The sequence below is a fragment of the Streptomyces marokkonensis genome (assembly GCF_008312835.1).
Lineage (GTDB): Bacteria > Actinomycetota > Actinomycetes > Streptomycetales > Streptomycetaceae > Streptomyces > Streptomyces marokkonensis_A.
The window spans coordinates 112206-342891 of the sequence record NZ_VSKS01000006.1 but is presented as its reverse complement, the minus strand read 5'-3'; the positions used below and the strand labels follow the sequence as shown (position 1 = coordinate 342891).

The window sequence follows — 230686 nt, the reverse complement described above, 5'->3', positions numbered from 1 at the left end:
GCCGGGGGTGCGGCGGCGACTCGCGGACCGTCTCCCGCCGGCGCGACCGCTATGCCCGGCCGTCCCGGACCACCGCGACGGGACACCGCGCGTGGTGCAGGACGCCCTGACTCACCGACCCCAGCAGCAGGCCCGCGAAGCCGCCCCTGCCCCGCGCGCCGACGACGAGGAGCCGCGCGTCCGCGCTCGCCCCGACGAGAGTGCGGCGCACGCGGCCGACGACCGGCCGGCGCTCCACGGCGACGTCCGGATACCGCTGCTCCTGTCCGGCCAGCGCCCCCTCGAGCACGCGTTCCGCGTGCTCACGCAAGTGGCTCCGGTCATACGTGACGAAGGGCGGATCCGCCGGACCGTCGTAGGCGTCCGCGCTTCCGGGCCGGCACACGTGCACGGCCGTGAGGGCAGCGCCGTGGAGACGGGCCTCGGCGAAGGCGAACCGGACGGCCGGGGCGCTGGCGGGCGCGTCGTCGGCCGCCAGCAGCACCGCGCCGCCGGGCGCGGCCCGTCCCCGCAGGACCAGCACCGGGCAGAGGCCGTGCGCGGCGAGCTGCCCGGCGGTCGAACCGAGCAGCAGTCCGCCGACGGCGCTGTGGCCGTGGCTGCCGACCACCACGAGCGAGGCCGTCCTCGAGGCGAATACCAGCACCGTCGACGGATCACCCACGACGACATCCCGGGCGATGTCCACGTCCGGGCCCGTGTGCCGGGCCCGCCGCTCGGCCTCGGCCAGGGTGCCGTCGACCAGTTCGCGCACTCCCGCCGAGGCCGGGTTCCACGGCGGCCCGGCGGGCGGCACGTGCGGGGACTGCTGTCCGAAGGCGTGCACCAGCCGCAGGCCCACGCCCCGGAGCGCGGCCTCGCGGGCCGCCGCCCCGACCGCCTCCAGACTCGACGGAGACCCGTCCACCCCCACCACCACAGGCTGTTCCATGACGACGCTCCCCGCGCGGCTAGGGCTCTCGTGGGTGGGGGACGGTGATGAGGGGGCACTGTGCGTGGTGCAGGACGCCCTGGCTGACGGATCCCAGCAGCATGCCGCGGAAGCCGCCGTGTCCGCGCGTGCCGACCACCAGGCCGAGCGCGTGGGCTGAGGCCTTGGTCAGTTCCTGCACCGGGTGGCCCCTCACGACCTCGTGGTGGAGCTCCACCTCGGGACGCGCCGCGGTGCGTCCGGCCACCGTCTCGGACAGCAGGCGGCGGCACTCCTCGAGCGCCGCGTCCTCGTCCAGGACACCGAGCAGGGGGGTGTGCCGGATGTGGAGCGCGCGCAGGGACGCGCCGCGCAGGGAGGCCTCCTCGAAGGCGAGGTCGACGGCGGCGGCGGAGTGGGGGCTGCCGTCGACGCCGACGACGAAGTACGGCGGCTGCCGGGTGGTGTGCTCCGCCTCCCGTACGACGACGACGGGGCAGGCGGCGTGGGCGGTCAGCGGCAGCGCGACCGCAGCCGAGCCGAACAGCTCACGTGCGGCACCGAGATGCCAGGAGCCGACCACCACCTGGGTGGCGTGCCGGGAGTGCTCGGCCAGCACCCAGGCGGGATGGCCCTCGGCCAGGACCAGCGAGGTGTCCACGTCCGGGCAACGCGTGCCGACGAACGCGGCGGCGCGCTCGAGTACGTCGTTGCCGGCGGCGTGCAGGTCGTCGCGCCACTTCACCCACGAGGGCGGGGTGCCCTCCAGCCGGAATCCGGGCAGCGGTGTGCCCTGCGCGCACACGAGCGTCAGGGGAAGGCGGCGCCGGTCCGCCTCGTCCGCGGCCCAGGCGAGAGCCGCCCGCTTGTCCGGATCGGGATCGACACCGATCACGATCGGCCCGCGTCCGTCGGCGTGCATGGCCAACACCTCCAGCGTTCCTGCCGTACGACGACCAAGCCGCTCATCGCCCACCCCGCGCCGGACGCCCTGTGCGACCAGAGTGGGCCGTGGACGGCATCTCAAACGTGGGCGGGAGCCGGGCCGCCCGGCTAGGCGTCGGTACGGCGGACGGCGCGCGGGAGGGCCGGCCGGTGGCATGGCGGCGGCCCCCGTTCCGTACGAAGCTGGGAGGGACCGTGCAGGCCCGCCGAGGCGCGGCAGCGGGAACGACGTGGAACCCGGCGGGAGAGGAGACACGGGCGGTGACCATTCCCCTGGTGGTCGGGGTCGACGGGTCCGAGGCGAGCCTGGAGGCAGTGGACTGGGCCGCGGAAGAGGCGATGCGGCACGACGTGCCGCTCCGTCTCCTGCACGCGGCGGCAGCCGACGGCGAGGCGGCCGACGTCATCGATGCCGCCGCCGGGCGAGCCCGGACGACCGCTCCCACCGTGTCGCTGTCGAGCCGGGTGCTGCACGAGGACGCGGCCGTCGGCCTGGCCGGCGAGGGACGCAACGCCCTGGCGCTGGTCCTCGGGTCGAGAGGGCTCGGGGGCCTGCCCGGCATGCTCCTCGGTTCGGTCGGTCTGGCCGTGGCGGCGCGAGCCGACTGCCCGGTGGTCGTGGTGCGCGGTGCGGCGGAACACCGGCACGGGAGGTTCGGGACGGTCGTCGTCGGCGTCGAGGAGGGGGAGGGCAGCGGCACGGCGGTGGAGTTCGCGCTGCGCGAGGCCCGGGTGCGGAGCTGCCGGCTGGTGGCGGTGCACGCCTGGGGCCCCTCGGCCGGTGCCCTCACCACGCCCCAGGCCCCGTCCTGGTACGCCCTCGAGTCCCACCGGCGTCCACCGGCGCGGGTACTCGACGACGCGCTGCGCGACCCGCTGGAGCGGTACCGGGACGCGACGGTGGGCCGGAGGGTGATCCGGGGACCGGCGCGCCAGGCCCTGCTGGAGGCGGCGGCCGACGCGGACCTGCTGGTCGTCGGCGCGCGCAGACGAAAGGGCCACTGGGGTCTGCAACTAGGCCTGACCAGTCACGCGGTGCTGCACCACGCGCCGTGCCCGGTCGCGGTCGTGCCCCAGATCTGACGCGGGCGGCCGGTCGGTACCGGCGGGGCGGAAAAGCCCGGGAACCGCGTCCGGAGGTCGCGGCGGACGGTGGGTGGTGCGACGGTGAGTGCAGAGAGCCTCGCGGGCCGCAGGACGGAAGCGCAGGACAGGAAGGCGGTGGCGACCATGGATCTCCCGCTGGTGGTGGGGGTCGACGGTTCCGGTCCCAGCCTCGATGCGGTGGACTGGGCGGTGGAGGAGGCGGCGCGGCACGGGCTGCCTCTGAGGCTCGTTCACGCCTCGCTGTGGGAACGGTACGAGGGCAGCGTTCCGTCCTTCGGACGGCAGCGCCCGGCGCAGGAGGTCCTCGCCCAGCACATCGTCGCCTCCGGCTCGGAACGGGCCCGGCAGCGCCGTCCGGAGGTCCAGGTGTCGAGTGACGTGATGCCCGACGACCCGGTGTCGGCGCTGCTCGCGGCCGGACACGAGGCGTCTTTCCTGGTCACGGGTTCCCGCGGGCGCGGCGAACTGGCCGGACTGACCCTCGGTTCGGTCGGTCTCGGGGTGGCGGCGCGCGCGACGTGCCCGGTCGTCGTGGTCCGCGGCGGCGAGCGGAACCGGGCGGGCGGCTTCGGGCGGGTGGTGATCGGGGTGGGTGACCTGCCGCACTGCCTGGGCGCGGTGCGCTTCGCCTTCCGCGAGGCCGCGGTGCGCGGCTCGGCCCTGCGGGCTGTGCGGGCCTGGCGCAGTCCCGCTGGGCACGCGACCCCCCGGACGGCGGACGACGGCACGTCCGCGCCCGAGGAACGGGCGTCCGCCGGGCTGACCGAGGGGTTGCGCGAAGCGGTGCGCGAACACCCGGACGTCGATGTGCACAGGACACCGGTCGAGGGCCCCGCCCACGAGGTCCTGCTGGAGGCGTCGGCCGGTGCCGACCTGATCGTGGTCGGCGCCCTGCGGCAGCACGGTCACTTCGGCCTCCAGCTCGGCAGGGTCGCCCACACCTTGCTGCACCACGCCGAGTGCCCGGTCGCTGTCGTGCCCCAACGGGTCTGAGCCCACGAGGGGCGCCTGCGTGCGCGGTTCGGCGAGGAGAAGGGCGAGGGCGGCCGATGTCGGAGTGGACATGGGAGTACGAGGGGTACGACCCCGCCGCCGAGCCGCTGCGGGAATCGCTCTGCACGCTCGGCAACGGCTACTTCGCCACCCGGGGTGCGATTCCCGAGTGCCGGCCGGGCCTGGTGCACTGCCCGGGCACCTACGCCGCCGGGTGCTACAACCGCCTGGAATCGACCGTGGTGGGACGCGACGTCGTCAACGAGGACATGGTCAACCTGCCGAACTGGCTGCCGCTCCGATTCCGCCTGCGGTCGCCGGACGGCGTCCTGGGCCCGTGGCTCACCCCGGACTCCGCGGCGCTGCTCGACCACCGGCAGGTCCTCGACCTGCGCCGCGCCGTGCTCGTGCGGACCTCGCGCTACCGGGACGAGGCCGGGAGAGTGCTCCAGGTGGAACAGACCCGGCTGGTGCACATGGGGGACCCGCACCTGGCGGCGCTGCGGACGGTGCTCACCGCCGGGGACTGGTCGGGGGACGTCGAGATCGAGTCGTCCCTCGACGGGGACGTGATCAACGCCAATGTCCACCGTTACCGGTCCCTCAACCGCCGCCACCTGGCCCGCGTACGGTCCGGCGGACGGGAGCCCGGCACGGTGTGGCTGCACTGCCGGACCAGTTCCTCCGACATCGGCATCGCCATGGCGGCCCGGAGCGTCACCGTGGCCCCGCCCGCCACGTCCTCGCAGCTGCGGCCCGGCCGGCGCCGCGCGACCCACCGCATGGTGGTGCCGCTCGCCCCGGGCAGGCCCGTCGAGGTGGAGAAGACCGTCGCGTTGCACACCTCCCGCGACACCGCGATCAGCGACCCGCTCGGCGCGGCCGTCGACCGGGTGACCGCGGCACCCGGCTTCTCCGCCCTGCTGCTCTCCCACACCGCGGCCTGGCAGCGGTTGTGGCGGCGGTCGGACATCCGCATCCCCGGCCAGGCGGGCCGCATCCTGCGCCTGCACCTGTTCCACGTGCTGCAGACGCTCTCCCCGCACACCGCCGATCTGGACGTCGGCGTGCCGGCCCGGGGGCTGCACGGCGAGGCGTACCGCGGACACGTGTTCTGGGACGAGCTGTTCGTCCTCCCGTATCTGAACCTGCACTTCCCCGAGGTCTCCCGGGCCCTGCTGACCTACCGTCACCGGCGCCTCGGCCGGGCCTGCCGGGCGGCCGAGGCCATCGGCCGGGCCGGGGCCATGTACCCGTGGCAGAGCGGCAGCGACGGCCGCGAGGAGACGCAGGAGCTGCACCTCAACCCTCGCTCGGGCCGCTGGCTGCCGGACAACTCCCGGCTGCAGCACCACGTCGGCTCGGCGGTCGCCTACAACATCTGGCGGTACTGCGAGGCCACCGGCGACACCGAGTTCCTGTTCACCAAGGGCGCCGAGATGCTGGTGCAGATCGCCCGCTTCTGGGCGGACGGCGCGGTCCTGGACGCCACGGCGGGCCGTTACCGCATCCGCGGCGTCGTCGGCCCCGACGAGTACCACGACGGTTACCCCGGCGCCGACCGGCCGGGACTGGACGACAACACGTACACCAACGTCACCGCCGCCTGGGTCATCGCCCGTGCCCTGGACCTCCTGCGCCGCCTTCCTGCCTGGCGCCGGCGGGAGCTGTTCGAGCGCATCCGGCTGGACCCGGCCGAACTCCCGAAGTGGGAGGAGGTCTCCCGGCGGCTGCACGTGCCGTACCACCAGGGCGTCATCAGCCAGTTCGAAGGGTACGGCGACCTGGCCGAGCTGGACTGGGACGCCTACCGGGCCCGGTACGACAGCATCCGCCGGCTGGATCGGCTCCTGGAGGCCGAGGGCGACACGGTCAACCGCTACAAGGCGTCCAAGCAGGCGGACGTCCTCATGCTCGGGCACCTCTTCCCGCCCGCCGAGTTGCACGGCCTGTTCCGGCGCCTCGGACACCACCTGGACGACGAGCTGTGGAGCAGAACCGTCGACTACTACCTGCGCCGCACCAGCCACGGCTCCACCCTCAGCGAACTCGTGCACGCCTGGGTCCTCGCCCGGGTGAGGCGGGCCGAGGCGTGGGAGTATTTCCACGAGGCCCTGGAGGCGGACATCACCGACATCCAGGGCGGCACGACCGGCGAGGGCATCCACCTGGGCGCCATGGCGGGCACCCTCGACCTGGTCCAGCGCTGCCTGACGGGGCTGGAGACCCGCGGGGACGCCCTGGCGCTGGACCCGGTGCCGTTGCCGGCCCTGTCGGAATACGGCTTCGCACTGAGCCACCGCGGTCACTCGGGCATCAGCCTGCGGTGCCACAGCGGCCGGCTGGAGCTCGCCGTACCGGACTCGGAGGAGTCACCGGTCCGCGTGGTCCTGGCCGACCGGGCCGTCACCGTCGCCCCCGGAGAGACCTGCACGCTCCAGCTGCCGACGAGCTGAGGCACGCCCCGCCGGCGGGAGGCGGCCGGGGCCGCGAGGTTGTCCACCGAACGCGCACGCTGTGAGAGGAGGCGGACCGCCATGCCGAAGAACGTGCTGGTCGCCTACGGAACAACGAACGGATCGACGGCGGAGATCGCCGAAACCGTCGCCGGGGTCTTGAGCAAGGAGGGGCTGACGGCCGAAGCACGTGCCGCCGGCTCCGTGCCGAGTGTCGCGTCGTACGACGCGGTCGTGGTCGGCGGCGGACTGTACGCCGGCCGCTGGCACCGCGACGCCCGCCGCTTCGTCCGCCGCCACGGCGAGGACCTCGCCGCACGTCCGCTGTGGCTCTTCAGCAGCGGACCACTCGACGCCTCCGCGTCGGAGCGGGACATCCCGCCCGTGCCGTGGGTGCGGAAGGCCGTGGTGCGCCTCGACGCGCGCGACCACGTCACCTTCGGCGGCTGCCTGAAGGAGGGGGCGAAGGGCTGGGTCGCGCGGATGATCGTCCGTCAGGGGAAGGGCGGGGACTACCGCGACTTCGGCCGGATCGAGGCGTGGGCCGCGCGCATCGGCCAGGAGCTGACGAACGGCTGACCGGCCGCGCGGCCGGGGCCCGCGCCGCGCGGGCCCCGCGTCTCCGGGTGGCGGGCACCGTCAGGGAGCCAGGGAGAAGTAGTTCTCCTCCTCCTGCGTGAAGTGCAGCCGCAGCACGGTGTGCAGCCCGTACAGGCAGGCGCGCAGGTCCTCGAACTGCTCGGGCTCCAGCGCGCCCCGGGCCTCGGCGAGTGCCAGGTGGGCGGCCACGCGCCCGGAGAGCCGTTCGATCTCGGCGTGCGCGCGGCTCATGGTCGCCGTCGTCTCGGGGCCGCCGAGCGTGCGTTCGAGCGCCGGATAGAGCTGGTGCTCCTCCGCGTACTCGTGCGGCAGCAGCCGCTCGGTGAGCAGCCGGTTCACCTCACGCACCGCCTCCAGGGCCTGCCCGTCCCGTGCGGACGCCGAGAGCGTGGCCGCGGCGTCCCGCACCGCCTGCAGCACGTCCTGCAGGTCCTCGTGTTCGGCGGCGAAACGGTGGATCAGGGCCTCGGCGGCGGGTTCCAGGGCGGGCCGCGCACTGTGATCCACACGCAGGGCGCGCAGCGCGTTGAGGATGACCGCCACGTCGATCCCCTCCTGCAGCAGGGCACCGACCGCCGGCGGCAGCAGTCCCGCGGCGGCCGCTCCCATGGCCGCCAGGGACAGCAGCATGCCGCCGAGCGCGCTCTGCACGGCGATGCGGCGGGCCCGCACGGCGATCGACGTGGCGTCGGCCAGCCGGTCCACCCGGTCCGTGGTGAGGACGATGTCCGCGGCCTCGGAGGACGCGGTGGAACCCCGCGCGCCCATCGCCACGCCGACGTCCGCTGCGGCGAGCGCGGGAGCGTCGTTCACACCGTCACCGACCATGACCGTGACGGCGTTCCGGCGTTCCGCCCGCACCTCGGCCACCTTGTCCGCCGGAGTGAGTTCGGCCCGTACCCCGTCGAGCCCCAGGACGGCGGCGATCTCGCGAGCGGGTTCGGGCCGGTCGCCGGTGAGCATCACGATCCGCCCGATCCCGGCCGTACGGAGCCGCCGCAGGGCCCGGGGCGCGTCCGGGCGCAGCGGATCGCGCAGCAGGACGGCCCCCACGGGACCGCCGTCGACGGTGACCCACGCGACGGCGGCGCCGTCCAGCAGCGCCCGGTTCTCCGCCTCCCGCGCCCAGTCCGGGACCGCCGCGCCGGGATCCAGGCGGCCGACGGTGGTCCTGCGGCCCCCGACCACCCCGTACGCGCCCCTGCCGGCCTCTTCCGACACGTCCGTCGCCACCGACGGCTCCAGTCCGCGCTCCCGGGCCGCGTCGACGATGGCGTGGGCCAGGACATGGGGTGAGTACTGGTCCACCGTGGCCGCCAGCCGCAGCACCTCGGCGGGCTGCCGGCCGGGGGCGGCGATCACGTCGAGAACGCGCGGGCGGCCACCGGTGAGGGTGCCGGTCTTGTCCAGCAGCAGCGTCCGGGCCCGGCCCAGCCGCTCCAGGGCGCCACCGTCACGGACCACCACACCCAGCCGCGACGCCCGGGACAGCCCCGAGACGATCGCCACCGGGGCGGCGAGCAGCAGCGGGCAGGGCGTGGCGACCACGAGGACCGCGACAGCCCGCACGGCGGAGCCGCTGAGCAGCCAGGCCAGCCCCGCGATCACCAGCGAGAGCGGAAGGAACCACGCCGCGTAGCGGTCGGCCAGGCGGACGACGGGGGCCGCCTCGGCGCCCGCCTGCCGGGCCAGCCGCACGATTCCGGCGTAGGTGCTGTCCTGTTCGGTCGCCGTCGCCCGCACCTCGAAGACGCCGCCCGCGTTGACGACTCCGCTGCGGACCGTCTGCCCGGCCACCCGCTCCACCGGTGCCGACTCGCCCGTGAGCACCGACTCGTCGAGGACCGCCGCCGGCCCCACCACCTGCCCGTCGACGGGGACGACCTCGCCCGCGCCCACGACGAGCAGATCACCCACGGCGACCTCGGCGAGGGGGACCTGGCGGACCTCGGTGCCGGTGCGACGACGGGCGGTACGGGGAGCGTGCGCGAGCAGCGCGCGCAGATCGTGGGAGGCACGGCGTTGGGCGGCGGCCTCCAGCGTGCGGCCGGTGGCCAGCATCAGGCCGATCAGCGCGCCGGCGAGATACTCGCCGACGGCCAGGGTGCCGCCGAGTGCCAGCACCGCGATGAGGTCCACGCCGGCGTGATGGCGCCGCAGGGCGACCAGCACCCAGCCGACCGCGGGTGCCACGGCGGCGACCGTTCCCAGCGCCCAGCACAGGTCGGCCGCGTCCGCGTGACCCAGCAGCCGGAGGACGCCTCCCGCCGCCAGCGCCGAGGCCGTCACGGCCAGGAGAGCGGGTTCGACCCAGGACATCGCCGTCCGTGTCGCGGCGGGTGCGGGCGCCGGCTGGTCCCGGGTGGCCCGTTCGATGTGACTCATGGCGGTCCTCACCGTCGGCAGGTTCGCGGCGGGGAGCACGACGGGACGTCCGGCCGGCCGGACCCCGGTCCGACCGTCCGGGTGCTCCCCGTGCCCTGCGTCCAGCATCCGATGGCGCGCCGGACGGATCCAGGGCCGCACGGCCCCACGCTTCCCCCCGCGCCGCCCGGCTCACCACGGCGGGGCTCCGTCCCCGCCCCCGCGCGGCGACCGGCCGCGGCCCCCGCCCGGTACCCGGTGGTCATCAGTGAGGTGCGTCCGTTCCCCGCACCACGGCGACAGGGCAGTGCGCGTGGTGCAGCAGGGACTGACTGACGGATCCCAGCAGCAGGCCGGCGAAGCCGCCGCGCCCCCGCGCCCCCACCACGATCAGCTGGGCGGTCCGGCTCGCCCCGATCATCGTCTCGCGGGTGCGGCCGTGCACCACCCTGTGCTCCACCACGACATCCGGATGCCGCTCCCGATGCCCGGCCAGCGCCTCCGACAGCAGGCGTTCCTCCTCCTTCCCGAGCTCACCCGCCGGACTCGCGTACGGCTCGGACGGGTCCTGCGGGGCCGGCAGCGGCGCGTTCCACGTGGTCCAGGCGTGCAGGGCGACCAGGGGGCTTCCGCGCAGCTCGGCCTCCGTGAGGGCGAAGTCCACGGCTCTGTCTCCCGCGGCCGAGCCGTCGACGCCCACCACGACCGGCCCGTCCGAGCGGGCTTCCTCCCGTACGACCAGCACGGGGCAGCGGGCGTGTGCCGCGAGGTGCACCGCCGTCGACCCGACCACGAGCCCGACGAAGCCACCCATCCCGCGGGACCCGACGACCACCAGTTGGGCGGAACGCGACTGCGCCTCCAGCACCGTCAGCGGGTCACCCGTCATGACCGCGTGGGACACCTCCACCCCCGGCGCCGCCGCCCGGGCGCGCTCCACCGCCTCCGCCACGAGCCGCTCGACCATGTTCCGTATCCCGCCCTCCGGGGGGCCCAGGGGGGAGGGGCCGACGGGGACATGGAGCGCGGGCCAGAGGAAGGCGTGCACCACTCTCAGCCCGGCCCTCCGCAGCCGGGCCTCCCGCGCGGCCGCCTCCGCCGCGGCGAGACCCGCCGCCGAGCCGTCCACGCCGACGATCACCAGACCACCCACGGTGCCTCCCGCGTCCAGAGCGCTCCTGCCTGCCCTCCCAGACTCACCCCGGCGGTGCCGGGCCGCCACGGGACCGCGGCCCGCCGCCGCCCGCACGGCGCGGGCGAGGGGCCGTACGGTCCGGCCGGGCGCCGGACGGCCACGTTCGCCGACCACCACGTCGTCCACGCCGTGGTGCTCATCGCCCTGGCCGTCACCTCCGCGGGCGACACCCCGGGCCTCGGACGCCTTGTGGGCCCGGCTCTCGTTCGTGCGCGGGATGGCTGCGCTGAACGCCTTCGCTGCGGCGGGTCCGCCGACGGGCCCGCCGCAGCGGCGCGCCGGTGGGGCCGGTCGGGCCACGACGGGGGACCAGGAGCCCCTGCCGCCGGAAGCCGCCGGACGAGACGCTTGGACCGCACCATCCGATACAGGAGGAGGCCACCATGGCCCGCACGATCACCGTAGGACTCGACGGCTCGGCCGAGAGCCGGGCCGCTGCCGAATGGGCGGCCCGTGAGGCGGAGCTGCGAGGCCTGCCGGTCAGGCTGGTCCACGTGTGGCAGCCGGTACCGGAGCCGATCGCCCAGGCCCCGCTCCTGGGCTCGGAGACGCAGCAGGACTGGACCGAGCGGATCCCCCGCGAGACCGCGGAGGGCCTGGGTCTGCGTCACCCCGGGGTCGAGGTGCGCACCGAGCACCGCTCCGGGACACCTTCCGACATCCTCGTGGAGGCCGCTCGTGACGCGGAGTTGCTGGTACTCGGATCCCGTGCGCTGAGCGGGCTGGGTGGATTCCTGGTGGGGTCCGTCGGGCAGTCCGTGATCGCCCGGACCGAGGTGCCCGTGGTCCTGGTGCGCGCCGGGGAACAGGCCGCCGACGAACACGTGCCTGACCCCGCCGGCGTCCCGTCCGCCGCCACCGCGTTCCGGCCCGTCGTGCTCGGTCTGGACACCGGCGGCCCCGACGACACCGTCATCGACTTCGCCTTCCAGGAGGCACAGCGCCGCGCCACGGACCTGCACGTCGTACAGGCCTGGAACGCGTCGCCCTACTCCGTCTACACCGTGGGATCGGGCTTCGAGCCCCATGAGGAGTTCGCCCGCGAGAGGGCCGCCGCACTCGCCGGGGCACTGCGTCCCTGGCGGCAGAAGTACCCGGAGGTGCGGGTCGTGGAGGTCTCCCGCCCGGGCAGCGCCGCCCCCCTCCTGGTCGACGCCTCCCGTGACGCCTCCCTCGTGGTCGTGGGCCGGCGCGTGCGCCGCAGCCCCTTCGGCGCCCACATCGGTGCCGTCACCCACGCGGTGCTGCACCACTCCACCGCCCCCGTCGCCGTCGTCGCACACGACTGACGCGCGCCACCACAGGAAAGAAGCGAGGACATCATGAAGGCAGCGGTCGTCAGGGAGTTCGGCAAGCCCCTGGTCATCGAGGAGCGTCCCGACCCCGAGCCCGGACCGGGACAGGTCCGCGTCCGCGTCGAGGCGTCCGGGCTGTGCCACACCGACATCCACGCCGCGCACGGCGACTGGCCCGTCAAGCCCGTCCCGCCGTTCGTGCCCGGCCACGAGGGCGTCGGCATCGTCGAGAAGCTCGGCGACGGCGTCACCCACCTCGCGGTGGGACAGCGGGTGGCCGTGCCGTGGCTCGGCAGCGCGTGCGGGCGGTGCGAGCACTGCCTGTCCGGCTGGGAGACGCTCTGCGAGAGCCAGGTCAACACCGGCTACGGCTGCGACGGCGGGTACGCGGAGAAGATGCTCGCCCGCGCCGACTTCGCCCAGGTGGTGCCCGACGGCGTCAGCGCCGTGGACGCCGCCCCGCTGACCTGCGCGGGTGTCACCACCTACAAGGCCCTGAAGGTCGCCGATGTCCGGCCCGCCCAGCTCGTCGCCATCTCCGGCGTCGGCGGACTGGGCCACCTGGCGGTGCAGTACGCGAAGATCGCCGGCGCGACCGTCGCCGCCATCGACGTCACCGACGACAAGCTCGAACTCGCCCGGGAGCTGGGCGCCGACATCCTCATCGACGCCCGCACCCAGGACGTCGGCGCGGAACTGAAGCGGCACGGGGGCGCCCACGCCGCCCTCGCCCTCGCCGTGAACCCGGCCGCCTTCGAAGCCGTGAACTCGGGTCTGCGACGGGGCGGGAAGCTCGTCATGGTCGCCCTGCCCGCCCACGGCACCATCCAGGTCCCGATCTTCGACACCGTACTCAACGGCACCTCGGTGATCGGTTCCATCGTCGGCACCCGCCAGGACCTCGCCGAGGTCTTCCAGCTCCACGCGGCCGGCCGGACGAAGGTCATCCAGGAGACCCGCCCGCTCAGTGCCGTCAACGAATCCATCGACGAGGTCCTGCGCGGTCAGGTGAAGGCCCGCATCGTCTTCGACCTCGGCGCGGAGGACTGACGGGGAGGAGGCCACCCGGCTCGACCGCCCCTGCGACCTGGCAGTTCTCAGCGAGCTCAGCCGGCCAGCGAGCCACTGAAGATCTGCCAGGCCAGGAGCGACTTCGCCACGAGGCTGAGAACCAGGTAGGCCTTCTCGCCGTACGCGTAGTCGGACCACCGGCCGACTTCGCGGTACTGGAGCCACTGGTTGAGACCGAAGCTGAAGAAGAGGGCGGCCTGGACGAGGACGATGCCGTACACGAAACCGGGGACGGTGTCGGCCGCGGCGATGTTGTAGGCGATCGAGACCCACGGCGTCACGCCGACCAGCGTCCCGAACCAGAACGGGAGCATCGTGGTCACCGTCCGCCCCGGCGGGTTCATGACCTCCTGGACCCAGCCGAAGAGGATCATCCCGATGTTGGCGCCGGCGACGGCGATGACGGCGTTGAGGCCGGTGATGCCCGAGTAGAAGCCGATGAGGAGCACCATCAGGGTCGCGCTCAGCGCGTACTCCAGCCACCGGAAACGGTTGATGCCGCGCCGGAGGTCGCGTTCGTAGGTGCCGCGGCACACCGTCGCCGTCAGCAGGTGGTCCAGTGCGGCGAGGGCGAGGAAGACGGCGACGGCCCAGCCGATCGGCACGTCGAACAACGGTTCGGGTGCGGGCGCCCTCGTCCCCGGTGTCCCCTCGGGAACGGAGGAGGTGACGGTGATCGAGAAGCGTCCGGCGAGGAGGACGATCACCACGGCCTGGACCAGGTGCAGCAGTGTGAGCCCCAGGTTCCACGAGCGGAGCCCGGTGAGCCGTTCGGCGGTGACACCGGTGGCCACCGGTGTGCCGTCCTCTCTTCTCACGGTTCCTCCCGTGGCCGACGCCGCAGTACCTCTGCATCGTCCCGCCGGTCCGGGCCGCAGGCACGGCAGTCACGCCGCCGCCCCGCCGGAAGTCGCCTGAACGGCGCCGGGTGTGGGCCTCACCGGACGTCCGGCAGCAGGGGGCCGGTGCGTTCGGCGGCCGCCCTGCCGACGAGGGCGGCCGCCACGTCCCGCAGCTTGACGTTGGTGCGCTGGGATATGCCGACCAGGATGTGGAAGGCGTCGTCCGGGGCGCACCGGCGTTCGGCTCCGACGATGCCGATGGCCTGGTCGATCACGGCGCGTGACGTGAGGGCCTTGCGCAGTTGCTCGGTCTCCGCCTCCAGATGCTGCAGGCGCCGGCGGTCCTTCTCGGCGTGGGCCAGGTAGCGGGCGAACCGGTGCTGTGCCTGAGCCCGGGGCGCGGTGGGGGTGTCGGTCTGTTCGTGGGCCTCGTGCACCCGCCGCAGTCGCACGTGGACGTCCGTGACGTCCTCGACGTGGTGGACGAGTCCGGTGACCTCCCCGTCCCGGCCGAGGACGGGACTGTTGACCGGGCTCCAGTACTTCTCCCGGAAGCCGGTCGCGGACCGCTTGCAGGGGATGTCGTACTTCTGGACGGGCATGGTGTCCGAGACGCGCTCGCGAAGGGCTCGCTGCAGTGAGGCCCCGAGGTTGGCCACGCCGTCCGCGTGCGGGTCGTGCGGGTTGTCCGGGAAGGCGTCGAACACGTGCCGGCCGATCAGTTCGTCGCGCTCCCGCCACGTGGCCGCGGCGTAGGCGGGGTTGACGTCCCTGATGACCAGGCTCGTGTCCAGGATCAGCAGGGGGGCGGGCGAGGCGAGGAACGCGGCCTCGAAATCGACGGGACCAGGGGCGACGTGCGACGACATGCCGCTGCTTCTACCCGGCCGGCCGGAGCCCGACACCCGGCGCGCCCGCGGTCCTGGCCCCGGTGCACCGGGGCCAGGACCGCGGGCCCGGGACGTCAGGTCACGTCACGCGCCGCTCGTCCTCCGGCTCTTCCTCACCGGGCAGGTGGACGTCGTTCACGGCGATGTTCACTTCCACGACTTCCAGGCCGGTCATCCGTTCGATCTCGTTGATGACGTTGGCGCGTATGTCCCCCGCCGTGTCCGTGATCGAGGCGTCGTACTCGATGACCACTTGCAGGTCGACAGCCGCCTGGCGCTCCCCGACCTCCACACTCACTCCCCGGGTGACGCCGCTCCCGCCGCCGGGCACGCGCTCGCGCATCGCCCCGAACGCACGGGCCATCCCGCCTCCCAGGTTGTGGACCTCGGGGATCTCACGGGCGGCCATGCCCGCGATCTTCGCCACGACACTGTCCGCCACGGTGGTGTTCCCGCGCTGCCCCGGGGGAACGTCGACCCCTCGGCGTCCTTGCAGGGTCGTCCCCTTCTTCGTGGTGTCGGGGCGATTCGAAGTCTCCGTCATGACGGTCACCTCGCGATTGTGGGTGCGGGCTCGGTGGATGTGCTGCCCCCCAGCCAACTGTAGTGCGGAGTGACACATGGGACTAACTGTGGCGAATGGGACGCCTTCTGCTTCAGGTCCCCCCGGAGGGCGATCGCTTTCGGTCTCGTCGCGGACGCGCCACTCGACGCGGACATGTCTTCACGTGTCAACGGCTGTGGACCCGGTGACAGGGGGTAGGACCTGCCGCTTCATCTGCCGGTAACCTCGCCCGCTCATGCGGTCGACCGGCCGGCCGAGGTCGGCGCGGATGCGGTGAACCGTCAAGTGTGGCTGTTGTCCTGCGTGTTCGCTCGACTGCGGCGACCCATCGTTGATTTCGCAAGTTGCTGAAACTTGCCGCAAAATCTTTCAGTCCGCATCGCGTGTCCGTACGCTGAGGCCGTCTGTTCATCTTGTGAAGGGGAGAGCATGATGAAACGGTTGGCGTGTTCAACCTTTGTTGCCATCGTGATGGCCGCCCTGGCCGTAGTGGTACCCGGCGCCTCGGCCCACGCGGGGTCACAGGAGGCCGCGGGCAGCCGGCTCGCCGCACCCGGGTGCGTGCGGTTCAGTCCGGGCTGGCGCTATACGTTCGTCACCAACGACTGCTCCGTGACCCACACACTGACGGTCGTGTACCGCGACGGCACCGACGTCCCCTGCCGGGTGGCGCCTCCAGGAGCCGTGATCACCTTTCCCGGGTACGGAACGCTCGGCAACGAGGTCCTGGGCGTGATCCTGTGCGACACCGGCGAGGGGACGCCCGGCGGGCCGTGAGGCCTCATGCCGGGTGGGTGATCCGCCTGACCTCGATCAGGGCGAGGCTCTCCGGGTGGAGGGTCGGCGCCTGCACGCCGAGGACGGACAGGACACGGCCCGGCAGCTCGACGCCCTCCGGTGTCCACCAGGGCAGCGCGCTGACGACCGGTCCCCGTACCGCGTCCCCCGGCGGCAGCGGGGTGACACGGTAGCGCGCGTCCTCGGCCAGGCCGGGCAGGCGTACGCGGCCCGTCGGGACCTGCACGGCGGTCGTCTTCTGCACCACCGCGTACACGGCGTGGGACCGGTCGGGGGCCACCACGCCGTGCACGAGTACCGCGGGATCGTGGTGGTCGGCGTGGACCACCGTCCCGCCGTGCAACAGCGGTCGGAGCCGCTTGTGGGTCTCGATCCACTCGGCGAGCAGACGGCGCTCCTCGGGCGTCGCCCGGGTGAGGTCCCACTCGATGCCCATGTGGCCGAAGAGCGCGGTGCCGGCACGGAAGCCGAGGTCGTGCGTGCGGCCGGTGGTGTGCGAGGTCGGGGCGCCGACGTGCGCGCCCATCAGTTCCGGCGGCAGCAGCAGGCCCGTCCAGCACTGGATCTGCTGCCGTTCAAGGGCGTCGATGCAGTCGCTCGTCCACACCCGGTCGCTGCGTTCGAGGATTCCCAGGTCCACCCGGGCACCGCCGGAGGAGCAGGACTCGATCTCCAGCGCGGGGTGGCGGCGGCGCAGCTCGTCCATCAGCGCGTACACCGCGGTCGTCTGGGCGTGCACCCCGCCGACGCCGTACGGGCCGCTGCCCGCGTCGACCAGATCGCGATTGTGGTCCCACTTGAGATAGTCGACCGCGTACTCGGTGACCAGCGCGTCCAGGCGTTCCAGCACATACGCGTACGCCTCCGGCCGGCCCAGGTCCAGCACCTGCTGGTGCCGTGCCTCCGGCGGCATGCGCCCGGCCGCCGACATGATCCACTCCGGGTGGGCCCTGGCCAGGCCGGAGTCCGGGTTGATCATTTCCGGCTCGACCCAGAGGCCGAACTGGAGCCCGCGGGAGCGGACGTGCTCGACGAGCGGATGGAGTCCGCGCGGCCAGACCTCGGGGTCCACGTACCAGTCGCCGAGTCCTGCCCGGTCGTCGCGGCGGCCGCGGAACCAGCCGTCGTCCAGCACGAACCGCTCGGCGCCTACCTCCGCGGCGGCGTCCGCGAGGGCGGTGAGGGTGTCCAGGTCCTGCCGGAAGTAGACCGCCTCCCAGGTGTTGAGCGTGACGGGCCGCGGGGTGGCCGGGTGGTGGGGGCGCCGGCGCAGGTACGAGTGGAAGCGCCCCGCCATCTCGTCCAGGCCGCGGCCGTACGAGCCCAGGATCCACGGGGTCTCGTACACGGCACCGGGCCGCAGACGCATTTCGCCGGGCAGCAGCAGTTCACCGCCGCCGAGGAGACAGACCCCCGCGTTCGTCCGCTCGGCGAAGGTGCGGTGGTTGCCGCTCCACGCCACGTGCAGGCTCCACACCTCACCGCCGCGGAAGCCGAAGCCCCGCTCACCCACCGTGTGCAGCAGCGTGGCATCGACACCGGTCCGGCCGCGGCGGTTCTCCCGCAGGTGCGTGCCGAGGGTGAACTCGTGCCGCTGCGGTGAACGTTCCCGCAGGTGACGGCCCGTCAGATCGAGCACCTCGGTGGCGTGGGCCGGTACCGGGAGCGTGAGTTGCAGCGCGTCCACCGTGTACGGACCCTGCCCCTGGTTGGTGAGCACCGCACGATGGCGGACGAGACCCGACCCGGTCAGCTCCAGCTCCCACCGCAACGCGAGCCCGGCCCGCTCGTCCTCGGCTTCGACCACCAGGGAACGCGGGCCCGGGAAGAGCACCTCCCGGACGGCGAAGGCGCTGGAGAAGTCGGCGCCCTCCCGGTGGCCGGACAGCCCCGGGGTGCCCAGCCAGCCGGCCGACTGCTCGGGCAGCACGCTCACGGGGACCGGCACGTCGGGCACGCTGGTGCCCAACTCGGTGAGGCTCGCCCTGGCCAGGGAGGTCAGGACGCCGTCGTCGTCGGGCGTGTCCGCCTCCGGGCCGCCCAGGTCGGCCCCCCAGTGGAGAATCCGGGGCAGTCGGGGACCCGTGCAGTCGAGGACGAGGCTCGTGCCTCCGGCACGGAGATGCAGGAGGCCGGAAGAACGGTCGGTGGTCATGTGCGTACGCCTTCGATCGGTGCGTCGGTCGGGGGGACGGGAGCCGCGGGTCGCGGCGGGCGGGCCGGCTCGACGACGGTCAGTTCACCGACCCCGCGTTCCAGTACCTCACGGCCGTGCCCGTCGATGCCCGAGTCGGTGATGAGCAGGTCGGCCGTCTCCAGCGGGGCGATGGTCGCCAGGCCGGTCGTGTCCCACTTGGTGTGGTCGGCGAGCACCACCACCCGCCGCGCCGAGCGGCACATCGCCCGGTCGGTCTCCGCCTCCTCCAGGTTGGGCGTGCTGAAGCCCTTCCGGGCGTCCATGCCGTGGACCCCCATGAACAGCACGTCGACGTGGAGCGACGCCAGTGCCGCGGCCGTCACCGGCCCCACCAGTGCGTCGGAGGGGGTGCGGACGCCACCGGTGAGCACGACCGTCTGCTTCTGCCGCCGGTGGGTGTGCAGGGTGTGCGCCGCCCGGACGCTGTTGGTGACCACCGTGATGTCCGGGACGTCGAGGAGGTACCGGGCCAGGGTCCAGGTGGTGGTCCCCGCGGTCAGTGCGACCGCGCAGCCCGGGGCGACGAGCCGGGCGGCCTCGGCCGCGATCGCCTCCTTGGCGGCGACCTCACGGGACCGCTTCTCCCGGAACGCCGGTTCCGCGGTGCTGCCGTGCTCGGGTGTGACCGCGCCGCCGTGGACCTTGTCGAGGTGGCCACGGCGCGCGAGGGACTCCAGATCGCGCCGGATCGTCATGTGGGACACACCGAACCGCTCGGTCAGCGCGCCCACCCGGATCGAACCGTGCTGCCGGACGAGCTCGGCGATCTCCTCCTGCCGTTGTCTGGCGAGCATCCCGTCACCGCTCCGACGACGGGGCGCCGTGTTCCCGGATCACCACGACGTCACCCGCACGGACGACGGTCCCGCCGTCGGCGACGGTGCCGCTCAGCAGGTCGGTGCCCTCCGCGCGGACGGTCACGTCGCGGGAGGTGTGATTGATCAGGAAGAGGTAGGTGGCGTCCGGCCCTCTCCTGCGGACGGCCTCGACCCCCGGCGGCACCTCGGCCGCGGCCCTGACCCCGGCCTCCCGGCAGACCCGGGCGAGCAGCCCGCGCAGGGCGTCGGCGGACGGCCGCGTCGCCACGTACCAGGCCGCGCCGTCGCCGTACCTGTTGCGGGTGATCGCGGGATGCCCCGGGACCGGCCCGCCGGCCGACGGATCCTTGTCGAAGGAGACGATCGTCTCGGCACCCCTCGGCTCCACGAGCTCGGTCCAGACACCGGCCGGTGAGCCGTCGGCGAGCAGGGCCGTCTCGGCCTCCCGCAGCGGGAAGAACTCGTCGACCCGGATCCCGAGCATCTCCCGGTAGGCGCCGGGATGGCCGCCGAGCCGGACGTGGTCGTTCTCGTCCACCACACCGCTGAAGAAGCCGACGGCCGCGTGCCCGCCCCCGCGCACGAACGTGTCCAGCGACGACGCGTCCGCGTCGCTCGTCAGGCAGAGACCGGGGACCAGCACCAGCCGGCGGTCGCTCAGGTCGCTCGACGGGTGCACGAGGTCGCAGGTGATGCCGAGCGACCACAGTGCCTCGTACCAGGCGCGGACCTGGTCGAGGTAGCGCACGTCCTGTGAGGGGGTGGCCGCCATCTCCAGCGCCCACCAGGCGTTCCAGTCGAAGAGCAGGGCCACGTCCGACTCGACGCGGCTGCCGCGCACCTCGGCGAGTGCCTTCAGCTCCTGCCCGAGAGCGGTGACCTCGCGCCAGGTCTTGGTGCCGGTGCCACCGTGCGGCAGCATCGCCGAATGCCACTTCTCGGCGCCGGCCCGCGACTGGCGCCACTGGAAGTACAGGACACCGTCCGCGCCGCGCGCCACGTGCGCGAGGCTGTTGCGCCGCATCTGCCCCGGGGTCTTCGCCACGTTCCGCGGCTGCCAGTTCACCGCGGAGGTCGAGTGCTCCATCAGCAGCCACGGAGCGCCGCCGCCCATGCCGCGCGCCAGATCGGCGTCGAGGGACAGACCGATGTGCGCCTCCGGGTCGGCGGCCGTCAGGTACTGGTCCACGGACACGACGTCGCACTCCCGGGCGAAGGAGAAACCGTCGACCTTCTTCTCCAGCGTGACCAGGAGGTTGGTGGTCAGCGGCACACCGGGGGAGAGGCGGCGTACGATCTCCGCCTCGCGCCGGTGCAGCGTCAGCAGGGCGTCCGAGGAGAACCGCCAGAAGTCGAGCTGCTGGGTCGGATTGGGGACGGCCGCGGTGGCGCGCGGCGGCATGACCTCCGCCCAGTCGCCGTACCGCTGGCTCCAGAAGGCCGTGCCCCAGGCCCGGTTGAGGCCGTCGAGATCCCCGTACCGTTCCCGGAGCCAGTCCCGGAACGCCCCGGCGCTGGTGTCGCAGAAGCAGTGCGCGTTGTGGTTGCCCCACTCGTTGTGCAGGTGCCACAGCACGAGAGCGGGGTGGTCGCGGTACCGCTCCACGAGCCGTTCGGCGAGACGGCCGGCCGCCTCGGCGTACGCCGGGCTGCTCGGGCAGAACGTCTGCCGCGAGCCGTGGCTGAGCCGGACGCCGTCGGCGGTCACCGGCAGCGCCTCGGGGTGCCGCAGTGAGAACCACGGCGGCGGGGACGCCGTGGCCGTCGCCAGGTCGGCCGCGATGCCGTTCGCGTGCAGCAGGTCCATGACCTCGTCGAGCAGTCCGAACTCGTACTGTCCCGGGCGCGGTTCGAGGAACGCCCAGGAGAAGACACCGACGGTGACGAGGTTGACGCCGGCCTCCCGCATGAGGCGGACGTCCTCGTCCCACACCTCGCGCGGCCACTGCTCCGGGTTGTAGTCACCGCCGTAGGCGATGCCGCCGAGCCGGTCGGACAACTGGTCGAGCGCGTTGTTCACGACTTCACCGCTCCCGCCGCGAGCCCGGCCTTCCAGTAGCGCTGGAGCACCAGGAACGTGATGACGATCGGCACCACCGAGACGAGCGACCCGGTGAGGCTCAGGATCTGCAGCGAGGGGTCGCGGCTGACCTGGGACTGCCAGGTGAACAGCCCGAGGGTGACCGGGTAGAGGCGGTCGTCCTGGAGCATCACGAGCGGCAGCAGGAAGTTGTTCCAGATGACCACGAACTGGAAGAGGAAGATGGTCACCATCGCGGGCGACATCAGCCGGAGCGACATCGTGAAGAAGGTCCGCAACTCGCCGGCGCCGTCGATCCGGGCGGCCTCCAGGAGTTCGTCGGGCACCGAGGCGGCCGCGAAGATGCGGGAGAGGTAGACGCCGAAGGGACTGACGATGCTGGGCAGGAACACCGCCCAGAACGTGTTGGTGGCGTCCACCTCGGCGAAGAGCAGGAACAGCGGCAGCGCCAGCGCCGTGGCCGGGACCAGCACGCCGCCGAGCACCACGGAGAACAGGAACTCCCGCCCCCGGAAACGGTACTTGGCCAGCGCGTAGCCGGCCATGGCGGACAGCAGCGTGCCCACCGCCGCGCCCGCCCCCGCGTAGAGGAGGCTGTTGAGCAGCCAGGGCAGGTACACCCCGTCCTGCTTGGCGAACAGCGCCCGCAGGTTGTCGAACAGGTGGAAGTCGGAGAACCACAGCCCGAACGAGTCGACCAGGTCACCCTGGCTCTTGGTGGCGGAAACGACCAGCCAGAACACCGGGAGCAGCATGTAGACGGCGATGACCACCAGGAAACCGGTGGCGGCGATCACCGAGAGACGGCTCTCCCTGGGACCGCGCGGTGCCGTCCCCGAGGCTGGGCGGGGCGCGTGGGCGCCCGCGGTGTCGGTGAGGAGGCTCATGATTCAGCCTTTCGACCCGTGAGCTTGAGGAATCCGAACGACAGGACGAACGTGGCCAGCGCCAGTGTCACCGACATCGCGGCGGCCTCGCTGTAGTTGTTCGCCGAGGCGAGCGAGTAGGCCGCCAGGTTGGGCGTGTAGGTGCTGGTGACGCTGGTGGAGATGGAGCGCAGCACCTGCGGTTCGGTGAACAGCTGCAGCGTCCCGATGATGGAGAAGACGCCCGTCAGGATGAGGGCGGGACGCAGGATCGGGATCTTGATCCGCCAGGCGATCGCCGCCTCGCTCGCGCCGTCCATGCGTGCCGCCTCGTAGATGTCGGACGGGACGGCCTGCAGCGCGGCGTAGATGATCAGCATGTTGTACCCGGTGTACGTCCAGGTCACGATGTTGCCGATGGACCACAGCATCATCGACGAGCCCAGGAAGTCCGGCTCGGTGCCCGCCTTGCCGAGCAGGTCCACGATGGGCGACAGCCGCGGGTCGTACAGGAAGGCCCACATCAGCGCCGCTATCACGCCGGGGATTCCGTACGGCACGAAGTAGGCGATCCGGAAGAAGCGTTTGAGGCGGGCCACGGTCGAGTCCAGCAGCAGCGCGAGCACGAGCGCCAGCAGCAGCATCACCGGGATCTGCACCAGCCCGAAGACCAGCACTCGGCCGACGCTGCCGAGGAACTCGGAGTCGCCGAGCACCTCCTTGTACTGGTCGAGGCCGGCGAACACGGTCGTCTTGCGTCCGAAGGTGCCGCCGGTCCGCTCGGTCCTGAGCAGGCTCTGGTAGAACGCGTAGCCGACCGGCACCAGGGTGAACAGGACGAACGGCACGAAGAACGGCAGGAGAAAGAGGAGGGGAGCCCAGTTCCGTCTGCGACGCGGGGGCTTGCGTGCCGGAACGGACTGTGTCGGCGGCGCGGCTGTCGCCGCTATGGGGTCGGCGGTCATGTCGTGGTCACTTCCTGAGGTGTGCTGAGCGAGGAGGACGGGGCCGGCGGGCGGGATCCGCGCACCGCCGGCCCCTCGTCACCTACTTGGCGACCTCGAGGGACTGCTTCTCCAGCGAGTCCACCGTCTTGGCGTCGGTCTGCGCGAGCGCGTCCTTCAGCGTCCCCTTGCCGCCCAGAGCCCCCGCGATGCCGTCGCCCATGAAGCGGTAGGTGTCGGTCATCGTCGGGCCGAAGGTCCAGTCGGTGGTGACGTTCCCGGAGGCCTGCGCGAAGACGTCGAAGACCTTCTGGCCGTCGTAGAAGTCAACCGGCTGCTGCAACGCCTCCAGCTTCAGCCCCGCCGTGGCCGCGGGGTAGAGACCGCCCTCACGGTTGAGGATCTCCAGCGCCTTCGGGTCCGTGTTCAGCCACAGCGCGAACTTCGCCGCCTCGTAGGGGTGCTCGCTCTTGCCGAGGACCGCCGTGGTCGAACCGCCCCAGTTGCCGGCCTTGTTCTCGCCCGCGGACCACTGCGGCATCGGCGCCACGGCCCACTTGCCGGCGGTCGCCTTGGCGTTGTCACGGATGGTGCTGTAACCCCAGGCGGCGCTGACCCAGGTCGCCACCTCGCCGTTGTTCCACGCCTTGTAGAGCGCGGGGGAGAAGCCCTGCAGGTTGGTGGCGACCAGCTTCTCGTCGATCATCTTCTGCCAGTAGTCCGCCACCTCACCGGCGGCCGGGCTGTCGACGTCGACCTTCCAGGCGTTGCCCTCCTGTGCGAACATGTTCGCCCCCTTCTGCCACAGCATGCCGCTGAACCAGTTCGGGTCCGTCTGCGAGAAGTGGGTCATGTACGCCTTCGGGTCGGCCTTCTTCAGCTTCTTGGCCGCCTCGTAGTACTCCTCCCAGGTCTTCGGGACGGATATGCCGTGCTTCTCGAACAGGTCCTTGCGGTAGAAGAGCGCCATCGGGCCGGTGTCCTGCGGCACCGCCCAGACGCCGTCCTCGCCGCCCGCGCCGAAGGTCACCTGGGACCAGGTCCAGTCGGCGAAGTCGCCTTCCGCCTCCTTGACGCCCGCGCAGGACGCGATGTCGGTGAGGCCCTCCTGGAGACGGAAGCTCGCCAGCGAGTCGTACTCGATCTGGCCGAGGTCGGGGGCGTTGCCCGCCTTCAGCGCGTTCGACATGTTCTGGTAGGTGCCGGCGTTGCCGGCGGGGGTGGACTTGACGGTCACCTGGATGTCGGGGTTCTGGCGGTTCCACTCGGCCACGGCCTTCTCCACGCCGGGGATCCAGGACCAGTACGTGAGCTTGACCTTGCCGTCGCTCTTCTCGCACTTGGCTTGTTCGCCAGAGGCGCTGTCCTCGGTGCCGGAGCCGCCGCAGGCCGCGGTGGCGAGCAGGGGGAGTGCGGCAAGGGCCACCAGGGCCCGGCGAAGCACGGGGCGATGGGTCCGCAGTGACATGGCGTCTCCTTTGTGCGTGCCGCTCCGCCAGACGTCCCGGAGCAGCGGGGTGCGCACACCTTGACTGTTAACTCCGTGTGAAGTCAACAGGCTCCATCGCTAAATAACGGAATCAAACAAGAACCGTTATGCGGCGTGTGGGACCTGCGGGAATTGGTCTCTACCTGCGGGGGTTGGGGATGTCGATTGCCGGACGGGATTGTCGAACGTTGTCAGAAAACGTTTCAGTGAATGTGCGCCAGCGAATCACGCGATCGTTCGGCCGCACGAGGGCGTCGACTGCACCCGGCCGTTGTACCGCGCCGAACGGGGTGTGCACGTGCGTACCGGCCTCCGTGGCCGCTGATCCGCCCGCGAGCGCCCGGGCGACGGCGCCGCCGGGCCACACCCTCCGATGGCCCAGGTGCGGTGGTGGGCCGCGGCAGGACCGCTCAGGGTCGACAGGGGCGACCCTTTCCGAGGACGGAGCGAGCCGTGCAGCAAGCCGCACACATCTCACCAGGGGTACTGGAGTCGGTCTCGACCCCCGAGCGGGTCGAGGCCCACCTGGGCACCCTGGAGTTCCCGCTCGGTGTGCCCACCGAGGAGACGACGCGCCGTGTCTACGACCACCTGGACCGCATCCGCGCGGTCAGCGCGTTCCTCGACGCGTACTCCGGCGTGAACATGTGGGCGTCCCGCAAGGGATTCCTGGCGGCGGGCATCCAGGACCACGACGTCCTGCTCTTCTCGGAGTTCATGGATCCCCGGACCCTCGTGCTGACCGGGAACGCGGACACCGTCTACTTCATCACGTTCCTCGACCTGACCGAGGGCCCGCTGGTGGTGGAGGTGCCGCCCCTCTCCCTCTGTTTCGTCGACGACATGTGGTACCGCTGGGTCGCGGACCCCGGCATGGCGGGGCCGGACCGCGGAGCCGGCGGCAGATACCTCTTCGTGCCGCCCGGTTACGCAGGTCCCCTCCCGCAGGGCGGGTTCTTCACGCAGCCCGCCCGCACCACGCGGCTGGTCCTGGGAGGGCGCGCCTTCCTGGAGGGCGACGACCCGAAGCCGGCGGTCGAGCGCATCAAGGAGGGACTGCGCATCCACCGCTACGTCCCCGGGCTGTACGGCACCAGCATCGGGGAGATCGTCACCGGCGGCACGGCCCCGCCGCTGCCGTGGACCGCCGAGACCTGGACCGCCGCCCTCCGCAGGCCCGACCCGCCGCGCTTCGTCGAGGGCACCGGGTTCGCCGTGAACACGGTGCCGCCCGGGGACGCGACGTACTTCGACCTCGCGAGCGAGCTCGTGCACGACCAGCCGGCCGAGGCGCTCGACCCCGAGATCGCCGGTGCCCTGGCCGCGGTCGGGATCGTCAAGGGCCGCCCCTTCCAGCCGGACCCGCGCATGCGGGAGATCCTCACCGAGGCGGCCGCGGTGGGGAACGCCACGGCCCGCACCCTCGCCTGCCGCCCGCGCCCGGCCGAGGGGGCCCACTACTACGGTCCCTCGTCCCAGTGGGTCAACGGCCTGCTCGTGTCCGGCCACGACTTCATGACCCCGCCCCCGGAGATCACCGACAGCGGCGTCCGAACCCGTCCGAGTGACGGCGCCCGCAAGTTCAACCTGCGGAACTGGTGGTGGTACCTGGGCGTGGGCATCAGCCCGGCCTTCACCGCGCCGCTGCCCGGCATCGGCTCGCAGTACCTGTTCGCGTTCGCGGACCGGCAGGACCGGGCCCTCGACGGCGGCAGGCACTACCGTCTGGTGCTCCCGCCGGACATCCCCGCCGCCCGGTTCTGGTCGTGCACCGTGTACGACAACCAGACCCGCTCGATGCTCGACACGCCGCAGCGCTTCCCCCGGGCCGGCAGCCAGGACTACCCGACACCGGCGGCGGTCGCCGACGCGGACGGCACGACCACCGTGCATTTCGGACCCGACCGGCCCGACGGCGTCCCGGAGGGCAACTGGATCCGGACCGTGCCGGGCAAGGGATGGTTCGTGGTCCTGCGGTTCTACAGCCCCCTGCCGCCGTTCTTCGACAGGACCTGGCGGCCGGGCGAGATCGAGGCGGCGGACTGAGCGCGCAACGGCGACCCGCCGGCGCGACGGTCGGACGGAGAGGTGGCCATGGGCCCCGGTCCACTGGAGAGCTGGAACGACGGTGCCGCCAAGCGGGCGATCGTCGAGTTCGTGACGTCCGCGGCACGGGAAGGCACCCCGGGCTTCGTCCGGCCGGCGGACCGGATCGCCGTGTTCGACAACGACGGAACCCTGTGGGTCGAGAAGCCCGCTCCGGTGCAGACGGCGTTCGTCCTCGGGAAACTGGCCGCGCGGGTGAAGGCGGATCCGTCGCTGGCCGACCGTGAGCCCTACCGGGCGGTCGTCGACGGGGACGAGGCGTTCTTCCGCGCGCTGGACGCCCGGGACCCCGACGCCGTGGCGTTCCTGGTGCGGGCCCTCGGCTCGGCCTGGGAGGGCACCACACTCGAGGAGTACGAGGCCGAGGCGACCCGGTACCTGGCGTCCTGGCGCCACGAGCGCTTCGGTCTGCCGTACACGGGTCTCGTCTACCGGCCGATGCTGGAGCTGTTCGACTACCTCAGGGCCCACGGCTGGCGGCTGTTCGTCTGCTCGGGCGGCGGGCGCGACTTCATGCGGGTGTTCTGCGAGGAGGTCTGGGGCCTGCCGCGGGAGAACGTCATCGGCTCGGCGCCGGAGTTCGTCTACCGGGACGGCGTGCCGGTCCGCGGTACGGAGCTGCACGGACCCCTCGCGCTCGGGCCCGGGAAGCCCGAGCACGTCCTCGCCCGCACCGGCCGTCTGCCGTGCTTCGCGGCCGGCAACGACGACGTGGACGTCGAGATGCTGCGGTCCGCGCGGTTCGCCCTGCTGGTCGTGCACGACGACGACGCGCGGGAGTACGCCTACACCGACAACGCGCACAGGGCGCGCGCGACGGCCGAGCGGGCGGGCTGGACGACCGTCAGCGTGAAGGACGACTGGAACGCAGTACTCACGGAACGACCCCAGTAGGAGGAACGCGGTGCCACAGGTGAACGACGCCCCCAGCCCGGGCACATCGGCCGGGACACTTCCGTCGATCAGCATGCCGGACCGGCTGGAGACGGTCTTCGGCGCGATGGACTTCTTCGACGGCCTGCCCCTGCCCGACGCGGTCGCCCACGGCTATGACGCGCTGGACCTGCTGCGCGGGATCGAGGTGTTCCTCAACTGCGTGCCCGGCGCCTCCATGGTGGCGATGCGGCGTGGCCTGCGTGCCATCGGCATCGACTCCCGCACGATCGGCTGCCTGTCCCCGCGGTGCAGTTCGGAGCCGCTGATCCTCACCGCGAACACGGAGACCACGTACGGGATGACCTGCCTGGCACTCGACCAGGACGGACCCACCGTGATCGAGGCACCGGGCAACTCGCTGTGCTTCGTCAACGACCTCTGGCAGCGCCACGTCACCGACATGGGCATCGCCGGACCGGACAAGGGAGAAGGCGGCAGGTACCTCTTCCTGCCTCCGGGCCACGACGGCGACGTCCCTGAGGGGTACTTCGTCGTGCGGCCGGCGACCTTCTCCTCCTGGGTGCTGCTGCGCGCGCTGAACGGCACGGAGGGCCTGCTCCAGGCGCGGATCTACCCGCTCTCGGAGGCGGCGGACCCGCCCGAGCAGCGGTTCCTCAACTTCGCGGAGTCGGACTTCAACACGATCCACGCGAACGACTTCACGTTCTTCGAGGAGATCGACACCCTCGTCCAGGGCGAGCCGCCCGAGGCGCTCGACCCCGAGCGGGCCGGTCAGCTGGCCGCGATCGGCATCGTGCCCGGCACACCGTTCCGGCCGGACGAGCGTATGCGCTCGATCCTCGACACCGCGGCCAGGATCGCCTCGGGCATCGTACGGACGCTGTGCTTCAAGCCGCGCGACCCCGGCTTCTACGTCTATCCCGGCAGTTCGTGGAAGAACCCATGGCCGTCGCACAACCACGAGTTCCTCTCGGCGGAGGGCGCCCGGCTGCTGGACGCCCGGGCGGTGTACCACTACTTCGCTGCGGGCACCTCGCCGGCGATGGCGGCGGCGGCCGTGGGGGCCGGCTCGCAGTACGCCTACACGGCGGAGGACTCCACCGGCGCGCTGCTCGACGGCGGCCGCAGCTACACGCTCACCCTGCCGGGCGGCATCCCGGCGAAGAACTTCTGGTCCGTCACCGCCTACGACCCCCAGACCCGGTCGTTGCTGCGCACCGACGACCCCTACCCGAGCGTGAACAGCCTCTCGGACGCCGTCCGGGCCGAGGACGGCGGCGAGACGGTCATCCACTTCGGTCCCACCGCGCCGCAGGGCAGGGAGGCGAACTGGGTCCGGACGGTTCCCGGCAAGGGGTGGTTCGTCGTCCTGCGACTCTACGGCCCGCTCGAAAGCTGGTTCGACCAGAGCTGGCGGCCGGGCGAGATCGAACCGGCGTGAGGCAGAGACGTGGGTGAGGCGATCGGTCAGATCCTGTCCTACGGCGTCGCGGTGGCGCTGAGCCCGTTCCCGGTGATCGGCATGGTGCTGATGCTCGCGACGCCCAGGGCACGCGCCAACGGGCCGGCGCTGCTCCTGGGCTGGGTGACGGGCCTGGCCCTGGTCGGCACGGTCGTGCTGCTGGCCTCCGGCGGCGCGGGCCCGAGCGAACAGGGGCAGCCGGCCGCCTGGGTCAGCGCGCTCGACCTGGCGCTGGGCGTGCTGCTGCTGTGGGTCGCGGTGACGTACTGGCGCGGCCGGCCGCGAGGCGACGACGAGGTGGCGTTGCCGAAGTGGATGCGGACGGTCGACTCGTTCACCCCCGTCAAGGCCGGAGCGCTGGGAGCCGCGCTGTCCGCCCTCAACCCGAAGAACCTGCTCCTCGTGATCGCCGCGGCGGCGGCGATCACGCGCACGGACACCTCCGCCGGCGCACAGGCCGCGGCTCTCGCGGTCTTCGTGGTGATCGGGGCGCTCGGTACGGCGGCACCCCTCGTGCTCTACTTCGTCCTCAGGGAGCGCTCGCGGCGCATCCTCGACGGCCTCAAGCTCTGGATGGAGCGGAACAACTCGGTGATCACGGCCGTGGTCTGTCTGCTCATGGCCGCGAAGCTGATGGGTGACGCCATCACCGACCTCTCCTCCTGAGGACGAGCATGCTCCGCCTGTTCCCTTCACTGCGGGGTTACCGGCGGGAGTGGCTGGGGCGGGACGCGCTGGCCGCGGTGACCGTGTGGGCGGTTCTCGTGCCCGAGGCGCTGGCCTACGCGACGATCGCCGGTGTCCCGCCCGTGGTCGGCCTCTACGCCGCGCCCGCGGCCCTGATCCTCTACGCCGCCTTCGGCAGCTCCAGGCATCTGGTCACCGGGCCGATGGCGGCGACGGCGGCGCTCTCGGCGGCGGTCGTCGGGGAGGCCGCCGGCGGTTCGAGCACCGATTTCGCCGCGACGACGGCGGCCCTGGCCGTCACGGTGGGCCTCGCGGCGCTCCTCGCCGGGCTCCTGCGCCTCGGCTTCCTCGCCAGTTTCATCTCCGAGCCCGTGCTGAAGGGCTTCATCGTCGGCCTGGCGATGACGATCATCGCCGGTCAGCTGCCGAAGCTGTTCGGCGTCGAGGGCGGCTCGGGGAACTATTTCGAGAAGGTGCGGGTGCTGATCGGGGACCTCGGCGCGACCAGCGGCCTCACCCTACTGGTCGGCCTCACCGGCCTCGTCCTGATCCTCGTCCTCAGACGGGTCGCCCGGGCCGTGCCCGGCTCACTGATCGCGGTGGCGCTGGGGATCGCCGTGTCCGCGGTCTTCGACCTGGCCGACCACGGCGTCGACGTCGTCGGCGCCATCGACACCGGTCTGCCCTCCTTCGGCTTCCCCGACGTCTCGGCCGACGACTTCGGCGACCTCGCCGCGGGAGGCGTCGGCGTACTGCTCGTCGCCTTCGCCGAAGGCCTCGGTGCGGCGAAGACCTACGCCGCCCGCGGCCACTACGAGGTCGACGCCAACCGCGAGCTCATCGGGCTCGGAGCCGCCGGCCTGGGCGCCGGCCTGTCCAGCGGCATGGTCGTCAACGGCAGCCTCTCGAAGACCGCGGTCAACTGGTCGGCCGGCGCCCGCACCCAGCTCTCGGGCGTTCTCGTGGCCGCCCTGACCGTGGTCACGCTCCTCTTCCTCACCGGCCTCTTCGAGCAGCTCCCCGAGGCGGTACTCGCGGCGGTGGTGATCGCGGCGGTGGTCGAGCTGGTCGACATCCGCTCGCTGGTCTCCCTCCACCGGGTCTTCACCCGCAGGCTCGGCCAGGCCTACGGCGTCGCCGCGCGGCCCGATTTCATCGCCTCGGTCGCGGCGATGCTCGGGGTGATGGTCTTCGACACGCTGCCCGGCCTCTTCATCGGTATCGGTGTCTCCCTGCTTCTGCTCCTGTACCGCTCCTCGCGCCCGGTCATCAGCGAACTGGGGCAGCTGCCCGGGAACGGACACTTCGCGGCGCTCGACAGGCACAGCGAGAGCCGCAGGATCCCCGGCGTGGTCGTGCTGCGCGTCGAGGCCGGCATCTACTTCGCCAACGCCGAGCGGATCCGGTCCGTGGTCCGAAGGGGCGCCCGCACAGGGGTGACGGCGGTCGTGATCGACGCCGAAACGGTTCCCTTCGTCGACGTCAGCGCCGTGCGCATGCTCGACGACCTGGCCGAGGAACTCGAGTCCCTCGGAGTCCGGCTCCTGCTCGCCCGGGACGTGGGCCAGGTCAGGGACGTGCTGCGCACCGCCGAAGCCAGGAGGGAGCTGAGGCGCGTGTATCCCACGGTGCGGGCGGCGGTCGACGCGGCCAGGCAGGGAACATGACCCGATCCGCCGTTACGGCGCCCCGCGGCAGCCGTGACGGCCGCGGGGAGCAGGCGCCCGTCGGGACGCGCCTCTTCGGTGAACGCACCATGACCTACGCCCACCCACTGTGACCGGTCATGGATTGACGCTCACCGTGGCGGCTCCCAGGCTGGTACAAAGGGCCGGCGGAAGGGGCCGTGGTCGTGAACGGTGGACAGAGTGAGCTACCCCGGCTGCTGACGGCGGCGGAGACGGCCGCGCCGGTGGACGCCGTCGGCGTGGTCGCCGAGGAGCTGAGGCGGCATGTCGGGGCCACGTACGTCTCCTTCCTCATCGTGGACCTGACGGGGAGGGCGGTGGCCCGGCTGTCCACCACCGGTTCCGTGGAGGGCGGGCGGGAGGCGGAGCGGATCCCCCTGCCCGGCACCGTCTACGAGCGTGTGGTCCGTACCCAGCGGCTGCATCTGGAGACGACCGGCCGGGGACAGCGGGTGATCGTGCCGGTCACCAACCGGGGAGATGCCATCGGGCTGCTGGAAGTGCTCCTTCCGGCCGCCCCCGGCGAGGACGTCGTCGAGGCGGTCGGGGAAGCCGCCCACGTCCTGGCCTACATCGTGATCGCCAACGGGCGCTTCACCGACCTCTACGTCTGGGGCAAGCGCTCCAGGCCTCCCACCCTGGCAGCGGAAATCCAGTACCAGCTGTTGCCCCCGTCACTGTCGTGCGAGGCGGCACAGTTCACCCTGTGCGGGAGCCTGGAGCCCTCCGAGAACCTCAGCGGCGACACTTTCGACTACACCCTGGACCGCGACACCCTGCACGTATCGGTGACCGACCCCATGGGCCACGACGTCGACGCCGCGCTCGCCGCCACGGTCCTGGTGGGTGCCCTGCGCGGCGCCCGCCGCGCGGGAGCCGGCCTGGCCGATCAGGCCCGCCTGGCCGACCGGGCCCTGGCCGACCACGGCCGCGGCCACGCCACCGGCCAGCTGCTGCGCATCGACCTGCACACCGGGCGGGCCCGGCTCGTCAACGCCGGCCATCCCTGGCCCCTGCGCATGCGCGAGGGGGTCGCGGAGGAGATCACGTGCGAGGTGGATCATCCCTTCGGGCTGTCCGGACTCGTGGCCCACCCCTATCGGGTTCAGGACGTGGATCTGCGCCCCGGCGACCGCGTGCTCATGCTGACCGACGGCATGCTCGAACGTCATGGGGAGAAGATCGACCTGTCCTCCCTGCTGGAGAGCACCCGGGACCTGCACCCGCGGGAGGCCGCGCTGCTGCTGACGTCCGCGGTACGGGAAGCCGCCGGCGGCGTGCTCGAGGACGATGCCACCGTGATGTGCCTCGACTGGCACGGCCCTCAGGAGACCCAGCGGCACGTGAGCTCCGGCGCGGACGTGTCGCAGGCCTCACCCGGCCTCACGAGGCGGTAGCCGCGGCGAGGGGCGTCCCCACGTGGTGTCGCGCGACCGCATGCCGGGATCGGGCACGACGGAGGCGGCAGGCCGCTCGAGGCACCCGCACCTGATGGTGAGGTCATGGGCGCACACGACGCGGAGTCCGTGCCCGCGCGCCGTGCGGGGCGTCGTCGGCTCGCTGCACCGGTGAGCGCCTGATCAGCCGGTCCTGCGGACCACGAGCGCGGCGATGTCGTCCCGGTGCTCCCCAGCGGTGTGCCGGCCGACGTCCTCGGTCAGGTGGTCGGCGACTTCCCAGGGGGAGATGTCCGTCCAGTCCGCCAGACGTTCTTCGAGGGGGTAGGGGGCGCCGGTGACACCACGGGCCTCGGTGACACCGTCGCTGCAGCTGATGAGGGTGGCGCCCGCGGGGAAGGGGAACCACGAGACGGTCCTGGGCCGGGGGGAGAGGTCCGCAAGACCGAGCGGTACGCCCGGTTCGCCGAGCTCCACGGGCATGACCGGCCGGGCTTTCAGCAGGTAGGGCGGAGGGTAACCGCAGTTGACGGCCTGGGTCTCGGCCGAGGTGTCGACACCCAGGACGAGAGCGGTGACGAATTGCTCCGGTTCACCGGTCTGTTGGGCGAAAGCGTTGTGCCGCACCACGGCCCGTTCCAGGTCGTCCACGAGCGCGGTGAGGGTCGGCTCGCGTTGCGCGGCCTCGCGGAAGGCACTGAGCACGGCGAAGGCGGCTCCGATCGCGGGCAGGCCCTTGCCCTGGACGTCGCCGAAGAGCAACCGCGTGCCGTACGGCGAGGCCACGACCTCGTAGACGTCTCCTCCCACCAGCCTGTCCGTCTCCACCGGCTGGTACGCGCCGTCGACGACCACCCGGTCGGTGAGGACCGGCAGTGGCCGCAGCATCTGCCGTTGCAGAGCGACGGCCGCGGACCGGGTCCGCAGCAGTTCCCGCTCTCGCCGGACCCGCCAGTGGCAGGTCACCACGCACAGCACGCCGAGCACGAGGGCGAGCAGCATGACGATCCCGTAGTCGTACGACGAGGGCAGCGGCCGGCGGATCAGCACCGCGGTGATGACGACCAGCACCCAGGCCACCGCCCAGGCGGTCTGCCGCACCGTACCGACCGCCGCTGGGAACGCGGGCAGCAGGATCAGCAGGGGGAAGAGGCGCACCGTGCGGTCATCGGCCATCAGCTCCAGCAGCACAATCGGTACCGTCGCCGTGACCACGTAGGCCATCGGCGCCTTGACGGCACCTTCGGGGATTGCCCCGGCGCCGCTCTCGGCGCGCGACGTCAGTGGCGCGCCGGGCGCCCGGGCCGCCACACGCCGACGTATCACCTCTTCAGGCTCCCGCGGCCCACCTGCCGCCGCAAAGGGACGGCTTCGTCACGCCACTGCCGCGCCGGCGAAGCGACGCGTCAAGCGGGGACCGGACCCCGTGTTAGTGTGCTGCGTTTGCGTGGTCGTCGCGGTGGGCCATTCTGTCTGTTCGGTTCCGCTTGTGCGTGGGCTGTTCCGTCCTGCCGGGCCTTCCTCGGTACGTTCCCCTGCGGAAGGCTGTTCATGAAGCACCCCGATGACGTCGGCATCGCTCCCGGCGGTCCCGCCGAAGGCGAGGCCACGACCCCGGTACGGCCCCCGGCCGTCTCCTTCGCCGGCCTGGAACTGCCGGTGGAGGTGCTGCGGACACTGAGCGGACTCGGGGTACGCGAACCCTTTCCGATCCAGGCCGCCACACTGCCCGATGCCCTACGGGGACGCGACGTTCTGGGACGCGGGCGCACCGGATCGGGCAAGACGCTCGCCTTCGGCCTGCCGCTGCTGACGCGCACGGCCGGGCGGCGCGCCGAACCGAAGCAGCCCCTCGCGCTGATCCTTGTGCCCACCCGGGAGCTGGCCCAACAGGTCACCCAGGCGCTGGCGCCGTACGCCGAGGCGCTGCGGCTGCGGATGGCCACGGTCGTCGGCGGCATGTCGATCGGCCGGCAGGCCGCCGCGCTGCGTCAGGGAGCCGAGGTGGTCGTCGCCACCCCCGGACGCCTGCACGACCTGGTCGGGCGCAACGCCTGCCGCCTGGGACGGGTGAGGATCACCGTGCTGGACGAGGCCGACCAGATGTGCGGCCTGGGGTTCCTGCCGCAGGTCGTCGAGGTGCTCGACCAGGTGCACCCCGGCGGTCAGCGGATGCTGTTCTCGGCCACTCTGGACCGCGACGTCGATCAGCTGGTCCGCCGCTACCTCCACGACCCCGTGGTCCACTCGGTCGACCCGTCCGCGGGCACGGTCGCGGCGATGGAGCACCACGTGCTGGTCGTCCACGGTCCCGACCGCTACGCCGTCATCACGGAGATCGCCGCCCGCGACGGCCGCGTACTGCTGTTCCTCGACACCAAGCACGCCGTCGACCAGCTCACCCGGCATCTGCGGGCCAGCGGGGTGCACGCAGGGGCCCTGCACAGCGGCAAGTCCCAGCCGCAGCGCACGCGGACCCTGGCGCAGTTCCGGAACGGCGGGCTCACCGTTCTGGTGGCGACCGATGTCGCGGCCCGTGGTCTGCACGTCGACGGCCTCGATCTCGTGGTCAACGTCGACCCGCCCACCGACCCCAAGGACTACGTGCACCGGGCGGGCCGCACCGCCCGCGCCGGTGAGTCCGGCAGCGTGGTCACGCTCGTGTCGGCGGGCCAACGCCGCGAGACGAGCCGCATGATGGCCGGGGCCGGCATCGAGGCGACCGTCACCAAGGTGCGCTCGGGCGAGGCGGAGCTGAGCCGGATCACCGGCGCCAGGGCTCCGTCCGGGAGCCCGCTCGACGGCGGGCCCGCCGTCCCCCGTCCCAAGAACACCAACGCTCCCTTCCGCGGCCTCGGCACCAGCAAGGACACCTCCCGCGGTGCCGGCGGCAAGTCCCGCAAGGCGGGCGAGGCCCGCAAGCTCGCCGAGGCCCGCAAAGCCGCCTTCGTGCGCCGCAACGGCTGAGCGGAATGACGTTGCCGGCACCCCGCACCGCGCCCGGCATGACAAGCTGTGCTTGCCCACCCCCGAACCCAGGAGGTCACCATGACCGCAGAACCCGCATCTACGGACGGTTCGGAGCCGGCTGCCGCCGGGACGCCCCCGCTGGCGCCGGACGCCGACGGCAACTACGACCTCAAGCGCAAGTTCCGCGAGGCCCTGGCGCGCAAGCGCAGTGCGCAGGCTGAGGCCGCCGATGTCACCGCCAACCCCGATGCGTCGAAGGTGCGTGCTGCGCACGGACCCGCCGCGAGCCAGCGGTCGTTCAGGCGCAAGAGCGGCGGCTGAGCCGATCGGCATACGGGCATCGCGTAACCGAGGGCATGGAGCAGTCCGGTCGGTCTGATCAGTTATCAGGGAAGCAGGCAGCGGGGTCGGTGTGCACCCCGGAACACCTGGCGACGGCTGACCGGACATGCGCATCGTCGTACACCGGCGGCCAGGGGCAACCGTGTGCGTCGTCGGTCATGGGATCCGGGTGCCCGGCACAGCGCCGCCCGAACGGCCCGGCACTCCCGCCTCACGGCGCCTGGAGCGCGGCATCCGGCCCCCTTTCATCACGGTTGAGTCCCGAGCCGGAACTGTGGCTTCCACCACAGCAAACGTGATCTTGACCTGGTGTGATCGCCGGATGCTCGGTTTCCTCCTCCGCCTCCTGCCCTTCTGGGTCCGTGAGCCCCTGCTCATCGTGGTCGGGTCCGTTTTCGGCGTCCGCATCATGTACCTCGCCCTCCGCGACGGGGAATGGGTGCCGGCCGCGATCGGCGTGGCGTTCCTGGTGTTCACCGCGGTGCGCGTCCACATGGTTGTCCGGGCCCTGCGCGCACGCCGGAACCCGGGCCCGGCGGCCCCCGCGGGCGGGGCGGTGTCCGACGCTGCTGCCCAGCCGCAGCCGCAGCCGCAGCCGCAGCCGCAGCCGCAGGCTCCGGCGCCGCGGCGTCCCGCTCCCGCCGCCCCGGAGAAGGAACCCAACGCGTGGGGCCAGGCCCTCGCTGCCGTGGCCGTGTTCGCGGCACTCGGGGCCGCAGTGTGGCTGGGCCCGCGTCTGCCGCCCTCCGACGACGGCAGCACGCCGCGGGCCGCCTCGTGTCCGGGCGGGGAAGGCGAGGAACTGCCGAGCGCCTACAAGAAGACGTCCCAGGCTGTGACCGGCGATGAGCTGTGCAAGGCGCTCAACAGGTCCGACCTGGCGCAACTCCTCGGAACGCCCACGGAAACCGCGACCGTGGCGTCCGGCACCAGCAACACCGCTCCCCTGACCGACGGGAAGGTCGCCCAGCCGGAGGCCGAGGTCCGGTTCGACACCTACACCGTGAACGTCTCGGCCACGTACAACAAGCTGTCGATCGCCCAGTACGTGAAACTGATGGAGTTCGGGGAGGAGACGGACGTCAGGACGCTCTCGGTCCTCGGCCGGCCCGCGGTCCTCTTCTCGGATCACACCATGAAGATCGAGATCAATCTGGGGAGCGGCGGATCCGGCGGACCCGTCGAGCAGGGCCCCCTGGCCAGAACGCTGTCCGTGGCACTCGACGGGAAGGACCGGGGCGGCTACTTCGACATCACCGTCTGGAGCACCTCCGGAGCCCTCCCGGACGACAGCGCCCTCCTCACCATCGCCGAGACGGTTCTTCCGGCACTCCCGGAACGGACTGTGTGACGAGGCGCGCCACGTCGAGCAGCCTCAGGAGGTCGACCCGGTCACGCGGGAGGCGTATTCCCGCGAGGTGATCAGTTTCGGCTTCTGGTTCGGCGACGACACCTTCCCCGATCCCGCGTTCCACTCCTGCACCGCCCCGGAACCGGCCCACCTGCCCGGTGACACGTCCGGCTGAGGCCTGAGCACACCGCCGCGCGCCCCACGTCGCTGCTGCCCGCACCATGGTCGATATCCGGTGCCATGGGTGGCTGCGCGGAAAAGGCATCCGCCACCGCATCGCCCGCAAAGGCACTGAGTCCTCACGGCGACTCCCGTCCGGACTTGAATGCAGGCCCCCTTGCACACCATTGGCACGCCTCCGCGACGCACTGTGGGAACCCCGTCGATCGTCATCGACCCTGGCATCCCAACATGGCGACGCACCCAAGTCCAGCGCTGTGAACTGCTCATACATGGACATTGGAAGCAAGTTCTCCGTGACCTGTGTCACGCCGGGAGAAGGCCGTATAGGTGGGCTTCATGACTTTGCAGAAATGTGGCGACCCGTCAAATTAATATGTGATGACGCCTGTTGAAGCATGGGTAGGCTCAACTTCCGCAAAATTTATGGAACGTTGATACTGTTCGTGAATTGTGGCGGACGTCGATCCTTGGTCCGCCGTCCGGCACGGCGTGAAATCCGACACGTCACCGCATTACTCGTGGAAGGGCAAGTCCCTTATGCAGTCAGCTTTCTGGAGCAGACGCCGCGTCCTCGGCGCGCTCGCGGCCGCGACCGCTGTCGCCGCCACCCCCTCGGTCCTGCGGCCGGCCACCGCCGCGGCCGCCGAGACAGCAGGCGCCGGCCCGGTGCCGCTGCCGGACACGGAGCGCGCCAAGGCCGTCCGCGCGTGGCTGACCGGAGGCAAGGGCGTCAAGGCCGCCGCCACCACGGCCCTCTACGGGACCGACGCCGAGATCCGGACCTTCCTCGCCGAGACGCTGCCCCAGCAGACCGTGCAGGACAACCGGGTCGCGATCGTCCGCAGTCTCGACCGCGCGGGCAAGGGCCTGCGCCGCGAGGCCGTGGCCGCCCTGGACAACGGCGACGAGGCGATAGCCGCCTTCCTCTCGGAGGGCTTCGCCCCCGCCATCCTGGAAGACCTCCAGGTCGCCACCAGCATCGTCGCGTCCACCGGCGGCAAGGCCGTGGTGCGCGAGGCCAACACCGCCCTCGACACCGGCACCGAGCAGGCCCTCATCGGCTTCCTCGCCGACGAGCAGTACGACGCGCGGCTCGAGGACACCCGGGTCCAGGTCGGCGCCATGCTGATGACCGGCGGCCCGGAGGTGCAGAAGTACGCGGACCGCGCGCTCAGCGGCACCGCGAACGACGTCGAGTGGTTCATCGAGACCGGCCAGCACATCGCGCGCGCCCGCGACCAGGAGTCGGCGACCATCGAGGAACTGGTGGCCGTCGTCGAGCGCGAGGGCAAGCGCGCCGAACGCGAGACGAACCTGGCCGTCGAGGCCGGGGCCCGCGCCGAGACCGCCGCCACCAAGGCCAAGGAGGCCGCCGAGAAGGCCGCCGCCGAAGCCGCCGCCGCCCAGAGCGACGTGCAGAAGTCGGGGGCCGCGGCCCGCAAGGCGGCGAGCGCGGCGAAGGGCGCCGCCGACGCCGCCCGCAACGCCGTCAACGCCTCCAACGCCGCCGTGAAGGCCTCCCGCCGCGCCTCCTGGGCCGCCGCAGGTGCCGCCCAGGCCGCCGCCAAGGCCGGCAACGCCGCGTCCCGCGCCTACAAGGCCGCGATCGCCGCGTCCAAGGACGCCGGCAAGGCGGAGGCCGCCAAGAACGCCGCGGTCGCCGCCCGCAACGCCGCGGCCAAGGCCCGCAGCGCCGCCGCCGCTGCCGCCAAGGCGGCCCTCGCAGGCGACGCGTCCTCGGCCGCCGGCCTGGCCGCCGCCTCCGCCGCCCGCAACTCGGCCGCCGCCGCGACTGCCGCCGCCCAGGCCGCCGTCTCCGCCGGTGCCGCCAAGGCGGAGGCCGACGAGGCCAAGCGCCAGGCCGCCATCGCCACCAGTGCCGCCAACCGCGCCACCAACGCCGCCTCCGCCGCCCAGGCACTGGCGACCGCCGCCGCCAAGGCGGCCCGCACCGCCCGCGACGCCGCCAACTCCGCCGCCGCCCACGCCGACAAGGCCGCGGACGCCGCCGAGGAGGCCGTGAAGTACGCGGGTCAGGCCATCGACTACGCCAACAAGTCGACCGCCCACGCCACGGAGGCCGTGAAGGCCGCCAACCTCGCCACCCAGGCCGTCAGCGACGCCATCGAGGTGGAGAAGAACGCCCGCGCCGCCGAGGCGCAGACCCTGGAGCTGGACAAGCAGCAGGCCATCGAGGAGGCCAGGCAGCTCGCCGCCATCGAGCGGGCCGAGCTCTCCGACGTCCGCGAGAAGCGGCTGATGGAGGAGCGCACCACCCAGGCGACCAAGGACCTCATCGCCAGCGCGGAAGAGGCCCTGTACTCCGGCGACATGTCGGTCGCCGCGACCCTTGGCCGGCAGGCCGCGGTCGCCCTGATCGACGCCCGGGGGGCCAACACCCGGCAGGCCGCCCAGCACGCCCTCGCCGGCTCCGACGACGACGTCTACGCCTGGATCGACCTCGACCGGGCGCTCGCCCAGCAGCAGGACGACCGCGAGACCACCCTCCACGTGGCGACGGTCGGCGGACCGAAGGTCGCCGCGGCCGCCGCTGCCGCGCTGGAGAGCACCGACTCCAAGGCCGTCGGCGACTTCCTCACCGGCGGCATGAAGCGCGCCTCGGACGAGGACCTGCGCGTCGCCATCGGCAAGATCATCGACGATGACGAGGGCAAGGCCGTCAACGAGGCCGCCAACAAGGCGCTCGACGAGAACACCACCGAGTCCCTCAACCACTTCTTCGACCATGCCTACCCGCTGGCCGTCCAGGAGGACGACAAGGTCCGGGCCGTCGAGCTGATCAACACCGCCGGCGCCTTCACCAAGGCCTACGCGGAGGTCGCGCTCGAAGGACCGGCGTGGATGCTGCGCAACTTCATCAGCGTGATCCAGTACCGCACGGCCCAGCTGGACTTCGACACCGCCACCCACGTCGCGGCCGTCCGCGGGGCCATCGCCGCCGCGGCGAAGATCGCGCAGAAGGCGCAGGAGGACGCGGCCCTCGCCTCGAAGGCCGCCGCCGACGCCCGCAACGCCGCCGCCGAGGCCCAGGAGTGGGCGCAGAAGGCGCTCGACTCCGCCGCCAAGGCCGAGGACTACGCCCAGCAGGCGCGGGACAACGCCGATGCCGCCGACAAGTCGGCCGCCGAAGCCCAGGCCTCCGCCGCCACGGCGAAGAGCGCCGCCGCCACCGCCCGCGGCGCCGCCCGCTCCGCCAACTACTCGGCCAACAAGGCCGTCGACTCGGCGCGCGCGGCCCTCGCCTCCTCCGCCGAGGCCCAGCGCTCCGCCGCCGCGGCCCGCGCCTCCGAGCTCGCGGCCTCCGCCGACGCGAAGGCCGCCGCCGCCGCGTACGCCCAGGCCAAGCAGATCGCCGCCGACAAGAAGCGGGCCGAGGAGATCGCGAAGGCCAAGGAGGCCGCGCGCAAGGCCCAAGAGGAGCGCGACGCCAAGCGGGACCCGGCCAACAACGACAAGAACAACCAGGTCAACCCGAACGGCACCGCGGACGGCGACGCCGACGAGTGGTGGAACGACGCCCAGTTCTACGCGGACGCCGCCAACGTGGTCAGCATCGGCGCCGGTTTCCTGGCGGCCGGCTGCGGCCTCGCCGCCTTCGTCTTCCCGCCGGCCCTCGCCGCAGCCGGCTTCTTCGCCGGCGTCTCCGCCGGCGCGGGAGCTCTTGGCACCCTCTTCACCGGCATCGAGCACGGCTTCACCAGCGGCGCCTTCTGGGAATCCACCGTCGGCACCGGCCTGAGCCTGGTCTCCTTCGGCGCCTACAAGTGGGTCGGCGCCGCCGACAAGGCGCTCGGCGGCGGCCTCGTCAAGCCCGTCGTCAGCAAGATCACGGACAAGGGCGAGGACCTGGTCTCCGGCATCACGAAGGGTCTCAGCGACCTCTGGGACCTGGCGGCCTGATCCCGCCCGTCCTCTTTCCCGGGGGCGCCGCAGTCAGGCGGCACCCCCTGCCCCTCCTCTCACGGAAAGGTCCTGCCCCCGTGCATGGAATACGTGGCGGGCGCGCCACAAGGAGACGCGCCCGCTCGACGGTCCTGACCGTCCTCACCGCCCTCACCCTCGTCCTCACGACGACCGCGACGAGCCAGGCGGCCGAACCGCCCGCGACGGCGCAGGCCCCGTCCACCACCAAGTCCGCGGCCCCCGGCGCGGAGACCACCGGCACCAGCAGGTTCGCGGCTGGCTCCGGTGAGGACTGCACCGCCACCGCGCCGGGCTCCAAGGAGCGCCGCGCGGGTGCCGTCGAGTCCTGTGTGACGGTCACCCCCGCGAAGGCGAAGAAGCGCACCGGTGCCGCCGCCACCGCCACGGCTGCCGCTGCCGCCGGAAGCTGTGACATCACCAATCCCGGCAGCTACAGCTACGAGCGCTTCTCGTACTGCGTGAGCGGCATCAACGTCACCTACATCCTCCGCGACAGCAACGGTCGGGAGATCGGACGCGGCACCCTGGCGGTCTCCACCAGCGCCGACCTCTCCGCGACCGCCACGACGTGGAGCGAGCAGGTCACGGTCACCATGACCGGCGCCTTCGGCGATGTCTCCGCCCTGAACGCCAAGTTCCGAGCCTCCTGTGACGCCGGCTGCACGGCCACCAAGACCGCCCCCTGGTACGGCGGCAACCTCACCCTCGGCCAGACCCTGACCGGAACCGTCACCTACTCCTCGCCCCAGACGACGGGTTCCTCCGCCTCCTTCCTCACGTCCTACGCGATGTACGTGACGTCCCCGGGCGCGACGGCGACCGACCCGAACGCGTCATGGAAGAACTCACGTCAGATCAGGTGCGACAACGCGGTCGGCGGCACTTCGGTGGCGGGCTGCGCGGTTCCGTCCGTCATGGCCGTCGTGCCGATGAAGGCGACGAGCGCGGACGCGGGCGGCGCCGTGGCCGCCTACGGCTGGGCCCAGAACAACCTCAACGGCGCCTGGGGGAAGAAGGGCAGCCCGCTGACCCGGTCGACGAACGGCGTGGCCAACCGCACCGCCGCCACCTGCGGGGGCTTCACGGCCCAGCCGGAGCTAGTCGACCCCGACACCTGCGCCGACTTCCCCTTCGGGGAGGCGAAGGAGGGCGGTGCCGCCGGCGCGCAGTGCGCCGAGGTGATCCCCAATCTCGGCAACGGCGAATGGGACACCTACATCCTGAACGACGCCCATGTCCTGGACCGCACCGCACCCTGTGTGCAGGCCCATGTCACGCCCGGTGAGAAGCAGTTCGCCGACACCCAGCTTGCCAACGGCTTCAAGGATCAGCGGGTGATCGACGCCGACCAGTTCGAGCTGACGTTCTCGTTGCCGGACACCGGCCCGCAGGCCAGCTGCCTGAACGACCCCGCGCCGATCAACTCGCTTCCCAACGGCGACGGCTGGTTCTTCAACACCACCGAGGCGGTTCCTCTCGTCAACAAGACTGACCCGGCGGGCGGGGGCGGGTTCAGGCCGACCCGGGCGCAGGCATGCCTGGGGCTGAAGACCAAGACGGGGACCGGAACCAGTAATCCCGTCACCGGCATGAAGGACGCGGAGGCGTACGCGAAGGCGAACAACCTCACCTACGACCAGTCCCGGTGTCATCTCATCGCGAGCGTCCTCGGCGGAAAGGGCACGAGCAAGATCACTCGGTCCAACCTCGTCCCCTGCTGGCAGAGCGGCATGAACACGGGCACGCCCAGCATGCGGACCTACGAGAGCATCGCGGAGAACGTGATCAAGGGCAGGACTCCGGGTGTGGTTCTCGGAACGAACGACGCGATCTTCTACCAGGTGACACCCGTCTACAAGGACGCGGACAGCACCATCCCGGTGGGCGTCACGATGAACGCTAATATCCAGCGGGCGAACGGGACGACCGAGGAACTGTTCCCCAACGTCTACGTCACCAACACCTATACGAACACCGGGTTGTACAACCTCGGTAACTGATCCCACTCAGTTCGCGCCAACGGGAGCCGGCATGAGTTTCACCACCCCACCGCGGCCGTTCGACATCACCGCGCTGTTCCCTCAGCTGGCCCCGCTGGCGCGGACGGCGACCCGGCTGCACCCGCGGCCGGGGGCGCCGACCGTGCACGACAGCTCCGTCGGCGGGCCGCTCCTGTGGCCCGCCGACGAGCCGTGGCCGTACTGCGCCGAGCCCCACGACCGGCAGGCGGCGCCGGTGGTCCACACCCCGGACGACGTCCGGCTCCTCCGCCGTGACCGCGCCGCAGCGGCCGAGCGGCGGCGCCTCGACCCCGAGGCACCCCAGTGGACTCCCGAGGAACGGGCGACCTGGGAGCGGCTCGCGGGCCGCCCGTGGTTCGACGGCCCGATCCCCCTCCTCCCCGTCGCCCAGCTCTACGCTCGCGATGTCCCCTTCCCGTGCCCGCCCGACGCGGACCTCCTCCAGGTCCTCTGGTGCCCCTTCGACCACGAGATGGCCCACCCCCGGACAGCCCTCTTTTGGCGCTCCTCCGCCACCGTCACCGACGTTCTCGACGCACCGCCCGAGCCGCCCATCGTCCAACGGGACTGCTACCTCCCGGAACCGTGCCTGTTCTCACCGGAGCAGGTCACCGAGTACCCCAACCCCGCGGAGCTGGACAAGGAGCTTCAGGACCAGCTGGACGACATGAGCCGCTGGGAGACGATCGACCCCGCGAGGTACAACACGTACGCGGACGACCCGGGCGAGCTCTACCTGAACAATCTCTGCCACGCTCCCGGCTGGAAGACCGGCGGCTGGACCCGCTGGGGCCTCACCGACCCCAAGCCCCGCCCGTGCCCCGCGTGCGGCACCGAGCAGGTCCCGCTCCTCACCATCGCCTCCTCGGAATGGGACGGCGGCAGCGGGACCTGGATCGCCGAGGAGGACCCGACGGACCCGTCCCCGCCTCCTCTGGGCGCACAGGACGGCAACTTCACCTTGATCGACATCGTCGGCGGCTACAACCTCCAGCTCCACGCCTGCCCGGCCAACCCGTCCCACCCCCATATCGAGCTGGTCCAGTGACCGGCACGCCGGGAGCCGGCGTGAGTTCCACCGATCCGGCCCGCAGGCCGGGGAAACACGGGCGCACCGTGCCCGCCGACCACACGCCCCACCGTGCCCGGGCCCCTCACGCCGCGCCAGGCCCGGCGCCCGCGTGAGACGTGGACCAGGTCCCGCAGGTCCCCTCCACGGCCACTGCGGGTCAGGTGCCGGGTCACTCCTGCTCGTCACCGGGGAGCCGGGGCACGTGGATGGCGAGGACGGCGGTGTCGTCGTCCACGCCGGTGCCGAAGGTGTCGAGCAGCTCGCGGATCGCGCCGATGGTGGCGGATGCCGTGGTGGGTGCGAGGGCGCGGCCGAAGTCGAGGAGGGCGTCGTCGCCGTAGCGTTCCGCGCCGCCGACGGTGGCGTTGATATGGGCTTCGGTGAGGCCGTCGGTGTGCAGCAGCAGGGTGTCGCCGGGGGCGAGGTGGATGCCGGTGGTGGCGATGTGGGCGTCGGGCAGGACGCCGATGAGCTGTCCGCCGGGGGTGGGCAGGTAGTCGGCGGTGCCGTCGGCGCGCAGCAGCAGCGCGGGCGGGTGGCCGCCGCTGGCCAGGGTGATGTGGAAGCCGCCTCGGTCCAGGTCGGGGGTGAGCAGGCCGAAGACGACGGTGCAGAAACGGGGGTCGGTGCCGTTGTACTCGTGGTTGAGGACCGTGTTGAGGTTGGCGAGGACGGCGGCCGGGTCGGGGTCGTAGACGGCGGCGGCGCGCAGGGTGTAGCGGGCCAGGGAGGTGATGGCCGCGGCGGCGGCGCCCTTACCGCACACGTCGCCCAGAAACAGGCCCCAGGTGCCGGCCGACAGGGGGAAGAGATCGTAGAAGTCGCCGCCGACCTCGTCGACGGAGGCGATGTGGTAGTACGCCGAGACATCCAGGCCGGGCACGTTGACCAGCGTCGGCGGCAGCAGAGTCTGCTGCAGCGTGGCGGCCAGCTGCTGAAGGCGCTCGCGTTCCTGGTCGGCTTCCCGGCGGGCGCGCAGCAGTTCCGTTTCGTAGGCGCGGCGGTCGCGGGCGTCGAAGACGGTGGTGCGGATCAGCAGCGGCTGCCCGTCGCTGCCCGACTTGACCGTCGAGGTGACCAGGACCGGCAAGCGCGAGCCGTTGGCGGTCTTCAGCTCCAGGGCGATACCGCTGACCTCGCCCTGCATCCGCAGCAGCGGGGCGAAGTGCGTCTCGTGGTAGAGCCGGCCGCCGACGGTGAGCAGCTCGGAGAAGTGCTTGTGGCCCACCAGGTCACCGCGCCGGTAGCCGAGCCAGTCCAGCAATGTGGCGTTGACCTTGACGATCCGGCCGTCCAGCATCGTGGACAGATAGCCGCAGGGCGCCCGCTCGTACAGATCTTCGACGCTGTCCTCGAGCAGTGCGGCGAACCGGTCCCGCTCGTCCGCGGAGCCCTCGCCTCGTTCCGGGTTCCCGTCCTCGTCGTCGGTGGTGCACATCATCGGACCGCTCCCGCGAATGCGGCGATGGCCGCAGCGGTCTCCTCGGGGGCGGCCAGCTGAGGACAGTGTCCGGTGGCGTTCAGCGTGATCAGGCGGCTCTCCGGTATCTGCGCGTGGACGAACGCGCCCACCTCGGGCGGGGCGATCGCGTCGTTGGAGCACTGGGCGACCAGCGTGGGAACGCGCACCTCGGCGAGGTCGGTCCGGTTGTCGGACAGGAACGTCACCCGGGCGAAGACCCGGGCGATGTCCGGGTCGGTGCTGCAGAAGCTGTTGGTCAGCTCCTCACCCAGCTCCGGCCGGTCGGGATTGCCCATGATGACCGGTGCCATCGTGCCGGACCAGCCCAGGTAGTTCGCCTCCAGCGACTCCAGCAGTTCCCGGATGTCATCAGCGCTGAACCCGCCTCGGTAGCCGGTCGCCGGTTCATCGACGAAACGCGGCGAAGGCGCGAGCAGCACCAGCCCGGCGAACGCCGCGGGTTCCCGCACGGCGGCCAGCACGCCCATCATGGCGCTCACCGAGTGCCCCACGAACGTCACCGGGCCGAGTGCCAGCTCCCGGCACAGCTCCAGCACGTCCTCGACATACCCCTCCAGCGACGAGTACCGCTCCCGGTTCCACGCCGACAGGTCCGACTTCCCCGCACCCACATGATCGAAAACAACGACGGTGAAGTCGCGCTCCAGGGCCGGCACCACCAGACGCCACAAATTCTGATCACAACCGAACCCGTGCGCCAGCATCACCACCGGCGCACCGGCGGCAAGCCCGGTCACCCGTACGTGGTTCCTGCTCAGGGCATCCATACGGCCCATCCTCGCAGAGTCGGCATGGAATCCCCCGAGAACGGCCCCGCGCCCACCGTCATCTGCTCGAGCGGCACGAGCGAGGCGACGGAGTCATCGTCACCACCTTCGCCCACGGCATCGCCGTACAAGCAGCGAGCGGTGCCGGCCGTGACGAACTCCGGGAGATGGCCGACGCCGCCCCGCGTAACCGGCCACTCTCCCGACGGTCGGTGTGAGTCCTCGAACACCCGGCGACCGCTGACCACACAGGCGAAACGTTGTAGCCTCCGAACATCGCCCTTGACCTGCAAAAAGCCGGCAGGGAGCAGACAAACCGGGAGTTTCTTCATGCTTCGCACGATGTTCAAGTCCAAGATCTAACGTTTGGGTATTTTCGCAGGTCAGAGGCTTGATGGCCCCGCTCGGGTCAGCAAACGGTCAGCATCGGGTGCGGGAGCGTCCCAGCTTGCTGACCTGGTGGCCGTCATGACGGGGACCTGGACACAGGTGCCTGGCTCGTCCGCGGCATGGGGCCTGAGTGAGTGGACTGCTTTCGGGGCCGAAGCGGCGTGCCTTGTGGATGCCGCCTGCCCCTCCGGCCGCTACCGCGACCCCGCCTGCCCCGGTGGCGTTCTCGTCCACTGTGCCGGCGCCATGGGCCTCGGCTTGGGCATCCTCGTCCGACACCGAAGCCGCGGCCGCGGCCGCGGCCGACTCCACTGCGGCGGGCCTCCGCGTGACCTGCTGCGTCATGATCACGCGCGCCCGCGAACGGGGCCGGTACCAGGTCTGCGGGGAAGCCGGTTCACCGTGCCACCTGGGGGCCTGCGCGGGTAGGCGATGATGTGCTGTGCGCTCACTGGGTGAGATGTCCGAGGGAAGGGCGGGCGGCCGCCCGGCCCGTGTGTACGTCAGGAGCCCCGTATCTCGGGAAGCTGAACACCGCGCATCCGTCCGCAACGGTCGGTCGCCTTCCGCCGGGTGTGGCGAAACCCGCGTCCGCCCTTCCGCGTGTTCTTGGGGCACCGCTCACACCGGGCGGCACGGGAAGGGAACACACATGTATCCACGCGCGAGACTCGTGGTGATCCTCAGCAGTCTGGTTCTGACGGTCTGCGCCGCCCTCACGTGGGGCTCCGCGTAAGGGGCCACCGGTCGGGCCACCGCACCGCAGGCTGCCACCGCCCCCGCAGCGGGCGTGGGTGTCAGCACCACTCCGGGACTGCCCGAGCAGGCCACGTCGGACCTGTACGCGGTCGACGTGGACGGGAAGCGTCCGACCGTCTATCGGTCGGAACCGAAGGAACGGACCTGTTCCTCGGCGAACTGTGACGGCGGCGACCGTGCCCGAGCCGACCGGCGGTCCTTCAACTGGGCCTCCTTCCCCGACCGGCGTCGTGCGGCGTCCGCCGAGACGGTCGTCTTCGCACGCGGCGTGCACGACCTCGGCTACTGGGAGGTGCCCGAGTCCGTACGACGGGTCCACCTGGCCCCCGGCGCGTACGTGCGCGGCGCCGTGGATGCCGCCACGCCGGCCAAGGCCCGCCAGAAAGGGTTCACCGTCACCGGCTGGGGAGTGCTGTCCGGTGAGCGTTTCGACTGGCGTGCCGACAAGCGCACCGGCGGAGCCACATCCTGCACCTACGACTGCTGGGAACACACCGTCAAAATGGTCCAGTTGGGCACCGACGGCTTCCGGCTCCACGACGTGACCGTCGTCAACGCCCCGCACTGGACGATCAGCGGTCACCGGGACGACCAGATCACCGCCGTGGCGGACGACGAGTCCCGCTACGGCGGCACCGTCGAAGGGGTCAAGGTGCTCGGGAACTGGGGATGGAACGGTGACGGCATCACCGCTCTGCCCGGTACCACGATCAGCAACTGTTTCATCTCGGCCTTCGACGACGCGGTCAAGCTCTACAGCTCCCGTGCGACCGTCCGCGACAACACGCTGTGGCAGATGGACAACGGCGCCGTCTTCCAGCTCGGCTGGTACGGCAAGACCATCTCCGACGTCACGGTGAGCGACAACACGGTGCTGCACGCCGAGTGGACCGGTACCAACTCCAACTGGGGCCTGCTCAACTACGAGGAGAACGGAGGGTCGGGCACCATCAGCGACGTCACCGTCAGCGGAACCCGTGTCCTGGGGCCGGTCACCCGGATCGTCGCGCTCTCCAACGAGACGGTCCCGCAGTCCTTCAGGGACATCCGGCTGGAGAACACCACCGTCGACAGACTGTTCACGACCGCGGAGATCCAGCGGCTGAGCGGAAACGGCGACAAGAGGCTTCCCCGCAACCTCGTCCACCAGTCCAGGGCTCCCCTGCAGCTGACGGTGAGCGACCTGCGGATCGGCGGGACCAGGATCACCGGGAACAACGCCGCCGGTCCTGGGGGCTTCAGCCTCCGTGGAGCTCCCGCCCTGGTCTTCGAGTAGCGGACGGCACCTCCCGGGTGCGGGCGCCCGGACCCGGGAGGTGCGCCTCGGAGGTGCGCGGTACGCACACCCCCGAGGGCCTCCGGGCCGCACCCCCGTCATCCGCTACGTGGCGTGGGGCGGCCCGTATCGCGCATCGCCCCCTCCTTTCCGTCGCCGTGGACCCGTGCCCCGTGCACCGGAACGGTCCAGCCGGGGCTGGTGCCTGTCCGTCCCGAGGCGGCACCGGCCCGACCGGGACATCGCCGTGGTGACCTCGCGCTCCGGTCCCGCTGATTCCGGTCACCGGTCCCCGAACGCTTCCAGGTGTACGGCTCACCGCGTACGGCGAGGCGCTTCCGCAGCACCGGGAGCCCCAGACTGCGATCACCCTTCGAGTCCGGCAACGTCCGCAGCGTGACCGAAGGCGGGCTCAAGCCCTGCGCAACGCACCCGTAACGTTCCCCGGACGCCGGCCCGTTGCCCGGTGAGGAGGTCAACCGCAGCGTACGGACCCGAACGCCGGCACCTCGTCGGACGTCCCCTTGAAACCGGCTGTGGCGGTCTCGCCAGGGTCCAGGCTCTTGTTCCAGTCCGGGGCGTGCACCATGGCCGTCCTCCCGGTCTGCATGAAGGTGCCGTTCCAGCCGTCGCCCAGCTCGGCGCCGTCGGACATCGTCCACTGGACGGCCCAGTCCGTCATCTTGCGAGGGCCGTTGTTGGTGACCGAGACGCTCGCCTGGTAGCCGCCCGGCCAGTTGTGCGTCACCTCCACCGAGGCGGAACAGTCCGCCGGGTCGGGCTCGGGCGGGGGAGTGGTCTCGTCGTCCCCGAGCACCACGTCGGAGCAGTTGTAGAACGTCTCCGTGCTGTCCGACCGTTCCCACACGCTGTAGACGACGTGCCGGCCCGTCAGGCCTTCGGGAAGCCGGCCCCGCAGTCCATAGGCGCCGTCGGTGAGCGGAGGCTGGGGGTCGGCCGTGAGAAAGGGGACGGGCTCCAGATCGTCCCAGTGCAGCGGACGGGTGGGGTCGTAGCCCTGTTTGGTGATGTAGAGCCGGAAGCTGCCGGGGTGCGGTACCCATGCGGCGTACGTGAACTCGTACTCCTCACCGGCCCGCAGCCCTTGCACGGGCCAGTCCGCACGGGGGAGGTCCAGGCCGGCGTACTTCGGCCAACCGCCGCTGCACAGCTGCCCGTCGGGAATGAAGCCACGGGTGCGCCCCGCACCGTCCGAGCGCAGGACGCCGTACCAGTCGTACAGCGCCTGCGTCCCGGAGACGGCGACCGCGTCGGCGCAGGCGGGGTTGACCGGGTCGATCTCTCCGCTCGGGTGAAGTCCGTCCAGGTAACAGGCGTAGGTGCGGCTCGCGGGGGAGACCATCGCGCCGTGCGCGTCGGCCGGTTGAGCGGGCAGCAGAGTCATGAGCAGAGCGAGGAGGGCGAGACCCGCAAGGGCCCACGCCGATGTCTGGCGACAGGTCATGTCGGTGTTCGTCCATCCGGAAGTGAGGAGAAAGCGCCGTCGAGCCCGCCTGTCCGGGCAGGCCGGGGCGGGGTCGCGGAGCCGGGGAGCGGGCGGTCTGGGCCACCCGGAATTTCCGGTGGGATAGCGGATAGGCGCCCTCGAAAGCGGGAGCGCTCCCAACGAAAGCAGGGTGAGGTGTCCCCGCCGGCGACGTCAAGAGGTCGGCCTGGGGCTTCCTTTCGTTCCCTGGCCGTCGGCCCCTCGCGGAGGCCGAGGTGTCCGACCTCTTGACACGGCCCGCTCGCGCTGGCTTCATGTGGTCGCGATCGACATGATTCCGGGGCGTCCGCCCGTCGGCCTGCCTGAGCTGACGGCCGGAACGCCGCATGTCGGCGGTGGCGAGCACGAAACGAGCCATCCTTTTGCCGCAGGTGTGGGAGCGCTCCCGCAGCGGCGGGTCGCCCGATCGCCGTCCCGCGCGCCCGACAGCGCGAGGTCGCCCGCACACGACCACGCTCGTGGGGCTCCGACGTACCCGCCGCCCGGCGCGGTCGTTGCCGCGATGACGGCCCGCCCCAGTAGCACACGCACCTGACCCTCAGCCCGACGGTGAGTCTCTCCGCTGCCGTCGACTCCGGCCGCAGGGAGCCCACCGGGCTTCGCGACGGCCACCGACCGAAGGGATCTGCGCACCATGAGAACCGCCCCGACCCGCGGTGCCCGGACGGGCCTGTTGGCGGCCGTCGCCGTATCGCTGCTCCTGCTGCCGTTACCCGCCGCCGCCGAACCGGCCGCGGCCGGGGAGCCGCACCAGGACAACCCCTTCGTCGGTGCCACGGCCTACCTCAATCCGGACTACGCCGAGCTGGTCGACACGTCCATCGCCCGGACGGCGGACACCACGCTCCGGGACCGGATGTCCGCGGTCAAGCACCGTCCCACCGCCGTGTGGCTCGACCGGATCGCGGCCGTCCGCGGCGGCGAGGCCAACAACGGCCGCAAGGGCCTGCGCGACCACCTCGACCTCGCCCGCTCGCAGAAGCGGCCCGGGCAGCCGATCACCGCCACCTTCGTGATCTACGACCTTCCCGGACGTGACTGCGCCGCACTGGCATCCAACGGTGAACTGCCCCTCGACCAGGCCGGACTGGAGCGCTACAAGAAGGACTACATCGACCGGATCGCGGACATCATGGCCGACCCCGAGTACGCGGACATCCGCATCGTCACCGTGATCGAGCCCGACGGGCTGCCCAACCTGGTGACGAACCTCCTCGATCCGGAGTGCTCGAAGGCCAAGAGCAGCGGGATACAGGTGGAGGCGGTGCGCTACGCGCTGGACCGGCTGCACGCCCTACCCAACGTCTACACGTACATGGACATCGCCCACTCCGGCTGGCTCGGCTGGGAGACCAACCTGCGTGCCGTCGACCTCTACACCGAGGTCGCCGAGGGGACACGGGCGGGACTCGAGAGCGTGGACGGGTTCGCCACCAACGTCGCCAACTACACACCGACCACCGAACCCTTCCTCACCGACCCCGAACGCCGGCTGAGCATCAGCGGCCTGCCCCTGAAGAGCTCCCGCTTCTACGAATGGAACCCGGCCTTCGACGAGGCGGACTACACAGCGGCCCTCTGGTCCGCCTTCCGGGCGAAGGGCTGGCCCGCGACCACGGGCATGATCATCGACACCAGCCGCAACGGCTGGGGCGGTGCCGCCCGGCCCACCGGGGAGAGCACCAGCGGCGACATCGACACCCATGTGAAGCAGTCAGCCGTGGACCGCCGCGCCCACCGGGGCCTGTGGTGCAACGTCGCCGGTGCCGGCCTCGGCCGCGCCCCGCAGGCCGCCCCCCGGGACCTGCCCGGCGCCCACCTGGACGCCTACGTCTGGGTCAAGCCGCCGGGCGAGTCGGACGGGGCCTCGAAGGACATCCCCAACGACGAGGGCAAGCGGGCCGACCCGATGTGCGACCCCGCCCACATCGCTCCGAACGCCGGGGGCAAGCCGACCGGGGCACTGCCCGACGCACCGCTCGCAGGGCACTGGTTCCACGAGCAGTTCACCATGCTCGTCCGCAACTCACGGCCCGCGGTGCCCGCCTCACCGGACGGCAGCGACAACCAGGCCCCGGACGCCTCGCGCGCCGTGCACGGCACGCTGGCCCGGTCCACCAGCGTGGCACTGGCCTGGGAGGCGGCGGAGGACGACGGCGTCGTCGCCGGGTACGACGTGTTCCGTGACGGCGCAAAGGTGAACACCGGCCCGGTCGAGGGTACGGCCTTCACGGACACCGGGCTGCGTCCCGGAACCGTATACACCTACACCGTCCGGGCCAGGGACGAGGCGGGCAACGTCTCCGCCGCGTCCGCCCCTTTCACGGTGACCACCCAGCCTTCGGGCCCTGCGGTCGGCGGACTGCGGGTCACCCACCGGGACAACGACGGCGCGAGCGGGAACAACGCGGTGCGGCCCGGACTGAGGCTGGTGAACACCTCCTCCCGATCCGTCGCCCTCGAGGATGTGACGGTCCGCTACTGGTTCACCCGCGACGGCGACGCCTCGGTCACCGTCTGGTGCGACCACGCGGTCCTCGGCTGCTCCGGCGTGTCTGCCCGGGTCGTCGAACTCCGCACCCCGGTGCCGGGTGCCGACGCCTACGTCGAGGTCGGGTTCACCGGGGGAAGCCTCGCACCCGGCGCCGACACCGGGGACATCGAACTGCGCCTGGCCAAGGCGGACTGGTCGGACTTCGACGAGAGCGACGACCACAGCCACTCACCCGCCACGGGACACGCCGACGCCCCCCACGTCACCGCGTACCTCGACGGCACCCGCGCCTGGGGCGACGAGCCCTCTTGAGCGATCCTCCCATCGGTCCGCGGCCCGGCCCGACGGATCGACGAAGCGGCCCGTACGCCGGCCGCGTCCCCCGCCGCCGGCGGGGCGGCCACCCCCCGCCGTCCCGTCGGCCCAGCACCCCCGTCCGCACCATCCGATTCCACTGGAAGAAAGCGAGTACCCGCATGCCCGCACCAACCCCCGCTGCGGCAGGACCACGCCGTCCATGGCGCATGGCGGCCTCCCTGCTCCTCGGCCTGGCCGTCGCCGCCGTGCCCGCGGTGACCGCGCCCGCCTCCGCAGCTCCGGACGCCCCGGCGCGTCCGGCCGCCACCGCCCCACAGGCGGACTGGCTGCACACCGAGGGCAACCAGATCGTCGACGAGGCCGGCAAGCCGGTCCGCCTCACCGGTGTCAACTGGTTCGGTTTCAACACCTCGGAGCGGGTCTTCCACGGCCTGTGGACCGCCAACCTGGAGGTGGTCACCCGGCAGATGGCCGAACGCGGCATCAACATGGTGCGCGTCCCGATCTCGACGCAGCTCCTGCTCGAGTGGAAGGCCGGCAACCTCGCCCCGGCCACCGGCATCAACGCCGCCGCCAACCCCGAACTCGCGGGAATGAGCACCCTGGACATCTTCGACCACTGGCTGGACCTGTCCGAGAAGTACGGCATCAAGGTGATGCTCGACGTCCACAGCGCCGAGGCGGACAACTCCGGCCACGTGTACCCCGTCTGGTGGAAGGGGTCCATCACGCCCGAGAAGTTCTACCAGGCGTGGGAGTGGGTGACCGCCCGCTACAAGAACGACGACACCGTCGTCGCGATGGACATCAAGAACGAACCGCACGGCAAGTTCAACGAGACCCCGCGCGCCAAGTGGGACGGCAGCACCGACACCGACAATTTCAAGCACACCTGCGAGACCGCGGGACGGCGCATCCTCGCCATCAACCCCAAGGTGCTCATCCTGTGCGAGGGCATCGAGACCTACCCCATGGACGGCACGAGCTGGGACTCGGAGAACCCCAAGGCCTTCCACAACAACTGGTGGGGAGGAAATCTGCGCGGCGCCCGCGACCACCCCGTGGACCTCGGAGCGCACCAGGACCAGCTGGTCTACTCACCGCACGACTACGGACCGCTCGTGTACCAGCAGCCCTGGTTCGAGGGGGACTGGGACCGCGAGACCCTGGAACGTGACGTCTGGGACCCCAACTGGCTCTACCTGCACAAGGAGAACACCTCGCCGTTGCTGATCGGCGAGTGGGGCGGTTTCCTGGACGGCGGCCCCAACGAGAAGTGGATGAAGGCGCTGCGCGGGCTGATCTCCGACGAGGGCCTGCACCACACCTTCTGGTGTCTCAACCCCAACTCGGGTGACACCGGCGGTCTTCTGAACAGCGACTGGGTGACCTGGGACGAGGAGAAGTACGGCTTCCTCAAGCCCGTGCTGTGGCAGCAACAGGGCAAGTTCGTCAGCCTCGACCACCAGGTGCGCCTCGGCGGGGAGAACAGCACGACCGGCATCAGCCTGTCCGAGGCCCAGGGCGAGGCCCCGGAGCCGGACACCGAGGCGCCCGCGGCGCCGACCGGCCTCTCGGCCACCTCCACCACCAACAGGATCACGCTGACCTGGCGGGCGGCCACCGACAACGTCCGGGTCACCGGCTACGACGTGTACCGCGACGGCGAGAAGATCGCCGGCCCTGTGAGGGAGACCACCTACGTCGACCGCGGCCTGGCCGCGGGGACGTCCCACCGGTACACGGTGAGGGCCCGGGACGCGGCAGGGAACATGTCACCCGCCTCGGCGCCGCTCACCGTCCGCACGCAGGAACCGGGCGTTCCCAGCGGGGATCTGACGGTGTTGGCTCGCAGCAACGACGACACCACGGGGGACAACGCACTGCGGCCCCACCTGCGGATCGTCAACAGCGGCGACCGTCCCGTCGACCTGACCGACGTCACCGTCCGCTACTGGTTCACGCGGGACGGGTCCGCGGCCGTGAACGCGTGGTGCGACCACGCGGCCCTCGGGTGCGCCGGCCTGCGGTTGAAGACGGTGAACCTGGCCGAGCCCCTCGACGGCGCCGACGCCTACCTGGAGGTCTCGTTCACCGGCGGTTCACTGGAACCCGGCGCCCACACCGGAGACATCCAGCTGAGGGCGAGCAAGGCGGACTGGTCGAACTTCGACGAGACCGACGACCACAGCCGCACGAGCCCGGGCTCCTACAGCGAGGCACCGCGGATCACCGCGTACATCGCGGGGGACCTGGCCTGGGGCGGCGAACCCCGCTGACCGGGACCGCCGACGGCGGCGGGGCCGGCGCGAGGAGAGTCCACTCCTCGCGCCGGCCCCGCCCGGGGGGTGTGATGTCACACGCAGTCGGTGACGTCGACCTTGTTGTTCCGCGCGCCCGGCTCGAAGACGGTGTTGGAGGCGGTGCTGCGGAGCGCGGCGCACTCACCGCCCACCACGTTGATCGTCTTGTTGCGCACGTTGTCCTTCCAGACGTAGAGGGGCGCCGTGCGCATGCCCGGGGCGGTGCTCCGGATCAGCCCCCGTCCGGTCAGCTTGACGGTCCGGCTGTCCGACTCCGTGCCTCCGGCCCAGGAGAACACCCCCTGGTTGTAGTGGTTTTGGGAGTGGGACACGACCTTGAGGCCGTCCGCGACGAGCGTGCCGTGGCCGTAGTCGCCCCACGCCATCTGGACCGGAGCCCCGTTGCCGTTGTGGAGGACGGTGGTGTTCCGCACGGTCAGGTCGCCGTTGTAGACCTTGAACGTGTCGTCCCAGGTGTCGAAGTAGGAGTTCTCGATCACCGAGCCGTCGCCGCCTCCGAAGCCGTCGGAGTTGTTGTGGTACTCGTCGCGGTCGTCGATGACGCGGATGCCGGAGGCCAGCACCTTGGCCTTCTTGGCGATGATGTGGAAGTGGCGCGGGTTCAGCGAGGTGAAGGTCTTCAGCGTGAGGTCGATCCTCGCGTCGGTGGAGACCGCCGCGTGGTCCGTGTCCTTCACATGGCCTCCGTGGCCGACCAGTTGGGACGTACGGGCGTTCTCCCCCTGGATGGTCAACGCGGTCGTGCGATCGTCGGGGATCAGGAAGTTGCCGCGCAGGGTGACGTCCGCACCGATGACGATCTTCTTCCAGGACGACGGCACGGACAGGCGTCCGATGGTCGTGTCGGAGTGGTAGGTCGCGACTCCGTTGATCACCTCGAGGCCCTCGGCCGCCTGCCGCTGCGGCGTGTCGGCAAGGGCGACGGAGCCGGCGGCGATGAAGCCGGCGGCCGCCACGGCCGCGCCGGCCGTCTTGAGCCGGCGGCGGGAGTTGCGGTTGTGTCGTGCCACGGGACACCTTTCCGATGGTCGGGGATGTGATGGGGCGGCCGGTCCTCCGGCGCCCTTCCCGGGGAACACTCCGCAGGGCCGGGGCAGGTTTCGTCCACGGTGCCGGTGTTTGATCCGGCCCGGCCGGACGTGGATCACCGGTCCGGCCGCGAGGGTGGTCCGTGCGGGACTAGACTCGCCGCGGCGCCCCTGTGGGCCGGCCGTCCCGCGTGCACTGCGGAGTTCGTCGAGGAGGAGTGGAACTGCCGATGCCACAGCACCGACGAGGCAGCTCGGACGACGTCCGGACACGACGCCGGTGGCTCGGGAACCGCATGTGGGTGGCCGCGGCGGTCGTGGTGCTCGGGGTGCTGGCCGCTTCCCTGGTGCACCTGTTCACGCGGCCGGTCGACCCCTTCGACCCACCGGCACTCCTGGCGCCGTCCGCCTCCGCGTCGCCCGAGGCCTCTTCGCCGGAGAAGACCTCCCCGCCCCCCGCGCCGGAGACGACCGCGCCTGCGAGCCGGCCCCGCGCGCCTTCGTCCGGGGCAACGAGGGAATCCCCGCCCTCAACGACCACAACCGCGACCACGACCATGAACACCGGTCTGGGACCGGCGGGTTCGGTCGACGACGCGCCCGTACTGGCACGCGGCGACCGGGGGAACAACGTGCTCGATCTGCAGCGCCGGCTGCGGACGGCCGGCATTGGCACGGCACCGCTGGACGGGGTGTACGGTCAGCCCACCGAGGCCGCCGTGCAGAACTACCAGGCGCTGCGGGGGATTCGGACGGACCCCTCCGGTGTGTACGGCCCGGACACCCGGGCGGTCCTGGAAGCGGAGACCTGACAGGCTGTCCGGTACCGGTGCGAACGGGCCGGTCCCGCGATCCGGGCACGCGTCAGAACGCGGCGTCCGCCGCCGGGGACGAGCCCTCCGGTACGTGGTGCGCGTCCCGCCGGTTCCACCGCCGCTGTTCGCCAGCGAGCCGGAGGAGCACCTGCGCCCCGCCGTGGCGGCCCGTGCCGATCACCAGCCGTCCCCCCGCCTCCCTGGCGACTCGGGCGGCGATGTCCAGCCCCAGGCCGCTCGACGCTCCTCCACTGTGACCACGGACCGCAGCGGCGTCACACGCCGGGATTCCCGGCCCCGAGTCCTCGACGACGAGGGAGGGCACGCCGTCCAGCAGTCCGGCGTGGACATCGCACCGGCTGCCCGGAGGGGTATGCCGGAAGACATTGCCGAGCAGCGCGTCCAGCGCCGCCACGATGTCCTCCTCGCCCACCTCGACCGCGACCGCTTCCGGGTCGATCGTCACGTCGCAGGGTCTTCCCTGCGCGCGCGCCAGAGTCGCCCAGAAGGCCATGCGGGTTCCCACCACGGTGGTGAGATCGCTGTGTCGATCGACCACCGCGGCGGTGTCGCCCGGACCCTTGCGGGTAAGGCCGATCAGATGCGTCACCTGCTGGTCGAGGGCGGTCACCGCCGCACGCAGACGGTCCGCCACCGAACCCTCGACCAGGTCGAGCTCCAGCCTCAGCGCGGTCAGGGGAGTGCGCAGCCGGTGTGAGAGGTCGGCGGCGAACTCACGTTCCGACTGCCTCAGAGCGGCGATCCGGTCGGTCATGGTGTTGAACGCCGCAGCGACCTTGCGCACTTCCTGCGGCCCGCCCACGTGCACGCGGACCCCCAGCTCACCCCGGCCGACGGCGCCTGCCGCCCGCACCAGGTCGGCCGACGAGCGCACGAGCCGGCGGGACATGCGGTCCGCCCCCATGACGGCGATCGCCGTCAGCGCCGCGACGGCGGCGGCCAGCACCGCCCACGCGGCCGCCACCCCGTCGGTCTTGTCCGCCTCGTGGACGAGGGACTCCACGAAGGCCGCGCGTCCGTCCGGCAGCCGGACGGGCAGCAGCAGCACCTCCTGCCCGTCCGCGGCGCGCGCCCGGACCGCCCGGGCCTCCGCGGTGGCCCGCCGGATCGCGTCCTCATCGGCCCGGCAACGCCCCACCTCCGCGGCTCCGGGAAGGCGCACGCACGTCGAGGCCGCGTCCTCACCCGTGATCTGCCACGCGGCGTGCACCGCACCCGGGTCGCGGGTGGCCGCGAGAACCGTCACCAGGACGGCGGCCCTGCGCTCCGCCCGCTGCTGTGCGCGGTCCACCGCCTGCTGCCGTGCCGCGTACCCGAGGGGGAGGGCGAAGGCCAGCGTGGTGAGCAGAGCGATACCGAGCGAGAGGCGCAGCTGCCACGTGCGCAGAGTCATGCCGGCGGCACCACCAGTCGCAGTCCCACGCCCCGGACGGTCTCCACCCAGTCGCGGGCCCCACCGCTCTCGGCCAGCTTCCGCCGGAGCCAGTACACATGGACGTCGATGGTGCGGTCGTACACGTCGCTGCCCCGCCAGACCTCGGTCAGCAGTTCCCGGCGCGTGACCACCGCGGCCTGCCGCCGTGCCAGGTACGCCAGCAGGTCGAACTCCCTGCGATTGAGGTCGACGACCGCGCCGGCCAGCGTGACCAGCCGTTGTGTCAGGTCCACCGAGATGTCGCCGACCTGCAGTGTGTCGGGCGGCGCCTCCCCCGAGCGGCGCAGCACCGCCAGCACCCGCGCCGCGAGCTGCTCTCCCGAGAACGGCTTGACCAGGTAGTCGTCGGCGCCGTCACGCAGCAGCCGGATGATGTCCGACTCGTCGCTGCGTGCCGTCGCGATGATGACCGGAACCCGGCTGACGGCCCGCATCATCTTCAGGACCTGACCGCCGTCGAGGTCGGGCAGGCCGAGGTCCAGGACGACCAGATCGGGGAACGGGGGCACGAGCCGGCGCATCAGCTCCATCGCGGTGCCCACCGCGTCCACGTGGTAACCCGCGGACGTCAGGGAGCGGCTGAGCGCTTCGCGGACGAGTATGTCGTCCTCGACGATGAGCACCGTGGTCATGTGATCACCGTACGGCAGCTGCCGGGCGTCATCAGGGGGTTCGGTCCTCCAGCGCATCGGCGAGGCGGCGACGACCGCGTGCCAGACGGGTCTTCACGGTGGCCTCGGGGATGCCGAGCCTCTCGGCGACGTCCCGCACCGGCAGGTCCAGGAGATGGTGCATCACGAGCACCTGCCGGTACCTGTCGGGCAGTTCACGCACGCTCTGGACGACGACGACATGGTGCTCGTCGGCCGGCGGTTGAAGTGCCGGAGGGCCCAGGCGCACCAGCGCGGTCCTCGCACGCCGGGCCTGGCGCATGCGCGAGCAGGCGAGGTTCTGGGCCACCTTCCGTACCCAGGCGTAGGGAATGTCGTAGGACCGGATGTGCTCCCAGCGCGGTACGGCTCGGGAGAAGGCCTCCTGCGCGCAGTCCTCCGCGATGTGCACGTCTCCTGTCATGAGGTAGACGTGCCCTGCGACGCGTCGAAAGGTGCTGGCGTAGAAGTCCTCGAACTGCGCCGTGTCGCTCACCGATACTCCTCTTTGGTACTACGGCTCTCGTCGGCGCCGGGCGCCTCGTGCCGCTGCGTCGGCCCGGCCCTTCCGCTGGGGGCTGAGGGGGCGGAAGGGGCCGGGCCGGTGTGAACCCTCCCCGGTGAGCGAGGCGTCAGATGTCACTCGGGCACCGTGGAGGGGCTCTGGGGACGTCGGCCGTCCGAGGCAGATCGTGTCGGTTCGCAAGGGGCCGGCGCCACGCCTGCCGGCCGCTTCAACGCGATGCTGAAGGTCAGAAAACGCTGAGCTAACGCGGGCGCCGGATGGGACAGCGCGCAAAGGAGGAAGTGCGCCGGCGGAGGACCGGGCGTCGACCACCCGCCACCGCGCGCCCGCAGAGACCGAGGAGGACGAGGGAAGGGAGCACGGACGGGACGTCGGATACCGCGTCGGATGCGCGGGCGAGGGACCGGATGCCCTGCCCCGCCCGGCGTACGGAGTCGCGCGGAGCCGCTTCCTGGTACCACCCGCCGAGCGCGGTCCGCCCGCCGGGACGTTCCGGCCCGTGCGCGGCAACAGCCCCCCGCTGGGGCGAGGCCACCGTGCGACCGCCGGGTTCCGGGGACGCCGTCGCCGCCAGGGAACCGAGGAACGTGGCTGCCACGGTGCCGGTCAGTACGGGTCTCCACCATGAACGTGTGCGGCGGCTGGGAGGCATGGGCTCGCCCTTCCTGGTCGCTTTAGTCGTCGTTCGGCTGCCGGGGGCGACACCCCGCGCCGGCCGTGCGGGTTTCGTCCTCGTTCCCGCCGCGCCTCGTCGTCAGGTCCGCCCGCGGCGCCTGTCCGTCCGCCGGTCGGGACCCGCTGCGTTAACGCAGACTTGTGCGAGCCGCATCGCGGGGTTAACCGGTTGTGCGGGCCCTTTGCGGGACTCGAGGATCGAGGGCGTTGAGGCACGGTGGCGGCGCTCCTGGGACGGGAGCCCGTGCGTCACACAGGTGCCGCGACCCGGTACACGGAAAGGAAGTGCCGGGTCGCGGCACTTCGCCATGTCTGCCGGACCACGTGGTCCGGCTCGACCGCACGACTCCTCCACGGAGCGGCGGACAACGCGATTGAACGTTCACCCTTCCGGGTCCGTATGCCTGGGGGACCCGCTGGCAGGGGTACTGGGGGCACCGGCACCCGCAGCGAGGGTCGGCGACTTCTCCGAGGAGAGGTCCGCGGCCGTCGCGGGAGCCAGAGGAAGCCATGACAGGCAAGCGAGCCAAAGGGAAGTACCGTACGTACCGGATCGCCGGAGTGGGCGTGGTCGGCGCCGGAGTGATCGCCGGCACCCTCGCCGCCGCCGGCGCCTTCGCGGGGCAGGGCGACGAGGAGACACCCGCCCGCACCCTCAGTGCGCAGAACATCGTCTGCCCCTCCGTCGAAGGGCTGCCGGCGATACCGCCCGAGGCGCAGGACGAGGTCACCAGGAATCTGGAGCTGCTGGACAAGCAACTCGCGGAGGCCAACTCCCGCCTGGCGCGGTCCCAGGGCGAGGGCGGCCCGAACTTCGTGCAGAACGCGATTCTCGGGCCGCTGGAGGGCAAGCGCACGGCTGCCCTGAACCGCATCGAGACGGCCATCGGCCGCGTCGCCGAGAAGCCCGAGGGCCTGGAGAGGTTCGCGCCCTGCGCACTCGAGGGCGGGAACGGCGCCGACGCGGGCCTGGGCGAGAACGGTGCCGACGGGGGCGAGCAGGAGGCGGGAGGTGAGTCCGGAGCCGAGGCCGGGGCGGGATCAGCTCCCACCGTCGACTGCCCGGACGTGGCGAGCAGGCTGCCGAGCGACATCCCGGCCGGCGCGCAGGGACAGGTCGACCGTGAACTCGCGGCGCTCGCCAGGGAGATCGGCGACGCCAACGACCGACTGGCCCGTTCCCAGGGTGAGGGGGGCCCGAACTTCATCGACAACGCCATCCTCGGTCCGCTCGGGAACAAGAGGAAGGCGGTGATCGACCGCATCGAGATCGCGTTCAAACGGGAGGGCAGCGCACCCCCCGCGGGGCTGGACGAGCTGGCGGAGTGCCGGCTGAACGGCTGACCCCGAACGGCCCCCGGTCAGCCTCCGATGGCCGGAGGGGCGCCTGGCCCCGCCCTGGACCGGGGGCACGGCTCCCCACGCGGACGCCTGTCCGCGTGGGGAGCCGGTCCGAATCCAGGCAACAGCGATACGTCGGAAGGTGCGCGGAATGGTGGGTCGACGGTCCGGCAGTGTTCCGCTGCGGAACAGGATCAAGCTGATCAGGGAGCTGGGCAGGACCGCGGGAGTCTCTCACTGGCTCGCGCACGACGTCCGCGACGGACGTTCCCTGTACGCGCTGCAGGTGTCCGCGGGGACGGGCGGCGGTACCCGGCGCGCTCATCAGGTTGCCGTGCGGTACCTCAAACAGTGTGTCTATCTCCAGTCGGTCGACCCCGCCCGCTTTCCCGCCAGTGTCGGTGCCATCACGGCGGGCGGCGACGTGTGGTTGGTGGAGGAGCGTCCCACCGGCCGGACACTCGGTGACTTCGTCGCCCACAACAGGGTGTCCCGCCCCGAGGCGGCGACCATCGGTCTCGCCCTCCTGCGGACGCTCTCGCTGGCTCACTCCAAGGGCATCGTCCGCGGGTTCATAGCACCCGAGCAGGTGTGGATCGAACGGCCCGGTGCCGTCACGTTGAGTGGCAGCGCCTGCGGAACCCTGCTGGCCTCCGGATGCGTGCGCAGTCTGCCCCGGGCGCGGCACGTAGCACCGGAGATCAGCTCTCACGCACCTCTCGATCCGGCGTCCGACATGTGGGCCTTCGGCAGGATCCTCGCCTTCCTGCTCGCCGGCGGTGTCAATCCCTCGGGCGCGTCGGCCGCCCGCGACCCCGTCGTACGGCTGGTGCGCGGACTCATGCGGGAGGAGAAGGACGCCAGGCCGTCGGCGACCGCCGCTCGCAGGGCCCTGCTGCGCGTGCTCGCGGAGGACGGCCGCGTCGCCGCGGCACGGACCCGCCCGACGATTCCTCCCCGCCCCGCCTTCCCTCCGGCATAGGCGCCTCAACGGCGGGTGCACCACTCGGCGCCCCAAGGCTGCGATGCTCCTCACGTGACTCTGCCTTAACGGTTCCGGTCGCCGTCCGCCCTGGCTGGGAGCGGTGGGAGTGCTCTACCTTGCGAGGTGTGGGAGCGCTTCCATGGCGTAAGCCCAAGGGCGGGTGCCGCGACTCGAAGCGTCTTCGGCAGCACCCGCTGCTGCGCCCCCTGCGTCATCTCGCCCGGCGACGGCGGCCCTCGTGTGATCACGGGTCTCCTCCGCGCCGAGCTCACTGCCCCCTTCGGGCATCTCGTTCGGTCGACAGCGTGAAATCCAACCACGGGAGAACCCGCTCATGAGTCGCACCAGAACCGCGCTCCTCGCCGCTACGGCGCTGGTCGCCGGCGCCACCGGGACGGCGATCGCCGCCGTCCCGGGCGACGCCGGCGCGGCCGCCGTCCCCTGCACCGTGGACTACCAGGTGCAGAACCAGTGGGACACCGGCTTCACCGCGTCCGTCAAGGTCACCAACAACGGCGCCGCGAAGTCGTCGTGGGCGGTGAAGTGGAGCTACATCGGCAACCAGAAGGTGATCAACGCCTGGAACGCCAAGGTCACCCAGTCCGGCGCGAACGTCACCGCCGCCAACGAGTCCTACAACGGCACGCTCGCCACCGGCGGTTCGGCCACCTTCGGCTTCCAGGGCACCTACAGCGGCACCAACGCCGTCCCCGCCACCTTCACCCTCGACGGCGTGACCTGCAACGTCGACTCCGGTGGTCCCACCGACCCGCCGACCGACCCGCCGCCCCCGGGCAACCGCCTCGACAATCCCTACGACGGCGCCCAGGTCTACGTGAACCCCGAGTGGTCCGCGAACGCCGCCGCCGAGCCGGGCGGCGACCGCATCGCGAACCAGCCCACCGGTGTCTGGCTGGACCGCATCGCCGCCATCAACGGGGCAGGCGGCAAGATGGGGCTGCGGGACCACCTCGACGAGGCCCTCGAACAGAAGGGCTCCGGCGAACTCGTCGTCCAGCTCGTCATCTACAACCTGCCGGGCCGCGACTGCGCCGCCCTCGCCTCCAACGGCGAGCTCGGCCCGACGGAGATCGACACGTACAAGACCGATTACATCGACCCGATCAAGGCCATCCTCGCCGACCCGAAGTACGCCTCGCTGCGGATCGTCACCACGGTCGAGATCGACTCCCTGCCCAACCTCGTCACCAACACCGGCAGCCGGCCCACGGCGACGCCGCAGTGCGACGTGATGAGGGCCAACGGCAACTACGTGAAGGGCGTCGGCTACGCCCTGAACAAGCTCGGTGACGTGCCCAACGTCTACAACTACGTGGACGCCGCACATCACGGCTGGATCGGCTGGGACGACAACTTCGGCCCCTCGGCCGACGTCTTCAAGCAGGCCGCCACCACGGAGGGCGCCACCGTGGCCGACGTGCACGGCTTCATCACGAACACCGCCAACTACAGCGCGCTGAAGGAGGAGCACTTCTCCATCAACGACCAGGTGGAGGGCAAGTCGGTGCGCGAATCGAAGTGGGTCGACTGGAACCGCTACGTCGACGAGCTGTCGTTCACCCAGGCCTTCCGGCAGAAGCTGGTCTCCGTGGGCTTCGACGCGAACATCGGCATGCTGATCGACACCTCCCGCAACGGCTGGGGCGGTACCGCCCGGCCCACCGGTCCCGGAGCCAGGACCAGTGTGGACGCCTACGTCGACGGCGGCCGCTACGACCGCCGCATCCACGTAGGCAACTGGTGCAACCAGACCGGAGCCGGACTCGGTGAGCGGCCCCAGGCCTCCCCGGAGCCGGGGATCGACGCCTACGTGTGGATGAAGCCGCCGGGTGAGTCCGACGGGTCGAGCAAGGCCATACCGAACGACGAGGGCAAGGGCTTCGACCGGATGTGCGACCCCACCTACACCGGCAACCCGCGCAACGGCAACAACATGTCGGGCGCCCTTCCCGACGCCCCGGTCTCCGGGCACTGGTTCTCCGCCCAGTTCCAGGAGCTCATGAAGAACGCGTACCCGCCGCTGCCGTAGGCCGCAGGGGTGGACCGACACGGCCCCGTGCGGGGACGGCGAGGAGAGGCCCGGGTGCCTCCGCCTCCGCCGCCCCCGCACGGGTGCGGTCAGTCCTCACCGGCGGAACCGGCGACCCCTTGGACGAACAGGTGCGGGAAGAAGGCCGCTCGTTTCCCCCGGGGATATCGACGAGTTGAGGTGGCCCGTCCTCGAACGCCGCTGCGCACCGGGGCAACGCGCCGACGGGCGGTCCCTCGTACCGCGTAGTCGCTCGTCCGTGCCCGGGCGCTGTGTTCCGGGCACGCAGGCTCACCCCTACCGGCGCCGGAGCACGACTCGATCTCCGGCGCGACCGTCCCACCGCGCGGTGGGACGGTCGTGTGATCGAGCGGGCGGGCCGGACCGGCCCGGGGCCCGTCTCCGTCTCAGAAATTGTCCCGGAGCCGGTCGAAGATCGCCGCTCCGTTGTCGCAGAGCTGCTCGAAGGCCTTGTCGAAGTTGGTGCCGGCGGTTCCGTCGGTGGCGTAACCCGTGAGGCCGCCGGTCTTCATCAGCAGGAAGGTGGAGGCGTCGGAAAGGTCCGGAGTGCCGTCGGAGGTGCGCTTGGCCCGCAGGTAGGTGCCCAGTCCGGTGTCCGGGACCGTGGTGTCGGCACCGCAGGAGCGCTTCGCCCGGTCCACGAACTTCTGCCCGGCGGCGCCGACCTCGATGAGTTCGATCTTGCCGTCGGCCGCCATGTCGTGCAGGTAGGAGCAGGCGGCGCGGTCCTTGTTGCAGTTGTACTTGTCGGAGTACCCGGGGCTGCTGACGGTCCAGTGGGTGATGACGCGGACCTTCGAGAGATCGGCGGGGGCATGGGTCTCCAGCCACCGGACGGCGAGTGCCGTCTCCGTCATCGGGCTCCAGTTGAGGACGGTCAGCCCGCCGGCGCGGATCGCGTCGACGAGGTCCCCGACCGTGCCGGGCTTCGTGCCCTTGAGCCCGTTGTAGTCCTTCCCGCAGGTGGACGACTTGGCGATGCCGGGGATCCGGGAGCCGAAGGCGTCCCGCGCGTAGGTGTAGGCCGCGTCGCAGTCGATCGGGACGGTCGTGGACCCCACGGAGACCCGGGCGATGCCGAATCCCGGGGCGTATGCCCCCAGGGCGGCCATGGTCACGATGTCGTCCCTGTCGGTCCCGCCGCCGGGGATGCTGAGATCGCTCAGAACCCACACCTTGGGTTTCCCGTCGGCGGGGGCCGTGGGCTCCGTTGTCGTCGGAGGGGCCGGGGGTGCGCCGACACGCTGCACGACGATGCGCCGGATCCGGTCGTTGAGGGCGCTGCCGCAGAGGTCGCGGTCGGCGGTGAGGGTGAGGGCGGGCCGGGTCGCCGTGACATCGTCGAAGAGCAGTGCACGGTAACCCGAGGCCACCTTCACACCTGAGATGTCGCTGTCGGCCGCTGTGCCCGTCAGGTCGTGCGCGCCTTCCGTGAGCGAGCGTGGCGCCCACTCGGTACCCCGGCCGTAGCCGCAGGTGTCGAAGACCTGCACCGGTGGGACGACGGCGCGGGGTGTGGGGAGGGCAGGCCCCGCGGCCATGGCATAGGTGCTCAAGCCGGCGAGCGCGGTCACGCCCGCCAGGATGAGGGGCAGGCGGCGACGGCGGAGCCTGTGAGGTGGTCTGTTCATGCGTACTTCCGCTCTGGTCGATCGGATGAGGGACGGGCGTGCGGCTCCGGTGAGACGCGGCCCGGCGGAGGCATACACTCCGAACTCATGCCAGGGGTTTCAACGATGGGGTCCGCCCCGGCGGGCGCCGGTTACCGGCCATCGAGCTGTAGGCACAAGACCCGAAGGAGGCCCTGGATGCCGCGCCACACCGCTCCCTTGGTCGTCGTCATGGGAGTCTCGGGCTCAGGGAAGACCAGTGTGGGCCGACTACTGGCACAGGACCCTCGGTGTTTCTTATGCCGAGGGGGACGACTTTCACCCCGCATCCAACGTTGCGAAGATGCGGGCCGGGCACCCGCTCGATGACGAAGACTGGCGCCCATGGCCTAACGGGATCGCGCAATGGCTGGTCAGCCATGCGGAAAGCGGGGGTGTGATGACGTGCTCGGCGCTGACGCCGCTACCGTGACCGGCTGGCTTCCGCCGCGCTGCACGTGTGCTTCCTTCACCTCGACTGCTCACCCGAGCTGATCGCCGCAAGGGTGACCGCGCGACGGGCCACTTCTTGCCGCCCGACCTGCTTGACTCGCAGTTCGCCGCCCTGGAACCGCTGGACGACGACGAAGCGGGCGAGGCTGTCCCGATCGACGGCACGCCGCGGGAGACCGCTGCCCTCGCCCAGCCCGCCGTTAGCCGCCTGAGCCGCCAACAGGAGGATGGCTGTGCTGACATAGGTCACAGGTGAGGGGCAACACTTGGTGGTGGAAACGGATTTCGCTCCCTCGCCGTCATGGCTCTCGCCGACGGGCAGCCCGTCGGCGGCCGGATGGTGAGTTTCTTCGTCGACGATCCCGAAGGGACCGGGACCGACTTCCACGGTGGCTCCCCCGTCCGGGGCACGACGGCATCGGACGGTACCGGCACGACGGATGTGCCGCTCGTCGCCGGTCGCTCGCCGGGTGGTGTGGAAGTGAGGGTTGTCGCGGAGGGGCGCACGCCTCCTTCTCCTTGCTCGTGATCGGTCACAATCGGCCCCCATCGGAAGGAAAGGAGCCGGAGCCGTGGTCCGGCAACCGGTGGCTGTTCAGACCTGCTGCTCGAACTCCAAGGCTTCGTACCGGCGCCCTGCGATGTCCTCGTGTGTGCCGACGATCAGGGTCTGCGTGTAGACGTTGGGGTCGATCGACTGACCGTGTATCTGTGCGAGGAGGACGAGATCGCCCTCGTCCGGAGCTGACTGCCAAGGGCTGGAGAAACCGCCCAGTTGGGCGGCGACTCCGTGTGAGGCGCCGCCCGCTGCCGCTCTCCGCACGGCGTCCTCGAAATCGTCCAGGATGTCGTCCCGGTCCGCGCCACTGTCCAGAAACGCGCTGGTCGCCGGGGAGTCGCGCCAATCAGGCGAGACGGTCAGTCCCGGCACCGGATACAGGACATCCGGCTGGTAGACCCTGACCTGCTCCGGCTCCCCGTCGAGCTCATACGTCGCCGAGCGTTCCGTGGTCCGCACGCCGGCGGGAACGCGGAGCACCACCGACGACTCCGGCTCGTACTCGATCTGGGTGAAGAACAACAGGCTCCCGTCGGACGGCAGCTCGATGTCCAGGGCTTCACGAGGGAGCGCCGCGCAGTCGACGGTCAGAACCAGAGGTGCGCGCCCATCGGGCCAGTCGACGCCGTCCGGAAGGGAGGGGACGCCTCCCGTGCGCGCGGCAGGACGGGCCTCTTCCTGCTGGGCGAGCGTCAGGCCCTGGAATGCGACCAGGTGGAGGCACGGCCGGGAGCCGGCGAGCAACTCCTGTGCGACCGGCCCGGGAACGCCATGCCTCGCGGCCGTCCGGAGAACGAGCCCTTCCACGATCGGAGTACTCATGCCTCGATCATGCTCCATCAACGTCCATATCGTTCCGCGCCTGGGGTCACGGAAGCTGATATCCGTCACGCCGATTGTGGTGGAGCGTTTCCTGGACGAGTTGGAGGCCGACGGTGTTGGCCGGGGGAATCAGGTGAACATCCTGCGTACCCTCAAGGCGATTCTGCGGGACGCCTACGACAAGGGGGCGATGGTGGATGACCCGGTCAAGGGAGTGCAGGAGCCGGAGTACGTCCGCGAGAGGGTGGTCATTCCGGACCTGGCCTATGTGAAGCAGGCTCTGGCTGTCGCGGCGGACGACCTTACTCTGGAGATTGTGATGATGGCGGGCTGCGGACTACGCAACGGCGAAGCCCGGGCGGTGAACATCAACAATCTGGTGGCCGAGGACGTGTACCGGGTGCACGAGCAGATCCACTCCAACACGCACCGGCCAGCGAAGCTGAAGCACCGCAAGGTGGGGGAGTTTCGGGAGGTGCCGCTGCCCCGATCGGTACGGGAGGCGATCGAACGCTATGAGGAGAAGCACGGCACGACGAAGGAAGGATATTTGCTGCGGGGACCGAGCGGGTACTACACGGAGCCGATGGAACCCCGGCGCGTCCGCACGCTCTTCGAGAAGCTGCCCGTCGTGGACGGGATGGGAATGTACGGCTTCCGGCACTATTTCGCCTCCAACGCCCTGGGCAGCGGCATCCCGATCACCGACGTGGCCGAGTGGATGGGGCACAAGTCGATCGAGGAGACGTACCGCACCTACCGGCACCTGATGCCGGGCAGCATTACCAAGGCGGCGCGCATCCTGGATGCCGGGCTGTGGAACGCGGCTTGAATTGTCAGAGGAGCGCCGTCTGTCGGCAGTCTGGCTGGGCGCCAGACGGAGGCGCTGTCCGTGTGAGGGTGGTTGTGGGCAGAGCGCTGGCCCCAATGCGTCCCGCGTGCACAACTCGACAACATGACTTTGCGCTGCCTCCGTCGTCGCCGCTCAGCTTGGTCGCGCATTCGCGCTTGGTGAGCAAAGGGGCGACTGGGGTGCCTGTCAGTGTGCACTGAGAGAATGGGGGAGTGACAGGTTATGTGTTCGGCTTTCATGTCCCTCGGGTGTGCAGGGTGCGGGGTGAGCGACTCGCCGCTGAGGATCTGATCGTGCAGGCCGCCGAGGCGTTCCGAGCGGACGATGATGACGTGGTCATGGAAGCAGGGCTACTTCGTCAGGGAGCCTTGGCACTTCCCGCTGTTGTCGCAGCGGCAGGGGCCATGGTCGTGCTGGGAGAGCCGGGTGCTGGCAAGACTTCCGTGCTGAAGCAGCTCACTGATGAGTTGCCCTGCGTCTTCGACACCTGGGCCGGAGGCTCCGATGCGTGCCTGTGGGTGACAGGTGGGGATCTCACCGAGCACTCCTACCAGGAGGAGCTTGGACGCCATTTTGCCTCCTTGCCCTTGGAGGGAGAGGCTGCTGGGGGTGCTGGAGTGCTGACGGTAGTCCTGGACCAGGCCGACGAGAGCCCACTCTTGCCACGTCTGTCGAGGTGGTTGAGAAGGTCGCTGAGCGGCCGGGACACCAGCCGGATTCGGTTCCTCATGGCCTGCCGCACGGCCGACTATCCGGCGGTACTGACGTCTGTGCTGGCAGAGGCTTTCGGTGCGTGCCGATGCATCGATCTGGCTCCGCTGAGTCGCACGGAGGCTGTGACGTTGGCTGACAGCGCTGGCGTGCCGGGAGAGGAGCTGGTGCAAGCGGCTGAGTCGGCTGGCGCCGCTGTCCTGGCTGGCGTACCGCTGACTTTGGAATTGCTGGTCCTGACCTATCGGGCTGACGGCCAGCTCCACGGGCGACCAGAAGAGTTGTTTGCGCGCGGAGTGGCACGGCTCGCTGAAGACCCGGACCCTCACCGACTCAAGAAGGCGCTGATCACCACGGCCCGTCAGCGCCTGACGGTGGTGGGACGCATCGCCGCGTGGATGCTGCTGTCAGGCCATCGGACCGTATGGCGTGGGGCCACGTTTGAGGCTGGGACCTACGATCTGCCGGGGGACGTACTGGTAGGGGGAGGGGAGCGGACCACCGCTGGACCGTTCGAGGTTACGCCCCAAGTGGTCGAAGAATGCTTGGCAACGGCGCTGTTCACAGCGCCGGACGACGGCAGGGCGGCATTCCGTCACTCTTCTGTAGCGGCCTACCTCGCAGCCCGGTACCTGACGGACCGTAAGACCACGCAGCGGCAGCTGGAAAATCTCTTCCTGATCGGCGCACCGGACGGAGAGACGGCGACCATTCCAGCCCCGCTGCGGGAGACCGCGGCATGGCTGGTGGCCATGAACCCCTCTACCAGCGACTGGCTGGCCACTGCCGATCCCGAAAGTATGGCGGTGCACAGCGCACTTGTGCGTTCCGACGAGGTCCGTCGGCTCACCGTGAGCAGGCTGCTGGAACGTGCGGCGCAAGTCGAGCTGGGAGACACGAGATGGCAGCTGTCCCGTTGGGACCTGCGCCATCCTTCGCTCGCTGACCAACTCGCCGACGTCCTCGAGACGAGCCCTGCCGAAGGCGCGGCCGACTGGCAGTCCACGGCGCGAACCCGCCTGGCGATCCAGCTGGCACAGGAGGCCGGCACCGCCCATCCCCGGCTGGCCGATGCGCTGCTGGCGCTGGTGAAGAACGACACGTGGCATCAAACGGAGCGTCGTTTGGCGGCGCGCGCCGCGTTTGTCTGCGGCACAAGCCGTGCCGTGCCGGTCTTCATCGAGGTGCTCAACTCCCTATCCGATCTGTCCTACGCCGAGCGGGTGGACCCCGACCATGAGCTCCGGGGCACCCTACTGATCCTGCTATGGCCGCACCATCTGGACGCGGCGACGATGCTGGGCGCCCTTCGCCCTCCATCCCCGGACCTGTACGGCAACTACGCCCAATTCTTGAGGAACATGCCAGCGGATTGCAGTAACGAGGATGTGCCCGACCTCCTGGCTTGGGTGTCCGAAATAGTCTGCCGGCCGGATAGAGGCTACGTCTTCTCGCACGATCGCTTCGAGATGTCGCTGATCAACGGGGTGATCGGCCGAGCGCTCGAGAGTCCGGACCCGGCTCAGCATATGGACACCTTGGCGAAGATCATTTTCAGCCTCCTCCACGACCACCACAAAGTCCAGCTGCCGGACTGCTTGCAACCTGAAGAGCACGGGTATGAGACGCCCGAGACCCGGTCTCTACGGAGGCTTCTGACTCAAGCTCTTGTCAAAGAGGCTGTTCGGACAGGGCTCGATGCGCGAACGGCGGCTTTCCAGATCGCGTACGACTGGGAACGGCGCCCGTCGCTGCGGCTCGACGCATCCTCGGTGCCCGAGCCAGCGATCCGTCATCAGCTCGTCGACCGGGACGACTTCCCGTGGGTTTTGGAGCAGACTGTCGAGGCGGCCACGTCCGGTGACAGGGCGGCCATCCAGGTGTATGGGGAGCTGGCCTCCTGCACGTTCCCTTCGGACGACCCCCACGCGTTCGAACTGGCCTACGACGAGATGCACCCGGCTTGGCCGTATCTGCGCTCCTTCTACGCGGCCATTCCTATCGAAAGTCCCCTCGCTCAGGCGTTGCGCAGCAACTACAACGCTGGCAACACGAACTGGTCGGAAGCAGCGGAGTTCATGGCCGCGCAGGCGCGGTTCCTCGCTGAAGCCAGGGCGGGCGACAACGACAGTCTGTGGCAGTTCCTGTGGGGTCTGCGCGTGGACCCGCGGACGGGGAGCTTCGTACAGGACGTGGCCGGCGCCATCTCAACCTGGCCAGCTGCCGATGCTCTCGGTGACAATCTGTCGGACTTGCCTGAGCTCGCTCTCCGCTATCTCACCACCGAGCATGACCGTGCGGATTCCTGGCTCCCGCACGCCCGTCGCAACAAGTGCTCCTGGGCCGGGTATGCCCTTCTCACCGAGCTGCACCGAATAGACCGCCTGCTCGAACTTCCCGCACGGGTGTGGAGCTCCTGGGCAGCCGCAATACTCACGGAGTATCTGGGCATGTCGACGAGCTACACGGAACCCGTACGGGTGGACCTCCTGCGCTTGGCAACCCGTCACGCACCTGAGTCCGTTGCTTATCGCGTTACCCAGGTAGCCCGAGCAGCGCTGACGGCAGGCCGACAGCCCATCGAGCTCAATGCGGTTGATCCGCGCTGGGCTGCGGAACTGCGTACGTGCTTGGAGCACCTCGCCACTGAACTATCCACCTGTCTCAGGCTCGTGCCCGAAGCGACGGTCAATGCCCTGGCAGGCTCACCAGCAAGCGAAGATCACCCCACACGCTTGCCCGACACTGATGAGGCACGTGAGGCCGCGCTGCGGACCTGGCACAGTATCCTGGCCACTCTTCTCACTACTGACAGCCAAATCGTGCACGGCATCATTGACGCCAGCATCGACGGGACCCGGGAAACTCCGCTTGCGGCACGAGCTGCTGTCCTCGCCGCCCAGGCCCTACTGACCGCGGATGCCGAGGCGCACTGGCCACGAGCCAAGACGTTCGCGGCAACCGACCCCGAACTCGGCCGCAGGCTGGCCGAAGCATGTGCCAGGACCGAGACGGAGCGTATCCAAAGCTCCCTTAGCGAGGCTCTCGTTGCCGACTTGTACCTGTGGCTCAGTGGCTTGTATGACCCTGAGGAGGATCAGCCTCTTCGCGGCGTTCACTGGATCACTGATGATGAACAAGCCCGAGCATGGAGAGACCGTCTACTTCCTGAGCTAAGCCGGCGAGCCACCGGAGAGGCAGTCCATCAACTGCGCCAGCTTGCGACTCTGTATCCCAGCCGGCTAGCTATCGCCGCAGCACTCGTCGCGGCGACCAAGCAACATGCCGCTGCGGGTTGGAGTCAAGTGCGGACAGAGGACGTGATACGGCTCCTGCAGGACCCAGCGCGGCGCGTCGTCCGCACCAGCACAGACCTTTTGGATGTGGTGCAGGAGGCCCTTGAGGAGGTGAGCCGGGAGCTTCCCTCGCACTGTGAACTGCTCTGGGACCGTACACCGGGCAAGAGCCCTCGAAAGCCGTCCGCAGAGAACCCAGTCATCCCTGATGTCTGGCGCCCCAAGCCCGAAGCAGCCCTGTGCGCCTACCTAACACACGAGCTGACTCTGCGGTTGGCCGGCCACCGTGTCGCGGTCAACCGGGAGGTTCTGATCCATCCCACCGATCCATACGGGGCGGGCGACCGAACTGACCTTCTCGTCGAGGCGATGCCCTCACCGGGCGACGACCCCAACATTGCTTCGAGCGGGTCCGTGAAGCTGGTCATTGAGGTCAAGGGGTCCTGGAACGACGAAGTTCCGACGGCTCAAGCGGAACAGTTGGCAGGCCGGTATCTGCCGGAAGCGGGAACGGATGCAGGCATCTACATCGTCGGCTGGTATCCGATCGAGCTCTGGAACGCCACGGGCGACAGCCGTAAGACACAGGCGAAAAGGCTCCAGCTTGCCACGCTCCTCGACGATCTACAGAAACAAGCGGCGAGCCTTTCCCAGGCGGGCGCATGTCAGGTTCGCCCGATGCTGATTAACGTTCCGCGGCCATACAGGCAATAGGTGCCCTCGGTAGAGCTCGGTGCGATGCTTGCGCAACTGCATGTTGCGGGTGATTCAGGGTGAGGTTCGCTGGCGACGGATGCATATGAGACTGCAGGCCAGTTCGAGCAGGCCCTGACGCAGAGCAGCGCGTCTCGCGGCAGGGCTGGGTGACATCCGAGGTCGTGTGAAGGTGTTGGTCACAGCTACTCGGATGGTGTCCCACCGAGTGGTGTAGCAGCGATCACTGAGCCGTTTCCAACCTCAGCTTGACGTCGCGAGGTGAAGCGCGAGCATGGCCTTGACCAGGTCGGTGATGCGGGTGGTGCTGCAGCGGAGCTTGCGCAGCAGCCGCCAGGACTTCGGGGTGGCCATGGCCTGCTCGCCGAGCGCGCGGATCTTGGCATGGGAGACGTTCGCTGCGCGCTGGCCTTCGGAAAGTTTCTCCCAGCGACCGCGGTAGGGAACGCGAACCGTGGCGCCGGCCCCTTGATAGCCCTTGTCCGCCCAGCAGGGCACCCCGGCCTCGGCCAGGACGTCGATGATGCCGTGGATGCGCGCGGCTTTGATGTCGTGGACGGCTCCTGGCAAGGCGGGCGAGGCCCACAGCAGCCGGCCGAAGGGGTCGGCGATAAGCTGCACGTTCATCCCGTGCTTCCGGTGTTTTCCGGAGTAGTACGGTCGGTCGGCGGCGATCCGGTCGATGGGCAGCAGGGTGCCGTCGAGGATCACGAACGTCTTACGTGCAGCGGTGCGGGCGGCCGCGGCGAGGTCGGGGGCGAGGACGGCCAGGACCTCCACGGCCTCGGCAACGTACCGGTAGACGGTGGCGATGCCGACTTTGAACCCGGCCGCGAGCTGGGCATAGGTGTGTCCGCAGCGTAGGTGCGCGAGCACGAGCAGGGCCTGCCGGTCCGCGCTCAGCCGACGCCACCGCGTGCCCCGCTCCGGACGCCGGGCGGCCAGCAGACGGGAGAGGAACCGCAGGGTCGAGCTGGACAGATCGATCCCCGATGGTTAGACAAGCACGTGAAGCTCCGGGCGGACAGGTTGATCTTGGTCGACAACCCATCTACCAGGAGCTTCACCTTTCCCCGCACTCACCCCTTACACCAACTTGCCACCGAACCAGCCAGGTTGAAAACAGCTCCTTGACGTACTCGTCGGATGAAAACCGTCAACCAACCTTGGATGCGTCGCCCGTGTCTCGGGAGAGATCTTCTAGCCTGGCAAGAACACCTTCAGACAGCGCCTTAAATTCCTTGAAGCAGGTTTTCACGTATTGCTGGGTGCTGCCGAGTGCACCATCAGCCGGCCTCAAATCGAACATGGGCTTGCGTGCATCGTGCGCGAGGGGCATCAAACTGCGGTAATTCCGCATGGTGGCAATACGGTGGCTATCGTCCCCTCGCGAGGGCGGGGATTCTCCGAGGACTGCTGAGGAATATACCCAAGGGATGCGCTGGAGCCATCGCTCGTACGCCTTTACTGGTCTGTCAAGTCGCATTTCTGGCTGCATGATGACGTACCCCAGCGGTTGCATGCTCGCGCGAGGGGCGGAGATGTTATCGGGAACCCTTGGCAGGACGAGGGACTGCCAATCGGTGCGCCATTGGCGCAGAGTTGGCCCCAGGTTGCTAAGGCCCTTCAGTGAGAACAGGTCCGCGGCCAACGGCATTAGCACCGTGTCAGCTGAGATTAGGGCGGCCCGGTTAATGGCACCCAGGTTGGGGCCGACGTCGATCAGAATGATGTCGGCGTCCACGGACCGCGCCGCCTGCTCGATGATGCGGTGGAACGACGTGGACGTGCGAATGGCGGCGACGTCGCCCGCATAGGCGCGCGACCATTCATTGGACAGTTTGTCCTCGAAGCGGCTCAGGTCGAGACTGCCTGGCAGCAGCCATAGGTCCGGCTGGAGCCGAACCGGCTCGACGACCGCAATGTCACCGGTGCCCTCCAGAATGGGACGGACGGCATCAGCAATGGTCTGACCGCTACGCACCCGCCCCGTGCCCGGCAGGCCCGCCATTGCCGCGCCTTGGTTGATAAGCTCGGAAGAGTTCTCCCACAGTTCCTCGATCTCTGTTTCCTCCAGGCACATCGAGGTAAGGTTGGCCTGAGGATCGAGGTCGACCGCCAGCACGCTTAGGCCGAGTCGCCTGATCATGTGGGCGAGGTGGTAGGTGAGGGTCGTTTTACCCACCCCACCTTTGTTGTTGAACAACGCGATCGATGTCATGCGACTCTCCGGATGACGACAGCCCAGGACGTGTCGTCGACCTGGAATTCGGCGGGCGGATTTCCATTGGTCTCTAGCGCCTTTTTAACCCGGCCAATGCCCCGGCCGAACCGGTTCACGTAGCCGAGACCCTTCATCGCGGCGGCCAGGGAAGGATTGCGGTAATCGGTGACGCGGTCGAAGTTGTCGTCCCGGACCTGCCCGAAGGGCCCACCGGGATTGGTGACCTCGATGCGGTCATCGAACCACACAATGCGAGTTGGCGCGTAAGAGGTCTCGTAATTACGGTGCATGAGGGCATTCATGCAGAGTTCGCGCAGTGCTTCTAGTGGATAGTCTGGGCGGGGCGTCTCGCGGAAGCCGTCCTCCACGAGGCGAGTGCGCAGGTTACTCCGCAGCAGGGGTTCGAGCCGGGCCGAAAGTCCAACCAGGTTCTGACGCAGTTCCTGCTCGTCCGCGACGGGGGCGTCTAGGTCCATGCCCTGATAGCGGACGAATTGGAGGTACGCCCCGGGAATGTGGCTGCCCGGGTCGAGGCCGATGGTGAGTAGGCCGAGCACGGTCGGCACACCGTCCGGCGTCATGAGGTGGAGTGACGACAACTGGAGGTTTACGGGACGGCCGTTCTCTTCGATCACCTCAGGCGCGACCATGGAAGGCAGATACGACTGCCGGAACAGGTCAAGGTCTAGGTCTTCGAGGCGGGTGAGAGGCAGCGGCCGTGTGTCGAACGGGATGTCCTTGGCGCGACGACGCTCCGCCAGCACACGCTCGTCCTCTCGGCTCGCCCTGCGTGTGGTGGGGCCGGGACGGACCCAGATAACGCCCTCGAATCGGACTGGTGGAGTGGCGCATGCCTCCACATGAAGGCGGATGACCGGTTTGCCTCGAAAGATGGCCCTATCGACGGTAAGGGACGGACGGTCGAGGATGCGCCCGTCGTCCCGCAGCTCGGTGAGCTGAAGGAGTGCTCGGTCGCTCAGGTCGATGTCGTCGACAGGGTGTCCCTTGTCATCGACACCGATGAGAATGTCGCCACCACCGTGGCCGCCCAAATCGTTGGCCATGGCGCACACCGCGTTTCCGATAGCGTCTCCGCGTTTCCCCTCGCGTTTAGCGGTGCGTTTGAACTCAAGGGACGCGGTCTCCTGCGTGCCCAGGAAGTCGGCAAGATCCGTTCTGTTGTCGCTCACGGTGTCCATTGTGCCGTGCGGGGTGCGCTGCTCAGCCGTGATCCAAGCCCTGTGGCGGATCGTGGCTGGCGCCTGCGCGCCTCCTGATCTCCGCCGCAGGGTCCTGCGGGAGGGCGGGCGAGGCTCCGCACCTCAGTGGTCGGCCAGGACGTCAGCCAGGAGGAGGCCGCGGCCGGTCATGGGCATCGCGTCCGGGTTAGCGGTGCCCAGTGCCAGGCCGGAGCGTGTCCGGGCTTGCTAACCTGCTTCGACGACCGCTCCGCTGGTAGCCGTAGGCGGCGAAGAGCACGATCGGTTTGAGCTGGGCGAGGCGGTTCGAGACGCCGTAGCCCTAGTTGAGCGCCGATCACGAGGCACTGACCTGCAGCGGATCCGGGTCGAGCGCGACGCCGCCGCTGAGGACGCATAAGCCGGGAGGGATGCGTCCACTCGGCCGGCCGAGATGGTGCCTCCTTGTCAGGCAGAGTCCCCCTTCCACGTATCCCGTAGCCATGGACCCGGTACGTTTGAGGTGGTCCGCGCCCGCGCTGGGGGAGGTTCTCGATCCCGTCGAGTCCTCAGCAGTCCAGCATCCGACCATTGTGCGTGAGAGCGGGGTCCGGAACGCGACACAGGTACTTACGGAAGGCGGTACATCTTCCCGTCCGGTTGCGCAGGGTCTCCCTCGTCCTCGATGGGGAACTGGTGGCCGTGCATTCGGTACACAATCTCGTCTGGCGCAGCCAGCATCCGCGCCTGCCGCCAGGCTGCATCAAATGACAGGTGGCCGCCCGCTTTGCGTCGCAGGCGAAGCGCACGCCAGGAAGTGAGGGGGTCCAGGAGGATCCGCCACAGAGTCAGGCTCATTCCTCGCACCGCCCTTTCGCAGCACCAGGAGAAGGGACGGAGGAGTCGTCCGACGCATCATCGCCCTTCAGCTTCTGGAGCGCGTCGCAGAGCGCGAGCATGGCCCGGTTCTGCAGCTCAATGTCGTTGAAGCCCTGGCCGACCTTTTCCCACTGGTCGAGCATGGGCTGCCACCATTCGTCAGCCGCGACCATCCACCGTGCCAGGCGCTGCCATTCGGCAACCTGCTGAGCGCCCGGCCAATCACCTTGCTTTTCGATCCGGTCCAGCACGAAAAGGTCGGGCTGCTCGTACAGGTTCGTGCGGAGGAACCGCAGCCGCCGTACCCGTGCCTCGTCAGCCTGCTGCTGAGCAAGGTCCTCCCGTGAGCTCTCCGAGAGCGCCAGTTCCACACGGGCAGCCAGACACCGGTACCCGGTGGCGCGGGTGTGTTCCGGGGCGCCGAGCTCGGCGTTGATGGTGTCCTGCGCGGTGCGCACCTCGACGGCTGGGAAGAGCTGCGCAACCTCGCCGGCCCGCGCTAGGGTCTGGCTGAGTACGAGGTCTTCGAGATTGGGCCGGGTCCGTAACGCGGGGCGCCACTCGATCGTGAACGTGGCCTCGAAGTGGATACCGGGGGTCGCGCAGCGGAGCATCCGTGGCTGGGTGCAGTGGATCGTACGGGCCCGGCGCTGCCAGAACCACCTCACGCCGGGTCCCTGTTGAGCTGAATCACCGTGCGGACGCGCGGGTCTACGAGACGGTCCCAGAAGTCGTTGGCCGCGTTTGTCTCCCCGTCGACCGAAACGTGCTCAAGCGCCTGCATCAGGCTCACGGAAGCCTTGAAAATCTTTTGGCCGCGCAGGACGGGGAGCAACCCGTCGCGGACGCGGGCGTAGGTGTCGGGGTCGGTCGCTGACTGCCTGATCCATGTGGTGAGGTGGTTGATGGCGTCCGGTGCCGTGGCGATGTCTCCCAACAGGTCCTGCAGTGCCCGCTTCACGTCCACCTCGGAAGGGACTGCATCGGACAGCAGCCACGGGATGGTGGTGCCCGGTACGGACATGAGGGCCAGGAAGGCCGCAGTGCCGGCACCGCGGGTCCGACCTGACTGCTGCCATGCGCGTACTTCGGTGATAAGCCGGGCCACCCCAGCGGGGTGCTGAGCCTGCTCGGCGAAGGCTTTGAGAGCCTCAGACCAGGCTGATTCGTGCCCGCTGTTGGCGGCTCGCCGTAGGCGGACCATGGCCATCCTGGCCTGAGAAGAGGTGACATCTGGGGTGCTCAAGACCTGTCGGCAGGTGGCCACCACGGTGTTCGCGCGTTCCTTGACCGATGCCCAGCCATACAGAATGCTCCATACCTGGCGGCCGACGTGCTCGTCCTGGACGGCCTGCACCAGGAGTGCGCTGAGGAGTTCCTTCTTCACCGGGTAGGTCGCGGATCCGAGTTGGACGAGATGGCCGATGTTCCCGTGCCGCAGGGTCAGGGCGGCGATGGCATCCACGACGTGCTCATTTGCCTCGCTACCGTCCCCGGACGTGAGCCACTTCAGCAAGGGCTCGCGCATGACCTCGTAGTTGTCCCAGACATAGGTCAGGACGGCCCTGCCGTAGCCGGGTTGGTCGAAGACGACTTCGTCGTGGCTGCCAACTCCGGCGCCGGCATCGACGACACGGCGGCGCAGCCCACGGCCGGCGAATGCTGCACTTGTCGTCGAAGCGAAGCCCCTCTCGCCGGCAGCGTCGGCGCTGATGATTTGCTGCAGGTCCCGGGCGGCCTTGGCCACTTCGGGCATCGGAGCGGATTGCCGCACGGCGAGGGCCAGGAGGAGGCAGCGGTCCTCCAGCGGCAGCGACTTGTCCTTGCCTCCATGCACGGAGACCATCTCTCCGAACAGGATGTCGAGTTTGTCCCGCCAGTCGGACAGGGCGGACGTGATCCGTTCGGCCAGTCCGGCATCGAGTGCGGACCACGATGACGGGACGTCCATGGGGAGCGAGGAATCGGTCAGCTGTTCGTGTTCCTGCCACGCAAGCATGATCGAGTCCGCCGTGCGAGCCGCTTCCACGGCGTCGAGACGGTTTAGCGGAGCCTTGGTCTTGTCGACGGAGTGAAGGTAGGCAACCAGGCCGGGGGCCTTGCGAGCCCTCAGCCGGGCCTCCACGACACTCTGGGCCGGAGGTGGCTCGTTGAGGTGGACGACGTGAATGCCTGACTGGACCGGGACGTATCGGTCAGTCCACAGGTCCTTGGCCACATTCAGGACGAGGTAGGAGCCCAGCTTTTCCAGAAGTCCGGCATGCTCTTCCAGCATGGTGAGGAAATCGGCCGTGATCCGGTCATGCTCAGGGTCTTTGAGGTCGACCTGGTAGGCGTGGCGCTCCTCGGCGGGAAGCCAGCCCACTTTGGGTGTCTTCCAGTCCGCGTCCAGTTTCACGATGTCGGTCTCCTCGCCCGTGTGCTCGGCGAGGAGGTGCAGGGCCAGGGTGGTCGATCCGTACGACCGCGGGGCGACGACGATCAGTACGTGCTTCCGCGGGTGTAACCCCGCCGGATCCAGAGCATGCTGCCACGTCTCTGCCCACTGGCCTTCGCGGGCGATCGGCTCCTGCTTGATCCGGTGACGCGAAAGCGTGGAGCCTTCGAGGATGCCCGGTTTGCGGGTCTCATTGATGATCTTGTCGGCGTGATTGACGAACAACTCCGGACGGTTCACCGTGATCGGTGCCGGCCCAGTGTCCGGTACGGGAGGCACGACGAACGCTGCCGGGGCGGCCCGGCCGGCGCCAACGGTCTCCGTGCCTTCAGGGGCGCTACTGCTTGGGTCCAGCGGACGCGGAGCCATGCGATCTGCTCCCGTCGACAGAGACTCGAGCTCGTTGGGAGAGTGGCGCGGAAAAGGGGAACGGTCATCGGACATGCGCTCTCTGGTTCCTTTCGATGCGGCTCGGTGCGAGGGCACGGGCACGGTCAGATCCGGCGCCGGTCGATGTGCATCGTTCCGACCGTGTTGATCACGGTGCTGTCGGTCATTTCGCCGTTGAACTGGAAGACGGCGCCAGCCGGGCTGTTCGAACCGGCCGACGACGTCGGCGCGGTTGTTCCGCCCCCGCCTCCGAGGGACTCTGGGCTGAGGAGCGGTGCGAGGGCTTGCGGTGTCATCTGGGGTACGAACAGCCAGCACGGCTCCTCGAATGTCTTGCCGTGCACCCGCGCCGTGGCGCGGAGGAAGCGTTCCTCGTTGAGGTCCGGCGTGCGTCCCGCGCGGACGGTCCGCCGGAACGCCGCCTCTGAGACGACGGCGGCCAGAAAGCCGCCTCGGTGTTCCCGGGCCACGGTGAGGCCCGCGCGCACGACCTGGCTGTCGAGCAGTCGGCACACCTCGTTGATGGCATCGCCGCGATGGGCGGGCAGGGTGAGCGGGCCGACGTGCACAGCGGCACGCAGTCGGATCGCTGGTGCGTTAGCGAGCCGTTCCCGGTCGTACCGGACGAGCGCTGTGTGCAGGTGTTCCAGCAGCGGGTCGACCAGCCGTGCGATGTCCTTGGCCGGCATAACGAAGATGGCTCCATCTCCGGTGTCCTTGAATGCACCGGGCCGGTCTCGTGGATCCTGCAGTCCAACGTGGGCCAGCACATTGGTGAGGACGTCATCCAGATCCGAACGGACGGGCGCCATCTTCGCTTCCGGAATCTGGCTGTAGCCCTGCATATCCACGGCCAGGAGTGCCTGCTCCGGTGGCACGTCGACGGACGAAGGCGAGGAAAGGGGCACACTGTCACCGACCTTTCGGTCACGACGGAGGAATCGAGTGCCCCATGCTGATCGGCCCGGGCACGCTCTGGTGCCCACTACTGGGCACCGCCCGGGTGCGGCCGGTCACATCGTGCTGCGGGCGTGGGCCGTGATCGATGTGATGTCGTGGATCAGCAGTCCGCCACCCGGATCCGTCTCCAGCCAGCCTTCCTCCCGCCACGGCTTGATCGCCGTACCGACGGCGTTGCGGGACGCACCGATCATCTGGGAGAGCTCTTCCTGAGTCAGTCGGACACTGACCGCTGGCTGATTCGTCGCAGCTGCATCCACGAGCCGGCGAAGGGCACCGGCCAGACGTACGGGAACACACGCGGTGGCGAGTTCCAGCCTGACGGCCTCGGACTCCCTGACCCGCGCGATCGCATGGCGTAGCAACGGGTTGAGTAGGCCGTTGCTCTCGACAAATGAAAGGAAATCGGGAGCCGGAATGAGATGCACGTGGCAGGATTCCGCAGCGATCACAGAAGCCGAGCGGGGCTGCGCATCCAGGACGGCCAGTTCGCCGAGCAGCTCACCAGGGCCGCGTATCGCGAGCAAGGCCCGTTCCCCGTTCGGCCCCGTCAACGTCACGATGGTCGACCCCGAAGCCAGCAAGACCACATGGGTACCGGGATCCCCCTGCCTCAAGAGGACGCTGCGGGCCGGGCGCACCCGCATGGGGGCAAGGGCACGCAACTGCAACCACAGACTCTCGCCGATCACTGCCATGTGCGACTGATACATATCCCCCCAAACGTAAGGACCAACCCATAGAGGGTGAGATTTTCAGGAGGCGAGTAAGGTGAGCAACAGGACCAATCCGGCCACACTGATTGCGGCCACGGTGAGATCGACGGCCACCTTGACCGCCCGGAACTTTCGGCGCGCAAGGGCGGTCAGGGCGGCCTCACGTTCCGGTATCTCGGCGCAGCTCACCGGACGTGGCGGTAGGGCTGCCGACGAGTGCCTGCTTCCGCTGCCTCCGCCGACGAACTCCTCACGCCAAACGAGCCCGTCGTCCTTCGGGAAGATGGGGCGCAGGGCCATCAGTGCCGATACCAGGGCTGCCCCGAGCAGTGCGCCCACCAGCGCCACAGCCACGCTGAGCATGCGCGACGAGTTCACCGGTGCGGACAGCGCAGTCCCTGCCGTGATCGCAAGTAGGGCACCGGCTACTCCACTCAGTGCTGTTGCTTTCGTATCCGCGCGCTGCACCTCGACGAACATCCTGTTGTCATCACTCGCAGGTACGCCGGTTGTTGTCGAGACGTGCAGCGGGACGTTCTGCGACTCGGGTTCTTCCACTGCCTTCTCCTTGTCGTTGCCTTGCGGCTTGGAGTAGCAGTCTGGGCAGGCGGCCGGAACGCAGCTGCCCACCAGGTGGTAGCGATCGCGATCGATCGGTCACAGTCGGGAGCCTGGTTTGGTTTGAACCACGACGCTGCCCGGATCGAGTGCTCCACAGGCGACGGTGGGGCAGCAGTCGCAGGTCCACTCGAACACCTCATGCTTTCTTGCGCGCTCGTTCATTGCACGTGCTGCGCTTGCTAATTTTGACCCTTACCACGCCGCTGACCTGTAACTTGTGTGGTGGGAGAGCATGCGGGGGAGGGGGTTTGCAGTGAGATCAGGCTTAGTGTTCGTTCATGGGATTGGTAGTGCACGAGACCCTGAGGGGGAGCGCGACTCCTGGCTCCGTGCATTGGCCATGGGAGCTCGCAAGGCGGGCCATTCGTCGCAGGGCTCGGCACTGGCTCGACAGGGCTCCGTTGAAGCAGTCTTCGCGTACTACGGAGACCTGTTCATGCGTCCGATGGCACAAGGCGGCTTGGCACCGCTCGCTAACGTTGGCGAGGCCGAGGCGTTCCGTCAGTTGCTGGGCGACGTGATCGACACGCACCTGGATACCTGTTCCGATGAGGGCGAGCGACGCATCCTGCAGCACGCTCGTGTGGAACTGACCGCCGCGCAGCAGGCGCAAGGCAGTGGAAACTTAGTACGGCGGCTGGTGAATGTTTGTACAACCCTGCTGGCCTTGCCCGGAGTGCGCCGCGGGGGTCAGTGGGCGAGCAGCCGTCTCATGGCTGGTCACCTCGCCCAGGTGACTCGCTACCTGGCCAGGTCCGAGGCTGACGACGACGGCCGCACTCTCGACGAACGTATCCGAAGCCGTCTTCTCAGCTTCCTGCATGAGGACCGGCCGACGGTTGTAATCGCGCACTCGCTCGGAAGCGTTGTTGCCCTGGAGGCGCTGCACCACTATCAAGGATCCATACCGCTGCTGGTGACGGTGGGATCTCCAATCGGCATGCGTACTGTCGTGCACCCGCGCTTGCGGCCCCAGCCGCCCGCCACCCCCAACTGTGTGCACCGTTGGCTCAACTTCTGGGACCGGGACGACATCATCGCCCCGCGCCCGCGGCTGGAGCGGGCCATCCTGCCTAACGCCGCTGGCTGCCTGCCCCTGACCGATCGGGTGGACTCCGACGGGATTTGGGTCCACACGGCCACGAAATACCTTGCGCAGGCCAGCGTGGCCGGCCCGGTCATGGAGGCCCTGCGGGCTGCCGGGGACAGGGGACCTGCATGACTGCGTCGAGGCTGCTTCTCATTGTGGCGCCCCAGAACGCGGCCATGGGCCATTTGGATCAGTTAGAGGGAGCCGCCCAAACCCTGGCCGATCTGCTCCAGCAGGAGCATCTGGGGTACTGCTCCCCTGCGCTCGCCGACGAGGGCGCTTTGCTGTACGGCGCGGCCGTCACGCAGACACGGATCGAGACCGCAGTGCGCACGGCCGCCCGGCGCGCCGGCGATGTTGGCGCCACCCTGATCCTGGCCTTCCTCGGCCACGGCATGGCGCCGCAAGGACGCCCAGAGTTGTACATGATGGGGGCTGACGCGCAGCCCGACGTTCTGGGCAGTGCGGTGAACGTAGGTCATCTTCTCGTCCAAGCGGCGGAGCAGCCGGGCGTCAACGGAGTGATTGGCCTGGTCGATACCTGCCACGCCGCTGGTGCCGTGCCTGACGTAAAGGCCCTCGTGGCAGGCGTGCGAGGCGGGCGGACTCGCCTGTCCCTGCTGATGGCCTCAGGTGCAGAACAGGAGGCGTACGACCTCGTGTTTACCCGGGAGCTAACGAAACTGCTGCGGCAGGGCATACCGGGCGCAGGAGAACACTTCGAAGTATCCGCACTGAGGGACAAGCTGCGCCATACGGTCCTTGGGCAGGACATCGTCAGTCTGGAGCACGACGGTGATCATTTCGCCGTGCACGATCTGTGGTTGGCGCACAATCCCCGTGGCACCGGCGCCGATGGCCCGGGCCCGGGCCTGCTGGGTGCTGAGGACCTCCGCTCGGCGCTGGACGCGATCGGTCTTGCGGCGGCCTGGCCGGAACCGTGGTCCCTGCATGAATTGGACCGGGTCCGATACGACATGCATGCGATCAAGGAATCTGGCGTGGGAGGTCTCCCAGCCCTCGTGCACCGGGCCCTCCACGTGGTGGATGGCCTGCGCATCTGCCTGGTGACGCAGTCCTTCCTCACCTCTTGGGTCGACAGCAAGCTCACGACCCAGCGGCTGCGTAAGGCACTGCCCCTGCTGCCCGCTGATGCGTACGCGCTGGTGTCGGACGCCACGGGCACAGCCCTGCTCAGGGACCTCCTCGAACTACTCGTCCTCCGCGCTCCCAGGGTCGGTGACAGCCGGACAGCACTGCTCACCCGTTTCGTCGTGGCGCTCGGCAGCGACGCCGGACTCGATCTCTGCAGCCCCGGGGTGACGGCATGGGCGGATGCGTGCGGGGCCCGTATCGAACTCAACGACGCCCAGGAGGAGCTGTTGCGCGGCCAAACCGCCCGACGGCTGCGGTTGGTCGTCAGCCTGCATGCCACCGTGGCCGACGACTGGCCTGAATCACTGAGCTTGTGGCTGCTAGATGGCGGCACGGTGTGCGAGCGGGCAGAGATTGCCTGCGCTCCGACCCAGACGGCAGTCGAGGCGAAGCTCGCGCAGGCCGTCGCCTGGGCGCGCAAGCATGCCCGACCGCGCCAGGCACCACTGCGGCATGTGGACGTCGCCGTCCCCACCTCGCTGCTCCTGCGGTGGAGACCCGAGGAAACCGACTTCGGTGTGCGCCTGGGCGTCAACCACGATGTGGTGGTGCGTTGGAGCATGCGGCTGAATCCCCCCGCCCACTTGTGGTGGATCAACGACCATGCCCGGGCTGGCCTGGAACAGATGAGTACCTGCGCGGCAAAGGCTCCCGTTGACTGGCTGGCCGAACAGGACGCAGCCCAGGCAGCCGATCTCGCGGAGCAATTGCGGGCCGGCAGGTACACGCGGGCGGTGGCCTTCTCGCACCGCCCCGCCCATCTGAAGCAGGCGATGGAGCTCCTGCTGGCCTATGTTCCTGTCCTGCTGTGGCCCGACTCTGACCGTCGCTTCTCACCGACCGAGCGGGCGCTCCTCGACATGGTCTGGGACCGCCTGCCGACCGAACTGGCCCAGGCGTACCGGCGACGCTGGCAGGGCGGTAGCGTCGAGCCGTCCGACCGGCTCGCTGACCTGAGAACTGTCTGGCACGACCTCGAATGGCTCGACTTCTGCAGCTGGTTCGATACACAGCACGCCGTACACGGGAGCATCGCATGACCTGGAGTCCGTACTACACCGGCGACGGTATTCCGCGTGACGTGCAACTCGCGCCCCCACCACCGTGGCGGACCTTCCCACGCCGTGCTATGGCGAAGGAGTTCCAGCCACCCGCCGGATTGGTGGAGTCCGTGAACGCGGCTCTGCACTTGCGTCGGCCGCTCTTGGTGACGGGACCGGCCGGATCAGGTAAGTCGACGGTCGTCGAGCAGGTGGCCAGCGAGCTGAAGCTCGGATCTGTGCTGCGCTGGCATATCACCTCCCGCAGCACTCTCAACGACGCCCTCTACCGTTACGACGCACTGGGCCGCATCCACGCGCAGCGCCTCGGTCAAGCAGGCGGTGTTGATGACATCGCACCGTTCATGCAACTAGGGCCGCTCGGCACGGCCCTGCTGCCGGCGCAGAAACCCCGCGCGTTGCTGATCGACGAGGTCGACAAGAGTGATCTCGATTTGCCCAGCGATCTCCTCGACGTCCTGGAGCGCGGCGAATACGAAATCCCCGAGCTTGCCCGATACCAGGACGACACTGTCTGCGTTCGGCAGTGGGGTGGTGAGGAGTACCACGCCATCGAGCGGGGGCGTGTGCGCTGCACGCAGTTCCCGTTCATCGTCATGACGAGCAACGGTGAGCGTGACTTCCCCGCCGCCTTCCTTCGCCGGTGCATTCGTTACACTATGCCACCGCCTACGGCACCCTTGCTCCGTCAAATGATCATGGCTCACCTGAAGATCGACATCAATGATCACGGGCCAGTGCGAGACCTAATCGAAGAATTCGTCGCTAGGTTGGACGGTGGTGACAGCCTGGCCATCGATCAACTACTCAACGCCGTTCACGTTATGTCCGGAAACGCAGCTCCGGGCGACAACAGGCGGCAGAACGTTGTTGACCTGATTATGCGAGAGCTATCACGTGCCTGACCACGTTTCGCGAGTGTGGCAGGACCTCCATGTAGACGGGCTGGACCTGGACGCCACGGCGCTGGCCGAGGCCGTCTGGCTGGCCGCTACACTCCCCGCCGGGATCAGCCTGCACCCAGAAGCTGAAGAACCCGGACCCGTGCCACCGAGAGCCAGTGGCGGACAGGGGCGCCAACCGGAGCGCGGCCAGGCGGGGACGGGGTCACTCCACCCTGACGCTGCAATCCACGAGCAGCTGTCCGACAGCCCCGGAGAACTGCCGGGCGAGTCGGTTGCCGTTGCCCGAGGTCGAGCCCTTCCTAATGCCTTGCACCTGTTACGGGCACTGCGGGCCTACAAACGGCCGTGGGTGAACGGCCTGCACGCGGAGCTCGACATAGAGCAAACCGTTGACGGCTACGCGCGCAGCGGCGAACTGATCCCAGCGTTCCGAGCCGCTCCGGAGCGGTGGTTCGACCTGCTGTTGATTGTCGACCGGTCTCTGTCCATGCAGGTCTGGAAGGAAACGATCAACGAGTTGGAACGTGTGCTCGACCATTTGGGAGCCTTCCGCCTGCTGCGCACCTGGGGGTTGACATTTGAGAACGCACAGCCCGTGCTTCATGACCACCAGGGAGCGGTGGCCGGGCCCGACCACGTGCTCTCACCGCAGGGCAGACGTCTGGTCATTGTCGTTTCGGACTGCTCGACCCCTGGCTGGTACAGCCCGGAAGTCTGGAGGCATCTGCGGACCTGGGCCCGGTCGACACCGGTGGCACTGCTAGACCTGCTGCCCCCCAAGCTCTGGCGGAGCAGCGCATTGGACCTTCCCGCTGTTACTGCCACCCAGGCCGTGCCAGGCAGTGGCAGCACCACGCTGCGCTTTGACATGCCGGTGCTACTGGAGCACTTGGTGGATGGCCGGGCGCCGTGGCTCCCTGTCCCCGTCCTGTCCTTGAGCTCGCATTCGCTCGGGCGTTGGGCACGTGCGCAGATGCGTGGCGATCCGGGCGGCTGCGACGCAATACTCATTCCCCCCGCGGGGAGGGTCCCACGAGGCGAAGCCGCTCAAGCCCCCTTCGCGCAGGCTGACACGGTCAAAGCTTTCGTCCGGACGGCCTCGCCGGCTGCGGTCAAACTTGCTGTCCTATGCGCCTTGGTCGGGCGTGTCGGCCTGCCCGTGCTGCAGCTCATACAGCATGAACTCGTGCCCGAAGCAACGGTCGCCGACATCGCCGAGCTGATCACGAGTGACATCGTGTCGCTTCATCCACAGGAGGGCGGCATATTCGTGGTGACCTTCCGTGGCGGTGCCGAGGAGGAATTGAAACAGCTCCTTTCCCAGCACGAAGCCTGGCGCCTGTGCGTGGTACTGGAAGAGTACGTAGGGGCCCGTGTTCAAGGCGCGGGCAGCGTGCCCGCAGTGCTGCACAATCCCAACGCGCTGGAGCTTCTTCCTGCCGAAGTGAGACCATTCGGCCATGCCGCCCAAAAAGTGCTCAGAGCGCTCGGCGCCGGTAGCGGCGACCCGGCGCCGGTAGGCATGGCGTCGATCGTGGCTTCGGCGACGGCTCGGATCGCTGGCGAACTCGACGTTGCTGCGATTCTCGACGCCTTGTTCGACACCGCAGTCGCGGACTTCGCCGACAGCCTAGTCCTTTACCTACGCGATCCCCTGCCGATCGGCGACGAGCGACCTACCGGCCCCCTCATGCTGCGGCGATGGCATGGGAATCGAAGCGGTGAAAATTCGGAATTTGTGGACATTTCGCCAGCCTTGAACCTATCGCATCCTGGAAATCAAGGGATCGCCGACGTGTGCGAGGTACGGCCCGGCAGTGTGCTTGCCGAGGTATTACGTGGAGTGCGCCCGGTCTTCACAAACTCGCGCTCTGGTGACGTCATGCCTGAGCTCTTCGGTGAAGGCAGCGCGTTCACTGTGCCCGACGGGCGGCGAGTGATCTTCGCCCCGTTACGCGGCCGACGCAGGGTCATTGGGGCCGCACTGTTTCTGCGCCGCCCAGAGCGGATGGCGTTCGAAGCGGATGACCTGCTGATCGCCGCCCAGCTGGCCACTCACAGCGCCATCGGCATCGACAAGGCAGTGCTCTACGGGCGTGAGGTGTACCTCGCCGACGAGCTGCAGCGCACCATGCTGCCCGAGAGGCTGCCCCGCTCCACCGGTGTCCGACTCGCCTCGCGCTATCTTCCCGCCGCCGAGACTGCACGGGTCGGCGGCGACTGGTACGACGCCATCCCGCTGCCCGGCAGCCGGGTCGCCCTGGTCGTCGGCGACGTCATGGGTCACTCGATGACCTCATCGGCGATCATGGGTCAGCTACGGACGACCACCCAGACCCTCGCTGGGCTCGACCTGCCTCCGCAGGAGGTGCTCCATCAACTGGACGAGCAGGCACAGAGGCTGGGCACCGATCGTATGGCCACCTGCCTCTACGCCGTGTACGACCCGGTCTCGCACCGCATCACCATCGCCAACGCCGGCCACCCCCCACCTGTCCTTCTGCACCTGGGCGGCTACGCCGAGGTGCTGCGGGTCCCGTCGGGGGCACCTATCGGCATCGGCGGCGTTGACTTTGAGGCTGTCGAACTGGACGCGCCCGCCGGGGCTACGCTACTTCTCTACACCGACGGCTTGGTCGAGTCCCGGCTCAGGGATGTGTGGACAGGCATAGAGCAACTGCGCGAAAGAATTGCCACAACAGCCCGTCTGACCGGTCCAGATCATCCGCCGCCGTTAGAGGCACTGTGCGACGAGGTACTTGACATGCTCGGCCCGGGGGACCGGGACGACGACATCGCGCTGCTCGCTGCCCGCTTTGATGGGATCGCGCCGAGCGATGTGGCGTACTGGTTCCTGGAGCCCGAAGACGGGTCCCCGGCCCGGGCTCGCCGACTGGTCCGGCGCGTGCTGGCGAGATGGGGGCTGGAGCAGCTGTCGGATGCGGTGGAGCTGCTGGTCAGTGAGGTCGTCACCAACGCTGTGCGGTACGCTTCCCGCCCGATCGCGCTGCGGCTTCTGCATACCGACGTACTGCGTTGCGAGGTCAGTGATGATGTACCTCATATGCCGCGGCTGAGGCGGCCACGGGTCACTGATGAGGGCGGACGCGGTCTCTATCTGGTCAACAACCTGGCCAGGCGCTGGGGCAGTACCCGGCTCGGTAGCGGCAAGATGGTGTGGTTCGAATGTTCCCTTCCGGGCACTTCGCAGACCGCCCCTGACCGAGCTGGGTCCGTTCTGTCGGGTTGGAATCGGTAGGGAGGTGAACCAGACCACTACCTGAACTTGCGGTTGCCACGGCAGGTTGGTGCGGTCCACCTGGCAGTGAGTGGTTGGAGAGGGCGACAACGTGGCCGTTGTCGTGGCCGATCACCCACTTGTTTAACTTGTGCGCCGGGCCGTGGGATCGTCGACTTCTTCGTTTGTCGTCGCGTCAGTTGTGTTTTGCGGGGCCGGGTGTTCTTGCGGCCTGGTGGTCGTCTGGGGCCGGGGCGGGAGACTTTCGGTGCCTGGGCCGGGCAGGCGGCCACTGGGCGGACGTGCCGGAAATCGTGGCGGATGCGGGCGGGAGTCAGCCTGTCCGGCGGACTGGGTTTCTCCCATGGCCGGCGACGGTCGGCTGCCAGGGGCTGGGCAAGCCGCAGCTGGGTGTAGGCGGCGACGATCAGCCAGGTCCATCGGTTGGCTGCCCTGGGGTGCGGATCTTCGGTCCGGTCCAGCCCAGGGTCTGCTTGGAGAGGCGGAGGGTGTGCTTGATGTCGACGTGTCACAGGTAGGACTGCCAAGGGCGGCCGGCGTCTGCGGGGGTCGCTCGCCCACCAACGACAGGTCGACAAGCGACCTCACCGGCCCGTCTCCGCACAGGGCGGTGTCGGCTGGCTCAAACAACGTGTCCGAACGAGCGGTAAGACACGAGCGGAACTCGCCCCTGAAGCGACACAGTTGCGCCAACGGCTCCTGTCCTGCTGCGGCTCTACGAATACGGCGCTGCCGACGTCGGCGCGGAGCGGAAGTCCCTACGGCTGGTCATTGGCTCGAACGGCGACGGCTTGTCCTGCGTCCCCAGGCCCAATGGGGCGGTCTATCGCACGCGGACGGCGTCGCTGGACGACCCAGAACTCGACAAGGTGACTGATGACCTGCTGCAGTTCCTGGAACTGCTGGAGCGATCTCCGACCCGCTTCGTCGCCGACGACGAGTCGGGATACCTCTAGGCACAGTGCCCAGCGCCCATTCTGTTAGCCGCTGTAATGCCTTGAGACGGACGAAGCCCCCTGCCGGGTGCGTTGACCCTCTTCCAGGCCGACGCGGAGGGTGGCTCCGTGCTCGACGAAGTGCGCACCTGGCGCGTCGTCAGGTAAGTCAGCATATGGTCAGCATGAGTCCTTGCCCAGTCCGGGGACAGGCACTCCAGCGGATGCTTGGTCGACGTTGGTGCAGCGGCTTGGTCTACACGGAAGCACAGGCGAGGAGCCTTCTTGCCCGAGCAAAGTCGATCTTCTTTGGAATCTTCGAGTCCGACGAGCGTCGGTGTACAGTGAACAACGCCCCTGACCTGCAGAAAGCCGGCGGGGAGCCGTCTTCTAGGAGTCCAAAGTGCTGCGTACTCTGTTCAAGTCCAAGATCCACCGCGCCACCGTCACCCAGGCCGACCTGCACTACGTCGGCTCCGTGACCATCGACGCCGATCTGCTCGACGCCGCCGACCTGCTGCCCGGCGAGCTCGTGCACATCGTCGACATCACCAACGGGGCCCGGCTCGAGACGTACGTCATCGAGGGGGAGCGCGGGTCCGGGGTGATCGGGATCAACGGGGCCGCCGCCCATCTCGTGCACCCCGGTGATCTGGTGATCATCATCAGTTACGCTCAGGTGACCGACGCCGAGGCGCGGGCGCTGGAACCCCGGGTGGTGCATGTGGACGCCGGCAACCGCATCGTGGCCCTGGGCGCCGACCCGTCCGAGCCGGTGCCGGGGTCGGACCAGGAGCGCAGCCCGCAGGCCGTTGTCACGGCCTGAGCGGCGCGGACCGAGGCAGGAGCGTGACATGGCCGTGGGTGACGTCGAGATCCGTGACGACCGGGAGGCGGGCCGGCTCGAGGCCGTGGCGGGCGGTGAGGTCGTCGGCCGGATCGAGTACTTCGTCCTCGACAACCCCGAGCGTGCGCTCGTGCCGGTTCACACCATCGTGGAGCCCGCCCACGAGGGCAAGGGCATCGCGGGCTCACTCGCCCGCGAGCTCTACGCCGTCGCCGCACGCGAGGACAGTGTCGTCGCGCCGCTCTGCCCGTACGTTGCCAACTGGGCCGAACGGCACCCGGACGAGGCCCCGGCGGCCGGCCCCGAGCTGATCCGGGCGGCGAAGAAGTGGCTGGCGGCGCACCCCGAGCGGTTCTGAAGCCCTCCCGACGACAAGGAGCGTCGCTCGTGCTCGCACTCCTGCACACCTCACCGGTCCACGTGCCGGTCTTCGACGCGTTGCGCGACGAGACGCATCCCGGGCTGGGACTGCGGCACCTCGTCGCCGGGGACTTGCTGGAGCGCGCCCGTGCCACCGGCCCCGCCGCCGTCGCCGACGACGTACGGGCGCGGGTGCGGGACGCCGTCGACGGTGGTGCCCGGGCGGTGCTGTGCACCTGCTCGACCATCGGCGCCGTCGCGGAGGCGGCCGCCGCCGAGGCCGGTGTTCCGGTGGTCCGCGTCGACCGGCCCATGGCGGGTGCGGCCGTGGCCGCCGGGCCGCGGGTGGCCGTCCTCGCCGCCCTGGAGAGCACGCTCCGGCCGACGGTGGCGCTGATCGAGGAGGAGGCCGGCCGGGCCGGGCGATCCGTCCGCGTGCGGACCGTACTGGTTGACGGCGCCTGGGAACGCTTCGAGGCGGGCGATACGGCGGGGTACGCGCGGCGGGTCGCGGACGCCGCCGACGCCGTCACCGGTGCCGATGTGATCGTCCTCGCCCAGGCGTCCATGGCCCCGGCGGAGCGGCTCACCACCGCCCGGGTCCCCGTGCTGTCCAGCCCCCGTCTGGGGCTCGCGGCGGCTGCGGACCTGCTGCGGGACCCGCCCGGATGAGCCGTCCGGCCCCGCGGTGTCACGCGGGCGGGTGACTGGAGCCGGGGGCGTCGGGTAGGCGGGGGAGTAGTCCAGAGCCGACGTCGACCGACAGGCCGGAGGACACGCGCCATGACCGACCCGTACCCGGATCCCGTCCCGCCGGGCCCCACACCGGGACCGACCCCGGGCCCCGACCCCTCGCATCCCGAGCCCATCCCCGACCCGGTGCCGTCTCCGGAGCCGCCCCCCGGTCCGGACCCCGCACCCCCGCCGCCGGGCCCCGGACCGGAACCGACGCCGCGGCCCCCGGGGCCGGGACCGCAGCCGCCCCCACCGCACCCGGGGCCGCCCGAGCCGTCACCGTCGCCGATCCCGCCCGGCCCCGAACCGGTGCCGAACCCGGAACCCGGCCCTCCGCTGAGCTGAGCCGGCCACCGGGCGAGAGCAGGAGGAGGGCGGTGGAGGCCGCGGGGGCCGCCCACCGCCCTCCGTCATGCGGTGCTACGCCGACACCTCCGACCGGTCCCCGCCCCACAGCGTGTGGAACGAGCCGTCGCGGTCCGTGCGCCGGTAGGTGTGCGCGCCGAAGTAGTCCCGCTGACCCTGGGTGAGCGCGGCCGGCAGGCGCTCCGCGCGCAGGGCGTCGTAGTAGGCGAGGGCCGCCGCGAAACCGGGGGTCGGCACGCCCTGGCGGGTCGCCGCGATCAGGACCTCGCGCCAGTCGTCCTGCGCGTCGGCGATCTCCCGCGCGAACGTCTCGTCGGACAGCAGGCTCGGCAGGTCCGCCCGTGCGTCGTAGGCGGCGCGGATGCGGTCCAGGAAGGCCGCCCGGATGATGCAGCCGCCCCGCCAGATCGCCGAGACCGCGCCGAGGTCGATGTTCCAGCCGTACTCCTCGCTGCCCGCGGCGACCTCGTGGAAGCCCTGCGTGTACGACACGATCTTCGACGCGTACAGCGCCTGTTCCACCCGGTCCGCGAAGGCCGCCGCCTCCGCCTCGCTCATCGGCGTGGCCTTGGGGCCGGCCAGCCCGCGCGAGGCCTCACGCAGCGCCCCGTGCCCGGAGAGGGAGCGGGCGAACACCGCCTCGGCGATGCCGGACACCGGCACGCCGAGGTCGAGCGCGATCTGCACGGTCCAGCGGCCGGTGCCCTTCTGCTCCGCCTGGTCCACCACCACGTCCACGAACGGCTTGCCCGTGGCGGCGTCCACGTGCGACAGGACCTCGGCCGTGATCTCGATCAGGTACGAGTCCAGCCGGCCGGTGTTCCAGGTGCGGAAGATCTCCGCGATCTGCGCGGGGGTGTACCCGGCGACGTCGCGCAGCAGCTGGTAGGCCTCACCGATCAGCTGCATGTCGGCGTACTCGATGCCGTTGTGCACCATCTTCACGAAGTGCCCGGCGCCGTCCGGGCCGACGTGCGTGACGCAGGGGGAGCCGTCCTTCGCCTTCGCGGAGATCTTCTCCAGCATCGGGCCGAGCGAGTCGTAGGACTCCCTGGGGCCGCCCGGCATGATGCTCGGGCCGTGCAGCGCGCCCTCCTCGCCGCCGGAGACGCCCATGCCGACGAAGTGGATGCCCTGCTCGCGCAGCGCCTTCTCCCGGCGCCGGGTGTCCGCGAAGTGGGCGTTGCCACCGTCGATGATCATGTCGCCGGGCTCCAGCAGCGGGGCGAACTCCTCGATGACCGCGTCCGTCGGCTCGCCGGCCTTCACCATGATGACCAGCCGCCGCGGCCGCTCCAGCGCCGCCACGAACTCCTTGGCCGTCTCGGCCGCCACGAAGGTGCCCTCGTGCCCGAACTCCTCCACCAGTGTGTGCGTGCGCGCCGGCGTCCGGTTGTGCACGGCGACCGTGTAGCCGTTGCGGGCGAAGTTGCGTGCGAGGTTGCGGCCCATGACCGCGAGCCCTGTGACGCCGATCTGCGCTGAACTGCTCATGTGGGGTGGCTCCTAGTGACCTCGGTATCGGTACTGCCGGTGCGCCGGTGCTGCCGGTCGACGCCCGTCAGTCCTGCCAACGACCATCCTGACGTGCCGCACTCGCGTGCGCATGCGCGGGTCGCCTCGACGCCGCGCAGGCACATACGAGCGAAGGCACCCGCCGTACTCAGCCGCCGTGCCCGGCACCCACCGGCCACCGCGCCCACCCGGCGCACGCACCCGCGTGCCCCCGCGGACGGCTGCACCCGCCCGCGCACACGCGCCCCCGCGCGCCAAGGGGGGCGCAACGAGAGAAAACTCCCGGCCACTTGGCGCATCCGTGCGGCCGATAGCCGCCTTGTCACGGCCAGTTCGCAGCGCTTACTTTTGCCCCTCCTGACGCATTGTCGAGGGGGATTCCATGGCCGTCCGCGGCAGGCACCGCCGGTATCAGCCGAACAGGATCAACCGGGCCTCGCTCACCGTCACGGCGGGCGGTGCCGGAATGGCGCTCCCGCTCATGGGCACCGGCGCCGCCCAGGCCGCCGACGTGGAGACCTGGGACAAGGTCGCCGCGTGCGAGTCCACCAACGACTGGGACATCAACACCGGCAACGGGTACTACGGCGGCCTCCAGTTCAGCCAGTCCACCTGGGAGGCGTTCGGCGGTGCCCGGTTCGCGCCGCGCGCGGATCTGGCCACCAAGGACCAGCAGATCGCCGTGGCCGAGAAGGTACTCGACGGGCAGAGCCCCGGTGCCTGGCCGGTCTGCTCGGTACGGGCCGGACTGACCCGGGGCGGTGACACCCCCGACATCCAGCCGGCCGCAGGCAAGAAGGCCGGCGGCGAGCAGAACAAGCCGGGCACACAGGGCGACGGCAAGAAGTCCGCGCGGCCCTCCGTCGAGGACGTCAAGCCGCACACCACGCCCCAGTCCCGCGCGGGCCGCGCCGAGATGTACACCGTGGTCCGCGGCGACACCCTCTCCGGCATCGCGGAGGACGAGCGGGTCCGGGGCGGCTGGCGGGGGCTCTACACCGCCAACCGCTCGACGATCGGCGCCGACCCCGACCTCATCGTGCCCGGCCAGCGCCTCGCCCTGCCCGACGGGACGGCCAAGGCCCCCGCGCCCCCGGCGAAGCCGGCCGGAAAACACGCGACGGAGAAGCAGGCCGACAAACGGTCGGACAAGCGCTCCGGCGAGAAGGCCGGGAAGAAGACCGACAAGAAGACCGACAAGAAGGCCGACAAGAAGACCGCCGCACCGCGCACCGAGGACCGTGCCGACCGAGCCGCCGAGACCGGCGGTCTCGTCGCCCCCGTCAGCGCCGCCCTCGGCACGCCGTACCACAAGGCCGGGTCCGCCTGGTCGAAGGGCTACCACACGGGGATCGACTTCCCGGTCCCCACCGGCACGTCCGTGAAGTCGGTCGCGGCGGGCACCGTGGTCGGCGCGGGCTGGGAGGGGTCCTTCGGCTACCAGGTGGTGGTCCGGCACACCGACGGCCGCTACAGCCAGTACGCCCACCTGTCGGCGATCTCCGTGAAGAGCGGACAGTCCGTCGGCGCGGGCCAGCGCATCGGCCGTTCCGGTTCGACCGGCAACAGTTCGGGCCCGCATCTGCACTTCGAAGTGCGGACGGGGCCCGGTTTCGGATCGGATGTCGACCCGGTCGCCTATCTGAGGGCGGGCGGCGTCAGGATTTGACGCGGGCCCGGTGCCGGTCCACCGCCGGCACCGGAACGTACGGGCCGCCGTAGAAGGGCGCGTACGACACCAGCGGCACCAGGGCCGGATCCGTGCCGTCGGCCGGACCGCCCGCCGACGGTGCGGGCACCGGGAGCCGTACGTCCGCGGGGAGCGTGAGTTCGGCCAGCAGCAGCTCGGCGGGGTCCGCCGTGGCCTGTTCGCCGGGCTCCGCCATGGACCGGGCGGCGGGGACCGCCTCCGAACCGGCATCCGGTACGAGGACCCCGGCGCCGGCCGTCCGAGCCGCCTCCTCCTGCTGCTCGCGTGCCAGCCGTTCCGTCGTGAGGAGGATCAGCCCGCCGGCCGCCACCACGCCGCAGCTCAGTGCGAGCGCCGTGCCCGTCGCGCCGTAACGGAAGGTCTCGCCGAACATCGTGATGCCGACCGCGGCCGCCACCACCGGGTTCACCACCGTCAGCGTCGCCAGCGGAGCCGCCAGTCCGGCGCCCCGGTAGGAGGCCTGCGACAGCAGCATGCCGGCCGTGGCCAGGACACCGATCACCGCCAGGGACGGCAGGTCCCCGGCCGTCACGCCGCCGGTCCAGTCCACCGCGACGGTCTTGGTGAAGACCGAGGACATACCGAAGGCGACACCGGACGCGGTGGCCAGCAGGATGCTGCGCACCGCGGGATGCCGGTGCACGGCCCGGGCCGCGATCATCAGCGCCACGACCGCCCCGGCCGTCCCGAGGGCCGCCGCCACCCGCTGCGTGGTGTCCAGCGACTGCGCGTCGGACGCGCCGACCAGGGAGAGCAGACCGGCGAGGCCCACGGTCGCCATGATGGCGCCCCGCCACGCGGTCGCCCCGGCCCTGCGGCCCACGAACAGCGCGGCCATGGGCAGCGCGAACACGATGGTCAGCGCGCCCAGCGGCTGTACGAGGCTGAGCGGGCCGTAGGCGAGCGCCACCACGTGGAGCACTCCGCCGAGGCCGTTGAGCGCGACCGCCGCCCACCAGCCCGGCCGGCGCAGCGGTGCGTACTGCTGCGCGCCGGGCGAGGACACCGCGACCTGCTCCTGCACGATCGCCCCGCCGGCGTACGCCACGGCAGACACGAACGACAGCAGCACGGACAACGCGAGGGCGCTCATCGGCTGCTCCTCTGCGTGAGGCCGGGGCGGTGGACCCGGCGCGGCGAACGGTCGGCTCTCATAACCAACACGATGCCGTGTCAGGCTGTTCCCGTCGTCGTCCCTGAGCACTCAATGAGTCCTACTGCCGATGGAGTACGACGGCGGCCCCGTCATCCCCTGGGTGGGTGCCCCCGGACGGAGGGCCCCTGGTTGCTTCCCCTAGGGGGCTTGGTACTACTGCACGTCGTGGACCTCGACCCCCGCCTCACCGCCCTTCACCGGCTCGGTGGCTTCTTCGTACTGCGCACGGCAGGAGCGGCCGGCCCTTCCCCGCGTTCCCTGCCCACGCTCGCCCAGGCATACGGCCCCCGGCGCCCGGATGTTCAGGGCGACGCCCTGGACCCCCGGCGCCCGGATGTTCAGGGCGACGCCCTGGCCTCCCGGGTCCGCAGGGTCGCCGGTGCCCTGCGGGCGCCGGAGGCGAGGGTCGCCGCGTCGGTGGCCCACCAGGGTCTCGCCGCCCGCCTGTGGTCCGTGGCGCTCGGCAGCGCCGCCCTCTGCGGTGCCGTCCCCGACCTCGCCCCGCCACTGCTGCGCTGGGACCCCGAGGCCGGCGCCCCCGACGACCTGTGGCTGTCCGAGGTGCGTCCGCTGGCCGGCGACGCGCCCACCCTCGTGGACCTGGTGCTGCGCGCCCATCTCGAGCCCCTGGCCGGGGCCCTGCGCTCCCGGCACCGCCTCGCGCCGGGACTGCTGCGCGGCAACGCCGCCTCCGCGCTCGCGGGCGCCGCCCGTGAACTGGACCGCTGGGGGCGGCGCCACGGCCGTACGGACGTCGCCGTCCGCGCCGCCTCCCTGGCCCGCGACATACTCGCCGACCCGCTGCTCGCCGGCACCGGAACCCTCACCGGCACCGTCTTCCGGCGGCGCAGCTGCTGCCTGTACTACCGGGTGCCCGGCGGGGGCGTCTGCGGCGACTGTTGCTTCGTACGGCCGCCCCGCTCTTCCCCACGCGCCCCATCTGAGTGACCATGAGAGGAACGTCCGCGCAGACTGGGGGTTCACGGGTGCGAGTGGGACTACTGACCCGGGAGTACCCCCCGGACGTGTACGGCGGCGCGGGAGTCCACGTGGAGTTCCTCGCCCGGGAGCTGAGGTCCCTGGTGGACCTGGAGGTGCACTGCTGGGGCGAGGGCAGGACGGACGGCGTGCTGCGCCACCGCCCCTGGTCCACGCTCGACGGCGCCAACGACGCCCTGCGCACCTTCTCCGTCGACCTGGCCATGGCCGCGGCCCTGCAGGGCCGCGAACTCGTCCACTCGCACACCTGGTACGCCAACCTCGGCGGTCACCTCGCCAAGCTGCTGTACGGCATCCCGCACGTGATGACGGCCCACTCCCTGGAGCCGCTGCGCCCCTGGAAGGCCGAGCAGCTCGGCGGCGGCTACGCCCTGTCGAGCTGGTCCGAGCGCACCGCGGTCGAGGCCGCCGACGGGGTGATCGCGGTCTCCGGCGCCATGCGCGACGACATCCTCGGCTGCTATCCGGCCCTCGACCCCGCCCGGGTCCACGTCGTGCACAACGGCATCGACACGACCCTGTACCGTCCCGACCCCGCCACCGACGCCCTGGACCGGATCGGCCTGGACCGCTCCCGCCCGTACGTGCTGTTCGTCGGCCGTATCACCCGGCAGAAGGGCGTGCCCCACCTGCTGCGGGCGGTGCGCGGCATCGACCCGGCCGCGCAGGTCGTGCTGTGCGCCGGGGCGCCGGACACGCCCGAGATCGACCGGGAGTTCCGCGAGCTGTACGAGGAGCTGAGCCGGGTCCGCGAGGGGGTGCACTGGATTCCGCAGATGCTGCCGCGCCCGGAGGTGATCCAGCTGCTCACGCACGCCGCCGTGTTCGTGTGCCCCTCGGTGTACGAACCGCTCGGCATCGTCAACCTGGAGGCCATGGCCTGCGGCACCGCGGTGGTCGCCTCCCGGGTCGGCGGCATCCCCGAGGTCGTGGCGGACGGCTCCACGGGGGTACTCGTGGAAGCGGACGACGACTTCGAGGCGGGCCTCGCGCGGGCTCTCGACTCGGTCCTCGGCGACCCGGCCACGGCACGGCGGATGGGTGAGGCGGGACGGGAACGCGCGGTGTCGGAGTTCGGCTGGGACGCGGTCGCCCGGCGCACGGCCGGACTCTACGAGGAGATCCTCGAACAGGCTTAGTCCCGCCTGTCCTGGGCAGTCTTGGGAAAATTCGGCGTGAGGGGAGCGGCCATGCGTCGTGGTGGTCCTTCGGTCCTGGGAATCGTGCTGGCGGGCGGCGAGGGCAAGCGCCTGATGCCCCTCACGGCGGACCGCGCCAAACCGGCGGTCACCTTCGGCGGCACGTACCGCCTGGTCGACTTCGTCCTGTCCAACCTGGTCAACGGCGACATCCTGCGCATCTGCGTGCTCACGCAGTACAAGTCGCACTCGCTGGACCGGCACGTCACCACCACCTGGCGCATGTCGAGCCTGCTCGGCAACTACGTCACCCCGGTCCCCGCCCAGCAGCGCCTCGGCCCGCGCTGGTACCTGGGCAGCGCCGACGCCATCCTGCAGTCGCTCAACCTGATCCACGACGAACAGCCCGAGTACGTGGCCGTGTTCGGCGCCGACCACGTGTACCGCATGGACCCGCGCCAGATGCTGGCCCAGCACATCGAGAGCGGCGCCGGGGTCACGGTGGCCGGCATCCGGGTGCCGCGCTCGGAGTCCTCCGCCTTCGGCGTGATCACGCCGGGTTCGGACGGGCAGACGGTGGAACGCTTCCTGGAGAAGCCCACCGATCCGCCCGGACTCGCCGACGACCCCGAGTGCGTGTTCGCCTCCATGGGCAACTACATCTTCACCACCAAGGCGCTCATCGAGGCCCTGCACCGGGACGCGGAGGACGAGAACTCGGTCCACGACATGGGCGGCTCGATCCTGCCCCAGCTCACCGACCGGGGCGAGGCCCACCTGTACGACTTCAGCTCCAACCACGTGCCCGGCGAGACCACCCGGGACCAGGGCTACTGGCGGGACGTCGGCACCCTGGACGCGTACTACGACGCCCACATGGACCTGATCGCCGAGCGCCCCGCCTTCAACCTCTACAACCGGCAGTGGCCCATCTACACCCACTCCGGCCAGCTCTCCCCGGCCCGCTTCAACGCCGGCGGCATGGCGAGCGAGTCGATCATCAGCGCGGGCTGTCTGATCCGGGGCCAGGTCACGCGGTCGGTGCTGTCGCCGGGCGTGCTGATCGACCCGGGGGCCGTGGTGCAGGGCTCGGTGCTGCACGACAACGTGCACATCGGGAGGGGCGCGGTGGTGCGCGGGGCGGTGCTCGACAAGAACGTCGAGGTGCCGCCGGGCGCGACGATCGGCGTCAACCCGGAGCGCGACGCGGAGCTGTACACGGTGTCCAAGGGCGGCGTGATCGCGCTCGGCAAGGGGCAGCGGGTGCCGTAGGCCGCCGGCTTCCCGGCCGCGGAGAGGACCGTGCGGTGAACCGTTCCTCCAGCGGGCCGCGTCCGTCCGGGTGGCATCCGTCACCCGGTGGGGGGTGATCGCGACGCGCCGGCCCCGTGTGTCACGCCGGTCCCGCCCCTTCCGCCGTGCCGCCGGGTGGGGCGGAGACGTCACATGCTGTTGACTATGTGTAGCCAGATCGTACTTGACCGTAATCGGCCGGGAGCGATTGACTGCTGATCCGTTCCCGACGTCGACGCGAGGCCCCGACCATGACCGCAGACCCGCTCGCTCCCCTCGACCTGGCGTTCTGGAACATCGAGTCCGCCGGCCACCCGATGCACCTCGCGGCGCTCGGCGTCTTCTCCGCCGGCTCGACCTCCGCCGCGGCCCACGCGGCGGACCTGCTGTCCGCCCGTGCCGCCGCCGTGCCCGGGCTGCGGATGCGCATCCGCGACACCTGGCAGCCCCTCGGTCCGTCGCGGTCGCCGTCGGCGCTGCGCCGCCCGTGGCCGGCCCCCGGCGAGCCCCTCATCGGCGCGCTGCGGCAGCCGCTCGCCTCCGCCGTGCGCCTCTCGCGCGCCTTCGGCGGCGCCAGCCGGGAGCCCGACCCCGCCTTCGACCCCCTCGACCACGTCCGGCTGCACCCCGCTGCCGACGACTTCCACGCCGCGGCCGGACGGCTCATGGGCCGCCCCCTGGAGCGCACCCGGCCGCCCTGGGAGGCCCATGTGGTGCCGGGGGAGGACGGCACCTCCTTCGCCGTCCTGTTCAAGTTCCACCACGCCCTCGCCGACGGGCTGCGCGCCCTCACCCTCGCCGCCGCGCTGATGGACCCGATGGACCTGCCCGCGCCCCGGCCGCGCCCCGCCGAGCCCCCGCGCGCACTGCTCCCGGACGTGCGCGAGGTGCCGGGCCTGGTGCGGGACGCCCTGTCCGACGCGGGCCGGGCCCTGGACATCGGCGCCGCCGTCGCCCGCTCCACCCTCGACATGCGCTCCTCGCCCGCCCTGACCTGCGCGCCCAGCGGCACCCGCCGCACCGCCGGCGCGGTCGTCGACCTCGACGACGTGCACCGGATCCGCAAGAGCGCCGGCGGCACCGTCAACGACGTCACGATCGCGGTCGTCGCCGGCGCGCTGCGCCGCTGGCTCGACGAGCGGGGCGACGGCAGCGCAGGGGTCGCCCCGCGCGCCCTCATCCCGGTCTCCCGGCGCCGGCCGCGCACCGCCCACCCACAGGGCAACCGGCTCTCCGGGTACCTGCTACGGCTTCCCGTCGACGAGCGGGACCCGCTCGCCCGGCTCTCCCACGTGCGCACCGCCATGGACCGCAACAAGGACGCCGGGCCGCACCGGGGCGCGGGCGCCGTCGCCCTGCTCGCCGACCACGTGCCGCCGCTCGGCCACCGGCTCGGCGGACCGCTGCTGGGCCAGGCGGCCCGGCTCTGGTTCGACGTCCTGGTCACGAGCGTGCCGCTGCCCGGCTTCGGCCTGAAGCTCGGCGGCGACCCGCTCGGCGCCGTGTTCCCGCTCGCGCCACTGGCCCCGGGCCACTCCCTCGCGGTCGCGGTGTCCACCTACCGGGGACGCGTCCACTACGGGCTGGTCGCCGACGGCGCCGCCGTCCCGGACCTCGACCGCCTGGCCCGCGCGCTGACCGAGGAGGTGGCGGCACTGACGGCCGTCTGCGACCACTGAGGGACGCGGTTTGGTGCTGCGGCCGGACGCTGAAGTAAAATCCGGCGTTCGACAGCGGATGCGAACGGAGCGCCGCGACAGCAGAGCGGGAAACGGCAGCGGCGATGACGGTGACACAGGACGGCCCCGAGGCCACGGACGCGGTGGCACACGGGCCCGGCATCGACCCGGAGCGGCTGGCCGTCTGCCTCGGCGTGCTCGAGGAACTCGACAAACTCGACGTCGACCACCCGGACGCGATCCTGGTCCGCCGGGCCACCTCGCACATCTACCGCACGGTCAAGCAGCGCCGCCGCCAGGAGCGGAGGGCCGCCAAGACCGCACACGACAAGGCGGTCACCGAGGCCACCGCCACGGGCTCCGCCGAGCGCATCGACGACGAGACGGAAGGCATCCTGCCCTCCTCCCGCGTCGAGCCCGGCAGGATCGCGGGGATACTCCAGCGGCCGCGCTCCTGCTACACCTGCAAGACGCGCTACGTCGAGGTCGACTACTTCTACCACCAGCTCTGCCCGAACTGCGCCGCCGAGAACCGGGCCCGGCGCGACGCCCGCACCGACCTCACCGGCAAGCGGGCGCTGCTCACCGGCGGACGCGCCAAGATCGGCATGTACATCGCGCTGCGGCTGCTGCGTGACGGTGCCCACACCACGATCACCACGCGCTTCCCCAAGGACGCCATCCGCCGCTTCAAGGCCATGGACGACTCCGGTGACTGGATGCACCGCCTGGAGGTCGTCGGCATCGATCTGCGCGACCCGGCCCAGGCCGTCGCGCTGGCCGACCGGGTCGCGGAGCAGGGGCCGCTCGACATCCTGATCAACAACGCCACCCAGACCGTGCGCCGCCTGCCGTCCGCCTACGCCGCGCTCGTCGAGGGCGAGAGCGCCCCGCTGCCGGCGGGTGAGCTGCCCGCCCACCACGTCATCGGCGCCTTCAACTCCGGCGCGGTCGACGGACTGACCGCGCTTCCCGTCGGTGTCAGCGGCCTCGACGCGCAGAAGGTGGCCGACCTGGCGCTGGTCGCGGGCAACGCCAGCGTGGTGCGCCACCGTGACGGCACCGCGATCGACGCGGGCGGCCTCGTCCCCGACGTCGTCGACTCCAACACCTGGGTCCAGACCATCGAGCAGATCTCCCCCGTGGAGCTGCTGGAGACCCAGCTGTGCAACTACACGGCACCGTTCATCCTGATCAGCGCGCTGCGCCCGGCGATGGCCGAGGCCGCGCGGCGGGCGTCCAACGGTCGTGCGTACGTCGTCAACGTCTCGGCGATGGAGGGCGTGTTCGACCGCGGCTACAAGGGCGCGGGGCACCCCAACACCAACGCCGCCAAGGCGGCGATGAACATGGTGACCCGGACCAGCGCGCAGGAGATGTTCGACACCGATCGCATCCTGATGACCTCGGTCGACACCGGCTGGATCACCGACGAGCGTCCCCACTTCGACAAGCTGCGCCTCGCCGAGGCCGGCTTCCACGCCCCGCTCGACCTGGTCGACGGCGCGGCCCGCGTCTACGACCCGATCGTGCGCGGTGAGGCGGGCGAGGACCTGTACGGCGTCTTCCTGAAGGACTACGCGCCCGGCCGGTGGTGACCTCGGCGCCCCGAGGGTGTCGTCAGTCGACCATTCCCAGCCGTGCGTGGCGCGCCGCCAGCAGCTCCAGCACTGTGCGCCAGTCCTCCAGGACACCGGCGTCGAAGCCGGCGGTGCGGGCCTCCTCGTCCGCCGTGCGCAGGGCGAGGAGGTCGTCCCCGGCCGGGAGGTCGTGCCGGGGGTGCCGGCGGACCAGGCCGGCCACCCGCTCGCCGAGCAGCGCCCGTATCGCGTCCGCCGCCCGGTCGGCCCCCACCGCCGGTTCACCCGGCCACAGCAGCCGGCCGACCGGCCGTACCAGCCCGGCCACCTGGAGTTCCTTGTCCGCGGGCCGGCCCCGGCGCAGCAGCGCGGCGGTCCGCAGGGCGTGGTCGTGGGCGTCCACCGGCGCGCCGCCGGGGCCGCCCCGGTCCTCCCGCGTGCCCCGGCACGCGTACAGCAGGTCCATCAGCTCCTCGACGGTGCGCAGTTCCATGCGCCGGTCCTCCCGGGAGACAGCCGTTGCCGTGCGGCAGCAGACCATGGCGAGCTTGCGGGCCGGCCAACGGGACTTGAACTGCGCCATGACCATGCGACCTTGTCGAATGCGTCGACGCCCGGGTAGTCCGAATGAGTGAATGAAGATGCCGTCTGAGTGGCGATATAGCGTCATATGAGGGTGGATTGGGTGCACTCTGTCGCGTGATTGTTACCGACGGTTTTGAGCCCCATCGAGCGGGGGGCCGCTCATTTGGTTACTCTGAGGCGGACGGACAGCAGTAAGGGTCCTACCCGCACCCACGGTCCGTCTGGGACCAGCCGGTTCACAACGGCCTGCTCTCCCCCGAGTTACCGGCGCCACCGCGTCCGAACGGCTTTCGACTCAGACCCGAGCGGACGTCAGACGCCAGGCGCAGGGCCGACGCAGCACGTCCCGAGGGTGACCGACACATAAGGAGTGCGCGGTGACACCGGAGAAGACGACATGTGAACAGCGCCCCAAGGAACGCACGGAGCGTTCCGGCCGCCGGCCGGGGGAACTCGGCTTTCTCGACGTGTGGGCCCGTTCGGCCCCGATCCGTCTGGCGGGCTACGAGGACGACCTCGCCGAGCCGCACATCCTGCCCAGCGTCGACTGACCCCGGCCGCGGAACGAGCGGCCGGCCGGCCCGTGGGCGTGCCAGACTCGCGTCCATGCTGATCAGGGAAGCGACCCCCGGCGACTGGCCGCGCGTCTGGCCGTTCTGGCACCGCATCGTCGCCGCCGGCGAGACCTACACCTGGGACCCGGGCACCTCCGAGAAGGACGCCCGGGCCCTGTGGATGAACCCGGCGAAACGGGTGTACGTCGTCGAGGACGACACCGGCGCCGTCGTCGCCTCCGCCTACGTCACCCCCAACTACGGCGGACCCGCCGCGCGGATCGCCAACGCCGGGTTCATGGTCGACCCCGACCGGGCCGGCCGGGGCGTCGGACGCCTGCTCGCGGAGCACGTCCTGGCCGAGGCGCGGGACGCCGGCTACCGGGGCATGGTGTTCAACGCCGTCGTCGAGACCAACCCGGCGGTGAGGCTGTGGACGTCACTCGGCTTCACGATCCTCGGGACGGTGCCCGGGGCGTTCGACCACCCGCTGCACGGTCCGGTCGGGCTGCACATCATGTACAGGGCGCTGTGACGGATCCGTCCGGGGCTCAGGGCCGCGCGTACGGCCGGGTCATGATCTCCATGTTGTGGCCGTCCGGGTCGTCGAAGTAGGCGCCGCGTCCGCCGAAGAGGTCGTTGACCCGGCCCGGCTCCCTGTGAACCGGGTCCGCGTAGTAGGTGACACCGGCGGCCTCCAGGCGCGCGATCATGGTGTCGAACCGCTCCTCCTCCACGAGGAACGCGTAGTGCTGAGGCTGGATCGGCTCGTCCCGCTTCTCGTAGTAGTCGAGGGTCACGCCGTTGCCCAGGTCGATCGGGAGGAAGGGGCCGAACGGTGCTCCGACCTCCAGCCCCAGTATGCCGGCGAGGAACTCGGCGGAGGTCCGGCGGTCGCTGGCGTAGACGACGGTGTGGTTCAGTTCGATGTGCTGTGCTTCAGGCATGGCTGGACACGTCTCCGGTTTCGGTTTCCGAGGTGGACGCGCGCCGGGGCGCGCGACGGGAAAGGAGCACGGAGGAGCGGGGCGGGCCACGGGCCCGCACGGGCGGGGGCGTGCCCCGCACCGGCCTCACAACGAGACCGGGAACGCCTTACATGTATGGCCTACGGCCGACCCGGCAGTCACCCGGCCGACCTTAGGCCCTCCGGCCCGGTCACGGCAAGATCCGCCGGACAGGCCCCTGTTGGTGCTCGCCCCCGCCGTGCCGTGCCGTCGACTCGTTCTCCTGCGCCAGGCGGCGCAGGGCCATCAGCGCGGGTTCCAGCAGGAAGGTCAGGAGTACCGCCCGCTCGGCCTTCTCCAGCGGGTCCGTGATCGACTCGATCCGGTCCAGGTCGTACCGGGCCGTCCGCTCCGCGAGGTCGGCGTAGGGGAGGAGTGCCCGCCAGTCGTACTCGACGTCCAGTGAGCGCAGGGTCCGAAGCGTCCGGTCGATGATCTGCCGCGCGGGGTTGTGCTCGGAGACCGACCAGCCCATCGCGTCGACCAGGGCGGCGGCCTCGGGGTTCGCCCCGGCGGTGCCGTCGCCCTCGGCCGTGTCCGTGGCACCGGCGGTCGACGGCCGGATGCCGAACGCGATGCCCAGCACCTCGTGCGGGTCGGTCCTGTGCTCGGTCATGGCCTCCAGGACCTGCTTGGCCGACGCCACCGACAGCCCGCGCACGCCGACCAGTGCGCGGATCAGCCGCAGCCTCCTGAGATGGGTCTCGTCGTACTCGGCCTGGGTCGCCGCGGTGGCCCGGCCGGGGGGCAGCAGCCCCTCCCGCAGGTAGTACTTGATCGTCGCGTTGGGCACCCCGCTGCGGCGGCTCAGTTCCGAGATTCTCACATGCTTCTCCGCTCTCCCTCTGGCAATTGGGTAGCGGCACTGTCTAATCTGGATAGCGCCACTCACCAACTGTGGAGGCGAGACTATCGTGCCTGTTCTTCCCTGGGTCACACCGAATCCGGCCCGCCCCGACACCCGTGCCGTCGTCATGGCCTCCCGCTTCGAGGTGCGGTCGCTGAAGGACGTCCCCCGCTTCTTCCTGAAGTCGCTCTCCGCCTGGGCCCAGGTGCGCAGGGCACCCGGAGCGCTGGGCGCCTCCCTGGAGGCCAGGCCGTTCGGCAGGGTCTTCTACACCCTGTCCGCGTGGGAGAGCCGGGAGGCGCTCCACACCTACGCCCGCACCGAACCGCACAAGAGCGTCATGAGCGGCCTGCGGGAGACGATGCGCGACTCGACGTTCACCTTCTGGGAGGTGCCGGCGGAGCGGCTGCCGGTCGACTGGGGCGACGCCAAGCGCCGCATCGAGGCCCAGGCGCGGACACGGGCCGCCGCCCCGGACGGTCACGGCGGCACACCGGACGGTCACGGCGCCGCACACTGACCCGCGGCCTGGTTCGAACGGGCCGGCACCGGGGGAGTTGTACCCCTGGTGACCACCCGCCCTCAACCACGGAGCGCCCCGCATGCATGACGACCGCACCCTGGTGGAAGCCCGCCTCAAGCGCGTCCTCGACGAGCGCATCCGGCCCGCCGTGTACCCCGAGTCCGTACCCCTCGAGGTCGCGGTGTGGCACGCACCGGGAGAACCCGTCCCCGTCGCCGAGGGACTCGCGGCCGAAACCGAACCCGTCGAGGTGGGCGCCCGCTGGGGCGCGCCCTGGGGCACCAGCTGGTTCCGGGTCACCGGGACCGTGCCCGAGGCGTGGGCCGGCAGGACCGTGGAGGCGGTCCTGGACCTCGGCTTCGACGAGAACATGCCCGGCTTCCAGTGCGAGGGACTGGTCTACCGGCCCGACGGCACCCCCGTGAAGGGCCTCAACCCGCGCAACCAGTGGGTGCGCATCGGCGCACCCGTCGAAGGCGGTGAGGAGGTGCGCCTGCACATCGAGGCCGCCTCCAACCCCGTCATCCTGGACTACCGCCCCTTCGCGCCGACCCGGCTCGGCGACAAGGACACCGCGGGCAGCGCACCGCAGTACACCCTGGCCCGGATGGACCTCGCCGTCCTCGACGAGACGGTGTGGCAGCTGGTGATCGACCTCGACGTGCTCGGCGAGCTGATGGCCGAGCTGCCGGCCGACTCGCCCCGCCGCTGGGAGATCCTGCGCGCCGTGGACCGGGCCCTGGACGCCGTCGACCTCCAGGACGTGAACGGCACGGCGCGGCAGGCCCGCGCGTGCCTCACCGAGGTGCTGTCGGCCCCCGCCGTCCCCTCCGCGCACCGCGTCAGCGCCGTCGGACACGCGCACATCGACTCGGCGTGGCTGTGGCCGCTGCGCGAGACCGTGCGCAAGGTCGCCCGCACGGCCGCCAACATGACCGCCCTGCTCGACGACGAGCCCGAGTTCGTCTTCGCCATGTCGCAGGCCCAGCAGTGGGCCTGGGTGAAGGAGCACCGGCCCGAGGTGTGGGCGCGGGTGAAGAAGGCGGTCGCCGACGGACGGTTCGTACCGGCCGGCGGCATGTGGGTGGAGTCGGACACCAACATGCCCGGCTCGGAGGCGATGGCGCGGCAGTTCGTGCACGGCAAGCGGTTCTTCCTCGACGAGTTCGGCATCGAGAACGACGAGGCGTGGCTGCCGGACACCTTCGGCTTCGCCGCCGGACTGCCACAGATCATCAGGGCCGCGGGCGCCAAGTACCTGCTGACGCAGAAGATCTCCTGGTCGCGGACGAACAGCTTCCCCCACCACACCTTCCGCTGGGAGGGCGTGGACGGCACCCGGATCTTCACCCACTTCCCGCCCGTCGACACCTACAACTGCTCCATGCGGGGCGCCGAGATCGCCCACGCGGTCCGCAACTTCAAGGACAAGGGCGCCGCCCGTCACTCCCTCGCGCCCACCGGATGGGGCGACGGGGGCGGCGGAACCACCCGTGAGATGGTCGCCAGGGCGGCCCGGATGCGGGACCTGGAGGGCTCGGCGACGGTGACCTGGGAGACACCGTCCGCGTTCTTCGCGAAGGCCGAGGCCGAGTACCCCGAACCGCCCGTCTGGGTCGGCGAGCTCTACCTCGAGCTCCACCGCGCCACCCTCACCAGCCAGGCCGGCACCAAGCAGGGCAACCGCCGCAGCGAACACCTGCTGCGCGAGGCGGAACTGTGGTCGGCGACGGCGGCCGTACGGACCGGATTCCCCTACCCGTACGAGGAGTTGGACCGGATCTGGAAGACGGTGCTGCTGCACCAGTTCCACGACATCCTGCCCGGCTCCTCCATCGCCTGGGTGCACCGGGAGGCCCGCGCCACCTACGCGCGGATCGCCGGGGAGCTGAACGGCATCATCGGCTCCGCGCAGCGCGCCCTGGCCGGCGAGGGCACGGTCCCGCTCGTGTTCAACGCCGCCCCGCACTCCCGCTCCGGTGTTCCCGCGGGCGGTGCGCGTCCGGCGGCCTCCGAGGGCCGCACGGCCCTCGGCGCGCGGCCCGGCGGCGGGCACGTCCTGGACAACGGCCTGCTCCGGATCGAGGTCGACGCCCGCGGTCTGGTGGTCTCCGCCCACGACATCGAGTCCGACCGCGAGACCATCGCCCCCGGACGGGCCGGCAACCTCCTCCAGCTCCACCAGGACCTGCCGAACATGTGGGACGCGTGGGACGTCGACGAGTTCTACCGCAACACGGTCACCGATCTGACCGACGCGGACGAGGTGGCGGCCGGTGAGGACGGGGCCTCGGTGCGGATCGTCCGCTCCTTCGGCGGCTCCCGGGTGACCCAGGCGCTGTCGCTGCCGCCGGGGGAGCGGCGGCTGGTGGTGGACACCGAGGTCGACTGGCACGAGACGGAGAAGTTCCTCAAGCTCGCCTTCCCGCTCGACCTGCACGCCGAACGCTACGCGTCCGAGACGCAGTTCGGGCACTTCTTCCGGCCCACCCACACCAACACCTCATGGGAGGCGGCCAAGTTCGAGGCGTGCAACCACCGCTTCGTCCACCTCCAGGAACCGGACTGGGGTGTGGCGGTCGTCAACGACTCGACGTACGGCCACGATGTGACCCGCACGGTCCGCGGCGACCGCGGTACGACCACGACGGTGCGTGTCTCCCTGCTGCGCGCCCCGCGCTTCCCCGACCCCGAGACCGACCAGGGTCCGCACCGCTTCCGGCACGCGCTGGTGCCAGGCGCGTCCATCGGTGACGCGGTGCGCGAGGGATGGCGGATCAACCTCCCCGAGCGGCGGCTCACCGGGGCCGGCGAGATCGCGCCCCTGGTGACGGTCGACCGGGACGCGGTCGTGGTCACGGCGGTCAAGCTGGCCGACGACGGCAGCGGCGACGTCGTCGTCCGCTTCCACGAAGCCCACGGCGCCCGCGCCCGCGCCACGCTCACCACCGGTTTCGCGGCCACCGGCGTCGAGGTGACCGACCTGCTGGAACGCCCCCTCGCGGACGGGGAGCCGCCGGCTCTCGACGGCGACCGGATCGCCGTACGGCTGCGTCCCTTCGAGCTGATGACGCTGCGGCTGAAGCGGACCTGACCCGGTCAGCCCTCCAGCCGGGCGCGCAGCCACTCCTCCACCGCGCCCACGTGCGCGGCCGCGGCCGCCCGTGCCGCCTCCGGGTCGCGGGCGGCCAGCGCGCGGTGGATCGCGGCCTGTTCGGTCCGGGTGCGGCGAACGCGTCCTCCTGCTGGTGATCCGCACTGCCCAACGCGGTGGGCAAGCTCTCGGGCCTGGTCACCGAGGCCGACCCGGCCTCCTGGACCGTCGGCGACCTGAGGCCGTACGCCGATGCCGCGCTGGACGCCTTCGGGCCCGGACGGCTGATGTTCGGATCCGACTGGCCGGTGTGCACCCTGGCGGCGGCGTACGGCGACGTTCTCGCCGTCGCGCGGACACTGACCCGCCACCTCGGCCACGCCGAGCGCGGGCAGCTCTTCGAGACCACCGCCACCCGTGTCTACGGCCTGTGAGCCGCCCCTGTCAGCCGGGTCGGCGGCAGGAACTCCCGCACGTAGGTCCGCTCCCAGCACGCACCGGTCTCCCGCAGCTCCCGCCACGTCGTGTACCGGTAGCGGAAGAGGCGGGCGCGGATGTGCCGGGGCGGCGCGTGCGCGGGGAACGGGGAGCGGCGCAGCAGTTTCAGGGTGTCCCGGTCGTTCTCCAGCAGGCGCTCCACCAGCGCCCCGAACCAAGGGCCGGCGTACGCGGGCGACAGGGCGGCGAACCACATCAGCCAGTCGAGCCGCAGATGGTACGGCGCGAACTGGCGCGGCCAGCGCCGTGGGTCACCCGGCTTCCCCTTGAACTCGTACTCCCGCCAGTCGGAGTCCTGCCGGGGCACCTCGTCCGCCGTGCCCTCCACGACCACCTCGTAGCGGATCCGGCTGACGCTGCCGAACGCCCCGTAGGTGTTGACCAGATGCAGCGGGTCGAAGGAGCGGTTCATCACCTGACGGCGGGAGACCATGTTGCGGACGGGCCGATGGCTGAGGCCGAGCAGTGCAGCGGACACCGCGAGCACGACCACCACGTACCACAGCGGCGCGCCGGACACCGCGGGCGGATCGGCGGGGAAGGTGATCACCGGCAGGGCCAGCACGATCGTGATCCAGTTCAGCCAGGCGAAGTTGCCCGACAGCACCAGCCACAGCTGGGTGACGATCATCAGGGCGGCGGCGGCCGAGGCCACCGGCTGCGGGGCGAACAGCAGGAACGGCACCACCAGCTGGGTGACATGGTTCGCCGCCACCTCGACCCGGTGCAGCGGCTTCGGCAGATGGTGGAAGAACCAGCTCAGCGGCCCCGGCATCGGCTGCGTCTCGTGATGGTGGTCCAGACAGGTCAGCTTCCGCCAGCACGCGTCGCCGCGCATCTTGATCAGCCCCGCGCCGAACTCCACCCGGAACAGCACCCACCGCAGCAGGAACAGCACCACGACGGGCGGCGCCACCTCGTCGTTGCCCAGGAACACGGCGAGGAAGCCGACCTCGAGCAGCAACGACTCCCAGCCGAACGAGTACCAGGTCTGCCCGACGTTGACGACCGACAGGTACAGCACCCACGGCACCAGCCACAGCAGCATCCCGCTCCACAGCGGAAGCAGCGAGTCGAGCCCCGCGAGCAGCGCCGCCGACACCGCGCACCCCGCCCAGACGCACCCCGCGAAGAACCGGTCCGAGTAGTGCAGCTGGAACAGGCTCGGGGAGCTCCGGAACGGCACCCGCTCCACGAAACGCGGCACCGGCAGCATGCCGCGCTCCCCGATCAGCGCACGGAACTGCAGCGCGGCGGTCAGGAACGCGACCAGGTACAGCCCGGCCAGCGCCCGCTGGAAGACCAGCCGGCCGAGCCAGTAGTCGGATGCGGTGAACCACTCCACGGCCGCGCGCTCCCTCCGCCGTCGTCACGCCCGAACCCCTGTGACTCTCCGTATACCACCGGGTGGCACGAGCAACCCATGTGAGAGAAGCGGGCAGAACGCGCCCAGCGGTCGAAGAATCGCGTGAATCCTGGCAAGGTAGGCCCATGTCTGATCGGGGAGCGAGCCCCCTGTCACTCCCGGACGACTGGCCGGACCACCCGGATCCGATCCTGGTGCTCAACCGCATGGGCAGCTTCGACTGGGATCTGGACTCCGGGGTCATGCAGATGGACGCCCAGGCGCACGAGATCTTCGACGTGCGCCCGGACGAGTACGACGACCGGCCCGAGACCCTGTCGGCACGGGTGCCGCCCGGGGAGGCCCGGCGGCTGGACACGACCGTCTCGCAGGCGCTGAAGAACGGCAGCGAGAACTACGGCGCCTACTTCCGCGTCCGCCGCCGCGACGGCGGGCTGCGCTGGACCCACACCCAGGGCTACATCCGCCGGGACGAGACCGGCCGGCCCAACCGCATCATCGGCATCGTCCGGGACGCCACCCAGGAGCTCAGCGACACCGAGGCGCGACGTGCGCAGGCGGACCAGGAGGACGCCCGCCGCCGGCAGACCAACATCGTCCAGCTCACCACCGCCGCCCTCGCCCACGCCCGCACGGTGCGCGAGGTCATCGACGCCCTCAAGGACACCCACGGACTCACCCATCTGGGCGCGACCAGCCTCGTCATGGGACTGGTCGAGGCGGGCCGCATCCGGCTCATCGCCGAGGGCCCCGACGGCAGCTTCGTCGAGGGCACCCGCATCACCCGGATAGACGAGCCCTACCCGATGAGCGAGGTGGTGCGGACCCTCGGCCCGTGCTTCATCGAGTCACCGGAGGAGTTCGCCGAGCGCTACCCGAAGCTCTGGCAGGGCATCACCGGTCTGAACATCACCTCGGCCGCCTATCTGCCGCTCATCGTCCAGGCCCGCCCCATCGGCGCGATGGGCCTGCTCTACAGCGACCGGCGCGGCTTCTCCGCCGAGGAGCGCAACATCCTCGTCGCCCTGGGCAGCAGCATCGCGCAGAGCCTGCAACGCGCGATGTTCTACGAGCAGGAGATGGACCTCGCCCAGAGCCTGCAGCAGGCCATGCTGCCGCGCACCATCCCCAGCGTGCCCGGCGCCGACCTCGCCGTGCGCTACCGCGCCGCCGCCCTCGGGGGCACCTTCGGCCGGGACATCGGCGGCGACTGGTACGACCTGATCCCGCTGCCCGGAGGCCGGGTCGGCGCCGTCATCGGCGACGTACAGGGCCACGACACGCACGCCGCCGCCGTCATGGGCCAGTTGCGCATCGTGCTGCGCGCCTACGCAGCCGAGGGGCACCCGCCGGCCACCGTGATGGCCCGTGCCTCCGTCTTCCTGGACGAACTCGACACCGACCGCTCCGCGACCTGCCTCTACGCCGAGGCCGACCTGTCCACCGGCGTGGTGCAGGTGGTCCGGGCCGGCCACATCGACCCGCTGGTGCGCCGCACCGACGGCTCCTGCGACCGCGTCTGCGTGCCCGGGGGGCTGCCGCTCGGCCTGTCCGCGGAGTTCGACGGGCTCGACTACCCGGTCGGCACGATAGAGCTGGATCCGGGCGACACCCTGCTGCTGTGCACCGACGGCCTCGTCGAACAGCCGGGCGCCGACCTCGACGACGGCATGCGGACCCTGTCCGCCCTGATCACCGTGGGCCCCGACGACGTGCGCGACCTCGCCGACCGGCTCATCGACGTCGCCGAGGAGCGCGGCGGCGACGACGACGTGGCGCTGCTCCTGCTGCGCCGCCGCGCCCTGGACAGCCCCCGCTCCGGCGGCCGGCTCAAGCAGCACGTGCCGCCCGGCGAACCGGGTGCGCTCTCCGAGACCCGGCGCATGATCCGTACGGCGGCGAGCGCGTGGGGTGCGCGGGACCGGGCCGACGAGATCGAGCTGGTCGCCGACGAGATGATCACCAACGTCCTGATGCACACCGAGGGCACCGCGGTCGTCACCCTCAGGGTCCTCACCGGCAAGGACCGGCGGGTGCGCGTGGAGGTCGAGGACTCCTCCAGCGCCCTGCCGCGCCGCCGCGAGGCCGGCGAGTCGGGGGTCTCCGGCCGGGGCCTGCTCCTGGTCGACATGCTCGCGGACGTGTGGGGCGTGGAGGCACGGGGCGGCGGCAAGTGCGTGTGGAGCGAGTTCGTCGTGCCCGAGGGGGCCGACCCGGCCTGACCGCGGCGGTCCCCGGTGGCACCCTTGACGTATGCCGGAACTCCCCGAGGTCGAGGCGCTCAAGGACTTCCTCTCCGAGCACCTGGCCGGCCACGAGATCGTCCGGGTGCTGCCCGTGGCGATCAGCGTCCTGAAGACCTTCGACCCGCCGCTCACGGCCGTCGAGGGCCGCGAGGTCACCGCCGTGCACCGGTACGGCAAGTTCCTCGCCCTGGAGACGGACGGCGGGCCGTACTTCGTCACGCATCTGGCCCGCGCGGGCTGGCTGCACTGGAGGGACAGTCTGCCCAGCGGCCGGCCCCGCCCCGGCAGGGGCCCCCTCGCGCTGCGCGTCGCGCTGGAGACCGGCGCGGGCTTCGACCTGACGGAGGCCGGCACCCAGAAGCGGCTCGCGGTGTACGTCGTGGCGGACCCCGGGGCGGTTCCGGGCATCGCGCGGCTGGGCCCGGACCCGCTGGCCGACGACTTCGACGAGCGGCGCCTGGCGGACCTGCTGTCCGGGGAACGCCGCCGCTTGAAGGGCGCGCTGCGCGACCAGAGCCTGATCGCGGGCGTCGGGAACGCCTACAGCGACGAGATCCTGCACGCGGCCCGCATGTCCCCCTACAAACCGGCGGGCTCCCTCACCCCGGAGGAGACCACCCGGCTGTACGAGGCTCTGCGCACCACCCTCACCGAGGCGGTGGAACGCTCCCGCGGGGTCGCGGCCGGACGGCTGAAGGCGGAGAAGAAGAGCGGGCTGCGGGTCCACGGCCGTACCGGTGAGGACTGCCCGGTGTGCGGGGACACCGTCCGCGAGGTCTCCTTCAGTGACTCCTCGCTGCAGTACTGCCCGACCTGCCAGACCGGCGGCAGGCCGCTGGCCGACCGCAGGCTCTCCCGCCTGCTGAAATGAGCCGCCGGAGCGGCCCGGTCAGCGGGGCTCCAGGGTCACCAGGTGCTCGCCGTCCGCCGTCCGCACCTCGTAGCGGGCGATCTCCTCGGGGTGCATGGCGGAACCGCCCGGCATCGTGTTGGGGCGGGCGTCGTGACGGGGCACGCTCCAGCTCGTCGCCGTCTCCTCGGAGCCGTCCCTGCCGACCACCACCAGATGGCAGGCGCGCGGACCCGCACCGTCCTTGACCCGCAGCTCCAGCCGGCTGCCCCAGGCCTTGTCCTCCGTGGTCACCTCCGCCCACACCCCGGACCGCTCGTCGGTCGCCGCGATGCTCACGGCGTTTCCGGCGCCGTCGTCCGCCATCACCGCGATCGCCGGCGCGGACACCGCGAACACCACCGAGGCGGCCAGCGCGAGCAGCAGCCGGCGGCGCCCCGCGCGGTTGCGGACCGCGACCTCCGACAGCAGCCGGTCCAGCATCCTCGGGCCGGGCTTGGCCAGCGGGTTCACCAGTCGCGGAGTGGCGCTCCGGTACAACATCAACTGGCGTGCCGCGGGGCCGAATTCGGTCACCTGGACAGCGCAGCTCGGGCACTCCATGAGGTGGTCCTCGAAGCGGAACGCCTCCGCCTCGTCCAGCACGCCGAGCGCGTAGGCGCCGACGTCGCGATGCCTTTCCAGGGACCTCATGCCGAATCCTCGTACCGTTGGGTGCGGGTGGGGTTACTCCTTGCTCCCACCGGTACGCACCAGCCGGCCGAATCACTCAAGCGGCGTGCCGAATCGTAACCAAAGGATTCGGAGCCCTCCGGCCCGCGGATTGGTCGGATTTCCCGGAAACCTAGAAAAGATGGATCGCGAGGTGGCCGAGCGGCAGCCCGAGCTGCCAGGCCGGCGTCCAGACCTTGGGCCCCTCGTCCTCACCGGCCACGGCGCCGCCGCCCGGCACCGCGTTCAGATCGGGTGCGAGCAGTTCCGTCTCCCGCAGCCAGCGCCAGGCCTCGCGGGCCAGCTCCAGATCCGGTGCCGTCCGGCCGGACGCGGCGGCGTCCGCGGCCAGGTCGGCCATTCGCCCCTGGACCCACTCCTGCCACGGCTGGTCGTACGCGGTCAGCGACAGCCAGGTCTCCAGCTGGGTGACCACCCGGATGCCGGACAGCTCGCCGTCGGTGTCGGACAGGAAGACGGTCAGCGCCAGCGCGTCCCGGCCGGCCCGGAACTCGAAGGACGTCGGCGGCATGAGATCGCCGCTGCGCAGCAGTTCGTCGGCGATGTACTCGGCGTACAACCAGGCCATGGGGACGGTCAGTTCACCGTCACCGGTGCCGTCCGTGCTCTCTCGACCTCTGTGCAGCATCCCTTCCTGCCTTCCTCCGGTGCGTGCGCGTCGCCCGAACCCGGGCCCCCGGTCCGGAACACGGATGAGGACAGCCGATTACTCAACCGGGGTCATCGGCAAGGCGCTTTACGGAGGTTTGACTCGACGGCCGGTTTCACCGCATGTCGGAGGCGTATCCGGGAAGCACCCGGCGCAGGGCGCGCAGCGCGTAGTACGCGCGGGACTTCACGGTACCGGGCGGAATTCCGAGGGCCGCCGCGGCTTCCGCCACACTCGCCCCCTGGAAGTACACGAGCACCAGGACTTCACGGTGCTCCGGAGTGAGTGTCTTCACAGCCTCGCGGACATCGAGCATCGCCGCGGCCCGTTCGGCGTGGTCGGAGATCACCCGCGCGTTCTCCAGCACGGCGTCCCCGACCTCGGCCGGACGGGCCTGCCGGGCCCGCCGGGCGTCGATCGCGAGCCGCCGTGCCACGGTGAGCAGCCAGGGCCGCACCGAGTCGAAGTCCTCCGCGCGCAGGGCCTCGGGGTGCTGCCAGGCGCGCACCAGCGTCTCCTGGACCAGATCCTCCGCGCGCTGCCGGTCCCCGTCGCAGAGCCGGAGCAGCAGCGCGAAGAGGGGCCGGCCGTGCTCGCGCTGCAGTGCGGCGAGCTCGTGCTCGGCGGTCGTCCCGTTCGTGAGTGTGATTCCGGCCGTCATGGCCGTATGGCAGCGCACGGCGCTGCTCGGGGACAGGGCGCGCACACGGGCGTGCGGCGGACGGTCGATCGCGTCGACGAACGGTTCGACGAACGGTCGAGGAGGCCGTTCGCGCACGCCGGACGGCCTAAAGAGCGTGTCGGAGCAGTCGCGGGACGGATGGGTCTTCTTACCTGTTTATCCATAAATACGACTACAGCGGGGTGAGTGATGATCGCGCGCAGCCGGCAGGTTGCCCTGGTCCTGACCGTCGTTCTCGCCGCGGGTGCCGCCTGCCAGGCCCGCGAGCACCGGCCACCGGAACCGGGGCGTCCGGCCCCGTCCGCCGCGGAGCGCCGCGGCTTCACCCTCGTCGCCTCGGGCGACGTGCTGCCCCACAGCTCGATCATCGAACGCGCCCGCCACGACGCCGGGGGCACCGGCTACGACTTCCGGCCGATGCTCTCCGGCATCCGCTCCGTCGTCGCCCCCGCGGACGTGGCGCTGTGCCACATGGAGACCGTCTACGGCGCCGACGGCGACTACACCGGCTACCCCCTCTTCAAGTCCCCGCCCGAGGTGGCTCACGCCCTCGCCGCCACCGGCTACGACGGCTGCTCCACCGCCTCCAACCACACCCTGGACGACGGCGCGGCCGGCATCCGCCGCACCCTGGACGCCCTCGACCGGGCCGGCGTGCGCCACGCGGGCTCGGCGCGCAGCGAGCGGGAGGCGCGCACGGCGACCGTGCTGCGGGCGGGGGCGGCGCGCGTCGCCCACCTCGCCTACACCTACGACACCAACGGCATCCCGCTGCCGCCGGACCGCCCCTGGGCGGTCGACCTCGTCGACGAGGCGCGGATCGTCGACGACGCGCGGGCCGCCCGGCGGGCCGGAGCCGATGTCGTCGTGGTCTCCCTGCACTGGGGCACCGAATGGCAGGAGGCGCCCGACGGGCAGCAGACCGGCCTGGCCCGCTCGCTCACCGCCTCGCACACCGGCGGCCGCCCCGACATCGACCTGATCCTCGGCACCCACGCCCATGTCCCGCAGGCGTACGAGAAGGTCAACGGCACCTGGGTGATCTACGGCATGGGCGACCAGATCGCCGGCGGGATGACCAACCACGAGGGTCTGGAGGATCCGCGCGGGAACCAGTCCACCGTGGGCCGCTTCACCTTCGCCCCGCCGGCCCGCCCCGGGGGCCGCTGGGAGGTGACGCGGGCGGAGTTCGTCCCGCAGCTGTTCGACGTGGACGCCGGACGGGTGGTCAACCTCAACCGGGCGCTGGAGCAGGGCGCGGAGGTGCACGCGGTGCGCGACCGCATCCGGGACGTCGTGCTGAGCCGGGGCGCTGCGCAGGACGGCCTGGTGATGGGGAAGTAGCCCGGGGTCCGTCAGCCGACGTCCACGTGGTCGAGGGCCGTCAGCATGACCCCGAGCACACGCAGGCAGGCCGTCACCTCGGTGTCCGTGAGATCCCCGCCCACCTCCCGGAGCATCCGGTGCTCCCGGTCCACGACGGCGGTGATCACCGACCGCCCCTCGCCGGTCAGCCGGATCAGCGAGGACCGCCGGTGGGCGGGATTGGGCACGCTCTCCACCAGGCCCCGGGCCGCCGCGTCGTTCACCATCCGCTGCACGAACTGACGGCTGATCGACTGCGCGCGCCCCATCTGCGGCACGGTCATCGGCCCGCCGCGGTGCAGCAGGGCCAGCACCGCCCGCACCCCGACGGAGATCCGTTCGGGTGCCAGCCCCTGCTCGACCAGGCGCTGTGCACGCCGGTACAGGGGGCCGACCGCGTCGTACACCTCGGTGAGGCGGCGGCCGAGCTCGTCCGGTGGGAGAGGTGATTCCATGTCGCTCACCGTCCCATCATGACACCTCGGTTGCCATGTCCGGACGGTAAATGACACCCTGGTTGTCATGACTGACTCGGATCTGCGTTTCCTCCCCTCCGCCGACGGCGACCTCGCCTACCGTGACACCGGCGGCACCGGTCCCGCTCTGGTGCTGCTGCACGGCGGTTTCCTCGACCACCGCATGTGGGACGCCCAGGTGCCCGCCCTCGCCGCGTCCCACCGGGTCGTCGCGCCCGACGCCCGCGGCCACGGCGCCTCCGCCAACGCCACCCGCCCCTACCGCCCGGCCGACGACGTCGCCGCTCTGCTGGACCACCTCGGCATCGACTCGGCGGTCCTGATCGGTCTGTCGATGGGCGCGGGCACGGCGGTGGACACCGCGCTGGAGCACTCCGGTCTCGTGCGGGCGCTGGTCGTCTCCGGGGCCGGCACCAGCGAGCCGGACTTCCGCGACCCCTGGACCACCTCCGTCCTGGCCGACTGGGGCAAGGCCCTGGCCGCCGGGGACGTCGACGCCTGGCTCGAGGCGTTCCTGCGGTTCGTCCCCGGACCGCACCGGACCGCGGACGACGTCGACGCGGGGATCCTCGACCGGCAGCGCGCCATGGCCCTCGGCACCATCGGCAAGCACACCGCCGGCGAGCCCGACCTGAGGGTGCCCGTCACCGGCACCTGGGAGCGGATCGGCGGCATCGGCGTCCCGGTGCTCGCCGTGCACGGCGGGCTCGACTCCGAGGACCACCTCCGCATGGCCGGCCGGCTCGCCCGCACCGTCGCGGACGGCCGCTCGGCGACCGTCCAGGGCACCGCCCACTACCCGAACATGGAACGCCCCGGCGAGTACAACGACATCGTCACCGGCTTCCTCGCGGCGCTCTGAGCCGCTCCGGCCGGCGTCAGCGCCGGGCCAGCTCCGAACGCCGGTAGGAGTAACCGAAGTAGACCACCAGGCCGGCCAGGAACCAGACCGCGAACCGTGCCCAGGTCTGCCACTGCAGGAACGTGATCAGCCAGATGGAGAAGACCACGCCCAGCGCCGGCACGACCGGCATCCACGGCGTGCGGAAGGTGCGCGGCAGCTCCGGATGCCGGTAACGCAGCACGATCACCGCCGTGCACACCACCACGAACGCCAGCAGGATCCCGATGTTGGTCAGTTCGGCCGCCTCACCGATCGGCAGGAACCCGGCGATGGCGGCCGACGCCACCCCGACGATCCAGGTGACCCGCGTGGGCACGCGCCGGGTCGGGTGGGTCCTGGCGAACCAGCGGGGCAGCAGCCCGTCCCGCGACATGGCGAACCACACCCGTGTGACACCCAGCATGAAGGTGAACATCACCGTGAGGATGCCGATGACGGCGCCCACCGCGATCACGTCCGCGAGCCCGCCCAGCCCCACCGACTTGAACGCCGTGGAGAAGCCGCTCTCCGGGTCGATGTCCCTGTAGTCCTGCATCCCCGTGAGCACCAGGCAGGCCGCCACGTACAAAACCATCGAGATGATCAGCGAGTGGATGATCGCCCTCGGCATGTGCCGCTGGGCGTCCTTGGACTCCTCGGCCGCCGTCGACATCGCGTCGTAGCCGAACACCGCGAAGAACACCGTCGCCGCGCCGGTGAACGCCCCGCCGGCCCCGTACGGGAAGAACGGGTTGTAGTTGGCGGTGTCGACGTGGAACACCCCGACCGCGATCACCAGCAGCACGACCAGCACCTTCAGCACCACGACCACCGTCTCGAACCGGGCCGCGTTCCTGATGCCGAGATTCAGCAGGAAGGCGATGAACAGACACAGCAGCACCGCGAACAGGTCGACGCGATGACCGTCGCCGGTGCCGGGCGCACCCAGCGTCCAGGCGGGCAGGCCGGCGCCCGTCTCGGCCACGAGGAAGCCGAAGTAGCCGGAGATGCCGATCGCGACCACCGCCACGATCGCCGTGTACTCCAGCAGCAGGTCCCAGCCGATGAACCAGCCGGCGAGTTCGCCGAGCACCGCGTACCCGTACGTGTAGGCCGAGCCCGCTTTCGGGATCAGGCCCGCGAACTCGGCGTACGACAGCGCGGCGGCGGCGCTGGCGACACCCGCGACGAGGAAGGAGACCAGCACCGCGGGTCCCGCCGTGCCGTTGGCGACCGTTCCCGCGAGCGTGAAGATGCCGGCGCCGATGATGCCGCCCACGCCGATCGCGGTGAGCTGCCACAGGCCGAGGGTGCGTTCCAGTCGCGTGCCCTCGCCGGCTTCCGTCGCCTCGATGTGTTCGATGGGTTTGCGGCGGAGAATCCCCTCACCCGCCCGGAGACCGGCCACACGCCTCACCTCTTCACGTTCGGCAAACGTCTGACGGCCGATCATGATGCCCCCGCGGCATCGCCGACGGAAGCCACCACGCGTGCCCAGGGCGCACCTTTGCGGGACTACGGCACCACCGTGACCGGCCAGCGCCCCGCCTTCACCAGCCGGACCGCGACCGACCCGACGATCCGGTGGCCCGCCTGCTCGGAGGCCCCCACCACCACCGCGTCCGCCTTGAGGTCGTCCGCCGCCTTCACCAGGCCGTTGTACGGATCGCCGCGGAAGGTGTGGAACTCCCAGCGGAGTCCCGAGACCCCCCTGATCCGCTCCATCGCCTCCCTGATCTGCGCCACCAGGTCCTGGGCGATCTCCTCGGTCGTGTCGGCCACCGGCGCGCCGAGCGCCGCACCGGCCGCCAGCACCGGCTGCACGTACACGATGGCGAGCAGGGACCCCTGACGGCGGGCCAGACCGGAGGCGTACGCCGCCGCCCGCAGCGAGGAGTCGGAGCCGTCCACGCCGGCCACGATCACCTTCGGGCCGTCCGTGCCCCGTTCGAACCGGTGGGCCTGCTGTTCCGTCACGGCAGCGAGGCTATCGGAAGCCGTCGCCCGGGCCGTTCCCGCGTCCGCCGGGCTCCGTCGTCCGGCTCTGCGCCGGACGGATGAAATCGTGCCGCCGCACCGGTGTCGCCGGGGTGCGCCGCCCCTCCGTGTGGCGACTGATGAGTCATGGAGAAGGATCAGTTGCTCACCAGACGGCGGGCGTTGCTCACCGGTGCCGCCGCCCTGGGCGCGGCAGGGGTGGCCGCGGCGCTCGCCCCGGGCACCGGGAACCGGGCCGCACCCCCGCCCGCCGCCGGACCCCGGGCCGCCCGCCGCCCGCTCAAGCCCTCCGAGTACCGTCTGAGCCCCCTGACCGGCTACGGCCCCCCGCGCAGCGCCACCGGCAGGACGCCGGTGCGCGGGGAACCGCTGCTGCGGGTGTCCGGGCGCGGTCGCACCATGGTGCTGACCTTCGACGACGGGCCCGATCCCCGCTACACCCCGCACATCCTGGACACGCTGGCCCGGTACGAGGTGCGCGCGATGTTCTTCGTGTGCGGCGAGATGGTGACCGCGAACCGGGACCTGCTGGCCCGGATGGCCGACGAGGGACACGTGGTCGGCAACCACACCTGGACCCACCCCCTGCTCACCCGCCTCAGCCGCCGCCGGATCCGCACCGAGATGGAGCGCACCTGCGACATCATCGAGAAGACCTACGGCGAACGCCCCGAGTGGTTCCGCGCACCCTACGGCGCCTGGAACCGCGCCGCCTTCCGGCTCGGCGCCGAACTGGGCATGGAGCCCCTGGCCTGGACGGTCGACACCCTCGACTGGACCACGCCGGGCACCGCCACCATCGTCGACCGGGTGGAGGACGGCGCCGCCCCCGGCGTCGTGGTGCTCTCGCACGACGCCGGGGGCGACCGCTCGCAGAGTGTGCGGGCGCTGCGCCGCTATCTGCCCGAACTGCTGGACTCCGGCTACCACGTCACCGTGCCCCGCCGGCAGCACCTCTGAGCGGTCCCCGCCCGCCCGGACGGGGGCCGCTCAGCGGACCTCGGCCAGGCGGGCGAAGGCGACGACGTTCCCGTCGTAGCCGTTCTGCTCGGAGAAACCGCCGCCGCAGGTGATGACCCGCAGTTCCGCATTCCCCTTGGAGGCGTAGACCCGGTCACCCGGGAAGTCGTTCTTCGCGAAGACCTCGATGCCGTAGATCTCGAACACGACGGTCTTCCCGTCCTGGCGCGCGATCTCGACGCGGTTCCCCTTCTTCAGCGCCCCGAGCCCGTAGAACACGGCCGGCCCCTGCGCGTTGTCGACATGGCCGACGACGACCGCCGTGCCCTTCTCACCGGGCGAGACGGCACCGGTGAACCAGCCCGCCAGATTCGGGTCCTCGGGCGGCGGCGCGTCCACCCAGCCCTCCATGTCCAGACCCACCGGAATGACCGGTGCGTCCACCTGGATCGCCGGGATCCGCACCCGGTCCGGAACCGCGTACGGCAGCGGTGGCACCGCTTCCGCCACGATGGAGCCGGGGGTCCTGCCGTCGGCGGCGGCCGCACCGGCCGGCTGCGGCGGGCCCACGTCGAACTCTCCCGAGCCGTTGCGGATGAGCGCGAGGCCGGTCAGCAGCACCAGCGCTATCACGCCCCACGGGGCGCGCCTCCTCCGCCGCGCCTCCCATTCGGCTTCGTCCGGCTCGAAAGCAGACATTCGCCTTCCCCTCTCGACACGGCCGTCGCCGTACCACTCGCGCATGACGAAAACGCTAGGCCGAGCGCGCGCGACCGGCGACGGGGCGGGGGCGAACGGGTGGCGCGGACGAGGCGGGGTGCGCCATCCGGGGCGGGGGCGGACGAAGATCTTCTGACGGTCCGTGACCTGCGGTGATATGCCCCCGCGCGGTTTCCCGCGAGGGGTGGCCCTCACCGGTACGGACCATTCCCGAAATGCGGGGCCGCGCAGGGCAACTGAGGGTCTTTCTGGGAGGCGCTTTCTCGCCGATCGGACCGGGGACGGGACCCGGGGCGTCTTCCGCGGAGGATCACATGCGTAACTCACGTGCCCTGGCAGCCGCCGGCGCCGCGGCCGCCGTCCTCGGGCTCGCCGCCCCGGCGGCCGTCGCGGACTCCGGCCGGGTTCCCAACCCGTCCAACATCGTCGCCCTGCCCAGCGTCATCGCCCGCGGCGGCCAGCTGACCATCACGGTCGACGGCTGCCCCAACGGCGGCACGGCGACCTCCAACGCGTTCCCCAGGACGAACCTGACGCCCGTCCACGGCGCCCACGACACCTCGAAGGGCACCGCCACCATCAACGAGGACGCCCGCCCCGGTTCCTACGACATCACGGTCCACTGCTCCGGCAGGAGCCTAACCCGCCCGGCCGCCTTCACCGTCATCGGCGGCGTCCGCGGCGGTGTCGGCGGCAGCAGCACCAGCGGGGCCACCCCGACCGACATGGCGATCGGCGGCGCGCTGGTGGCCGCGGCGGTCGCCGGCGGCGGTGTCTTCTGGATGCGCCGCCGCGCCGAGAAGCGGATCTGAGCCGCTGTCCCCCTCGGTTCCGTTCCGCACGTGTTCGACAGGCCGCGCCCCGGATCCCGCCGGATCCGGGGCGAAGCTCTGCCCGGCTAGCTCCCGATGTGCGGGAAGAGCCGCAGGAACGGGTCCGCCGACGCGGCGAGGCCCCGGCTGTAGGGGGCGTCGAAGTCCCAGATGAGGAAGAGCAGGAACGCGATCAGCGCGGAGAACAGCCCGGCGAGGATCAGCTCCCGGCCGGTGCGCCGGATCTGCAGCGCGAAGACCATGCCGATGGTGATGACGGCCCCCGCGACCAGCCCGAACCACACCACGCCCGGCATGGTCTCCCCGGTCGCCCCGGCCCGCGCGCTGCGCGCCTCGTCGGCGGCGGCCACCTGGTCCACCAGCGGCTGGTAGGCCTGGGCCTCGAAGTCCGTCCGCGGCCGGTAGTCGGTGACGTCCCGGCGGACCCGGTCGAGCAGTTCGGTGCCGCGCCCGGTGACCCGGCCGTCGTCGGCCATGGTCCGCCACTCGGTGGTGACGACGTGTCCGACATAGGCGTTGACATCGTCCCGGATGCGGTCGCGCACTTCGGCGGGGTAGACGCGTACGCGCTCGGTGATCTCGTGCAGTGCCACCGCCTCCGCCCGTACGTGTTCCTGTGCGGCGCTGCGTCCCTCCCACACGCCGGCGATCGCCAGACCGAGGACGATGGCGTACACCACACCGATCCACATCGTCATGTACTCGATGACGTCAGGGGTCTCGCTGGGGTCCTCGTCGTCGGCCGCCCTGCGGTGCCGAACCAGGGTGATGACCACCACGACGACGCACGCGGCGAGCATCGCGAGGGTGAGAACAAGCCATTCCGGCAAGAGGTGCCTCCAGAAGGGGTCGGGTCGGTCGTCAGCGCGGACGGAGCGCGGCGACGGCGACCACCGCGGGCGTCGTGATGAGCAGGACGAAGGTGAGCGGCGAGGTGGCGCCACCGGAGCGCTTCCGGGCCGGGGCCGCCCGGTACGGCGGATAGTGCACGGGTGTCACGGACGGCCGCGGCTCGGGCGTGACCGACGGCGTCGGGGCAGGAGGCGGAGGCGGCGCGGGGCGCGACGGCGGGCGCGGCGACGGAGTGGGAGCCGGTGCGGGACGGGCCGGAGGCGGCGCCGGACGGGCCGCGGGCGGTGGCGGTGACGGCGGAGGCGGAGGTGGCTCCGGGGGAGGGCTGGGCCTCGGTGGCGCGGGCGTGGGCGGTGGCGGTGGCGTCGGGGAAGGCGTGGGGGTGGGCGTCGGGGACGGGGCAGGCGGTACGCAGGGCGGAGGATCCGTCCAGGTGAGACTGCCGGCGACCGCCACCGCCTCCGTGCCGCCCGGTCCCGTGGAGGCGTACGCGCAGGCGTCCGCCACCGCCGCGCCGGGGGCGCCGACGAGAGCCCAGACCAGTGCCGTCGCGGCCAACGCGGGTGCGCAGACGCGGGATCGGGTCGGTACGAGTGGGTGCACGACGAGGATCATGAGTCGTGAACCGTCCGGTCACGCGCGGGAGCGGGGTGATTGCCCCGAAGGAGTTAACGAAAGAAATCCGGGCCGCCGTTGAACACAACGCGTACCTCCGTGCGTACCCATCGTCGAGCGGCGGCACAGCAGGGCGCTGCAGGACCCTGGCGATGATGTGGAGTTGACGATGAAGACCTCCTGGCGGACCGCCTCACTGGTGGCGAGCGCCGCGGCGGTGCTGGCCCTGACCACCGCGTGCGGGCAGGACGCCCCGCCGCCCGCCTCCAGCCAGAACGTGGGCGCCACGGCCGCGGCCGGGGACTACGGCAACACGGGCAACGCCGGCAGCGGCGGCGACAAGGCCGGCGGCGGGCAGGCCGCCGCGAGCCCCTCCAACACCGCGGGCGAGCTGAACGTCTCCACCAACGCCGAACTGGGCAAGGTGGTGACCGACAACCTCGGCCTGACCCTGTACCGCTTCGACCAGGACACCGCCGAACCGCCCACGTCCAACTGCGAGGACGACTGCGCCAAGACCTGGCCGCCGGTGCCCGCCGACGACGCCACGGCAGGCGAGGGCATCGACAAGTCCCTGCTCGGGGAGGTCACCCGGGCCGACGGGACCAAGCAGCTCACGGTCGGCGGCTGGCCCGCCTACCGCTACGTCAAGGACGTCAATGCCGGTGACGTCAAGGGACAGGGCGTCGGCGGCAAGTGGTACGCGCTCACTCCCGAGGGCAAGAAGGCGCAGGCGGCCGACCGGGCCGGGCTGTCCACCCGGCAGGACCCGAAGCTCGGCGAGATCGTCGTCGACGAGAACGGCATGACCGTCTACCGCTTCATGAAGGACGAGGCCTGGCCGAAGCCCGTGTCGGCCTGCACCGGCGCCTGCCTGGAGAAGTGGCCGGTGGTGTCGCCGGTCGACTTCGAGGACACCGAGGGCATCCAGAAGAAGGGCTACATGACCTTCACCCGCCCGGACGGAGCCGAACAGCAGACCATCAACTGCTGGCCCATCTACACCTTCGCCGGTGACAAGGCCGCCGGCGACACCAACGGTCAGGGAGTCGGCGGCACCTGGTACGCCGTACGCCCCGACGGAAAGCCGGTCGGCGCTCCGGAGAAGTAACAACCTCCCCAGGGTGTCGTCCACTCCGGATGCCGCCGGCCCCGTGTCCGCCCCTCCGCAGCCCGCGGAGGGGCGGACCGCTGTGCCGTGACGCACCGGGGACTCTCCGGATTCCCGCGGACACGTCTCGTCACGCACAGGAGCGGTCCGACCCGGCACGTGCCACTGGCAGTGACCGGGAACGGATGGTCAATTTCCGTTTGGGGTCGCTCCCTTGGCGGGCGATCAGTAGCCTCTGCTCGAACACCGGATCGCCTACGCCTTGGAGAGATACATGGAGCGTCCCGCCTGGGCCCCCCGGAGCATCGACATCACGGTGCCCAGCGTCTCCCGGATGTACGACTTCTACCTGGGCGGTTCGCACAACTTCGAGGTCGACCGGCAAGCGGCCCGCCAGGCCATGGAGTTCATGCCGGGACTGCCCAAGATCATGCAGGCGAACCGGGCGTTCATGCGGCGGGCGGTGCGTTTCGCCGTCGCCGAGGGCATCACCCAGTTCCTGGACATCGGCTCCGGCATCCCGACGTTCGGCAACGTCCACGAGGTGGCCCAGGCGGCCGACCCGGACGCACGCGTGATGTACGTCGACCACGACCCCGTGGCCGTGGCGCACAGCCAGGCGGTTCTCGACGGCAACGACCGGGCGGACATCCTCGCCGCGGACCTCCGCAAGCCGCAGGAGATCCTGGCCAGTCCCGAAGTGCTCCGACTGATCGACCTGAATCGGCCAGTGGCGCTGCTTCTCGTTGCCATACTGCACTTCGTGGAAGACGCGGACGACCCGTATGCGGCGGTGACCGAACTGCGCGAGGCCCTCGCGCCCGGCAGCATGCTCGTGCTCACCCATGCCTCGTACGACGGGATTCCGCTGCCGCCGGAGCGGGCCGAGGGGGCGGTGGACGTGTACCAGAACATTCGCAACCCGCTGATCATGCGCACGCGCGACGAGATCGCGCGGTTCTTCGAGGGGTACGACATGGTGGAACCCGGACTGGTGCCGATGCCGCAGTGGCGGCCGGACACCGCACCGGAGGACGAGGATCCCTATGCCTTCTCCGGTTTCGCGGGCGTGGGGCGTACGGCGTGAGCGCGGAGCCGGACGGGCCGGAGGACAGACTGCGCCGGTTCGCGACGATCTGGAGCCGGGCGGTCTACCCGGTGACCTCCACCTCGTCGACCCGCCCGGAGTTCGAGGAGCGTCTGCTGCCGCTGGCCCGCCGGCTGAGCGAGGCACTGCGGGCCAGGTCCTTCGACGCGGACGCGGGCAGGACGGCCGGCGCGGCCCTGGTGGAGGCGCACTGCACCGACCCGGAGGCGCTCAGCCGGACCCTCGACTGCGTGGACGCCTATCTCGTCCTGTACTGCGGCGGGGACGGCGACCGCGAGGACCTCAGGGCACGCAGCGCCAGGCTCCAGCACGCCATGGCCGCGGGGTTCGCGCGGGCGCTGCGCGAGCGGACGCTGGCCGAACAGGAGGCCATCGCCCAGGCCGCGCTGGAGGCGCAGGGCGTCGTGGCGCAGGCGCTGCACGCCACCGAGGCCCGGTTCCGCGCGGTGTTCGAGGGCGCGGCGATAGGCATCGGCATCGCCGACCTCGAGGGCAACGTCCTGCAGGTCAACGGCGCGCTGCGGCGCATGTTCGGACTCTCCGAGCAGGGGCTTCGCGGCCGCAACGTCAGGGACTGGGTCCACCCCGACGACGCCCCGCAGACCTGGCGGCTCTACGACGAGCTGGTGAGCGGCGAGCGCGAGCACTACCACCTGGAGAAGGCGTTCCACCGCCCGGACGGAACGGTCCTGTGGACCAATCTGACGGTGTCCCTGCTCCGCGATCCCGACGGCGAGCCGCAGTACCAGCTCGCCCTCATGGAGGACACCACCGAGCGGCGGCTGCTCAACCTCCGGCTGCGGTACGAGGCCACCCACGACGCGCTCACCGGACTGCCCAACCGGACGTTCTTCTTCGAGCGTCTGGAGAAGGCGCTCGGCGCCGGCGAGGGCCAGCGGTTCGGGCTGTGCTACCTCGACCTGGACGGCTTCAAGACCGTCAACGACAGCCTCGGGCACGCGGCCGGCGACCGGCTGCTCGTCGAGGTCGCCGACCGGCTCCAGGCCTGCGCCACCGCGCCCGGCGAGATGGTGGCCCGGCTCGGCGGCGACGAGTTCGTGGCCCTGACCACCGGATCCGACACCGAACGCACCGTCGACGAGCTCGCGGCCCGCATCATGAACGCGCTGCTCGCCCCGATCAGCGTCGACGGCCGGGAGCTGACCGTGCGCGGCAGCATCGGCATCGTCGAGGGACCGGCAGGGGAGCGCAGCGCGGCGGAGGTGCTGCGCAGCGCCGACATCACCATGTACCGGGCCAAGTCGGCGGGCGGCAACCGGTTCGAGCTCGCCGACCCGGAGGCCGACGCCCGCGCCATCACCCGGCACGGGCTCACCACGGCGCTGCCGACGGCCCTGGACCGGGGCGAGTTCTTCATCGAGTACCAGCCGCTGGTCCACCTCGGCGACGGCAGCGTCCGGGGCGCCGAGGCGCTGGTGCGCTGGCTGCACCCGCAGCACGGCGTGCTGTCCCCGGACCGGTTCATCCCGCTCGCCGAGCACACGGGGCTGATCGTTCCGCTGGGCCGCTGGGTGCTGGAGCAGTCGGTGCGCCAGGCCCGCGAGTGGCGGGACCGGCACGGGGGAGAGGCGCTCGGTCCGCTGCGCATCAACGTGAACCTCTCGCCCTGCCAGCTCACCCACCCCGGGCTGGTCCAGGACACCGTGGACATCCTGGAACGCACCGGCGTGGCTCCCGAGGCGCTGTGCCTCGAGGTGACCGAGTCGGCGCTGATCGGAGCGGACGACGATCTCCTCAAGCCCCTGCGCCGCCTGGCGGAGATGGGCGTCGACATCGCCCTCGACGACTTCGGCACCGGCTACTCCAACCTCGCCAACCTGCGCCGCCTCCCGGTGAGCGTCCTGAAGCTCGACCGCTCCTTCACCCAGAGCATGCAGCAGTTCCCGGCCGACCCCGTCGACCTGAAGATCGTCGAGGGGATCGTGTCCCTGGCCCACAGCCTCGACCTCGCGGTCACGGTGGAGGGCGTGGAGACGGGCGCCCAGGCCGAACAGCTCCGCATCCTCGGCTGCGACACGGCCCAGGGCTGGTACTACGCCCGCCCGGGCCCGCCGGACCGGCTGCACGAGCTGGCCCTGGTGGACGCTACGGGCTAGGGCCCAGCGGCTCGGGGCGTACGGCGGCCGCGGGCCGGTTGTGGCTCGTCGCGCCCACGCGGCGGAGCCGCACAGGTGCCGGCCCCGCGCCCCTGGGGGTGCGGCTCTCACGGACGGAGAAGGATCACGTGGGGACGGACCAGGAGAGGGAATCGGTGACCGCGGCGGTCGAGGGGGAGCTGCGGCTCATGGACCCGGCCGTCCGTTCCTCGCGTGCCGAGGTGGTGCGCCTGCTGGACCCGGAGTTCACCGAGGTGGGCGCCTCGGGGCGGCGCTACACGTACGCCGAGATGATCGCCGAGCTGCACGACCACCCGGGCGGCTCGGCGGACGGCCCGGTCTACGAGCCGTCGGAGATCACCGGCGTCCTGCTGGCCCCCGGCCTGGTGCACCTCACCTACGAGACCCGCTTCGACGGGCGCCGGGCCCTGCGCAGCTCCCTGTAGCGCAAGCAGGACGATCGAACAGGCTGGCGCATGTACTACCACCAGGGCACCCCCGCCTAGGGGCGCGGGCCGTGCCGATGTGCGGCACCGCCCGTGTGGGCGTGAACGGGGGTCCGGGGCGGAGCCCCCGGGGACGGGCAGGGGAGGGGCGGCGGGGGCGAAAATCCTCATGCGCCCACACCCGCGTCAGCGCTCCAGCAGCATCCGCTGCAACTCCCGCGCCGCCCGAGGCGGAGCCACGTCACTGCGGTGCGCCAGGGCGATGGCCCGGTACAGGCCCGGCCGGGCGAGCGGAGCCACCCGCAGCCCGTGTCCCGACCGCGCGGCCACCATCCTCGGCACCACCGCCACCCCCAGCCCCGCCCGCACGAACCCCAGCACCGCGTCCATCTCCCCGCCCTCCACCGCGAACTCCGGCTCGAAGCCCTCGGCCCGGCACGCGGCCACCGTCAGCTCACGCAGGTCGTAGCCGTGCCGGAACATCACCAGCCGCTCACCCTCCAGATCGGCGATGCGCACGGTGCGCCGGCCCCGCCCCGGCCGGGGGACGTCCGGCGAGGACACCACCACCAGGTCCTCCCGCAGCAGCTCCACCGTGGTCAGCGCGGGCGACGGCGTCGGCAGCGGCAGGACCACCAGGGCGAGATCCAGCGCGCCCCGGGCCAGTTCCCGCACCAGATCGTGCGAGCCGCCCTCCTCGACCAGCAGCCGGACGCCCGGATACCGGTCGTGGAACGCGCGCAGCACGTCCGGCAGCAGACCGGTGCACAGACTCGGCGTCGCCCCCAGCCGCACCCGCCCGCTGCGCAGTTGCGCCACCTCCTGCACCTCGTGCCGCGCGGTGTCCGCGTCGGCCAGGATCCGCCGCGCGAGGGGCAGCAGGGCCTCGCCCGCGTCGGTCAGCGTGATGTTCCCCCGGGCCCGCCGGAACAGATCCGCCCCCAGCTCCCGCTCCAGCGCCTTGATCTGCTGTGACAGGGAGGGCTGTGCGACATGGACCCGTTCCGCGGCCCGGGTGAAGTGCCTGGTCTCGGCGACGGCCACGAAGTACTGGAGCTGCTGGAACTGCATGCTCCCATCATAGGCGCACCCTATCGAAACGAGCCGGACCATGTCTTGGACCGATGGGGCCCTTCGGCCCTAGCGTCTGGTGGTATGGCTCTGGCAACGCGGACGGACCGACGGCCGTCCATGGCACGCACCGTGTGGGACTCGACCGTCGGCAAGAAGACAGTGATGGCGGTCAGCGGCCTCATCATGCTGCTGTACCTGGTCGTCCACATGATCGGGAACCTGAAGATCTTCTTCGGGGCTGGCGAGTTCAACCACTACGCCCACTGGCTGCGTACGGTCGGCGAACCGTTCATGCACTACGAGTGGACGCTGTGGATCGTCCGCGTCGTCCTCGTCGCCGCGGTGGTCGCCCACGCCGTCTCCGCCTACCAGCTCAGCCGCCGCGACATCAGGGCGCGCCCCAGCAAGTACGTGCACAAGAAGCCGCGCGCCAGCTACGCCACGCGCACCATGCGCTGGGGCGGCGTCATCCTCGCCCTGTTCATCGTCTGGCACCTCCTCGACCTGACCACCGGCACCGTGCACTCCGGCGGCTTCGAGACGGGCAAGCCGTACCAGAACGTCGTGGACACCTTCTCCACCTGGTACGGCAACGTCATCTACATCGTCGCGATGCTCGCCGTGGGCCTGCACGTCCGGCACGGCTTCTGGAGCGCCGCCCAGACCCTCGGAGTCGGCAGCCGCACCCGCGACCGCGCCCTCAAGACCACCGCCAATGCCCTCGCGCTGCTGCTCACGGCCGGCTTCCTCGCCGTCCCCGTGGCCGTCATGACCGGAGTGGTGAGCTGACCATGACTTCCTACACCGAGTACGCGACCGGCGAGCCGGTCGCCGACACCAAGGCCCCCGCGGGACCGGTCCACGAGCGCTGGGACAAGCGCCGCTTCGAGGCCAAGCTGGTCAACCCCGCCAACCGCCGGGGCAAGACCGTCATCGTCGTCGGCACCGGCCTCGCCGGCGGCTCCGCCGGTGCCACGCTCGCCGAACAGGGCTACCGCGTCGTCCAGTTCTGCTACCAGGACTCCCCGCGCCGCGCCCACTCCATCGCCGCGCAGGGCGGCATCAACGCGGCGAAGAACTACCGCAACGACGGCGACTCCGTCCACCGCCTGTTCTACGACACCGTCAAGGGCGGCGACTTCCGCTCCCGCGAGTCCAACGTCCACCGCCTCGCCCAGATCTCCGTCGAGATCATCGACCAGTGCGTGGCCCAGGGTGTGCCCTTCGCCCGCGAGTACGGCGGACTGCTCGACACCCGCTCCTTCGGCGGCGTGCAGGTCTCCCGCACCTTCTACGCGCGCGGCCAGACGGGCCAGCAGCTCCTCCTCGGCGCCTACCAGGCCCTCAGCCGGCAGATCGCCGCGGGCAACGTCGAGATGCACCCGCGCACCGAGATGCTCGACCTGATCGTCGTCGACGGGCGGGCCCGCGGCATCGTCGCCCGGGACCTGATCACCGGGAAGATCGACACGTACTTCGCGGACGCCGTCGTCCTCGCCAGCGGCGGCTACGGCAACGTCTTCTACCTGTCGACGAACGCCATGAACTCCAACGCCACCGCGATCTGGCGGGCGCACCGGCGCGGCGCGTACTTCGCCAACCCCTGCTTCACCCAGATCCACCCGACCTGCATCCCGCGCACCGGCGACCACCAGTCCAAGCTGACGCTGATGAGCGAGTCGCTGCGCAACGACGGCCGGATCTGGGTGCCGAAGGCCAAGGGCGACACCCGCCCGCCGAACCGGATCCCCGAGGACGAGCGCGACTACTACCTGGAGCGCATCTACCCCTCCTTCGGCAACCTCGTGCCGCGCGACATCGCCTCCCGCGCCGCGAAGAACGTCTGCGACGAGGGCAGGGGAGTGGGCCCCGGCGGCCAGGGCGTCTACCTCGACTTCGACGACGCCGTCAAGCGGATGGGCCGGGGGGCCGTCGAGGCCAAGTACGGCAACCTCTTCGACATGTACCAGCGGATCACCGACGAGGATCCGTACCAGGTGCCGATGCGGATCTACCCGGCCGTGCACTACACGATGGGCGGCCTGTGGGTCGACTACGACCTCCAGACCACCGTCCCGGGCCTGTTCGCGATCGGTGAGGCCAACTTCTCCGACCACGGCGCCAACCGGCTCGGCGCCTCCGCGCTGATGCAGGGCCTGGCCGACGGCTACTTCGTCCTCCCGGCCACCATCAACGACTACCTGGCCCGCAACCCGCACCAGGACGAGGTGACCCACGGCCACCCGGTGGTGCGGGAGGTGCTGGCCGAGACCCAGGACCGCCTCGGCCGGCTCCTGTCGGCCGACGGCGACCGCACCCCCGACTCCTTCCACCGCGAGGTCGGCGAACTCATGTGGGAGTTCTGCGGCATGTCCCGCACCGAGTCCGGCCTGCGCAAGGCGCTGGAGCGCATCCCGCAGATCCGCGAGGAGTTCTGGCGGCGCATCAAGGTCCCCGGCACCGGTGAGGAGTTCAACCAGTCACTGGAGAAGGCCAACCGCATCGTGGACTACCTGGAACTCGCGGAGCTGATGTGCCTCGACGCGCTGCACCGCGCCGAGTCCTGCGGCGGCCACTTCCGCGAGGAGTCCCAGACCCCGGACGGTGAGGCAGCCCGCAAGGACGACGAGTTCTCCTACGCCGCCGCGTGGCAGTTCACCGGCACCGGCGAGGCTCCCGTCCTGCACAAGGAAGACCTGGTCTTCGAGTACGTCCACCCCACCCAGCGGAGCTACGCATGAAGCTCAACCTGCGCGTCTGGCGGCAGAAGAACGCCGACGCCGAAGGCGCCATGTCCACGTACGAGGTGGACGGCATCTCGCCCGAGATGTCCTTCCTGGAGATGCTCGACACCCTCAACGAGGAGCTCATCCTCAGGGGCGAGGACCCGGTCGCCTTCGACCACGACTGCCGCGAGGGCATCTGCGGCGCCTGCTCGCTCGTCATCAACGGCGACGCCCACGGGCCCGAGCGCACCACCACCTGCCAGCTGCACATGCGGTCCTTCAAGGACGGCGACACCATCGACGTCGAACCGTGGCGGGCGTCCGCCTTCCCGGTCGTGAAGGACCTGGTGGTCGACCGGTCGGCCTTCGACCGCATCATCCAGGCCGGCGGCTACATCACGGCGCCGACCGGCTCGGCGCCCGAGGCGCACGCCACGCCGGTGCCGAAGCCGGACGCGGACCTGGCGTTCGAGCACGCGGAGTGCATCGGATGCGGGGCGTGTGTCGCGGCGTGCCCCAACGGGGCGGCGATGCTCTTCACCTCCGCCAAGGTGAATCACCTCAATGTGCTGCCGCAGGGGGCGCCCGAACGCGAGACCAGGGTGCTGGACATGGTGGCGCAGATGGACGAGGAGGGGTTCGGGGGGTGCACCCTGGCCGGGGAGTGCGCCACCGCCTGCCCGAAGGGCATTCCGCTGACCTCCATCACGGGAATGAACAAGGAGTGGCTGCGGGCCACTCGCAAGGCGGCGAAGCGGTAGCGCCGTGCGGCGGCAGCTTGTGGCCCGGCCGCGGGCCGCATGTGGCTTGTCGCCCAGTTCCCCGCGCCCCCGTGGGGCGCTTCAGTGAACGTCTGCCGAAAGGTGCGGACGGACGGGGCCGGGAGAGGTGCTCCTTCCGGCCCCGTCTCACCTCCCGCTCCGGTCATTCAGCATCTCCACACCCCTACTCCCGGCTCCGGTCACGTACACGCCAACCCGGGTCGGGAGAACTGGGGTGTCCCCACTCCCGCTCCGGCGCGTGACCAGGAGAGAGCCATGACCGGCGTGCTGACCGTCGACCACCCTCCGCAGCCCACCGCACCCACCCGCTACACCGTCACCCTGGCCCGCGACGAGGAGGACGTGCGCGCCGCCCAGCGGCTGCGGTACGACGTCTTCGCGGGGGAGATGGGCGCGCTGCTGTCCGGCCCGCAGCCCGGACTGGACGTCGACCCCTTCGACGCCTACTGCGACCACCTGCTCGTACGCGAGGAGACGAGCGGGCAGGTCGTCGGAACGTACCGGCTGCTGCCGCCGGAGCGCGCCGGGATCGCCGGACGGCTGTACGCGGAGGGCGAGTTCGACCTGTCGGGACTCGATTCGATACGGCCGTCGCTCGTCGAGGTCGGCCGCTCCTGTGTGCACCCCGACCACCGTGACGGCGCGGTCATCGGACTCATCTGGGCCGGTATCGCCCGCTACATGACCGACCGGGGACACGCCTGGCTGGCCGGCTGCTGTTCCGTCCCGCTCGCCGACGGGGGCGCGCTCGCCTCCGCCGCCTGGGACCGCGTGCGGGCCAGGCACCTCGCGCCCGAGGAGTACCGGGTGCGCCCGCTGCTGCCCTGGCGGCCGCTGAAGGCGTCCTCCGCGGCCACCCCCGCGGAACTGCCCGCCCTGCTGCGCGGCTACCTCCGGCTCGGCGCCTGGGTCTGCGGGGAGCCCGCGCACGACGTGGACTTCGGCGTCGCCGACCTCTACGTGCTGCTGCCGATGGACCGGGTCAACCCCCGCTACCTGCGGCACTTCCTCTCCCTGGTCCCCGCCCGGTGAGCGTCTGGCTGCCGGGCGCGCCCTGCACCCCGCGGGGCTGCGTCGACCCCACGGCGACCGCGGCGGCCGTCCCGCTGGCCGTGCTCAGGCTGGCCGTGGTCGGGCTCGTGCTGGCCGCCGGGATCGCGCTGCTGCCGCTCGGGCGGTGGATCCCGGCGGGGGCCGTACGCCGGTGGTGCCGCTGGATCGTGCGGGCAGCCGGGGTCCGGGTCAGCTTCACCGGCGCCGCCGCCCCCACGGGCGGACTGCTGCTCGTCGCCAACCACATCTCCTGGCTGGACGTACCCCTGCTCGCCGCGGTCCGCCCGGCTCACATGCTGGCCAAGTCGGAGGTACGCCGCTGGCCCGTGGCGGGGGCGCTGGCCGCGCGCGGCGGGGTGCTGTTCATCGACCGCGCCCGGCTGCGCGCACTGCCGGACACGGTCGCCGCGCTGGCCGGTGTGCTGCGCGGCGGCGCGGCGGTCGCGGCGTTCCCGGAGGGCAGCACCTGGTGCGGGCGGGCCCAGGGCACCTTCCGCCGCGCGGTCTTCCAGGCGGCTCTGGACGCAGGGGTTCCGGTGCAGCCGGTCCGCATCCGCTACCGGAACCCGCGGGGCGGGGCGGCCACCGCGGCCGCGTTCGTCGGTGACGACACCCTGATCGCCTCGCTGTGGCGGGTGGCGTCGGCCCGTGGCGTCACCGCCGAGGTCGAGGTGCGGGCACCCATCACGCCGGGGCGCCACGGGGACCGCCGTGCGCTGGCGCGCGCGGCACAGCCGGAGGCCGCGGCGGGGCGCGGGAGCAGTGACCACGGGTGAGCACTGTCGAAAATTAAGTGCCTTTTGTGCCTTTTGCACTGTTTTCCGCGACTCGAGCAGGAGAACCGGAGGGGAGCGACCCCCGAAGGGAGGGTGATGGAAGATGATCACCCGCGAAGAGATCTCGATCCTGCTGGATCACCCCGTGTACGACGGGGACGGCAACAAGATCGGCGACGCGAAGCACGTCTTCCTCGACGACGCGAGCGGACGCCCCGAGTGGGTGACCGTCAAAACGGGCATGTTCGGTTCCAACGAGTCGTTCGTACCGATCCGCGACGCCGCTCTGGTGCAGGACCACCTCGAGGTCCCCTACCGCAAGGACAAGATCAAGAACGCCCCCAACGTCGACATCGACGCGGGCGGCCACCTGTCGATGGACGAGGAGCAGCGCCTGTACGACTACTACGGCATCAACTGGGACTCGGTCCTGGGTGAACCGGAAGAGGGTGAGCGGACCTCCGGCACGGGTACGGCCGGTACCGCGGGTGCCGCCGGAGCGGCGGGCGCGGCCGGGCTCCGGGACGACACCTTCCGGGAGGCGGGCGCGCCCCGCACCACCGGCGAGGCCCGCACCGGACCGCGTGACGACGCCATGACCCGCTCCGAGGAGGAGATGCACGTCGGCGTCGAACGGCGCGAGACCGGACGGGCCAGGCTGCGCAAGTACGTGGTCACCGAGGAGGTCCAGCAGACCGTGCCCGTGCGCCACGAGGAAGTGCGCGTGGAGCGTGAGCCGATCACGGACGCCAACCGTGACGAGGCCATGTCGGGCCCGGACATCTCGGAGGCCGAGCACGAGGTCACCCTGCACGAGGAACGCGCTGTCGTGACGACCGAGACGGTCCCGGTGGAGCGGGTCAGGATGACCACCGAGGAGACGTCGGAGGAGGAGACGGTCCGCGGTCAGGTCCGCAAGGAACGCATCGAGGCCGAGACCGAGACGGAGGACAGGACCGGCCGCCACGGCCGTGACGTCCCCGGGAAGGGCAGGGAGTAGACAGCCCCGCCCCCGCGGCCAGGACGAGCGACGCGCCGGTGCACGGTCACCGGCGCGTCGCCCTGTCTCAGGCTCTCCGAACGGGTTCCCGTCGGCGCGTTTGGAAAGGTCATGTCGACCGTCGGTCCACGGCACTGGTGGGCGCTGGTCGTCCTCGCCGCAAGCCGGGAATCCGGGGACCCTCCGGTGCGCATGGCCTCACCCGCACCGCTCCGGCCCCGGCCGTATGCCTGACCGAGGGCGGGGACGGCGCGGGATCGCCGTGCGCCGGCCGCGGGCGCAGTTCCGGACATGCCCGCGCACACCCGGCGCCGGTCTGCTAACGGGTGTGACGGGCCGGGACGCACGGCTTCGCCTCAGCGATGCGGTGCGTCCCGGCGCGGAAGGTGGTGCGCGGTACGTGCCCGGGCCGGACGGCCGGGCGGGAGCGTCAGGCCCGGCCGACGAGTTCGTAACCGGCCTCGTCGACGGCGTCCCGCACGGCGTCCTCGTCGAGCGGGGCGGCGGAGGTGACCGTGACCTCGCCGGTCCTGGCCACGGCCGTGACCGCGGTCACCCCGTCGAGGGCGGATATCTCCTGCGAGACCGCCCCCTCGCAGTGGCCGCAGGTCATGCCGGACACCTTGAAGACGGTCGTGACGCCGGCGCCCGCGACGTCGGTCGCGGCGCCGGAGCCGCAGGAGCCGTCGGAAGAGCAGCAGGATCCGGAGTTCGTCTGGGTGGTCATGGGTGCTCCCTCAGGGTCTGAACGTGTGGGTCTGCCGTCGGAGAAGCGCATGTCCTCGGACTCGCCCCCCGACCACGAACCACTATACCCCCAGGGGGTATGAAGAAGCGAAAGGTGTGTCCCCGCCCCGGGGTGAAGGGGTCCGTGCGCGAGGGGAGGCGGGGTGGCGGCTAGGCCGGCCGCGGGCCGTAATGGGCCAGGAACATGTCGACGCCGCTGGTGATGAGGCGCTCGGTGAGGTCGTCGTCGATCTGCGTGCCGTAGGTGCCGAAGACCATGTGCGGAAAGACCAGGAGGGCGTAGAGCTGGATGACGGCCGCCTCGAGGTCCGGGATCGCCAGCCGCCCCTGCTCGTCCAGGGTGCGCAGCGTCGTCGCGACGGCGGGGTGATGCCCCTGGGCTCCGTGGTGCTGCCAGGCCCGGCCCAGTTCGGGGAAGCGGTGCGCCTCGGCGGCCACGAGGTTGCGCAGGGCGGCGACCTCGTCGTTGGTGCGCACCGAGTGCACCCATCTGCGGGCGGCGTCGAGGAGGGCCGGGCGGAGGTCCTCCGCCTCCGTCAGTCGTTCGAGCGCGGCCGACGCGTCCTCTGTGAGGGGCTCGTCGAGGGCGCCCGTGACGACCGCCGTGAAGAGGGCTTCCTTGCTGCCGAAGTGGTTGTAGACGGTCACCTTGGACACGCCGGCCGCGGCGGCGATGGCGTCCATGCCGACGCCGAAGCCCTCCCGCAGGAACCGCTCGCGCGCCGCCCGCACGATGGCCTGCCGCTTGAGCTCCGCACGGGGTCCGGCCGGGAGGCGCCTGGTGCTTTCCGCGCTCATGGACAGGACCTTAGCACTCATCTGAACTGAACAGTTGAGTTCAGATAAACTGAACGGCACAGTTCAGATGTGCCACCGGCTCTCGCCCGCACGCCGTCTCGCCTCAAGGACCTGGTCATGACTCACGTCGCTTCCGACACCCCGCACGCACCGGACCACCCCGCCCCGCCACCCGAACCACGCCGCTGGGCCGCCCTCGCGCTCGTCTGTCTGGCTCAGTTCATGCTGATCCTCGACGTCACCGTGGTGAACGTCGCCCTGCCCGATATGGCCGCCGACCTGGACCTCGGCCGGTCGACGCTGACCTGGGCCGTCACCGCCTACACCCTCTGCTTCGGCGGACTGATGCTGCTCGGCGGCCGTCTCGCCGACGCTCTCGGCGCGCGCCGCACCCTGCTCGCCGGCCTCGCCGTCTTCACCGCCGCGTCGCTGATCACCGGACTGGCCGGGAACGCCCCGGTCCTGCTCGGAGGACGCATCGCCCAGGGCATCGGCGCCGCCTTGCTGTCACCGTCCGCGCTGTCGGTCGTGACCACGACCTTCCACGGTGCGGAGCGCAACAGGGCCCTGGGCGTGTGGGCGGCGATCGGCGGGTCGGGTGCCGCGGCCGGTGTCCTGGTCGGCGGGGCGCTCACCGAGGGCCCCGGCTGGCAGTGGGTCTTCTACGTCAACGTCCCCGTCGGCCTCCTTGTCATGGCCGCCCTCCCCGCCTTCGTGGCGGCCCGGGCGCCGCAACCCGCAAGGCTCGACGTGCCCGGTGCGCTGCTGGTCACGGGGGGCACCGGTGCGCTGATCTTCGGGCTGGTGGAGGTGGGCGACTCGGGGTGGGCGGATCCCGTCACCCTGCTGGCGCTGGCCGGAGCGGTCCTGGCGTACGGACTGTTCGCCGTCGCCGAGCGGGCGAGCCGGGCCCCGCTGATGGATCTGCGCATGTTCACCCGGCGGCCCGTCCTCGCCGGGGCGTTCCTGATGCTGATCGCCACCGCGCTGTTGATCGCCTTCTTCTTCCTCGGGTCCGTCCACCTCCAGCACCTGCGAGGCTTCAGCCCACTGGAGACCGGTCTGTTCTTCCTCCCCGTGGCCGTCGCCACCGGTATCGGCGCGCACCTGGGATCCCGCCTCGTCGGCAGGATCGGCAGCCGCACCACGGCCGTCGCCGGCATGGCGATCGCGGCCGCCGGGACCGTACCGCTGACCCGGCTGTCGGACACCGGCAGTGCGTACGCCGCCCTGCTGCCGGGCTTCGCGGTCGCCTCGCTCGGCATCGGCGCCGTCTTCGTCACCGCAACCACCACCGCGCTCGCCATGGTCGAGCACCGCGAGGCGGGTCTGGCCTCCGGCGTCGTCAACACCTTCCACGAGGTGGGCGGATCCATCGGTGTCGCGGTCGTGTCGACCGTCGCGGCCTCCGGCATCGAACACGGTACGGCCGGCGGCTTCACGGACGCGTTCACCGTGTGCGCGGTCACAGCCGGCGCCGGCGCGGTCGTGGCCCTGGGACTCGTACCGCGCGGGAAACCGCAGACGACCGGCGGACCGCATGTGCACTGAGCCCTCGCCGCTCGGCGGGTCGGCGGTGTGCCGTCCGTGGGTGCGGGTGAGGGCCACCGGTTCCCGGGGTGCCGGGCCGGTCGCGTCGACTCCCCCCGTGCCGGAGGGCGCCGCGTGGGTCAGGCGGCTCGGCGGGCGGGTCCGGCGGTGCTGACGGCGGGCGGCGGGGCGGGGACGGGGCCGGGAGGAGTGGCCGGCAGGCGCAGGCGTTTCAGCGCGAGTGCGTTCACGGCCACGATGACGCTGGAGCCGGACATGGACAGGGCCGCGATCTCGGGCCGCAGCACCAGGCCGAAGGCGGGTTCGAACACGCCCGCGGCGATGGGCAGCGCGGAGGCGTTGTAACCGATGGCCCAGCCCAGGTTCTGGCGCATCTTGCGCAAGGTGCCGCGGCCGATGCGCAGGGCGGTGGGCACGTCCAGGGGGTCGGAGCGCATCAGGACGACGTCGGCGGTCTCGATGGCGACGTCGGTGCCCGCGCCGATGGCGATGCCGAGGTCGGCCTGGGCCAGGGCGGGGGCGTCGTTGACCCCGTCGCCGACCATGGCGATCGTGCGGCCGGCGGACTGGAGCGCGGCGACCTCGGCGGCCTTGTCGCCCGGCAGGACTTCGGCGATCACCGTGTCGATGCCCAGTTGCCCGGCGATCCGCTCGGCGGTGGCCCGGTTGTCGCCCGTCAGCATGACCACGTCGACGCCGAGGGCGTGCAGTTCGGCCACGGCGGTGGCGGCGGTGTCCCGAGGCGCGTCGGCGATGCCGATCAGACCCGCGGCTCGCCCGTCGACGGCGGCGATCACGACCGTACGGCCGGTGGCTGCCAGCTCCTCCCGTTCCGCCGTGAGCTCCGTCAGGTCGATGTTCTCGCGTTCTGCCAGGCGGCGGTTGCCGACCACGACCCGGTGGCCGGACACCGTGGCGACGGCACCGTGACCGGGGACGTTCGTGAAGCCCTCGGCGCGTTCCGTCACGCGCCGTGCCGCCTCCGCATGGCGTACGACGGCTTCGGCGAGGGGGTGCTCGGACTCCCGCTCCACCGCCGCGACCAGGCGCAGCAGCTCCCCCTCGTGGACACCGGGAGCGGTGACCACGTCGGTGACCTCCGGCTCGCCCTTGGTGAGGGTGCCGGTCTTGTCCATGACGACGGTCCGGATGCGGGCGGAGGTCTCCAGCCCCATGGCGTTCTTGAACAGCACGCCGCGCCCGGCGCCCAGGCCCGTGCCGACCATGACCGCGGTGGGCGTGGCCAGACCGAGCGCGTCGGGGCAGGTGATGACCACGACGGTGATGGCGAACAGCATCGCGGTACCGAGGGAGCGGTCGGTGGCCAGCAGCCAGACGGCCAGCGTCGCGGCCCCGCCGACCAGGGCGACCAGGACCAGCCAGAACGCCGCCCGGTCCGCGAGCCGCTGTCCCGGGGCCTTGGAGTTCTGGGCCTGCTGCACCAGCTCGACGATCCGGGCCAGCGCGGTGTCCGCGCCCACCCCGGTCGCGCGTACGCGCAGCGTGCCGTTGGCGTTGATGGTCGCACCCACGACCTGCGATCCCGGTTCCTTGTGCACGGGCAGGCTCTCGCCGGTGACCATCGACTCGTCGACCTCGCTGGTGCCTTCCTCCACGACACCGTCGACGGCGATCCTGGTGCCGGGACGGACCAGCAGCAGGTCGCCGACGGCCACCTCGGCGGTGGGCACCTCGACCGGTTCGCCGTCGCGCAGTACGAGTGCCGTGGGAGGGGCCAGGTCGAGGAGGGTGCGGATGGCGTCGTTGGCGCCGCCGCGGGCCCGCATCTCGAACCAGTGGCCGAGCAGGACGAAGGAGGCCAGCACGGTGGCCGCCTCGTAGAACACGTCCCCGCCGCCGGTGAGCGTGACGACCAGGGAGTACAGCCAGCCGGATCCCACGGCGACCGCGACCAGCACCATCATGTCCAGGGTCCGGGCGCGCAGGGCGCGTAGCGCGCCGCTGAAGAAGATCGTGCACGAGTAGAAGATCACCGGGAGGCTCAGCAGGAGGGCCCACACGTCCTCCCGCAGCCCGAACGGGACGGGCACGTCCAGGCCGAAGACGTCCTCGCCGATCGGCGACCAGATCACGACGGGGATCGAGAAGAGCGCCGCGACCAGGAAGCGGTTGCGCATGTCCGCCACCATGGCCGCCATCGACATGGTGCCGTGCCCGCCGTGGCCCGCATGTGCCTCCGGAGCCGGAGCCGGAGGCGGAGCCGGAGCCGGAGCCGGAGGCGGAGGCGACGGTGGGGTCGGTGCGGGTGCGGCCGGCGGGGGCGGATGGGGCTCGGCCATCGGGTCGCAGACATGGGCCGGGACGGACCGGCCCGCGCAGTGCAGGCCGCACTCCTCCACCCAGTCGCGCAGCTCCGCCAGGGACGTGCGCGCCGGGTCGAAGACCACCGTCGCCGTCTGCGCCACCGGGTTGGCCTCGACGTCGAGCACGCCGGGCCGCCGGCCCAGGACGGCTGTGACGGTGCTCTGCTGGGAGGCCCAGTTCAAGCCCCGTACGTCCAGCACCGCGGTACTTCCATGGCCGTGCACGGTAGGTTCTCCCGTCAGTGGCCCGTCGGATGGTGGCGCACCCCTCCTTCGACGGTGCGCGCGATGAGGGGCGGCGGCAACACCACGACGGCCGCGCACCGGCACCGGTGACATCGCCGGCCCCGTGGTGTCTAGGGTGAACGGTGTGACCGACCGCAACGAGCGGCCGCTGGCCGTGTTCGACCTCGACAACACCCTCGCCGACACCGCGCACCGGCAGCGCTTCCTCGAGCGCAGGCCGCGCGACTGGGACGCCTTCTTCGCCGCCGCGCCGCAGGATCCGCCGCTCGCCGAGGGCGTCGCCCTGGTGCGGGAGAGCGCACACGAGTGCGAGATCGTCTATCTCACCGGGCGGCCCGAGCGCTGCCGGCGCGACACGCTGGACTGGCTCGCCGCCCAGGGGCTCCCCGAGGGGGACGTGCACATGCGCGGCAACGCCGACCGGCGGCCCGCCCGCCACACCAAGCTGGCGATCCTGCGCCGACTCGCCCGCACCCGGGAGATCCGCGTCCTCGTGGACGACGACGAACTGGTCTGTCAGGACGCCCGGCGGGCCGGCTTCACCGTCGTCCAGGCCCGCTGGACGGCCCCGTCCGGGGAGTTGAAGGACGCTCAGGAGCGTGAGGGACGGACCTGACCCCGGCCGCTTTCCCTCACTCCGTCTCCTCCAGACGGAAGCCGACCTTGAGCCCCACCTGCCAGTGCGCGATCCGGCCGTCCTCGAGCTGGCCGCGCACCTGGGTCACCTCGAACCAGTCCAGATTGCGCAGCGTCTGCGAGGCACGCTCGATGCCGTTGCGTATGGCCTCGTCGACGCCCGCGGGCGAGGTGCCGACGATCTCCGTGACCCGGTAGATGTGGTCCGACATGCTGCTGCTCCTCTCCCCGGCGGGCCGCCCGACCGCTCGCGGCACCGCCTGTGGCGTACGTCACTCCACCGTGCCCTACCGCGCGGCGGAGCGCGAGGCGTCGGCACGGTTCGCCCGACGGCCTTGACCTACTCATTGGTCCATACCAAGATGCTGGGCACCCGCCCGAGCTGCCGCTCGCCCCCCACGTCGGGCCCCGCCCTGTCCGTCAGACAGAAACAGGTCCCTCGTGAGACGCCGTCTGCTCGCCCTCGTCTGTGTGTCCGCCTCCCTGCTCAGCGGCTGCGGACTGATGCCCGACAGCGGGACGGAACGGCGCACGGTCACCGTGTGGCTGATGCAGCACAGCGCCTCCCAGGAGTTTTTGGACCGCTTCACCGAGGACTTCGAGCGCGAGCACCCGGGGCTCGGCCTGGACATCCGCGTCCAGGAGTGGACCGGCATCGGCGAGAAGGTGCAGAACGCGCTGGACACCGAGAAGCCGGACGGACCCGACGTCATCGAGGTCGGCAACACCCAGGTCGCCACCTACGCGGAGGGCGACGGACTGCTCGACCTCACCCTGGAGTCCATGCGGGACTGGGGCCGCGACGACTGGCTGCCCGGCCTCGCCGAGCCCGGCCAGTGGGGCTCCCAGCAGTACGGCATCCCCTGGTACGCGGCCAACCGCGTCGTCATCTACCGCAAGGACCTCTTCCGGCAGGCCGGCATCACCGCCCCGCCCAGCACCCGCGACGAGTGGCTCACCGTCACCGAGAAGCTCAACGCCGGTGGCAACCAGGGCATCTACCTCGCCGGGCAGGACTGGTACACGCTCGCCGGCTTCATCTGGGAGGAGGGCGGCGAGCTCGCCAAGGAGCGGAACGGCGTGTGGCGCGGCACGCTCGACAGTCCGGCGGCGCTGCGCGGCATGGACTTCTACCGCCGGCTCCAGGCGCTCGGCGACGGACCGGTCGACTCCGACGAGGAACACCCGCCCCAGGCAGGCGTGTTCGCCGAAGGCCGCGTCGCCCAGATCGTGGCCGTACCGGGGCTGGCCCGGGCCGTCCTCAAGCAGAACCCGGACCTGGAGGACAAGCTGGGCTACTTCCCGGTCCCCGGCAGGACCGCCGGCACGCCCGGTGCCGTCTTCACCGGCGGCTCCGATCTCGTCGTCCCGGCGAACACCGACGCCAAGGACGCCGCCGTCGAGGTCGTCGCCGCGCTCACCGGCGCCCGGTGGAACACCGATCTGGCCCGCACCATGAACTACGTACCCAACAAGGCCGGGCTCGCCGAATCGGTGGCGGGGGAGGAGGGGGTCGCGGCCATGGCGGCCGGAGCCGCACAGGGCCGGGCGACCCCCGGCACACCCAAGTGGAGCGCGGTCGAGGCGGACAACCCGATCAAGGAGTACATGACGAAGGTGCTCACCGGCGCCGACCCGGCCACGGAGGCCGGGCGCGCCGCACGCCGCATCACCGAGACCCTGGCCTTCGACTAGGACCTGTCGCGACGCGCCCGGCGGTGCCCGGCTCAGCGGGCGACGCTCAGCGACAGGGCGAACCGCCTCTCCTCGTCCGTCCACCACCGGGTGAGCTCCAGCCCGGCGGCTGACAGCTCCTCGCGCACTCCCTCCCGCCGGAACTTCGCGGACACCTCGGTGCGCAGTTCCTCGCCCGCCGCGAAGTCCACGGCGAGTTCCAGGGCGGGGATCTTCACCGTCTGGGCGGCACGGGAGCGCAGCCGCATCTCGATCCATTCGCGCCGGGCGTCCCACGCCGCCACGTGGTCGAAGGCGTCCGGATCGAAGTCGGCGCCCAGCTCCCGGTTGATGACGCTCAGCACGTTCTTGTTGAACGCGGCCGTCACCCCGGCCGCGTCGTCGTACGCCCGGACCAGCACCCGCTCGTCCTTCACCAGGTCCGTGCCCAGCAGCAGGGCGTCGCCCGGGGCCAGCAGGGCGCGGACGGAGGCGAGGAACGCGGCACGCTCGGCGGGCAGCAGGTTGCCGATGGTGCCGCCGAGGAACGCCACCAGCCGCGGCCCCGGGGTCGCGGGCAGCGCCAGCGGGGCGGTGAAGTCGGCGATCAGCGCGTGCACCTCCAGCCCCGGCCGCTCGGCGACCAGTGCCTGCCCGGCCTGCGTCAGGGCGCTCTCGCTGACGTCGACGGGGACATAGGTGTGCAGCGCGGTCAGGGCGTCGAGCAGATGCCGGGTCTTCTCCGACGACCCGGAACCCAGTTCGATCAGGGTGCGGGCACCGGACGCCTCGGCGATCCCACCGGCGCGGGCGCGCAGGATCTCGCGTTCGGCGCGGGTCGGGTAGTACTCGGGCAGCCCGGTGATCTCCTCGAACAGCTCGCTGCCCCGGGCGTCGTAGAACCACTTGGGCGGCAGCGTCCTGGGGCTGCCCGTCAGGCCCTCGCGCACGTCGGCGCGCAGGGCGGCGTCGGTGGTGTCCTCGGGCAGGGTGCGGGTGAGATGGAACGGACTCACGTAAGGGGCTCCCTCACAGGTGCGGGTGCGCCGGCGGACGTCGGGGCGTCGCCGGGCTCCTTGAGCGGGGTCAGCAGGACGTCCGTGCGGTTCGCCGCGAGCAGGGTGCGGTCGGGTACCTCGCGCCAGTGCGGATCGTCGTCGTAGGGCTCGGACGCCACGACGGTGCCGCCACCGGCCCGGGTGAGGTACCACAGCGTGTCGCCCCAGGCGGTCGCGATGACGGTGTCACCGTTGGTGAGCAGGAGATTGAGCCGGGACCCCGGGGCCGCAGCGGCGACCTCCAGGACCGTCTCGGCGAGCGCCCGGCCCTCGTCGTCACCGGCTCGCAGCCGGGCGAGCACCAGCGCCCACACGAACGCGGAGTCGTTGCGGGCCTCCAGCGACAGCACGTCCTCGGCGGACAGGGACGGCACCAGCGGCGCGAGCGAACCCGGCCAGCCCGGCACCGCCCCGTTGTGGCTGAACAGCCAGGTCCCGGCCGCGAACGGGGCCGCCGCGGCCTCCGCGTCGGCACCCGACAGGGTCGCGTCCCGTACGGCCGCGAGCAGCGCCCGGGTCCGTACGACACGGGCGAGATCCGCGAACGACAGGTCCGCCCAGACCGGCCCGGCCCGGCGGTACCGGGCGGGCACCGGATCGCCCTGCGCGTACCAGCCCACACCGAAGCCGTCGGCGTTGACCGTGCCGTACCGCTGCCGCCGGGGCGCCCAGGACTGCCGGTACAGACCGTGCGGCGGCCGCACGAGCAGCTCGCCGAGCGGCTCCTCGGGCCCTACGTAAGCCACATGACGGCACATCAGACGTCCTCCGAGCGAGCCGTGCGGAACCCGGAGAAGATCTGCCGCCGGATCGGAAGGTCCCAGTTGCGGAACGTGCCCCGGCAGGCCACCGGGTCCACGGCGAACGAACCGCCGCGCAGCACCTTGTACTCGGGTCCGAAGAACACCTCCGAGTACTCCTTGTACGGGAACGCCCTGAACCCCGGGTAGGGCAGGAAGTCGCTCGAGGTCCACTCCCACACGTCACCGATCAACTGCCGCACCCCGAGCGGCGACTCACCGGCCGGATAGCTCCCGGCGGGCGCCGGACGCAGATGCCGCTGGCCGAGGTTGGCGTGCTCGGGACCGGGGTCGGCGTCGCCCCACGGGTAGCGCATCGAGCGGTCGCCGGACGGGTCGTACCGGGCCGCCTTCTCCCACTCCGCCTCGGAGGGCAGCCGGCGTCCGGCCCAGCGGGCGTAGGCGTCGGCCTCGTACCAGCACACGTGCAGCACGGGCTCGTCGGGCGGTACGACCTCGGTGACGCCGAACCGGCGCCGCAGCCACTGCCGGCCGTCCCGCCGCCAGAACAGCGGCGCGGTGACGGAGTTGCGGCGGATGTGGGACCAGCCCTCGGCGGTCCACCAGCGGGGCTCGTCGTAGCCGCCGTCCTCGATGAACGCCTGGTACGCGGCGTTCGTCACCGGAGTGGTGTCGATGCGGAAGGGCGCCACCTCGCGCCGGTGCGCGGGGCGTTCGTTGTCCAGCGCCCACGGCTCGTCCGAGGTGCCCATGGTGAACGGCCCGCCCGGGACGAGGACCTCGGACGGGCCCGTGAACAGCGGCACCGGCTCGGGGTCCGGGGCGGTCAGGGCCTGCGGGCCGCGGCGGAGCTGATGGGTGATCAGCATGGTCTCGTCGTGCTGCTGTTCGTGCTGCGCGATCATCCCGAAGGCGAAGCCCGCCTCCGTCAGCCGCGTCCCGTGGAACGCGGCGCCCTCCAGCACGTCCAGCGCCCGGCCGCGCACGTCGGCGGCGTACCGGCGGGCCTCCTCCGGCGGCAGCAGCGGCAGGCTCGGGCGTTCCGAGCGCGGGTGCTCGAAGGCGTCGTACAGGCCGTCGATCTCGGGCCGTATCGCCTCATGACCGGCGACGGTCCGCAGCAGCCACTGCTCCTCCTGGTTGCCGATGTGGGCGAGGTCCCACACCAGGGGCGACATCAGCGGCGAGTGCTGTGCGGTCAGGTCGGGTTCCTCGACGCAGCTGGTGAGCAGCGTCGTGCGGTCCCGTGCGGTGATCAGCGAGGCGACCGCGCGCTCGCGCAGGGCTTCGGCGTCGAGGGCGGGGTCCGTCATGAGGGGGCGTCCTTCCCGTGCGGGTGAGGGGAGCGCGCGCCGCGGGCCGTCGCGCGCAGCTCGTCGAGCAGGTCGTCCGCCGGGCAGCGGCCGCGGGCGACGTAGCGGTCCCGGAAGGCCTCGACCGCGTCGGTGACCTCGGTGGCGGCGCCGAGCCGGGGCAGGGCGCGCAGCGCCGCCGCGAAACAGCCGGCGGCCACCTCGCGCAGCTCCGGGTCGGCCAGTCCGACGCGGGCCGCGTCCCGCCAGAGCGGATTGTGCGGCGCGGCCATGCCGTGCGTCCGCTCGGCCAGCGGCTTCACCGTCCGGTAGGCGGTCTCGGCCGCCTCCGGGTCGTCGAACAGCGCCGTCGTGACGGCCAGCGGCACGATCCAGCCGTCGTCCCCGGGCTGCGCGTCGATCATGCGCAGCTCCAGGTGTCCGCGCGGCCGGACCGGCGGGAACAGGGTGGTCGCGTGGTAGTCGAGGTCCGCCCGGGTGGGCGGTCTGGGCGCTCCGGACCTGATCCACTCGCGGAAGCTCAGCCCCCGCGGCACCTGCCACGGTCCGCCGTCGTCCCGTACGCACATCACGGGCGCGTCCAGCACGTGCCGGGCCCAGGCGGCGCGCGGGTCGGCGTCCAGTACCGGGCCGCCCGCCCGGCCGGTGCCGATCTGCGCCCAGCGCAGCTGGCGCGTGGACAGCCAGCCGGTGGGCCGGTCACCGGCGAGGGGCGAGTTGGCGAACACGGCGACCAGGACCGCGCCCAGCTGGTGCGCCAGCCACCAGCGCCGCACATGGCCGAGGGGACCGGGCTCCTCGTACCCGGCGTCGAGGCACACCTGCACGGAGGCGGAGGTGCACATCATGGCGCGGCCGGCGGGGCCGGTGCGGTCGAGACAGGCCTCCATGGCGTCGTAGCGCGGTTCGCGCAGGAAGCGGCGCGGCGGGTGCCAGGGATCGTGGCCGAGGCCGACGAGAGCCAGCCCGTCCCGGCGCAGCACCGCGCGGACGGCGGCGAGGTCGGCGGAGACGGTACGGACGCACTCCGTCAGGGAGGCGGCGGGCGGCGAGCTCAGCTCCAGCTGCCCGCCGGGCTCGACGGTGAGCGCCGATCCCAGCGGCACGGTCCGCACAGCGGCGTAGACCGCGTCGAGTCGCTCGGGTGACACGGGGAGCCGCGGGTCCCGCAGCTCGTGGACGAGCCATTCCACCTCGACCCCGAGGCGGCGCGGCGGTCCGGTCTTGAAGCAGATGCCCCGCACCAGGGCGTCCACCTCGGCTTCTGTGACGGCGTCAGGTGGCTCGGTACAGCCACGTGCCGAATCGGACATGTCGGGATCCTCCTGAGATTCCACCATGTCGTCGGCCCGGAGATCCGACGGTCCCGGCCGACAGCAACTCGTCCACCCAAAACCTTCGCGCCCCCGGGCACAAGGGCGCGTGGCGGAGCGTCCCGGTTCGGTCATCCTTTCCTCGGGCCTGGCACCGGTGGCCTTCCGCCCGCATCCGGACCCTCCGGAGCGGCGGAAACCCCGTTGCACCGCATCACCAGCATCGCTCAGGATGCCTGCATGAGCACGACGAGCGACATCGCGCGGTGCGCGATCACGGCGGCTACGGGGGTGGCGCCGTGAGCGCGCGTCTGCGTGGTGTCGCCCGCGAGACCGAGCGGATCGTCGCGGCCGGGGCCTACCGGGCGCCCGGCGGGCACGAGGTGTCCGTCGCGGCGGCGGTCGACGCCGCGGCACGCGGAACGCGGATGTTCGGGCCCGAACCGGTCCCCGTCCCGGCGTTCCGTCCGGTGGAGACCCGGATCGAGGTGACCGGCGAGAGCAGCCTGGAGGCCGCACGGCGGCTCACGGACCGGGTGGCCGTGCTGAACTTCGCCTCCGCGCGCAATCCCGGCGGCGGCTACCTCAACGGCGCGCAGGCCCAGGAGGAGGCCCTGTGCCGCGCCTCCGCGCTGTACACCTGCCTGCTGCGCGCCGCGGGCTTCTACGACCACCACCGCGCCCACCGGGACCCGTTCTACACCGACCGGGTGATTCACTCACCGGCGGTGCCCGTTTTCCGCGACGACCGCGGCCGCCTCCTGGACGAGCCGTTCACGGCCGGTTTCCTCACCTCGCCCGCGCCCAACGCCGGTGTGATCCTGCGATCCGCGCCGGAGCGCGCGGCCGAGGTGCCGGGGGCTCTGGTGGTACGGGCCGGGCGGGTGCTGGAGACCGCTGCCGCCCACGGCTACCGGCGGCTGGTGCTGGGCGCCTGGGGCTGCGGGGTGTTCCGCAACGACCCGGCTCACGTGGCGGCGGCGTTCCGGACCCATCTGGAGCCGGGAGGGCGGTTCTCGGGAGCCTTCGACCACGTGGTCTTCGGCATCCTGGACCGTACCCGGGACGGCGTGGTCCGCGCCGCCTTCGAACGGGGTCTCGCGGACCTGGGGTGGGCGCCGGCCGGGATCAGTTCCAGCCGTAGCGCTCCCGCAGCCGCTGACGCACGAGGTTGAACCGCATCCGGTCCAGGGCGCAGGCCTCCCGGCGCATGCCCTCCTCGTGCAGCCGCAGCACGCGGTCCACGTCCACCCACGAGTCGCGTCCCGACCGGTCCCACGGCCCGCTGCCGATCGGCACCCACTCCCGGTCACCGTCGCGCCGCCTGCTGGACAACTGCACGGCGAGGAACGTCCCGCCCGCCTCACGGGCGACGACGAGCACCGGACGGTCCTTGCCCCGGCCGTCGTTCTCCTCGTAGGGCACCCACGTCCAGACGATCTCCCCGGGGTCGGGGTCGCCGTCGTGCGCGGGCGAGTATTCGGTGCGCACCGGGCCCACCTCACGGGGCGCGGCCTCGACGGTGGCGGAAGGGCCGTGGCGGCCCGGGGCGTTCTCATGGCTGGAGGCGGTCACAGGCGTACCGTACGGCACGCCGGCAACGCCCCGGCCGGGGCCCTTCTCCCGTGACCGGGGGCCGCCGCCGGCCCGGCGCGCGCCGGCCCCGGTTCAGCCGGTCACGCCCGTGAGTTCGCGGCCCGTCACCATCTCGGCCTCGATCCGGACGAACACGCCGTCGTGCATCGGCATCCAGGACCGGGGGCCGGTCCTGGACAGACGCTCGTGCTCCGCCGGGTCCGTCACGACGGCCGCCCGGCCCGTGACCACGACGCTCCAGCCGGCCCGGCGTTCCGCATGGAAGTCGTCGGCCTCGAAGGCGACGACCACGCCGTCGATCGCCCGTACGAGGTCGGACGCGGCGGAAGTGCACAGCACCACGGCGGAGTCCGTGTCCAGGGAGAAGTTGACGGGCAGGACCGCGGGCAGCGCCTGCCGGGTGTAGACGACACGGCCGACCGGCATCTTGGCCAGCAGGCCCAGGCACTCCTGCCGGTCGAGCGCGCGGAAGCCATCGCTGTGGATCATTTTTCCATCGTCCGCGACGCCATCCGCCGCGACTAGGGCCGGACGGCCCTTATGGCCGCCGGGTTTCGCGGCCCGCCCCGGTCGGGGAGCGCCCCGAGGACCGCACCGGCCGGGCGGCGCTCGCCGGCGGTCCGGTACACCTCGAAACCGCTGAGCCCGAGAGGGTGGGAGCTCGAGCGGCGGAGGGACGTCATCCGCACCCAGCGTCCCTCGACCGGGCGGACAAGCTGGATGTTCACCACCCCTCCGGTTCCGGCGGCGGTGCGGTAGACGCTCGTCCAGGAGCAGTGGTCGGTGCTGGCCTCGACGACGAACTCGAGCGGGTAGCTCGACCGGATCTCCCTGGCGGTCGTGCCGCAGCGCGGGTGACCTGTGGCGTGCGGTGCGAACAGCGGTTCGCTCGCGTCGCCCTCGAAGGTGAGCCGGATCCAGCCGATCCGGCAGACGGCGTGCAGGTCGACCGAGATCCACTGCGGGCGGCCCGTCCCTTGGTCTCTCATGAGCGTGATGTCCCATCAGAAAGCAGCGGCGCGGGCCGTGACCGGCTTCACCCGCCCTTGGCGCCGAACAGTATGACAACGTTGCCAAAGGCTGTGACGTGAGATGTCTTCTGTCAAGTACCGGGCAGGCATGTCTGACCGCCTTTGCGGGTGGAACCCGGCCCGCATGGGCAAGACCGCGCTGATCGTCATCGACATGATCAACACCTACGACCATCCGGACGCCGAGCTCCTGCTCCCGTCCGCCGAGTCGGTCGTACCCGTCGTCGCCACCCTGCTGAAACGGGCACGGCAGCGGGACGTACCGGTGATCTACGTCAACGACAACTTCGGGGAGTGGCGCTCCCACCACGGCGAACTGCTCGACAAGGCCCTGTCGGGACCGCACGCGCACCTGGTGGAACCACTGCGGCCGGACGGCTCCTCCCTGTTCGTCGTCAAGGCCCGGCACTCGATCTTCTTCGAGACCCCGCTGGGGTATCTGCTCAGCCAGCAGGGCGTCGACCGGCTCGTGCTGTGCGGCCAGGTGACGGAGCAGTGCGTCCTGTACTCCTCGCTCGACGCGCACATCCGGCACCTCCGCGTGACCGTCCCACGGGACGCCGTCGCCCACATCCACGCGGATCTGGCGGACGCCGCCCTGCGGATGATGGAGCGCAACATGGGGGCGCGGGTGTGCGACAGCGACGAACTGTGGGACTGAGGCCCGCGGCGCGTGACGAGGCCCGACACTGGCCCCATGAGCCGTACGCCCGTACCGCCCGTGCTCCGTCCCTACCTGGACGAGCTGGTCCACCGCACCCGCGCCGTCTGCGGCCGCCACCTGGTGAGCGTCCTGGCCGTCGGATCCCTGGCCCTCGGCGACTACCGCCACGGACGCAGCGACGTCGACGTGACGGTCGTGGTGGACGGCACGCTCCCGCGGGAGGCACTGCCCGGACTGGCCCGGACCCTGGCCCACCCCGCCCTCGACTGTCCCGCCGCCGGCCTGGAACTGGTGGTGTACCCGGCCGGTTTCGCCGCCCGCCCGTCCGGTGGGGCCGGATACCTCATGGACCTCAACACCGGCCCGTTCCTGCCCGAGCGGGTCAGTCACGACGCCGGGGAGACGCCCGCGTTCTGGTACGTCCTCGACCGCTCCGTCGCCCACCAGGCCGGACTGGCGCTGTTCGGCAGGCCGGTACGCGACGTGATCGCCGCACCGCCGCGCGCCGATGTGCTCACCGCGCTCCGCGCCTCGGTACGGGAACACACCGAGGGCGAGGGGCACGTGGCCGACAACCGGGTCCTCAACGGCTGCCGCTCCGTCGTGTACTGCCGTACCGGTCACTGGTTCGCCAAGCGCAGGGCGGCCGAGATCGTCGCCGCCTCCGAGGCCGGCTTCCGGCCGCTGCTCACGGACGCGCTGCGCAGCTTCGAGCGCCCCCGGCAGCACGCGCTTCCGCTGCCCGCGGGGGCGGTGGGGGAGTTCCTGGCCTGGGTGGCCGGCCGCGTGGACGAGGCCGTCGAGGCCGAGGGCGGCCACGGCGCCCCCCGGTGACAGGCGCGAGCCGTGTTCGGCCTCGAGGCGGCCCCGGGGGCCCGTCGCCGGTTATCCGCTCGACAGCCGTCCGTCCCGCTGTCTACCCTCTTCCGCGCGGCATCGCGTGCCGGTCACCGGCTGGGTGAGGCATGGAGGCGCCGCGGATGCCCCTGGAGGCATTGCCACCGTGTCAGTCGAGTTCAACCACACCATCGTTCTCACCCGTGACCGGGAGAAGTCCGCCCATTTCCTCGCCGAGGTCCTGGGACTCGAGGTCGGGGCACCGGACGGAATGTTCCTGCCCGTGACGACCGCCAACGGCGTCACCCTGGACTTCGCGACCGTCGACATCGACATCCCGGCGCAGCACTACGCGTTCCTCGTCTCCGAGGACGACTTCGACGCGATTCTCACCCGGCTCGTGGACGCCGGGGTTCCCATCCAGGCCGACCCGCAGGGCAGGCACCCGCGCCGCATCAACCGCAACGACGGCGGACGCGGCGTGTACTTCCTCGACCCGGCCGGTCACGGCCTCGAGGCCATCACCCGCCCCTACGGCACCGACCCGGACTCACCGCTGAACGGCGTCACCGAGGAGATCCCCGGGGCCGTCCAGCCCCGGCGGCCGGGGCGGGGGATCACCTCGCCCGCCCCGGCCGGTCAGGCTCCGTCCGCGGGCAGCGGTGACGGCGCCGGCTCGTCCCGGTGCCGGGCGTCGTGGTCGTGGCGGGGCAGCAGCAGGGGGGCCAGGAGCGGGAGGCCGGCGGGACCGACAGCGGCCCGCGGTACGGCGAACGCCGCCGGCGGTCCCCACACGGCGGTCGGCGCGGCGACGGCGGCCTTGCCCGTCACCGACCACGCGGACAGCGTCCGCACGACACGGTCCGCCGGGGTCCGCTCCAGCCCGCGGGTGGCGAGCACCGGGTTGAACACACCCCCGCACGTGATCAGCACGAACTCGACCACCGTCACCAGCACCGGACCCGGCGTGCCCGGTCCGACGAACGCAAGCCCGAGCGGCCGGCACGCCCGCGGCGTTCCCGCGACGCGCGGCACCCGCCGCGCGGCCGCCGGCGGCCGGCACATCACGGCGAGCCGGAGGCCGCCCGGGCAAACGCCGTTTACGACCCGCTCGGCGGGCTACGCGGCGCACACCACGGTCCAGGCCGGTCACTCACCAGGGAGGCGCCCATGACCACGCGAATACGGGACGTGATGTCCGCGGACACCGCGTCCGTCGAGCCCATGACCACGGTGGCGCACGCGGCGCGCATGATGCGCGAGCGGGACATCGGCGACGTCCTGGTCGCGTACGACTGCGATCTGTTCGGCGTGCTCACCGACCGCGACATCGTGCTCAGGGGCGTCGCCGAGGCCCGCGACCCCGAGGCCACGCCGGTCGGCGCGCTGTGCACGCGCCCGCCTCTGGTGACCCTCGACCCCGAGGACACCACCGACCACGCCGTCGAGCTGATGCGGCGGTACGCCGTCCGCCGGCTCCCGGTGGTCGAGCACGGCGGCTGTCCGGTGGGCATGGTCAGCCTCGGCGACCTCGCCGCCACGGAGGACCCGCACTCCGCGCTCGCGGACATCAGCGGGGCGGCCCCCACGCACTGAGCGCGAGCCGGTCAGCGCCGGTAGAGCCCCACCAGCGTGCCGCTGGCGAGCTGCCCCTCCTCGACCGCCTCGTGCACCTGCTCCGCACGGGGCGCGTCGGGGAGCACGCAGGGTTCGGCGAGGGCGTAGAGCCGGAAGAGGTAGTGGTGCGCGTCGTCGCCCGGGGGCGGGTGCGGGCCGCCCCAGCCGCGGTCGCCGTAACCGTTGACGAGTTCGGTGCCCCGGGGCGGGCTCTGGCCCGCGCCGACTCCGCCGCTGTGGGGGTCGATGCCGACCACGATCCAGTGCACGAAGGTGCCCGAGGGGGCGTCGGGGTCCTCGCAGAGGAGGACGAGTTCCGCCGCGTCGTCCGGTACGCCGCTCCAGGCGAGCGGAGGGGACACGTTGGGGCCCTCGTACGCGTGCCGGCGGGCGATGAACGTGTGGTCGTCGAAAGCGTCACTGCCGATGTCGATGCCGGTCATGGGACCGGTGTACCCCGACGCATTTCGGACATGCGGCTCTCTTCGTGCGAGGGTGGAGGAGGTCAGCCGTCCACCGTGACCGCGCACGACCAGCCGCGCGGGCCCGGGCCGATGCGCAGGTCCTCCCAGGTCACGGAGGTCGGTGCCGCTCCGGTGAGGCGTACGTCCGACAGACCGGCGACCGCCAGGCGCACGTCCAGACCGCCCTCGGCCTCGTCCGCCTCCACATCGACCGGCACCTGCCCGTACTCCTCCAGCCGGTAGAGGACCTCGTCCAGCAGCGCCGCCAGCAGGTCGTCGTCACTGGCCTCGTCGAGGCGGATGCGGCCCACACCGGTCGGCCGCACCCCGGAGACGTCGGCGAAGCACTCCACCATCGCCGCCACCGCCTCCGCGAGACAGTGCTCCCGGCTCGCCGCCCACGCCTCGATGTGGACCTCGTCCTCCTGGGCCACCGCCCGGTGCCCGCTCTCGTCCGGCCGCCGTGTCTGCCCGTAGTCGCCCGTGTCACCGACCATGACCCTCGACTGCCCGAGGCTCGCCCACCCATGCCGGGCGGCGGTGCTTCGGGCGCCGCGGAGCGGGTACGCGGGTGCGGACCAGGTGCCTCAGGTGCCGTCTCCGTGCGGGAGGGAGGCATCCGCCATGCGGTTCCGTGATCGCCGGGAGGCCGGCCGCGCACTGGCCGCACGACTGCGGCAGAGGCAGGACGAGGGAGCCCTGCCCGACCCGGTCGTGCTGGCCCTGCCCCGCGGCGGGGTCACCGTGGCCGCCGAGGTGGCGCGCGCACTGGACGCGCCGCTGGACGTCCTCGTCGTACGGAAGGTCGGCGCGCCCTTCCACGAGGAGTTCGGCGTCGGGGCGATGGCCGGTGACGGGGTGCCGGTGTTCGACGAGCACTCCCTGCGACGGCTGGGCCTGAGCGAGTCGGACCTCGCGCCCGTCGTCGAGCGTGAGCGCACCGAGCTGCGCCGCCGCGAACAGCTCTACCGCCAGGGCCGGCCCGCTCCCGAGCTGCGCGGACGCACCGTGATCGTCGTCGACGACGGACTGGCGACCGGCTCCACCGCCCGCGCCGCACTGCGGGCGCTGCGCCCGCGGGGTCCCGGCCGTCTCGTGCTCGCCGTACCGGTCGGCTCGCCCGAGGCAGTGGCGCTGATGCGTGCGGAGGCCGACGAGGTGGTGTGTCTGCGCGAGCCGGCGGCGTTCATGGCCGTCGGCCAGTGGTACGAGGAGTTCGACCAGCTGACCGACGAGGACGTGCTGGGCGCACTGCACCAGCGGCAGGCGTAGACGGCGGCGGTCGCGGCCGCCGTTCAGACGACGGAGTCCGCGCGCAGGGCCTCGATCTCCTCGGGGCCGCGACCCAGTTCCGTCAGGATCGCCTCGGTGTGCTCACCCACGGCCGGCACCGGGTCCATGCGAGCGGACAGCCCCGCGAGGTCGGCGGGCGGGAGCAGCGCCGACACCGTCGCACCCGGCACGGCCACCTCGCGCCACCGGTCGCGCGCGGCGAGCACCGGATGGCCGAGGAAGCCGGCGACGTCGTTGACGCCGGCGCAGGCGATGCCCATCGCCTCCAGGTCCTTCAGCAGCTCCTCGGCGCCGTCGCGGGCGAAACGCTCCGCGATGATCGCGTTCAGTTCCTCCCGGTGCGTCACGCGGTCGGAGCCGGTCGCGAACCGTGGATCGTCGGTCAGCTCCGGCCGGCCGAGGAACTCCGCGCACAGGACCGCCCACTCGCGCTCGTTCTGGATCGAGAACAGCACCTCGCGGCCGTCGGCGGCCCGGTAGGTCCCGTACGGGGCGATGGTGGCGTGCTGGGTGCCCAGGCGCGGCGGCTGGCTGCCGCCGTAGCGGGTGTAGTAGGCGGGCTGGCCCATCCACTCGGCCAGCGCCTCGAACAGGGAGACCTCCACCGGGTGGGCCGTGCCGGTGGTCGCCCGGGTGTACAGGGCGGTGAGCACGCCGCTGTACGCGTACATCCCGGCGGCGATGTCGGCGACGGAGATTCCGGTGCGGGCGCTCTCCTCCGCCGTCCCGGTCAGTGACACCAGTCCCGTCTGGCACTGCATCAGCAGGTCGTACGCCTTGCGGTCCGCCCACGGGCCGCTCGTGCCGTAGCCGGAGATCGTGCAGGGGATCAGCCGCGGGTAGCGGCGGGTGAGTTCCGCGGTCCCGAGGCCGAGCCGGTCGGCGGCGCCCGGGGCGAGGTTCTGGACGAACACGTCCGCGTCCCGGAGGAGCTGGTGGAGGATGTCCCGGCCGCGCGGGTCCTTCAGGTCCAGGGTGAGGGACTCCTTGGAGCGGTTGATCCACACGAAGTAGCTGGAGTGGCCGTGCACGGTCGTGTCGTAGCGCCGGGCGAAGTCGCCCTCGCCGGGCCGTTCGACCTTGATCACGCGTGCGCCGAGATCGGCCAGCTGCCGGGTGGCGTAGGGGGCGGCCACCGCCTGCTCCACGCTGACCACCGTCACCCCGGACAAGGGGAGTTTCCGCACGTCCACGCCTCCTGCCTGCTCCCGGAGCACCGGTCTCGATCAGTACAGCCGGGGCGGAGGGTCTGTCAACGGCCGCCCCGTCCGTTCACCGGCCGGTCCGGCTCCCCGGCGCGTCGGCGGGGCGGCGGGGCGGCTGCGGGACATCATGCGGACCCCGTGCTCGTCGACGGCCCGGACCTGCAGCGAGCCGCAGCCGCAGCGGGTCCACACGGTGCTGCCCGTCGCGGTGGCGTGCCGGGAGACCACCCGGAACGGCTCGGCGTCGTCCGGCCACCCGCAGTACGGGCAGTTCGTGCCGGTCGTACCCGTGGCGCCGGTCGTGCTGGACATGGTGACTCCCTGATTCCTCAACGGCCTCGGTGCATGTCGGTGGTCGCGACACAGCAAGGGTGCGTCGTGACATCCGTACACGTCCAGGTTGACTTTGTGGACTCGACCGTTAAGTTTGGTCTTCATGATCGATCTGCGCAGGCTGCACGTCCTCAGGGCGGTCGCCCACTACGGCACGGTCACCGCGGCCGCCCGCGCCCTGCACTTCACCCCGTCCGCCGCCTCCCAGCAGATCCGCCAGCTCGCCCGCGACCTGGACGTCGTCCTGCTGGAGCCGCAGGGGCGCGGGGTACGGCTCACCCCGGCCGCCGAGAGCCTGCTGGCGCACGCCGACGCCATCCAGGCGCGCTGGGACCAGGCGGAACTGGATCTGCGGGCCGACCGCGACGCCCCGGCCGGGCCGCTGCGCGTGACCGGGTTCCCGGTGGCGGTCTCGGTGCTGCTGGCGCCGATGGCCGCGCGGCTGGGCGAGCGCCATCCCCGGCTGTCGGTGCGGATCGTGGAGGCGGTGGTGCCCCAGAGCTTCGACCTGCTCTTCGAAGGGGCCGCCGATCTGGCCGTGGTGGAGTCCACCCCGCTCAACCCGCCGCTGAGCGACACGCGGTTCGACCAGCAACCGTTGCTGGACGATCCGTTCGACCTGGTGGTCCCGGCCGGGAACCCGCTGGCCGGGAGGGAGCGGATCGGCCTCGCCGAGGCGGCGCGCGAGCCGTGGATCGCGCCGGTGCCGGAGAGTCCCTGCCGGCTGCAGGTGATGGCCGCGTGCGGTGCGGCCGGTTTCTCCCCGGACGTCGTCCACCACGCCCACGACTGGAATGTCACCGCGCATCTCGTCGCCCACGGTCTCGGCGTCGCCCTGATCCCGCGCCTGGCCCGTCTGGCGCCGGACCTGCCGATCGCCCGGGTGCGCTGCGCGGGCGACCCGCACCGCAAGCTGCTGACCTGCACCCGCGGCGGCGGCCACGCCCGCCCCGCGGTGGAGGCGGCACTGCGCGAACTACGGGAACTGGCACCGACGGCGGTCGCCTGACGGCCGGCACGGGTCCGCCGCCGACGTCCACGCGGGACGCGTCCGCCGTCCGCCCGGGCGGTCGCTGTCACCGGCGTCCGCGCGAGCGGGCCCGCCCGCGGGTTTCGTGGTCGTTGCCGGTCGGCGTGTCCGGGTGGCGCGGCATCGCTGTGCCGCGCGGTCGCGCGGGGTGCGCCGTCGTCCGGGAGTGCGGGTGTGGTCCTGGCGCGGGGGCAGTCACGGGGGTCCCGGGCGGGGCCGGGTGCGCGGTGCTACCGGGAGGGTGCACCCATGCGCAGGCCGTCCATGATGAGGTCCAGGAGCCGGGCGGCGCGCGGCTGCCACGCGCCGGCCGGGTCGAGCTGCCAGAGACCGCCCATGGCGAGCATGAGGTCGTCCGCGGTCACCCCCGGGCGGATGACCCCGGCCTCCTCGCAGCGGCGCAGCAGGAGTTCGGCCGCCTCGGTCACCGGGCTGTGGGCGGGCTTCTCCGGGCTCCCCGGCCCGCTGGTCGCCTGCCGGATGGCGTCGGCCAGTCCGGCCTTGGCCATGGCGAACCGGGCCAGCCGGTCCATCCACTCGCGCAGCGCGCGGTCCGGCTCCCGGCACTGCAGCAACTGCGCCGCGCTGTCGGCGACCTGCCGCATCTCGTACCGGTAGATCTCCAGGACGAGCGCCTCACGGCTGGGGAAGTTCCGGTAGAACGTGCCCTGTCCGACGCACGCCTTCTTGGCGATCACGCTCAGCGGGGTGTCCGCCGAGCGCGTGAGCTCGGCCAGGGCCACTCGCAGGATCCGCTCGCGATTGCGCTGGGCGTCCGCGCGCAGAGGTGCGTCCTTGTCGTGCCCCATCCGTTCTCCTCACGGGTCGTGGCCGAAACCCGTCCTTGTTAACCGGACAGCTGTCCACTACGTTTTCCGGGGTAACGGACAGCTGTCCGCTTCGGGTCCATCGTATCGGCGGACACGGACGGCCGTGGCATGCCCCCGAACGACCGGCGTTCCCGGCCCTTCCGCCCTCCCGCATGGTCCCGGACCCCCCTCGTCCCGTACAGCACGCATTCCCGTTGCATCGACTCGTCCGCCTTCCAGATGCCTGAAAGAAGGCCTGCTCATGGCCCCCTCGACGTCCAGCACCGTCACCCTGGACATCAACGGCGAGAAGCACACGCTGTCCGTCGACCACCGCACCACCCTGCTCGACGCGCTGCGCGAACGGCTCGACCTGACCGGCACCAAGAAGGGCTGCGACCAGGGACAGTGCGGTGCCTGCACCGTCCTGGTCGACGGCCGCCGCACCGTGTCCTGCCTGCAACTGGCCGTCGCGTCCCAAGAACGCGAGATCACCACCGTGGAGGGCGTCGCCGAGGGGGAGAGGCTGCACCCGGTGCAGCAGGCCTTCCTCGACCTGGACGGCTTCCAGTGCGGCTACTGCACCCCCGGCCAGATCTGTTCCGCCATCGCCGTCATCGAGGAGCACGCCGCGGGCTGGCCCAGCGCCGTCACCGAGGACGTACGGCCGGAAGCGGGACCGCCACCCCTGACCCCCGAGGAGATCAGGGAACGCATGAGCGGCAACCTGTGCCGGTGCGGTGCCTACGTACAGATCGTCCAGGCCGTCGCCCGCGCCGCCGCCGAGACCCGGACCGGGACCGAGGGGGCCGCCGCATGAGGGAGTTCGACTACCGGCGCGCCGACGACGTCTCCGGCGCGGTGGCGCTGCTCGGCGCCGACCCCGACGCCCGCTACCTGGGCGGCGGCACCAACCTCGTCGACCTGATGAAGACCGGCGTGGAGCGTCCCGCCCGGCTCGTCGACGTCCGTACCCTCCCGCTGGACCGGATCGAGCCGGCCGGCGACGGCGGACTGCGCGTCGGCGCCACCGTCACCAACAGCGACCTCGCCGCACACCCCGGGATCCGCCACCGCTACCCGGCCCTCACCCAGGCCGTGCTCGCCGGCGCCTCCGGGCAGCTGCGCAACATGGCCACCGTCGGCGGCAACCTGCTCCAGCGCACCCGCTGCGGCTACTTCACCGACGTGACCAAGCCCTGCAACAAGCGCGCGCCGGGCAGCGGTTGTCCCGCCGTCCAGGGCGAGCACCACAACCACGCGGTCCTCGGCGCCTCGGAGCACTGCGTGGCCGTCCACCCCTCCGACATGGGCGTGGCGCTCACCGCCTTCGACGCGGTGGTCTCCTACGAAAGCGCCGACGGGCCGGGGGAGTTGCCGCTGGCCGACTTCTACCTGCCCGTCGGGGACACCCCGCACCGGGAGACCGCCCTGCCACCGGGCGCGCTCATCACCGGTGTCACCCTGCCGCCCGCGCCGGTCGCCGCCCGCTCGCGCTACCGCAAGGTCCGCGAACGGGCCTCGTACGCCTTCGCGATCGGGTCGGTGGCCGCCGCCCTCGACGTCTCGGGCGGGGTCGTACGCGACGTGCGCCTCGCCTTCGGTGCGGTCGCCTCCCGCCCCTGGCGGGCCGGCATCGCCGAGCGCGTCCTGACCGGCGCCCCGGCCACCGCGGAGTACTTCGCCGCGGCCGCCGACGCCGAACTCGCGGCCGCCAGGCCGCTGCCCGACAACGGATACAAGGTGACACTCATGCGCAACCTCGTGGTGGCCGTGCTGTCCGAACTCGCCGAGGAGGCCGCCCGATGACCACCGCCACGACCGGCGCCGCGACGCCGACGGGCGCCGTCGGCACCGCGCACACCCGCGTCGAGGGCCGTGACAAGGTCACCGGCGCCGCCCGCTACGCCGGCGAGATCCCCTTCGCCGGCCTCGCCCACGGCTGGCTCGTCCTGTCCACGGTCGCCCGTGGCCGCGTCCTCTCCGTCGGGACCGGACCCGTCCTCGGCATGCCGGGCGTGCTGACCGTCCTGCATCACGGCAACGCCCCGCGGCTCACCACCGACTACGTCGGCATGCTGGGCGTACCACCGGACCCGACGGCCGCGGTCTTCCAGAACGACCGTGTCCCGCACGCCGGCTGGCCCGTCGCGCTCGTCGTCGCCGAGACGCCCGAGCAGGCCCGGGAGGCCGCCGAGGCGCTCGTCGTCACCTACGAGCAGGAGCCGCACGACATCGCCTTCTCCGGCACCCGCCCGGACACCTACCCGGCGGACGGACACATGCCGGCCCTGACGGAGAAGGGCGACGTGGAGGCCGAACTCGCCGCCTCCGCGCACGTGGTGGACGAGGAGTACACCACGCCCGAGGAGCACCACGGCATGATGGAGCCGCACGCGGCGTCCGCCCGGTGGGACGGCGGCCGGCTCGAGGTCGTCGACTCCAACCAGGGCACCACCTGGGTCGCGGACGAGATCGTGCGGATGTTCTCGCTGGACGCGTCCGCCGTGCGGGTGCGCTCCGAGCACGTCGGCGGCGGCTTCGGCAGCAAGGGTCTGCGCGCCCACCAGGTGTCCGCGGTGATGGCCGCCACCGTCCTGCAGCGGCCGGTGCGCGTCGTCCTGACCCGCCGTCAGATGTTCTCGCTCACCGGCTACCGCAGCCCCACCACCCAGCGGATCAGGCTCGGCGCCGACCCCGGCGGGCGGCTGCGCGCCCTGGACCACCGCTCGCTCAACCAGACGTCGACGGTCTGGGAGTTCGTCGAGCCGGGCGCCGGTGTGGCGCGGATCATGTACGACGCCGACGCCCACCGCACGGAGAACCGGGTCGTACGGCTCGACGTCCCGTCCCCGACCTGGATGCGCGCGCCGGGCGAGGCGCCGGGGTCGTTCGCGGTGGAGGCCGCGCTCGACGAACTGGCCGAGAAGTGCGGGATCGACCCGATCGAGCTGCGGCTGCGCAACGAGCCGGAGCGGGGCCCGGTCTCCGGGCTGCCGTTCGCCGGCCGCAACCTCGCCGCCTGCTTCCGCGAGGGCGCCCGCCGCTTCGGCTGGGCGGACCGCGACCCGCGCCCGGGTGTGCGCCGCGAGGGACGGTGGCTGCTCGGCACGGGAACGGCCGCGGCCTCCTTCCCCGCGGGCGCCCTGCCGTCCACGGCGGCGGTGACGGCGGAGCCGGACGGCACCTTCACCGTGCGGATCGCGGCGGCCGACATCGGCACCGGGGCCCGCACGGCGCTCACCCTGGTCGCCGCCGACGCGCTGAGGGTGCCGACCGAGCGGGTCCGGGTGCGCATCGGCGACAGCGACTTCGGCCCGGCCGGGATCGCGGGCGGCTCCATGGGCACCCGCTCCTGGGCCTGGGCGGTCACGGCCGCCGCCGGGGAACTGCGGGAGCGGCTCGTTCCGGGCGGCACCGTGCCGCCGGAGGGCATCACCGTGCGCTCCGACACCACCGCCGCCCTCGGCGCCCTCACCCAGAGGGAACGGCACTCCTACGGGGCACAGTTCGCCGAGGCCGCCGTGGACGTCACCACCGGCGAGGTGCGGGTGCGCCGCATGCTGGGCATCTTCGCCGCGGGCCGGATCGTCAACCCGCTCACCGCGCGCAGTCAGCTCGTCGGCGGCATGACGTGGGGCATCTCCATGGCCCTGCACGAGGAGGCGGTGCGCGACGGTGCCTCGGGCGGCCTCTACGGCGGCGACCTGGCCGGCTATCACGTGGCGAGCCACGCCGACGTACCGGCGATCGAGGCGGACTGGGTGGACGACCCGGATCCCGACGACCCGGTCGGGATCAAGGGCATCGGCGAGGTGGGCATCGTGGGCGCGGCGGCTGCCGTCGCCAACGCGGTGTGGCACGCGACCGGCGTACGCCACCGGTCTCTGCCCATCCGTCCGGACCGGGTGCTGCGGGCGGGAGAACCGCGTGTTTGACATCGCCGGTGAGCTGCACCGCTGGCTGGACGAGGGCCGGGAGTTCGCCGTGGCGACGGTGGTGTCCGTGAGCGGCAGCGCGCCGCGCGGGCCGGGCGCCGCCCTCGCCGTCGACAGCGGGGGCACGGCGATCGGCTCGGTCTCCGGCGGTTGTGTGGAGGGCGCGGTCTACGACCTGTGCGCTCGGGCGATCGAGGACGGCGGGACCCGTGTCGAACGGTTCGGCTACAGCGACGAGGACGCCTTCGCGGTGGGTCTGACCTGCGGCGGGGTCATCGACGTCATGGTCACCCCGGTCCTTGCGCGGGCCCCCGCCCGGCGGGTGCTGCGGGCTGCGCTGTCGGCCGTGGTCCGGGGTGAGCCGGGCGCCCTGGTCCGCGTCGTCGAGGGCCCGGCGGAACTGCTCGGCGGGGCTCTCCTCGTCCGCCCGGACGGATCGTACGAGGGCGGGCTCGGCGGGCCCGCGGAGCTGGACCGGGCGGCGGCCGGCGAGGCCGGGGTCCTGCTGGACGCGGGCCGCACCGGCACGGTGGGCGTCGCGGTGAGCGGAGCGGGACGGAGCTCCCCGCGGCCGGAGCCGGGGGGAGGTGCGCACTGCCCCGGTGGTCCGGCCCTGTTCGTGGAGTCCTCGGTGCCGCCGCCCCGCATGATCGTCTTCGGCGCGGTCGACTTCGCGGCGGCGCTGGTGCGGGCGGGCAAGTTCCTCGGCTACCACGTCACGGTCTGCGACGCCCGGCCGGTCTTCGCCACCCGGGCCCGGTTCCCCGACGCCGACGAGGTCGTCGTCGACTGGCCGCACCGCTATCTGCGCGGCACCGGGACCGACGCGCGCACGGTGCTGTGCGTCCTCACGCACGACGCGAAGTTCGACATCCCGCTGCTCCAGGCGGCCCTCGGCATGCCGGTGGCGTACGTCGGCGCGATGGGTTCCCGCCGCACCCACACCGACCGCGAGCGCCGGCTGCGCGAGGCGGGGGTGGGGGAGCGGGAGCTGTCCCGCCTGCGCTCCCCGATCGGCCTCGACCTCGGCGCCCGCACCCCGGAGGAGACGGCCCTGTCCATCGCGGCGGAGATCGTCGCCGCCCGGCGCGGCGGCACGGGCGTCCCGCTGACGGGTTCGGCGACGCCGATCCACCACGACGGCCACTCCGCGGCGGCCGCCTGAGCGCGGCGTCACGGGCCGGGCGCGGCCGTGCACGGTGAAGGGGCCGGAGCGGGTGCTCCGGCCCCCTCGCGGTGGATCAGGCGGCCGCCGGCTCCCCGGCGAGGCCGTGGAGGCGGGTGATGACCTCGGTCAGCTGCTCGACGACCTCGCTGTCGTCGGCCGGGTGGGTCTCGGCGAAGCGGACCACGGAGCCGGGGATGGACAGCTTGATGTCCTCGAGCACCTTGCCGCCGGCGATGCCCACGGCCTTGCGCGCCTCGTCCTGCGCCCAGACCCCGCCGTACTGGCCGAAGGCGGTGCCGATGACGGCGACCGGCTTGCCGGTGATCGCGCCGGCGCCGTACGGGCGCGACAGCCAGTCGATGGCGTTCTTCAGGACGGCCGGGATCGTGCCGTTGTACTCGGGGGTGAAGAGCAGCAGCGCGTCGGCGCCGGCGGCGGCCTCGCGCAGCCTGGCGGCGGCGGCCGGGACATCACCCTCGACGTCGATGTCCTCGTTGTAGAACGGGATCTCCGCGAGGCCTTCGTGGAGCGCCACCTCGGCGCCCGAGGGGGCGAGCTTGACCGCGGCCTCGGCGAGCTGGCGGTTGTGCGAACCGGCGCGGAGGCTGCCGACGAGGGCGAGGATGCGAACAGACATGAGGAGACTCCAAGGGGGCTGAAACATGGCCTTAACGATCCGGACCGGGGTCCGCTTCTCTGTTGTAGCACCCCAACCGGACCGCGGTCCAGTTTCTTCCCCATGCTTTAGGCTGGCTTCATGTCCGCCGCGCCGCCGTCCGCCCCGATGCCACAGGAGCCCGTCGAGCCGCTGGAACTGCTCCAGCTCGGCACCGACGTCGACGAGCCCTGCCTGCGCGCCGACGCCGCCCGCAACCGCGCCAGGCTGCTGGAGGCGGCCGCCCGGCTCGTCGCCGAGCGCGGGGCCGACGGCATCACCATGGAGGAGGTGGCGGCGGCGGCCCGCGTGGGCAAGGGGACGGTCTTCCGCCGCTTCGGCGACCGCACGGGGCTGCTCACGGCGCTCCTGGACCACTCCGAGAAGAAGTTCCAGGCGGCCTTCCTCACCGGACCCCCACCGCTCGGCCCGGGCGCGCCCCCCGTCGAGCGGCTGCGGGCCTTCGGCGTCGCCGCGCTCCGCCGGACCGCCGACGAACTGGAGCTGCAGCTGGCCGCCGAGCCGGACGCCGGGCGCCGCTTCACCAACGCTCCCCGCCGCGTGCGGCGTCACCACGTCGCCCTGCTGCTGCGCGAGGCGGTCCCCGACGCGGACTGCGACCTCCTCGCCCACACGCTGATGGGCCAGCTGGATCCCGCTCTGATCCACCACCTGATCAGGCAGTGCGGCATGCCCCCGGAGCGGCTGGAGGCCGCGTGGGTGGACCTCGTCGACCGGGTGACGGGCTCCGCGAACTCCTGCTGACGGCCTCTCAACTCACCCGGCTGACAGCCTCGTTACGGCTTCTGCAAGGATGCCGTACGTCATGGTGCAGATACCCAACCCGTCCGCGCCCGCGTCCCCCGCACCGACGCGCTCCGTACCCACGAGCGCCGATGTGGCCCGCCTGGCCGGCGTCTCGCGCGCGACCGTCTCCTACGTCCTGAACAACGCCGGCGCCGTCCGGATCAGCGAGCCCACCCGGCGCCGGGTCCATGAGGCCGCGAGGGAACTCGGCTACGTGCCGCACGCGGCCGCCCGCAGCCTGCGCGCCGGGCACAGCCGCATGGTCCTGATGCCCGCACCCGCCTTCCCCGTCGGCCCGCTCTACAGCCAGTTCATCAGCGACCTCCAGGGCGCCCTCGGCCGGCTCGACTACACGGTCGTGCAGTACGGCACCGTCGGCCTGCACGACGACGAGGCCGCCCGCGCCTGGGCGGAACTGCGTCCCGTGGCGGTCCTGGTCCCCGGCTCCGGACTCGGCCCGCGCGGTGTCGAGGTGCTCAAGCGCTCCGGGGCGCGGGCCGTCGTCACCCTCGGCCCCGAGTCCGTCGAGGGCGCGCACGCCCTGCTGATGGACCACGACGTCGTCGGCCACAGCGCCGGTGCCCACCTCTTCGACCGCGGCCGCCGCAGGATCGGTGTGGTCGTCCCGCGGGAGCCCGGCCTGGAGGCGTTCTCCGCGCCCCGCCTGGCCGGCGTCCGCGCCGCCCTGCGCGGCACCGACGCCACGGTCACCGAGCTGCCGCTCGCCCACGACGAGGGCGCCGCCGCCCGGCTCGCCGCCCGCTGGCGCGGTCTCGGCCTCGACGCCGTCTTCACGTACAACGACGAGTACGCGATGCTGCTGATGCGCGCGCTGAAGGACGAGGGCGTCCGCATCCCCGAGGAGGTCGCCGTCGTCGGCGCGGACAACCTGATGCTGGGCCGCCTGCTGCGGCCCCGGCTGAGCACCGTCCACCTCGAACTGCCCTCCGGCCGTGAACTGGCCGGACTGGTGGACCGCGCGGTCCGCGACCCGGCCGCCGCGCCCGAGGCCCACAAGGTGCTGGGGGCGTCGGTGGTGCGACGCGAGTCCAGCTGACACCGCGGGACCGGCGCCGGCCGCGCGGTAGGGGAAACCGCGGGGCGCCACCTGGCGCGGGCGCACCTGGAACCGGGGCGGGAACTCCGCGCTCGTCGTACTGCGGGCTCGCCCTCGGCATCGTCACCGGGGCCCCGGCGCGCGGTCCGGACCTCGCGGACCACACCCATACGGGGCATCATCCACATCAACGACCGGACGGTGAACACGAGGCGGTCGTCCCCCTCGGCGGGGTCGCCGCGTCCGGCACGGTTCCCGCTTCGGCGGGGCGCCGACCTGCGGTGGACGGCGGTGCGCGGAGACGTCGACCGGTACCGCTCCAGCCGCGCGGACGCCGTCCGCTACCCGGTCACTCGCCCGCGTCCGGCGTCCCGCCCTGCTGCGCCTGCTGCTCGGCGATCTGCTTGCGGACGTCGTCCATGTCCAGCTTGCGGGCCTGTCCGATGACGTCCGTCAGCGCGGCCTCGGGCAGCGCACCCGGCTGGGCGAACACGGCGACCTGGTCGCGCACGATCATCAGGGTGGGGATCGACTGGATACCGAAGGCCGCGGCCAGCTCCGGCTGTGCCTCGGTGTCCACCTTGCCGAACACCAGGTCCGGGTTCTCCTCCGCCGCCTTCTCGTACACCGGTGCGAACTGACGGCAGGGGCCGCACCAGGCCGCCCAGAAGTCGATCAGCACGAACTCGTTGTCCGTGACCATCTGGTCGAAGTTCTCCTTGGTGAGCTCCACGGTGCTGCTCATGGCGTGATTCCCTCTTCCTGATGTCGGGCCGAGCCGTCCGCACAACACGGCCCACCGGTCACGTATTCCGCGCCCCTACCCATGTGGCCACCCGGCACACCACCCACCAGACTGGCGCCATGACGGAAACGCAATCGACGCAACTGGAATCAACCGCCTACGACGTCGTGGTGCTCGGAGCCGGGCCCGTGGGCGAGAACGTCGCCGACCGCACCCGCGCCGCCGGGCTCACCACCGCGGTGGTGGAGAGCGAGCTGGTCGGCGGCGAGTGCTCCTACTGGGCGTGCATGCCCAGCAAGGCCCTGCTGCGTCCGGTCCTCGCCCAGGCCGACGCCCGCCGCCTGCCCGGACTGAGCGGGGCGGTCCAGGGGCCCCTGGACGCCGGCGCCGTGCTCGCCCGCCGGAACCGGTTCACCTCCGACTGGAAGGACGACGGCCAGGTCCAGTGGCTGGAGGGCACCGGAGCCGACCTGTACCGCGGGCACGGACGGATCACCGGCCCGCGCACCGTCACCGTCACCGGCGCCGACGGCGGCCGGCGTGTCCTCACCGCCCGGCACGCCGTCGCCGTCTGCACCGGCAGCCGCGCCCAGCTCCCCGACCTGCCGGGACTCGCCGAGGCCGGGCCGTGGACCAGCCGGGAGGCCACCAGCGCGCAGTCCGTGCCCGGCCGGCTGGTCGTGGTCGGCGGCGGCGTCGTCGCCAGCGAGATGGCCTGCGCCTGGCAGGCGCTCGGCTCGCGGGTCACCGTCCTGGTACGCGGCGAGAGCCTGCTGAACCGCATGGAGCCGTTCGCCGGTGAGCTGGTCGCCGAGGCCCTCACCGAGGCCGGCGCGGACCTCCGCACCGGCACTTCGGTGAAGTCGGTGACCCGGGAGAACGGCGTCGTGCAGGTCGTCACCGACAGAGGTGACCGGATCGAGGCCGACGAGATCCTCTTCGCCACCGGCCGCGCCCCGCGCACCGACGACATCGGCCTGGAGACGATCGGCCTGGAGCCCGGCTCGTGGCTCTCCGTGGACGACACCCTCCGGGTCACGGGCCACGACTGGCTGTACGGCGTCGGTGACGTCAACCACCGGGCGCTCCTCACCCACCAGGGCAAGTACCAGGCCCGGATCGCGGGCGCCGCCATCGTCACCCGGGCCGCCGGCGAGTCCGTGCGCGCGGAGGACTGGGGCGCGCACGCCGCCACCGCCGACCACGCAGCCGTCCCCCAGGTCGTCTTCACCGACCCGGAGGCGGCCGCCGTCGGCCTCTCGCTGGCCGAGGCGGAACGGGCGGGCCACCGCGTCCGCGCCGTCGACGTCGACCTGTCCTCGGTCTCCGGCGCCGGCCTGTACGGCGACGGCCACAAGGGCCGCGCCCGCATGGTCGTCGACCTCGAGGACGAGATCCTGCGCGGCCTCACCCTCGTCGGTCCCGGCGTCGGCGAGCTCATCCACTCGGCGACCATCGCGGTGACCGCCCAGGTCCCCGTCGGCCGGCTGTGGCACGCGGTCCCGTCGTACCCGACGATCAGCGAGGTGTGGCTGCGCCTGCTGGAGGCGTACCGGGACGCGTGAACCGGCCGGCCCCACGACGACCGCGCCGGGACACACGCCGACGACACGACGCCCCGGCGCGGTGACCGGATCTAGGGCAGATCGAAACCCAGCGCCCGTGCCGCCCGCTCCGGGGTCGGCTGTGACCAGTGCTCCAGCGCGGCGCGGTGGGAGGAGAGGGAGCGCGGCTCGGCGCGGTCGAGGTACAGCGTGCCGTCGAGGTGGTCCGTCTCGTGCTGGACGATCCGGGCCGGCCAGCCGGTGAACACCTCGTCCAGCGCCCGCCCGTGCTCGTCCTGCCCGGTCAGCCGCACCTCGGCGGCCCGCGCCACCACCGCCTGGTACCCGGGCACGCTCAGACACCCCTCGAAGAACGCGGCCCGCCCCGTGCCGACCGGCTCGTACACCGGATTGACCAGCACCCGGAAGGGCTGCGGCACCCGCCCGCGCGCGAGCCGCACCTCCTCCGGAACGGGCGCGGGATCCTCGATCACCGCGATCCGCAGCCCCACCCCCACCTGCGGCGCGGCCAGCCCGACACCCGGCGCCGCGCGCATGGTGATCCTCAGGGCGTCGACGAACCGGGCCAGCAGAGCGGGCCCCAACTGACCGTCGTACGGCTCGGTACCCGCCCGCAGTACCGGGTCACCGGCCGCGACGATGGGCAACGGCCCCTGGACGGAAAGCAGTTGCTCGACCCGCTCGGCCAAGGGCACGCGGTCGACCGGAGTTTCCATGCCGTCAGGATCGCACGCCCCGCACCTGTGGCACAGGTCACAGCTTCCGACCGGGAACTCGGCACCCCGTCACCCCGACTACTGGACCGCCATGCCCGCCGACGTCCCCGGGAGAACCCCACCGATGACCACCGCTCCCCCGACCACCACGGACGAGGCTCCCCAGCCCCCCGCCCCCACGAAGAGCGCACGGGCCGGCCTGCGCCCCCTCGTCCTGCGCCTGCACTTCTACGCGGGTGTGCTGGTGGCGCCGTTCCTCCTCGTCGCCGCCCTCACCGGCCTGCTGTACGCCGCCTCCTTCCAGGCCGAGAAGATCGTCTACGACCACGAGCTGACCGTCCCCGTCGGCGACCGCGAACTCCCCGTCTCCGCACAGGTCGCCGCCGCCCGCGAGGCCCGGCCCGACGGCACGGTCGCCGCCGTGCGCCCCTCACCCGGGCCGGGCGCCACCACGAGGGTCATGCTCTCCGGCATACCGGGCGTGGACCCCGGCCACACCCTGGCCGTCTTCGTCGATCCCTACACCGGGAAGGTGCGCGGCGAGCTGGAACAGTACGGCTCCACCGGCGCGCTGCCCCTGCGCACCTGGATCGACGAGTTCCACCGCGACCTGCGCCTCGGTGAAACCGGCCGCCTCTACAGCGAGTTCGCGGCAAGCTGGCTGTGGGTGATCGCCGGCGGCGGACTGGTCCTCTGGTTCTCCCGGCGCCGGGCACTGCGCAAGGTGCGCGGTACCGGCGGACGCCGCCGCACCCTGGGCCTGCACGGCGGTGTGGGCGTCTGGGCCGCGGCCGGCTTCGTCTTCCTCTCGGCGACCGGCCTGACCTGGTCCGCCCACGCCGGGGCGAACATCGGCGAACTGCGCACCGCGCTCGGCCAGGAGACCCCCTCGGTGTCGGCCGCGGCGGCCGGCGAGCACGCGGGCCACGACACGGCCGGCGGTACGGCGGGCGACGCGGCGCACGGGGTCGGCCTGGACGAGGTCCTCGCGGCGGCACGGGCCGAAGGGCTGGGCGACCCGGTGGAGATCGTGCCGCCGGCCGACGCGGAGTCGGCGTACGTGGTGAAGCAGATCCAGCGCAGCTGGCCCGAGAAGCAGGACGCGGTCGCCGTCGACCCCGGCACCGGACAGGTCACCGACGTCCTGCGGTTCGACGACTACCCGGTCCTGGCGAAACTCACCCGCTGGGGCATCGACCTGCACACCGGGATCCTGTTCGGTCCGGTCAACCAGATCGCGCTGATGGTCCTCGCCCTCGCCCTGATCCTGCTGATCCTGTGGGGCTACCGCATGTGGTGGCAGCGGGGCCGCGGCTCCGCCTTCGGCCGGCCGGTCCCCCGGGGGGCGTGGCAGCAGGTGCCGCCGTACGTGCTCGTCCCGCTGCTGGCGCTGATCGCCGTACTGGGCTACTTCGTGCCGCTGCTCGGCATTCCCCTGGCGGCGTTCCTCGCCCTCGACATCGTCCTCGGGGAGATCGCCCACCGGCGGGGACGGCGGACGTACGGCGGCGGCTCGACGGCGTGACGGCGCGGGCCGGTCGTGCCGGTGCCCGGCTCCCCGAGGGGGAACCGGGCACCGGCGTACGCCGCGGACGGCCTATTCGTCGTCGAACTCGCCGCCCAGCGCGGAGGCGATGCGCAGATGCGGCCGGGCCTCGTCGTCGCGCCCCTGCCGCTGGAGGGTGCGCCCGAGCATCAGCCGGGCGTAGCGCTCCACCGGGTCGCGCTCCACGATGACCTTCAACTCCGCCTCCGCGCGACGCAGTTGGGCAGAGTGGTAGTAGGCGCGCGCCAGCAGCAGCCGCGGTCCTGTCTGCTCCGGCACCTCCTCGACCAGCGCGCCCAGGACGCGCGCGGCGGCGGTGTAGTCCTTGGCGTCGAAGAACATCCCGGCGCGCTCCCAGCGCTCGGCCGGGGTTCCGTGGTCGTAGTACGTGATGTCCACTCGTGACCTCCTTCGTCACCCCCGGCAACGGACCCAGGTCGTTGAGTATTCCACTACCCGGCGGTTCCCGGATCGCTCAGCGGGAGGGCGGACCACCACGGAGACCTGCCTCCGCGGGTCAGCGGAGCGGCTCGCCGCCGCGGGGGTCCGTAATACCCAGCAGGACCAGTCGCTGGTCGGGGTGCCGCTCGGGCGCACACCGTCCCTCGGGGGGCGGGCCGTCGCTCCCTCCGCCGGATTCCCCGTTCCGCGCCCCCGGCGCGGGCAGGGTACGGGCGAGCCGCTCCAGGTAGGCGGGTACGGTCAGGCCCTCGGCCGCCGCGATCCCGGCGAAGCGGTCGTGGGCGGCGGCCGACAGGGTCAGGCGGACGTCGGCCTCGCGGGCGGGCTCCGCGCGCTCCCCGGCGCGCGTCACGGCTCCGGCTCCGCCAGGTGGTCGAGCAGTTCCGCGGCCCACGACGGGTCGTAGCGGTCCAGGCGGGGCATGCCGCCCCGGTCGGGGGGCGCGGCCCACCGGACGGACGCGCCGGGGTTGTGGGACGCGTACCCGCCCGGGGCGAACAGGTGAGGACTGCCCTGGATCCCGGGGCCCTGCGCGACGCGCCACTGGGCGTAGACCTCGGCGCGCCCTGCGCCGCGCTCCATGGCACGGGCCAGCGCGTGTTCGTCCACGTGCGCGCAGGCGGCGGCGACGGCGAGGATCTCCGAGGGGATGCTGATGCAGCGGCTCTCGGCATAGAAGGCGTGGCGCAGACCGGCGTCGAGTTCGTCGCTGCCGCGCAGGCCGCCGACGGACGGGTCCTTCGTGGCCTGGACCGCCTCCATCGCGGGCAGCATCGTCGAGGGGTAGTCCGACTCCCGTCCCGACCACAGGCGCCAGCCCAGGTCGGGTCGGTGTCCCGAGATCACGACGATCTCGGGGTCCACGATGAACTTGGGCGTGGGCTGGTCGTTGAACAGCTCCAGGGGGAACGCCCGGTGGTCGATCAGGATGTCCTGGGCGCGTTCGCGGGCCGCGGCGCGCAGCGTGTGCAGGGCGAGGCTCGCCCAGGGGCACCCCAGGTCCGACCAGACGGTGACGGTTGGCGGTTGCGGGGCGGCGCTCATGCCGATCCTCCTCAGTGCGGGGACCACCACCGGGTCCCTGGCGTGTGTCGCGGCGCGGAACTCCATGGTGACGCGCCTGCGCGGCCTGGCGCCCGGCGCGCGTCCCACTCTGTCAAGTCCCCTCACGGCGGACCCTGTTCGGGTGCCGGCGCGGGGAAGGGGTGGTGCGGACACACCCCGCCGGCCGCACCCGGAGCGGGGGAGCGGGGGCGCACGCGGGGGCGCACGGGGCGGGGTGCTGGTCCGGCCACCGCCGCCCGCCGGAAGTCCTGTGCTCTGTGTACCTGGGAACGGTGTCCGGCCTGCCGCACCCTGAAGAGGCAGCCCTTCGGATCGTCTCCCGTCAACCCACGATGGAGGGTCCGTTCATGAGTGTGGTCGCGCTGGGCCTTGACCAAGCGCAGAGTTTGACCACGTGCGAGCCGTCGTACGTGCCTTCGTGCAACGCGTCGTTGCCGGAGCTGTGCGCGCTTCTGTTCGCCTCTCTGCCCCGAAGCGATCAACGTCGCAAGGGGATGGAGTACATACGAGGTCTATTGGAGGTACGGGGACGCAAATCGATACGGAACATCGCCGCGCTGGTCGGAGGACAGGCGACGGAGCAGAGCCTGCACCACTTCATCAGTGACTCGAGCTGGGAGTGGGCACCGGTGCGCCGGGCCCTCGCCCGGTTCGTGGTCGGAGCCCTTCCGCCACAGGCCTGGGTGGTGCGGCCCATGGTCATCCCGAAGGCCGGCCGGCACTCCGTGGGTGTGGAGCGGCGCTTCTTCCCGGAGCACGGACAGGTGCTCAACGCCCAGCAGGCCGTGGGCGTGTGGGCGGTCTCCGAGGAGACGAGCGTGCCGGTCAACTGGCGACTGCAGCTCTCCTCGGGCTGGCTCGACGAGGACCGGCGTCGGCGTGCGTCGATACCGGACGGCGCGTGCGCGGAGTCCCTCGGCGAGTGCGCGGTGCAGGCCTGCCTGGAGACGGCGGCGTGGGGACTGCCCTCCCGTCCCGTGGTGATGGACGCGCGCGAGGTGGACGTCGCCTCCGCCGTGTCCGGAATCCGGTCCGCGGGGATGCCGCTGATGCTCAGGGTGAGCGACTCGCTGCGGCTGTCGGTGGCGGACCCGGCGCTGCCCGGCTTCGACGCCACCCCCAGGTCGGTGCGGCAGATCATGGGCGCGACCCGGTCCCTGCGGAGGCCGGTCCTGTGGCCGGGCGGCACCGGGGGAACGGCCGCGCGGTCGGGGCTCGTCGCCACCGTGCGGGTGACACTGCCCGCCGCCCCCGGCCGGCGCGCGGGGACCGGACGGCGTCCCCGGCTCGGCGACCTCGCGCTGCTCGGCGTGGGGGACGGCGACCGGCGCTGGCCGCAGGAGGTGTGGCTGACCGACCTGACCACCGCTCTGCCCACGTCCCTCATGCGGCTGCGCGGAACGCTCCACCGGGTCGAGCGGGACTTCGCCGGGGTCGCCGACCAGGTGGGCATCCGGGACTTCGCGGGACGCTCCTACCGCGGCTGGCACCGGCACGTCACGCTCGCGTCCGCCGCGCACGTACTGGCGGCCCTGCGCGACCCCGACTACGGCGAACTCGGCTACGCCTCCTGATCCCCCGCGGGGCGGTCGGCCGCCGGCTCCCCGCGCCCCTTCAGCACCCGCCGTATCCGGGACAGCCGGAGCGCGAGCTGGACCTCCAGCGCCCGCTCCGGCTTCTGCCAGTCGGGACCGATCAGATCGCTGATCCGTTCCAGGCGGCGGGCCACGGTGTTGGGGTGGACGTGCAGTTGCTCGGCCGCGTAGGTGGGGCTGCCACCGGTGTCGAAGTAGGCGTCCAGCGTGCGGGCCAGCTCCGTCAGCCGCTGCTCGTCGTAGTGGAGCACGGGACCGATGGTGCTCTCGATGAACCTCTCGGCGTCGACGTGGTCCGACAGCAGCAGGCCGACGAACCCCATCTCCTGCGTCGAGGCCGACGTCCCCACGGTGCCCAGGGCGGTCATCGCGTCGAGGCAGCGTGCCGCCTCCCGGTAACCGTGGCGGACTCCCGAGGGGTCCGCCACGGGACCGGAGCCGCTGACCGTCACCGGGTGGCCGAGCAGCGACGCCAGGTCGTCGTGCACCGTCCGGGCGGTGGCGCCCGGGTCGGTGCCCGGCAGCAGGAGCACGATGTTCCCCTCGTGCGTCGTCTTGAGCCCGTTGTCGCGGCGTGCGCGGGAGGACGCCCAGGCGACCGCCTGCGCCTGTGTGCCCCCCTCGGGGCGGGCGATCACCACGACGTGCGGCTGGTCCAGGCCGATGCCGAGCCGGCGGGCGCGGCGCTCGAGTTGCTCCCTGGGGCGGGGGCCGCCGTTCAGGAGATCGTCGAGCAGTTCGTCCCGGAACTGCTCCTCCGCGACCGTGGTGCTGCCTTCCTGCAGGAACAGCAGGACCGCGGACGCCCGGGCGGCGTGGCGCAGCAGTTCGGCCTCGTCGCCGGTGAGCGAGGGTCCGGCATCGACGTACAGGGCGCCCAGGTAGTGGCTGCCCGTGAAGACCGGCACGGACCACGTGCCGCCCTCCAGCAGTACGGGCGAGGACGTGGCGAGGGGCCGGGCGTCCATCGCCGCGCGGGCCAGGGCGCCCCGGGAGTCCTCCGCCATCCCCCCGGCCGCGGCGACGACCGTCCCGTGCGCGCTGCACAGGAGCACGGGAGCGCCCAGCGTGGTGCGCACCTCCTCGGCCAGGGCGTGCGGATCGCAGCCGCCCAGCACCATGTCGAGCAGGGTCCGCTGAGCGGCGGCCAGCCGTCGTGCGCTCGCCAGCTCGGTCTCGGCGCGTGACGCGCGCTCACGCAGGACCGACAGCTCCTCACGGGCCTCGGCCAGGTGCGTGGCCCTCTCCAGGGCCACACCGCCGACTTCCGCGAGCATGTTCACCAGGGCTATCTCGTCGGCCGAGAAGCGGCGCACACCGCGCTCGGCCACGTGCAGGGTGCCCAGGGGGCGGGTGCCCCGGCTCAACGGCACGGCCAGGACGGCGTGCAGCCCTTCGGCCTTGATCCACTGATCCGGCTCCGGGGCGTGCCGGAAGCTGTCGTCCGCCAGGTAGTCGGACGTCCACAACGGCGCACGGTGGGCCAGCACGGCGGCTGCGAGCCCGGCGTCCCAGGGTAATCGCAGTCCTGTGTTGAGCATCGAGACATGGCCGTCAAGGGCGTGCAGCCGGAACGCCCGGCCGTCGGACGCGGGAAGGGCGATCCAGGACGCGTCGGCGCCGAGCAGCAGCCGGGCCCGGCGCGTGATGGTCGTGAGGGTCTCCTCCACGGTGTGCGGGGCCGCCAGGTCGCACGCGGTGTCGACGAGCGTGGTGAGGGCGGCACTCCACTGCTGGCGCCGGTCCAGCCGGGCATGGAGGGACAGGGCCATCCGCTTGACCTGTTCCACCGTCTCCAGGTCCGCACCGGTCACGCCCCGTCGCCGCGCCTCCTCGACCGGGGCCTCGAAGCGGTTGGCCGGCCCCTCGCCGGCCAGCATCTCCAGCAGGGCCAGTACGGCGGCCGCCGTTTCGTCCCTCTTCTGCGACACGAGGCCCTCCGGTGTCTCGTTCCCCTACCGTCGGCGGTGACGGTGCCCGAAGGCCGAATCGCGTGGACCACGACTCCCACCGGCACAACGGGAGGACACCCGCGTGTGTTCCGCGAGCCGCGCCCGGGGACCGTGAACGGGGCGAACCGCAGACCTTCCACGTGCGTCACCCGGTGGCCCGCGGGCCGGCCGGCTGCCGGCCGACGACCGTGCGGGCTCACCACCCGCGGTGCGAAGAGACACACAGAGACGCCGGGCTTCCGGCCGGGCGGGCCCACCGAAACCGCCGACGACATGCGGGTCTCGCTGTCATTATCCGCCAATTCCACTAGGGATTATGTCAGTTGAAGACAGCGCAGCGGCATCGGGGAACGTGCGGTGCGCTGTCGCACCCAGGGGATGTGACAGCGCGCACGGAAGGGACAGCCGACGGTCAGAGCGCCAGAAGCGAGACGATCGCAGGTCCGAACGCCGCACCGAGGAGGTACGACAGGTTGAACAGGCCGATGGCAGGCGGCCGTTGTGCGTCGGGGACGGCCGAGGTGGCGTGCACGGCGAACACTCCCTGACCCGATGCCGCCGCTATCGACGCCAGTGCCTGGGCGGCCAGCAGGGCGAGTGAGGCGGTGGTGAGGGCCGCCAGCACGGGACCCAGGACGGCCAGGGTGACGAGCGCGGTGATCACGGGCCGTCGGCCCGTACGGGCCGACGCCGCCACGACGAACCACGACAGGGCGCCGCCCAGCAGCAGCGGCCACACCATGGCGACGCCGATCTCGCTCGACGACCACGACGTGTGGTCCTCCAGCCGCTCCGGAATCGCGTACATCATGCCGAAGTTGACCACCGCCAGACAGAACGCGAGTCCCGCCGAGACCAGGAAGCGCGGCGTGCGGACCAGTACGGCGGGCACGAACCCGTGCGCCCGGGCACGGACGCGAGCCGTCAGCAGCGCCGCGGCGGCGACGGAGCACACCCCGGCCTCCAGCGGCCGGTGCGGCACGAAGACGAGTGCGGTGACCAGCGCGGTCAGCAGCACGGCGCCCCACGGGTCGAAGGGTTCGCGTGCGGTCGGAGCGCCCTTCGCGCACCGTGCCGCGACGAACGGGACGGCGAGCACGCTCAGCACGGGCAGCGCGAGGGCGGCCCTCCAGGACAGCACGTCGTTGACGAGGGACCCCGCCAGCGGTGCCGTCGAACCGACGACCGCCAGGGAGGCGGTGACGAGTCCCATGACGCGCGGCGAGCCGGCGAGGTTCATCGCCGTCGCCGTGAGGCCGGCCGTGCCGAGGCCCTGCAGCGCGGTGCCGAGGACGAGGACCGGCAGGACGGGCACTCCGGCCACCAGGCCCGCCCCCACCAGGACGAGCAGGCCGCACACCGTCAGCGCGGCCCGCACCCCGCGGCGGTCCAGCAGCCCGGCCAGCAGGGGGGTTCCCACCGCGATGCCCCAGCCGAACGCGGTCACCGTCCAGGTGACCGCGCCGGTCGAGACGTCGAGATCCCTCGCGGCGTCGTCCAGGATCAGGGCAGGGCCGGCTATGCCGAAGGACAGCGGGCCCGCCATGAGGGCCAGCCAGAGGGCCGCGGGGCCGTGGAAGCGTCCGCGGGCGGAGTCGTGGGGTTCGCTGCCCGGCGTTGCGGGACCCGACGTGCCGGGCTCGGCGAGTGAGTTGCTCATTCTGGGCTCCCTGAGCGGTCGTTCGTGAGCTGGATCACCCCGGCCCGGACCGGCAGGCAGCCCTTCGAGAAGGTGCCGGCCGGGCCGGGGAGTCGATGACCGGGCGGAACGGGGCGGGGACGGGCACCGACCGCGTGTCCCCGCCTCCGTCCGGCCGGTGGATCAGTCGTCCAGCGCCGGATAGTCGGTGTAGCCCCGGTGGTCCCCTCCGTAGAAGGTGTCCGGGTCAGGGGCGTTGAAAGGACCGCCCGCCCTGATCCGCGCGGGGAGGTCCGGGTTCGCGAGCCACAGCGAGCCGAGGCTCACCGCGTCGCACAGGCCCTTGTCCAGCACCGCCTCGGCGGACTCGGGGGTCACCGAGGTCTCCTCGGGCGTGGCGTGCGGGTTGAGGATCAGCACACCCGGCCATTCCCTGCGGATCAGCTCGGTGACCTCGCGGCTCCCGAACTCCATCAGGTGCACGTAGGCCAGGTTCAGGGGCGCCAGCGCCCGGATCAGGGCCTCGTACAGCGGGGCCGGATCGCTCTCCTCGATGCCGTTGGTCGTGTTGCCGGGGGAGAGGCGGATGCCGACCCGCTCCGGACCGATGGCGTCGCCGACAGCCTGGGCCACCTCGACGGCGAACCGGATGCGGTTGTCGACACTGCCGCCGTACGCGTCCGTGCGGCGGTTGGTGTTGTCGGCGAGGAACTGATGGATCAGGTACCCGTTGGCGCCGTGCAGTTCCACACCGTCGAACCCGGCGTCCATCGCGTACTTCGCGGCCGCGATGTGGTCCTCCACCGCCCGGGCGATGTCGTCCAGACCCATCTCCCGGGGCGTGGGGTGGTCCAGCATGCCCTGGGGCGTGTACATCCGGCCGCCCGAGGCGATCGCCGAGGGCGCCAGCGGCAGCGCGCCGTCCGGGTAGAGGGTCGGGTGACCGATCCGGCCGGAGTGCATCAGCTGGACGAAGATCCGGCCCTGCTTCTCATGGACCGCGTCGGTCACCCGACGCCACGCCTCGGCCTGTTCCGGCGTGTGCAGGCCCGGTGTGTCGATGTATCCCTGCCCGATCACGCAGGGTTGTGTGCCCTCGGTGATGATCAGGCCCGCTCCGGCGCGCTGTGCGTAGTACTCGGCGGCCAGCGGGGTCTGCAGTCCGTCCCTGGCCCGGCTGCGCGTCATCGGCGCCATGACGAGCCGGTTGGGCAGCGTCAGCTTTCCCAGGGGCAGTGTTTCGAATAGATGACTCACGATCTCCTCCGTCGGGGAACCGGCTTGTTCCACACGGTAGGAAGGGGGAGGGCCCGGCCGAATCAGTAAGGTTTCTGAGGCCGGGTACGTAACTTCGGCACGGCCTGTCTACCGGTGGGCCGGATCACGGGGAAGCGAGGGCACCTACGTGCTGTACGGCAGGTCGACCGAGCTGGCGGCGCTGGAGGGTCTGATCGCGACGGCCCGCTCGGGCCGCAGTGGTGCCCTCGTTCTGCGGGGCGAGGCGGGCATCGGCAAGACGGCTCTGCTGGACCGTGCGGCCGAGGTGGCGTCCGGGATGCGGGTGCTGCGGGTGACCGGTATCGAACCGGAGGCGGATCTGGCGTTCGGCGGGCTGGTGCAGTTGCTGTGGCCGGTGCAGGACCGGCTGGACGCCCTGCCCGAACCGCAGGCGGACGCGCTGCGCGCGGTGCTCGGCACGGGCCGGACGAGGACGCAGGACAGGTTCCTGACCGGGCTGGCCGTGCTCACGCTTCTCGCGGACCTGGCCGAACAGGGACCGGTGCTCTGCCTGGTGGACGACGCGCAGTGGCTCGACCAGGCCACGGCCGAGGCGCTGCTGTTCGCCGCACGGCGTCTGGCCGCCGAGCAGGTCGCCATGGTCTTCGCGACCCGGGAGGAGGGCTTCGTCGCCCCCGGGCTCACCGAGCTGCGGCCGACCCGGCTCGACACGGGAGACGCGGCGCGGCTGCTCGCCGACGTGGGCCTGCCCCCGGCCCTGCGTGAACAGGTCATCGCCGAGTCCGCCGGAAACCCGCTGGCGCTCCTCGAGTTCGGGGCCGCCCGGCGCGACGACCCCAGCAAGTTCACGCCCGTGACGGTCGCCGACCGGGTGCTGTCCTCGTACCGCGCTCAGATCGCGAGACTGCCGGAGAAGACGCGGCTGGCGCTGCTGGTCGCGGCGGCCGAGGGACGGGGCGACCTGCCGCTGCAATTGAAGGCGGGCCGGATGCTGGACGTCGGCGTCGAGGACCTGGAGGACGCCGAGCGGGCCGATCTGATCCAGGTGACCGAGAGCACCGTGATCTTCCGCCACCCGTTGATCGGAACCGCCGCCTACCAGGGAGCCGTGCTGGCCCGGCGCATCGCCGTGCACCGGGCCCTGGCCGACGCGGCGGACGACCCCGACTGCCGGGCCCGGCACCTGCCGCTGGCCGTCACCTCGCCCGACGACACCGTCGCGGCCGAACTGGTGGCGGCCGCCGACCGGGCGGCGGACCGCAGTGCCTACGCGGCCGCCGCGCTCCTGCACCAGCAGGCCGCCCGCCTGACCCCCGACCGCCGCGCGCAGGCGCACCGGCTCGGGGACGCCGCCGCCCACGCGCTGAACGCCGGGCACGCCGCGCAGGCCGCGGACCTGGCCGAGCAGGCCGAGCGGTCCACCGACGAGCCGAAGGAACTGGCCCGGCTGGCCCCCGTGCGCGCCGCCGTGATGTTCGAGCTGGGGGACCAGCGGGAGGCGGCGCGTCTCCTCCTGGAGCGCGCGTCCTCGGACGACCCCGCCCTGGGCCGGGACATGCTGCGCACGGGCGCCACGTACGCCTGGTTCGCCGGCGACGCGGACGCGGTGCGGGAGGCCGCCCGCCGGCTGCGGACGCTCGGCGGGACGGACCCCATGGTGCAGGGCATGGCGCATCTGGCCGAGGACGACTACGCCCATGGCCTCCCCCTGCTGGAGAGGGCCGTCACCGCCGATCCCGCCGGCGGGGACACGGCACGGGCCCGCGCCCTGCACAGCGCGATCCTCGTCGGGGACGACGCCACGGCCATGGAACTGGCCGCCCGCGAAGTGGCGCGCTGCCGCGCGCGGGGCCTCATCGGCGCGCTGCCGCAGGCCCTGCACCTGCTGGCGGAACGGCAGGTGCTGGCCGGGGCGCACCGGGACGCCGAGGCGTCGGTGGCCGAGGCCATGGAGATCGCCCGCGACACGGGACTGCGGCAGCGGGCCGCCTGGCTCAACGGCGTGCCCGCACGCATCGCCGCCATCGAGGGCGACGACGGGCGCTGCCGCAGCCTCGCCGCCGACGCCCCCGAGGCCGGCCGGGTGGCCGGCGAGAGCGCGCTGAGTCTGCTGGAACTGGCGCAGGGCGACTACGAGGCGGCGCTCGGCCGGCTGGAGGCCGCCGCCGGCCCCGGTCCGCAGCGACACACGGCGATGGCGATGGCCGCCGTCGCCGATCAGGTGGAGGCGGCGGTACGGCTGGGGGACCGGCAGCGCGCCGAGGGGCCGATGCGCGCCTTCGACGCCTGGGCACAGGCCTGCGGCCGGCCCTGGGCGCGGGCGGTCGCCCACCGGTGCCGGGCCCTGGTCGACGGACAGGAGGAGGGCTACGTGCTGGCGGTGCGCCTGCACGAGCGGGGCGGGCGCCCCTTCGAGCGGGCCCGCACCGAACTGCTGTACGGGGAGTGGCTGCGCAGGGCACGCCGGCGCAGCGACGCCCGGGGGGTGCTCCGGTCGGCGCTGGAGGTGTTCGAGCGGCTGCACGCCGCACCGTGGGCGGAACGGGTGCGGGCGGAGCTGCGGGCGGCTGGTGACGCGACGACCGCCGCCAGGGCGACCGCGGAGAACGTCCTCGACCGGCTGACGCCGCAGGAACTGCAGGTGGTGCGGCTGGCGGCCGGTGGCAACAGCAGTCGGGAGATCGCGGCGCAGCTCTTCCTCAGCCGCAGGACCGTCGAGCACCACCTGTACAAGGCGTACCCGAAGCTGGGCGTGGGCTCCCGGCGGGAGCTGGCCCGGCTCGACCTGACGTGAGCCGCCCGGCGTGAGCCCGGGCACCGGATCTGCGTGAGCCCGGGCACCGGATCTGACAGATACGGTTCTGATCTGACAGATCCGTGACGGAGTCGGGGCCACGGACGGACGGCGGCCGGGCGCCTTTGCCAGAATCCTTGACCATGATGCGTGCTGCCTACATTGAACAGCTCGGATCTCCGGACGTCATCCGTTACGGCGATCTGCCCACGCCGGAACCGGGCCCCACCGACGTCCTCGTGGACGTCACGGCCGTCTCCGTCAACCACGTGGACACCTTCGTACGCTCCGGGGCCTGGCGTACCCCGCTGACCTTCCCCTTCGTGATAGGGCGCGACCTGACCGGAACCGTCGCCGCGGTCGGCGCGGGCGTGCACCGGTTCCGGCCGGGCGACCGGGTGTGGTGCAACAGCCTCGGGCACGACGGACGTCAGGGCGCCGCGGCCGAGCGGGTCGTGGTGCCCGTCGACCGGCTCTACCCCCTGCCGGAGGGTGCCGACCCCTGCGAGACGGTGGCGCTGGCACATCCGGCTGCCACCGCCCACCTCGGTCTGTTCACCCACGGCCGGCTCCGGCCGGGTGAGACCGTCGTCGTCGCCGGCGCGGCCGGCAACGTGGGGAGCGCCCTCGTGGTGATGGCCGCGGCGGCGGGCGCCCGGGTCGTCGCCACCGCCTCGGCGCGGGACGCCGGGTACTGCCGCGAGATCGGGGCCGACCACGTCATCGACTACCGGGATCCCGACGTGCCCGCCCGGATCCGGGAAGCCGCCCCGGCGGGCGTCGACCTCTACTTCGACACGTCCGGCGCCAACGACCTGGAGACCGCGGTCGGCCTCCTCGCCGGACGGGGACGGATCGTGCTGCTCGCCGGCCTGCGCTCCCGGCCGGTGCTGCCCGTGGGGCCGCTCTACCTCAGGGACCGCTCCGTCCTGGGCTTCGCCATCTCCCACGCCACCGCCGGCGAACTCGCCGAGGCGGCGGGCGCGATCAACCGCCTGGTGGCCGACGGCAGTCTCAGGCCCCGGGCGGTCGAGAGGCTGCACCTGAGCGACGCCGCCGAGGCGCACCGCCGTCTGGAGGAGGGCAAAGTGAGCGGGAAGATCGTGCTCAGCACGGACGCCAGAGCCTGAAAAGTCGGGGCACCCGGTGCAGGCGAAATGCGAGAATGCGGACCTGACAAAGAAGAAAGCCGCTCTTTGACCGGCACCGGGTGGCCCTTGGCAGAATTCTGCACATGAGCCAGTCAATCATCGACACCTCTCCGTTGTTCGACCTCAGGGCCGACATCCACGTTTCCGCGTCCCCCCTCGAGGTCTACTCCGTCGTCAGCGATCTGCCGCGCAGCGCCGAATGGAGCCCCGAATGCCGCGGCGGCCAGTGGGTGTCCGGCGAGCCCTCGGCGGTCGGGTCCGTCTTCCGCGGCGAGAACCTTCGCAGCGAGGAGGTGGTCGCCTGGGCGCCCCTGGTCCGCGGCGTCTGGCACACCGAGTGCCGGATCACCGCAGCCGAGCCCGGCCGCACCTTCCGGTGGATGATGCTCACCCACGCCCGCGAGGACCAGGAGAGCGTCTGGGGCTTCGACATGGCGCCCGCCGGCGACGGCAGCGTGCTCACGCACCACTTCCGCATGGGCCGGGCGACCGCCGGCATCCACAAGATCGTCGCCGACCTGGACGAGGACGACCGCAAGCGGTTCGTCGCGGACTGGACCGCCAAGCTCGAGCAGGACCTCGACGACACGCTGAAGCGCATCAAGGGTGTCATCGAAAAGCGGTGACATGCCGCCCGGTGACCGCAACGAATTCCGGTGAAGCATTTCGGTCGTGGCCCCCCCCTTTTCCCGGCGTGAAGGGTGCGGATCCGGAACGGAGACTGAAATTCAGACAGCCTGCCGCACGGCTGAGAAACAGTCGCGGCGGACGAGAGGGTGGGCAGATGTTTCTCCAGCGCATCGGAAACAAGGGAATTCGCCTCGGTACGCTGTTCGACCGGGCGGCGTCCCGGCACCCGGCGAGTCCCGTGATCCTCGACCACGAGCTCGACGTCGCTCCGGAGCGCGGGCGCCGCATGACGATGACCGAGGTCGCCGACCTCGTCGACGACCTCGCGTCCCGGCTGTGGGCGGCGGAGGTCCGGCCCGGTGAGCGGGTGGTCGTCCACAAGACCAACGGATTCGACATCACGCTCCTGGCCTGCTCCATAGCCAGGATCGGCGCCGTCCCGGTCCTGCTGTCCCCGAAGCTGGACGGCGACACCGTGTGCGAGCTGGTGCGCCGCGTGGACCGGCCGCACCTGGTGACCGACCAGGACAAGCTCGACCACCAGCTGCCCGCCGACGTCTTCGGTCTCACCCGGCAGGTGCTCCTGGCCTCGGGCAGCCACGAGCGGGCGACCCGGCTCGCCGAGCTCGCCGGCTCCGCCCGGGTCGCGCCGGTGACCATGCCCCCGGATCATCCGACGCTGGTCACCCACACCTCGGGGACCACCGGAACCCCGAAGCTCGCGGTGCACACCGGGCGCACGTTCCAGGCGCGGTACCGCCCCCAGGGCACGGTGGCGTCCCTGGTGGGCCGCAGCGAGCCGGTGGCCATCCACGTGTCCTTCGTGCACTCGCGGATGTTCACCGCCATGCCCATCACGATCCTCCAGGGGCACCCGATGATCATCCTCCGGGACGACGACCCGGACGTCGTGGCGGAGGTGTTCCGGCAGGCACCGCCCGGCCTGATCGAGGCCCACCCCAACACCTTCCTGCGCTGGGAGGTGCTGGTCGACGACCCGCGCGCCCCGCTGGCGAACGTGAAGTACTTCAGCAGCACCTTCGACGCCATCCACCCGCGCACCGTGCACCTGATGCTCCGCGCCTCGCGGCGGGAGTCGCCGCAGTTCGTCCAGATGTACGGGCAGAGCGAGGTCGGCCCGATCGCCGGGCGCACCTACACCAGGAAGCGGGGCGCGGACGCCGACGGCCGCTGCGTGGGCTCCCCGTTTCCCGGCATGACGGGCATTCGCGTGGTCAGCCGGGACGGCAGGCGTCCCACGAAGTCGTCCCCCGGATACATCGAGGTGCGTTCCGACGGGCGGATCGTCACCTACCTCGGCGAGCACGAGCGCTGGGAGAAGCAGGCCGACGGCGAGTGGTGGCGCATGGGCGACCTGGGCTACCGCACCAAGTGGGGCTGCCTGCACCTGCTCGACCGCGAGGTCGACGAGATCGAGGGCATCGACAGCACCCTGGAGATCGAGGACACCCTGTTCGCACGGATGCCGGAACTCGTCGAGGTCATCATCGTCCCGGACGACAACGGTACGCCCGTGCCCGTGGTCTGCACCCGCGACGACAAGCCCCTGGACCTGACGGCCTGGAAGTCCGCGGTGGCCGGCCTGCCGGCGATGGCGGAGCCGGTGCAGTGGAAGCTCGACGACCTGCCGCAGACCGCCACGACCAAGATCAAGCGGCTGGAGCTGGCCCGGCTGCTGAAGGCGGAGCGGACGGGCGCGTAGGCCCCCGCGACGCCCCCCGTGGGGCGCGGGCCCATCCCCCCAGTGGGCCCGCGCCCCGTCACCCCCCGCAAGGCGCCCGGCGTCACGCGTCGGACCGCCGCCCCCAGCCGAGGAGTTGCCCCGATGACGCCACTGCGCGTCTCCCGACCCCGGATCGAGCACTGGGATCCGGAGGACGAAGCGTTCTGGGAGCGCACCGGCAAGCACGTCGCACGACGCAACCTCGTCCTGTCGATCCTCTCCGAGCACATCGGGTTCTCGATCTGGAGCATGTGGTCGGTCCTGGTGCTGTTCATGTCCCCGGCCATCGGCCTGGGCTTCGCCCCTAGCGAGAAGTTCCTGCTGGTGGTCACCCCCACCCTGGTGGGCGCGCTGCTGCGGCTGCCGTACAGCCACGCGGTGACCCGCTTCGGGGGACGCAACTGGACCGTCTTCAGCTCCGCCCTGCTCCTGGTGCCGGCACTGCTGGCGCTGTACTTCGTCCAGCGGCCCGGCACCCCCCTGTGGGTGTTCCTTGTCGTCGCCGCGACGGCAGGCGTGGGCGGCGGCAACTTCGCGTCCTCCACGACCAACATCGCCCACTTCTTCCCCCGGCGTCACCAGGGCTGGGCGCTCGGCCTCAACGCCGGCGGCGGCAACCTGGGCGTCGCGGTGATCCAGCTGGTCGGACTGCTGGTGATCGCCACCGCGGGCGACACCCACCCTGCCCATGTCATCGCCGCCTACCTGCCGCTGATCGCCCTCGCCGCCGTCCTCGCGGCGCTCGGCATGGACAACGTCGACACCGGTCCGGCCGGTCCGGGCGTGCTGCGCGAGGCGGCGGTCAACCGGCACACCTGGTGGATCTCGCTGCTCTACCTCGGCACCTTCGGCTCGTTCATCGGCTACGGCTTCGCCTTCGGTCTCGTCCTGCAGAACCAGTTCGGCTCCACACCGCTGGAAGCGGCCGGCTACACCTTCCTGGGGCCGCTGCTCGGCTCGCTGTCCCGGCCCCTCGGCGGCCGGCTCGCGGACCGGTGGGGCGGAGCACGGGTCACGTTCTGGAACTTCCTCGCCATGGGCGCGGGAACCGGCCTGCTGCTTGTGGCCTCGTCCCAGGACTCCCTGGCCCTCTTCGTCGCCGTCTTCACGGTGCTGTTCGTCCTCAGCGGCCTCGGCAACGGCTCCACGTACAAGCTGATCCCGGTGGTCTTCGCCGGGCAGGCGGAGGCCGCCGTCACCGCCGGCCACGACGCGACCGAGGCCTTCGCCCGCGCCCGGCGGCTGACCGGCGCGGTCATCGGCATCGCCGGTGCCGTCGGCGCGCTCGGCGGCGTCGCCGTCAACCTGGCCTTCCGGGCCTCGTACGGCAGCCAGGGCACGGGCGAGCCCGCCTTCTGGTCCTTCCTGGCCTTCTACGCGGTGTGCGTCACCCTCACCCACACGGTCTACCTGCGCGCCCCGCACGACACCCCGCGCGACGGCGCGCGGAACCCGCGGCGGGCCGGTCGCGGCGCCGCGACGTCCTCGGAGGCCACCCGTGCCTGACACCGCGCCCGGCCCGAGCGTGCCCACGCACTGCCCGTACTGCGCCCTGCAGTGCGGCACCCGCCTCGGCCACGGCACCCGGGGAACCGTGGCGGAGCCCTCCGACTTCCCCGTCAACGACGGCAGGCTGTGCCAGAAGGGCTGGACCGCTCCCGCCCTCCTCGACGTCCCCGACCGGCTGCGCCACCCGCTGGTGCGGGACGCGGACGGCCGTCTCCTCCCGGCCGACTGGGACACCGCCCTGGACACGGTCGCCGCGCGGCTGCTGCGGATCCGCGACGAGCACGGCCCGGACGCGCTGGCGGTCTTCGGCGGGGGCGGCCTCACCAACGAGAAGGCCTACCTGCTGGGCAAGTTCGCCCGGCTCGCGCTGGGGTCCGGCCAGATCGACTACAACGGCCGGTTCTGCATGTCCTCGGCCGCCGCGGCCGGGACCGCGGCCTTCGGCCTGGACCGCGGACTGCCGTTCCCCGTGCGCGACCTCGGCGCGGCGGACGCGATCCTGCTCGCCGGCGCCAACCCCGCCGAGACGATGCCCCCGCTGATGCGCCACCTGGAGGGGGCGGACCTGATCGTCGTCGATCCCCGCCGCACCAGGACCGCCGAGCGCGCCGCCCTGCACCTGCAACCGGTGCCGGGCACCGACCTGGCGCTCGCGCTGGGGCTGCTGCACATCGCCGTGACCGACGGCTGGTGCGACAAGGAGTACGTCCAGCGGCGCACCACCGGCTTCGACGCGGCATGGCGGCGCGCCGTGGCCTGGTGGCCCGAACGCGTCGAACGCGTCACCGGCGTCCCCGTCGCGGAACAGCGCGCCGCCGTCGAGACGCTGGGACGGGCACGGCGGGCGTACGTGCTGACCGGACGCGGCGCCGAGCAGCACAGCAAGGGCACCGACACGGCCGCGGCCTTCATCAACCTCGCGCTCGCCCTGGGGCTCCCCGGAGTCATGGGAAGCGGCTACGGCTGCCTGACCGGACAGGGCAACGGGCAGGGCGGCCGCGAACACGGCCAGAAGGCCGACCAGCTCCCCGGCTACCGCATGATCACCGACCCGGCCGCGCGGGCCCACGTGGCCGGGGTCTGGGGCACCGACCCGGACACCCTGCCCGGCCCCGGACGCAGCGCCTACGAACTGCTCGACGCCCTCGGCACCGACGGCGGCCCGCGCGCCCTGCTGGTGTTCGGCTCCAACCCCGCCGTGTCGGCGCCCCACGCCGCCCACGTCTGCGACCGGCTGGCCTCGCTCGACCTGCTGGTGGTGGCCGACTTCGTGCCGTCGGAGACCGCGCGCACGGCCGACGTGGTGCTGCCGGTCGCCCAGTGGGCCGAGGAGGAGGGCACCATGACCAACCTGGAGGGCCGGGTGCTGCGCCGCCGCCGGCTGCACGCCCCGCCCGACGGCGTGCGCACCGACCTGGAGGTCCTGCACGGCCTCGCGGTGCGCCTGGGCCAGCCGGCGGACCGCTTCCCGACCTCGCCGCGCCGGGTCTTCGAGGAACTGCGGCGCGCGTCCCGCGGCGGCAAGGCCGACTACTCCGGCATCAGCTACGCACGCCTGGACGCGGGGGAGGCCCTGCACTGGCCCTGCCCGGACACTCCGGACGGGGACCCGCACCCGGGCACGCCCCGCCTGTTCCTCGACCGCTTCGCGCACCCGGACGGGCGCGCCCGGTTCGCGGAGGTCGACCACCGCGATCCCGCCGAGACCCCGGACGCCGACCACCCCCTCTACGCCACGACCGGCCGCGTGCTCGCGCACTACCAGTCGGGCGCGCAGACCCGCCGCGTGGCCGAGCTCAACGACGCCGCCCCCGGGCCGTTCGTCGAGATCCATCCCGACACCGCCGAACGCGCCGGGCTGCGCGAGGGCGACACGGCCCGCGTCACCTCGGCGCGCGGAAGCACGGTGGCGCGCGTGCGGCTGGTCGGCAGCATGCGCACGGACACGGTGTTCGTGCCGTTCCACTATCCCGGCCCGGGCCGGGCCAACCTGATCACCGGTACCGCCCTCGACCCCCGCAGCAGGATGCCCGAGTTCAAGGTCTGCGCCGTGCGGATCGAACCCGGCACCGCCGCGACGTGAGGCCCGACATGCCCGCCTCCTCCCACGTCCTCGTCGTCGGCCACGGCCCCGCAGGCCACCGGCTCGTGGAGCGCCTGCGCCACCACGGCCACCGGGGCCCGGTCACCGTGCTCGGCGCGGAGCCGCGGCCGGCCTACAACCGCGTCCTGCTGACCTCCCTCCTCGGCGGCACCCTGACGGCCGGCGACCTGGAGCTGACCGGCCCCCCGGACGGCGTACGGGTCAGGACGGGCGTCACCGTCACCGGCATCGACCGGGCCCGCCGCCTGGTGAGCACCGACACCGGCGAGACCCACTCCTACGACCGCCTGGTGCTGGCCACCGGCGCCCGGCCCCGGATCCCGCACCTTCCCGGCGTATTCACAGGCGGCGTGCTCACCGAGGGTGCCACCGCCCTGCGCACCCTCGCCGACTGCGAACGGTTCGCGGACGGGCCCGTGGTGGTGCTCGGCGGCGGTGTCCTCGGTACGGAGGCCACGCTCGCGCTGCTGCGCGACGGCCGCGACGTCACCCTCGTGCACCCCGGGCCGCACCTCATGGACGACCGGCTCGACGACGTGGCCGGCTCCCTGCTCGCCGGCCACCTCCGCTCCCGCGGTGCCCAACTGCGGCTGGGGCGCGCCGCCGTGGAGTACCGGCCCGGCAAACTGGCCCTCGACGACGGGGAGATCCTCCGGGCCGCGACACTGGCGCTGTGCACGGGCGCCGAACCCGAGACGGCTCTCGCCCGGCGGGCCGGACTGTCCGTGCGCACGGGCGTGGTCGTCGACCGGCAACTGCGCACGAGCGACCCGCGCGTCCACGCGATCGGCGACTGCGCCGAGTTCGACGCCGACGCGCCCGGACTCGTCACCACCGCCTGGGAGCAGGCGGAGACCCTCGCCCGGATCCTCGCAGGCCGGCCGGCGCACCACCGCCCGGGCCGGCCCGTCGTACGGCTGAAGGCGCCCGGCATCGACCTGGCCTGCCTCGGCCCACCCGATCCGCCGGGCGCCACCCGGCACGTCGCGCTCTCCGACCCCGCCCGGGGCCGCCACGCCAGGCTCGCGCTGTCCGGCGAGCACATCCTCGGCGCGGTCCTGATCGGCCTGCCGCGCGCCACCGCCGCGGTCGGCCGCCTCTACGAACGCGGCCTGCCCGTGCCGTCCGACCTGCTCGGGCTCCTGCTGGGCACCACGTCCACCGTGGGACCCGCCCGCGTCGAACTGCCCGACGAGGCCGTGCTCTGCCACTGCAACCACGTCACCAAGGGCGACCTGCTCCGCGCGCGGAGCGCCGGCGCCCACGACCTGGCGGACATCGCCGCCGCGACCCGCGCCACCACCGGCTGCGGCGGCTGCGCGGACGACGTACGGCGGGTCCTCGCATCGGCGACCGGAGGGAACGGCGACCCATGACCCGCACACCGCGCACCCTGGTGGTCGTCGGACACGGCATGACCGGCCACCGCCTCGTGGAGCACCTGCGGACCCACGACCGGCACGGCACCTGGCGCGTCGTCGTCCTGGCCGAGGAGCCCCGCCCCGCCTACAACCGGGTCGCCCTGTCGTCCTACCTGGAGGGCAGGAGCGCCGCCGACCTCACCCTCGCCGGCCCCGCCTTCCTCACCGACCCCCTGGTGGACCTGAGGACGGCCGCACCGGTGACCGGCATCGACCGGCGGGAGCGCACCGTCACGACCGCCGACGGCACGGTCATCCCCTACGACGCCCTCGTGCTCGCCACCGGGTCACGGCCGTTCGTGCCACCCGTACCGGGTCACGACCTGCCCGGCTGCTTCGCCTACCGCACCTTCGACGACCTCGACGCCCTCCGTGCGGCGGCACGCGCGGGACGCCCCGGCGTCGTCGTCGGCGGCGGCCTGCTCGGCCTGGAGGCCGCCAACGCGCTGCGGCTGCTCGGGATGCGGCCCCACGTCGTGGAACTCGCGCCGCGCCTGATGCCGCTCCAACTCGACGACGGCGGAGCGCGGGTGCTGACCCGGCTCGTCGGCGGCCTCGGACTGCGGGTGCACTGCGGAACCGCCGTACGGGCGGTACGCGCACGGGCCGACGGCCGCGTCGGCGGCGTCACCCTCACCGACGGCAGCGCCCTCGACGCCGAGCTGGTGGTGTTCTCCGCCGGGGTGCGCCCCCGCGACGACCTGGCCGGACCGGCCGGACTCGCCGGGGGCGAGCGCGGGGGCTTCCTCGTCGACGGCCGGTGCCGCACCGAGGACCCGCACATCTGGGCCGTGGGCGAGTGCGCGGCCGTCCAGGGCCGCACCTACGGTCTGGTCGCGCCCGGCTACCGCATGGCCGAACTGGTCGCCGACCAGCTGCTCGGCCGTCCCGCCGCCCCCTTCGCCGATCCCGACACCTCGGCCAAGCTCAAACTCCTCGGCGTCGACGTGGCCAGCTTCGGCGACGCCCACGCCGAGACGGAGGGCGCCCTGGAGTACGTGCTGCGCGACGACGCGGCGGGCACCTACGCGAAGGTCGTCCTCGGCCCCGACGGGCGAATCCTGCTCGGCGGCGTGCTGGCCGGCGACACCTCCGCCTACCGCACGTTGCGCGCCCTCGTGGGCCGCGAGCCGACCGCGCCGCTCGACAGGCTGCTGTCCGGGGCGGCCCTCGGCGGGGTGCCGCCGAAGGCGCACGGACCTGCCGCGGCATGACTTGACGGAGTAGTGATCGGCAGTTGGCGGCTTCCTCGGCACGGGAGCGACGATCACTGTGCCGCACTCCCGGTGCGCGCCGCGCCGTCCACGACAACGCCCAGGCGGGAAGCGAGGTCTGTCAGATGCCCAGTCGCACAGTGGTCGTCCGGACGACGGCGGGACGAGTGGCCGGGGAGATGACCGACTCACTCGCCGTCTTCCGGGGCGTGCCCTACGCGGCGCCGCCGGTGGGCCCGCTGCGGTTCGCCTCGCCCCGGCCCCCCGAGCCGTGGGAGGGCGTGCGGGACGCCACCGGGTTCGCCGCCCCCTCGCTGCAGGGCGACTACCTGCCGGACAGCAGCGAGGACAGCCTGTACGCCAACATCTGGACGCCGGACGTCCACGCGTCCCTGCCGGTCCTCGTCTACATCCACGGCGGGGGCTGGATGCTCGGCGCGGGCAGCGAACCCGACTACGACGGCGCCCGTCCCGCCGTCCACGGCCGGATGGTGGTCGTCAACTTCAACTACCGCCTGGGCGCGTTCGGCTGGGGGCTCCACGAGGCGTTCACCGACCCGCACACGGGGTCCTTCGCCAACTGGGGTCTGCAGGACCAGGCGGCGCTCGTGCACTGGGTGCGCGAGAACGCCGAGGCGTTCGGCGGGGACCCGGACAACATCACCGTGGCCGGCACCTCCGCGGGCGGCTCCAGCAGCTGGCAGCTCGCCCTGCTGCCGGAACTGCGCGGGATCATCAAGCGGATCGTCCCGATCAGCACCAAGCACGTGTGGGATCCCGCCAGTTCCACCACACCCGAGGAGTCCCGCGCGGTCTACGAGCACCTCGCGCTGCGCTTCGGCACGACCGTACCGGGGCTGCGTGCCGTGCCGGCCACCGAGCTGAGGGACGCTTGGGAGGAGGTGTACGCGGGCCGCCCCACCGAGCGGTTCGTGCAGGGCGGGCGCGAATACCGGGGGCCGGTGGTCGACGGGCGGTGGATGCGCGGCCACGACCACGCTCTGCCGACGCCCGGGATACCCATGATGCCGGTCTACTGCCGCACCGAGGGCTCCTTCTTCACCACCGGCCCGGGATACCCCTACCCCGGCCCGCACCCGGCCGACGAGGCCGGACTGCGCGAGGCGGTCCGCGAGGTCCTCGAGAAGGGAGCCGTCAAGGTCACCGAGGAGCAGGTGGACGACTGCATTGCCCACTACCGGCGGGCGTCGGCGGCCGAGGGCCTGCCCCGGGACCCGGTGTCGGTGTGGACGCAGGTGTGGGGCGACGGGCTGTTCCGGTACCAGATCGTCCGGCTCGCCGAGCGGCACGCCCGGGATCGCGGCGCCACCTCCCCCCAGTACCTGATGGAGTTCGCCCACCCCCTCAGGCCGCCGTACGCCGGCACCACCCCGCACGAGGCCGTCGCGAAGTTCCTGTTCGGCACGTTCACCCTGCCGGTCAACGCGCCCGCGTACGGGGACGGCCCGCTGGAGCGGCGGATCTCGGACACGCTGATCGACCTGGTGGCCTCCTTCGCCCGCGGGCGGACGCCGAGCAGCCCGCACGCCCCGGCCTGGCCGGTGTTCTCCCCGGACCGGCCCACCGTCATGGTCCTCGGCGGCGAGCGGGTGGCACGGACCGGCACGGTGTCGGCACAGGCGCACCTGTCGTACTGGGACCGCGCCGGCTGGGTGCCGCGGCCCTGAGACACCACCCCCACGGACAGTCATCACCACCCGAACGAAAGGACTGGGACTTCGATGTGCGGACTCGCAGGCTGGGTCGCCTACGACCACGATCTGACGGTGCGCGGCGAGACGGCGTCGGACATGACGGAGACGCTGGCGTGCCGGGGCCCCGACGACCGGGGCGTGTGGATCTCGCCGCACGCGATCCTCGGCCACCGCCGGCTCTCCATCATCGACCTGGAGGGCGGCCGCCAGCCCATGCACGTCACCGGCGCGGACGACGGCCTCCCCGTCGTCGTCTACACCGGCGAGGTGTACAACTACCGGGAGCTGAAGGACGAACTGGCCGGCCTCGGCCACACCTTCCGCACCTCCAGCGACACCGAGGTGGTCCTGCACGCCTACCTGGAGTGGGGGGAGGAGTTCGCCGAGCGGCTCAACGGCATGTACGCCCTGGCGGTGTGGGACCCGCGCACCGAGGAACTGCTGCTCGTCCGTGACCGCATGGGCGTCAAGCCCCTCTTCTACTACCCCACGCCCGACGGGGTGCTCTTCGGCTCCGAGGCCAAGGCCATTCTGGCCCACCCGGACGCCGAGGCGGTCGTCGACACCGAGGGCCTGGCGGAGATCTTCGCCATCATCAACACCCCCGGACACGCCATCTTCAAGGGCATGCACGAGGTCGTGCCCGGTACCGTCGTCCGCTTCCACCGCGGCGGCAGCACCACCCGCGTCTACTGGCAGCTGGAGGCCGGCCCGCACACCGACGACCTCGACACCACCGTCGCCCGCGTCCGCGAACTCCTCGAGGACATCGTCGAACGCCAGCTCGTCGCCGACGTCAAGGTGGGCACCCTGCTCTCCGGCGGCCTCGACTCCAGCGCCATCACGGCGCTCGCCGCCAAGGTCTTCCGCGACCAGGGCAAGGAGGAGCGCATCAAGGCCTTCTCCATCGACTTCAAGAACAACGAGGAGAACTTCCGCGGCAACGGCATCTGGCAGGACCCCGACACGCCGTACGCCATCGACGTCGCCCGCCGCTCCGGCGCCGAGCACGTCGTCGTCGAGCTGGAGAACCACCACGTCCTCGACGAGGACGTGCGCATGCGGGTGCTGCGCGCCCAGGACCTGCCCATCTCCACCGGCGACATGGAGCACTCCCTCTACCACCTGTGCAAGGCCCTCAAGGAACAGGTGACGGTCGCCCTGTCCGGCGAGACGGCGGACGAACTGTTCGGCGGCTACAACTGGTTCTTCGACAAGGAGGCCGTGGAGGGCGACACCTTCCCCTGGTACGACGCCTGGCGCAGGCTCGGCGGCCTGGACACCATGAAGGAGATCGGCCTCTGGGACCGGCTCGGTCTCGACGAGTACGTCGCCAAGCGGTATGCCGAGGCGCTCGCCGAAGTGCCGCGGCTGGAGGGCGAGTCCGCCCACGAGGCACGGATGCGGGAGCTGTCGTACCTCAACATCAGCCGCTGGGAGAACTTCCTGCTGGACCGCAAGGACCGCATCAGCATGGCGGCGAGCCTGGAGGTCCGGGTGCCGTTCACGGACCACCGGCTGGTGGAGTACGTCTTCAACGTGCCGTGGGCCATGAAGACGTTCGACGGCCGGGAGAAGAGCCTGCTGCGGGCCGCCGCGAGCCACGTCCTGCCCGAGTCGGTGCTTGAGCGCAAGAAGAGCCCCTACCCCTCCACCCAGGACGTGGAGTACGTACGGGCCCTGCGCGGCAAGGTCGAGGCCCTGCTCGACGGTTCCCCCGTGCTCGACCTCGTGCCGGCCGAGGGCATCCGCAAGCTTCTCGACAAGCCCGTCGAGTCCTACGCCGGGCTGGGCGGTCTGTGGGGCATGCGGGCCGTCATGGAGCGCCTGGTCGAGTTCGACGCGTGGGTGAAGGAGTACGACGTCCGCGTGGAGTGGTGACACGACCGCCGGTGCGGCGGGCGGCCCCCCGGGTGCCACCCGCCGCACCGGCACCGGATCCCCCTCGTCCCAGCACGCGGAAGGACCTTCATGGACACCACAGGCCTGCCCCTCGTGGTCGACGACTCCCCGGAATGGGGCAGCGAACGACTCGACCTCGACGCCTACCTGGCCCGCATCGGCTACCGGGGCCCCCGCGACGCCTCGCTCGCGGCGCTCCGCGGACTCCACCGCGCCCACCGGGACTCGGTCTGCTTCGAGAACGTCGACATCGCCCTGGGCCGCGAGGTCTCCATCGACATCGACGCCGTGCAGCACAAGATCGTCCACGCCGGCCGCGGCGGCTACTGCTACGAGACGAACCTGCTGTTCGCGGCCGCGCTGGACCGCTTCGGCTTCCCGGTCACCCGGCTGCTGGTCCGCATCCGCGAGGGCAGCGGCAAGCGCCGGTTCCGCTCGCACACGGCTCTGCTGGTCAGGGCGGAGGACACCGTCTGGCTCGCCGACCCCGGCTACGGCTACGCCGCGCTCATCGAGCCCCTCGTCCTCCGGCCCGGAGCGGAGAGCACCGTCGCCGGCTGGTCGTGGCGGCTGGCCGTCGAGGACGGTCACTACCTGCTCCAGTACCGGCGCCCCGAGGGCTGGTTCGACATCTACGCCTTCCGCACGGAACCGCAGTACGCGGTCGACTTCGAGGCCGCGCACTACGTCAGCTCCACGCGTCCGGGATCGCCCTTCGTCGGGCAGCTCGTCGTCCAGCGGGCCACCGACGAGGAGCGGTACCGGCTCAGGAACAACGAGTTCACGACCGAGTACCGCAACGGCGAGAAGCACCTGCGCGTCCTCACCCCCGACGAGGCCACGGACCTCGTGCGGACCACCTTCGGGCTCCCGCTCACCACCGAGGAGACGGCCCTGCTGCGCGACTTCCTCGCCGCGCGGCGATGACGGCCGGCCCCGCCCGCACGAGCACTCCCCGCCACGCACGGACACCGTGCGCGGCGGGGAGTTCCGTTTCCCGTCCGGTCAGGCCCTCGCCGCCCGCGGGGCGAGTGCCTCCACGACCGCCCGGAGGAAGCCTTCCGGGGTGCGCCCGCCGGTGTCGACGACGACCCGGGCGACCTCCGTGCGGAGCGGGCGGCGCGTCTCCGTCAGCGCGCGCCACCGCCGGTGCGGTCGGCGGCCGGCAGCGGGCGGGCCGGGTCCCGTCCGACCCGCGGGACCGCCTCGGCGGCGCCGACGTCGAGGAGCACCACCGGCAGCCCGGACAGCAGCGCCCGCGTCCGAGGGGCGAGGACGGCGCCGCCGCCCGGCGAGAGGACCCGTCGGGCCGGGCAACGCGGCCCGCGCCACCGCCCGCTCCTCGATTGCGCGGAAGGCGTCCCGGCCCTCGGCGGCGACGATGTCGTCGTCGGTGTCGCGGTAGCCGACGCCCAGCCGCTCCGCCGGCAGCCGGCCGACGGTGGACCTGCCCCCCGATCGGACCGACCAGCACGACCAGAGGGCTCACCGGACAGCCAGGTTGTCGAGGTACGACCGCACGTTGCGGCGGGTCTCGGTGACGCTGTCGCCGCCGAACTTCTCCGCGACCGCGTCCGCGAGGACGAGGGCGACCATCGCCTCGGCGACGATCCCGGCGGCCGGCACCGCGCACACGTCGGAGCGCTGGTGGTGGGCGGCCGCCTCCTCGCCGGTGACGACGTCCACCGTCTTCAGCGCGCGCGGCACGGTGGCGATCGGCTTCATCGCCGCCCGCACCCGCAGCAGCTCACCCGTGGTCAGCCCACCCTCCGTACCACCCGAGCGACCCGAGGCACGCCTGATCCCCTCGCCGGTGACGACGATCTCGTCGTGCGCCTTGGAACCGGGGACGCGGGCGAGGTCGAAACCGTCGCCGACCTCGACGCCCTTGATGGCCTGGATGCCCATCAGCGCGGCCGCGAGCCGGGCGTCCAGACGCCGGTCCCAGTGCACGTGCGAGCCCAGGCCCACGGGAACGCCGTACGCCAGCACCTCCACCACGCCGCCGAGGGTGTCGCCGTCCTTGTGCGCCTGGTCGATCTCCGCGACCATCGCCTTCGACGCGTCCGCGTCCACGCAGCGCACCGGGTCCGCGTCCAGCCGCTCCACGTCGGCGGGGGCCGGGTACACCCCGTACGGGGCCTTGGCCGCGGCCAGCTCGACGACGTGGCTGACGATCTCCACGCCGGCCGTCTCCTTCAGGTACGACCGTGCCACCGCGCCCAGCGCCACGCGGGCGGCCGTCTCGCGGGCGGAGGCGCGCTCCAGGACCGGGCGGGCCTCGTCGAAGCCGTACTTCTGCATGCCCGCCAGGTCGGCGTGGCCGGGGCGGGGCCGGGTCAGCGGCGCGTTGCGCGCCAGGCCGGCCAGCACCTCGGGGTCGACCGGGTCTGCCGCCATGACCTGCTCCCACTTCGGCCACTCGGTGTTACCCACCATCACCGCGACCGGGGAACCGAGGGTCAGACCGTGCCGGACGCCGCCGAGGAAGGTGACCTCGTCCCGCTCGAACTTCATCCGGGCACCGCGACCGTGGCCCAGCCGCCGCCTCGCGAGGTGGTCCGCCACCATGTCCGTGGTGATCGGCACACCGGCGGGAAGACCCTCCAGCGTCGCGACGAGTGCGGGACCGTGCGACTCACCCGCGGTCAGCCAGCGCAACCTGCTCAACGGTGCCGTGCTCCTTTCCCCTCGCTCCGGGCACGATCTCCCTGATCAGGCCGCCGATGATGCGGACACCGTCCTGGGTGAGCACCGACTCGGCGTGGAACTGCATCGAGGCGAAGTGAGGACCGCGCAGGGCGTGCACCTCACCGGTCTCCGGGTCGTGACTGACCTCGACGACACCCACTCCCTCGCAGTCGACCTTGTCCTCCTGCGAGCGGGCGGCGAACGTGTTGTAGAAGCCGACCCGCTCGCGCACACCGAACAGGTCGATCTCCTTCTGCACCCCCTGGTTGGGCACCTCCCGGCGGGCCAGGGGGAAACCGAGTTCGGTGCAGAGCATCTGATGGCTCAGACAGACGGCGAGGAAGGGGCGCCGCCGCTCCAGCAGGGTGCGCACGGCGGTCCGCAGGTGAGCGATCTTGGGGTGGCCGGTGTCGCGCGGATCGCCCGGACCCGGACCCATCACGACCAGGTCGTGGTCGTCCAGGGTGTACGGCTCGTCGAACCGGCGCACCGTCACCCGCAACCCCAGTGACCGCAGTTGCTGCTCGAGCATCGAGGTGAACGTGTCCTCGGCGTCGACGACGAGGACCCGGCGGCCGGTCAGCGCCGGATCGGGGCGGGAGCCCGGCCCGCTCCCCGCCAGCCAGTAGCCGGCGAGGGTGGCGTTGCGTTCCTCCAGGGCCGCGCGGACGCGGGGGTGCTCCGCGAAGCGGGAGGGCCCGTCGGACCGCACGGCCGCGAGGAGCCCCGCGGCCTTCGCCGCGGTCTCGGCGACCTCGCTCTCCGGGTCGGAGTGGCGCACCAGCGTGGCGCCGACCCCGATGCGCAGGCGGCCGCCGTCGTCGATGTCCGCGGTGCGGATGAGGATGGACGAGTCCAGGGCGTGGTCGCCGCGCTCGTCACGCCCGATGAGCGCGACCACACCGCTGTAGTAGCCGCGGCCTTCCGGTTCGTAGCGGCTGATCACCCGGCAGGCGTTCTCCAGGGGGCTGCCGGTGACGGTGGGGGCGAACAGCGTCTCGCGCAGGATGTCGCGCGGGTCCCGTGTGCTGTGCCCCTCGATGAAGTACTCGGTGTGCGCGAGCCGGGCCATCTCCTTCAGATAGGGGCCGACCACCCGGCCGCCCGACTCGCAGATACGGGCCATCATCTTCAGTTCCTCGTCGACGACCATGTACAGCTCGTCGGCCTCCTTGCGGTCGGCGAGGAAGTCCAGGACCTGCGGCAGGGTGGGACCGGTGGACGGGTAGCGGTAGGTGCCGCTGATGGGGTTCATCACGGCCGTGCCCGCGCGCAGGCTGATGTGCCGTTCGGGGGTGGCGCCGACGAGGGTGCGGCCACCGGCCCGGACCAGGAACGTCCAGTGGGCGCCGGACTCGCGCTCCAGCAGGCGCCGGAAGACGGCCAGGGCGTGCCGCGGCGTGTAGCCGGTGATGTCGGCCGTGTAGGTGCGCTTGATGACGAAGTTCGAGCCCTCTCCCGTGCCGATCTCGTCCGTGACGACCCGGCGGACGGTGTCGGCGTAGTCCTCGTCCGGCACGTCGAAGCGGCCGCCGGACAGTGCGACGGGGAGGTCGGGGATCCGGGTGAGGACCTCGGCGACGGGCACGGTGGCCTGATCGGTGACGGCCACCGCGAGCAGCGGCGCACCGTCGTCGGGGCAGGCGAATCCGCGCTCGGCGATCTGCCGGTAGGGCACGAGCGCCAGTACCTCGTGGCGGGCGCCGCCACCGGCCACCGGGCGCTCGGGCAGGGGGAGTTCGGCGAGGGTGCTCAGCTCGGTCGCCTCGCCGGCGACGACGTCGAGGACTCCGGGGCCCGTCGCCCCGGGACGGTGCAGCAGCGCGTACGCGGCCGGGGGCCGCTCGCCCAGTATGCGGCCGAGCAGGTCGTCGTGCGTGACTACGGTCATGCCAGGACCTCCTTGGTCGTGACGACGACGGCGCAGCGCTGCGCCGCGTATTCCAGGGCCAGCTGGTGGTGGTGCTGGGAGAAGTCCGCCACCGCGTCGGCCACGAGGAACGTCCGGATGTCGTTCGTGAACGCCTCGACGGCGGTCATCAGTACGCCCACGTGGGCGTACACCCCGCACAGCAGCAGCTGGTCCCGCCCGGCGGCGCGCATCCGCTCCAGCAGATCGGAGCGGAAGAAGGCGCTGTAGCGCCACTTGGTGAGGTGCCAGTCGCCGGGAGCCGGAGCCAGCTCGTCGACCACCTGCCGGTCGGCGGGGGCGGTGCGCATGCCCGGGCCCCAGAAGTCCTTCAGCAGGCCGCGCTGCTCCTCGGTCATGCCGCCGGGCTGGGCCGTGTACGCCACCGGCATGCCGAGCCCGGCGCAGTGCTCGCGCAGCAGCCCGGCGTTGTGGACCAGTTCCGCGCGCAGGGCCCCGGGCAGGGGCCGCAGGAAGTAGCGCTGCATGTCGTGGACCAGCAGGACCGCGCGGGCGGGGTCGATCGTCCACCGGGCGGTGTTGGCGGGCAGATCACCCGCTGTCGGCATCGGGTAGGGGGAGACAGGGGGTATGCCTGGCATGGGGTTTCCTTCTCCGGGGTCGCCTGGGGTGCCGGGGTGTCCGCCGCCGGCTAGGCGCCGAGGGCGGCGCCGCCGTCGACGGTGAGTTCGTGCAGGGTGATGTGCGAGGCCTCGTCGGACAGCAGGAAGACGACGGCGTCGGCGATGTCGGCGGGACGGGCCAGCTTGCCCAGCGGGATGCCCACCCGGAACGACTCCAGCCGGCCTTCGACCGTGTGCTTCGGGCCGGACTCGTCCTGCCACATGGAGGTGAGCATCGGGGTGGCGGTGGAGCCCGGTGCCACGACGTTGCAGCGGATCCCGTCCCTCGCGACCTCCAGGCCGAGACTCTTGGTGAACATCGTCGCCGCCGCCTTGGACGCCGCGTACGCGGCCATCTGCACCCGTGGTGTGGCGGCGGCGTTGGACGCGACGGTGACGATCGCGCCGCGCCGGCGGGGCAGCATCCGGTTGACCGCGGCCCGCGACATCAGGAAGACGCCGGTGGCGTTGACGGCGAAGGTCGTCGTCCAGTCCTCCTCGGTGAGGTGGCGCACGTGCCCCAGACGCAGCACGCCGGCGCCGTTGACCAGGTACTCCAGGGGTCCGAGGCGCTGTTCGGCCTCGCGGACCACGGATTCGGCGTCCGTACCGCTCGTCACGTCGGCGGGCAGGGCCTGGGCCTCCAGCCCGTCCGCCCGCAGCTTGTCCACCGTATGCCGCAACCGGTCGGCGTCCCGGTCCACGGCGGCCACCACCGCGCCGCGTTCGCCGAGGGCGCGGGCGACCGCCTCACCGATGCCACCGGCCGCTCCGGTGACGAGTGCGACCTTCCCGTCCATGGTCAGGACCTCCTCATCTGCGTGTCTGCCTGCCCGTCGGCCGTGGGCGAGCCGACCGGGGTGGGTGGATGGGTCAGCCGAGCCAGGCCGAGGCCACGGCGACGGCCTGGCTCGGGTTGAGACGCGGATCGCAGTAGGTCGTGTACTTGTCCGCCACGTGCTCGACGCAGGTGTCGTTGGGGACGCACTCGGTGACGTCGTCCGGTGTCGTCTCCAGATGGAGCCCGCCGACGGTGCCGCCCTCGGACCGGACGGCCTCCTGGAACTCCTGGACCTCGCGCTCGATCGTCTCCAGGAAGCGGGTCTTCATGCCGTTGGGCAGGGTGACGGTGTTCCCGTGCATGGCGTCGGTGAGCCATATCACCGGGTGCCCCGCCTCGCGCGCCGCGGCGACGAGCTTCGGCAGCCGGTCGCCGACCGACGAGGCCCCCATCCGGGCGATGAGGGTCAGACGGCCCTTCTCCCGTCCGGGGTCCAGCCGTTGGCACAGACCGAGCAGCTCGTCGGCCGTCACGTTCGGCCCGATCTTGCACGCCACCGGGTTGGCGACCCGCGAGAGCAGGGCGACATGGGCACCGTCGAGCTGGCGGGTGCGCTCCCCGATCCACGGCCAGTGCGTGGAGGTGAGCACCAGCCGCCCCCGGTCGTCCCGCCGGACCAAGGGGAGTTCGTAGTCGAGGATCAGGGCCTCGTGGCTGGTCCACACGGGCGGCTCCATCCAGTGCCGCCGGGCGGGGCCCCGCCATCCCAGATGCGTCATGATCTCCTGCGCCGCCTGGTAACAGGCCAGCATGCGGTGGGGCTCCGGCCGCCGGCTCTGGGGGTCGGGCTCCGGGCCGTTGACCATGTGACCGCGGTAGGAGGGAAGTTCCACGCCGCCCACGAGTTCGGTGGAGCTGGAACGGGGCTTGCCGAACTGCCCCGCGATGCGGCCCACCCGGAGCACCGGCTTGTGCGTGATCATCTTGAGCGCGCCGGCCAGCAGGTCCAGCACGGCGGTCTTGCGCGCGACGTATCCGGGCGTGCACTCGGCCGGATCCTCGGCGCAGTCGCCGGACTGGACGACCAGCGCCTCTCCCGAGGCGACCCGGGCCAGTGACGAGCGCAGGATGTCGATGTCCTCGGCCTCGACGAGCGCCGGACGGGTGGCCAGGGTGTCCCTGACCTGGCGCGCCCGGGACGCGTTGCCCCACTCGGGCTGCTGCCTGGCCGGTTTGTCCTGGATGTCGAGCAGGGCGTCGTCCACTGGTGTCTCCTTTGGCGGGTGTCGGACGGCGGTCGGCGGATCGGGCGCACCGCTGTGCGCCGGGGGTCGTCGGCCACCGGCGCGCCCCTGGCGGGTGTCGCCTCCCGTCCTCGTGCGGGCTGCGACGGTTCGGGCTCCGGGCGCCCCGGAACGGGTCGGCTGCATTGTTCCGGCACGCGTAATTGGTCCGGTGCCGATATGTCAGGGGAACGCGCGAGCGGCGATTGCCCGGTTACGTTCGAACCGTTTCGGCCTGTGGCAGCGGGACGCGACGGCGTCCGCCGAAAGGTGCGTTATTCACACCGGGACGGTGCTTTCCCGTTCATCCCGCGCCGAAGTCGGCAAGGAATGCGGGGACCGCCCTCACGGGCTCGTCGCCGGCCCCATTGCGCCGGGGTGGCGAGGTACTGTGCGAACGCCGCCGTGGGCGGGTCCACGGCGGGCCGGTGTGGGAAAACGGGTCGTTCGCCCAGGTGGCGTGCTGCGGTGTCGTGGTCGATGGAGGAATGGCGGACGGTTCGGGCGGGGGGCTGAGAGGCGGCGGTGCGGTCATGCGCGTGATGCTCCCTGGGCGTACGGAGCGGCCGTGCCGACATTCCGTGTCGAACTCCCGGCCGACTGTTCGCCTCCCGATCCTGAGCCGGGAGGGATGGTCCGGCCAATGCCGTTCGACGCACTTCGTCAAATAGCCGGTACTTCATCAAGTCGATGCGAGAACCACTTTGCGCCAATCTGACACACCCCCCGTAGTTCAACTCCTCCGCACCCGGATAACCTCAGGATCCTGAGGGCAGATCCCGCGACTGACGCACGGAGGAGTGACGACCCGTCATGTCGGACCGGTTGGGTGCACCGGGCGCGCCGGAGCTGGACGAACTCGTCGCGGAGGGTGTCTCGCCGTGGCTGGACGGACTCAGCCGCGGTCACCTGGCCTCCGGTCGGCTGACCCGCCTCGTCGCGCACACCGGGGTCCGGGGGGTCACGTCGGACCCGGCCGTACTGGCCACGGCGGTGGGGACCGACGACGTCTACCGTGACCAGCTCGCCGGCCTCGCGTCCGCCGACATCTGCGCCGCCGACGCGGTGCGGGCGGTGTCCGCCCGCGACGTCCGCTGGGCCTGCGACGAACTGCGGCCGGTGTACCGGGCCACCGGCGGGCTCGACGGACTGGTGTCGATGGACCTCGATCCGCGCCTCGTGCGCGACGCCGAGTCGGCCGTGGCGGAGGCGGAGCGGGCGCTGCGCGCGGTGAACCGGCCGAACGCGATGGTCAAGCTGCCGGCCACGGCGGAGGGGATCGCCGCGATCCGGGACTGCGTCGGCGAGGGCTTCCCGGTGCACGTCACCGCCGTCTTCTCCGTGTCGCGCTACCGGCAGGCCCTCGACGCCTATGTCGAAGGGCTGCGGCGCGCCCGGGCCGACGGCCGGCGGCTGCCGGTGGTCGCCTCGGTGGCCTCGCTCCCGGTGGGACTCCTCGACGCCGAGGTCGACGCCAGACTCCGGCGGCTCGGCACCCCCGAGGCACTGGCCCTGTGCGGCGAGGCCGCCGAGGCCAGCGCCTGCCTGTTCTACCAGGTGTACGACGACTTGTTCGGTGGCGCGCACTGGCGTGCGCTGGCCGCCGCCGGGGCCCATCCGCAGCGCCTGATGTGGACGGCCACCACCGTGCCGGAGCGGGAGGCGTCCCCCACCCGGTACGTGGAACGGCTCGTCACCTGGGGCACGGTCAACGCGATGACACTGCCCACGCTGGAGGCCGCCGCCCGCCGTCTCGGCCTGTGCGGGGACACCCTGATGGGCCGGTACCGCGCGGCTCAGGACGTGTGGACCCGGCTGGAGCGACTGGGCATCGACGCGGACGCGGTCGCCCGGGAACTGGAGACGCGGACCGCCGAACGGCTCGCGGCGTCCTGGGACAGCCTGTACGCGGCCGTGGACGCCGGACGGCAGGCGTACCGGCCGCGGTGATCCGGCAGGTGAGGACGCCCTCCCCGCCGTCCGCGAGGCCGTCGGCCACCGCCGCGCCGTGAGGACGTTCGCGGCCGTCCGGGCCGCACAGGGCGCTCGCTCGGCCTCCCTTCCCCCCCGGCCCGGGGCCCGCCGCCCGCCTGCCTCCGCGCATCCGCCAGGGACGTCGGGAACGGCGAACGTCTGGACTGGCAATCCAGCACCTGGACGGATAGTCTGAACGAAGACGTGACGGGACCAGGGAGGCAGGGGGGTGTGTCCATGGCCGCCGTGCCGGACCGGGACGCCGAAAGGGACGCGATTCTCGCCGCGCTGGCGCCGGTCGCCGACGGGATCGCGGCGACGTTCGGGCCGGTCTGCGAGGTGGTGCTGCACGACTACCGGCGTCCGGAGGAATCGGTGGTCGCCGTGGCCGGGTCCGTGACCGGACGGGCGGTGGGCGGGGCGATGAGCGAGATCGGCATGCGCGTGCTGGCCCGCGGCGACGAGGCGGCCGACGAGCTCAACTACCTCACCCGGACCGGCCGGGGCGCCCTCGTGAAGTCCTCCACCATGGTGCTCCGGGACTCCACGGGGGCGGTGTTCGGCGCGCTGTGCGTCAACGTCGACGTCACCGCCGTCGGTCAGGTGCACTCCCTCCTCGGCGCGCTCGCCGGTCTCGGCGCCGGCCCGGCCGAACCGCCGACGACCACCTTCGGCAACGACATCGACTCGGTGGTCGAGGCGATCGTCGACGCCCACCAGGTCCGGCAGCACCGGGGCTGGGCACAACTCGACCGCGAGGAGCGCCTGCGGCTGTTCCGTGACCTGGACGCCCGCGGTGTCTTCGCCGTACGGCGCGCGATCGAGCAGGTCGCCGGCCGGCTCGGCATCTCCCGCGCCACCGCCTACAGCTACCTCTCCCGGTCCAGGACGACGACCGACCCGACCCCCGCCGGAGGCACCGCGTGACGACCACCACCCCGCCGATCACCCTCGACGACGTCCGCTCCGCAGCCGAGCGCCTGGAGGGCGTCGCGCACCGCACGCCCGTCCTGCGGTCCCGCACGCTGGACGCGCTCGCCGGTGCCGAGGTCCACCTCAAGTGCGAGAACTTCCAGCGCGTCGGCGCCTTCAAGTTCCGCGGCGCCTACAACGCGGCCTCCCGGCTCGGTCCCGGACAGCTGTCGCGGGGCATCGCCGCCTACTCCTCAGGCAACCACGCCCAGGCCGTCGCCCTGGCCGCCCGGGAGCTCGGCACCACCGCCGTCATCGTCATGCCCGAGGACGCCCCGCCGTCGAAGCGGGCGGCCGCCGAGGGGTACGGCGCCGAGATCGTCACCTACGACCGGTACACCGGCGACCGGGTCGCCGTCGCCGAGGCCCTCGCCGCCGAGCGCGGGCTGACCGTCGTCCCGCCCTACGAGCATCCGCACGTCATCGCCGGACAGGGCACGGCGGCCCTGGAACTCGTGGAGGAGGCGGGGGAGCTGGGGGTCCTGCTCGCACCGGTCGGCGGCGGAGGGCTGATCGCCGGGAGCGCCACCGCCGTCAAGGCCCTGCACCCGGCCACCCGGGTGATCGGCGTCGAGCCGGAGAGCGGGGACGACACCAAGAGGTCGCTGGAGGCGGGCCGGCGCGTCGGCATCCCCGTGCCGCGCACCATCGCCGACGGCCAGGCCCTGCACACCCCGGGCGAACTGACCTTCTCCGTCAACCGGAGGCTCCTCGACGGGATCGTGCTGGTCGGCGACGACGAGATCAGGGACGCGATGCGGTTCGCGTTCGAGCGGCTGAAGATCGTACTCGAGCCGAGCGGCGCCACCCCGCTCGCCGCGCTGCTCACGGGCCGCGTGGGCCCGCTCACGGGCCGCGTCGGCCTGATCCTGTCCGGCGGCAACGTCGACGCGGCACGGTTCGCCCGCCTCTGCGGTCCCGGCGACTGAGACACCCCGGGGCCGTCACCCGAATGGCGGCCCCGGGTGGACGGGCGGACGATGAAGTGGTGGGCCCGGCCCCCGCCGGTGCCGTTCGGGACGGACGGAGACCGGACCCGGTCGTACAGGGCGACGACCGGAAGGGAGAAGGGACATGTTCGAGGTCAAGACGCTGGACAAGCCCGACGAGCGACGTGATTTCCCCAGGGGGCACCTCGAAGCGGTCCACATGACCGGGCTGGACTTCGCCGTGGCCACCTTCGAGCCGGGGTGGCGCTGGTCGGAGTCCGTCGGTCCCATCGCGGGTACCGAGAGCTGCCAGGTCCACCACAACGGCTACATGGTCCAGGGCCGGATGCGCATCCGCATGGACGACGGCGCCGAGAGCGAGGCCGGACCCGGCGACGTCTTCGTCTGCCCGCCGGGGCACGACGCCTGGGTCGTCGGCGACGACCAGGTCGTCATGTACGACTTCGCGGGCGGCATGGCCCAGGAGTACGCCAAGGCGGACTAGAAGCCGTCCGGCGGGACTCGCACCCAAGCCAACGGGGAGTGGTCCCCGTTTACATGTTAGTGTCGTCGCCGGTAAGCGGGGACAGGTCCCCGTTCTGCGGGAGGGGGCGGCATGCCGGAGACGGCACTGGTGCTGGGCGGGGGCGGGCTGACCGCCTACGCCTGGGAGACCGGCGTACTGGCGGGGCTGGCGGAGGCCGGGGTGGACCTCGCAGGGGCCGACGTGCTGGCCGGCACGTCGGCGGGCGCGCTTCTCGCGCTGGATCTGGCGGCGGGAGCCGCGCCGGCCGACCTGTACCAGGAGCAGGCCGACGGGAAGCGGGTCCTGCCGGAGGTGGACTTCACCCTCGGCATGACGGTCAGGTACCTGTGGGCCGCGCTCGGTTCGCGCGACCCGGCGACGGTGGTCGAACGGCTGGGCAGACTCGCGCTGGCGGTCCGCGGTGTGCCGGAGGCCGATGTGTTCGACGCGATCCGGCCTCACCTGCCCGTCCGGGAATGGCCGGAGCGGACGCTGCGGATCTTCGCCACCGACGCGCGCACCGGGCGGACCGAGGGTTTCGGCGCCGACAGCGGGGTCGACCTGCTGCGCGCCATGGCCGCCACCTGCGCCCTGCCGCCCCTGTTCCCGCCGATCACGATGGGGGAGGGGCGCTGGATGGACGGAGGCGTGCGTTCCACGACCAACGCGGACCTCGTGGACGACTGCCGGCGGGTCGTCGTCCTGGCCCCGGTCCCCAAGGGCCCCGGCGCGAGCCCCGGCGTCACCGGCCAGGTGGCCGCGCTGCGGGCGGGCGGTGCGCGCGCCACCGTGCTGGTACCCGACCGGGAGGCACGGCGGGCCTTCGGCCGCAACGCCCTGGACGCCTCCCGCGTGCCGGGCGCCGCCCGGGCGGGACTGCGGCAGGCGGCCGACTGCGCCGACCGGGTCCGGTCCGTCCGGTACGGCTGAACGACCGGGCCCGGCGCCGCGGTCACACCGGCAGCAACCGCCCCACCAGGGCGTTCAACTGCCTTACGTTCCGGCACTCGTGCATCTCCACCAGCTCCGCGTACTCGGGTGCCGCGGAGTCGCCCGTGCCCCAGCGGGAGCGCTGCTCGGGGTTGAGCCAGTGGACGCGCCGGGCACGCCGGACCAGCTCGCGCACGGCCGCCAGGTTGGGGTCGCCCATGTTGGTGCGGGCGTCGCCGAGGACGAACACCGTCGTGCGCGGGCCCACGGCATCGGCGTACCGCTCGGCGAACTCGCCCAGCGCCATGCCGTAGTCGCTGCTGCCGTGCCAGCCGGTGAGGGTCGCCTCGTCGCGGATCCGGGTGCCCAGGCCTTCCGCGTCGGCGGCGCCGCGCACCAGCAGCCCGGTCACCTCGTCGACCCGGTTGACGAAGGCGAACACCCGCACCTTGGCGAACTGGTCGTGCAGCGCCTGCACGAGCAGCATCGTGAAGTCGGAGAACCCCGACACCGAGCCCGACACATCGCACAGCAGCACCAGTTCGGGCCGGGCGGGCCGGCGCCTGCGCAGCACGGGCCGCATCGGCACCCCGCCGGTCGAGAGCGAGCCGCGCAGCGTCCGGCGCAGATCGATGCTGCCGCGCGCGGCCCTGCGGCGGCGGGCGGCCAGCCGGGTCGCCAGCTTCCGGGCCAGCGGCTGCACCGATCGCCGCAGCTCGGCCAGCCGGTCCTGCCCGGCGAACAGGAAGTCGACACGGTCGGCGGTCGGGGCCACCGCACGCCGGGCGATCTCGTCCCGGCCCCGCCGTTCCGCCACCCGGCGCCGCGCCTCCACGGCCACCATCCGGCGGAACTCCTCGATGCGCCGCCGGATCTCGTCCTCCAGCAGCCGGTCGCCGAAGCCCGCGCCGCCGTCCCGTCCGCGCACCTCGTCCCGCACCCGCGCCAGCAGTGTCTGCGGCCGCAGCCGCTCCAGCGTCCGGTGCGACGACCAGCCGTCCGATGCCGGTGAACTCCCGTAGCCGCCGAAGCCGTCGACCGCCTCCACCGCCAACCGGCCCATCAGCCCCGCGTCGTCGTCGGCGAGCGCCGCCGCCAGCCGCTCGCGCAGATCGTCCCGGCCGCCGGGCTCCCCCTCCGGCGCGCCGACCCGGCGCGGGAAGTACAGGTCGAAGACCGCGTCGAACACGGGGCGCTGTGCGGCGCCGCGCAGCAGGGTCGCCGCCAGACCCTCGCGGAGCAGCTCCCGGTCGGCGAGTCCGAGTACCTCCACCGCGCGGGCCGCGTCCACGGTCTCGCCGGTGCCGATGCGCACGCCGTGCGAGCGGAGCGCGTCGACGAGACCGGTCAGCCGTGCCGCGAGGTCCGCGTCCGCCACGGCGCTCACACGGCGTCCAGATCGAGCTTGGCCGCCGCCTTCTGGATGTCGTCCTGGTGCTTGAGGATCACGCCCAGGCTGTCGCGCACGACCGTCTCGTCCAGGGTGGCGGCACCGAGCGCCAGCAGGGTGCGGGCCCAGTCGATGGTCTCGGCCACCGACGGCACCTTCCGCAGGTCCATCGCGCGCAGCGCCCCCACCACCCGGACGACGGACTCGGCCAGCGCCGCGTCGATGCCCGGCACCCTCAGCCGTACGATCCGCCGCTCCAGCTCCGCGTCGGGGAAACCGATGTGCAGGAACAGACAGCGGCGGCGCAGCGCCTCGGACAGCTCACGCGTCGCGTTCGAGGTGAGGACCACGAAGGGGCGGCGGGTCGCGGTGACGGTGCCCAGCTCCGGAACGGTCACCTGGAAGTCGCTGAGCACCTCCAGCAGCAGGCCCTCGACCTCCACGTCGGCCTTGTCGGTCTCGTCGATCAGCAGCACCTTGGGGTCGTCGCCGCGGATCGCGGTGAGCAGCGGGCGGGGCAGCAGGAACTCCTCGCCGAAGATGTCCGTGCGGGTCTCGTCCCAGCTCTCGTCGCGGCCGGCGCTGATCCGCAGCAGCTGCTTGGCGTGGTTCCACTCGTACAGCGCCCGCGACTCGTCGACGCCCTCGTAGCACTGGAGGCGGATCAGGCGGGCCCCGGCGACCTGGGCGACGGCCTTGGCGAGCTCGGTCTTGCCGACTCCGGCAGGACCCTCCACCAGCAGCGGCTTGCCGAGCCGGTCGGCGAGGAAGACGGTCGTGGCCACCGCGGGCGACGCCAGGTATCCGGTCTCGGCGAGGCGCGCGGAGACGTCGTCGACAGAAGTGAACAACAGGATCCTCCGGCTGTGCGCGGGAACGACGGTGTCCGGACACCCATGGGGCGCCCGGACCCTATCCAAGCGCTTGCTCACCGCTCTGTCACGTGGTCGCGGTCACCGTCCCCGCCGTCGTCCCCCTCCGGTCCTGGAGGGCTCACCGCACCAGTACGACCTCCAGCGTGCGCGGCCCGTGGACGCCCTCGACCCGGTCGAGCTCGATGTCGCTGGTCGCCGACGGACCGGAGATCCAGGTGAGGGGGCGTGCCGGGTCGAGGCGCGCGAGGGCCAGGGGGACGGAGGAGACGACCTGGTCCGGCACGCGGACCACACAGATGTGGTGGTCGGGGATCAGCGTGATGCGGCGCCGGCCCTGGTCGGGGGAGCCGTCCAGCACGATCGTGCCCGTCTCGGCGACGGCCACGGCGCAGGCGGTCACCACACTGTCCACCCGGTCCAGCTCCCGGGGGGTGCTCTCCGCCCGGTCGGCCACCCGGGTCACCTCCGTCGACGCCAGCCAGTCCTCGTCGAGGCCGGGCGGCACGAGCACCGACGACGCGCCGCGCGCCGTGAGCAGCCCGGCGACGACACCGGGCAGCCCGGCCGCGTCGGTACGGTGCACGACCGCCCGGTAGTCCGCCAGGTTCTCCGCGAGCAGGTCCACCGTCTGCCCGGCCGTGCGCTCACCGTGCTCGCGCAGATAGTCCCGGGCGACCGCCCGCTCGTACGGGATGTCGTCGCCCGGTGCGCCGGCGAGGGCGCGCCGCACCCGGCCCAGGATCCGTTCCCTGCCGCTCACTTCGCCGCTCCCTTCCCGCCGTCGCCGCCCCGAGTGCGCTGCCACCAGTCCCGGAACGGCTCCGCGGGCACCGGCGGCAGGTCCCGGGTCCCGCTCCACGCCCGGCCGGGCCCGGGCAGGGTGCGCGGGTGGAGGCGGCGGGTGCGCGAGGCGAGGCGCTGGCCCGCGCGCAGGGCACCGGGACGGGTGAACGCCCAGCGGGCCGCGCGCATCGCCGCCCGCTCGGCGGCGTGCCCCTTGGCGGGTCGCAGCACCACCGTGTTGCCCGCCCGCGTCACCCGGCCGCCCTCCACCACCCGTTCCCGCAGGTGCACCAGCACCTCGGGGATGTCGATGGCGACGGGGCACACCTCGTAGCAGGCCCCGCACAGCGACGAGGCGTACGGCAGGGACGCGTCGATCTCGCTGCCGGTGCCCCGCAGCTGGGGGCTGAGGATCGCGCCGATCGGCCCGGGGTAGACCGAGCCGTACGCGTGGCCTCCGGCCCGCTCGTACACCGGGCAGACGTTGAGACAGGCCGAGCAGCGGATGCAGCGCAGCGCCTGCCGGCCCACCTCGTCGGCGAGGGTGTCGGTGCGGCCGTTGTCCAGCAGGACCAGGTGGAAGGTGCGCGGACCGTCATCGTCGGTGGTGCCGGTCCAGGTGCTGGTGTACGGGTTCATCCGCTCGGCCGTCGAGGAGCGGGGGAGGGTCTGCAGGAACACCTCCAGGTCCTGCCAGGTCGGCACGACCTTCTCGATGCCGACGACCGAGATCAGCGTCTCGGGCAGGGTCAGGCACATCCGCCCGTTGCCCTCGGACTCCACCACCACCAGCGTGCCGGTCTCGGCGACCATGAAGTTCGCGCCGGAGATGCCCACCGCGGCGCGGAGGAACTTCTCCCGCAGGTGCAGCCGTGCCGCCTCGGCCAGTTCGGCCGGTGTGTCCGTCAGCCCTTCCGGTGCGGGCCGGCCCCACTCGCTCATCTCCCGGGCGAAGATCTCCCGGATCTCCCCGCGGTTGCGGTGGATCGCCGGCACCAGGATGTGAGAGGGCCGGTCCTTGCCCAACTGCACGATCAGCTCGGCCAGATCGGTCTCGTAGGCGCGGATGCCCTCGTCGAGCAGCGCCTCGTTGAGCCCGATCTCCTGCGTGGCCATCGACTTGACCTTGACGACCTCCGACTCACCGGTCTCCTTGACCAGCCGGGCGACGATCCGGTTGGCCTCGTCGGCGTCGGCGGCCCAGTGCACGGTGCCGCCCGCGGCCGTCACCGACTCCTCCAACTGCACCAGGTAGCGGTCCAGATGACGGAGCGTGTGGTCCTTGATGCGCTTGCCCGCCTCCCGCAGCTCCGCCCAGTCGGCGAGCTCGGCGACGGCCTTCTCGCGCTTGGCCCGGATGGTGTGCGTGGCGTGCCGCAGATTGCCGCGCAGGGTGCCGTCGCGCACGGCGTCCCGCGCGGCCACCGGAAACGCCGGGTGGGTGGGCGGGGGAGACGCAGCGTGGGTGGGCGGGGGAAACGCAGCGTGGGTGGGCGGGGGAAACGCAGGCATCCCGACGAACGTACCGCTCATAGGGCCGGTTCCTCCTCCGTGCTCGCCAGGATCTCCGCGATGTGCACCGGCCGCACACCGGTGCGCAGCCTCGTCATCGTTCCACCGATGTGCATCAGACAGGAGTTGTCCGCCGCGCACAGCACCTCGGCGCCCGTCGACTCGGCGTTGCGCACCTTGTCGGCGCCCATCGCCGCCGAGACGTCGGGGTTCTTCAGGGCGAACGTGCCGCCGAACCCGCAGCACTCCTCGGCGCCCGGCAGCTCGGCCAGCTCCAGCCCCTTCACCGCCCGCAGCAGCCTGAGCGGCCGCTCGCCCAGGCCGAGACCGCGCAGCCCGTGGCAGGTCGGGTGGTAGGTCACCCTGTGCGGGTAGTACGCCCCGACGTCCGTCACCCCCAGCACGTCCACCAGGAACTCGGTGAGCTCGTACGTCTTCGGCACGACCGGCGCCAGCGTCGCCGCGAGGGTGTCCCCGCGCCCCTCGGCCCGGGCCCGCTCACCCATCCTCGGATACAGCTCCCGCACCATCGCCCCGCACGAACCGGACGGCGTCACGATCGCCTCGTAGTCCCGGAAGACGTCGGAGAAGTGCAGCGCCATCGGCTCGGCCTCGTGCCGGTACCCGGTGTTGTAGTGCGCCTGACCGCAACAGGTCTGCGCCATCGGGAAGTCGACGTCGACGCCCAGCCTGGTCAGGAGTTTCACCACGGCGCGCCCGGTCTCCGGATAGAGCGTGTCGTTGACGCAGGTCAGGAACAGAGCGACACGCATCGCGGCTCCTTGTGGATTCGATCAACGGGTGAGTGCAGGGTAGTGCGGCGGAGGGAGCCCGGGGGAGACCCGGGTCAGCCCCGGGCGAGCCGGGCCTGTGCCGCCCGCCACCGCTGTGTGCCGCCGCGCGGTTCGTACCGCGTCAGCGGCTGGGTGCGGGCGAGCAGCCGCCGCATCCCGGCGAGGTCGCCGACCAGTCCGTGCGCGCGGGCCTGCACCAGCACATTGCCCAGCGCCGCCGCCTCCGCCGGCCCGGCCACCACCGGCAGCCCGCAGGCGTCGGCGGTCAGCTGGCACAGCAGGGCGTTGCGGGTGCCGCCGCCCACGACGTGCACGACGTCCACCGGCTGCCCGGCGAGCCGCTGCGCCTCCTCGACCGCCGTGCGGTGGGCCAGGGCGAGCGAGTCCAGGATGCAGCGCGTGACCTCGGCGGGCGACACCGGCACCGGCTGCCCCGAGTCCCGGCAGGCCCCGGCGATCCGCTCCGGCATCCGCCCCGGCGCGAGGAACGCCGCGTCCCCGGCGTCCACCACCGACCGCAGCGCCGGCACCTGGGCCGCCTCGCGCAGCAGCGCGCCCAGATCAGGCTCGCCCCAGGTTCGCAGGCACTCCTGGAGCAGCCACAGGCCCATGATGTTGCGCAGGTAGCGGACCGTGCCGTCCAGTCCCAGCTCGTTGGTGAAGTTGGCGGTCCGGCTCTCCTCGGTCAGCACCGGAGCGTCCAGCTCCAGCCCGGCGAGCGACCAGGTGCCGGTGCAGATGTACGCGAACCGCACACCGTCCGCGGGCACCGCGGCCACCGCGGAGGCGGTGTCGTGCGAGCCGACCGCCGTCACCGGGACCGGCCCGGTCAGCCCGGTCTCCTCCAGCACCTCCGGCCGCAGCACCCCGGCCGGGTCCCCCGGCCGGCGCAGCGGCGCGAACAGCCCCAGGTCGATGTCCAGCCGCTCCGCGACCCCGTGCGCCCAGTCGCGGGTGCGCGGGTCGATCAGCTGGGTGGTCGAGGCGTTGGTCAGTTCGGTGCCCTGTTCACCGGTCAGCCAGTACGTCAGCAGGTCAGGGACCAGCAGCAGTCTCGCCGCCCGTGCCCAGTGCGCCGAGCCGCGGGCCGCCGTCACCTGGTACAGGGTGTTGAACGGCGCGTACTGCACTCCGGTCGCCGCGTACAGCTCCTCGGGGGGCACCGTCGCCCACACCTTCTCCGCGATCCCGTCGGTACGGCCGTCGCGGTAGTGCACGGGATTGCCGAGCAGCGCCCCGTCCGTGTCCAGCAGCCCGTAGTCCACGGCCCAGCTGTCGATACCGACGGAATCCACCGCGCCGGACGCCTTCAGTCCGTCCAGCACCCCGGCGTACAGGCCGAGCACGTCCCAGCGCAGTCCTTCGGGGACCCGCACCGGCCGGTTCGGGAACCGGTGGACCTCGGTCAGCTCGAGGCTGTCGGGACCCACGCGGCCGGCCATGACGCGTCCGCCGGACGCGCCCAGGTCGACCGCGGCGTACCTCTTCACGGCGGTGCTCACCGCAGGAACGCGGCGGCGACGCCGGCGTCGACCGGGACGTGCAGTCCGGTGGTGTGGGTGAGGTCGCCGCCGGTGAGCGCGAACACGGCGTTCGCCACGTGCTCGGGGAGCACCTCCCGCTTCAGCAGCGTCCGCTGCGCGTAGAACTCGCCCAGCTTCTCCTCCGGCACCCCGTACACGGCGGCACGCTCGGCGCCCCACCCGCCCGCGAAGATGCCCGAGCCGCGCACCACACCGTCCGGGTTGACGCCGTTGACCCGGATCCCGTGCTCGCCCAGCTCGGCGGCCAGCAGCCGCACCTGGTGGGCCTGGTCGGCCTTGGCCGCCGAGTACGCGATGTTGTGGGGACCGGCGAACACGGCGTTCTTGCTGGCGATGTACACGATGTCGCCGCCCAGCTCCTGCGCGGTCATCACCCGGGCCGCCTCGCGCGAGACGAGGAAGGAACCGCGGGCCATGATGTCGTGCTGGAGGTCCCAGTCCTTCACGGACGTCTCCCGCAGCGGCTTGGAGATCGAGATCCCGGCGTTGTTCACCACCAGGTCGACCCCGCCGAAGGCGAGCAGGGCCGCCTTGAAGGCAGCGGCGATCTGCTCCTCGTCGGTCACGTCGACCGTCACGGCGACGGCCTTGTCGGACCCGCCCAGTTCCTCGGCGACCCGCGCGGCGTTCTCCGCGTTCAGATCGGCCACGACCACGCACGCGCCCTCGGCGACCAGCCGCCGGGCGATCGCCCTGCCGATCCCGCTGCCCGCGCCGGTCACCAGCGCCACCCGGGTGGCGAGCGGCCTGGGCTTCGGCATCCGCCGGAGCTTGGCCTCCTCGAGCGCCCAGTACTCGATGCGGAACTTCTCCGACTCCTCGATCGGCGCGTACGTGGAGACCGCCTCGGCCCCGCGCATCACGTTGATCGCGTTGACGTAGAACTCCCCGGCCACGCGCGCGGTCTGCTTGTCCTTGCCGAAGCTGAACATGCCCACGCCCGGCACCAGCACGATCGCCGGGTCGGCGCCGCGCATGGCGGGGGAGTCGTCCTGGGCGTGCCGCGCGTAGTAGGCGGCGTACTCCTCGCGATAGGCCGCGTGCAGCTCCTTCAGCCGGGCGACCGCCTCGTCGAGCGGAGCGGACGCCGGGAGGTCGAGGACGAGCGGCCGGACCTTGGTGCGCAGGAAGTGGTCCGGGCAGGAGGTGCCCAGCGCGGCCAGCCGCGGGTGCCCGGCCCGGGCCAGGAAGTCCAGTACGGCGTCGCAGTCGTCGAAGTGCCCGACCTGCGCCCGGTCCTTGGAGGCGACGGCCCGCACGTACGGCGCCAGGGCCGCTGCCCGTTCCCGCCGCTCCTCCTCGGGCAGTGCCTCGTACCCCTCGATCACGGGCCCGAAGGGCTCCGGGCGGCCGCGCTCGGCGAGGAACCTCTCGGCGGTACGGATGATGTGCAGCGAGTTCCGCTCGCACTCCTCGGAGGTGTCACCCCACGCGGTGATGCCGTGGCCCCCGAGCACGCACCCGATGGCCCCCGGACTGGCCTCCTTCACGGCCGCGATGTCCAGCCCGAGCTGGAAACCCGGCCGCCGCCACGGCACCCACACCACGGTGTCCCCGAAGCACTCCGCGGTCAGCTTCTCCCCGTCGGCCGCGCAGGCCAGTGCGATACCGGAGTCGGGATGCAGGTGATCCACGTGCGCGGCGTCGACGAGACCGTGCATCGCGGTGTCGATCGAGGGGGCCGCACCGCCCTTGCCGTGCAGGCAGTAGTCGAACGCCCCGACCATCTCGTCCTCGCGCTCGACGCCCGGGTAGACGTCCTTGAGCGCCCTGAGCCGGTCCAGCCGGAGCACGGCGAGCCCCGCCTCGGTCAGCGTCCCGAGGTCACCCCCGGACCCCTTGACCCACATCAGCCCGACATCACCCCCGGTCACGGGGTCGGTCCCGGTGCCTTTGGCGGAGGTGTTGCCGCCGGCGTAGTTCGTGTTCCGTGGATCGGCGCCGAGCCGGTGCGATCGAGCGAGCAGAGCGGCGGCTTCGGTGTGGGTTGCCATGAACGATCAGTCCTTCTGAAGCGAGGGAGGGTGGGGGCGCCCCTTCAGGGGCGCGGGGCTGTGCTGCGTCTGCGGCTACCGCCGCGCGGGCGCGACCAGCCACGAACGGCCCGCAGTCCGCGGCGGGCGGGATTCCGGCAGACGCTTACGCCCCCCACCCCGCCTGCGATCCGCCGACGCGCTCGGCGACGATCCGCTCGGCCCACCCGGACCGCCGGTAGGCGACAAGGGGCTCGGGGTCCAGCCCCATGTCCTCCCGCACCTCACGCAGCAGCGGACGCACGTCCGTGTTGTACGCGTCCATCAGCACGGCGTTGGCCTCGAGAACATCCCCGGCCCGCTGAGCGTCAGCCAACGCCGACCGGTCAACGAGCAGAGCTTTGGCCGTCGCTTCCTGGACGTTCATGACGGAACGGATGATCGCCGGGATCTTCGCCTCGATGTTGTGGCACTGGTCCAGCATGAACGCGACCTCGGACGTGAACCCGCCCCCGCGCACCACCTCGTACATGATCCGGAACAGCTGGAACGGGTCGGCGGCTCCCACCATCAGGTCGTCGTCCGCGTAGAACCGCGAGTTGAAGTCGAACCCGCCGAGCTTCCCCTCCCGCAGCAGCGTGGCGACGATGAACTCGATGTTGGTGCCCGGCGCGTGGTGCCCGGTGTCGACGACGACCTGCGCCTTCGGCCCCAGCTTCAGACAGTGCGCGTACGCCGTCCCCCAGTCCGGCACGTCCGTCGTGTAGAACGCCGGCTCGAACAGCTTGTACTCCAGCAGCATCCGCTGCCCCTCGCCGAGCCGCTCGTACACCTCGGCCAGCCCTTCGGCCAGCCGGTCCTGCCGGGACCGCACATCGTCCTGCCCGGGGTAGTTCGTTCCGTCGGCGAACCACAGCTTCAGGTCCCTGGAGCCGGTCGCGTCCATGATGTCGACGCACTCCAGCAGGTGATCGACGGCCTTCCTGCGCACCGCGGCGTCCGGGTGGCAGATGGAGCCCAGCCGGTAGTCGTCGTCCTGGAAGGTGTTGGAGTTGACCGCGCCGAGCCTCACCCCACGGTCCTCGGCGTGCTCGGCCAGCGCGGCGTAGTCCTCGACCCTGTCCCACGGGATGTGCAGCGCCACGGTCGGCGCGACTCCCGTGAACTCGTGCACCTTGGCCGCGTCGTCCAGCTTCTCCTGCGGGGTGCGGGGGACGCCCGGTTGTGCGAACACCTTGAAGCGGGTCCCCGAGTTCCCGTACGCCCACGACGGCGTCTCGACTGCCTGCGTCTTGAGTGCGGCTTTCACCGCGGCGAGCTCGGTCACGTCAGGGCTCCTGTGACATCGGGTCGTAACGACCTTTCAGTGAAACGATTCAGGACGGGAAGCTATGGCGCCCCCGCGGGGGTGTCAACCCCTCCGGCGCGGACCGGCCTCCGTGACCACGGCGCGACCTGAAGCTGTCGAAACTTTTTCGACCGGGACCCATTGACGTGACATGCGTCGCGCGCCTAACGTCCCGGCAACCCAGTTGAAACCTTTCACGACGTCGCGAGGGCCGACCCGCCGACGTCGTCGAGGAGCCCTCATGACCCACCCGTCCGACACGGGTCCGGCCCCGGTTCTCGCGCTCAAGGGCATCTCCAGGTCCTTCGGCGCGGTGCGTGCACTGCGGGACGTCTCCCTGGAGCTGTTCCCCGGGGAGGTGCACGCCCTCGCCGGCGAGAACGGAGCCGGCAAGTCGACCCTCATCAAGACGCTCGCCGGAGTGCACCGGCCGGACGCCGGCCAGGTGCTGCTCGACGGCGCGCCTGTCGTCTTCCACGGCCCCGGCGACGCCCGCGACGCCGGCATCGCCGTGATCTACCAGGAGCCCACGCTCTTCCCCGACCTGTCGATCGCCGAGAACATCTTCATGGGCCGTCAGCCCCGACGGGCCTTCGGCCGGATCGACCACCGGGCCACGTACGAGGCGACCGCCGCCCTGATGAAGCGGCTGGGCGTCGAACTGGACCCGGACCGCCCGGCCCGCGGTCTGTCCATCGCCGACCAGCAGATCGTCGAGATCGCCAAGGCACTCTCCTTCGACGCCCGCGTCCTGATCATGGACGAGCCCACCGCCGCACTCACCGGCAGCGAGGTCGCCCGCCTCTTCGGCGTCGTGCGCACCCTGCGCGACCAGGGTGCCGCGGTGCTGTTCATCTCCCACCGTCTGGAGGAGATCTTCGAGATCAGCCGGCGGGTCACCACCCTGCGCGACGGCGCCTGGATCTCCAGCGAGCCGCTGGACGGCATGACCGAGGACGACCTGATCCGCCGCATGGTCGGCCGCGACCTCGACGAGCTCTACCCCAAGCAGGACGTCAGCCCGGGCGAAACCGCCCTGAGCGTGCGCCGGCTGACCCGCGAGGGCGTCTTCACCGACGTCTCCTTCGACGTGCGCCGCGGTGAGATCGTCGGCCTGGCCGGGCTGGTCGGCGCCGGCCGCACCGAGGTCGCACGCGCGGTGTTCGGCATCGACCGCTGGGACGCCGGGGAGGTGGAGGTCGACGGGCGGAAGCTGACCAACGGAGCCCCCTCCACCGCCATGGCCGCCGGCCTCGCCCTGGTCCCCGAGGACCGGCGCGCCCAGGGCCTGGTGATGGACATGTCCATCGAGCGCAACATCGGCCTCACCGGGCTCCGTACGACCGTGCGGGCGGGACTGATGGACCGCGGCGCCGAGCGCAGCCGCGCCCTCGACTGGGCGGTCAGACTCCAGGTCAAGTACGCCCGGATCGCCGACACGGTCGACACCCTGTCCGGCGGCAACCAGCAGAAGGTCGTCCTCGCCAAGTGGCTCGCCACCGCCCCGAAGGTGCTGATCGTCGACGAGCCCACGCGCGGCATCGACGTCGGCACCAAGGCCGAGGTGCACCGGCTGCTGTCCCGGCTCGCCGCCGACGGCGTGGCCGTCCTGATGATCTCCTCCGACCTGCCCGAGATCCTCGGCATGGCCGACCGCGTGCTGGTGATGCACGAGGGCCGGCTCACCGCCGAGATCCCCCGCGCCGACGCCACCGAGGAAGCCGTGATGGCAGCAGCCACGGGGAGGACAGCCGCATGACGGTGCTCAGCCCCGACCCCGCCCCCGTGGCGGATGTGCCCAAGGCCGGCGCCGCCCGGCTGGCCGACCGCGTGTTCAAGATGCGCGAACTGGCCATCCTGGCCGTCTTCCTGGTGATGATCGCCGTCACCCAGGCCGGCAACAGCGAGTTCCTGTCCGAGCAGGGCATCAAGGACCTGCTGCTGAACGCGACCATCCTCGTCCTGGTCGCCACCGGCCAGTCCCTGGTCGTCATCACCCGCAACGTCGACCTGTCCGTCGGCTCCACGCTCGGCATCAGCGCGTTCGCCGCCGGCACGTATCTCCAGGGCGGCGGCAACCCGGTCGTGGCGATCGCGCTGGCGGTCCTGCTCGGCATCGGCTTCGGACTGCTCAACGGACTGCTCGTCAGCCTCGGCCAAGTGCCCGCGCTCGTCGTCACCCTCGGCACGCTCTACATCATCCGCGGCATCGACTCCATCTGGGTCGGCTCCCGGCAGATCACCGCGGCCGATCTGCCGGGCGGATTCGTCGACTTCGGCTCCGGCGGCATCTCGGCGGTGCCGTACCTGGCGCTGATCGCGCTGGCGGTGCTCATCGCCACCGCCTACTACCTCAGGCACTTCGCCGGCGGCCGCGAGCTGTACGCGCTCGGCTCCCACCCCGAGGCCGCCCGCCTCGCCGGCATCCCCGTCCGCAAGCGGATCCTCGCCGCGTACACCGTCTGCGGTGCGCTCGCCGGGCTCGCCGGCGCGATGTACCTGGCCCGGTTCGGCAACGTCGACTCCGGCACCGGCAACGGCTACGAACTGACCGTCGTCAGCGCGGTCGTGGTCGGCGGCGTCGTCTTCACCGGCGGTTCCGGAAGCGTCTACGGCGCTGCCCTCGGCGCGCTGCTGCTGACCTCCATCAACAGCGTGCTGCCCGCCCTCGGCGTCAGCTCCGTCTGGGTGCTCGCCATCAACGGCATCCTGCTCATCCTCGCGATCGCGGTCGACCGGATCGTCGCGCTGCGCGTGGCCTCCGCCCTGAAGAAGAGGAACGCCCGCCATGGCTGACATCTCCCTGAGCCGAGCGATCCGCTGGGACACGGTCGTGGGCGCCCTCCTCGTCGTGGTCCTGCTGTTCTCCTTCGGCTTCGTCGACGGCTTCGGCAACGCGCTCAACCTGTCGTTCCTGATCGGCAACACGCTTCCCATCGCGCTGATCGCCCTGCCGATGACCCTGCTGGTTGTCTCCGGTGAGATCGACCTCTCGGTCGCGTCCACCGCCGGTCTTTCCGGTGCCGTGATGGGCGCCCTGTGGAACCAGGGCATGACCATCGAGGCGATCATCCCGATCTGCCTGCTCCTGGGCGTGGTGTGCGGGCTGATCAACGGCCTGCTGGTGACCAGGCTCGGCCTGCCGTCCCTCGCCGTCACCATCGGCACGCTCGCCGCCTACCGGGGCATCGCGCAGATCGTGCTCGGGTCCGACGCGGTGACCGACTTTCCCTCGCGGTACCTGGAGTTCGCGTCCGGGCGCATCGGCGACACGTCCATCCCGGACGCCTTCCTGCCGTTCCTCGCCCTGCTCGCCATCGCCGTGGTCGCGCTGCACGCCACGCCGTTCGGCCGGTCGCTGTTCGCCATCGGCGCCAGTGAGGAGGCCGCGCGCTTCGCCGGTGTCCGCGTCAAGCGGCAGAAGCTGCTCCTGTTCACCCTGACCGGTCTGATGGCCTCCCTGACCGGCATCTTCTGGGCGCTGCACTACGCCAGCGCCCGCTACGACAACGCCACCGGGCTGGAACTGTCCGTCGTGGCCGCCGTACTGCTCGGCGGAATCGACTTCGACGGCGGCAAGGGCACGCTCGGCGGCGCCATCGCCGGTGTGTTCCTGCTCGGGGCGCTGCAGAACGTCATGAGCCTCCAGGACGTCTCCGCGCAGTCGCAGATCGTCGTCACCGGTGTGCTGCTGGTGCTGTCCGTGCTCGGACCGCGTGTGGCCCGGCAGATCGCCGTCGCACGCGCCGGACGACGGGCGGCCGGGTCACCACCGGTCTCCAGGACGCCCGCCCCGACCCCCTGACCCCTCCTCGCCCCCAAGGAACCCACCATGCGCAAGGCATCCCTGAGCCGTACCTGCGCGGCCCTCGCCGCCGTCACCTCGCTCGCCCTGGCCGCCACCGCCTGCGGCGGCACGACCAAGGAGGACGTCAAGAGCGAGGGCGGCGCGGCGGCCCCGGCCGGCAAGGCCGATCCCGACGCGGCCACCAAGAAGGGCCTGACCGTCGGCTTCCTGCCCAAGCAGGTCAACAACCCCTACTTCACCACCGCCGACAAGGGCGGCGAGAAGGCCGTGAAGGAACTGGGCTCGGCCTACAAGGAGGTCGGCCCCTCCAGCGCCACCGACACCGCCGGCCAGGTCTCCTACGTCAACACCCTCACCCAGCAGCAGGTCGACGCGATGGCCGTGTCCGCGCAGGACCCCGGTGCCCTGTGCACCGCGCTCAAGCAGGCCATGAAGAACGGCATCAAGGTCGTCACCTACGACTCCGACACCACCGCCGACTGCCGCAACGCCTTCGTCTCGCAGGCCTCCGCCGAGGATCTGGGCCGTACCGAGGTGCAGCTGCTCGCCGAGCAGATCGGCCACAAGGGCGAGATAGCGATCCTGTCCGCCGCGCAGACCGCGACGAACCAGAACACCTGGATCGACTACATGAAGGACGAGCTGAAGAAGCCCGAGTACAAGGACATGAAGCTGGTGAAGGTCGCGTACGGCAACGACGACGCCCAGCAGTCCTTCCAGCAGACCCAGGGCCTGCTCCAGGAGTACCCGAACCTGAAGGGGATCATCTCCCCGACCACCGTCGGCATCAAGGCGGCCGCCCAGTACCTGTCCGGCTCCAAGTACAAGGGCAAGGTCAAGCTGACCGGGCTCGGCACCCCCAACGACATGCGCAAGTACGTCAAGAACGGCACCGTCGAGGCGTTCGAGCTCTGGGACCCGGCGAAGCTCGGCGAACTGGCCGCCCGTACCGCCGTCGCGCTGGCCTCCGGCCAGATCACCGGCAAGGAGGGCGAGACCTTCGAGGCCGGCGCGATGGGCGAGTACACCATCGGCGGGGACGGCGTGATCAACCTCGGCAAGCCCACCGTCTTCAACGCCGAGAACATCGACCAGTTCGACTTCTGATCCGAAACTGCATCCGGAGGAGCGGTACCTCATGCAACGCGTCTGTTTCCTGCTCAAGGTCCGCCAGGACCGGATCACCGAGTACCGCGAACGCCACGCCGCCGTGTGGCCCGGGATGCGCGAGGCGCTCTCGGCCACCGGCTGGCACAACTACTCCCTCTTCCTGCGCGACGACGGCCTGCTCGTCGGCTACCTGGAGACCGAGGACTTCGAGGCGGCCCGGGCCGGCATGGAGGCCACCGAGGTCAACGCCCGCTGGCAGGCCGAGATGTCCCCCTTCTTCGAGTCCCTCGACGGCGCCCGGCCCGACGAGGCGATGAAACCGCTGACCGAGGTCTTCCACCTCGCCTGACGACGGAACCCGGGACGAGACGACGCACCCTGCTGGCCGGGGTGCGCCTCGTCGACTCCCGACTGCCCGCCCGACCGTGACCGGTACGGGGCGGCCGTGCGGGTAGTGTGATGGCCCGCCGCGCCGCCCCCCGTCTCCCTGGAGGTCCCTGCCCGATGGCCCAGTCGGTGGGTATCAAGGACGTAGCCCGCGTCGCCGGAGTCTCCGTCGGCACGGTCTCCAACGTGATCAACCGCCCGGACACGGTCGCCGCCGAGACACGGGCCCGGGTGATGTCCGCCATAGACCGGCTCGGCTACGTCCGCAGCGAGTCCGCCCGGCAGCTGCGCGCCGGCCGCAGCCGCATCATGGGCCTGCTCGTCCTCGACATGGGCAACCCCTTCTTCGTCGACGTCGCGCGCGGCGCCGAGCGCGCCGCGCGCGAGGCCGGGCTTGGCGTGATGGTCTGCAACAGCGCCCAGGACCCGGGCGAGGAGGCCGAGTACCTGTCCCTCTTCGCCGAGCAGCGCGTGAGGGGCGTGCTGCTCACCCCCGCGGACGCCACCGGCCGCAACATCGAGGCGTTCCGCCGGCACGGCATCCCCTTCGTGCTGGTCGACCGGGTCGCCGAGGGCACCACCGAGTGCTCCGTCTCCGTGGACGACGTGGCCGGCGGCGCGCTGGCCGTGCGGCACCTCGTGGACGCCGGGCACCGCTCCATCGCGTACGTCAGCGGCCCGCCGGGACTGAACCAGGTCCGGGACCGCCGCACCGGCGCCCTGAACGCCCTCGCCGAGGCCGGACTCGGCCCCGACCGCCTGCGGGAGCTGCCCACCGAACGGCTCGACGTGGCCGCCGGACGGGACGCGGGCGCCCGCCTGCTCGGACTCGCCGAACGCCCCACCGCCGTGTTCTGCGCCAACGACCTGCTCGCCCTCGGCGTCCTGCAGGCCATGTACGCGGCCGGGGTCGGCGTCCCCGACGACCTGGCGATCGTCGGCTACGACGACATCGAGTTCGCCGCGGCGGCGGCCGTCCCGCTCACCTCCGTGCGCCAGCCCGCCGTCACCATGGGCGCCCTGGCCGCCGAGCTGCTGCTGGAGGAGACCGAGAGCGGCAGTGCCGACAAGCCCCACGAACACCGCCGGGTCGTCCTCCGGCCGGAACTGGTGGTCCGGCGCTCCAGCCTCTCGGCCCGCTGACCGGGCGTTCAGGGAAGATTTCATGATCCCGGGCTCGTTGACCGCACGATCATGTGCTGAACTGGGTCACGCTCCGACAATCCGTTCGTTCCGGGAGTCCCGTTGACCGTCAGTTACCGCCAGCCCGGCGTCGTCCTGACCGACCGCCGTTTCACCGTGCCCCTCGATCACGACGACCCCTCCGGGGAGACGATCGAGCTGTACGCGCGCGAGGTCGTGGCCCGCGACAAGGCGGACGAGGACCTGCCCTGGCTGCTGTACCTCCAGGGCGGCCCGGGCTTCGGGGCGAACCGTTTCATCGGGAAGCAGGCGTGGCTCGGCCGTGCCCTCGAGGAGTACCGCGTCCTGCTCCTCGACCAGCGCGGCACCGGGCACTCCACCCCCGCCAGCCGGCAGACGCTCCCGCTGCGCGGCGGCGCCGCCGCGCAGGCCGACTACCTCACCCTCTTCCGCGCCGACTCCATCGTGCGCGACTGCGAGGCCGTCCGCCCCCGGGTGACCGGCGGAGCCCCCTGGACCGTGCTCGGCCAGAGCTTCGGCGGCTTCTGCACCGTCGCCTACCTGTCCATGGCCCCCGAGGGGCTGCACACCGCGCTCGTCACCGGCGGCCTGCCCTCCCTCGACGCGCATGCCGACGACGTCTACCGGGCCGCCTACCCGCGCATCGAACACAAGGTCACCGCCCACTACGCCCGCTACCCGCAGGACGTCGAGCGCGCCCGCCGCATCGCCGACCACCTCCTCACCCACGAGGTGGTCCTCCCGAACGGCTACCGGTTCACCGTCGAGGCGTTCCAGTCCCTCGGCATGATGCTCGGCAGCGGCGAGGGCAGCCACCGGCTGCACCACCTCCTGGAGGACGCCTTCGTCCCCACCCCGGGCGGCCCCGCGCTCTCCGACGCCTTCCAGGAGCAGGCGCAGGGACTGCTGTCGTTCGCCGGCCACCCGCTGTACGCGCTCGTCCACGAGGCGATCTACGGCCAGGACGCCCGGCCCACCGCCTGGTCCGCCGAACGCGTGCGGGCCGAGTTCCCCCGGTTCGACGCGGCCAAGACGCTCGCCGGTGACGAGCCGCTGCTGTTCACCGGGGAGACCATTCACCCCTGGATGTTCGACTGCGACCCGGCGCTGCGCCCGCTGCGCGAGACCGCCGAACTGCTCGCCGCGCGCACCGACTGGACACCGCTGTACGACCCGGCGCGCCTCGCCGTCAACGAGGTCCCGGTCGCGGCCGCCGTCTACCACGACGACATGTACGTCCACACGCCCCACTCCCTCGAGACCGCCCGTGCGATCCGCGGCCTGCGCACCTGGGTCACCGACGAGTTCGAGCACGACGGCGTCCGGGCCGGCGGCCCGCGCGTCCTGGACCGGCTGCTCGCCCTGGCGCGCGACGAGGCCTGACGCGCGCCGATGCGCTGTCGGTGCCGCGGGTTAGTCTGCGGGCATGACCGAGCCGACGATCAGTCAACTCCCGCCCATGCCCGACGACTGGCAGCGCGCCCTGGCCGTGGTCGCCCACCCGGACGACCTCGAGTACGGCTGCGCGGCGGCGATCGCGTCCTGGACCGACGCCGGCCGCGAGGTCTCCTACGTCCTGGCGACCCGCGGCGAGGCGGGG

The 230686-nt window shown here is 71.8% G+C and carries 188 protein-coding genes and 8 pseudogenes (1 of these 196 running past the window's edge); 107 read left to right on the top strand and 89 right to left on the bottom strand.

What is annotated here, in order from left to right:
- Positions 1–49: 49 nt before the first annotated feature.
- Together F1615_RS13770 and F1615_RS13765 are read right to left on the bottom strand one after the other, a co-directional pair.
- A complete protein-coding gene (locus F1615_RS13770; protein WP_149549224.1) occupies positions 50–931 on the bottom strand; it encodes a universal stress protein in 882 nt (293 codons plus the stop codon).
- 19 nt (positions 932–950) lie between these two features.
- On the bottom strand, positions 951–1832 hold the full coding sequence (locus F1615_RS13765; RefSeq protein ID WP_149549223.1) for a universal stress protein: 882 nt from the start codon (positions 1830–1832) through the stop codon (positions 951–953).
- 284 nt (positions 1833–2116) lie between these two features.
- On the opposite strand from F1615_RS13765, the gene F1615_RS13760 reads away from it, so the two are divergent.
- From F1615_RS13760 to F1615_RS13745, 4 genes are all read left to right on the top strand, one after another.
- Positions 2117–2938 (top strand): universal stress protein, encoded by an 822-nt coding sequence (locus F1615_RS13760; RefSeq protein ID WP_149549222.1) that lies wholly within the window; start codon positions 2117–2119, stop codon positions 2936–2938.
- A gap of 147 nt (positions 2939–3085) precedes the next feature.
- Positions 3086–3955 (top strand): universal stress protein, encoded by an 870-nt coding sequence (locus F1615_RS13755; RefSeq protein ID WP_149549280.1) that lies wholly within the window; start codon positions 3086–3088, stop codon positions 3953–3955.
- Positions 3956–4011: 56 nt separating this feature from the next.
- Entirely contained in the window at positions 4012–6411 is a 2400-nt protein-coding gene (locus F1615_RS13750) for a glycoside hydrolase family 65 protein (RefSeq protein WP_149549221.1), read from the top strand.
- 81 nt (positions 6412–6492) lie between these two features.
- Positions 6493–6990: a flavodoxin domain-containing protein gene (locus F1615_RS13745; protein ID WP_149549220.1), complete on the top strand. Its 498-nt coding sequence runs from the start codon at positions 6493–6495 to the stop codon at positions 6988–6990.
- 60 nt (positions 6991–7050) lie between these two features.
- On the opposite strand, the gene F1615_RS13740 is transcribed toward F1615_RS13745, so the two are convergent.
- Positions 7051–9330, bottom strand: a complete 2280-nt coding sequence (locus F1615_RS13740; RefSeq protein ID WP_149549279.1) for a heavy metal translocating P-type ATPase — start codon at positions 9328–9330, stop codon at positions 7051–7053.
- Positions 9331–9640: 310 nt separating this feature from the next.
- On the bottom strand, positions 9641–10528 hold the full coding sequence (locus F1615_RS13735) for a universal stress protein (RefSeq protein ID WP_149549219.1): 888 nt from the start codon (positions 10526–10528) through the stop codon (positions 9641–9643).
- 425 nt (positions 10529–10953) lie between these two features.
- On the opposite strand from F1615_RS13735, the gene F1615_RS13730 reads away from it, so the two are divergent.
- Both F1615_RS13730 and adhP read left to right on the top strand, forming a co-directional pair.
- Positions 10954–11859 (top strand): universal stress protein, encoded by a 906-nt coding sequence (locus F1615_RS13730; protein ID WP_149549218.1) that lies wholly within the window; start codon positions 10954–10956, stop codon positions 11857–11859.
- A 33-nt stretch (positions 11860–11892) separates the two neighbouring features.
- A complete protein-coding gene (gene adhP / locus F1615_RS13725; RefSeq protein WP_149549217.1) occupies positions 11893–12915 on the top strand; it encodes an alcohol dehydrogenase AdhP in 1023 nt (340 codons plus the stop codon).
- A 56-nt stretch (positions 12916–12971) separates the two neighbouring features.
- On the opposite strand, the gene heR is transcribed toward adhP, so the two are convergent.
- The 3 genes from heR to F1615_RS13710 form a co-directional block, all read right to left on the bottom strand.
- On the bottom strand, positions 12972–13754 hold the full coding sequence (gene heR / locus F1615_RS13720) for a heliorhodopsin HeR (RefSeq protein ID WP_244328719.1): 783 nt from the start codon (positions 13752–13754) through the stop codon (positions 12972–12974).
- 119 nt (positions 13755–13873) lie between these two features.
- Entirely contained in the window at positions 13874–14647 is a 774-nt protein-coding gene (locus F1615_RS13715) for an ANTAR domain-containing protein (protein WP_149549216.1), read from the bottom strand.
- Positions 14648–14747: 100 nt separating this feature from the next.
- Entirely contained in the window at positions 14748–15212 is a 465-nt protein-coding gene (locus F1615_RS13710; protein ID WP_149549215.1) for an Asp23/Gls24 family envelope stress response protein, read from the bottom strand.
- Between the two features lie 450 nt (positions 15213–15662).
- On the opposite strand from F1615_RS13710, the gene F1615_RS13705 reads away from it, so the two are divergent.
- Positions 15663–16010, top strand: a complete 348-nt coding sequence (locus F1615_RS13705) for an alpha-amylase (protein ID WP_341873437.1) — start codon at positions 15663–15665, stop codon at positions 16008–16010.
- A gap of 4 nt (positions 16011–16014) precedes the next feature.
- Here F1615_RS13705 and F1615_RS13700 read toward each other — a convergent pair whose 3' ends face one another.
- From F1615_RS13700 to F1615_RS13675, 6 genes are all read right to left on the bottom strand, one after another.
- Complete coding sequence (locus tag F1615_RS13700; RefSeq protein ID WP_149549214.1) at positions 16015–18186, bottom strand: alpha-galactosidase; 2172 nt, start codon at positions 18184–18186, stop codon at positions 16015–16017.
- Positions 18183–19022, bottom strand: a complete 840-nt coding sequence (locus tag F1615_RS13695) for a DeoR/GlpR family DNA-binding transcription regulator (RefSeq protein ID WP_149549213.1) — start codon at positions 19020–19022, stop codon at positions 18183–18185. The genes F1615_RS13700 and F1615_RS13695 overlap by 4 nt, the downstream gene beginning before the upstream one ends.
- 4 nt (positions 19023–19026) lie before the next feature.
- Positions 19027–21066, bottom strand: coding sequence for a beta-galactosidase (locus F1615_RS13690; protein ID WP_149549212.1), 2040 nt, complete (start codon positions 21064–21066; stop codon positions 19027–19029).
- Positions 21063–21974: a carbohydrate ABC transporter permease gene (locus F1615_RS13685; RefSeq protein ID WP_149549211.1), complete on the bottom strand. Its 912-nt coding sequence runs from the start codon at positions 21972–21974 to the stop codon at positions 21063–21065. The genes F1615_RS13690 and F1615_RS13685 overlap by 4 nt, the downstream gene beginning before the upstream one ends.
- The gene (locus F1615_RS13680) at positions 21971–22918 is read right to left on the bottom strand and encodes a carbohydrate ABC transporter permease (RefSeq protein ID WP_149549210.1); all 948 of its coding nucleotides are present in this window, start codon (positions 22916–22918) and stop codon (positions 21971–21973) included. Before F1615_RS13680 ends, F1615_RS13685 begins: the two co-directional genes overlap by 4 nt.
- An 82-nt stretch (positions 22919–23000) precedes the next feature.
- A complete protein-coding gene (locus F1615_RS13675) occupies positions 23001–24365 on the bottom strand; it encodes an ABC transporter substrate-binding protein (RefSeq protein WP_244328718.1) in 1365 nt (454 codons plus the stop codon).
- 474 nt (positions 24366–24839) lie between these two features.
- Between F1615_RS13675 and F1615_RS13670 the strand changes: the two genes are divergently transcribed.
- From F1615_RS13670 to F1615_RS13645, 6 genes are all read left to right on the top strand, one after another.
- Entirely contained in the window at positions 24840–26432 is a 1593-nt protein-coding gene (locus F1615_RS13670) for a DUF1254 domain-containing protein (RefSeq protein WP_244328717.1), read from the top strand.
- Between the two features lie 48 nt (positions 26433–26480).
- Positions 26481–27386, top strand: a complete 906-nt coding sequence (locus F1615_RS13665; RefSeq protein ID WP_149549208.1) for an HAD family hydrolase — start codon at positions 26481–26483, stop codon at positions 27384–27386.
- Between the two features lie 10 nt (positions 27387–27396).
- The gene (locus F1615_RS13660) at positions 27397–28830 is read left to right on the top strand and encodes a DUF1254 domain-containing protein (protein WP_208818308.1); all 1434 of its coding nucleotides are present in this window, start codon (positions 27397–27399) and stop codon (positions 28828–28830) included.
- A 9-nt stretch (positions 28831–28839) separates the two neighbouring features.
- Positions 28840–29517, top strand: a complete 678-nt coding sequence (locus F1615_RS13655) for a GAP family protein (protein WP_149549207.1) — start codon at positions 28840–28842, stop codon at positions 29515–29517.
- An 8-nt stretch (positions 29518–29525) separates the two neighbouring features.
- Entirely contained in the window at positions 29526–31205 is a 1680-nt protein-coding gene (locus F1615_RS13650) for a SulP family inorganic anion transporter (protein WP_149549206.1), read from the top strand.
- Positions 31206–31390: 185 nt separating this feature from the next.
- Positions 31391–32623, top strand: a complete 1233-nt coding sequence (locus F1615_RS13645) for a PP2C family protein-serine/threonine phosphatase (RefSeq protein ID WP_149549205.1) — start codon at positions 31391–31393, stop codon at positions 32621–32623.
- Positions 32624–32806: 183 nt separating this feature from the next.
- Here F1615_RS13645 and F1615_RS13640 read toward each other — a convergent pair whose 3' ends face one another.
- Positions 32807–33847 (bottom strand): PP2C family protein-serine/threonine phosphatase, encoded by a 1041-nt coding sequence (locus F1615_RS13640; protein ID WP_149549204.1) that lies wholly within the window; start codon positions 33845–33847, stop codon positions 32807–32809.
- A 327-nt stretch (positions 33848–34174) separates the two neighbouring features.
- Here F1615_RS13640 and F1615_RS13635 point away from each other — a divergent pair, with 327 nt between their 5' ends.
- The 7 genes and pseudogenes from F1615_RS13635 to F1615_RS13610 all read left to right on the top strand — a co-directional run bounded on the left by F1615_RS13635 (position 34175) and on the right by F1615_RS13610 (position 44483).
- A complete protein-coding gene (locus tag F1615_RS13635) occupies positions 34175–35590 on the top strand; it encodes a DEAD/DEAH box helicase (RefSeq protein ID WP_149549203.1) in 1416 nt (471 codons plus the stop codon).
- A gap of 81 nt (positions 35591–35671) precedes the next feature.
- Positions 35672–35914 carry a DUF5302 domain-containing protein gene (locus F1615_RS13630; RefSeq protein WP_149549202.1) on the top strand — a complete coding sequence of 81 codons (243 nt, stop codon included), beginning with the start codon at positions 35672–35674 and terminating at the stop codon, positions 35912–35914.
- A gap of 343 nt (positions 35915–36257) precedes the next feature.
- The gene (locus F1615_RS13625; protein WP_149549201.1) at positions 36258–37286 is read left to right on the top strand and encodes a DUF6215 domain-containing protein; all 1029 of its coding nucleotides are present in this window, start codon (positions 36258–36260) and stop codon (positions 37284–37286) included.
- A gap of 7 nt (positions 37287–37293) precedes the next feature.
- A pseudogene (locus F1615_RS36250) lies at positions 37294–37431 on the top strand (DUF5996 family protein); the annotation flags it as partial.
- A 575-nt stretch (positions 37432–38006) separates the two neighbouring features.
- Entirely contained in the window at positions 38007–41390 is a 3384-nt protein-coding gene (locus F1615_RS36835; RefSeq protein WP_208818307.1) for an ALF repeat-containing protein, read from the top strand.
- 80 nt (positions 41391–41470) lie between these two features.
- Positions 41471–43414, top strand: coding sequence for a DNA/RNA non-specific endonuclease (locus F1615_RS13615; protein ID WP_167533736.1), 1944 nt, complete (start codon positions 41471–41473; stop codon positions 43412–43414).
- 31 nt (positions 43415–43445) lie between these two features.
- Complete coding sequence (locus tag F1615_RS13610; protein WP_149549200.1) at positions 43446–44483, top strand: hypothetical protein; 1038 nt, start codon at positions 43446–43448, stop codon at positions 44481–44483.
- 193 nt (positions 44484–44676) lie between these two features.
- Here F1615_RS13610 and F1615_RS13605 read toward each other — a convergent pair whose 3' ends face one another.
- The 3 genes from F1615_RS13605 to F1615_RS35605 are packed head-to-tail and all read right to left on the bottom strand — an operon-like array spanning position 44677 to position 47113.
- Entirely contained in the window at positions 44677–45945 is a 1269-nt protein-coding gene (locus F1615_RS13605) for a PP2C family protein-serine/threonine phosphatase (protein WP_149549272.1), read from the bottom strand.
- Positions 45945–46757, bottom strand: coding sequence for an alpha/beta fold hydrolase (locus tag F1615_RS13600; protein ID WP_149549199.1), 813 nt, complete (start codon positions 46755–46757; stop codon positions 45945–45947). Before F1615_RS13600 ends, F1615_RS13605 begins: the two co-directional genes overlap by 1 nt.
- Positions 46745–47113, bottom strand: a complete 369-nt coding sequence (locus F1615_RS35605; protein ID WP_208818306.1) for a hypothetical protein — start codon at positions 47111–47113, stop codon at positions 46745–46747. Before F1615_RS35605 ends, F1615_RS13600 begins: the two co-directional genes overlap by 13 nt.
- Before the next feature lie 824 nt (positions 47114–47937).
- Between F1615_RS35605 and F1615_RS13590 the strand changes: the two genes are divergently transcribed.
- Positions 47938–49182, top strand: coding sequence for a hypothetical protein (locus F1615_RS13590; protein WP_149549198.1), 1245 nt, complete (start codon positions 47938–47940; stop codon positions 49180–49182).
- A gap of 475 nt (positions 49183–49657) precedes the next feature.
- On the opposite strand, the gene F1615_RS13585 is transcribed toward F1615_RS13590, so the two are convergent.
- Complete coding sequence (locus tag F1615_RS13585; protein WP_149549197.1) at positions 49658–50587, bottom strand: lytic polysaccharide monooxygenase auxiliary activity family 9 protein; 930 nt, start codon at positions 50585–50587, stop codon at positions 49658–49660.
- 736 nt (positions 50588–51323) lie between these two features.
- On the opposite strand from F1615_RS13585, the gene F1615_RS13580 reads away from it, so the two are divergent.
- Positions 51324–53495, top strand: a complete 2172-nt coding sequence (locus F1615_RS13580) for a glycoside hydrolase family 6 protein (protein ID WP_149549196.1) — start codon at positions 51324–51326, stop codon at positions 53493–53495.
- A gap of 212 nt (positions 53496–53707) precedes the next feature.
- On the top strand, positions 53708–55780 hold the full coding sequence (locus F1615_RS13575) for a cellulase family glycosylhydrolase (protein WP_208818305.1): 2073 nt from the start codon (positions 53708–53710) through the stop codon (positions 55778–55780).
- A 77-nt stretch (positions 55781–55857) separates the two neighbouring features.
- Here the strand turns inward: F1615_RS13575 and F1615_RS13570 are convergent, their stop codons facing one another.
- Positions 55858–56835: a hypothetical protein gene (locus F1615_RS13570; RefSeq protein WP_167533734.1), complete on the bottom strand. Its 978-nt coding sequence runs from the start codon at positions 56833–56835 to the stop codon at positions 55858–55860.
- A gap of 575 nt (positions 56836–57410) precedes the next feature.
- Between F1615_RS13570 and F1615_RS13565 the strand changes: the two genes are divergently transcribed.
- Positions 57411–57665 carry a peptidoglycan-binding domain-containing protein gene (locus tag F1615_RS13565; protein ID WP_149549193.1) on the top strand — a complete coding sequence of 85 codons (255 nt, stop codon included), beginning with the start codon at positions 57411–57413 and terminating at the stop codon, positions 57663–57665.
- 52 nt (positions 57666–57717) lie between these two features.
- Here the strand turns inward: F1615_RS13565 and F1615_RS13560 are convergent, their stop codons facing one another.
- Genes F1615_RS13560 through F1615_RS13550 form a run of 3 tightly spaced genes read right to left on the bottom strand, consistent with a single transcriptional unit; the run spans position 57718 to position 60270 of the window.
- Positions 57718–59082 (bottom strand): sensor histidine kinase, encoded by a 1365-nt coding sequence (locus F1615_RS13560; RefSeq protein WP_149549192.1) that lies wholly within the window; start codon positions 59080–59082, stop codon positions 57718–57720.
- Positions 59079–59756 carry a response regulator transcription factor gene (locus F1615_RS13555; protein ID WP_149549191.1) on the bottom strand — a complete coding sequence of 226 codons (678 nt, stop codon included), beginning with the start codon at positions 59754–59756 and terminating at the stop codon, positions 59079–59081. Before F1615_RS13555 ends, F1615_RS13560 begins: the two co-directional genes overlap by 4 nt.
- 31 nt (positions 59757–59787) lie before the next feature.
- On the bottom strand, positions 59788–60270 hold the full coding sequence (locus tag F1615_RS13550) for a sigma-70 family RNA polymerase sigma factor (protein ID WP_149549190.1): 483 nt from the start codon (positions 60268–60270) through the stop codon (positions 59788–59790).
- 1215 nt (positions 60271–61485) lie between these two features.
- On the opposite strand from F1615_RS13550, the gene F1615_RS13545 reads away from it, so the two are divergent.
- The 3 genes from F1615_RS13545 (at position 61486) to F1615_RS13535 (ending at position 65351) form a co-directional block, all read left to right on the top strand.
- A complete protein-coding gene (locus tag F1615_RS13545) occupies positions 61486–62319 on the top strand; it encodes a hypothetical protein (RefSeq protein WP_244328716.1) in 834 nt (277 codons plus the stop codon).
- Positions 62320–62467: 148 nt separating this feature from the next.
- Positions 62468–63298: a hypothetical protein gene (locus F1615_RS13540; RefSeq protein ID WP_149549189.1), complete on the top strand. Its 831-nt coding sequence runs from the start codon at positions 62468–62470 to the stop codon at positions 63296–63298.
- A 337-nt stretch (positions 63299–63635) separates the two neighbouring features.
- Positions 63636–65351, top strand: a complete 1716-nt coding sequence (locus F1615_RS13535) for a glycoside hydrolase family 6 protein (protein ID WP_149549188.1) — start codon at positions 63636–63638, stop codon at positions 65349–65351.
- Positions 65352–65758: 407 nt separating this feature from the next.
- On the opposite strand, the gene F1615_RS35930 is transcribed toward F1615_RS13535, so the two are convergent.
- Positions 65759–67003: a hypothetical protein gene (locus tag F1615_RS35930; protein WP_208818304.1), complete on the bottom strand. Its 1245-nt coding sequence runs from the start codon at positions 67001–67003 to the stop codon at positions 65759–65761.
- Between the two features lie 177 nt (positions 67004–67180).
- On the opposite strand from F1615_RS35930, the pseudogene F1615_RS36230 reads away from it, so the two are divergent.
- A pseudogene (locus tag F1615_RS36230) lies at positions 67181–67730 on the top strand (gluconokinase).
- Positions 67731–68069: 339 nt separating this feature from the next.
- Here F1615_RS36230 and F1615_RS13520 read toward each other — a convergent pair.
- The gene (locus F1615_RS13520) at positions 68070–68855 is read right to left on the bottom strand and encodes a DUF1963 domain-containing protein (RefSeq protein ID WP_149549187.1); all 786 of its coding nucleotides are present in this window, start codon (positions 68853–68855) and stop codon (positions 68070–68072) included.
- A 79-nt stretch (positions 68856–68934) separates the two neighbouring features.
- Here F1615_RS13520 and F1615_RS13515 point away from each other — a divergent pair, with 79 nt between their 5' ends.
- Together F1615_RS13515 and F1615_RS13510 are read left to right on the top strand one after the other, a co-directional pair.
- Positions 68935–69687, top strand: a complete 753-nt coding sequence (locus F1615_RS13515) for a tyrosine-type recombinase/integrase (protein WP_244328715.1) — start codon at positions 68935–68937, stop codon at positions 69685–69687.
- 314 nt (positions 69688–70001) lie between these two features.
- Entirely contained in the window at positions 70002–74429 is a 4428-nt protein-coding gene (locus F1615_RS13510) for a hypothetical protein (RefSeq protein ID WP_167533733.1), read from the top strand.
- 243 nt (positions 74430–74672) lie between these two features.
- Here the strand turns inward: F1615_RS13510 and F1615_RS13505 are convergent, their stop codons facing one another.
- The 8 genes from F1615_RS13505 to F1615_RS13465 all read right to left on the bottom strand — a co-directional run bounded on the left by F1615_RS13505 (position 74673) and on the right by F1615_RS13465 (position 83771).
- On the bottom strand, positions 74673–75416 hold the full coding sequence (locus tag F1615_RS13505; RefSeq protein ID WP_244328724.1) for a transposase family protein: 744 nt from the start codon (positions 75414–75416) through the stop codon (positions 74673–74675).
- Positions 75417–75585: 169 nt separating this feature from the next.
- Positions 75586–76650: a ParA family protein gene (locus F1615_RS13500; protein ID WP_149549185.1), complete on the bottom strand. Its 1065-nt coding sequence runs from the start codon at positions 76648–76650 to the stop codon at positions 75586–75588.
- Entirely contained in the window at positions 76647–77852 is a 1206-nt protein-coding gene (locus F1615_RS13495; protein WP_149549184.1) for an ATP-binding protein, read from the bottom strand. Before F1615_RS13495 ends, F1615_RS13500 begins: the two co-directional genes overlap by 4 nt.
- 833 nt (positions 77853–78685) lie before the next feature.
- A complete protein-coding gene (locus F1615_RS13485) occupies positions 78686–79324 on the bottom strand; it encodes a hypothetical protein (RefSeq protein WP_149549182.1) in 639 nt (212 codons plus the stop codon).
- A 50-nt stretch (positions 79325–79374) separates the two neighbouring features.
- Positions 79375–81591: a hypothetical protein gene (locus F1615_RS13480; protein WP_149549181.1), complete on the bottom strand. Its 2217-nt coding sequence runs from the start codon at positions 81589–81591 to the stop codon at positions 79375–79377.
- Between the two features lie 50 nt (positions 81592–81641).
- Positions 81642–82445: a hypothetical protein gene (locus tag F1615_RS13475; protein ID WP_244328714.1), complete on the bottom strand. Its 804-nt coding sequence runs from the start codon at positions 82443–82445 to the stop codon at positions 81642–81644.
- A 105-nt stretch (positions 82446–82550) separates the two neighbouring features.
- Positions 82551–83195 carry a Crp/Fnr family transcriptional regulator gene (locus F1615_RS13470; protein ID WP_244328713.1) on the bottom strand — a complete coding sequence of 215 codons (645 nt, stop codon included), beginning with the start codon at positions 83193–83195 and terminating at the stop codon, positions 82551–82553.
- Positions 83196–83252: 57 nt separating this feature from the next.
- Positions 83253–83771 carry a hypothetical protein gene (locus F1615_RS13465; protein ID WP_149549179.1) on the bottom strand — a complete coding sequence of 173 codons (519 nt, stop codon included), beginning with the start codon at positions 83769–83771 and terminating at the stop codon, positions 83253–83255.
- Between the two features lie 403 nt (positions 83772–84174).
- Here F1615_RS13465 and F1615_RS13460 point away from each other — a divergent pair, with 403 nt between their 5' ends.
- From F1615_RS13460 to F1615_RS37080, 4 genes are read left to right on the top strand one after another with little or no spacing between them, the layout of a single operon-like run.
- A complete protein-coding gene (locus F1615_RS13460; protein ID WP_244328712.1) occupies positions 84175–85056 on the top strand; it encodes an alpha/beta hydrolase in 882 nt (293 codons plus the stop codon).
- Positions 85053–87119, top strand: coding sequence for a caspase family protein (locus F1615_RS13455; protein ID WP_149549177.1), 2067 nt, complete (start codon positions 85053–85055; stop codon positions 87117–87119). Before F1615_RS13460 ends, F1615_RS13455 begins: the two co-directional genes overlap by 4 nt.
- Positions 87116–88045, top strand: a complete 930-nt coding sequence (locus tag F1615_RS13450) for an AAA family ATPase (RefSeq protein WP_149549176.1) — start codon at positions 87116–87118, stop codon at positions 88043–88045. Before F1615_RS13455 ends, F1615_RS13450 begins: the two co-directional genes overlap by 4 nt.
- Complete coding sequence (locus F1615_RS37080; RefSeq protein WP_425385637.1) at positions 88038–91304, top strand: SAV_2336 N-terminal domain-related protein; 3267 nt, start codon at positions 88038–88040, stop codon at positions 91302–91304. Before F1615_RS13450 ends, F1615_RS37080 begins: the two co-directional genes overlap by 8 nt.
- A gap of 137 nt (positions 91305–91441) precedes the next feature.
- Here F1615_RS37080 and F1615_RS36225 read toward each other — a convergent pair.
- Positions 91442–91866: pseudogene (locus tag F1615_RS36225) on the bottom strand (NF041680 family putative transposase); the annotation flags it as partial.
- A 776-nt stretch (positions 91867–92642) separates the two neighbouring features.
- Here F1615_RS36225 and panD point away from each other — a divergent pair.
- The 3 genes from panD to F1615_RS13425 are packed head-to-tail and all read left to right on the top strand — an operon-like array spanning position 92643 to position 94118.
- On the top strand, positions 92643–93065 hold the full coding sequence (gene panD / locus F1615_RS13435; protein ID WP_149549175.1) for an aspartate 1-decarboxylase: 423 nt from the start codon (positions 92643–92645) through the stop codon (positions 93063–93065).
- Between the two features lie 34 nt (positions 93066–93099).
- Entirely contained in the window at positions 93100–93444 is a 345-nt protein-coding gene (locus F1615_RS13430; RefSeq protein ID WP_167533739.1) for a GNAT family N-acetyltransferase, read from the top strand.
- 29 nt (positions 93445–93473) lie between these two features.
- The gene (locus F1615_RS13425) at positions 93474–94118 is read left to right on the top strand and encodes an aspartate/glutamate racemase family protein (protein WP_149549173.1); all 645 of its coding nucleotides are present in this window, start codon (positions 93474–93476) and stop codon (positions 94116–94118) included.
- Between the two features lie 483 nt (positions 94119–94601).
- On the opposite strand, the gene gndA is transcribed toward F1615_RS13425, so the two are convergent.
- Positions 94602–96041, bottom strand: coding sequence for an NADP-dependent phosphogluconate dehydrogenase (gene gndA / locus F1615_RS13420; protein ID WP_149549172.1), 1440 nt, complete (start codon positions 96039–96041; stop codon positions 94602–94604).
- Positions 96042–96444: 403 nt separating this feature from the next.
- Between gndA and F1615_RS13415 the strand changes: the two genes are divergently transcribed.
- A complete protein-coding gene (locus F1615_RS13415; RefSeq protein ID WP_149549171.1) occupies positions 96445–97731 on the top strand; it encodes a transglycosylase family protein in 1287 nt (428 codons plus the stop codon).
- On the opposite strand, the gene F1615_RS13410 is transcribed toward F1615_RS13415, so the two are convergent.
- Entirely contained in the window at positions 97721–98866 is a 1146-nt protein-coding gene (locus F1615_RS13410) for a DMT family transporter (RefSeq protein WP_208818302.1), read from the bottom strand. The two genes, F1615_RS13415 and F1615_RS13410, sit on opposite strands and share 11 nt — an antisense overlap.
- Before the next feature lie 210 nt (positions 98867–99076).
- On the opposite strand from F1615_RS13410, the gene F1615_RS13405 reads away from it, so the two are divergent.
- The 5 genes from F1615_RS13405 to F1615_RS13385 all read left to right on the top strand — a co-directional run bounded on the left by F1615_RS13405 (position 99077) and on the right by F1615_RS13385 (position 105637).
- A complete protein-coding gene (locus F1615_RS13405) occupies positions 99077–99877 on the top strand; it encodes a (2Fe-2S)-binding protein (protein WP_244328711.1) in 801 nt (266 codons plus the stop codon).
- A 38-nt stretch (positions 99878–99915) separates the two neighbouring features.
- Entirely contained in the window at positions 99916–101067 is a 1152-nt protein-coding gene (gene glgA / locus F1615_RS13400) for a glycogen synthase (protein ID WP_149549169.1), read from the top strand.
- 51 nt (positions 101068–101118) lie between these two features.
- Positions 101119–102339, top strand: a complete 1221-nt coding sequence (gene glgC, locus F1615_RS13395) for a glucose-1-phosphate adenylyltransferase (protein ID WP_149549168.1) — start codon at positions 101119–101121, stop codon at positions 102337–102339.
- Between the two features lie 272 nt (positions 102340–102611).
- Entirely contained in the window at positions 102612–104039 is a 1428-nt protein-coding gene (locus F1615_RS13390; protein ID WP_149549167.1) for a wax ester/triacylglycerol synthase family O-acyltransferase, read from the top strand.
- 104 nt (positions 104040–104143) lie between these two features.
- Positions 104144–105637, top strand: coding sequence for an SDR family NAD(P)-dependent oxidoreductase (locus F1615_RS13385; protein WP_149549166.1), 1494 nt, complete (start codon positions 104144–104146; stop codon positions 105635–105637).
- Between the two features lie 22 nt (positions 105638–105659).
- Here the strand turns inward: F1615_RS13385 and F1615_RS13380 are convergent, their stop codons facing one another.
- The gene (locus F1615_RS13380) at positions 105660–106112 is read right to left on the bottom strand and encodes a hypothetical protein (protein ID WP_149549266.1); all 453 of its coding nucleotides are present in this window, start codon (positions 106110–106112) and stop codon (positions 105660–105662) included.
- 469 nt (positions 106113–106581) lie between these two features.
- Here F1615_RS13380 and F1615_RS13375 point away from each other — a divergent pair, with 469 nt between their 5' ends.
- Together F1615_RS13375 and F1615_RS13370 are read left to right on the top strand one after the other, a co-directional pair.
- On the top strand, positions 106582–106755 hold the full coding sequence (locus F1615_RS13375; RefSeq protein WP_149549165.1) for a hypothetical protein: 174 nt from the start codon (positions 106582–106584) through the stop codon (positions 106753–106755).
- Between the two features lie 55 nt (positions 106756–106810).
- A complete protein-coding gene (locus F1615_RS13370) occupies positions 106811–107293 on the top strand; it encodes a GNAT family N-acetyltransferase (RefSeq protein WP_149549164.1) in 483 nt (160 codons plus the stop codon).
- A 16-nt stretch (positions 107294–107309) separates the two neighbouring features.
- Here F1615_RS13370 and F1615_RS13365 read toward each other — a convergent pair whose 3' ends face one another.
- Together F1615_RS13365 and F1615_RS13360 are read right to left on the bottom strand one after the other, a co-directional pair.
- A complete protein-coding gene (locus F1615_RS13365; protein ID WP_149549163.1) occupies positions 107310–107705 on the bottom strand; it encodes a VOC family protein in 396 nt (131 codons plus the stop codon).
- 211 nt (positions 107706–107916) lie between these two features.
- Positions 107917–108591, bottom strand: coding sequence for a MerR family transcriptional regulator (locus F1615_RS13360; RefSeq protein WP_149549162.1), 675 nt, complete (start codon positions 108589–108591; stop codon positions 107917–107919).
- A gap of 88 nt (positions 108592–108679) precedes the next feature.
- On the opposite strand from F1615_RS13360, the gene F1615_RS13355 reads away from it, so the two are divergent.
- Positions 108680–109132, top strand: coding sequence for a DUF3291 domain-containing protein (locus tag F1615_RS13355; RefSeq protein ID WP_149549161.1), 453 nt, complete (start codon positions 108680–108682; stop codon positions 109130–109132).
- A gap of 82 nt (positions 109133–109214) precedes the next feature.
- Positions 109215–112229, top strand: a complete 3015-nt coding sequence (locus F1615_RS13350; protein WP_149549160.1) for an alpha-mannosidase — start codon at positions 109215–109217, stop codon at positions 112227–112229.
- A 5-nt stretch (positions 112230–112234) separates the two neighbouring features.
- On the opposite strand, the pseudogene F1615_RS36220 reads toward F1615_RS13350, so the two are convergent.
- Positions 112235–112375: pseudogene (locus tag F1615_RS36220) on the bottom strand (GntR family transcriptional regulator); the annotation flags it as partial.
- 12 nt (positions 112376–112387) lie between these two features.
- On the opposite strand from F1615_RS36220, the pseudogene F1615_RS13340 reads away from it, so the two are divergent.
- Positions 112388–112663 (top strand): annotated as a pseudogene (locus F1615_RS13340) (amidohydrolase family protein); the annotation flags it as partial.
- Here F1615_RS13340 and F1615_RS13335 read toward each other — a convergent pair.
- Positions 112651–114072, bottom strand: coding sequence for a lipase maturation factor family protein (locus tag F1615_RS13335; protein WP_149549159.1), 1422 nt, complete (start codon positions 114070–114072; stop codon positions 112651–112653). The pseudogene F1615_RS13340 and the gene F1615_RS13335 overlap by 13 nt on opposite strands.
- A 146-nt stretch (positions 114073–114218) precedes the next feature.
- Here F1615_RS13335 and F1615_RS13330 point away from each other — a divergent pair, with 146 nt between their 5' ends.
- A complete protein-coding gene (locus F1615_RS13330) occupies positions 114219–116315 on the top strand; it encodes a SpoIIE family protein phosphatase (RefSeq protein ID WP_149549158.1) in 2097 nt (698 codons plus the stop codon).
- A 31-nt stretch (positions 116316–116346) separates the two neighbouring features.
- A complete protein-coding gene (locus tag F1615_RS13325) occupies positions 116347–117210 on the top strand; it encodes an Fpg/Nei family DNA glycosylase (RefSeq protein WP_149549157.1) in 864 nt (287 codons plus the stop codon).
- A gap of 18 nt (positions 117211–117228) precedes the next feature.
- Here F1615_RS13325 and F1615_RS13320 read toward each other — a convergent pair whose 3' ends face one another.
- The 3 genes from F1615_RS13320 to F1615_RS13310 form a co-directional block, all read right to left on the bottom strand.
- Positions 117229–117882 (bottom strand): zf-HC2 domain-containing protein, encoded by a 654-nt coding sequence (locus F1615_RS13320; protein ID WP_149549156.1) that lies wholly within the window; start codon positions 117880–117882, stop codon positions 117229–117231.
- 151 nt (positions 117883–118033) lie between these two features.
- A complete protein-coding gene (locus F1615_RS13315; protein WP_149549155.1) occupies positions 118034–118549 on the bottom strand; it encodes a hypothetical protein in 516 nt (171 codons plus the stop codon).
- Positions 118550–118685: 136 nt separating this feature from the next.
- Positions 118686–119231, bottom strand: a complete 546-nt coding sequence (locus tag F1615_RS13310; RefSeq protein ID WP_037928014.1) for a sigma-70 family RNA polymerase sigma factor — start codon at positions 119229–119231, stop codon at positions 118686–118688.
- A 210-nt stretch (positions 119232–119441) separates the two neighbouring features.
- On the opposite strand from F1615_RS13310, the gene F1615_RS13305 reads away from it, so the two are divergent.
- On the top strand, positions 119442–120596 hold the full coding sequence (locus tag F1615_RS13305) for a CapA family protein (RefSeq protein ID WP_149549154.1): 1155 nt from the start codon (positions 119442–119444) through the stop codon (positions 120594–120596).
- A gap of 11 nt (positions 120597–120607) precedes the next feature.
- Here F1615_RS13305 and F1615_RS13300 read toward each other — a convergent pair whose 3' ends face one another.
- Complete coding sequence (locus tag F1615_RS13300; protein ID WP_425385636.1) at positions 120608–121072, bottom strand: MarR family winged helix-turn-helix transcriptional regulator; 465 nt, start codon at positions 121070–121072, stop codon at positions 120608–120610.
- Between the two features lie 67 nt (positions 121073–121139).
- Here F1615_RS13300 and F1615_RS13295 point away from each other — a divergent pair, with 67 nt between their 5' ends.
- The gene (locus F1615_RS13295; protein ID WP_149549152.1) at positions 121140–121955 is read left to right on the top strand and encodes an alpha/beta fold hydrolase; all 816 of its coding nucleotides are present in this window, start codon (positions 121140–121142) and stop codon (positions 121953–121955) included.
- A gap of 16 nt (positions 121956–121971) precedes the next feature.
- Here the strand turns inward: F1615_RS13295 and F1615_RS13290 are convergent, their stop codons facing one another.
- Positions 121972–123384, bottom strand: a complete 1413-nt coding sequence (locus F1615_RS13290; RefSeq protein WP_149549151.1) for an amino acid permease — start codon at positions 123382–123384, stop codon at positions 121972–121974.
- A 107-nt stretch (positions 123385–123491) separates the two neighbouring features.
- On the bottom strand, positions 123492–123953 hold the full coding sequence (locus F1615_RS13285; protein WP_149549150.1) for a universal stress protein: 462 nt from the start codon (positions 123951–123953) through the stop codon (positions 123492–123494).
- A gap of 147 nt (positions 123954–124100) precedes the next feature.
- Between F1615_RS13285 and F1615_RS13280 the strand changes: the two genes are divergently transcribed.
- The gene (locus tag F1615_RS13280) at positions 124101–124934 is read left to right on the top strand and encodes a polysaccharide deacetylase family protein (RefSeq protein ID WP_208818301.1); all 834 of its coding nucleotides are present in this window, start codon (positions 124101–124103) and stop codon (positions 124932–124934) included.
- A 30-nt stretch (positions 124935–124964) separates the two neighbouring features.
- Here F1615_RS13280 and F1615_RS13275 read toward each other — a convergent pair whose 3' ends face one another.
- Positions 124965–125633 carry a class F sortase gene (locus F1615_RS13275; protein WP_149549149.1) on the bottom strand — a complete coding sequence of 223 codons (669 nt, stop codon included), beginning with the start codon at positions 125631–125633 and terminating at the stop codon, positions 124965–124967.
- A gap of 335 nt (positions 125634–125968) precedes the next feature.
- Between F1615_RS13275 and F1615_RS13270 the strand changes: the two genes are divergently transcribed.
- Positions 125969–126466: a hypothetical protein gene (locus F1615_RS13270; protein ID WP_149549148.1), complete on the top strand. Its 498-nt coding sequence runs from the start codon at positions 125969–125971 to the stop codon at positions 126464–126466.
- An 86-nt stretch (positions 126467–126552) separates the two neighbouring features.
- Here F1615_RS13270 and F1615_RS13265 read toward each other — a convergent pair whose 3' ends face one another.
- A complete protein-coding gene (locus F1615_RS13265; protein ID WP_149549147.1) occupies positions 126553–127317 on the bottom strand; it encodes a DUF4239 domain-containing protein in 765 nt (254 codons plus the stop codon).
- Between the two features lie 31 nt (positions 127318–127348).
- Complete coding sequence (locus F1615_RS36825; protein ID WP_280118891.1) at positions 127349–127477, bottom strand: hypothetical protein; 129 nt, start codon at positions 127475–127477, stop codon at positions 127349–127351.
- Positions 127478–128123: 646 nt separating this feature from the next.
- On the opposite strand from F1615_RS36825, the gene F1615_RS13255 reads away from it, so the two are divergent.
- The 4 genes and pseudogenes from F1615_RS13255 to F1615_RS13240 form a co-directional block, all read left to right on the top strand.
- Complete coding sequence (locus F1615_RS13255; protein ID WP_149549263.1) at positions 128124–129065, top strand: SCO0930 family lipoprotein; 942 nt, start codon at positions 128124–128126, stop codon at positions 129063–129065.
- Between the two features lie 274 nt (positions 129066–129339).
- Positions 129340–130152, top strand: coding sequence for an SAM-dependent methyltransferase (locus tag F1615_RS13250; protein ID WP_149549146.1), 813 nt, complete (start codon positions 129340–129342; stop codon positions 130150–130152).
- The gene (locus F1615_RS13245; RefSeq protein ID WP_149549145.1) at positions 130149–132290 is read left to right on the top strand and encodes a putative bifunctional diguanylate cyclase/phosphodiesterase; all 2142 of its coding nucleotides are present in this window, start codon (positions 130149–130151) and stop codon (positions 132288–132290) included. The genes F1615_RS13250 and F1615_RS13245 overlap by 4 nt, the downstream gene beginning before the upstream one ends.
- Before the next feature lie 155 nt (positions 132291–132445).
- A pseudogene (locus F1615_RS13240) lies at positions 132446–132733 on the top strand (DUF4440 domain-containing protein); the annotation flags it as partial.
- A 189-nt stretch (positions 132734–132922) separates the two neighbouring features.
- Here F1615_RS13240 and F1615_RS13235 read toward each other — a convergent pair.
- Positions 132923–133807, bottom strand: coding sequence for a LysR family transcriptional regulator (locus tag F1615_RS13235; RefSeq protein ID WP_149549144.1), 885 nt, complete (start codon positions 133805–133807; stop codon positions 132923–132925).
- A gap of 84 nt (positions 133808–133891) precedes the next feature.
- Here F1615_RS13235 and F1615_RS13230 point away from each other — a divergent pair, with 84 nt between their 5' ends.
- The 6 genes from F1615_RS13230 (at position 133892) to F1615_RS13205 (ending at position 140147) form a co-directional block, all read left to right on the top strand.
- Positions 133892–134599, top strand: a complete 708-nt coding sequence (locus F1615_RS13230) for a succinate dehydrogenase (RefSeq protein WP_149549143.1) — start codon at positions 133892–133894, stop codon at positions 134597–134599.
- A gap of 2 nt (positions 134600–134601) precedes the next feature.
- Positions 134602–136551, top strand: a complete 1950-nt coding sequence (locus tag F1615_RS13225) for a fumarate reductase/succinate dehydrogenase flavoprotein subunit (protein ID WP_149549142.1) — start codon at positions 134602–134604, stop codon at positions 136549–136551.
- Entirely contained in the window at positions 136548–137297 is a 750-nt protein-coding gene (locus F1615_RS13220) for a succinate dehydrogenase/fumarate reductase iron-sulfur subunit (RefSeq protein ID WP_149549141.1), read from the top strand. The genes F1615_RS13225 and F1615_RS13220 overlap by 4 nt, the downstream gene beginning before the upstream one ends.
- A gap of 276 nt (positions 137298–137573) precedes the next feature.
- The gene (locus F1615_RS13215; RefSeq protein WP_149549140.1) at positions 137574–138350 is read left to right on the top strand and encodes a GNAT family N-acetyltransferase; all 777 of its coding nucleotides are present in this window, start codon (positions 137574–137576) and stop codon (positions 138348–138350) included.
- Positions 138347–139147, top strand: coding sequence for a lysophospholipid acyltransferase family protein (locus F1615_RS13210; RefSeq protein ID WP_149549139.1), 801 nt, complete (start codon positions 138347–138349; stop codon positions 139145–139147). The genes F1615_RS13215 and F1615_RS13210 overlap by 4 nt, the downstream gene beginning before the upstream one ends.
- 103 nt (positions 139148–139250) lie before the next feature.
- Positions 139251–140147: a DUF2382 domain-containing protein gene (locus F1615_RS13205; RefSeq protein WP_149549138.1), complete on the top strand. Its 897-nt coding sequence runs from the start codon at positions 139251–139253 to the stop codon at positions 140145–140147.
- Positions 140148–140577: 430 nt separating this feature from the next.
- On the opposite strand, the gene F1615_RS13200 is transcribed toward F1615_RS13205, so the two are convergent.
- Both F1615_RS13200 and F1615_RS13195 read right to left on the bottom strand, forming a co-directional pair.
- The gene (locus F1615_RS13200) at positions 140578–140874 is read right to left on the bottom strand and encodes a heavy-metal-associated domain-containing protein (protein ID WP_149549137.1); all 297 of its coding nucleotides are present in this window, start codon (positions 140872–140874) and stop codon (positions 140578–140580) included.
- A 170-nt stretch (positions 140875–141044) separates the two neighbouring features.
- Positions 141045–141692 (bottom strand): TetR/AcrR family transcriptional regulator, encoded by a 648-nt coding sequence (locus F1615_RS13195; RefSeq protein ID WP_149549136.1) that lies wholly within the window; start codon positions 141690–141692, stop codon positions 141045–141047.
- 117 nt (positions 141693–141809) lie between these two features.
- Between F1615_RS13195 and F1615_RS13190 the strand changes: the two genes are divergently transcribed.
- Entirely contained in the window at positions 141810–143243 is a 1434-nt protein-coding gene (locus F1615_RS13190; RefSeq protein WP_149549135.1) for an MFS transporter, read from the top strand.
- Between the two features lie 119 nt (positions 143244–143362).
- Here F1615_RS13190 and F1615_RS13185 read toward each other — a convergent pair whose 3' ends face one another.
- Entirely contained in the window at positions 143363–145768 is a 2406-nt protein-coding gene (locus F1615_RS13185; protein WP_244328710.1) for a heavy metal translocating P-type ATPase, read from the bottom strand.
- Positions 145769–145937: 169 nt separating this feature from the next.
- Between F1615_RS13185 and F1615_RS13180 the strand changes: the two genes are divergently transcribed.
- Positions 145938–146429 carry an LNS2 domain-containing protein gene (locus F1615_RS13180; protein ID WP_149549133.1) on the top strand — a complete coding sequence of 164 codons (492 nt, stop codon included), beginning with the start codon at positions 145938–145940 and terminating at the stop codon, positions 146427–146429.
- Positions 146430–146445: 16 nt separating this feature from the next.
- On the opposite strand, the gene F1615_RS13175 is transcribed toward F1615_RS13180, so the two are convergent.
- Positions 146446–146661: a dodecin gene (locus tag F1615_RS13175; RefSeq protein WP_149549132.1), complete on the bottom strand. Its 216-nt coding sequence runs from the start codon at positions 146659–146661 to the stop codon at positions 146446–146448.
- Positions 146662–146890: 229 nt separating this feature from the next.
- Here F1615_RS13175 and F1615_RS13170 point away from each other — a divergent pair, with 229 nt between their 5' ends.
- Entirely contained in the window at positions 146891–148144 is a 1254-nt protein-coding gene (locus F1615_RS13170; RefSeq protein WP_149549131.1) for an extracellular solute-binding protein, read from the top strand.
- Positions 148145–148176: 32 nt separating this feature from the next.
- Here F1615_RS13170 and egtD read toward each other — a convergent pair whose 3' ends face one another.
- The 4 genes from egtD to egtA are packed head-to-tail and all read right to left on the bottom strand — an operon-like array spanning position 148177 to position 152568.
- Positions 148177–149139 (bottom strand): L-histidine N(alpha)-methyltransferase, encoded by a 963-nt coding sequence (gene egtD, locus F1615_RS13165; protein ID WP_149549130.1) that lies wholly within the window; start codon positions 149137–149139, stop codon positions 148177–148179.
- The gene (egtC, locus tag F1615_RS13160) at positions 149136–149939 is read right to left on the bottom strand and encodes an ergothioneine biosynthesis protein EgtC (RefSeq protein WP_149549129.1); all 804 of its coding nucleotides are present in this window, start codon (positions 149937–149939) and stop codon (positions 149136–149138) included. Before egtC ends, egtD begins: the two co-directional genes overlap by 4 nt.
- A complete protein-coding gene (egtB, locus tag F1615_RS13155; protein WP_149549128.1) occupies positions 149939–151255 on the bottom strand; it encodes an ergothioneine biosynthesis protein EgtB in 1317 nt (438 codons plus the stop codon). Before egtB ends, egtC begins: the two co-directional genes overlap by 1 nt.
- Positions 151252–152568: an ergothioneine biosynthesis glutamate--cysteine ligase EgtA gene (gene egtA, locus F1615_RS13150; protein WP_149549127.1), complete on the bottom strand. Its 1317-nt coding sequence runs from the start codon at positions 152566–152568 to the stop codon at positions 151252–151254. Before egtA ends, egtB begins: the two co-directional genes overlap by 4 nt.
- A gap of 299 nt (positions 152569–152867) precedes the next feature.
- On the opposite strand from egtA, the gene F1615_RS13145 reads away from it, so the two are divergent.
- Entirely contained in the window at positions 152868–153743 is an 876-nt protein-coding gene (locus F1615_RS13145) for a TIGR02452 family protein (RefSeq protein WP_167533732.1), read from the top strand.
- On the opposite strand, the gene F1615_RS13140 is transcribed toward F1615_RS13145, so the two are convergent.
- The 3 genes from F1615_RS13140 to F1615_RS13130 all read right to left on the bottom strand — a co-directional run bounded on the left by F1615_RS13140 (position 153697) and on the right by F1615_RS13130 (position 155153).
- Positions 153697–154143 carry a type II toxin-antitoxin system PemK/MazF family toxin gene (locus F1615_RS13140; protein WP_149549126.1) on the bottom strand — a complete coding sequence of 149 codons (447 nt, stop codon included), beginning with the start codon at positions 154141–154143 and terminating at the stop codon, positions 153697–153699. The two genes, F1615_RS13145 and F1615_RS13140, sit on opposite strands and share 47 nt — an antisense overlap.
- A gap of 93 nt (positions 154144–154236) precedes the next feature.
- Positions 154237–154653 (bottom strand): pyridoxamine 5'-phosphate oxidase family protein, encoded by a 417-nt coding sequence (locus F1615_RS13135; protein ID WP_149549125.1) that lies wholly within the window; start codon positions 154651–154653, stop codon positions 154237–154239.
- 32 nt (positions 154654–154685) lie between these two features.
- Complete coding sequence (locus F1615_RS13130) at positions 154686–155153, bottom strand: discoidin domain-containing protein (RefSeq protein ID WP_149549124.1); 468 nt, start codon at positions 155151–155153, stop codon at positions 154686–154688.
- 166 nt (positions 155154–155319) lie between these two features.
- Between F1615_RS13130 and F1615_RS13125 the strand changes: the two genes are divergently transcribed.
- From F1615_RS13125 to F1615_RS13110, 4 genes and pseudogenes are all read left to right on the top strand, one after another.
- Positions 155320–155856: a cysteine hydrolase family protein gene (locus F1615_RS13125; RefSeq protein WP_149549260.1), complete on the top strand. Its 537-nt coding sequence runs from the start codon at positions 155320–155322 to the stop codon at positions 155854–155856.
- A 36-nt stretch (positions 155857–155892) separates the two neighbouring features.
- A complete protein-coding gene (locus F1615_RS13120) occupies positions 155893–156693 on the top strand; it encodes an aminoglycoside adenylyltransferase domain-containing protein (protein ID WP_149549123.1) in 801 nt (266 codons plus the stop codon).
- A gap of 169 nt (positions 156694–156862) precedes the next feature.
- A pseudogene (locus F1615_RS13115) lies at positions 156863–157288 on the top strand (VOC family protein); the annotation flags it as partial.
- A gap of 578 nt (positions 157289–157866) precedes the next feature.
- Complete coding sequence (locus tag F1615_RS13110; RefSeq protein WP_149549122.1) at positions 157867–158292, top strand: CBS domain-containing protein; 426 nt, start codon at positions 157867–157869, stop codon at positions 158290–158292.
- A gap of 11 nt (positions 158293–158303) precedes the next feature.
- On the opposite strand, the gene F1615_RS13105 is transcribed toward F1615_RS13110, so the two are convergent.
- Positions 158304–158756, bottom strand: a complete 453-nt coding sequence (locus tag F1615_RS13105; RefSeq protein ID WP_149549121.1) for a YbhB/YbcL family Raf kinase inhibitor-like protein — start codon at positions 158754–158756, stop codon at positions 158304–158306.
- A gap of 62 nt (positions 158757–158818) precedes the next feature.
- A complete protein-coding gene (locus F1615_RS13100) occupies positions 158819–159274 on the bottom strand; it encodes an archease (protein ID WP_149549120.1) in 456 nt (151 codons plus the stop codon).
- A gap of 127 nt (positions 159275–159401) precedes the next feature.
- On the opposite strand from F1615_RS13100, the gene F1615_RS13095 reads away from it, so the two are divergent.
- Positions 159402–160049 (top strand): phosphoribosyltransferase, encoded by a 648-nt coding sequence (locus F1615_RS13095; protein WP_149549119.1) that lies wholly within the window; start codon positions 159402–159404, stop codon positions 160047–160049.
- A 23-nt stretch (positions 160050–160072) separates the two neighbouring features.
- Here F1615_RS13095 and F1615_RS13090 read toward each other — a convergent pair whose 3' ends face one another.
- Both F1615_RS13090 and F1615_RS13085 read right to left on the bottom strand, forming a co-directional pair.
- A complete protein-coding gene (locus tag F1615_RS13090) occupies positions 160073–161263 on the bottom strand; it encodes a CaiB/BaiF CoA transferase family protein (RefSeq protein WP_149549118.1) in 1191 nt (396 codons plus the stop codon).
- 33 nt (positions 161264–161296) lie between these two features.
- The gene (locus tag F1615_RS13085; RefSeq protein ID WP_244328709.1) at positions 161297–161587 is read right to left on the bottom strand and encodes a hypothetical protein; all 291 of its coding nucleotides are present in this window, start codon (positions 161585–161587) and stop codon (positions 161297–161299) included.
- A gap of 124 nt (positions 161588–161711) precedes the next feature.
- On the opposite strand from F1615_RS13085, the gene F1615_RS13080 reads away from it, so the two are divergent.
- Positions 161712–162617, top strand: a complete 906-nt coding sequence (locus tag F1615_RS13080; RefSeq protein WP_149549117.1) for a LysR family transcriptional regulator — start codon at positions 161712–161714, stop codon at positions 162615–162617.
- Between the two features lie 251 nt (positions 162618–162868).
- On the opposite strand, the gene F1615_RS13075 is transcribed toward F1615_RS13080, so the two are convergent.
- Positions 162869–163447: a TetR/AcrR family transcriptional regulator gene (locus tag F1615_RS13075; protein WP_149549116.1), complete on the bottom strand. Its 579-nt coding sequence runs from the start codon at positions 163445–163447 to the stop codon at positions 162869–162871.
- 262 nt (positions 163448–163709) lie between these two features.
- Here F1615_RS13075 and F1615_RS13070 point away from each other — a divergent pair, with 262 nt between their 5' ends.
- Genes F1615_RS13070 through F1615_RS13055 form a run of 4 tightly spaced genes read left to right on the top strand, consistent with a single transcriptional unit; the run spans position 163710 to position 168550 of the window.
- Complete coding sequence (locus F1615_RS13070) at positions 163710–164267, top strand: (2Fe-2S)-binding protein (protein ID WP_149549115.1); 558 nt, start codon at positions 163710–163712, stop codon at positions 164265–164267.
- The gene (locus F1615_RS13065; RefSeq protein ID WP_149549114.1) at positions 164264–165256 is read left to right on the top strand and encodes an FAD binding domain-containing protein; all 993 of its coding nucleotides are present in this window, start codon (positions 164264–164266) and stop codon (positions 165254–165256) included. The genes F1615_RS13070 and F1615_RS13065 overlap by 4 nt, the downstream gene beginning before the upstream one ends.
- Positions 165253–167385: a xanthine dehydrogenase family protein molybdopterin-binding subunit gene (locus tag F1615_RS13060; RefSeq protein WP_149549113.1), complete on the top strand. Its 2133-nt coding sequence runs from the start codon at positions 165253–165255 to the stop codon at positions 167383–167385. The genes F1615_RS13065 and F1615_RS13060 overlap by 4 nt, the downstream gene beginning before the upstream one ends.
- Positions 167378–168550, top strand: a complete 1173-nt coding sequence (locus F1615_RS13055) for an XdhC family protein (RefSeq protein WP_149549112.1) — start codon at positions 167378–167380, stop codon at positions 168548–168550. The genes F1615_RS13060 and F1615_RS13055 overlap by 8 nt, the downstream gene beginning before the upstream one ends.
- A 76-nt stretch (positions 168551–168626) precedes the next feature.
- Here the strand turns inward: F1615_RS13055 and F1615_RS13050 are convergent, their stop codons facing one another.
- Entirely contained in the window at positions 168627–169190 is a 564-nt protein-coding gene (locus F1615_RS13050) for an NAD(P)H-dependent oxidoreductase (RefSeq protein ID WP_149549111.1), read from the bottom strand.
- Positions 169191–169310: 120 nt separating this feature from the next.
- Here F1615_RS13050 and F1615_RS13045 point away from each other — a divergent pair, with 120 nt between their 5' ends.
- Both F1615_RS13045 and F1615_RS13040 read left to right on the top strand, forming a co-directional pair.
- Entirely contained in the window at positions 169311–169973 is a 663-nt protein-coding gene (locus F1615_RS13045; RefSeq protein ID WP_149549110.1) for a TetR/AcrR family transcriptional regulator, read from the top strand.
- Between the two features lie 61 nt (positions 169974–170034).
- Positions 170035–171072, top strand: a complete 1038-nt coding sequence (locus F1615_RS13040; protein ID WP_149549109.1) for a LacI family DNA-binding transcriptional regulator — start codon at positions 170035–170037, stop codon at positions 171070–171072.
- 349 nt (positions 171073–171421) lie between these two features.
- Here F1615_RS13040 and trxA read toward each other — a convergent pair whose 3' ends face one another.
- Positions 171422–171817 carry a thioredoxin gene (gene trxA / locus F1615_RS13035; RefSeq protein WP_149549108.1) on the bottom strand — a complete coding sequence of 132 codons (396 nt, stop codon included), beginning with the start codon at positions 171815–171817 and terminating at the stop codon, positions 171422–171424.
- Positions 171818–171936: 119 nt separating this feature from the next.
- On the opposite strand from trxA, the gene F1615_RS13030 reads away from it, so the two are divergent.
- The gene (locus tag F1615_RS13030) at positions 171937–173382 is read left to right on the top strand and encodes a dihydrolipoyl dehydrogenase family protein (RefSeq protein ID WP_149549107.1); all 1446 of its coding nucleotides are present in this window, start codon (positions 171937–171939) and stop codon (positions 173380–173382) included.
- A gap of 71 nt (positions 173383–173453) precedes the next feature.
- On the opposite strand, the gene F1615_RS13025 is transcribed toward F1615_RS13030, so the two are convergent.
- Complete coding sequence (locus F1615_RS13025; RefSeq protein WP_149549106.1) at positions 173454–174098, bottom strand: peptide deformylase; 645 nt, start codon at positions 174096–174098, stop codon at positions 173454–173456.
- Between the two features lie 124 nt (positions 174099–174222).
- Between F1615_RS13025 and F1615_RS13020 the strand changes: the two genes are divergently transcribed.
- Entirely contained in the window at positions 174223–175623 is a 1401-nt protein-coding gene (locus tag F1615_RS13020) for a PepSY-associated TM helix domain-containing protein (RefSeq protein ID WP_149549105.1), read from the top strand.
- 72 nt (positions 175624–175695) lie between these two features.
- On the opposite strand, the gene F1615_RS13015 is transcribed toward F1615_RS13020, so the two are convergent.
- The 3 genes from F1615_RS13015 to F1615_RS13005 all read right to left on the bottom strand — a co-directional run bounded on the left by F1615_RS13015 (position 175696) and on the right by F1615_RS13005 (position 177150).
- Entirely contained in the window at positions 175696–176043 is a 348-nt protein-coding gene (locus F1615_RS13015) for a tetratricopeptide repeat protein (RefSeq protein WP_149549104.1), read from the bottom strand.
- Between the two features lie 118 nt (positions 176044–176161).
- Positions 176162–176458 (bottom strand): hypothetical protein, encoded by a 297-nt coding sequence (locus F1615_RS13010; RefSeq protein ID WP_149549103.1) that lies wholly within the window; start codon positions 176456–176458, stop codon positions 176162–176164.
- A complete protein-coding gene (locus F1615_RS13005) occupies positions 176455–177150 on the bottom strand; it encodes a DsbA family oxidoreductase (protein WP_149549102.1) in 696 nt (231 codons plus the stop codon). The genes F1615_RS13010 and F1615_RS13005 overlap by 4 nt, the downstream gene beginning before the upstream one ends.
- A gap of 368 nt (positions 177151–177518) precedes the next feature.
- Here F1615_RS13005 and F1615_RS13000 point away from each other — a divergent pair, with 368 nt between their 5' ends.
- Complete coding sequence (locus tag F1615_RS13000) at positions 177519–178745, top strand: IS701 family transposase (protein WP_149549101.1); 1227 nt, start codon at positions 177519–177521, stop codon at positions 178743–178745.
- Here F1615_RS13000 and F1615_RS12995 read toward each other — a convergent pair.
- The 3 genes from F1615_RS12995 to F1615_RS12985 all read right to left on the bottom strand — a co-directional run bounded on the left by F1615_RS12995 (position 178733) and on the right by F1615_RS12985 (position 183617).
- Entirely contained in the window at positions 178733–180697 is a 1965-nt protein-coding gene (locus F1615_RS12995; protein WP_208818299.1) for a helix-turn-helix domain-containing protein, read from the bottom strand. The genes F1615_RS13000 and F1615_RS12995 overlap by 13 nt on opposite strands.
- A 433-nt stretch (positions 180698–181130) precedes the next feature.
- Complete coding sequence (locus F1615_RS12990; RefSeq protein WP_149549100.1) at positions 181131–182378, bottom strand: MFS transporter; 1248 nt, start codon at positions 182376–182378, stop codon at positions 181131–181133.
- Positions 182379–182540: 162 nt separating this feature from the next.
- On the bottom strand, positions 182541–183617 hold the full coding sequence (locus F1615_RS12985; protein WP_208818311.1) for an alkene reductase: 1077 nt from the start codon (positions 183615–183617) through the stop codon (positions 182541–182543).
- Between the two features lie 145 nt (positions 183618–183762).
- On the opposite strand from F1615_RS12985, the gene F1615_RS12980 reads away from it, so the two are divergent.
- The 11 genes from F1615_RS12980 (at position 183763) to F1615_RS12930 (ending at position 200707) form a co-directional block, all read left to right on the top strand.
- Positions 183763–186390, top strand: a complete 2628-nt coding sequence (locus F1615_RS12980; RefSeq protein WP_149549098.1) for an ATP-binding protein — start codon at positions 183763–183765, stop codon at positions 186388–186390.
- A 146-nt stretch (positions 186391–186536) separates the two neighbouring features.
- Entirely contained in the window at positions 186537–187520 is a 984-nt protein-coding gene (locus F1615_RS12975; protein WP_149549258.1) for an NADPH:quinone reductase, read from the top strand.
- 104 nt (positions 187521–187624) lie between these two features.
- A complete protein-coding gene (locus F1615_RS12970; protein ID WP_149549097.1) occupies positions 187625–188167 on the top strand; it encodes an SRPBCC family protein in 543 nt (180 codons plus the stop codon).
- Positions 188168–188325: 158 nt separating this feature from the next.
- The gene (locus F1615_RS12965) at positions 188326–189894 is read left to right on the top strand and encodes a class I adenylate-forming enzyme family protein (protein ID WP_149549096.1); all 1569 of its coding nucleotides are present in this window, start codon (positions 188326–188328) and stop codon (positions 189892–189894) included.
- A 123-nt stretch (positions 189895–190017) separates the two neighbouring features.
- Complete coding sequence (locus tag F1615_RS12960; RefSeq protein ID WP_149549095.1) at positions 190018–191421, top strand: nitrate/nitrite transporter; 1404 nt, start codon at positions 190018–190020, stop codon at positions 191419–191421.
- Positions 191414–193507 carry a molybdopterin oxidoreductase family protein gene (locus F1615_RS12955; protein ID WP_149549094.1) on the top strand — a complete coding sequence of 698 codons (2094 nt, stop codon included), beginning with the start codon at positions 191414–191416 and terminating at the stop codon, positions 193505–193507. Before F1615_RS12960 ends, F1615_RS12955 begins: the two co-directional genes overlap by 8 nt.
- A gap of 8 nt (positions 193508–193515) precedes the next feature.
- Positions 193516–194904 (top strand): FAD-dependent oxidoreductase, encoded by a 1389-nt coding sequence (locus tag F1615_RS12950; RefSeq protein ID WP_149549093.1) that lies wholly within the window; start codon positions 193516–193518, stop codon positions 194902–194904.
- Positions 194901–196163 carry an FAD-dependent oxidoreductase gene (locus F1615_RS12945; RefSeq protein ID WP_149549092.1) on the top strand — a complete coding sequence of 421 codons (1263 nt, stop codon included), beginning with the start codon at positions 194901–194903 and terminating at the stop codon, positions 196161–196163. The genes F1615_RS12950 and F1615_RS12945 overlap by 4 nt, the downstream gene beginning before the upstream one ends.
- Positions 196164–196288: 125 nt before the next feature.
- The gene (locus F1615_RS12940; protein WP_149549091.1) at positions 196289–197851 is read left to right on the top strand and encodes a carboxylesterase/lipase family protein; all 1563 of its coding nucleotides are present in this window, start codon (positions 196289–196291) and stop codon (positions 197849–197851) included.
- Positions 197852–197905: 54 nt separating this feature from the next.
- A complete protein-coding gene (asnB, locus tag F1615_RS12935; RefSeq protein ID WP_149549090.1) occupies positions 197906–199759 on the top strand; it encodes an asparagine synthase (glutamine-hydrolyzing) in 1854 nt (617 codons plus the stop codon).
- A gap of 90 nt (positions 199760–199849) precedes the next feature.
- The gene (locus F1615_RS12930) at positions 199850–200707 is read left to right on the top strand and encodes an arylamine N-acetyltransferase family protein (RefSeq protein WP_149549089.1); all 858 of its coding nucleotides are present in this window, start codon (positions 199850–199852) and stop codon (positions 200705–200707) included.
- A 78-nt stretch (positions 200708–200785) separates the two neighbouring features.
- On the opposite strand, the pseudogene F1615_RS12925 reads toward F1615_RS12930, so the two are convergent.
- The 6 genes and pseudogenes from F1615_RS12925 to F1615_RS12900 form a co-directional block, all read right to left on the bottom strand.
- Positions 200786–201269 (bottom strand): annotated as a pseudogene (locus F1615_RS12925) (shikimate kinase).
- The gene (aroC, locus tag F1615_RS12920; protein WP_149549088.1) at positions 201266–202450 is read right to left on the bottom strand and encodes a chorismate synthase; all 1185 of its coding nucleotides are present in this window, start codon (positions 202448–202450) and stop codon (positions 201266–201268) included. The pseudogene F1615_RS12925 and the gene aroC overlap by 4 nt, the downstream one beginning before the upstream one ends.
- Positions 202419–204362 (bottom strand): anthranilate synthase family protein, encoded by a 1944-nt coding sequence (locus F1615_RS12915; protein ID WP_149549087.1) that lies wholly within the window; start codon positions 204360–204362, stop codon positions 202419–202421. Before F1615_RS12915 ends, aroC begins: the two co-directional genes overlap by 32 nt.
- Positions 204359–204982 (bottom strand): isochorismatase family protein, encoded by a 624-nt coding sequence (locus F1615_RS12910; RefSeq protein WP_149549086.1) that lies wholly within the window; start codon positions 204980–204982, stop codon positions 204359–204361. The genes F1615_RS12915 and F1615_RS12910 overlap by 4 nt, the downstream gene beginning before the upstream one ends.
- 50 nt (positions 204983–205032) lie before the next feature.
- Positions 205033–205803 (bottom strand): 2,3-dihydro-2,3-dihydroxybenzoate dehydrogenase, encoded by a 771-nt coding sequence (locus F1615_RS12905; protein WP_149549085.1) that lies wholly within the window; start codon positions 205801–205803, stop codon positions 205033–205035.
- Between the two features lie 73 nt (positions 205804–205876).
- The gene (locus F1615_RS12900; protein WP_149549084.1) at positions 205877–207049 is read right to left on the bottom strand and encodes a 3-deoxy-7-phosphoheptulonate synthase; all 1173 of its coding nucleotides are present in this window, start codon (positions 207047–207049) and stop codon (positions 205877–205879) included.
- Between the two features lie 831 nt (positions 207050–207880).
- On the opposite strand from F1615_RS12900, the gene tal reads away from it, so the two are divergent.
- The 5 genes from tal (at position 207881) to F1615_RS12875 (ending at position 212398) form a co-directional block, all read left to right on the top strand.
- Positions 207881–209017, top strand: a complete 1137-nt coding sequence (gene tal / locus F1615_RS12895; protein ID WP_149549083.1) for a transaldolase — start codon at positions 207881–207883, stop codon at positions 209015–209017.
- Between the two features lie 261 nt (positions 209018–209278).
- Positions 209279–209968, top strand: a complete 690-nt coding sequence (locus tag F1615_RS12890; RefSeq protein WP_149549082.1) for a helix-turn-helix transcriptional regulator — start codon at positions 209279–209281, stop codon at positions 209966–209968.
- Positions 209965–210942 carry a pyridoxal-phosphate dependent enzyme gene (locus tag F1615_RS12885; RefSeq protein ID WP_149549081.1) on the top strand — a complete coding sequence of 326 codons (978 nt, stop codon included), beginning with the start codon at positions 209965–209967 and terminating at the stop codon, positions 210940–210942. Before F1615_RS12890 ends, F1615_RS12885 begins: the two co-directional genes overlap by 4 nt.
- Positions 210943–211087: 145 nt before the next feature.
- The gene (locus F1615_RS12880) at positions 211088–211447 is read left to right on the top strand and encodes a cupin domain-containing protein (RefSeq protein ID WP_149549080.1); all 360 of its coding nucleotides are present in this window, start codon (positions 211088–211090) and stop codon (positions 211445–211447) included.
- A 111-nt stretch (positions 211448–211558) separates the two neighbouring features.
- Complete coding sequence (locus F1615_RS12875) at positions 211559–212398, top strand: patatin-like phospholipase family protein (protein ID WP_149549079.1); 840 nt, start codon at positions 211559–211561, stop codon at positions 212396–212398.
- Positions 212399–212420: 22 nt separating this feature from the next.
- Here F1615_RS12875 and F1615_RS12870 read toward each other — a convergent pair whose 3' ends face one another.
- From F1615_RS12870 to rhaI, 8 genes are all read right to left on the bottom strand, one after another.
- On the bottom strand, positions 212421–213785 hold the full coding sequence (locus F1615_RS12870) for a vWA domain-containing protein (protein ID WP_244328708.1): 1365 nt from the start codon (positions 213783–213785) through the stop codon (positions 212421–212423).
- The gene (locus F1615_RS12865; protein ID WP_149549078.1) at positions 213782–214639 is read right to left on the bottom strand and encodes an AAA family ATPase; all 858 of its coding nucleotides are present in this window, start codon (positions 214637–214639) and stop codon (positions 213782–213784) included. The genes F1615_RS12870 and F1615_RS12865 overlap by 4 nt, the downstream gene beginning before the upstream one ends.
- Positions 214640–214781: 142 nt before the next feature.
- Complete coding sequence (locus tag F1615_RS12860) at positions 214782–215423, bottom strand: LutC/YkgG family protein (RefSeq protein WP_149549077.1); 642 nt, start codon at positions 215421–215423, stop codon at positions 214782–214784.
- Entirely contained in the window at positions 215420–216979 is a 1560-nt protein-coding gene (locus F1615_RS12855) for a LutB/LldF family L-lactate oxidation iron-sulfur protein (RefSeq protein WP_167533731.1), read from the bottom strand. The genes F1615_RS12860 and F1615_RS12855 overlap by 4 nt, the downstream gene beginning before the upstream one ends.
- Positions 216976–217731 carry a (Fe-S)-binding protein gene (locus F1615_RS12850; RefSeq protein WP_149549075.1) on the bottom strand — a complete coding sequence of 252 codons (756 nt, stop codon included), beginning with the start codon at positions 217729–217731 and terminating at the stop codon, positions 216976–216978. Before F1615_RS12850 ends, F1615_RS12855 begins: the two co-directional genes overlap by 4 nt.
- Before the next feature lie 74 nt (positions 217732–217805).
- Positions 217806–219254, bottom strand: coding sequence for a rhamnulokinase (locus tag F1615_RS12845; protein ID WP_149549074.1), 1449 nt, complete (start codon positions 219252–219254; stop codon positions 217806–217808).
- Positions 219251–221290, bottom strand: coding sequence for a bifunctional aldolase/short-chain dehydrogenase (locus tag F1615_RS12840; protein WP_149549073.1), 2040 nt, complete (start codon positions 221288–221290; stop codon positions 219251–219253). The genes F1615_RS12845 and F1615_RS12840 overlap by 4 nt, the downstream gene beginning before the upstream one ends.
- Positions 221291–221435: 145 nt before the next feature.
- Complete coding sequence (gene rhaI, locus F1615_RS12835) at positions 221436–222596, bottom strand: L-rhamnose isomerase (protein WP_149549072.1); 1161 nt, start codon at positions 222594–222596, stop codon at positions 221436–221438.
- Between the two features lie 262 nt (positions 222597–222858).
- Here rhaI and F1615_RS12830 point away from each other — a divergent pair, with 262 nt between their 5' ends.
- The 8 genes from F1615_RS12830 to F1615_RS12795 all read left to right on the top strand — a co-directional run.
- A complete protein-coding gene (locus tag F1615_RS12830) occupies positions 222859–224376 on the top strand; it encodes a sugar ABC transporter ATP-binding protein (RefSeq protein WP_149549071.1) in 1518 nt (505 codons plus the stop codon).
- Positions 224373–225413 (top strand): ABC transporter permease, encoded by a 1041-nt coding sequence (locus F1615_RS12825; protein ID WP_149549070.1) that lies wholly within the window; start codon positions 224373–224375, stop codon positions 225411–225413. Before F1615_RS12830 ends, F1615_RS12825 begins: the two co-directional genes overlap by 4 nt.
- Positions 225406–226422, top strand: a complete 1017-nt coding sequence (locus F1615_RS12820) for an ABC transporter permease (RefSeq protein WP_149549069.1) — start codon at positions 225406–225408, stop codon at positions 226420–226422. The genes F1615_RS12825 and F1615_RS12820 overlap by 8 nt, the downstream gene beginning before the upstream one ends.
- 27 nt (positions 226423–226449) lie before the next feature.
- Complete coding sequence (rhaS, locus tag F1615_RS12815; protein WP_149549068.1) at positions 226450–227532, top strand: rhamnose ABC transporter substrate-binding protein; 1083 nt, start codon at positions 226450–226452, stop codon at positions 227530–227532.
- A gap of 31 nt (positions 227533–227563) precedes the next feature.
- Positions 227564–227884: an L-rhamnose mutarotase gene (locus F1615_RS12810; protein ID WP_149549067.1), complete on the top strand. Its 321-nt coding sequence runs from the start codon at positions 227564–227566 to the stop codon at positions 227882–227884.
- A 155-nt stretch (positions 227885–228039) separates the two neighbouring features.
- The gene (locus F1615_RS12805; RefSeq protein ID WP_149549066.1) at positions 228040–229065 is read left to right on the top strand and encodes a LacI family DNA-binding transcriptional regulator; all 1026 of its coding nucleotides are present in this window, start codon (positions 228040–228042) and stop codon (positions 229063–229065) included.
- A 102-nt stretch (positions 229066–229167) separates the two neighbouring features.
- Positions 229168–230469: an alpha/beta fold hydrolase gene (locus tag F1615_RS12800; protein WP_149549065.1), complete on the top strand. Its 1302-nt coding sequence runs from the start codon at positions 229168–229170 to the stop codon at positions 230467–230469.
- Positions 230470–230512: 43 nt separating this feature from the next.
- Positions 230513–230686 carry the 5' portion of a PIG-L deacetylase family protein gene (locus F1615_RS12795; RefSeq protein ID WP_149549064.1) on the top strand. 570 nt of this gene lie beyond the right edge of the window, so 174 of the gene's 744 nt are visible here — the first part of the coding sequence; the start codon lies at positions 230513–230515; its stop codon lies off the right edge, out of view.

Excerpts from the sequence above, each read along its gene's own strand:
- F1615_RS13250 (WP_149549146.1), top strand. The coding sequence starts at position 129,340 with ATGGAGCGTCCCGCCTGGGCCCCCCGGAGCATCGACATCACGGTGCCC.
- F1615_RS13415 (WP_149549171.1), top strand. The coding sequence starts at position 96,445 with ATGGCCGTCCGCGGCAGGCACCGCCGGTATCAGCCGAACAGGATCAAC.
- F1615_RS13075 (WP_149549116.1), bottom strand. The coding sequence starts at position 163,447 with ATGGGGCACGACAAGGACGCACCTCTGCGCGCGGACGCCCAGCGCAAT.
- F1615_RS13770 (WP_149549224.1), bottom strand. The coding sequence starts at position 931 with ATGGAACAGCCTGTGGTGGTGGGGGTGGACGGGTCTCCGTCGAGTCTG.
- F1615_RS13745 (WP_149549220.1), top strand. The coding sequence starts at position 6,493 with ATGCCGAAGAACGTGCTGGTCGCCTACGGAACAACGAACGGATCGACG.
- F1615_RS13070 (WP_149549115.1), top strand. The coding sequence starts at position 163,710 with ATGGCCCCCTCGACGTCCAGCACCGTCACCCTGGACATCAACGGCGAG.
- F1615_RS13450 (WP_149549176.1), top strand. The coding sequence starts at position 87,116 with ATGACCTGGAGTCCGTACTACACCGGCGACGGTATTCCGCGTGACGTG.
- F1615_RS13640 (WP_149549204.1), bottom strand. The coding sequence starts at position 33,847 with ATGGCCTACGTGGTCACGGCGACGGTACCGATTGTGCTGCTGGAGCTG.
- F1615_RS13380 (WP_149549266.1), bottom strand. The coding sequence starts at position 106,112 with ATGGAACTGCGCACCGTCGAGGAGCTGATGGACCTGCTGTACGCGTGC.
- egtB (WP_149549128.1), bottom strand. The coding sequence starts at position 151,255 with ATGACGGACCCCGCCCTCGACGCCGAAGCCCTGCGCGAGCGCGCGGTC.
- F1615_RS13190 (WP_149549135.1), top strand. The coding sequence starts at position 141,810 with ATGACTCACGTCGCTTCCGACACCCCGCACGCACCGGACCACCCCGCC.
- F1615_RS13715 (WP_149549216.1), bottom strand. The coding sequence starts at position 14,647 with ATGTCGTCGCACGTCGCCCCTGGTCCCGTCGATTTCGAGGCCGCGTTC.
- F1615_RS13330 (WP_149549158.1), top strand. The coding sequence starts at position 114,219 with ATGTCTGATCGGGGAGCGAGCCCCCTGTCACTCCCGGACGACTGGCCG.
- F1615_RS13000 (WP_149549101.1), top strand. The coding sequence starts at position 177,519 with ATGAGTGTGGTCGCGCTGGGCCTTGACCAAGCGCAGAGTTTGACCACG.
- F1615_RS12825 (WP_149549070.1), top strand. The coding sequence starts at position 224,373 with ATGACGGTGCTCAGCCCCGACCCCGCCCCCGTGGCGGATGTGCCCAAG.
- adhP (WP_149549217.1), top strand. The coding sequence starts at position 11,893 with ATGAAGGCAGCGGTCGTCAGGGAGTTCGGCAAGCCCCTGGTCATCGAG.
- F1615_RS13350 (WP_149549160.1), top strand. The coding sequence starts at position 109,215 with ATGCATGACGACCGCACCCTGGTGGAAGCCCGCCTCAAGCGCGTCCTC.
- tal (WP_149549083.1), top strand. The coding sequence starts at position 207,881 with ATGTCGGACCGGTTGGGTGCACCGGGCGCGCCGGAGCTGGACGAACTC.
- F1615_RS13545 (WP_244328716.1), top strand. The coding sequence starts at position 61,486 with ATGACAGGCAAGCGAGCCAAAGGGAAGTACCGTACGTACCGGATCGCC.
- F1615_RS13305 (WP_149549154.1), top strand. The coding sequence starts at position 119,442 with ATGATCGCGCGCAGCCGGCAGGTTGCCCTGGTCCTGACCGTCGTTCTC.
- F1615_RS13005 (WP_149549102.1), bottom strand. The coding sequence starts at position 177,150 with ATGAGCGCCGCCCCGCAACCGCCAACCGTCACCGTCTGGTCGGACCTG.
- F1615_RS13025 (WP_149549106.1), bottom strand. The coding sequence starts at position 174,098 with ATGGAAACTCCGGTCGACCGCGTGCCCTTGGCCGAGCGGGTCGAGCAA.
- F1615_RS13700 (WP_149549214.1), bottom strand. The coding sequence starts at position 18,186 with ATGACCACCGACCGTTCTTCCGGCCTCCTGCATCTCCGTGCCGGAGGC.
- F1615_RS13695 (WP_149549213.1), bottom strand. The coding sequence starts at position 19,022 with ATGCTCGCCAGACAACGGCAGGAGGAGATCGCCGAGCTCGTCCGGCAG.
- F1615_RS13200 (WP_149549137.1), bottom strand. The coding sequence starts at position 140,874 with ATGACCACCCAGACGAACTCCGGATCCTGCTGCTCTTCCGACGGCTCC.
- F1615_RS13295 (WP_149549152.1), top strand. The coding sequence starts at position 121,140 with ATGACTGACTCGGATCTGCGTTTCCTCCCCTCCGCCGACGGCGACCTC.
- F1615_RS13555 (WP_149549191.1), bottom strand. The coding sequence starts at position 59,756 with ATGACCACGGTGCTCATCGTCGAGGACGACATACTCGTCCGCGAAGCG.
- F1615_RS13750 (WP_149549221.1), top strand. The coding sequence starts at position 4,012 with ATGTCGGAGTGGACATGGGAGTACGAGGGGTACGACCCCGCCGCCGAG.
- F1615_RS13370 (WP_149549164.1), top strand. The coding sequence starts at position 106,811 with ATGCTGATCAGGGAAGCGACCCCCGGCGACTGGCCGCGCGTCTGGCCG.
- F1615_RS13135 (WP_149549125.1), bottom strand. The coding sequence starts at position 154,653 with ATGATCCACAGCGATGGCTTCCGCGCGCTCGACCGGCAGGAGTGCCTG.
- F1615_RS13535 (WP_149549188.1), top strand. The coding sequence starts at position 63,636 with ATGAGTCGCACCAGAACCGCGCTCCTCGCCGCTACGGCGCTGGTCGCC.
- F1615_RS13020 (WP_149549105.1), top strand. The coding sequence starts at position 174,223 with ATGACCACCGCTCCCCCGACCACCACGGACGAGGCTCCCCAGCCCCCC.
- F1615_RS12875 (WP_149549079.1), top strand. The coding sequence starts at position 211,559 with ATGCCGGAGACGGCACTGGTGCTGGGCGGGGGCGGGCTGACCGCCTAC.
- F1615_RS13315 (WP_149549155.1), bottom strand. The coding sequence starts at position 118,549 with ATGCTGCACAGAGGTCGAGAGAGCACGGACGGCACCGGTGACGGTGAA.
- F1615_RS13580 (WP_149549196.1), top strand. The coding sequence starts at position 51,324 with ATGAGAACCGCCCCGACCCGCGGTGCCCGGACGGGCCTGTTGGCGGCC.
- egtA (WP_149549127.1), bottom strand. The coding sequence starts at position 152,568 with ATGTCCGATTCGGCACGTGGCTGTACCGAGCCACCTGACGCCGTCACA.
- asnB (WP_149549090.1), top strand. The coding sequence starts at position 197,906 with ATGTGCGGACTCGCAGGCTGGGTCGCCTACGACCACGATCTGACGGTG.
- F1615_RS12960 (WP_149549095.1), top strand. The coding sequence starts at position 190,018 with ATGACGCCACTGCGCGTCTCCCGACCCCGGATCGAGCACTGGGATCCG.
- F1615_RS12805 (WP_149549066.1), top strand. The coding sequence starts at position 228,040 with ATGGCCCAGTCGGTGGGTATCAAGGACGTAGCCCGCGTCGCCGGAGTC.
- F1615_RS13710 (WP_149549215.1), bottom strand. The coding sequence starts at position 15,212 with ATGACGGAGACTTCGAATCGCCCCGACACCACGAAGAAGGGGACGACC.
- F1615_RS13195 (WP_149549136.1), bottom strand. The coding sequence starts at position 141,692 with ATGAGCGCGGAAAGCACCAGGCGCCTCCCGGCCGGACCCCGTGCGGAG.
- F1615_RS13560 (WP_149549192.1), bottom strand. The coding sequence starts at position 59,082 with ATGACTCTGCGCACGTGGCAGCTGCGCCTCTCGCTCGGTATCGCTCTG.
- F1615_RS13470 (WP_244328713.1), bottom strand. The coding sequence starts at position 83,195 with ATGGCAGTGATCGGCGAGAGTCTGTGGTTGCAGTTGCGTGCCCTTGCC.
- F1615_RS13320 (WP_149549156.1), bottom strand. The coding sequence starts at position 117,882 with ATGAGGTCCCTGGAAAGGCATCGCGACGTCGGCGCCTACGCGCTCGGC.
- F1615_RS35930 (WP_208818304.1), bottom strand. The coding sequence starts at position 67,003 with ATGAACAGACCACCTCACAGGCTCCGCCGTCGCCGCCTGCCCCTCATC.
- F1615_RS12975 (WP_149549258.1), top strand. The coding sequence starts at position 186,537 with ATGCGTGCTGCCTACATTGAACAGCTCGGATCTCCGGACGTCATCCGT.
- F1615_RS12945 (WP_149549092.1), top strand. The coding sequence starts at position 194,901 with ATGACCCGCACACCGCGCACCCTGGTGGTCGTCGGACACGGCATGACC.
- F1615_RS13630 (WP_149549202.1), top strand. The coding sequence starts at position 35,672 with ATGACCGCAGAACCCGCATCTACGGACGGTTCGGAGCCGGCTGCCGCC.
- F1615_RS13110 (WP_149549122.1), top strand. The coding sequence starts at position 157,867 with ATGACCACGCGAATACGGGACGTGATGTCCGCGGACACCGCGTCCGTC.
- F1615_RS12970 (WP_149549097.1), top strand. The coding sequence starts at position 187,625 with ATGAGCCAGTCAATCATCGACACCTCTCCGTTGTTCGACCTCAGGGCC.
- F1615_RS13455 (WP_149549177.1), top strand. The coding sequence starts at position 85,053 with ATGACTGCGTCGAGGCTGCTTCTCATTGTGGCGCCCCAGAACGCGGCC.
- egtC (WP_149549129.1), bottom strand. The coding sequence starts at position 149,939 with ATGTGCCGTCATGTGGCTTACGTAGGGCCCGAGGAGCCGCTCGGCGAG.
- F1615_RS13205 (WP_149549138.1), top strand. The coding sequence starts at position 139,251 with ATGATCACCCGCGAAGAGATCTCGATCCTGCTGGATCACCCCGTGTAC.
- F1615_RS13095 (WP_149549119.1), top strand. The coding sequence starts at position 159,402 with ATGCGGTTCCGTGATCGCCGGGAGGCCGGCCGCGCACTGGCCGCACGA.
- F1615_RS12810 (WP_149549067.1), top strand. The coding sequence starts at position 227,564 with ATGCAACGCGTCTGTTTCCTGCTCAAGGTCCGCCAGGACCGGATCACC.
- F1615_RS36835 (WP_208818307.1), top strand. The coding sequence starts at position 38,007 with ATGCAGTCAGCTTTCTGGAGCAGACGCCGCGTCCTCGGCGCGCTCGCG.
- F1615_RS13600 (WP_149549199.1), bottom strand. The coding sequence starts at position 46,757 with ATGGATGCCCTGAGCAGGAACCACGTACGGGTGACCGGGCTTGCCGCC.
- F1615_RS13755 (WP_149549280.1), top strand. The coding sequence starts at position 3,086 with ATGGATCTCCCGCTGGTGGTGGGGGTCGACGGTTCCGGTCCCAGCCTC.
- F1615_RS12820 (WP_149549069.1), top strand. The coding sequence starts at position 225,406 with ATGGCTGACATCTCCCTGAGCCGAGCGATCCGCTGGGACACGGTCGTG.
- F1615_RS13235 (WP_149549144.1), bottom strand. The coding sequence starts at position 133,807 with ATGCAGTTCCAGCAGCTCCAGTACTTCGTGGCCGTCGCCGAGACCAGG.
- F1615_RS13060 (WP_149549113.1), top strand. The coding sequence starts at position 165,253 with ATGACCACCGCCACGACCGGCGCCGCGACGCCGACGGGCGCCGTCGGC.
- F1615_RS13665 (WP_149549208.1), top strand. The coding sequence starts at position 26,481 with ATGGGCCCCGGTCCACTGGAGAGCTGGAACGACGGTGCCGCCAAGCGG.
- F1615_RS13385 (WP_149549166.1), top strand. The coding sequence starts at position 104,144 with ATGACGGTGACACAGGACGGCCCCGAGGCCACGGACGCGGTGGCACAC.
- F1615_RS13280 (WP_208818301.1), top strand. The coding sequence starts at position 124,101 with ATGGAGAAGGATCAGTTGCTCACCAGACGGCGGGCGTTGCTCACCGGT.
- F1615_RS13485 (WP_149549182.1), bottom strand. The coding sequence starts at position 79,324 with ATGCTCCGCTGCGCGACCCCCGGTATCCACTTCGAGGCCACGTTCACG.
- F1615_RS13365 (WP_149549163.1), bottom strand. The coding sequence starts at position 107,705 with ATGCCTGAAGCACAGCACATCGAACTGAACCACACCGTCGTCTACGCC.
- F1615_RS12850 (WP_149549075.1), bottom strand. The coding sequence starts at position 217,731 with ATGCGTGTCGCTCTGTTCCTGACCTGCGTCAACGACACGCTCTATCCG.
- F1615_RS13650 (WP_149549206.1), top strand. The coding sequence starts at position 29,526 with ATGCTCCGCCTGTTCCCTTCACTGCGGGGTTACCGGCGGGAGTGGCTG.
- F1615_RS12830 (WP_149549071.1), top strand. The coding sequence starts at position 222,859 with ATGACCCACCCGTCCGACACGGGTCCGGCCCCGGTTCTCGCGCTCAAG.
- F1615_RS12905 (WP_149549085.1), bottom strand. The coding sequence starts at position 205,803 with ATGGACGGGAAGGTCGCACTCGTCACCGGAGCGGCCGGTGGCATCGGT.
- F1615_RS13675 (WP_244328718.1), bottom strand. The coding sequence starts at position 24,365 with ATGTCACTGCGGACCCATCGCCCCGTGCTTCGCCGGGCCCTGGTGGCC.
- F1615_RS13230 (WP_149549143.1), top strand. The coding sequence starts at position 133,892 with ATGGCTCTGGCAACGCGGACGGACCGACGGCCGTCCATGGCACGCACC.
- F1615_RS13030 (WP_149549107.1), top strand. The coding sequence starts at position 171,937 with ATGACGGAAACGCAATCGACGCAACTGGAATCAACCGCCTACGACGTC.
- F1615_RS13270 (WP_149549148.1), top strand. The coding sequence starts at position 125,969 with ATGCGTAACTCACGTGCCCTGGCAGCCGCCGGCGCCGCGGCCGCCGTC.
- F1615_RS13275 (WP_149549149.1), bottom strand. The coding sequence starts at position 125,633 with ATGTCTGCTTTCGAGCCGGACGAAGCCGAATGGGAGGCGCGGCGGAGG.
- F1615_RS13050 (WP_149549111.1), bottom strand. The coding sequence starts at position 169,190 with ATGTCTGTTCGCATCCTCGCCCTCGTCGGCAGCCTCCGCGCCGGTTCG.
- F1615_RS13125 (WP_149549260.1), top strand. The coding sequence starts at position 155,320 with ATGGGCAAGACCGCGCTGATCGTCATCGACATGATCAACACCTACGAC.
- F1615_RS13460 (WP_244328712.1), top strand. The coding sequence starts at position 84,175 with ATGGGAGCTCGCAAGGCGGGCCATTCGTCGCAGGGCTCGGCACTGGCT.
- F1615_RS13175 (WP_149549132.1), bottom strand. The coding sequence starts at position 146,661 with ATGTCGGACCACATCTACCGGGTCACGGAGATCGTCGGCACCTCGCCC.
- F1615_RS13500 (WP_149549185.1), bottom strand. The coding sequence starts at position 76,650 with ATGACATCGATCGCGTTGTTCAACAACAAAGGTGGGGTGGGTAAAACG.
- F1615_RS13220 (WP_149549141.1), top strand. The coding sequence starts at position 136,548 with ATGAAGCTCAACCTGCGCGTCTGGCGGCAGAAGAACGCCGACGCCGAA.
- F1615_RS13680 (WP_149549210.1), bottom strand. The coding sequence starts at position 22,918 with ATGACCGCCGACCCCATAGCGGCGACAGCCGCGCCGCCGACACAGTCC.
- trxA (WP_149549108.1), bottom strand. The coding sequence starts at position 171,817 with ATGAGCAGCACCGTGGAGCTCACCAAGGAGAACTTCGACCAGATGGTC.
- F1615_RS13625 (WP_149549201.1), top strand. The coding sequence starts at position 36,258 with ATGCTCGGTTTCCTCCTCCGCCTCCTGCCCTTCTGGGTCCGTGAGCCC.
- F1615_RS13040 (WP_149549109.1), top strand. The coding sequence starts at position 170,035 with ATGGTGCAGATACCCAACCCGTCCGCGCCCGCGTCCCCCGCACCGACG.
- F1615_RS12880 (WP_149549080.1), top strand. The coding sequence starts at position 211,088 with ATGTTCGAGGTCAAGACGCTGGACAAGCCCGACGAGCGACGTGATTTC.
- gndA (WP_149549172.1), bottom strand. The coding sequence starts at position 96,041 with ATGAGCAGTTCAGCGCAGATCGGCGTCACAGGGCTCGCGGTCATGGGC.
- F1615_RS12930 (WP_149549089.1), top strand. The coding sequence starts at position 199,850 with ATGGACACCACAGGCCTGCCCCTCGTGGTCGACGACTCCCCGGAATGG.
- F1615_RS13610 (WP_149549200.1), top strand. The coding sequence starts at position 43,446 with ATGAGTTTCACCACCCCACCGCGGCCGTTCGACATCACCGCGCTGTTC.
- F1615_RS13705 (WP_341873437.1), top strand. The coding sequence starts at position 15,663 with ATGATGAAACGGTTGGCGTGTTCAACCTTTGTTGCCATCGTGATGGCC.
- F1615_RS13300 (WP_425385636.1), bottom strand. The coding sequence starts at position 121,072 with ATGGAATCACCTCTCCCACCGGACGAGCTCGGCCGCCGCCTCACCGAG.
- F1615_RS13765 (WP_149549223.1), bottom strand. The coding sequence starts at position 1,832 with ATGCACGCCGACGGACGCGGGCCGATCGTGATCGGTGTCGATCCCGAT.
- F1615_RS12915 (WP_149549087.1), bottom strand. The coding sequence starts at position 204,362 with ATGACCGTAGTCACGCACGACGACCTGCTCGGCCGCATACTGGGCGAG.
- F1615_RS12890 (WP_149549082.1), top strand. The coding sequence starts at position 209,279 with ATGGCCGCCGTGCCGGACCGGGACGCCGAAAGGGACGCGATTCTCGCC.
- F1615_RS12990 (WP_149549100.1), bottom strand. The coding sequence starts at position 182,378 with ATGAGCAACTCACTCGCCGAGCCCGGCACGTCGGGTCCCGCAACGCCG.
- F1615_RS13575 (WP_208818305.1), top strand. The coding sequence starts at position 53,708 with ATGGCGGCCTCCCTGCTCCTCGGCCTGGCCGTCGCCGCCGTGCCCGCG.
- F1615_RS13065 (WP_149549114.1), top strand. The coding sequence starts at position 164,264 with ATGAGGGAGTTCGACTACCGGCGCGCCGACGACGTCTCCGGCGCGGTG.
- F1615_RS13120 (WP_149549123.1), top strand. The coding sequence starts at position 155,893 with ATGAGCCGTACGCCCGTACCGCCCGTGCTCCGTCCCTACCTGGACGAG.
- F1615_RS12840 (WP_149549073.1), bottom strand. The coding sequence starts at position 221,290 with ATGGCAACCCACACCGAAGCCGCCGCTCTGCTCGCTCGATCGCACCGG.
- F1615_RS13740 (WP_149549279.1), bottom strand. The coding sequence starts at position 9,330 with ATGTCCTGGGTCGAACCCGCTCTCCTGGCCGTGACGGCCTCGGCGCTG.
- F1615_RS13480 (WP_149549181.1), bottom strand. The coding sequence starts at position 81,591 with ATGTCCGATGACCGTTCCCCTTTTCCGCGCCACTCTCCCAACGAGCTC.
- F1615_RS13225 (WP_149549142.1), top strand. The coding sequence starts at position 134,602 with ATGACTTCCTACACCGAGTACGCGACCGGCGAGCCGGTCGCCGACACC.
- glgC (WP_149549168.1), top strand. The coding sequence starts at position 101,119 with ATGCGTCGTGGTGGTCCTTCGGTCCTGGGAATCGTGCTGGCGGGCGGC.
- F1615_RS13215 (WP_149549140.1), top strand. The coding sequence starts at position 137,574 with ATGACCGGCGTGCTGACCGTCGACCACCCTCCGCAGCCCACCGCACCC.
- F1615_RS13585 (WP_149549197.1), bottom strand. The coding sequence starts at position 50,587 with ATGACTCTGCTGCCCGCTCAACCGGCCGACGCGCACGGCGCGATGGTC.
- F1615_RS12910 (WP_149549086.1), bottom strand. The coding sequence starts at position 204,982 with ATGCCAGGCATACCCCCTGTCTCCCCCTACCCGATGCCGACAGCGGGT.
- F1615_RS13730 (WP_149549218.1), top strand. The coding sequence starts at position 10,954 with ATGGCCCGCACGATCACCGTAGGACTCGACGGCTCGGCCGAGAGCCGG.
- F1615_RS12965 (WP_149549096.1), top strand. The coding sequence starts at position 188,326 with ATGTTTCTCCAGCGCATCGGAAACAAGGGAATTCGCCTCGGTACGCTG.
- F1615_RS13410 (WP_208818302.1), bottom strand. The coding sequence starts at position 98,866 with ATGAGCGCCCTCGCGTTGTCCGTGCTGCTGTCGTTCGTGTCTGCCGTG.
- F1615_RS13520 (WP_149549187.1), bottom strand. The coding sequence starts at position 68,855 with ATGAGTACTCCGATCGTGGAAGGGCTCGTTCTCCGGACGGCCGCGAGG.
- F1615_RS13080 (WP_149549117.1), top strand. The coding sequence starts at position 161,712 with ATGATCGATCTGCGCAGGCTGCACGTCCTCAGGGCGGTCGCCCACTAC.
- F1615_RS13105 (WP_149549121.1), bottom strand. The coding sequence starts at position 158,756 with ATGACCGGCATCGACATCGGCAGTGACGCTTTCGACGACCACACGTTC.
- F1615_RS13100 (WP_149549120.1), bottom strand. The coding sequence starts at position 159,274 with ATGGTCGGTGACACGGGCGACTACGGGCAGACACGGCGGCCGGACGAG.
- F1615_RS13255 (WP_149549263.1), top strand. The coding sequence starts at position 128,124 with ATGAAGACCTCCTGGCGGACCGCCTCACTGGTGGCGAGCGCCGCGGCG.
- F1615_RS12950 (WP_149549093.1), top strand. The coding sequence starts at position 193,516 with ATGCCCGCCTCCTCCCACGTCCTCGTCGTCGGCCACGGCCCCGCAGGC.
- F1615_RS13310 (WP_037928014.1), bottom strand. The coding sequence starts at position 119,231 with ATGACGGCCGGAATCACACTCACGAACGGGACGACCGCCGAGCACGAG.
- F1615_RS13045 (WP_149549110.1), top strand. The coding sequence starts at position 169,311 with ATGTCCGCCGCGCCGCCGTCCGCCCCGATGCCACAGGAGCCCGTCGAG.
- F1615_RS12940 (WP_149549091.1), top strand. The coding sequence starts at position 196,289 with ATGCCCAGTCGCACAGTGGTCGTCCGGACGACGGCGGGACGAGTGGCC.
- rhaS (WP_149549068.1), top strand. The coding sequence starts at position 226,450 with ATGCGCAAGGCATCCCTGAGCCGTACCTGCGCGGCCCTCGCCGCCGTC.
- F1615_RS13495 (WP_149549184.1), bottom strand. The coding sequence starts at position 77,852 with ATGGACACCGTGAGCGACAACAGAACGGATCTTGCCGACTTCCTGGGC.
- F1615_RS13565 (WP_149549193.1), top strand. The coding sequence starts at position 57,411 with ATGAACACCGGTCTGGGACCGGCGGGTTCGGTCGACGACGCGCCCGTA.
- F1615_RS12855 (WP_167533731.1), bottom strand. The coding sequence starts at position 216,979 with ATGAGCGGTACGTTCGTCGGGATGCCTGCGTTTCCCCCGCCCACCCAC.
- F1615_RS13605 (WP_149549272.1), bottom strand. The coding sequence starts at position 45,945 with ATGTGCACCACCGACGACGAGGACGGGAACCCGGAACGAGGCGAGGGC.
- F1615_RS13085 (WP_244328709.1), bottom strand. The coding sequence starts at position 161,587 with ATGTCCAGCACGACCGGCGCCACGGGTACGACCGGCACGAACTGCCCG.
- F1615_RS13635 (WP_149549203.1), top strand. The coding sequence starts at position 34,175 with ATGAAGCACCCCGATGACGTCGGCATCGCTCCCGGCGGTCCCGCCGAA.
- F1615_RS13390 (WP_149549167.1), top strand. The coding sequence starts at position 102,612 with ATGACCGCAGACCCGCTCGCTCCCCTCGACCTGGCGTTCTGGAACATC.
- F1615_RS13540 (WP_149549189.1), top strand. The coding sequence starts at position 62,468 with ATGGTGGGTCGACGGTCCGGCAGTGTTCCGCTGCGGAACAGGATCAAG.
- F1615_RS13685 (WP_149549211.1), bottom strand. The coding sequence starts at position 21,974 with ATGAGCCTCCTCACCGACACCGCGGGCGCCCACGCGCCCCGCCCAGCC.
- F1615_RS13325 (WP_149549157.1), top strand. The coding sequence starts at position 116,347 with ATGCCGGAACTCCCCGAGGTCGAGGCGCTCAAGGACTTCCTCTCCGAG.
- F1615_RS13130 (WP_149549124.1), bottom strand. The coding sequence starts at position 155,153 with ATGAGAGACCAAGGGACGGGCCGCCCGCAGTGGATCTCGGTCGACCTG.